The sequence below is a fragment of the Micromonospora chalcea genome (assembly GCF_028768405.1).
Classification (GTDB): domain Bacteria; phylum Actinomycetota; class Actinomycetes; order Mycobacteriales; family Micromonosporaceae; genus Micromonospora; species Micromonospora chalcea.
The window spans coordinates 652194-877516 of the sequence record NZ_CP118233.1 but is presented as its reverse complement, the minus strand read 5'-3'; the positions used below and the strand labels follow the sequence as shown (position 1 = coordinate 877516).

At 72.8% G+C, this 225323-nt stretch carries 219 protein-coding genes and 2 pseudogenes (2 of these 221 cut by a window edge); 82 read left to right on the top strand and 139 right to left on the bottom strand.

Features of this window, described 5'->3' with window-relative positions; translation table 11 throughout:
* The 3 genes in view from PVK74_RS04140 to PVK74_RS04130 are tightly spaced (each overlapping or abutting the next) and all read right to left on the bottom strand, a layout consistent with a single transcriptional unit that may run on beyond the window.
* Positions 1-429 carry the 5' end (the start) of an MGH1-like glycoside hydrolase domain-containing protein gene (locus tag PVK74_RS04140; protein WP_274478230.1) on the bottom strand. 909 nt of this gene lie to the left of the window's left edge, so the window shows 429 of its 1338 coding nt (coding positions 1-429); its start codon is at positions 427-429; the stop codon falls past the left edge of the window.
* Positions 426-1244 carry a sugar phosphate isomerase/epimerase family protein gene (locus PVK74_RS04135; RefSeq protein ID WP_274478229.1) on the bottom strand — a complete coding sequence of 273 codons (819 nt, stop codon included), beginning with the start codon at positions 1242-1244 and terminating at the stop codon, positions 426-428. The genes PVK74_RS04140 and PVK74_RS04135 overlap by 4 nt, the downstream gene beginning before the upstream one ends.
* Entirely contained in the window at positions 1244-2281 is a 1038-nt protein-coding gene (locus tag PVK74_RS04130; RefSeq protein ID WP_274478228.1) for a zinc-binding dehydrogenase, read from the bottom strand. Before PVK74_RS04130 ends, PVK74_RS04135 begins: the two co-directional genes overlap by 1 nt.
* Positions 2282-2402: 121 nt before the next feature.
* Here PVK74_RS04130 and PVK74_RS04125 point away from each other — a divergent pair, with 121 nt between their 5' ends.
* From PVK74_RS04125 to PVK74_RS04105, 5 genes are read left to right on the top strand one after another with little or no spacing between them, the layout of a single operon-like run.
* Positions 2403-3794: an ABC transporter substrate-binding protein gene (locus PVK74_RS04125; RefSeq protein ID WP_274478227.1), complete on the top strand. Its 1392-nt coding sequence runs from the start codon at positions 2403-2405 to the stop codon at positions 3792-3794.
* On the top strand, positions 3791-4750 hold the full coding sequence (locus tag PVK74_RS04120; RefSeq protein WP_274478226.1) for a carbohydrate ABC transporter permease: 960 nt from the start codon (positions 3791-3793) through the stop codon (positions 4748-4750). The genes PVK74_RS04125 and PVK74_RS04120 overlap by 4 nt, the downstream gene beginning before the upstream one ends.
* Positions 4750-5616: a carbohydrate ABC transporter permease gene (locus PVK74_RS04115; protein WP_043330209.1), complete on the top strand. Its 867-nt coding sequence runs from the start codon at positions 4750-4752 to the stop codon at positions 5614-5616. Before PVK74_RS04120 ends, PVK74_RS04115 begins: the two co-directional genes overlap by 1 nt.
* A 22-nt stretch (positions 5617-5638) precedes the next feature.
* On the top strand, positions 5639-6244 hold the full coding sequence (locus PVK74_RS04110; protein WP_069088186.1) for a phosphatase PAP2 family protein: 606 nt from the start codon (positions 5639-5641) through the stop codon (positions 6242-6244).
* Positions 6245-6276: 32 nt separating this feature from the next.
* Complete coding sequence (locus PVK74_RS04105; protein ID WP_274478225.1) at positions 6277-6882, top strand: class I SAM-dependent methyltransferase; 606 nt, start codon at positions 6277-6279, stop codon at positions 6880-6882.
* 22 nt (positions 6883-6904) lie between these two features.
* Here the strand turns inward: PVK74_RS04105 and eccB are convergent, their stop codons facing one another.
* A complete protein-coding gene (gene eccB, locus PVK74_RS04100; protein WP_113973855.1) occupies positions 6905-8287 on the bottom strand; it encodes a type VII secretion protein EccB in 1383 nt (460 codons plus the stop codon).
* 200 nt (positions 8288-8487) lie between these two features.
* Here eccB and trxA point away from each other — a divergent pair, with 200 nt between their 5' ends.
* The 13 genes from trxA (at position 8488) to PVK74_RS04035 (ending at position 19909) form a co-directional block, all read left to right on the top strand.
* Positions 8488-8841, top strand: coding sequence for a thioredoxin (gene trxA, locus PVK74_RS04095; protein ID WP_113973857.1), 354 nt, complete (start codon positions 8488-8490; stop codon positions 8839-8841).
* Between the two features lie 55 nt (positions 8842-8896).
* Complete coding sequence (locus PVK74_RS04090; protein WP_013285930.1) at positions 8897-9166, top strand: metal-sensitive transcriptional regulator; 270 nt, start codon at positions 8897-8899, stop codon at positions 9164-9166.
* 162 nt (positions 9167-9328) lie between these two features.
* Positions 9329-10726, top strand: coding sequence for an MBL fold metallo-hydrolase (locus PVK74_RS04085; protein ID WP_274478223.1), 1398 nt, complete (start codon positions 9329-9331; stop codon positions 10724-10726).
* An 85-nt stretch (positions 10727-10811) separates the two neighbouring features.
* Complete coding sequence (locus PVK74_RS04080) at positions 10812-11396, top strand: rhodanese-like domain-containing protein (RefSeq protein WP_064446201.1); 585 nt, start codon at positions 10812-10814, stop codon at positions 11394-11396.
* Positions 11393-12289, top strand: coding sequence for a sulfite exporter TauE/SafE family protein (locus PVK74_RS04075; protein WP_274478222.1), 897 nt, complete (start codon positions 11393-11395; stop codon positions 12287-12289). Before PVK74_RS04080 ends, PVK74_RS04075 begins: the two co-directional genes overlap by 4 nt.
* Positions 12228-12836 (top strand): class I SAM-dependent methyltransferase, encoded by a 609-nt coding sequence (locus PVK74_RS04070; protein WP_043324663.1) that lies wholly within the window; start codon positions 12228-12230, stop codon positions 12834-12836. Before PVK74_RS04075 ends, PVK74_RS04070 begins: the two co-directional genes overlap by 62 nt.
* 81 nt (positions 12837-12917) lie before the next feature.
* Positions 12918-13628 (top strand): polyamine aminopropyltransferase, encoded by a 711-nt coding sequence (locus PVK74_RS04065; RefSeq protein WP_043324664.1) that lies wholly within the window; start codon positions 12918-12920, stop codon positions 13626-13628.
* Between the two features lie 72 nt (positions 13629-13700).
* Positions 13701-13880, top strand: coding sequence for a hypothetical protein (locus PVK74_RS04060; RefSeq protein WP_043324665.1), 180 nt, complete (start codon positions 13701-13703; stop codon positions 13878-13880).
* Positions 13881-13980: 100 nt separating this feature from the next.
* Entirely contained in the window at positions 13981-15660 is a 1680-nt protein-coding gene (locus tag PVK74_RS04055) for a long-chain-fatty-acid--CoA ligase (protein ID WP_043324666.1), read from the top strand.
* Positions 15661-15781: 121 nt separating this feature from the next.
* A complete protein-coding gene (locus tag PVK74_RS04050; protein ID WP_274478220.1) occupies positions 15782-16873 on the top strand; it encodes a winged helix DNA-binding domain-containing protein in 1092 nt (363 codons plus the stop codon).
* Positions 16874-16888: 15 nt separating this feature from the next.
* The gene (locus PVK74_RS04045; RefSeq protein ID WP_274478218.1) at positions 16889-17404 is read left to right on the top strand and encodes a P-loop nucleotide/nucleoside kinase family protein; all 516 of its coding nucleotides are present in this window, start codon (positions 16889-16891) and stop codon (positions 17402-17404) included.
* A gap of 19 nt (positions 17405-17423) precedes the next feature.
* Positions 17424-18185, top strand: coding sequence for a class I SAM-dependent methyltransferase (locus PVK74_RS04040; RefSeq protein ID WP_274478217.1), 762 nt, complete (start codon positions 17424-17426; stop codon positions 18183-18185).
* 260 nt (positions 18186-18445) lie between these two features.
* The gene (locus PVK74_RS04035; protein ID WP_104114213.1) at positions 18446-19909 is read left to right on the top strand and encodes a PepSY-associated TM helix domain-containing protein; all 1464 of its coding nucleotides are present in this window, start codon (positions 18446-18448) and stop codon (positions 19907-19909) included.
* 141 nt (positions 19910-20050) lie between these two features.
* Here the strand turns inward: PVK74_RS04035 and PVK74_RS04030 are convergent, their stop codons facing one another.
* The 3 genes from PVK74_RS04030 to PVK74_RS04020 all read right to left on the bottom strand — a co-directional run bounded on the left by PVK74_RS04030 (position 20051) and on the right by PVK74_RS04020 (position 22364).
* Entirely contained in the window at positions 20051-20695 is a 645-nt protein-coding gene (locus PVK74_RS04030; protein ID WP_104114212.1) for an alpha/beta fold hydrolase, read from the bottom strand.
* 39 nt (positions 20696-20734) lie between these two features.
* Positions 20735-21709: a DUF1152 domain-containing protein gene (locus PVK74_RS04025; RefSeq protein WP_187692444.1), complete on the bottom strand. Its 975-nt coding sequence runs from the start codon at positions 21707-21709 to the stop codon at positions 20735-20737.
* 73 nt (positions 21710-21782) lie between these two features.
* Positions 21783-22364, bottom strand: a complete 582-nt coding sequence (locus tag PVK74_RS04020; RefSeq protein ID WP_222948649.1) for a carboxymuconolactone decarboxylase family protein — start codon at positions 22362-22364, stop codon at positions 21783-21785.
* Positions 22365-22426: 62 nt separating this feature from the next.
* Here PVK74_RS04020 and PVK74_RS04015 point away from each other — a divergent pair, with 62 nt between their 5' ends.
* Positions 22427-23083, top strand: a complete 657-nt coding sequence (locus PVK74_RS04015; protein ID WP_187692442.1) for an HAD family hydrolase — start codon at positions 22427-22429, stop codon at positions 23081-23083.
* Here PVK74_RS04015 and PVK74_RS04010 read toward each other — a convergent pair.
* Positions 23080-23745 (bottom strand): NAD(P)-dependent oxidoreductase, encoded by a 666-nt coding sequence (locus tag PVK74_RS04010; RefSeq protein WP_274478216.1) that lies wholly within the window; start codon positions 23743-23745, stop codon positions 23080-23082. The genes PVK74_RS04015 and PVK74_RS04010 overlap by 4 nt on opposite strands.
* Before the next feature lie 60 nt (positions 23746-23805).
* On the opposite strand from PVK74_RS04010, the gene PVK74_RS04005 reads away from it, so the two are divergent.
* From PVK74_RS04005 to PVK74_RS03995, 3 genes are read left to right on the top strand one after another with little or no spacing between them, the layout of a single operon-like run.
* A complete protein-coding gene (locus PVK74_RS04005) occupies positions 23806-24174 on the top strand; it encodes a winged helix-turn-helix transcriptional regulator (RefSeq protein WP_223201100.1) in 369 nt (122 codons plus the stop codon).
* Between the two features lie 53 nt (positions 24175-24227).
* Entirely contained in the window at positions 24228-24638 is a 411-nt protein-coding gene (locus tag PVK74_RS04000; RefSeq protein ID WP_210872480.1) for a diguanylate cyclase, read from the top strand.
* Positions 24639-24667: 29 nt separating this feature from the next.
* Positions 24668-25273 carry a YdeI/OmpD-associated family protein gene (locus PVK74_RS03995; RefSeq protein ID WP_274478215.1) on the top strand — a complete coding sequence of 202 codons (606 nt, stop codon included), beginning with the start codon at positions 24668-24670 and terminating at the stop codon, positions 25271-25273.
* Between the two features lie 13 nt (positions 25274-25286).
* Here PVK74_RS03995 and PVK74_RS03990 read toward each other — a convergent pair whose 3' ends face one another.
* Complete coding sequence (locus PVK74_RS03990; protein WP_255358586.1) at positions 25287-25415, bottom strand: hypothetical protein; 129 nt, start codon at positions 25413-25415, stop codon at positions 25287-25289.
* 136 nt (positions 25416-25551) lie between these two features.
* Here PVK74_RS03990 and PVK74_RS03985 point away from each other — a divergent pair, with 136 nt between their 5' ends.
* Complete coding sequence (locus PVK74_RS03985) at positions 25552-25776, top strand: hypothetical protein (protein ID WP_274478214.1); 225 nt, start codon at positions 25552-25554, stop codon at positions 25774-25776.
* 14 nt (positions 25777-25790) lie between these two features.
* Here PVK74_RS03985 and PVK74_RS03980 read toward each other — a convergent pair whose 3' ends face one another.
* The gene (locus tag PVK74_RS03980) at positions 25791-26255 is read right to left on the bottom strand and encodes a transposase (protein ID WP_043324676.1); all 465 of its coding nucleotides are present in this window, start codon (positions 26253-26255) and stop codon (positions 25791-25793) included.
* Positions 26256-26368: 113 nt separating this feature from the next.
* On the opposite strand from PVK74_RS03980, the gene PVK74_RS03975 reads away from it, so the two are divergent.
* Genes PVK74_RS03975 through PVK74_RS03965 form a run of 3 tightly spaced genes read left to right on the top strand, consistent with a single transcriptional unit; the run spans position 26369 to position 28484 of the window.
* Positions 26369-27145, top strand: a complete 777-nt coding sequence (locus PVK74_RS03975; protein WP_223201101.1) for a hypothetical protein — start codon at positions 26369-26371, stop codon at positions 27143-27145.
* Positions 27146-27164: 19 nt separating this feature from the next.
* Positions 27165-27929: an SAM-dependent methyltransferase gene (locus PVK74_RS03970; protein ID WP_247301551.1), complete on the top strand. Its 765-nt coding sequence runs from the start codon at positions 27165-27167 to the stop codon at positions 27927-27929.
* Between the two features lie 57 nt (positions 27930-27986).
* Positions 27987-28484, top strand: coding sequence for a YcxB family protein (locus PVK74_RS03965; protein ID WP_043324678.1), 498 nt, complete (start codon positions 27987-27989; stop codon positions 28482-28484).
* A gap of 84 nt (positions 28485-28568) precedes the next feature.
* Here PVK74_RS03965 and PVK74_RS03960 read toward each other — a convergent pair whose 3' ends face one another.
* Positions 28569-29975, bottom strand: coding sequence for an alpha/beta hydrolase (locus PVK74_RS03960; RefSeq protein ID WP_064446214.1), 1407 nt, complete (start codon positions 29973-29975; stop codon positions 28569-28571).
* 164 nt (positions 29976-30139) lie between these two features.
* On the opposite strand from PVK74_RS03960, the gene PVK74_RS03955 reads away from it, so the two are divergent.
* From PVK74_RS03955 to PVK74_RS03945, 3 genes are read left to right on the top strand one after another with little or no spacing between them, the layout of a single operon-like run.
* Positions 30140-30334 (top strand): helix-hairpin-helix domain-containing protein, encoded by a 195-nt coding sequence (locus PVK74_RS03955; protein WP_064446215.1) that lies wholly within the window; start codon positions 30140-30142, stop codon positions 30332-30334.
* A gap of 13 nt (positions 30335-30347) precedes the next feature.
* Positions 30348-30728 (top strand): VOC family protein, encoded by a 381-nt coding sequence (locus PVK74_RS03950; protein ID WP_064446216.1) that lies wholly within the window; start codon positions 30348-30350, stop codon positions 30726-30728.
* Positions 30725-31120, top strand: coding sequence for a hypothetical protein (locus PVK74_RS03945; protein WP_104114202.1), 396 nt, complete (start codon positions 30725-30727; stop codon positions 31118-31120). The genes PVK74_RS03950 and PVK74_RS03945 overlap by 4 nt, the downstream gene beginning before the upstream one ends.
* A gap of 4 nt (positions 31121-31124) precedes the next feature.
* On the opposite strand, the gene PVK74_RS03940 is transcribed toward PVK74_RS03945, so the two are convergent.
* From PVK74_RS03940 to PVK74_RS03930, 3 genes are all read right to left on the bottom strand, one after another.
* Positions 31125-31523: a VOC family protein gene (locus tag PVK74_RS03940; RefSeq protein ID WP_064446218.1), complete on the bottom strand. Its 399-nt coding sequence runs from the start codon at positions 31521-31523 to the stop codon at positions 31125-31127.
* A gap of 9 nt (positions 31524-31532) precedes the next feature.
* Entirely contained in the window at positions 31533-32321 is a 789-nt protein-coding gene (locus PVK74_RS03935; protein ID WP_274478211.1) for an alpha/beta hydrolase, read from the bottom strand.
* Between the two features lie 191 nt (positions 32322-32512).
* Positions 32513-33049, bottom strand: coding sequence for a TetR/AcrR family transcriptional regulator (locus PVK74_RS03930; RefSeq protein ID WP_187692440.1), 537 nt, complete (start codon positions 33047-33049; stop codon positions 32513-32515).
* A 67-nt stretch (positions 33050-33116) separates the two neighbouring features.
* On the opposite strand from PVK74_RS03930, the gene PVK74_RS03925 reads away from it, so the two are divergent.
* Positions 33117-33521 (top strand): nuclear transport factor 2 family protein, encoded by a 405-nt coding sequence (locus PVK74_RS03925; protein WP_166456475.1) that lies wholly within the window; start codon positions 33117-33119, stop codon positions 33519-33521.
* 20 nt (positions 33522-33541) lie between these two features.
* On the opposite strand, the gene PVK74_RS03920 is transcribed toward PVK74_RS03925, so the two are convergent.
* The 4 genes from PVK74_RS03920 to PVK74_RS03905 all read right to left on the bottom strand — a co-directional run bounded on the left by PVK74_RS03920 (position 33542) and on the right by PVK74_RS03905 (position 36113).
* Positions 33542-34000: a hypothetical protein gene (locus tag PVK74_RS03920; RefSeq protein WP_043324686.1), complete on the bottom strand. Its 459-nt coding sequence runs from the start codon at positions 33998-34000 to the stop codon at positions 33542-33544.
* Positions 34001-34080: 80 nt separating this feature from the next.
* Positions 34081-34449: a YciI family protein gene (locus tag PVK74_RS03915; protein ID WP_069090174.1), complete on the bottom strand. Its 369-nt coding sequence runs from the start codon at positions 34447-34449 to the stop codon at positions 34081-34083.
* A gap of 111 nt (positions 34450-34560) precedes the next feature.
* The gene (locus tag PVK74_RS03910) at positions 34561-35259 is read right to left on the bottom strand and encodes a class I SAM-dependent methyltransferase (RefSeq protein WP_274478210.1); all 699 of its coding nucleotides are present in this window, start codon (positions 35257-35259) and stop codon (positions 34561-34563) included.
* Positions 35256-36113, bottom strand: a complete 858-nt coding sequence (locus PVK74_RS03905) for a PhzF family phenazine biosynthesis protein (protein ID WP_274478209.1) — start codon at positions 36111-36113, stop codon at positions 35256-35258. The genes PVK74_RS03910 and PVK74_RS03905 overlap by 4 nt, the downstream gene beginning before the upstream one ends.
* A 72-nt stretch (positions 36114-36185) precedes the next feature.
* On the opposite strand from PVK74_RS03905, the gene PVK74_RS03900 reads away from it, so the two are divergent.
* Positions 36186-36653 (top strand): SAM-dependent methyltransferase, encoded by a 468-nt coding sequence (locus PVK74_RS03900; protein ID WP_064446222.1) that lies wholly within the window; start codon positions 36186-36188, stop codon positions 36651-36653.
* 15 nt (positions 36654-36668) lie between these two features.
* On the opposite strand, the gene PVK74_RS03895 is transcribed toward PVK74_RS03900, so the two are convergent.
* Positions 36669-37466 (bottom strand): SDR family NAD(P)-dependent oxidoreductase, encoded by a 798-nt coding sequence (locus tag PVK74_RS03895; protein WP_231915457.1) that lies wholly within the window; start codon positions 37464-37466, stop codon positions 36669-36671.
* A gap of 77 nt (positions 37467-37543) precedes the next feature.
* Between PVK74_RS03895 and PVK74_RS03890 the strand changes: the two genes are divergently transcribed.
* Positions 37544-37948: a winged helix-turn-helix transcriptional regulator gene (locus tag PVK74_RS03890; protein WP_064446223.1), complete on the top strand. Its 405-nt coding sequence runs from the start codon at positions 37544-37546 to the stop codon at positions 37946-37948.
* Positions 37949-37992: 44 nt separating this feature from the next.
* Complete coding sequence (locus PVK74_RS03885; RefSeq protein WP_064446224.1) at positions 37993-38490, top strand: DinB family protein; 498 nt, start codon at positions 37993-37995, stop codon at positions 38488-38490.
* Between the two features lie 9 nt (positions 38491-38499).
* On the opposite strand, the gene PVK74_RS03880 is transcribed toward PVK74_RS03885, so the two are convergent.
* Positions 38500-38865 carry an MmcQ/YjbR family DNA-binding protein gene (locus PVK74_RS03880; RefSeq protein WP_176722920.1) on the bottom strand — a complete coding sequence of 122 codons (366 nt, stop codon included), beginning with the start codon at positions 38863-38865 and terminating at the stop codon, positions 38500-38502.
* Positions 38866-38973: 108 nt separating this feature from the next.
* Here PVK74_RS03880 and PVK74_RS03875 point away from each other — a divergent pair, with 108 nt between their 5' ends.
* Positions 38974-39609: a hypothetical protein gene (locus tag PVK74_RS03875; protein ID WP_157538995.1), complete on the top strand. Its 636-nt coding sequence runs from the start codon at positions 38974-38976 to the stop codon at positions 39607-39609.
* Positions 39610-39612: 3 nt separating this feature from the next.
* On the opposite strand, the gene PVK74_RS03870 is transcribed toward PVK74_RS03875, so the two are convergent.
* The 4 genes from PVK74_RS03870 to PVK74_RS03855 all read right to left on the bottom strand — a co-directional run bounded on the left by PVK74_RS03870 (position 39613) and on the right by PVK74_RS03855 (position 42340).
* Positions 39613-40179, bottom strand: a complete 567-nt coding sequence (locus PVK74_RS03870) for a hypothetical protein (protein WP_274478207.1) — start codon at positions 40177-40179, stop codon at positions 39613-39615.
* A gap of 21 nt (positions 40180-40200) precedes the next feature.
* The gene (locus PVK74_RS03865; protein WP_069090169.1) at positions 40201-40785 is read right to left on the bottom strand and encodes an SDR family NAD(P)-dependent oxidoreductase; all 585 of its coding nucleotides are present in this window, start codon (positions 40783-40785) and stop codon (positions 40201-40203) included.
* 66 nt (positions 40786-40851) lie between these two features.
* Positions 40852-41433 carry a dihydrofolate reductase family protein gene (locus PVK74_RS03860; RefSeq protein ID WP_166456480.1) on the bottom strand — a complete coding sequence of 194 codons (582 nt, stop codon included), beginning with the start codon at positions 41431-41433 and terminating at the stop codon, positions 40852-40854.
* Between the two features lie 67 nt (positions 41434-41500).
* Positions 41501-42340 (bottom strand): helix-turn-helix domain-containing protein, encoded by an 840-nt coding sequence (locus PVK74_RS03855; RefSeq protein WP_274478206.1) that lies wholly within the window; start codon positions 42338-42340, stop codon positions 41501-41503.
* Between the two features lie 111 nt (positions 42341-42451).
* Here PVK74_RS03855 and PVK74_RS03850 point away from each other — a divergent pair, with 111 nt between their 5' ends.
* A complete protein-coding gene (locus PVK74_RS03850) occupies positions 42452-42793 on the top strand; it encodes a nuclear transport factor 2 family protein (RefSeq protein ID WP_274478205.1) in 342 nt (113 codons plus the stop codon).
* A gap of 79 nt (positions 42794-42872) precedes the next feature.
* On the top strand, positions 42873-43532 hold the full coding sequence (locus PVK74_RS03845; RefSeq protein WP_274478204.1) for a Type 1 glutamine amidotransferase-like domain-containing protein: 660 nt from the start codon (positions 42873-42875) through the stop codon (positions 43530-43532).
* Here PVK74_RS03845 and PVK74_RS03840 read toward each other — a convergent pair whose 3' ends face one another.
* The gene (locus tag PVK74_RS03840) at positions 43533-44456 is read right to left on the bottom strand and encodes an AEC family transporter (RefSeq protein ID WP_274478203.1); all 924 of its coding nucleotides are present in this window, start codon (positions 44454-44456) and stop codon (positions 43533-43535) included. It lies immediately after the preceding gene.
* Between the two features lie 41 nt (positions 44457-44497).
* Positions 44498-44953: a YunG family protein gene (locus PVK74_RS03835; protein ID WP_231915461.1), complete on the bottom strand. Its 456-nt coding sequence runs from the start codon at positions 44951-44953 to the stop codon at positions 44498-44500.
* Between the two features lie 58 nt (positions 44954-45011).
* Here PVK74_RS03835 and PVK74_RS03830 point away from each other — a divergent pair, with 58 nt between their 5' ends.
* A complete protein-coding gene (locus tag PVK74_RS03830) occupies positions 45012-45596 on the top strand; it encodes a GIY-YIG nuclease family protein (RefSeq protein WP_274478202.1) in 585 nt (194 codons plus the stop codon).
* A gap of 119 nt (positions 45597-45715) precedes the next feature.
* The gene (locus tag PVK74_RS03825; protein WP_274478201.1) at positions 45716-46228 is read left to right on the top strand and encodes a TFIIB-type zinc ribbon-containing protein; all 513 of its coding nucleotides are present in this window, start codon (positions 45716-45718) and stop codon (positions 46226-46228) included.
* A 58-nt stretch (positions 46229-46286) separates the two neighbouring features.
* Here PVK74_RS03825 and PVK74_RS03820 read toward each other — a convergent pair whose 3' ends face one another.
* The 6 genes and pseudogenes from PVK74_RS03820 to PVK74_RS03795 form a co-directional block, all read right to left on the bottom strand.
* A complete protein-coding gene (locus tag PVK74_RS03820; protein ID WP_209961550.1) occupies positions 46287-46931 on the bottom strand; it encodes a hypothetical protein in 645 nt (214 codons plus the stop codon).
* Between the two features lie 71 nt (positions 46932-47002).
* Complete coding sequence (gene pyrE, locus PVK74_RS03815; protein WP_209961548.1) at positions 47003-47530, bottom strand: orotate phosphoribosyltransferase; 528 nt, start codon at positions 47528-47530, stop codon at positions 47003-47005.
* Positions 47531-47549: 19 nt separating this feature from the next.
* Positions 47550-47723 carry a hypothetical protein gene (locus PVK74_RS03810; protein WP_166456489.1) on the bottom strand — a complete coding sequence of 58 codons (174 nt, stop codon included), beginning with the start codon at positions 47721-47723 and terminating at the stop codon, positions 47550-47552.
* Entirely contained in the window at positions 47720-47938 is a 219-nt protein-coding gene (locus PVK74_RS03805; protein WP_209961546.1) for a hypothetical protein, read from the bottom strand. The genes PVK74_RS03810 and PVK74_RS03805 overlap by 4 nt, the downstream gene beginning before the upstream one ends.
* Positions 47935-48294: pseudogene (locus tag PVK74_RS31125) on the bottom strand (hypothetical protein); the annotation flags it as partial. The pseudogene PVK74_RS31125 and the gene PVK74_RS03805, both read right to left, overlap by 4 nt.
* Before the next feature lie 305 nt (positions 48295-48599).
* Positions 48600-49790, bottom strand: a complete 1191-nt coding sequence (locus tag PVK74_RS03795; RefSeq protein WP_069090158.1) for a helix-turn-helix domain-containing protein — start codon at positions 49788-49790, stop codon at positions 48600-48602.
* Positions 49791-49965: 175 nt separating this feature from the next.
* Between PVK74_RS03795 and PVK74_RS03790 the strand changes: the two genes are divergently transcribed.
* Together PVK74_RS03790 and PVK74_RS03785 are read left to right on the top strand one after the other, a co-directional pair.
* The gene (locus PVK74_RS03790; protein ID WP_274478199.1) at positions 49966-50712 is read left to right on the top strand and encodes a GntR family transcriptional regulator; all 747 of its coding nucleotides are present in this window, start codon (positions 49966-49968) and stop codon (positions 50710-50712) included.
* 83 nt (positions 50713-50795) lie between these two features.
* Positions 50796-51341 carry an HD domain-containing protein gene (locus PVK74_RS03785; protein ID WP_274478198.1) on the top strand — a complete coding sequence of 182 codons (546 nt, stop codon included), beginning with the start codon at positions 50796-50798 and terminating at the stop codon, positions 51339-51341.
* 143 nt (positions 51342-51484) lie between these two features.
* Here the strand turns inward: PVK74_RS03785 and PVK74_RS31190 are convergent, their stop codons facing one another.
* On the bottom strand, positions 51485-51928 hold the full coding sequence (locus PVK74_RS31190) for a restriction endonuclease (RefSeq protein ID WP_356982584.1): 444 nt from the start codon (positions 51926-51928) through the stop codon (positions 51485-51487).
* A 92-nt stretch (positions 51929-52020) separates the two neighbouring features.
* A complete protein-coding gene (locus tag PVK74_RS03775; protein ID WP_274478196.1) occupies positions 52021-52884 on the bottom strand; it encodes a hypothetical protein in 864 nt (287 codons plus the stop codon).
* A gap of 318 nt (positions 52885-53202) precedes the next feature.
* On the opposite strand from PVK74_RS03775, the gene PVK74_RS31185 reads away from it, so the two are divergent.
* Complete coding sequence (locus PVK74_RS31185) at positions 53203-53472, top strand: DUF6953 family protein (RefSeq protein WP_396797334.1); 270 nt, start codon at positions 53203-53205, stop codon at positions 53470-53472.
* A 327-nt stretch (positions 53473-53799) separates the two neighbouring features.
* Here PVK74_RS31185 and PVK74_RS03770 read toward each other — a convergent pair whose 3' ends face one another.
* From PVK74_RS03770 to PVK74_RS03740, 7 genes are all read right to left on the bottom strand, one after another.
* Positions 53800-54750, bottom strand: a complete 951-nt coding sequence (locus tag PVK74_RS03770) for a hypothetical protein (protein WP_274478194.1) — start codon at positions 54748-54750, stop codon at positions 53800-53802.
* A gap of 624 nt (positions 54751-55374) precedes the next feature.
* A complete protein-coding gene (locus PVK74_RS03765) occupies positions 55375-57195 on the bottom strand; it encodes an acyl-CoA dehydrogenase (protein WP_274478193.1) in 1821 nt (606 codons plus the stop codon).
* Between the two features lie 16 nt (positions 57196-57211).
* Positions 57212-58675, bottom strand: a complete 1464-nt coding sequence (locus PVK74_RS03760; protein WP_274478192.1) for an ATP-binding protein — start codon at positions 58673-58675, stop codon at positions 57212-57214.
* Positions 58676-58820: 145 nt separating this feature from the next.
* Positions 58821-60023 carry an alanine--tRNA ligase-related protein gene (locus PVK74_RS03755; RefSeq protein WP_274478191.1) on the bottom strand — a complete coding sequence of 401 codons (1203 nt, stop codon included), beginning with the start codon at positions 60021-60023 and terminating at the stop codon, positions 58821-58823.
* A 432-nt stretch (positions 60024-60455) separates the two neighbouring features.
* Positions 60456-61802 (bottom strand): glycosyltransferase family 4 protein, encoded by a 1347-nt coding sequence (locus PVK74_RS03750; protein WP_274479246.1) that lies wholly within the window; start codon positions 61800-61802, stop codon positions 60456-60458.
* A gap of 194 nt (positions 61803-61996) precedes the next feature.
* The gene (locus PVK74_RS03745) at positions 61997-63136 is read right to left on the bottom strand and encodes a fatty acid desaturase family protein (RefSeq protein WP_043324718.1); all 1140 of its coding nucleotides are present in this window, start codon (positions 63134-63136) and stop codon (positions 61997-61999) included.
* Positions 63137-63150: 14 nt separating this feature from the next.
* Positions 63151-64242 (bottom strand): ferredoxin reductase, encoded by a 1092-nt coding sequence (locus tag PVK74_RS03740; protein WP_166456498.1) that lies wholly within the window; start codon positions 64240-64242, stop codon positions 63151-63153.
* Positions 64243-64325: 83 nt separating this feature from the next.
* On the opposite strand from PVK74_RS03740, the gene PVK74_RS03735 reads away from it, so the two are divergent.
* From PVK74_RS03735 to PVK74_RS03720, 4 genes are all read left to right on the top strand, one after another.
* Complete coding sequence (locus PVK74_RS03735) at positions 64326-65549, top strand: PucR family transcriptional regulator (protein ID WP_043324720.1); 1224 nt, start codon at positions 64326-64328, stop codon at positions 65547-65549.
* 106 nt (positions 65550-65655) lie between these two features.
* Positions 65656-66651 carry an Acg family FMN-binding oxidoreductase gene (locus PVK74_RS03730; protein ID WP_069090147.1) on the top strand — a complete coding sequence of 332 codons (996 nt, stop codon included), beginning with the start codon at positions 65656-65658 and terminating at the stop codon, positions 66649-66651.
* Between the two features lie 31 nt (positions 66652-66682).
* On the top strand, positions 66683-67039 hold the full coding sequence (locus tag PVK74_RS03725) for a hypothetical protein (protein WP_274478189.1): 357 nt from the start codon (positions 66683-66685) through the stop codon (positions 67037-67039).
* A gap of 363 nt (positions 67040-67402) precedes the next feature.
* Positions 67403-67573 (top strand): hypothetical protein, encoded by a 171-nt coding sequence (locus PVK74_RS03720; protein WP_013285860.1) that lies wholly within the window; start codon positions 67403-67405, stop codon positions 67571-67573.
* Between the two features lie 67 nt (positions 67574-67640).
* On the opposite strand, the gene PVK74_RS03715 is transcribed toward PVK74_RS03720, so the two are convergent.
* Positions 67641-67904: a hypothetical protein gene (locus tag PVK74_RS03715; protein ID WP_222948895.1), complete on the bottom strand. Its 264-nt coding sequence runs from the start codon at positions 67902-67904 to the stop codon at positions 67641-67643.
* A gap of 32 nt (positions 67905-67936) precedes the next feature.
* Positions 67937-69721, bottom strand: a complete 1785-nt coding sequence (locus tag PVK74_RS03710) for an N-acetylglutaminylglutamine amidotransferase (RefSeq protein WP_274479245.1) — start codon at positions 69719-69721, stop codon at positions 67937-67939.
* A gap of 235 nt (positions 69722-69956) precedes the next feature.
* Between PVK74_RS03710 and glnA the strand changes: the two genes are divergently transcribed.
* A complete protein-coding gene (glnA, locus tag PVK74_RS03705; RefSeq protein ID WP_274478188.1) occupies positions 69957-71381 on the top strand; it encodes a type I glutamate--ammonia ligase in 1425 nt (474 codons plus the stop codon).
* Positions 71382-71518: 137 nt separating this feature from the next.
* Here the strand turns inward: glnA and PVK74_RS03700 are convergent, their stop codons facing one another.
* Entirely contained in the window at positions 71519-72490 is a 972-nt protein-coding gene (locus PVK74_RS03700) for a hypothetical protein (protein WP_274478187.1), read from the bottom strand.
* Between the two features lie 261 nt (positions 72491-72751).
* On the opposite strand from PVK74_RS03700, the gene PVK74_RS03695 reads away from it, so the two are divergent.
* Positions 72752-73783: a carboxylate-amine ligase gene (locus tag PVK74_RS03695; protein WP_420800530.1), complete on the top strand. Its 1032-nt coding sequence runs from the start codon at positions 72752-72754 to the stop codon at positions 73781-73783.
* A 46-nt stretch (positions 73784-73829) separates the two neighbouring features.
* On the opposite strand, the gene PVK74_RS03690 is transcribed toward PVK74_RS03695, so the two are convergent.
* Positions 73830-74657, bottom strand: a complete 828-nt coding sequence (locus tag PVK74_RS03690; RefSeq protein WP_274478184.1) for a PIG-L family deacetylase — start codon at positions 74655-74657, stop codon at positions 73830-73832.
* Positions 74658-74730: 73 nt separating this feature from the next.
* Between PVK74_RS03690 and PVK74_RS03685 the strand changes: the two genes are divergently transcribed.
* Positions 74731-75444, top strand: a complete 714-nt coding sequence (locus PVK74_RS03685) for a hypothetical protein (RefSeq protein WP_043324727.1) — start codon at positions 74731-74733, stop codon at positions 75442-75444.
* A 52-nt stretch (positions 75445-75496) separates the two neighbouring features.
* Here the strand turns inward: PVK74_RS03685 and PVK74_RS03680 are convergent, their stop codons facing one another.
* The 5 genes from PVK74_RS03680 to PVK74_RS03660 all read right to left on the bottom strand — a co-directional run bounded on the left by PVK74_RS03680 (position 75497) and on the right by PVK74_RS03660 (position 82566).
* Positions 75497-78307, bottom strand: coding sequence for a glycosyl hydrolase family 95 catalytic domain-containing protein (locus PVK74_RS03680; RefSeq protein WP_274478183.1), 2811 nt, complete (start codon positions 78305-78307; stop codon positions 75497-75499).
* 154 nt (positions 78308-78461) lie between these two features.
* Positions 78462-79478, bottom strand: coding sequence for a nitroreductase family protein (locus tag PVK74_RS03675; RefSeq protein ID WP_166456595.1), 1017 nt, complete (start codon positions 79476-79478; stop codon positions 78462-78464).
* Positions 79479-79480: 2 nt separating this feature from the next.
* Complete coding sequence (locus PVK74_RS03670) at positions 79481-80563, bottom strand: N-acetyltransferase (RefSeq protein WP_274478182.1); 1083 nt, start codon at positions 80561-80563, stop codon at positions 79481-79483.
* On the bottom strand, positions 80560-81000 hold the full coding sequence (locus tag PVK74_RS03665; protein ID WP_064446256.1) for a hypothetical protein: 441 nt from the start codon (positions 80998-81000) through the stop codon (positions 80560-80562). Before PVK74_RS03665 ends, PVK74_RS03670 begins: the two co-directional genes overlap by 4 nt.
* A gap of 3 nt (positions 81001-81003) precedes the next feature.
* A complete protein-coding gene (locus PVK74_RS03660) occupies positions 81004-82566 on the bottom strand; it encodes a phenylacetate--CoA ligase family protein (RefSeq protein ID WP_274478181.1) in 1563 nt (520 codons plus the stop codon).
* Positions 82567-82771: 205 nt separating this feature from the next.
* Here PVK74_RS03660 and PVK74_RS03655 point away from each other — a divergent pair, with 205 nt between their 5' ends.
* The 3 genes from PVK74_RS03655 to PVK74_RS03645 all read left to right on the top strand — a co-directional run bounded on the left by PVK74_RS03655 (position 82772) and on the right by PVK74_RS03645 (position 88120).
* Positions 82772-86575: a DUF7933 domain-containing protein gene (locus tag PVK74_RS03655; RefSeq protein ID WP_274478180.1), complete on the top strand. Its 3804-nt coding sequence runs from the start codon at positions 82772-82774 to the stop codon at positions 86573-86575.
* 83 nt (positions 86576-86658) lie between these two features.
* A complete protein-coding gene (locus tag PVK74_RS03650) occupies positions 86659-87069 on the top strand; it encodes a hypothetical protein (RefSeq protein WP_013477142.1) in 411 nt (136 codons plus the stop codon).
* A 7-nt stretch (positions 87070-87076) separates the two neighbouring features.
* Positions 87077-88120, top strand: a complete 1044-nt coding sequence (locus PVK74_RS03645) for a polyprenyl synthetase family protein (protein WP_274478179.1) — start codon at positions 87077-87079, stop codon at positions 88118-88120.
* Here the strand turns inward: PVK74_RS03645 and PVK74_RS03640 are convergent.
* From PVK74_RS03640 to PVK74_RS03605, 8 genes are all read right to left on the bottom strand, one after another.
* Positions 88117-89088, bottom strand: coding sequence for an acetylxylan esterase (locus PVK74_RS03640; protein ID WP_274478178.1), 972 nt, complete (start codon positions 89086-89088; stop codon positions 88117-88119). The two genes, PVK74_RS03645 and PVK74_RS03640, sit on opposite strands and share 4 nt — an antisense overlap.
* Positions 89079-89768, bottom strand: a complete 690-nt coding sequence (locus PVK74_RS03635) for an N-acetylmannosamine-6-phosphate 2-epimerase (protein ID WP_274478175.1) — start codon at positions 89766-89768, stop codon at positions 89079-89081. The genes PVK74_RS03640 and PVK74_RS03635 overlap by 10 nt, the downstream gene beginning before the upstream one ends.
* Complete coding sequence (locus PVK74_RS03630; protein WP_274478174.1) at positions 89765-90694, bottom strand: ROK family protein; 930 nt, start codon at positions 90692-90694, stop codon at positions 89765-89767. Before PVK74_RS03630 ends, PVK74_RS03635 begins: the two co-directional genes overlap by 4 nt.
* A 2-nt stretch (positions 90695-90696) precedes the next feature.
* Positions 90697-91635, bottom strand: a complete 939-nt coding sequence (locus tag PVK74_RS03625; RefSeq protein WP_069090135.1) for a dihydrodipicolinate synthase family protein — start codon at positions 91633-91635, stop codon at positions 90697-90699.
* Positions 91632-92699, bottom strand: coding sequence for an oligopeptide/dipeptide ABC transporter ATP-binding protein (locus PVK74_RS03620; protein WP_043324745.1), 1068 nt, complete (start codon positions 92697-92699; stop codon positions 91632-91634). Before PVK74_RS03620 ends, PVK74_RS03625 begins: the two co-directional genes overlap by 4 nt.
* The gene (locus PVK74_RS03615; protein ID WP_274478172.1) at positions 92696-94654 is read right to left on the bottom strand and encodes a dipeptide/oligopeptide/nickel ABC transporter permease/ATP-binding protein; all 1959 of its coding nucleotides are present in this window, start codon (positions 94652-94654) and stop codon (positions 92696-92698) included. The genes PVK74_RS03620 and PVK74_RS03615 overlap by 4 nt, the downstream gene beginning before the upstream one ends.
* Positions 94654-95610, bottom strand: a complete 957-nt coding sequence (locus PVK74_RS03610) for an ABC transporter permease (protein ID WP_064446265.1) — start codon at positions 95608-95610, stop codon at positions 94654-94656. The genes PVK74_RS03615 and PVK74_RS03610 overlap by 1 nt, the downstream gene beginning before the upstream one ends.
* A 101-nt stretch (positions 95611-95711) precedes the next feature.
* Entirely contained in the window at positions 95712-97334 is a 1623-nt protein-coding gene (locus tag PVK74_RS03605) for an ABC transporter substrate-binding protein (RefSeq protein ID WP_043324748.1), read from the bottom strand.
* Between the two features lie 137 nt (positions 97335-97471).
* Here PVK74_RS03605 and PVK74_RS03600 point away from each other — a divergent pair, with 137 nt between their 5' ends.
* From PVK74_RS03600 to PVK74_RS03580, 5 genes are all read left to right on the top strand, one after another.
* A complete protein-coding gene (locus PVK74_RS03600) occupies positions 97472-98203 on the top strand; it encodes a FadR/GntR family transcriptional regulator (RefSeq protein WP_104114786.1) in 732 nt (243 codons plus the stop codon).
* Between the two features lie 187 nt (positions 98204-98390).
* Positions 98391-100142 carry an exo-alpha-sialidase gene (locus PVK74_RS03595; RefSeq protein ID WP_274478171.1) on the top strand — a complete coding sequence of 584 codons (1752 nt, stop codon included), beginning with the start codon at positions 98391-98393 and terminating at the stop codon, positions 100140-100142.
* 564 nt (positions 100143-100706) lie between these two features.
* Positions 100707-101531 carry a helix-turn-helix domain-containing protein gene (locus PVK74_RS03590; RefSeq protein WP_274478170.1) on the top strand — a complete coding sequence of 275 codons (825 nt, stop codon included), beginning with the start codon at positions 100707-100709 and terminating at the stop codon, positions 101529-101531.
* Between the two features lie 223 nt (positions 101532-101754).
* The gene (locus tag PVK74_RS03585) at positions 101755-101991 is read left to right on the top strand and encodes a hypothetical protein (protein WP_274478169.1); all 237 of its coding nucleotides are present in this window, start codon (positions 101755-101757) and stop codon (positions 101989-101991) included.
* A gap of 552 nt (positions 101992-102543) precedes the next feature.
* Complete coding sequence (locus PVK74_RS03580; protein ID WP_274478168.1) at positions 102544-102747, top strand: DUF397 domain-containing protein; 204 nt, start codon at positions 102544-102546, stop codon at positions 102745-102747.
* Between the two features lie 65 nt (positions 102748-102812).
* Here the strand turns inward: PVK74_RS03580 and PVK74_RS03575 are convergent, their stop codons facing one another.
* Positions 102813-103019, bottom strand: coding sequence for a hypothetical protein (locus PVK74_RS03575; protein WP_274478167.1), 207 nt, complete (start codon positions 103017-103019; stop codon positions 102813-102815).
* A 255-nt stretch (positions 103020-103274) separates the two neighbouring features.
* Here PVK74_RS03575 and PVK74_RS03570 point away from each other — a divergent pair, with 255 nt between their 5' ends.
* Positions 103275-104165, top strand: a complete 891-nt coding sequence (locus PVK74_RS03570) for a tetratricopeptide repeat protein (RefSeq protein WP_274478165.1) — start codon at positions 103275-103277, stop codon at positions 104163-104165.
* A gap of 193 nt (positions 104166-104358) precedes the next feature.
* Here PVK74_RS03570 and PVK74_RS03565 read toward each other — a convergent pair whose 3' ends face one another.
* The 7 genes from PVK74_RS03565 to PVK74_RS03535 are packed head-to-tail and all read right to left on the bottom strand — an operon-like array spanning position 104359 to position 112100.
* Positions 104359-105948: an amidohydrolase gene (locus tag PVK74_RS03565; RefSeq protein WP_274478164.1), complete on the bottom strand. Its 1590-nt coding sequence runs from the start codon at positions 105946-105948 to the stop codon at positions 104359-104361.
* 31 nt (positions 105949-105979) lie between these two features.
* A complete protein-coding gene (mnhG, locus tag PVK74_RS03560) occupies positions 105980-106378 on the bottom strand; it encodes a monovalent cation/H(+) antiporter subunit G (RefSeq protein ID WP_043324754.1) in 399 nt (132 codons plus the stop codon).
* A complete protein-coding gene (locus tag PVK74_RS03555; protein ID WP_043324755.1) occupies positions 106375-106638 on the bottom strand; it encodes a monovalent cation/H+ antiporter complex subunit F in 264 nt (87 codons plus the stop codon). Before PVK74_RS03555 ends, mnhG begins: the two co-directional genes overlap by 4 nt.
* Positions 106635-107237: a Na+/H+ antiporter subunit E gene (locus tag PVK74_RS03550; RefSeq protein WP_064446268.1), complete on the bottom strand. Its 603-nt coding sequence runs from the start codon at positions 107235-107237 to the stop codon at positions 106635-106637. Before PVK74_RS03550 ends, PVK74_RS03555 begins: the two co-directional genes overlap by 4 nt.
* Positions 107234-108805 (bottom strand): Na+/H+ antiporter subunit D, encoded by a 1572-nt coding sequence (locus PVK74_RS03545; protein WP_274478162.1) that lies wholly within the window; start codon positions 108803-108805, stop codon positions 107234-107236. The genes PVK74_RS03550 and PVK74_RS03545 overlap by 4 nt, the downstream gene beginning before the upstream one ends.
* Positions 108802-109269 carry a Na(+)/H(+) antiporter subunit C gene (locus PVK74_RS03540; protein WP_043324758.1) on the bottom strand — a complete coding sequence of 156 codons (468 nt, stop codon included), beginning with the start codon at positions 109267-109269 and terminating at the stop codon, positions 108802-108804. Before PVK74_RS03540 ends, PVK74_RS03545 begins: the two co-directional genes overlap by 4 nt.
* Positions 109266-112100 carry a Na+/H+ antiporter subunit A gene (locus tag PVK74_RS03535; RefSeq protein WP_043324759.1) on the bottom strand — a complete coding sequence of 945 codons (2835 nt, stop codon included), beginning with the start codon at positions 112098-112100 and terminating at the stop codon, positions 109266-109268. Before PVK74_RS03535 ends, PVK74_RS03540 begins: the two co-directional genes overlap by 4 nt.
* 178 nt (positions 112101-112278) lie before the next feature.
* On the opposite strand from PVK74_RS03535, the gene PVK74_RS03530 reads away from it, so the two are divergent.
* Together PVK74_RS03530 and PVK74_RS03525 are read left to right on the top strand one after the other, a co-directional pair.
* Complete coding sequence (locus PVK74_RS03530; RefSeq protein WP_274479244.1) at positions 112279-113316, top strand: SpoIIE family protein phosphatase; 1038 nt, start codon at positions 112279-112281, stop codon at positions 113314-113316.
* Positions 113317-113440: 124 nt separating this feature from the next.
* Positions 113441-114661, top strand: coding sequence for a PucR family transcriptional regulator (locus tag PVK74_RS03525; RefSeq protein WP_064446529.1), 1221 nt, complete (start codon positions 113441-113443; stop codon positions 114659-114661).
* A gap of 3 nt (positions 114662-114664) precedes the next feature.
* Here PVK74_RS03525 and PVK74_RS03520 read toward each other — a convergent pair whose 3' ends face one another.
* Positions 114665-114895, bottom strand: a complete 231-nt coding sequence (locus tag PVK74_RS03520) for a cation:proton antiporter regulatory subunit (RefSeq protein ID WP_043324761.1) — start codon at positions 114893-114895, stop codon at positions 114665-114667.
* Positions 114896-115257: 362 nt separating this feature from the next.
* On the opposite strand from PVK74_RS03520, the gene PVK74_RS03515 reads away from it, so the two are divergent.
* The 3 genes from PVK74_RS03515 to PVK74_RS03505 are packed head-to-tail and all read left to right on the top strand — an operon-like array spanning position 115258 to position 117410.
* On the top strand, positions 115258-116097 hold the full coding sequence (locus tag PVK74_RS03515; protein WP_064446272.1) for a rod shape-determining protein: 840 nt from the start codon (positions 115258-115260) through the stop codon (positions 116095-116097).
* Positions 116098-116099: 2 nt separating this feature from the next.
* Positions 116100-116414 (top strand): TraR/DksA family transcriptional regulator, encoded by a 315-nt coding sequence (locus tag PVK74_RS03510; protein WP_030501973.1) that lies wholly within the window; start codon positions 116100-116102, stop codon positions 116412-116414.
* A gap of 48 nt (positions 116415-116462) precedes the next feature.
* Positions 116463-117410 (top strand): acyltransferase domain-containing protein, encoded by a 948-nt coding sequence (locus tag PVK74_RS03505; protein ID WP_274478158.1) that lies wholly within the window; start codon positions 116463-116465, stop codon positions 117408-117410.
* Here PVK74_RS03505 and PVK74_RS03500 read toward each other — a convergent pair whose 3' ends face one another.
* From PVK74_RS03500 to PVK74_RS03475, 6 genes are all read right to left on the bottom strand, one after another.
* Positions 117411-117959 (bottom strand): P-loop NTPase family protein, encoded by a 549-nt coding sequence (locus tag PVK74_RS03500; RefSeq protein ID WP_043324764.1) that lies wholly within the window; start codon positions 117957-117959, stop codon positions 117411-117413. It abuts the gene before it with no gap.
* Between the two features lie 46 nt (positions 117960-118005).
* Positions 118006-119229, bottom strand: coding sequence for a multidrug effflux MFS transporter (locus PVK74_RS03495; RefSeq protein ID WP_043324765.1), 1224 nt, complete (start codon positions 119227-119229; stop codon positions 118006-118008).
* A 264-nt stretch (positions 119230-119493) separates the two neighbouring features.
* Entirely contained in the window at positions 119494-121638 is a 2145-nt protein-coding gene (locus tag PVK74_RS03490) for a 2-oxo acid dehydrogenase subunit E2 (RefSeq protein WP_274478157.1), read from the bottom strand.
* On the bottom strand, positions 121635-122537 hold the full coding sequence (locus tag PVK74_RS03485) for a thiamine pyrophosphate-dependent dehydrogenase E1 component subunit alpha (protein WP_069090125.1): 903 nt from the start codon (positions 122535-122537) through the stop codon (positions 121635-121637). The genes PVK74_RS03490 and PVK74_RS03485 overlap by 4 nt, the downstream gene beginning before the upstream one ends.
* Complete coding sequence (locus PVK74_RS03480) at positions 122534-122773, bottom strand: acyl carrier protein (protein WP_223201113.1); 240 nt, start codon at positions 122771-122773, stop codon at positions 122534-122536. Before PVK74_RS03480 ends, PVK74_RS03485 begins: the two co-directional genes overlap by 4 nt.
* The gene (locus PVK74_RS03475) at positions 122770-123780 is read right to left on the bottom strand and encodes a 3-oxoacyl-[acyl-carrier-protein] synthase III C-terminal domain-containing protein (RefSeq protein WP_043324769.1); all 1011 of its coding nucleotides are present in this window, start codon (positions 123778-123780) and stop codon (positions 122770-122772) included. The genes PVK74_RS03480 and PVK74_RS03475 overlap by 4 nt, the downstream gene beginning before the upstream one ends.
* A 45-nt stretch (positions 123781-123825) precedes the next feature.
* On the opposite strand from PVK74_RS03475, the gene PVK74_RS03470 reads away from it, so the two are divergent.
* Complete coding sequence (locus tag PVK74_RS03470) at positions 123826-126141, top strand: lantibiotic dehydratase (protein ID WP_274478155.1); 2316 nt, start codon at positions 123826-123828, stop codon at positions 126139-126141.
* Here the strand turns inward: PVK74_RS03470 and PVK74_RS03465 are convergent.
* The 11 genes from PVK74_RS03465 to PVK74_RS03415 form a co-directional block, all read right to left on the bottom strand.
* Positions 126109-131427: a non-ribosomal peptide synthetase/MFS transporter gene (locus PVK74_RS03465; RefSeq protein WP_274478154.1), complete on the bottom strand. Its 5319-nt coding sequence runs from the start codon at positions 131425-131427 to the stop codon at positions 126109-126111. The two genes, PVK74_RS03470 and PVK74_RS03465, sit on opposite strands and share 33 nt — an antisense overlap.
* A complete protein-coding gene (locus PVK74_RS03460) occupies positions 131424-135773 on the bottom strand; it encodes a type I polyketide synthase (protein ID WP_274478153.1) in 4350 nt (1449 codons plus the stop codon). The genes PVK74_RS03465 and PVK74_RS03460 overlap by 4 nt, the downstream gene beginning before the upstream one ends.
* A complete protein-coding gene (locus PVK74_RS03455) occupies positions 135770-138085 on the bottom strand; it encodes a lantibiotic dehydratase (RefSeq protein ID WP_274478152.1) in 2316 nt (771 codons plus the stop codon). The genes PVK74_RS03460 and PVK74_RS03455 overlap by 4 nt, the downstream gene beginning before the upstream one ends.
* Positions 138082-141594: an amino acid adenylation domain-containing protein gene (locus tag PVK74_RS03450; RefSeq protein ID WP_274478151.1), complete on the bottom strand. Its 3513-nt coding sequence runs from the start codon at positions 141592-141594 to the stop codon at positions 138082-138084. Before PVK74_RS03450 ends, PVK74_RS03455 begins: the two co-directional genes overlap by 4 nt.
* On the bottom strand, positions 141591-143243 hold the full coding sequence (locus PVK74_RS03445) for a polyketide synthase (protein WP_274478150.1): 1653 nt from the start codon (positions 143241-143243) through the stop codon (positions 141591-141593). The genes PVK74_RS03450 and PVK74_RS03445 overlap by 4 nt, the downstream gene beginning before the upstream one ends.
* Positions 143240-145603, bottom strand: coding sequence for a non-ribosomal peptide synthetase (locus PVK74_RS03440; protein ID WP_274478149.1), 2364 nt, complete (start codon positions 145601-145603; stop codon positions 143240-143242). Before PVK74_RS03440 ends, PVK74_RS03445 begins: the two co-directional genes overlap by 4 nt.
* Positions 145600-146955 (bottom strand): DUF6002 family protein, encoded by a 1356-nt coding sequence (locus PVK74_RS03435; RefSeq protein WP_274478148.1) that lies wholly within the window; start codon positions 146953-146955, stop codon positions 145600-145602. The genes PVK74_RS03440 and PVK74_RS03435 overlap by 4 nt, the downstream gene beginning before the upstream one ends.
* On the bottom strand, positions 146952-148103 hold the full coding sequence (locus PVK74_RS03430; protein ID WP_210887497.1) for a potassium transporter TrkA: 1152 nt from the start codon (positions 148101-148103) through the stop codon (positions 146952-146954). The genes PVK74_RS03435 and PVK74_RS03430 overlap by 4 nt, the downstream gene beginning before the upstream one ends.
* Positions 148084-150729: an amino acid adenylation domain-containing protein gene (locus PVK74_RS03425; protein WP_274478146.1), complete on the bottom strand. Its 2646-nt coding sequence runs from the start codon at positions 150727-150729 to the stop codon at positions 148084-148086. The genes PVK74_RS03430 and PVK74_RS03425 overlap by 20 nt, the downstream gene beginning before the upstream one ends.
* Complete coding sequence (locus PVK74_RS03420) at positions 150726-151739, bottom strand: class I SAM-dependent methyltransferase (RefSeq protein ID WP_043330251.1); 1014 nt, start codon at positions 151737-151739, stop codon at positions 150726-150728. Before PVK74_RS03420 ends, PVK74_RS03425 begins: the two co-directional genes overlap by 4 nt.
* 161 nt (positions 151740-151900) lie before the next feature.
* Entirely contained in the window at positions 151901-152665 is a 765-nt protein-coding gene (locus PVK74_RS03415; RefSeq protein ID WP_274478145.1) for a thioesterase II family protein, read from the bottom strand.
* A gap of 294 nt (positions 152666-152959) precedes the next feature.
* Here PVK74_RS03415 and abc-f point away from each other — a divergent pair, with 294 nt between their 5' ends.
* The gene (gene abc-f, locus PVK74_RS03410) at positions 152960-154597 is read left to right on the top strand and encodes a ribosomal protection-like ABC-F family protein (protein WP_187692659.1); all 1638 of its coding nucleotides are present in this window, start codon (positions 152960-152962) and stop codon (positions 154595-154597) included.
* Between the two features lie 16 nt (positions 154598-154613).
* Here abc-f and PVK74_RS03405 read toward each other — a convergent pair whose 3' ends face one another.
* Together PVK74_RS03405 and PVK74_RS03400 are read right to left on the bottom strand one after the other, a co-directional pair.
* Positions 154614-155636, bottom strand: a complete 1023-nt coding sequence (locus PVK74_RS03405) for a sensor histidine kinase (protein WP_043324777.1) — start codon at positions 155634-155636, stop codon at positions 154614-154616.
* Positions 155633-156346 carry a response regulator transcription factor gene (locus PVK74_RS03400; RefSeq protein WP_140946063.1) on the bottom strand — a complete coding sequence of 238 codons (714 nt, stop codon included), beginning with the start codon at positions 156344-156346 and terminating at the stop codon, positions 155633-155635. The genes PVK74_RS03405 and PVK74_RS03400 overlap by 4 nt, the downstream gene beginning before the upstream one ends.
* 84 nt (positions 156347-156430) lie before the next feature.
* Here PVK74_RS03400 and PVK74_RS03395 point away from each other — a divergent pair, with 84 nt between their 5' ends.
* Positions 156431-156994, top strand: coding sequence for a DM13 domain-containing protein (locus PVK74_RS03395; RefSeq protein WP_209961484.1), 564 nt, complete (start codon positions 156431-156433; stop codon positions 156992-156994).
* A gap of 8 nt (positions 156995-157002) precedes the next feature.
* Here the strand turns inward: PVK74_RS03395 and PVK74_RS03390 are convergent, their stop codons facing one another.
* The 7 genes from PVK74_RS03390 to PVK74_RS03360 are packed head-to-tail and all read right to left on the bottom strand — an operon-like array spanning position 157003 to position 162837.
* Positions 157003-157932: an amidohydrolase family protein gene (locus PVK74_RS03390; RefSeq protein WP_274478144.1), complete on the bottom strand. Its 930-nt coding sequence runs from the start codon at positions 157930-157932 to the stop codon at positions 157003-157005.
* Positions 157932-158849 (bottom strand): MBL fold metallo-hydrolase, encoded by a 918-nt coding sequence (locus PVK74_RS03385; protein ID WP_073829904.1) that lies wholly within the window; start codon positions 158847-158849, stop codon positions 157932-157934. The genes PVK74_RS03390 and PVK74_RS03385 overlap by 1 nt, the downstream gene beginning before the upstream one ends.
* A complete protein-coding gene (locus PVK74_RS03380; protein ID WP_043324780.1) occupies positions 158846-159631 on the bottom strand; it encodes an ABC transporter ATP-binding protein in 786 nt (261 codons plus the stop codon). The genes PVK74_RS03385 and PVK74_RS03380 overlap by 4 nt, the downstream gene beginning before the upstream one ends.
* On the bottom strand, positions 159628-160392 hold the full coding sequence (locus tag PVK74_RS03375) for an ABC transporter permease (RefSeq protein WP_210872991.1): 765 nt from the start codon (positions 160390-160392) through the stop codon (positions 159628-159630). The genes PVK74_RS03380 and PVK74_RS03375 overlap by 4 nt, the downstream gene beginning before the upstream one ends.
* Entirely contained in the window at positions 160389-161150 is a 762-nt protein-coding gene (locus tag PVK74_RS03370) for an ABC transporter permease (protein ID WP_187692655.1), read from the bottom strand. The genes PVK74_RS03375 and PVK74_RS03370 overlap by 4 nt, the downstream gene beginning before the upstream one ends.
* The gene (locus PVK74_RS03365) at positions 161147-162121 is read right to left on the bottom strand and encodes an ABC transporter substrate-binding protein (RefSeq protein WP_209961477.1); all 975 of its coding nucleotides are present in this window, start codon (positions 162119-162121) and stop codon (positions 161147-161149) included. Before PVK74_RS03365 ends, PVK74_RS03370 begins: the two co-directional genes overlap by 4 nt.
* Positions 162118-162837 carry a class II aldolase/adducin family protein gene (locus PVK74_RS03360; protein ID WP_051610994.1) on the bottom strand — a complete coding sequence of 240 codons (720 nt, stop codon included), beginning with the start codon at positions 162835-162837 and terminating at the stop codon, positions 162118-162120. The genes PVK74_RS03365 and PVK74_RS03360 overlap by 4 nt, the downstream gene beginning before the upstream one ends.
* A 226-nt stretch (positions 162838-163063) precedes the next feature.
* On the opposite strand from PVK74_RS03360, the gene PVK74_RS03355 reads away from it, so the two are divergent.
* From PVK74_RS03355 to PVK74_RS03345, 3 genes are all read left to right on the top strand, one after another.
* Positions 163064-163777, top strand: a complete 714-nt coding sequence (locus tag PVK74_RS03355) for a Clp protease N-terminal domain-containing protein (protein ID WP_113974341.1) — start codon at positions 163064-163066, stop codon at positions 163775-163777.
* 178 nt (positions 163778-163955) lie between these two features.
* Positions 163956-165188 carry a cellulose binding domain-containing protein gene (locus PVK74_RS03350; RefSeq protein ID WP_043324782.1) on the top strand — a complete coding sequence of 411 codons (1233 nt, stop codon included), beginning with the start codon at positions 163956-163958 and terminating at the stop codon, positions 165186-165188.
* Between the two features lie 46 nt (positions 165189-165234).
* On the top strand, positions 165235-165411 hold the full coding sequence (locus PVK74_RS03345; protein ID WP_223201123.1) for a hypothetical protein: 177 nt from the start codon (positions 165235-165237) through the stop codon (positions 165409-165411).
* 41 nt (positions 165412-165452) lie between these two features.
* Here PVK74_RS03345 and PVK74_RS03340 read toward each other — a convergent pair whose 3' ends face one another.
* The 4 genes from PVK74_RS03340 to PVK74_RS03325 all read right to left on the bottom strand — a co-directional run bounded on the left by PVK74_RS03340 (position 165453) and on the right by PVK74_RS03325 (position 168226).
* On the bottom strand, positions 165453-166190 hold the full coding sequence (locus PVK74_RS03340) for an alpha/beta fold hydrolase (RefSeq protein WP_043324784.1): 738 nt from the start codon (positions 166188-166190) through the stop codon (positions 165453-165455).
* Positions 166191-166677: 487 nt separating this feature from the next.
* Positions 166678-167094, bottom strand: a complete 417-nt coding sequence (locus PVK74_RS03335; protein WP_274478141.1) for a hypothetical protein — start codon at positions 167092-167094, stop codon at positions 166678-166680.
* Positions 167095-167168: 74 nt separating this feature from the next.
* The gene (locus PVK74_RS03330; RefSeq protein ID WP_274478140.1) at positions 167169-167633 is read right to left on the bottom strand and encodes a hypothetical protein; all 465 of its coding nucleotides are present in this window, start codon (positions 167631-167633) and stop codon (positions 167169-167171) included.
* Positions 167634-167710: 77 nt separating this feature from the next.
* The gene (locus PVK74_RS03325; protein ID WP_064446321.1) at positions 167711-168226 is read right to left on the bottom strand and encodes a hypothetical protein; all 516 of its coding nucleotides are present in this window, start codon (positions 168224-168226) and stop codon (positions 167711-167713) included.
* A gap of 856 nt (positions 168227-169082) precedes the next feature.
* Here PVK74_RS03325 and PVK74_RS03320 point away from each other — a divergent pair.
* Positions 169083-169397, top strand: a complete 315-nt coding sequence (locus tag PVK74_RS03320; RefSeq protein ID WP_064446322.1) for a hypothetical protein — start codon at positions 169083-169085, stop codon at positions 169395-169397.
* A gap of 77 nt (positions 169398-169474) precedes the next feature.
* On the opposite strand, the gene PVK74_RS03315 is transcribed toward PVK74_RS03320, so the two are convergent.
* The 17 genes and pseudogenes from PVK74_RS03315 to PVK74_RS03235 all read right to left on the bottom strand — a co-directional run bounded on the left by PVK74_RS03315 (position 169475) and on the right by PVK74_RS03235 (position 184862).
* A complete protein-coding gene (locus PVK74_RS03315; protein ID WP_274478138.1) occupies positions 169475-170227 on the bottom strand; it encodes an SDR family oxidoreductase in 753 nt (250 codons plus the stop codon).
* A gap of 136 nt (positions 170228-170363) precedes the next feature.
* Positions 170364-171416, bottom strand: a complete 1053-nt coding sequence (locus tag PVK74_RS03310) for an MBL fold metallo-hydrolase (RefSeq protein ID WP_274478136.1) — start codon at positions 171414-171416, stop codon at positions 170364-170366.
* 39 nt (positions 171417-171455) lie between these two features.
* Positions 171456-172415: an electron transfer flavoprotein subunit alpha/FixB family protein gene (locus PVK74_RS03305; RefSeq protein ID WP_274478135.1), complete on the bottom strand. Its 960-nt coding sequence runs from the start codon at positions 172413-172415 to the stop codon at positions 171456-171458.
* 12 nt (positions 172416-172427) lie between these two features.
* On the bottom strand, positions 172428-173207 hold the full coding sequence (locus PVK74_RS03300; RefSeq protein WP_274478134.1) for an electron transfer flavoprotein subunit beta/FixA family protein: 780 nt from the start codon (positions 173205-173207) through the stop codon (positions 172428-172430).
* 8 nt (positions 173208-173215) lie between these two features.
* The gene (locus tag PVK74_RS03295) at positions 173216-174076 is read right to left on the bottom strand and encodes an enoyl-CoA hydratase (RefSeq protein ID WP_274478133.1); all 861 of its coding nucleotides are present in this window, start codon (positions 174074-174076) and stop codon (positions 173216-173218) included.
* A 65-nt stretch (positions 174077-174141) separates the two neighbouring features.
* Entirely contained in the window at positions 174142-175158 is a 1017-nt protein-coding gene (locus PVK74_RS03290; RefSeq protein ID WP_274478132.1) for an acyl-CoA dehydrogenase family protein, read from the bottom strand.
* A gap of 6 nt (positions 175159-175164) precedes the next feature.
* Entirely contained in the window at positions 175165-176304 is a 1140-nt protein-coding gene (locus tag PVK74_RS03285) for an acyl-CoA dehydrogenase family protein (RefSeq protein ID WP_064446326.1), read from the bottom strand.
* Position 176305: 1 nt separating this feature from the next.
* Positions 176306-177556: an acyl-CoA dehydrogenase family protein gene (locus PVK74_RS03280; protein WP_187693310.1), complete on the bottom strand. Its 1251-nt coding sequence runs from the start codon at positions 177554-177556 to the stop codon at positions 176306-176308.
* A 29-nt stretch (positions 177557-177585) separates the two neighbouring features.
* Positions 177586-178560 carry an NADPH:quinone oxidoreductase family protein gene (locus PVK74_RS03275; RefSeq protein ID WP_274479243.1) on the bottom strand — a complete coding sequence of 325 codons (975 nt, stop codon included), beginning with the start codon at positions 178558-178560 and terminating at the stop codon, positions 177586-177588.
* A 12-nt stretch (positions 178561-178572) separates the two neighbouring features.
* The gene (locus PVK74_RS03270; protein ID WP_274478130.1) at positions 178573-179361 is read right to left on the bottom strand and encodes an enoyl-CoA hydratase family protein; all 789 of its coding nucleotides are present in this window, start codon (positions 179359-179361) and stop codon (positions 178573-178575) included.
* Positions 179358-179867 (bottom strand): MaoC/PaaZ C-terminal domain-containing protein, encoded by a 510-nt coding sequence (locus PVK74_RS03265; protein ID WP_274478129.1) that lies wholly within the window; start codon positions 179865-179867, stop codon positions 179358-179360. The genes PVK74_RS03270 and PVK74_RS03265 overlap by 4 nt, the downstream gene beginning before the upstream one ends.
* Positions 179864-180337, bottom strand: a complete 474-nt coding sequence (locus PVK74_RS03260; RefSeq protein WP_069090084.1) for an FAS1-like dehydratase domain-containing protein — start codon at positions 180335-180337, stop codon at positions 179864-179866. The genes PVK74_RS03265 and PVK74_RS03260 overlap by 4 nt, the downstream gene beginning before the upstream one ends.
* Before the next feature lie 60 nt (positions 180338-180397).
* Positions 180398-181191 (bottom strand): annotated as a pseudogene (locus tag PVK74_RS03255) (SDR family oxidoreductase).
* Positions 181188-182063, bottom strand: a complete 876-nt coding sequence (locus PVK74_RS03250; RefSeq protein ID WP_274478127.1) for an SDR family NAD(P)-dependent oxidoreductase — start codon at positions 182061-182063, stop codon at positions 181188-181190. The pseudogene PVK74_RS03255 and the gene PVK74_RS03250 overlap by 4 nt, the downstream one beginning before the upstream one ends.
* Positions 182064-182065: 2 nt before the next feature.
* A complete protein-coding gene (locus PVK74_RS03245) occupies positions 182066-183163 on the bottom strand; it encodes an NAD(P)H-dependent flavin oxidoreductase (protein WP_338020358.1) in 1098 nt (365 codons plus the stop codon).
* 14 nt (positions 183164-183177) lie between these two features.
* Positions 183178-184005: a CoA-transferase subunit beta gene (locus PVK74_RS03240; protein WP_274478125.1), complete on the bottom strand. Its 828-nt coding sequence runs from the start codon at positions 184003-184005 to the stop codon at positions 183178-183180.
* Positions 184002-184862: a CoA transferase subunit A gene (locus PVK74_RS03235; protein ID WP_069090082.1), complete on the bottom strand. Its 861-nt coding sequence runs from the start codon at positions 184860-184862 to the stop codon at positions 184002-184004. The genes PVK74_RS03240 and PVK74_RS03235 overlap by 4 nt, the downstream gene beginning before the upstream one ends.
* A 171-nt stretch (positions 184863-185033) precedes the next feature.
* Between PVK74_RS03235 and PVK74_RS03230 the strand changes: the two genes are divergently transcribed.
* The gene (locus tag PVK74_RS03230; protein WP_274478123.1) at positions 185034-185795 is read left to right on the top strand and encodes an enoyl-CoA hydratase/isomerase family protein; all 762 of its coding nucleotides are present in this window, start codon (positions 185034-185036) and stop codon (positions 185793-185795) included.
* A 4-nt stretch (positions 185796-185799) separates the two neighbouring features.
* Here PVK74_RS03230 and PVK74_RS03225 read toward each other — a convergent pair whose 3' ends face one another.
* Together PVK74_RS03225 and PVK74_RS03220 are read right to left on the bottom strand one after the other, a co-directional pair.
* Entirely contained in the window at positions 185800-186615 is an 816-nt protein-coding gene (locus PVK74_RS03225) for a sugar phosphate isomerase/epimerase family protein (protein WP_274478121.1), read from the bottom strand.
* A gap of 64 nt (positions 186616-186679) precedes the next feature.
* Entirely contained in the window at positions 186680-187612 is a 933-nt protein-coding gene (locus PVK74_RS03220; RefSeq protein ID WP_274478120.1) for an SDR family NAD(P)-dependent oxidoreductase, read from the bottom strand.
* A 191-nt stretch (positions 187613-187803) separates the two neighbouring features.
* On the opposite strand from PVK74_RS03220, the gene PVK74_RS03215 reads away from it, so the two are divergent.
* Together PVK74_RS03215 and PVK74_RS03210 are read left to right on the top strand one after the other, a co-directional pair.
* Positions 187804-188391, top strand: coding sequence for a TetR/AcrR family transcriptional regulator (locus PVK74_RS03215; protein ID WP_043324821.1), 588 nt, complete (start codon positions 187804-187806; stop codon positions 188389-188391).
* Positions 188392-188444: 53 nt separating this feature from the next.
* A complete protein-coding gene (locus PVK74_RS03210) occupies positions 188445-189521 on the top strand; it encodes a phosphotransferase family protein (protein WP_274478117.1) in 1077 nt (358 codons plus the stop codon).
* An 86-nt stretch (positions 189522-189607) separates the two neighbouring features.
* Here PVK74_RS03210 and PVK74_RS03205 read toward each other — a convergent pair whose 3' ends face one another.
* Together PVK74_RS03205 and PVK74_RS03200 are read right to left on the bottom strand one after the other, a co-directional pair.
* Positions 189608-190828, bottom strand: coding sequence for an acetyl-CoA C-acetyltransferase (locus PVK74_RS03205; RefSeq protein ID WP_064446335.1), 1221 nt, complete (start codon positions 190826-190828; stop codon positions 189608-189610).
* Between the two features lie 131 nt (positions 190829-190959).
* The gene (locus PVK74_RS03200) at positions 190960-192564 is read right to left on the bottom strand and encodes a FadD3 family acyl-CoA ligase (RefSeq protein ID WP_231915493.1); all 1605 of its coding nucleotides are present in this window, start codon (positions 192562-192564) and stop codon (positions 190960-190962) included.
* A gap of 139 nt (positions 192565-192703) precedes the next feature.
* On the opposite strand from PVK74_RS03200, the gene PVK74_RS03195 reads away from it, so the two are divergent.
* Both PVK74_RS03195 and PVK74_RS03190 read left to right on the top strand, forming a co-directional pair.
* Positions 192704-193855, top strand: a complete 1152-nt coding sequence (locus tag PVK74_RS03195) for an acetyl-CoA C-acetyltransferase (protein ID WP_064446337.1) — start codon at positions 192704-192706, stop codon at positions 193853-193855.
* Positions 193855-194661 (top strand): SDR family oxidoreductase, encoded by an 807-nt coding sequence (locus PVK74_RS03190; protein ID WP_069090078.1) that lies wholly within the window; start codon positions 193855-193857, stop codon positions 194659-194661. The genes PVK74_RS03195 and PVK74_RS03190 overlap by 1 nt, the downstream gene beginning before the upstream one ends.
* Before the next feature lie 82 nt (positions 194662-194743).
* Here the strand turns inward: PVK74_RS03190 and PVK74_RS03185 are convergent, their stop codons facing one another.
* Genes PVK74_RS03185 through PVK74_RS03175 form a run of 3 tightly spaced genes read right to left on the bottom strand, consistent with a single transcriptional unit; the run spans position 194744 to position 197874 of the window.
* Entirely contained in the window at positions 194744-195844 is a 1101-nt protein-coding gene (locus tag PVK74_RS03185; RefSeq protein WP_274478116.1) for an acyl-CoA dehydrogenase family protein, read from the bottom strand.
* A gap of 10 nt (positions 195845-195854) precedes the next feature.
* The gene (locus PVK74_RS03180; RefSeq protein ID WP_199496114.1) at positions 195855-197003 is read right to left on the bottom strand and encodes an acyl-CoA dehydrogenase family protein; all 1149 of its coding nucleotides are present in this window, start codon (positions 197001-197003) and stop codon (positions 195855-195857) included.
* A gap of 13 nt (positions 197004-197016) precedes the next feature.
* Positions 197017-197874: an SDR family oxidoreductase gene (locus PVK74_RS03175; protein ID WP_274478115.1), complete on the bottom strand. Its 858-nt coding sequence runs from the start codon at positions 197872-197874 to the stop codon at positions 197017-197019.
* Between the two features lie 139 nt (positions 197875-198013).
* Here PVK74_RS03175 and PVK74_RS03170 point away from each other — a divergent pair, with 139 nt between their 5' ends.
* The 4 genes from PVK74_RS03170 to PVK74_RS03155 are packed head-to-tail and all read left to right on the top strand — an operon-like array spanning position 198014 to position 201428.
* Positions 198014-199228, top strand: coding sequence for an MFS transporter (locus tag PVK74_RS03170; protein ID WP_064446342.1), 1215 nt, complete (start codon positions 198014-198016; stop codon positions 199226-199228).
* 35 nt (positions 199229-199263) lie between these two features.
* Entirely contained in the window at positions 199264-200082 is an 819-nt protein-coding gene (locus tag PVK74_RS03165; RefSeq protein ID WP_210884752.1) for an SDR family NAD(P)-dependent oxidoreductase, read from the top strand.
* A complete protein-coding gene (locus tag PVK74_RS03160; RefSeq protein WP_274478114.1) occupies positions 200075-200668 on the top strand; it encodes a nuclear transport factor 2 family protein in 594 nt (197 codons plus the stop codon). The genes PVK74_RS03165 and PVK74_RS03160 overlap by 8 nt, the downstream gene beginning before the upstream one ends.
* Positions 200661-201428, top strand: coding sequence for an SDR family oxidoreductase (locus PVK74_RS03155; RefSeq protein WP_274478113.1), 768 nt, complete (start codon positions 200661-200663; stop codon positions 201426-201428). Before PVK74_RS03160 ends, PVK74_RS03155 begins: the two co-directional genes overlap by 8 nt.
* A gap of 10 nt (positions 201429-201438) precedes the next feature.
* On the opposite strand, the gene PVK74_RS03150 is transcribed toward PVK74_RS03155, so the two are convergent.
* Both PVK74_RS03150 and PVK74_RS03145 read right to left on the bottom strand, forming a co-directional pair.
* Positions 201439-202248: an SDR family NAD(P)-dependent oxidoreductase gene (locus tag PVK74_RS03150; RefSeq protein ID WP_274478112.1), complete on the bottom strand. Its 810-nt coding sequence runs from the start codon at positions 202246-202248 to the stop codon at positions 201439-201441.
* Complete coding sequence (locus tag PVK74_RS03145; RefSeq protein WP_274478111.1) at positions 202245-202985, bottom strand: hypothetical protein; 741 nt, start codon at positions 202983-202985, stop codon at positions 202245-202247. Before PVK74_RS03145 ends, PVK74_RS03150 begins: the two co-directional genes overlap by 4 nt.
* Positions 202986-203196: 211 nt before the next feature.
* Here PVK74_RS03145 and PVK74_RS03140 point away from each other — a divergent pair, with 211 nt between their 5' ends.
* Positions 203197-204450, top strand: coding sequence for an FAS1-like dehydratase domain-containing protein (locus PVK74_RS03140; protein ID WP_274478109.1), 1254 nt, complete (start codon positions 203197-203199; stop codon positions 204448-204450).
* A 10-nt stretch (positions 204451-204460) separates the two neighbouring features.
* Positions 204461-205414 carry a quinone oxidoreductase family protein gene (locus PVK74_RS03135; RefSeq protein ID WP_274478108.1) on the top strand — a complete coding sequence of 318 codons (954 nt, stop codon included), beginning with the start codon at positions 204461-204463 and terminating at the stop codon, positions 205412-205414.
* Between the two features lie 5 nt (positions 205415-205419).
* On the opposite strand, the gene PVK74_RS03130 is transcribed toward PVK74_RS03135, so the two are convergent.
* The 16 genes from PVK74_RS03130 to PVK74_RS03055 form a co-directional block, all read right to left on the bottom strand.
* Positions 205420-205944, bottom strand: coding sequence for a nitroreductase/quinone reductase family protein (locus tag PVK74_RS03130; RefSeq protein WP_051611044.1), 525 nt, complete (start codon positions 205942-205944; stop codon positions 205420-205422).
* Positions 205941-207410 carry an MmgE/PrpD family protein gene (locus PVK74_RS03125; protein WP_274478107.1) on the bottom strand — a complete coding sequence of 490 codons (1470 nt, stop codon included), beginning with the start codon at positions 207408-207410 and terminating at the stop codon, positions 205941-205943. Before PVK74_RS03125 ends, PVK74_RS03130 begins: the two co-directional genes overlap by 4 nt.
* 3 nt (positions 207411-207413) lie before the next feature.
* Positions 207414-208247 (bottom strand): ABC transporter ATP-binding protein, encoded by an 834-nt coding sequence (locus tag PVK74_RS03120; RefSeq protein ID WP_051611046.1) that lies wholly within the window; start codon positions 208245-208247, stop codon positions 207414-207416.
* Positions 208247-209305: an ABC transporter ATP-binding protein gene (locus tag PVK74_RS03115; protein ID WP_064446347.1), complete on the bottom strand. Its 1059-nt coding sequence runs from the start codon at positions 209303-209305 to the stop codon at positions 208247-208249. The genes PVK74_RS03120 and PVK74_RS03115 overlap by 1 nt, the downstream gene beginning before the upstream one ends.
* 26 nt (positions 209306-209331) lie before the next feature.
* Positions 209332-210270, bottom strand: a complete 939-nt coding sequence (locus tag PVK74_RS03110; RefSeq protein WP_043324834.1) for an ABC transporter permease — start codon at positions 210268-210270, stop codon at positions 209332-209334.
* Positions 210267-211208 carry an ABC transporter permease gene (locus PVK74_RS03105; RefSeq protein WP_043324835.1) on the bottom strand — a complete coding sequence of 314 codons (942 nt, stop codon included), beginning with the start codon at positions 211206-211208 and terminating at the stop codon, positions 210267-210269. Before PVK74_RS03105 ends, PVK74_RS03110 begins: the two co-directional genes overlap by 4 nt.
* 138 nt (positions 211209-211346) lie before the next feature.
* The gene (locus tag PVK74_RS03100; protein ID WP_064446348.1) at positions 211347-212924 is read right to left on the bottom strand and encodes an ABC transporter substrate-binding protein; all 1578 of its coding nucleotides are present in this window, start codon (positions 212922-212924) and stop codon (positions 211347-211349) included.
* A 128-nt stretch (positions 212925-213052) separates the two neighbouring features.
* Positions 213053-214234, bottom strand: coding sequence for a lipid-transfer protein (locus tag PVK74_RS03095; RefSeq protein ID WP_043324837.1), 1182 nt, complete (start codon positions 214232-214234; stop codon positions 213053-213055).
* Between the two features lies 1 nt (position 214235).
* Positions 214236-214658: a MaoC/PaaZ C-terminal domain-containing protein gene (locus PVK74_RS03090; protein ID WP_223201125.1), complete on the bottom strand. Its 423-nt coding sequence runs from the start codon at positions 214656-214658 to the stop codon at positions 214236-214238.
* Positions 214655-215782 (bottom strand): acyl-CoA dehydrogenase family protein, encoded by a 1128-nt coding sequence (locus PVK74_RS03085; RefSeq protein ID WP_274478105.1) that lies wholly within the window; start codon positions 215780-215782, stop codon positions 214655-214657. Before PVK74_RS03085 ends, PVK74_RS03090 begins: the two co-directional genes overlap by 4 nt.
* Positions 215782-216807: a bifunctional MaoC family dehydratase N-terminal/OB-fold nucleic acid binding domain-containing protein gene (locus PVK74_RS03080; protein WP_069090069.1), complete on the bottom strand. Its 1026-nt coding sequence runs from the start codon at positions 216805-216807 to the stop codon at positions 215782-215784. Before PVK74_RS03080 ends, PVK74_RS03085 begins: the two co-directional genes overlap by 1 nt.
* A complete protein-coding gene (locus tag PVK74_RS03075; RefSeq protein ID WP_187693570.1) occupies positions 216804-217988 on the bottom strand; it encodes an acyl-CoA dehydrogenase family protein in 1185 nt (394 codons plus the stop codon). The genes PVK74_RS03080 and PVK74_RS03075 overlap by 4 nt, the downstream gene beginning before the upstream one ends.
* A gap of 58 nt (positions 217989-218046) precedes the next feature.
* Positions 218047-219744 (bottom strand): AMP-binding protein, encoded by a 1698-nt coding sequence (locus PVK74_RS03070; protein WP_069090067.1) that lies wholly within the window; start codon positions 219742-219744, stop codon positions 218047-218049.
* An 89-nt stretch (positions 219745-219833) separates the two neighbouring features.
* Positions 219834-220982: a CaiB/BaiF CoA transferase family protein gene (locus PVK74_RS03065; protein WP_051611054.1), complete on the bottom strand. Its 1149-nt coding sequence runs from the start codon at positions 220980-220982 to the stop codon at positions 219834-219836.
* Entirely contained in the window at positions 220979-222613 is a 1635-nt protein-coding gene (locus PVK74_RS03060) for an AMP-binding protein (RefSeq protein ID WP_043324841.1), read from the bottom strand. The genes PVK74_RS03065 and PVK74_RS03060 overlap by 4 nt, the downstream gene beginning before the upstream one ends.
* A gap of 62 nt (positions 222614-222675) precedes the next feature.
* Positions 222676-224247 (bottom strand): ABC transporter substrate-binding protein, encoded by a 1572-nt coding sequence (locus PVK74_RS03055; protein ID WP_274478104.1) that lies wholly within the window; start codon positions 224245-224247, stop codon positions 222676-222678.
* A gap of 396 nt (positions 224248-224643) precedes the next feature.
* On the opposite strand from PVK74_RS03055, the gene PVK74_RS03050 reads away from it, so the two are divergent.
* Positions 224644-225291, top strand: coding sequence for a PaaI family thioesterase (locus PVK74_RS03050; RefSeq protein ID WP_051611058.1), 648 nt, complete (start codon positions 224644-224646; stop codon positions 225289-225291).
* A protein-coding gene (locus tag PVK74_RS03045; RefSeq protein WP_210872147.1) for an SDR family NAD(P)-dependent oxidoreductase crosses the window boundary here: on the top strand, positions 225288-225323 show its start. The gene runs 840 nt beyond the window's last position; only the first 36 of its 876 coding nucleotides appear in the window; it begins with the start codon at positions 225288-225290; the stop codon falls past the right edge of the window. The genes PVK74_RS03050 and PVK74_RS03045 overlap by 4 nt, the downstream gene beginning before the upstream one ends.

Below are 225323 nucleotides of genomic sequence, written 5' to 3'. Positions count from 1 at the left end.
CGCGGCCACCGACGCCTCGGAGGAGGCGCGGCGGTGCACCAGCCAGGCGGCCGGGGCGTGCACCGGCGGCTGGACTATGCCGGAGGTGGCGCGGGCCGGGGCGCCGTCGGCGCGGGCCGAGTCCCAGAACTGGGGCCCGGGGAAGTACGGCCCGGCACGGGAGGCGGGGTTGAACACGATGTGCGGCACCCGCCCGTCGATCCACTGCGCGGCGAACAGCGTCCGCAGCTCCCGCCAGGCCCGGTCGGGGCGGACGTGGGCCAGGCCGATCGCGATGAACGCCGAGTCCCAGCTCCACTGGTGCGGGTAGAGCGTGCGGGAGGGCACCGTGTGGTCGTGTTCCCAGTTGGCGTCCAGGGTGGCCAGCGCGAGGCGGCGCAGCCGGGCGTGACGGTCGGCGTCGGCGCGTACCCCGGTGGTCAGCGTCATGCGGCGGCCCGCCGGGGACGGGCCTGGGCCAGCGCGGTGGCGGCCTGGCGCAGCGCGGCGACCGGCTCGCCGCGCAGCCGGCACTCCAGCGCGAGCCAGCCGGTGTAGCCGATCGCGTCCAGCGTGGCCAGCAGCGCCGCCCAGTCGAGGTGCCCCGCGCCGGGCTGGTGCCGGTTGGAGTCGCTGACCTGCACGTGCCCGAGGTACGGCGCGGCGGCGCGCAGCGCGGCGTGCGGGTCGTCCTCCTCGATGTTCATGTGGTACGTGTCGGCGGCCACCCGCAGCGCCGGTGAGCCGACCGCGCGGCACAGCTCGACGGCCTGGTCGAGTCGGTTGACCATGTGGTCCTCGTACCGGTTGAGCGGTTCCAGGAACACGGTGACCCCTTCGGCGCGGGCGTGCCCGGCCAGCTCGCCCAGGGCGTCGACGAGCACCCGCCGGTCGTCGTCGGCCGAGCGTGGTGGTTCGAACGGGGGCAGCCGGCGGGAGAACATGCCCCACGCGGCAGGGGTCATCGCGCCGACGCCGCCCAGCTCGGCGATCACCGAGAGCTGGGAGCGCAGGTTGTCCACCGCGTCGCGGGATCGGCCCGGGTCGAAGTCGCCGACGAAGTGGTCCATCTCGACGCAGACGGTCGGCATGACCACGCCGGCGGCGCGGGCGCGGCGCAGCTCCGGCAGCCGCCCGGCCAGCGCGAGGTCACCCCGGCCGCGCAGCTCGATGCCCTGGTAGCCGAGGGAGACGGCGAGGGCGTACTTCCCGATCAGGTCGGCGCCGGGGAGCAACTGCTCCTGGCAGGCGAGCGGAATGTCCATCAGAACCTCAGCACCACTTGGAGGACGTCACCGTCACCGCGGTCGAGCAACGCCAGGGCGTCGGCCACCGCGCCCGCGTCGACGACGTGGCTCACCAGCGGCAGCGGGTCGACGCTGCCCTCGGCCACCAGGTCCATGAACGTGTCCGCGATCCGGGTCCCGGACCACCGGCCGGCCGTGCCGGGCGCCGGGTCCGGCCCGGAGACCTGGGCGGCCACCAGCTGGATCCGGTTGTGGTGGAACTCCTCGCCGAGTTCCAGCCCGTGGGCGTACCCCTGGTAGAAGCCGGCCGCGACGACGCGGCCGGCGTGGGCGGTGGCCCGGATCGCCTCGTGCAGCGCCGGGTACGACCCGGACAGCTCCAGGCACACGTCGGCGCCCCGGCCGCCGGTGTCGGCGCGCAGCGCGGCGGCGGGCGACTCGGCGGCGGCGTCGACCGTCCGGCGGGCGCCGAGCCCGGTGGCGTGCGCGAGCCGCCCGGGCATCCGGTCGACGGCTACCACGCGGGCGCCGGAGAGCACCGCGAGGCGCGTGCCGAGCAGCCCGATCACGCCCTGCCCGAAGACGCCCACCCAGTCGCCCAGGTGCAGGTCACCGGCGAGCACCGCGGTCAGCGCGATGGCGCCGGGGCGGGCGAAGACGGCGGCGAGCGGGTCGATGCCGGGCGGCAGCGGATGCGCCGCCGCGGCGGACAGCACCGCTTCGGCGCGGTGCCCCCAGATGCCCCAGACGAGCTGGCCGGGCCGCCGCCCGGCGACGTCGGTGGCGACCTCGACGATCTCGCCGACCTCCTCGTAACCGAAACCCACCACCGGGTACGCGGACCCGGCCTGGCGGGGCACGAACATGCGGGCGCCGGCGTCCCAGTCCTTGCGCAGTCGCGGGTTGCTGCCCCGGTAGAGCGTCAGCTCGGTGCCGGCGGAGATGCCCGAGTAGTGGGTGCGGACGCGGACCTGGCCCGGACCGAGCCGGTCCGCGGGGCAGGGCTCCAGGCGTACGTGCCGGGGCCCGGCCAGAGAGACAACCCAGTTGCTCATGGCGTCGCTCCGAAGAAAGTGCCGGCCTCGATTCTAACCCAAAAAATGGGCATATGTGATTACATTGACGAATCGATGGGTATTAGCGGCAGGCCGTACTCTTTCGAGAGGAGTGCCACCGATGTCATCACCCTCCACACGGCGGCTCGCAATCAGCCTGATCCTGGCACTGGCCGGGACCGGCGTGGCCGCATGCAGCGACGACGGGCAGAAATCCGACAGTTCCCGGATCACCGTCTGGAGCCTGGAAGACGTGGCGGACCGGGTCGCCGCCACCAAGGCGATCATCGCCGACTACACCGCCAAGACCGGCGTCCAGGTCAACCTCGTCACCGTCAACGAGGACCAGTTCCCGTCCCTGATCGCCTCCAGCGCCGCCGCCGGCGACCTGCCCGACGTGGTCGGCTCGGTCTCGCTCGCCGGGGTGCGCACGCTGTCCGCCAACGAGCTGGTGGACGCCGACGCCAACGGCGCCGTCGTCGAACGGCTCGGCCGGGACACGTTCACCCCGCGCGCGCTGGAACTCACCAGCGACGGCGGCACGCAGCTCGCCGTACCGAGCGACGGGTGGGGCCAGCTGCTCGTCTACCGCAAGGACCTGTTCGACGCCGCCGGCCTGCCGGCGCCCGACACGTACGAGAGGATCGCCGCCGCCGCGGCGAAGCTGAACACCGGCGGCGTCGCCGGCATCACCGCGGCGACCGCCCCCGGTGACGTGTTCACCCAGCAGACGTTCGAGCACCTGGCGCTGGCGAACAACTGCCGGCTCACCGACGACTCCGGCAAGGTCGTTCTCGACTCCCCCGAGTGCGTCGAGGCGTTCCGCTTCTACGGCGACCTGATGCGCAACAACTCGGTCAAGGGCGCCCAGGACGTCGACACCACCCGGGCCACCTACTTCGCCGGCAAGGCGGCCATGCTGATCTGGTCGCCGTTCATCCTCGACGAGCTGGCCGGGCTGCGCGCCGACGCCCGTCCCACCTGCCCGCAGTGCCAGTCCGACCCGGCGTGGCTGGCCAAGAACAGCGGGTTCGTCACCGCGATCAAGGGCCCGAACGGCACCGAGCCCGCCCAGTACGGCGAGGTCAGCTCCTGGTCGGTGCTCGACGGCGCGGCCGACCCGGCGAAGTCGTTCGTGGAGTACATGCTCTCCGACGGCTACCCGCGCTGGTTCGGCATGTCCCCCGAGGGGCGCTTCCCGGTGCGCACCGGCACGCCGGAGGACAAGCAGAAGTTCCGCACCGCCTGGAACACCAGCCCGGCCGGCGTGGACACCAAGAAGCCACTGTCCGAGGTCTACGGCGAGGACGTGCTCGCCACCCTGCGGCGCAGCCCCGACACGTTCCAGCGCTGGGGCCTGACCGAGAACCAGGGCAAGCTCGTCGGCGCCATCCTGGGTGAACTACCAGTGCCCAAGGCGCTCGCCGACGTCGTCGGCGGCAAGTCCGACGCCCGCGCCGCCGCCGAACGCGCCCGCAAGGACGTCGAGGCGATAGCCAAGGGCGTCAATTGACCACCACCGCGCCGGAGGCCGGCCGCTCCCCCACCCCGGAGCGACCCCGCCGACCCGGCCGCCGCCCGCTGACGCTGCGCCGCCGCGAGTCCCGCGCCGGGCTCGCGCTGGTCGCCCCGACCCTGCTCGTCGTGCTCGCGGTGATCGGCATACCCATCGTCTGGACGGTGGTGCTGGCCTTCCAGCGGGTACGCCTGGCGACGCTGCGCAAGACCGGCCTGTTCGGCGAGCTGACACTGGACAACATCGACCGGGTGCTGCACACCCCCGGGTTCGCCGACACGCTCTGGACCACAGTGCTCTACAGCGTCGGCGGCACCGCCGGCTCGATAGTGGTGGGCCTGGTGGCGGCGCTGGCCGTACGCGGGCCGTTCCGGGGCCGCACGCTGGTCCGCGCGTCGATGCTGCTGCCGTACGTGGCGCCGGTGGTCGCCATGACGTTCGTCTGGCAGGTGATGCTGGACCCGCAGCTCGGCATCGTCAACGACTGGGGCAAGCGCTTCCTCGGCTGGGATCAGCCGGTGCCGTTCCTGTCGCAGGAGTCCACCGCGCTGTGGACGGTGATCGCGTTCGAGGCGTGGCGCTACTTCCCGTTCGCGTTCCTGTTCCTGCTGGCCCGGCTCCAGGCCGTCCCGGCGGAACTGGAGGAGGCTGCCCGGGTCGACGGCGCCACGCCCACGCAGCGGTTCCGGCACATCCTGCTGCCGCAGCTCATGCCGGTGATCGCGCTGATCGGCGTGCTGCGGTTCATCATGACGTTCAACAAGTTCGACGACGTCTACCTGCTCACCGGCGGCTCGGCCGGCACCGAGGTGGTGAGCGTCCGCGTCTACCAGTTCCTCACCGCCCGTACCGACATCGGCGCGGCCGCCGCCCAGGCCGTCGTGCTCGCCGTGGTGCTGCTCGTGTTCGTGGCGATCTACCTGCGCTTCTTCGGCGCGCGACGGGAGGCGTGATGGACCGGGACCGGATCGAGACGGTCAGCCTGCGCTGGCTGCGCCGGCTGGTGATCGCCGGGTTCCTGGTGGTCACGCTGCTGCCGTTCTGGTACATGCTGGTGCTGTCGGTACGCCCGATCGAACGCCTGCTGCTCGACCCCGGCTCGCTGTGGGTGCCGTTCGGCGAGCTGACCGTCGCCACGTACGCGGAGGTGCTGAAATCCGTCTCCGACGGCGGCCAGGGCTTCCTCACGTTCATCCGCAACAGCGGCCTGGTGGCGCTCGCCGCCACCGCGCTCACCCTGGTGATCGCCATTCCCGGCGCGTACGCGGTGTCCCGCCTGCGGTTCTTCGGCCGACGCCAGGTCAGCGCGCTGTTCCTGGCGGTCTACCTGTTCCCGTCGATAGTCATCGCGATCCCGCTGTTCGTGGTCTTCACCCGGGCCGGGCTGCGCGGGTCGCTGACCGGCCTGGTGCTCGTCTACATCTCGCAGACACTGCCGGTGTCGGTCTACATGCTGAAGAACTACTTCGAGACCATCCCGGTCAGCCTCGAGGAGTCGGCGGCGATCGACGGCGCCGGCCGGCTCGGCATCATCCGCCGGGTCAGCCTGCCGCTCGCCGCGCCGTCGGTGATGGCCGTCGCGCTGTACGACTTCATGATCGCCTGGAACGAGTACCTGTTCGCGCTGCTGTTCCTGGTCGACCGGCCCGACCGGTGGACCGTGTCGCTGGGGCTGTCGCTGCTCGCCGACGGCGTCGAGGTGCCCAAGACCGTGCTGATGGCCGGCTCGGTCATCCTCACGCTGCCGATCGTGGTGCTGTTCTTCGCCGGGGAGCGAATGCTCACCGAGGGACTCACCAGCGGGGCCGAGAAGGGCTGAGCGTCCGTGCCAGGATGATCGGGTGCGAGCATCACGGGAGGACCGACCGGCCGGCACCCGACTGGCCCGGCTGCTCACCGAGGCGCTCGCCCCGACCGTTCTGGTCACGGCGCTGCCGCTGATCGCCGCCGCCCGGGTCAGCCGCTCGGCGGGCCAGTTCCTGCTCTGGGGCGGCATCGCGCTCACGTTCTGCGCCGTCATCCCGATCGGCGTGCTCGTCCACGGCGTACGCCGGGGGCGGCTCACCGACCGGCACGTCGGCGACCGCACCCAGCGGGCCCGGCCGCTGTCGATCGGGCTGGCCTCGGTCGCGGCCGGGTTGCTGCTGCTGGCGGCGGTCCGCGCGCCCGCCGAACTGTTCGCCGTGATCGTGGTGGTCTTCGTGGTCGGCGCGGCGTGCGCGCTGGTGAACCACTGGTGGAAGCTGAGCATCCACGCGGCGGTCGCCGCCGCCACCGTCGCCGTGCTGGTGCCGCTGGCCGGGCCGGCGGCGAACCTCGGCTGGGCGCTCGTCGCGGCGGTCGGCTGGTCCCGGGTACGGCTGGTCGACCACACCTGGCCGCAGGTGCTGGCCGGCGTCGCGCTCGGCGGACCGCTGGCCGCCGGCACGTTCCTGGCGCTCGCCTGACCCGCCGCCACAAGATCAGCTACGGTGGCCTCATGGGCAAGCCGACCCGCTGGGTGACCGACACGAAGCCCGGCCACTCGCAGTGGTACGTGGACCGCTTCCGCCAGCTCGCCGCCGAAGGCGCCGACCTGTCCGGTGAGGCGCGGCTGCTCGACGCGCTCGTACCGCCGGCCGCGCGCGTGCTGGACGCCGGCTGCGGCACCGGCCGGGTCGCCGCCGCGCTCGCCGCACGCGGGCACGACGCCGTCGGCGTGGACGCCGACCCGACACTCGTCGAGGCGGCCCGCGCCGACCACCCCGGCCCCCGCTTCCTGGTCGCCGACCTGGCCGAGCTGGACCTGGCCGCGCAGGGTGAGGCCGAGCCGTTCGACGCCGCCGTGCTCGCCGGCAACGTGATGGTCTTCGTCGCCCCCGGCACCGAACGCGACGTGCTGGCCCGCGTCGCCGCCCACGTGCGCCCGGACGGCCTGGTGGTGATCGGTTTCGCCACCGACCGGGGTTACCCGGTCGGCGACCTGGACGCCGACGCGGTGGCCGCCGGGCTGCGCCCCGAGCACCGTTTCGCCACCTGGGACCTGCGCCCCTGGCGCGACGACGCCGACTTCGCGGTGAGCGTGCTGCGCCGCCCCGCCGACTGACCCTTCTCCTGCCGACCAGGGCTCACGCGGGTGCGGCGACGGTGCGGGCGGCCTCCGGGTCGAGCGGGCTGCCCGCCGGCAGGAGGTCCACCAGGCCCGCCGGCAGCCGCGCCGGACGCACCCCGGCGTAGCCGAGCATGCCCGGCACGTCCGCGCCGGTCAGCGCGTACCGCCGCCCCAGGTCGGTGACCACGCAGACCGTGCCGCCGCTCGCGCCCGGCGCGGACACCGCCTCCACCAGCGCGCCACGTCCCGGCTCCACCAGCACCTCGTCGGCGAGCCCGGCCCGGCCGCCGGGCGTCCGCGTGGCGGCGGCGAGGTCCGGCGCGGTGACGCCGACGCGGATCTCGCGTACGCCGGCATCGTCCCCGGCCAGCGCGCAGATCGCACCGTTCTCGGCGGCGGCCAGCCGGGGCGGTACGGCGGGCGGCGCGGTCGGCCCGCCGGGCACCAGACCGGGCAGCTTCGGCAGCGCGGCGAACCGGCCGAGCGTGATCGGTTCGGGCTCCCCCTGGCCGGTGCGGGCCAGCAGCAGCGCCGCCTGCAACTCGGTGATGCCGGCCAGCCCGCCGCGCTGCGCCACCGCGTACTGCCGCCCGCCACCGGAGTTGCGCACCAGGTACACGTCACCCACGCTCGCGCCGGTGACCCGCTCGGACGGCTCACCGAGGTCACCGACCGGTGGCGGGACCAGGTCGGCACCGGCCGGCAGCGTGTTGAGCAGCGCCGCCGCGACCGGCACCGCCCGTTCCCGCGTGGCGGCCAGCGCGGCGAGCACCCGGTCGGTGTCGCGCAGCAGGTAGCGCCGGTCGTGCCAGAGCAGGTGCAGGCCGCCGTCCGGGTGCCGTGCCAGCAGCCCCTGGTCGCCGAGCGCCCGGCCGCCGGTGGCCTGCCGCCCGATCAGCAGCACCGACCGGGCCGCGCCGCGCCCGGTCTCGCCCTCATCCGTGGAGCAGAGCGTCCACGCGTCGCGGACGAGCCGGTTCGGCGCGGGCAGCGAGTCCGGCGCGTCGGCGATGCCCAGCGGCAGACCGCGCGGCACCCCCTCGATGGCGCGGCGGCCGACCAGCACCGTCTTCGGCTGCTCCGCCCCGATGATCAGCAGCGCGGAGGCGTAGTTCAACACCGGGTGCAGCTTCTCGTCGCGGTAGACGAACCGTGCGCCCGACTCCTTCTCCACGATCACCGCGCCGGTCTCGCGCCACGAGTCACCGCCGCCGGTGAACAGGCCGTAGAGGGCGACGCCGCCGAGCGCGATCGCGGCGACCAGGACGCTGGCCAGACCGGCGCCGGCCAGCCGGCGGAACGGGGACTGCGGCGGGTCCGTCTCCCGCATGACGAGCGCGGCGACCGCCCGCTGGACGGTGAACTGGTACGAGTGCAGCTGGTCCTGCCGCGACGCCATCGTGTCCCTTCCCGCCGGGATGGTCGGCGCACAGGATAAGCGCTCCGTCGATGCCCCGGCGACCCTGCGTGTCCCTCACCGGCCCGGACCCCACCCCCTCCCCGAGCTGGAGTCGATCAAGGCGGCCAGGGCCACCCCACCCGGAATGGATACCCCCGGGGGTGTGTTACACATGCAGAACCCGAATCACGGAGGTACTGATGGCCAGCGTGGCGTTGACCACCACCGACTTCGCGGAGACCGTCAACCGGGACGGCATCGTCCTGGTCGACTTCTGGGCCGCCTGGTGCGGTCCCTGCCGGGCGTTCGCGCCGGTCTACGAGAAGGCCAGCGAGCAGCACCCGGACATCGTCTTCGGCAAGGTCGACACCGAGGCGGAGCCCACCCTCGCGGCGGCCGCCCAGATCCGGTCGATCCCGACGCTCATGGCGTTCCGGGACGGCGTGCTGGTGTTCGCCCAGCCGGGCGCTCTGCCGACGGCGGGGCTGGAGGAGTTGATCCGGGCCGTGCGTGACCTCGACATGAACGAGGTCCGGGCCCAGGCCGGCGTCTGATCGGGGTGGCGACAGTGGTACCCCCTGGGGTATGTTCGAACGCAGGAGGTGGGACGTGAATCTTCGACCCGAGATGACCGGCGAGGCGCTGACCCGACTGAAGCGTGCCCGGGGGCAGCTCAACGCCGTCATCGAGATGATGGAGAACGGCGAGGACTGCCGCGCCGCGTTGACCCAGCTCGCCGCGGTCTCCAAGGCCATCGACCGGGCCGGCTTCAAGATCATCGCTTCCGGCATGCGCTACTGCGACGCCGCCCGCCAGGCCGGCGAGGAGCCGGAGATGACCGAGGAGGAGCTGGAGAAGCTCTTCCTGTCCCTGGCCTGACGGCGCCCGACCGACCGACTGAGTCCCGCCCGCCCGACCGGCTGAGCCCCGCCCGCGCCGTGTGACCGCGGCGCGGGTGGGTAAACCACTGCCCGGAGAACCCGGGCCGCAGACTGTCCCACACATACCCCCCGGGGTATATAGGCAATGAGAGGAAACGACATGACTCTCGACGTGTCCGTCATCGCGACCTCCTCGCTCGGCGACCGCAGCTACCTGGCCTCCGACGGCCGGGTGGCGATCGTGGTCGACCCGCAGCGCGACATCGACCGCATCCTCTACCTGGCCGGCGCCAAGGGCGTACGGATCACCCACGTGGTGGAGACGCACATCCACAACGACTACGTCTCCGGCGGCCTGGAGCTGGCCCGGATCACCGGCGCGCAGTACCTGGTGGCCGCCGCCGACACCGTCGAGTTCGACCGCACGCCGGTCTCCGACGGCGACACCGTGCCGGTCTCGGACACCATGCGGCTGCGGGTGCTCGGCACCCCGGGCCACACGTTCCACCACCTGTCGTACGTGCTCGACGAGCGCGACGGCGACTGGACGCCGGCCGGCGTGTTCACCGGCGGCTCGCTGCTGTTCGGCACCACCGGCCGCACCGACCTGCTGGGCCAGCAGTACGCGCACGAGCTGGCGCACCACCAGCACGCCTCCGCGCGCAAGCTGGCCGACCTGCTGCCCGACGGCGCGCAGGTGTGGCCCACGCACGGCTTCGGCAGCTTCTGCTCGGCCAGCCAGGCCGACGCCCCCGAGTCGACGATCGGCCGGGAGAAGCAGGCCAACCCGGTGCTGCGGCTGGCCGCCGACCAGTTCGTCACCGAGACGCTGGCCGGGCTGGACGCCTACCCGGCGTACTACGCCCACATGGGCGTCGCGAACGCCGCCGGTCCCGCCCCGGTGGACCTCACTCCGGTGACCCGCGCCGACGCCGACGAGCTGCGCCGCCGCATCGCCGCCGGCGAGTGGGTGGTCGACCTGCGCCACCGCAAGGCGTACGCGGCCTCGCACCTGGCCGGCACGGTCAGCCTCGGCCTGGACGGGCCGATGTCGACATGGCTCGGCTGGCTGATCGACTGGGGCGTGCCGATCACGTTCCTGGCGCAGACCCCGGAGCAGGTCGCCGACGCCCAGCGGGAGCTGGTCCGCATCGGCATCGACCGCCCGGCCGCCCAGGCCACCGGCGAGCCCGAGCAGTGGACCGGCGACCCGTCGCAGCTGCGCGAGATGGCCGTGGCCGACTTCGACGCGCTGGCCGCCGCGCAGGCCGGGAAGACGCCGGCCGGGCTGCCCGAGCCGCAGGTCGTCCTCGACGTGCGGATGACAGGCGAGTGGAAGGCCGGGCACATCGACGGCGCGGTGCACGTGCCGCTGCCGGACGTGCCGAAGCGGCTCGCCGACATCCCCGCCGGGACCGTCTGGGTGCACTGCGGCTCCGGCTACCGGGCCACCGCCGCCGCGTCCCTGCTCGCCAACGCCGGCCGCGACGTGGTGCTGATCGACGACTCGTACGGCCGGGCCGAGGCGGCCGGCGTACGCATGGCGCCCAGCGCCTGACCTCTCCCCGAGCGCCCGGCCGGCGTGCCCCTGCGCCGGCCGGCGCTCGACCGTGCCCGAAAACACCCGCTGAAGGAGACAGAGCATGACCACGACCACCCCCACCACCATCGACGCGGCGACGCTGCGCGAACTGATCGCCGCCGGCCGTACGCCCCGGATGCTCGACGTGCGCACGCCCGGTGAGTTCGAGGCGGCGCACATCCCCGGCGCGTACAACGTGCCGCTGGACCTGCTCCGGGAGCACCGCGCGGAGCTGCGCAGCCACCTGGACGAGGACGTGGTGCTGATCTGCCGCTCCGGCGTCCGGGCCGGCCAGGCCGGTCAGGCGCTCGGCACCGTCGGCCTGCCCAACGTCAAGGTGCTCGACGGCGGCATGCTGGCCTGGCAGGCCACGAACGCGCCGGTCAACCAGGGCCGGGCTCGCTGGGACCTGGAGCGCCAGGTACGTCTCGTCGCCGGCTCGATCGTGCTCGCCGCGATCCTCGGGTCGGTGTTCGTGCCGGGCCTGAAGTGGGTCGCCGCGTTCATCGGCGCGGGCCTCACGTTCGCCGCGCTCACAAACACCTGCGCCATGGGCATGCTGCTGAGCAAGCTGCCGTACAACCGGGGCGCGAGCTGCGACCTGGACACGATCGTGGGGCAGCTGCGCGACGGGAGCCGCAGGTGACCACCCTCGCGCTGACGCTGGCCGGCGCGGTGCTGATCGGCGTGACGCTGGGTCTGCTCGGCGGCGGCGGTTCGATCCTCGCCGTGCCGCTGCTGGTCTACGTCGCCGACCTGCCCGCGAAGGAGGCCATCGCCACCTCGCTGCTCGTCGTCGGCGTGACCAGCGCGGTGGGCGTGCTGCCGCACGCCCGCGCGGACCGGGTCCGCTGGCGCACCGGGCTCATCTTCGGCGTGGCCGGCATGACCGGCGCGTACGCGGGCGGCCGGCTGGCCGAGTTCGTGCCGGCGAGCGTCCTGCTCACCGGGTTCGCGCTGATGATGCTGGCCACCGCGGTCGCGATGCTCCGGGGCCGCCGGTCCACCGAGGGCCGGTCGAAGCCGCACGAGCTGCCGATGCTGCGGGTGGTCGGGGACGGCGTGGTCGTCGGGCTGGTCACCGGCCTGGTCGGCGCGGGCGGCGGCTTCCTGGTCGTACCGGCTCTGGCCCTGCTGGGCGGGTTGCCGATGCCGGTGGCGGTCGGCACCTCGCTGGTCGTCATCGCGCTGAAGTCGTTCGCCGGCCTGGCCGGCTACCTGTCCAGCGTGCAGATCCACTGGGGGCTGGCCGGCGCGGTCACCGCCGCCGCGGTCGTCGGCAGCCTGCTCGGTGGCCGGCTCGCCGGGCGGATCCCGGCCGACGTGCTGCGTCGCGGCTTCGGCTGGTTCGTCGTGGTGATGGGCGTGTTCGTGCTCGCCCAGCAGCTGCCGCTGATCTGGGGACTCACCGTGGGAGCGCTTGCCGCGGCCGGTACGGTCACCATGGCGGTGTGGGCCCGCCGAGGAAGGGGACACAGTGGACAGCAGCACCTGGGACAGCCGGTACGCCGACACGCCCGGGCTGGTGTGGAGCGCTGAGCCCAACCGTTTCGTGGTCGAGTCGGTCGCCGGGCTGACTCCCGGGTCGGCGCTGGACATCGCGGCCGGCGAGGGACGCAACGCGGTCTGGCTGGCCGGTCAGGGCTGGCGGGTCAACGCGGTGGACTTCTCCACCGTGGCCGTCGAGCGGGGGCGGCAGATGGCCGCCGCGCGGGGCGTGACAGTCGACTGGCGGGTAGCGGACGTGACCGCGTACCGGCCGGTGCCGAACAGCTACGACCTGGTGCTGATCAGCTACCTGCACCTGCCCGCCGCCGAGTTCGCCGGCGTGCTCGCGGCGGCGAAGTCCGCGCTGCGCCCCGGCGGCACGCTCGTGGTGGTCGGGCACGACCTGGCCAACCTCACCGGTGGCACCGGCGGCCCGCAGGACCCCGCCGTCCTGCTCACGCCCGAGGCGGTGGTCGACGGGCTGGCCGGGCTGCGGGTCCAGCGCGCCGAGACCACCCGCCGGCCGGTCCCGACGAGCGACGGCGGCGCCGTGGACGCGCTGGACACGGTCGTGGTGGCCACCCGCCCCGCCGACTGAGCGCCACGCGCCGTGGTTTCGCCGGGCCGGGCCGGCACCGGCCGGTAGCATCCGGGGACGGATCGGCGGAGAGGACACCGGGTGGGCGCGCGCTTCGAGGAACTGGCCTGGCGGGAGACGCCGATCGGCGAGATCAGCCTGCGGCGGCGGCGCGACCCGGCGCTGGGCGCCGAGGTGTACGAGGTGAAGCTCGATGACGAGTACCTCATGTCCAGCGCCTTCCCGGTGGCGGAGATCGAGCTGGCCCGGCTCGGACTGGCCGCGCTGACCGGCACGGAGCTGGACGTGGTGGTCGGCGGGCTCGGCCTCGGCTACACGGCACGGACCGCGCTGGAGGATCCCCGGGTGCGTTCGCTGCTCGTGGTCGAGGCGATCGAGGACGTGATCGACTGGCACCGCCGGGACCTGCTGCCGTTCACCGCCGGGCTGGCCACCGATCCGCGTACCCGGTTCGTCCGGGCGGATTTCTTCGCCGCGGTCGCCGACGGCGGTTTCGACCCGGACGAGCCGGGCCGCCGCTTCCACGCGGTGCTGCTGGACGTGGACCACTCCCCCCGTCAGGTGCTGCACCCGAGCCATGCCGCGTTCTACACGGTCGACGGGCTGCGCCGGCTGGCCGCGCTGCTGCACCCGGACGGGGTCTTCGCGCTCTGGTCGAACGACCCGCCGGACCCGGAGTTCCAGCGCACTCTCACCGCTGTGTTCCCGACCTCGGTGGCGCACGTCGTCCGGTTCCCGAACCCGTTGCAGGGCCGGGAGGCGGCGAACACCGTGTACGTGGCCCGGCACTGATCCACCGGGCCACGCATGGCCGTAGGGCCAGCGGGAAAGCGGGCGGCCGACCGTACGACGGGAGGCTGGGACATGCGTGCGTTGCTCTGGGTGGTCGGCGTGGTCGCCGGTGTGATCATCCTGCTCGGGCTGCTGCTGGAGGCGGTCCGCTGGCTCGTCATCATCGGCGTGATCGCGCTCGCCGCGGTGATCATCGTCGGCATCGTGAAGGGCCGGCGGGTGGTGCACCAGCATTCGACACGCCGGCACTGACCTGCGCGGGTGTGACCTACCCGGCAACCTACGTTAGCGTAGGTTACCGCCCGGTCACGTTAGGCTGGGGTCGTCATCCGCGCGACGAGGAGTAACGGCGATGGACGCGACCGCCCAGCGACCCTGGACCCGTAGCTACGCGCCGGGGGTACCGGCCGAGATCGCCGAGCCGGACGGCTCGCTCGTCGACCTGCTCACCGAGGCGGCCGGGCGGTTCGGGCCCCGGGTCGCGCTCGACTTCTACGGCGCCACCACCACGTTCACCGAGCTGGCCGACCAGGTGTCCCGCGCCGCCGAGGCGCTGCGCCGCCTCGGCGTCGGCCCGGGCGACCGGGTGGCGCTGGTGCTGCCGAACTGCCCGCAGCACGTGGTCGCCTTCTACGCCGTGCTGCGGCTCGGCGCGGTCGTGGTCGAGCACAACCCGCTCTACACCGCCGACGAGCTGGACCGGCAGCTCACCGACCACGGCGCAGGCGTCGCGATCGTGTGGGACAAGGTCGCGCCGCTGGTGGCGGGACGCGGCGCCGTGCGTACCGTGGTGGCGGTCGACCTGACCGCGGCGCTGCCGCGGCTCAAGCGGTGGGCGCTGCGGGCGCCGCTGCCGAAGGTCCGCGCCGCCCGCGCCGCGATGACCGCCCCCGCGCCCGGCGCCCTGGCCTGGTCGGACCTGGTCGCCGCGGCCGGGCCGCTGCCCGCCGGGCATCCCGCGCCGGAGGCCGGCGACGTGGCGTTGCTCCAGTACACCGGCGGCACCACCGGCGAGCCCAAGGGCGCGGTGCTGACCCACCGCAACCTGCGCGCCAACGCCGCGCAGGGCCGGGCCTGGGTGCCCGGCCTGCGCGACGGCGAGGAGACCGTGTACGCGGTGCTGCCGCTGTTCCACGCCTACGGGCTGACGCTCTGCCTCACCTTCGCCGTCAGCATCGGGGCCACCCTGGTGCTGTTCCCCCGCTTCGACGCCGACCAGGTGCTCGACGCGGTCCGCCGCCGCCCGCCGACGTTCCTGCCCGCGGTGCCGCCGGTCTACGCGAAGCTCGCCACCGCCGCCCGCGAACGCGCCGTCGACCTCACCTCCATCCGGTACGCGATCTCCGGCGCGATGTCGCTGCCACCGGCCACCGTGGAGCTGTGGGAGCAGGTGACCGGCGGCCTGCTGGTCGAGGGGTACGGGATGACCGAGACGTCCCCGATCACGGTCGGCAACCCGGTCGCGCCGACCCGCCGGCCCGGCACCGTCGGCGTGCCGTTTCCCTCCACCGACGTGCGCATCGTCGACCCGGAGGACCCGAGCCGCGACCGCGCCCCGGGCGAGGCCGGTGAGCTGCTGGTCCGCGGCCCGCAGGTGTTCTCCGGCTACTGGCACCGGCCGGAGGAGACGGCGAAGGTGCTGCTGCCCGGCGGCTGGATGCGCACCGGCGACATCGTCACCATGGACGCCGACGGCTTCATCACGGTGGTCGACCGGATCAAGGAGCTGATCATCACCGGCGGCTTCAACGTCTACCCGTCCGAGGTGGAGGAGGCGTTGCGCCGCGTCCCCGGCGTACGCGAGGCCGCCGCCGTGGGCATGCCCACCGACGACGGCGAGGAGGTCGTCGCCGCGGTGGTGGTCGACCCGGCGGTGGCCGCCACCCCGGAGGCGATCCGGACGTCGTGCCGCACCCACCTGGCCGGGTACAAGGTGCCGCGCCGGGTCGTGATCGTCGACGAGCTGCCGTACTCCCAGATCGGCAAGATCCTGCGCCGCGAGGTCCGCGAACGGCTGCTCGCCGCCCGCTGACGCAGTCCCCCAGGGCCCGCGGACGGCGAGTGGAACGCCATGGGTGTCAAACGGGGCCGAAGACACCCACAGCGTTCCACCGACGGCCGGACGTGTCGGTGCCGGCGCCTACGCTGTGGCGATGGTCGACAGACGTCAGGTGCTGGCCTTCCGCGTGCGCGCCCAGCAGCTCGACCGGGCGCAGGGCTCGCTCGCCGACACCGCCGTGCTCGACATCGGCGTGCAGGACACCGGCCCCGACGGCGGCCGCTGGGCGCTGGCGACGCGCGGGGTCGACGTGACCTCGCTGACCGGTGACGACGTGGTCATGCTCTGGACCGTACGCGGCGCCCCGCACCTCTACCGCCGCGCCGACGTGGGCGCGGTGGCCACGGCGGTCGAGCCGTTCTCCGACGCCGACGCGGGCAAGCGCATCTACGACGCGGCGAAGCCGTTGAAGGCCGCGGGCATCGGCATCGTCGCCGCGCTCGACGAGGTGGCCGCGCGGATGCGGGAGATCGTCCGCACGCCGACGGTCAAGGGCGAGGTCTCCGGGCGGCTCGCCGAGGTGATGCCCGAGCCCTACCTGCGGCACTGCCGGCCGTGCGACGCGATCCACCTCTACGAGATGCCGTTCCGGCTCGCCGCCGTACGCGCCGGGCTGGAGCTGCGCCTCGACACGTCGCCGCCGGTCCTGGAACGCATCCGTGGGTTCCGTCCGGCCGCCGCGCCCGGCGACCGGTTCGAGCTCATCCGCGCCTACCTGCGGCTGCTCGGCCCGGCCACCCCGAAGCACGTCGCCGACTACCTCGACGCCCCGGTCAAGGAGGTCAAGGCCCGCTGGCCGGGCGACGCGGTCGAGGTGAGCGTCGACGGTGAGACGCGCTGGCTGCTCGCCGCCGACGAGGCGGCGCTGACGTCGGCCGAGGTGAGCACGACCCGCCTGCTCGGCCCGTTCGACCTGTTCCTCCAGGCGAAGGACCGGGCGACGCTCGTGCCGGACGCGGCCCGCGCCAAGGAGTTGTGGCCGGTGCTGGGCCGCCCTGGCGCCGTGCTGGCCGACGGGGAGCTGGCCGGCACGTGGCGGCCCCGCAAGTCCGGCCGGTCGTTCACCGTCGCGGTCCAGCCGTGGCGAAAGCTCACCGGCAGCACCCGCGACGCGGTGGTCGCCGAGGCCGAGCGCCTCGCCGCGTACCGGGGCGTGCCGCTCGCGGGTGTCGACTTCGCCGCGTGATGGCATCATGATCGCATGATCGTCTGGCTCAACGGCGCGTTCGGTGCCGGCAAGACGACCACCGCGCGGCTGCTCACGGAGTCGCTTCCGGACGCGCGGCTGTTCGACCCGGAGTTCCTCGGCTCGATGCTCACCGCGTTCGTCACCCCGCCGACCGGCGACTTCCAGGACCTGCCCCTGTGGCGTCACCTCGTCGTGCAGACGGTCACCGGCCTGGACCGGCACCACCCGGGCATCTGGATCGTGCCGATGAGCCTGCTCGTCCCGGCGTACCGCGCGGAGATCCTCGGCGGCATCCGCGCCGCGGGCGTCGACGTCCGCGAGGTCGTGCTCACGCTCCCCGAGGACCGGTTGCGGGCCCGGATCGACGCCGACCAGGTCGAGTCCGGCGCGCGCGGCTGGCGGCACGACCACGTCGCCCGGGCCCTCGCCACGTTCGCGTCGGTGACCGACGCCCACCTGATCGACGCCTCTCCCCCGCCCGAGCACGTGGCCGACGCCGTCGCCGCGCACGTCACGGGCGCAGCCTGATCGTGGGAGGATGCTCGGCATGCCGGATCGCGCGTTGAGCTTCGGAGCGGCGGCGCAGGCGTACGAGCGGTTCCGGCCCGGCTACCCCGAGGAGCTTGCCGACCTGGTGCTGGCGTACGCCGGCAGGCCCGTCCGGACCGCCCTGGAGATCGGCGCCGGGACCGGCAAGGCCACCCGGCTGTTCGCGCGGCGCGGCATCGCGGTCACCGCCACCGACCCGGATTCCGCGATGCTCGCCGAACTGCGCCGGCACGTCCCGGCCGGGGTGCGGGTCCGGCAGGCCGCGTTCGAGCAGTTGCGCACCGGCGAGCACCACGACCTGGTGTACGCGGCGGCGGCGCTGCACTGGACCGACCCGGACCGACGGTGGGAGCGGATCGCCGGGCTGCTCGCGTCCGACGGTGTGTTCGCCTCGTTCGGCGGGCCGCTGCGGCTGGCCGACCCGGCGCTGCGCGACGGGGTGGCCGCGGCCCGAGCCGAGTTCATCGCCGACGACGAGATCCCGTCGCCGGACGGGACGCCGCCGGAGGCCGGCATGCAGTGGCCCGGCACGGAGCTGCGCGCGTCCGAGTGGTTCACCGACGTACGCCAGTCGGAGATCGCGCGGCGGATCACGATGAGTGCCGACGACTTCGTCGGTCTGCTGTCGACCGTCTCGGCCTACCTCGAACTGCCGCCACATGTCCGTGAGCAGGTGTTCCGCCGCGTCCGGGATGTACTGCCCGGCGCGGTCGAGGTCACCGCGGACGTCACGGTCCACCTGGCGCGGCGGACGTCGTAGCCCTGATCAACCGGCACCGGGTGATCCCTTGACGGCACCCTGGCGCGAGTCGGCCCGCCACGGGGCCCCTTCGCCGCCGTCGGCACGCGGAGGCGTCCTGGCACCGCGCCGGACGACAACCCGAAGATCTACGCGGACGAGGGAACTTCCTGACACACCTGACCGACTACTCGATCGGGACACGGCAGCCGGGCAGCCCACGGCTCGACGGGCACGAGCCACCCCGAACCAAAAGCCGATATTTTCGATCGGAGTAGTCGATGTCCGTCACCGAACTGTCCGGCGATCCCGCGCCGGACACCTCCACCGCCGCGCCGGCCGCTCGGCCGGGCCGCCAGCCCACGCCGTTCGCCGCGCTGCTGACCCGGCTTCATTTCTACGCCGGCATCCTGGTTGCCCCGTTCCTGCTGGTCGCCGCCCTGACCGGCCTGGCGTACACCATCACCCCGCAGCTGGACCAGGCCCTCTACGGCGACCGGCTGACCGTGGCCACCGTCGGTGACCAGCCGAAGACCCTCGCCCAACAGGTCACCGCCGCGCGGGCGGCGCACCCCGACGGCACCATCGCCGCCGTGGTGCCCGGCACCGGCGACCGGACCACCCAGGTGGTGTTCTCGCTCGAGGAACTCGGCGACAAGCAGCACACCGTCTATGTCGACCCGTACACCGGCGAGGTGACCGGGCGGCTCACCACCTGGTTCGGCTCCACCCCGGCCACCACCTGGCTCGACGACCTGCACCGCAACCTGCATCTCGGCGAGGTCGGGCGGCACTACTCCGAGATCGCCGCCAGCTGGTTGTGGGTTCTCGTTCTCGGCGGGGTAGTCCTGTGGTGGCGCCGCCGCAGCGCCACCCGCGCCCGGACGACACACCTGCTCGTACCGGACCTGACCGCCCGCAAGGGAGTTCGCCGTACCCGGGGCTGGCACGCCACCACCGGTGTCTGGCTCGCGGTCGGCCTGCTGTTCCTCTCCGCCACCGGCTTGACCTGGTCCCGGTACGCCGGCGCGAACTTCAGCACCGGCCTGGACACCCTGCGCGCCGGCACTCCGGAACTCTCCACCACCGTCGACGGCGTGGCCCCGCCCGCGGGCGGCGGTGAGCATCAGCACGGTGGCGCGGCGACCGGCACGGCGGACAATCCGGCGTCCTACGACAATGTGCTGGCCTCCGCGCGCAGCGCCGGACTCTCGGGACCGGTGGAGATCAGCCCCGCCGCGGAGCCCGGCCTGGCCTGGACCGTCGCCCAGGTCGACAACGCCTGGCCGGTCGCGAAGGATCGAATCGCCGTCGAGCCCACCACCGGCGCGGTCACCGCCCGCAGCGACTTCGCCGACTGGCCGCTGCTCGCGCAGCTCAGCAGCCTCGGCATCCAAGCCCACATGGGAATCCTGTTCGGGCCGATCAACCAGATCCTGCTCGCGGCGCTCGCTCTCGGTCTGCTCTGCGTCATCGTCTGGGGCTACCGCATGTGGTGGCAGCGCCGCCCCACCCGCGCCGGCCGTCGCGCCCCGCTCGGCTCACCGCCCGCCCGAGGTGGCCTCCGCGGGCTCCCGTGGTGGGCGCTGCTGCTCGGCGTACCGGTCACCCTGGCACTCGGCTGGGCACTGCCCTGGTTCGGCGTCACCCTGCTCGGCTTCCTCGTCGTCGATCTCGTCCTCGGCCTGCTCGCGCGTCGGCGCCGCCGGCCCCTACCCGTCTCACCCGCGCCGGCCGGCAGCTGACCCCGGCGGCTATCCGGCCGTCACCGCCTCGGAGAGACCGGACAGCCGCCGTGAACCCTCAGTCGCGGATCCGCACGGCGCCTCGCCCCTCCTGATCAGCATGTCGTCGGGAGGGGCCGGACGGATCACGGCGAGGCGGGATCAGGACACCAGGTAGGCAGTCAGCCGGTCGGCGAGCGGGCCCGGGCGGCTGAGCGCTACCGCGTGGCCGCCGTCGATCTCGTCCGGCACCACGCCGAGCCGGTCGGCGGCCACCCGGCGCTGGAAGTCGGCGGGAAAGAACCGGTCGTCGCGGCCGATGAGCACCCTCGTCGGCACGGCCGGCCAGGCGGCGAGCGGCCACGGCTCGTCCCACTCCGCGCTGACCTGCTCCCGGCCGTGCGCGGGCGCCTCGGCGACGATCCCGGCCGGCACGCCGTTGTAGAACTGCTGTTCCTCGCTGAGCCCGTCCGGCTCGCGGTAGCCGGTGTTGCCCCACCAGTCCCCCGGCTTCTCGCCGGGCCGCGGAATCATCGGGGTGAGCAGGACCAGGAGGCGCACCGGCAACCGGTCGGCGACCAGCGGTGCGGTGAACGCGCCGTACGAGTGCCCGACCACTACGAGGTCGTCCCGGTTGCCGACGGCGTCGATCACCGCCTGGCGGAAGTCGGTGAACCCCGCCGACCTGTCTCCGATCGGCAGCTCCGGCACCACCGCGTCGTGACCCCGGGCGGCCAGCTCGGGAACCAGCAGGTGCCAGTCCCACGCGCTGCCCCCGCCGCCGTGGATGAGCACGAACGTCGTCATGCCCGGACCCTCCCACACCGGTACGACAAGCCGTGATTGTCAGTGCGGATACGCCCGGGGCACGCGGGCGGCCCGCAGCTCGTCGCGGAACGCCTCGATGCGGGTGATGACCTGGCGCCGCCCGATCGTGTTCTCGATCCGGTCAAGGTAGAGACAGCGGGCGGCGAGCCGGGGCAGGTCGACCGAGAAGTAGATCGCCATCAGGGGGTTGACGAACAGGTCGCCGTCGCCGGTGCGCCGACTGAACCGTACGTCTCCGAACGCGCCGCCGGTGGCGGCGGCGATCTGCCCCTGGACGATGCTCGGCCGGTGCGGGGTGGCGGCCTGGGCCTGCGCGACCGCCTCTCGGTAGAGCACCGCCTCACGGCTGGAGCCGGGAATGGACAGCGCGCCGAGGTAGCCGCCCTCCCGGTCGAGGGCGGCCAGGTTCTCCAGCACCTCGACGTGGTTGACGCCGTCGTGCGCGTCGATGCCGAAACCGAGGCTGCTCACCAACCGGATCGGCACGTCCAGCCCGGCCACGGCGGCCAGGCTGGTGATGTCCTCCACCGGGGTGCCCAGGCCGCTCTCGTCGCCGCGCAACAGGATGTCGGTGCCGCCGTCGACGAGCACGATCGCGTCGACGTCGAGCCGGTCGACCAGGTGCCGGTACGCCTCGCGCAGCGTCTGCACGCCCAGCGGCGGGAAGGCGTACACGGTCGACGGCAGGTCCCGGCCCGCCAGCCAGCGGGCCAGGTGCCCCTCCGGGAAGTACCAGTCGGGGCTGAGGGTGTCCGGCCGGATCGCCGCGACGTGCTCGTCCACCCACACCTGCCGGTCGAGCAGTTCCAGCTCCGAGAAGGAGAGGCTGGCCAGGTGCACCCGCTTGCCGGCCTGCCACAGGGCCAGGGCCAGCGGCAGGCCGGCGTAGACGTCGAAGCCGCCACCGGCGCCGGCGATCAGGACGTCGCTCGCCGGAGCCAGTGCGGCGAACAACGGCGGAACGGCCAACGTGTACGCGGCGGTGTCGGTCACCAGATGATGATCTCCGCTCGCGTGCGGGCTCGCTGCCCCGTGGCCGGCCGGTCGAGGGCCGCGATCCGCTCGTTCAGGCCGGGCGGCCGAACGTGACCGCCTCCCGGACCAGCTCCGGCGCGTTCTCCACCAGTTGCGCGTCCGGCCGCGCGCCGAGCGCGTCGTTCACTGTGGAGAAGGCGAGCCGGAACGCGATCAGCGTGGTGGCCTCGAAGATCTCCCGGTCGTTCAGGCCGGCGTCGCGCAGGCGTTGGGTGTCGGCCTCGGTGGTGGCGTTCGGGTCCGTCACGACCCGGCGGGCCCAGTCGGCCAGCGCCGTCTCCCGCTCGGACAGGGCCGCCTCGTCGCCGCGCAGCACCGCGGCGGCGGTCTCCTCGTCGCTCATCCCGGCCAGCCGCACGCCCCAGGCCAGCGAGCAGTACGAGTCGCCCCGCGCGGCTGCGGTGGCGGCGACCAGCACCGCCACCTCACGCGCGGACAGCGTGGACGCGGACAGCAGTTCGGCGCGCGTGTTCTGGAACGACATCAGCACGTCGGGTCGCCAGCACCAGACGCGGGTGAGGTTGTTGACGTAGCCGTCGGAGGAGAGGTCGTCCTCGTACGCGGCTTTCGCCGCCGGGCTCTGCGGCGGTTCGGGGAGGAAGGCGGCGCTCATGCGGGCAGTCTGCGCCACCCGGGCGCCCCCCACTGGCTGATCAACGACAGTACGATCCGCTGATGATCCGGGCGGTCTTCTTCGACGTGGGCGGGACGATCCTCGACGAGACGCGCGAGTTCGCGACGTGGGCGGACTGGCTGGGCGTACCCCGGCACACGTTCTCCGCGGTCTTCGGCGCGGTGATCGCCCGAGGGCTGGACTACCAGGAGGTGTTCCGGGCGTTCCGGCCGGACTTCGACCTCACCGCCGAACTCGCCCGCCGGGTCGCGGCCGGTGACCCGGAGTCGTTCGGCGAGGAGGATCTGTACCCGGACGCGCGGGCGTGCCTGACCGCCCTGAAGGACCAGGGTCTGCGCGTCGGCCTGGCCGGCAACCAGCCGGAGCACGCCGAGGCGACGCTGCGGACGCTGGACCTGCCGGTGGACGTGATCGGCACGTCGGCGGCCTGGGGCGTGTCGAAGCCCGCGCCGGAGTTCTTCGACCGGGTGGTCCGCGAGAGCGGCGGCGACGCGGCGGTGGTCCTGTACGTCGGTGACCGGCCGGACAACGACGCCGCGCCCGCGATGGCCGCCGGTATGTCGGCGTGCCTGATCCGGCGCGGACCGTGGGGGCACATCCTCGACATGCCGGACGTGGCCGACCGGTGCCTGTTCCGCATCGACTCGCTGCACGAGCTGCCGGACCTGGTGGCGCGGCACAATGCGGCGGGCGGCTAGGCCGGGGCGTCACCGGTCACGGAGACCCGCGTCCGATGGTGGCGCGGCGACTCGATCTCGTCGACCACCGCCACCGCCAGATCGGCGTACGACAGGGGCGCCGACGCCGGGGCGCGCTCGCCGCCGAGGCGGTACCGGCCGGTGCGGGTACCGGCCACGTCCAGCGCGGCGGGTGGGGTGAGCACCAGCCAGTCGACTGTGGTGTCCGCCGCGCGGAGCCGGTCCAGGCCGGCGGCGTGGCTGAGCGCGAACGGCCGCAGCTCGGCGGGCAGCACGGCCGGGTCGTCGTAGAGGGGCCGGCCGTGCGCGTCGATCAGGGTGGCGAACAGGCCGATCGCCACGAGCCGGGGCACGTCCGCGCGGGCCAGGCCGTGCAGCAGCGCGTCGGCTGCCCGGACGAAGAACTCCGGATCGAGGCCGGCGGCGGCGAGCGCGTCCGGCCCGGACGCCGGGCTGACCGCGTGGACGACGGCGTCGTGCCCGTACCCGATGGAGGCGACCGTCTCCGGGTCGGTGACGTCGCCGCGTACCGCGGAGGTGAGGTCGGGATGGCGGGCGGGGTCGCGGACGACGGCGGTGACGCGGTGGCCGCGGCGGTGGGCCTCGGCGGTGACGGCGCGGCCGGCCCGGCCGCCCGCGCCGAAGACGGCGATGCTGGTCATGGCGCGACGGTAGGACGCGGGGTGCCGGTTACCGCAACGGTACCGGGTTACGCTCGGGCGGTGACGCCGCTCGATCCGGACATGTTCCACCCCGCCTGTCCGTCGCGGATGATGCCGTTGCAGATCGGCGACAAGTGGACCGCGATGGTGGTGCTGTGCCTGGAGCACGGGCCGCGCCGGTTCACCGAGTTGCGGGCGCCGCTGCGCACGATCACGCCGAAGGTGCTGGCCGAGACGTTGCGGGCGATGGAACGCGACGGGCTGGTCACGCGGACCGCCTACGACGAGAACCCGCCGCGCGTGGAGTACGCGCTGACGCCGCTGGGGCGAAGCCTGCTGACGCTGGTCGCGGCCGCCCGGTCGTGGAGCGAGGCGCACCTGGACGAGTTGCTGGCGGCCCGCCGGTCGCACGATTCGCGGACGTCGTGACGGCGCCGGCCGGCACCGGGCGTGGCGGACTGCGGAGGTTCGTTGCGAACGTGATGACGAACGTGCTCGCGAACCTCATCGCGGCGGCGATCATCTACGTGCTCGCCGCGGCCGCCGGGCTGCTCCCCCGCGACCCGGCGCTGATCCTCGCGGCGTTGTTACTCGTCGGCCTCGCCGCTGCCATGATCCTGATCTTCCTGATCAGTACGGACGCCTTCGCCGACAAGGAGGACATCCTCGGCGGGTGGATGGCGATCTCCCTCGGTGCGCCGATCCTGACCGCGGCCGTGGCGTACGCGTTCCGTGAGGGCGATCCGGCGGCGGGGGTCGCGGGCGGGCTGATGGGCGCGGGGCTCACCGGCGCAGGCGTGGCTTTGCTGGTGGCCGGCCGGCGGCTGCGGCGGGCGGCCGATCCGTCGCCCGACGGCGAGCAGCAGGCGGCTGAGCCGCACGCCCGGCCTTAGCGTCGTACCCGTGGCATAGCCTTCCGGCCATGGGAACCGCCGAGCTGGACGAGCTGATCGTGCCCGACGCGGAGGCGCTGCGCACGTGGTTGTCCGCCCACCACGACACGTCGCCCGGCGTCTGGCTCGCCCTGACCCGCAAGGGTGGCACGCTCACCACACTGACCTGGCAGCAGGCGGTCGACGAGGCGTTGTGCTTCGGCTGGATCGACGGGCAGGCCCGCAAGCGTGACCACGAGAGCTCCTGGATCCGGTTCACCCCGCGCCGGGCCCGCAGCTCCTGGTCGCAGCGCAACGTCGCGCACGTGGCCCGGCTGGAGGAGCAGGGGCGGATGACACCCGCCGGCCGCGCGGCGGTGGAGGCCGCGAAGGCGGACGGCCGGTGGGCGGCGGCGTACGCGCCTCCGTCGGAGGCCGAGCTGCCGGCCGACCTGCTCGCCGCCGTCGCCGCCGAGCCCGCCGCCCAAGCCATGCTCGACGTCCTCACCAGCGCCAACAGGTTCGCGCTCATCCACCGGCTGAACGCGGTCAAGCGCGCGGAGACCCGGGAACGCAAGATCGGTGAGTTCGTCGCCATGCTGGCCCGCCACGAGACGTTCCACCCGCAGAAGGCGAAGCCGCCGGCCACTCCGTGACCCGCGTCCCGGCTCACGAGTGGTCCCGGACGAACGCGCGCAGGAGCGCGGCGCACTCGGCCGCGTGGGTCTCCAGCAGCAGGTGGCCGCCGTCGAAGAGGTGCGCGTCCATCCGGTCCAGCGCGCGATGCTGCGCGAGCACCTGTCCACGTCGAAGTAGGCGTCGTGCCGGCCCCACAGCACGAGCGCCGGGGGTTGGTGGGCGCTGTGGTACTCGGCGACCGGCGGGTCTGACCGGGCGTACGCTCGAACGAGCCGACGGTGGGAGGTCGCCCGCGATGATCCCATTGCTGATCCTGCTCGGGCTTCTCCTCGGACGCTGGTGGCGGTTGTCGCTCGTCGCCGCCGCGCTGGGCTGGCCGGTCCTGCTGGTCGCGACCGGCGTGACGGACGTCGGCGCGGGGCTGCTCGGCGCGGCCGTGCTCGCCGTCGCGAACACCGGTGCCGGCGTGCTGCTCCACCAGGGAGCCCGCATGGCGATCCGCAGGCTTCGGGCGTCCTGAGCCGGGCCGGTGCGCTACACGGCGCCGCCGGTGTTGCGGATCATCCGCCGGAGCACCTTGAGGGTGGTGACGTAGTCGGCGTCGTCGACGCCGTCGTGGATGCGGGCCCGGATCCCCGGCGCGTGCTGCTTGAGGCGGAGCCGGGCGTCCTCCCCCGCCTCGGTGATCCGTAGCCGGCCGTCCGCGTCGCGGGTCAGCCAGCCGCGTTCCCGGAGCACCTCCGCCTCGGCGTCCAGGTCGTCCTCGGCCCGTAGATACGAGCGCATCGCGTGTCGCAGTTCGGGGACGGTCAGTCCGCCGCCGCCGGGCAGGAGGTCGTTCGGGGACAGGTTGCGCAGCAGCCAGAACTGGGGCTGGGTGAAGCCGTGCGTGGCGTGCTGGGCCCGGGTGAAGGCGATGAGCGACTCGTACGCGACGCCCGTCCAGTAGGCGGCCGGCTGGCCAGCGAGTTCGGCGTCGGACAGGTGCTGTGTGGTCATGATGCTCTACCTCCGGCGGTGGTCGGGTGAGCACGACGCTAGGACCTCAACCACGCTTCAGATCAAGCCGCGAGGGACATCGCGTTCCGGTCGGCCCGGGCATGATGAGGCGCATGCGGGTAGCGATGGCGACCGACGCGGGACATCCGGGCCGTACCAATGAGGATTTCGCCGGCGCCGTCCCCTGCGGCCTGGTCCTGGTCGACGGCGCGGGCGGCATCACCGGCGCGGACGAGGTCTGCCGTCACGGCATCGCCTGGTACGCGACCCGGCTCGGCGGCGCGCTGCTCGGCGCGCTGGCGCAGGAGCGGAGCCTGCGCGACGTGCTGGCCGAGGGCATCGAGCGGGTCACCGACCAGCACCGCGACACCTGCGACGTCGCCCACCCGATCAGCCCGTTCGCCGCGGTGGCGATGCTGCGGTTCTCCGGCGGGACCGTCGAGCACCTGGTCCTCGGTGACGCGGTCGCGCTGGTCGGCCGGGCGGCCGGTGATCCCGTCGTCGCCCACGATCCGCGTGAGGTGGTGATCGCCCGAGCCTTCGAGGAGCGGCTGAAGGACGTGCCGGAGGGCGGCGACGAGTACCGGCGGCTGCTGATGGAGCTGCGGTCCCGCCGCAACAGCCCCGGCGGCTTCTGGGTCGCCAAGGACGATCCGGCGGTGGTGGCCGAGGCGGCCACCGGCGAGTGCCCGGCCCACGACGTGACCGGCGCGGCGCTGCTCAGCAACGGCGCGAGCCGTCTCGTGGACACGTTCGGCCTGACCGACTGGCCGGGGCTGCTGCGCCTGCTGGAGACCGCCGGCCCGGCCGAGGTCATCGCCCGGGTCCGGGCGGCGGAGGCACGCGGGGGCGTCGCCACCGACGACGCGACGATTGTCTGCCGCGCCTGACCGGCACGACAATCCGGCTGTGCTCGTGTTGACTGCGGCGATGGACCGTCAACGGCTCAGCAGCATCGCGCACTCGCACCACCCGATCGCGGCGCCGCTCTCCGGCGTCAACGTCAACCGGCTGCTGCGCCGGGCCGGTCGCCGGCCGGCGGCCCGGATCCTCGACCTGGGCTGCGGGGAGGCCGCCTGGGCGTTACAGGCCCTCGCGCACCACCCGGACGGGCACGCCGACGGCGTGGACCTCAACCCGTACGCGCTGGAACGCGCCACGGAGGCCGCCGCCGTGCGCGGCCTCGCCGACCGGCTCACGCTGCACGAGCGCGACGCCCGGTCGTACGTGCCGGACGGCGACTACGACCTGGTGCTCTGTGTCGGGTCGACGCACGCGTTCGGCGGGTTCGGCGAGACGCTGGAACTGGCCGGCCGGCACGTGAACGCCGACGGCGTCCTGATGGTGGGTGAGGGGTTCTGGCAGGTGCCGCCGACGCCGCAGGCGCTGGCGGCGCTGGGCGCGAAACCCGACGACCACACCGACCTCGCCGGTCTGGTCGCGGCCGCCGAGCAGGCCGGCTGGACCCCGGTGTACGCGCACGTCAGCGACGCCGCCGAGTGGGACGACTACGAGTGGTCGTGGACCGGTTCGCTGACCGAGTGGGCACTGGACAACCCGGGTCACCCGGATGCCGCCGGCGCGCTCGCCACCGCCCGGGAGCACCGGGACCAGTGGCTGCGCGGATACCGCGGCGTGCTGGGGTTCGTGACGCTGGTGCTGCGCCGGATCTGACCGGCTACCGGCGCGGGTCCGGCCCGGGACAGGCGGGCGGGGCACTATCGTTCGGGCGTGCAGATCCGTTTCGCCGTACCGGCCGACCCCGCCTATCCGGCCCGTGTGGCCGCCGCGCTGGCCGCCGCCCGGCTGCGCCGCTTCGGCTACATCGGCGCGGCCCTCGCCGCGATCGGGGTGATCGGCTGGATCGCCTCGCAGGCGTCGGAGCGGGGCGGCCGCTTCGCGTCGCTGTGGACCGCGTTGATCGTGGCCGGCGTGCTGTCGATGCTGTACGCGCCGTGGGTGCGCTGGCGGGCCCGGCGCCGGTCCGGCGGCTACGCGGTCGAGGGCGGCTACGACATCGACGACCGCAACATCATGATGCGCAGCGGTTCGGAGTCCGGCGGCATCGCCTGGGACGGCGTCGAGCGGGTCACCGAGACCCCGGATTTCTGGATCGTGTACGTGGGACGGATGCCGGCCACGGTGATCCCCCGGTGGCTGATGTCCGCCGAGGACGCCGGGACGCTGCGCGCCTTCATGGCCGGACGCGGACTGCTCGGCGACCGTTGACGAGGTTCTGATCGGCTGTACGTGTTGCGTCGCCGGCCTGTCCGGCGGTCGCGTCAACCTGCCGCACCGGCGGACCCGCAGCGGTCAGCTCGCCGAGCATCGTGTGCCCGGGGCGGGCACGGTCAGGTCGACGAGGTACCGGTCCACCACCGCAGTCGTGCAGTCGGTGCGCTGGTAGGTGCCGTGGCCCCAGCCCTCGTAGGTGACCAGGCGTCCGTGCCGGCCGAGTTGCCGGGCGACGTTCACGGCCCAGGCGTAGCCGGTCCGGGGATCGTGCCGGGCGTTGAGCAGCAGCAGCGGCGTGCGGGTGTGCACGTTCAGCTCGTGCGGCGGGTTGCGGACCGGGGACGGCCAGCCCAGGCACGTCTGCACGGCCAGCAGGCCGGCGCCGTACCGGACGTCCGGGGCGACGGCCCGGGCGTCCCGGACCACGCCGGCGTACGCGGCGTAGTCGCTTACCTGCGCCGGCCAGTCCGCGCAGAACGCCGCGACGGAGACCGGGAGATTCACCTGCGGTGGCGGCGTACCGGCGGCCATGTCCCGCACGATCACCGCGAGTTGCGGCCAACGCGGACCGGCGAGCAGGCCGAGCGCCACAGCGGTGACGTCGAAGGCGGTACGGGGGGCGTACTCGCCCCGGTCCGCGCGGGCCAGCGCCTGCGCCCAGACCGCCCGCACGTCGCGTGCGTGGAGCACGCACTCCGGCGACCTGTCGCACCAGGACACGAACTCGTCGAACGAGTCCTGCAACGCGGCGGCCTGCGTCCGCACGAAGGAGCGCACGTCGAGGCTGTGGTCGAACACGCCCTCCAGCACGACAGCCCGCACGCGGCCGGGGTACCGCTCGGCGTACTGCTGGCCCAGCAGCGTGCCGTACGAGCTGCCGTGGAAGGACAGCTGCCGCTCCCCCAGCGCCCGCCGCAACGCGTCGAGGTCACGGACGGTGCTGAGCGTGTCGGCGTGGTCGAACACCGGGCTGGTCGGACGGCACCTGCGCCACAGCGCCTGGTTGTAGGCCACCGCGGCGTCGAAGTCGGCCTGACCGGTCAGCGGGACGGCCGGCTTGCGCAGCGCCGGATCCGGGGCGCAGACCGGCGCGGCGGTGCGGGCGACCGTACGCGGGTCGAAACTGACCAGGTCGAACCGGTCCAGCAACTCGTCGCTGAACCGGTCGCCCTTGCGGATCCGTTCCACTCCCGAGTCGCCGGGGCCTCCCGGCCCGAACACCAGCGTGCCCACCCGCTGCTCCGGCAGGCGCGCGGACCGGCGTGCCACGGCGAGGTCGACCGTCGGACCGTGCGGCCGGGCCCAGTCCACCGGCACCCGCAGCCGGGCGCACCGCACGCGTTCATCCGGCGGGACGTCCGGCAGGTCGTCGGCGCACTCGCTCCACACGAGCCGCTGCGGCGGAAGCCCGGCGCGCGCCGCGCCGGGCAGTCCCGCCAGGACGGTGAGCGCGGCCAGAGCGACGGCCACGGTACGTCGGAACACGGCACCTCCCGGTGTCTTGGATGCCTGTCGATTCTTCAGCGGCGTCCCACCCGAGTCCCATACGGAAACGCCCCGATATGCCCGTCGGGTCTTTCCCCCATTCCGTCCCTGACGGGCCGAAGGACGGGCAGGCGAGCCGCACCGTGGCGGTCTAGCATCGGGCGATGACGTCGTCCCTGGACCGCCTGCCGAAGATCAGCGCGCCGGCCACGCGGGCGCTGACCGCGGCCGGCTACACCACGCTGCGCCGGCTCGCCGGTGTACCGCGCGCGGAGCTGGCCCGCCTGCACGGCATGGGACCGAAGGCGCTGGGCGTCGTCGAGGCCGCCCTCGCCGAGCACGACCTGCGGCTGAGCTGACGAGGCGATCGCGATGCCGCTCGGCAGGCTCCACCACCTGATCGTCGACTGCCCGGATCCGATGACCGAGGCACGCTTCTGGAGCGCGGTCCTCGGCGACCCGATCACGTACGCGGACGACGACTTCGCCGTGGTGTCGGCCGGTACGGCGGCGTCCGGGCTGGCGTTCCAACGCGCCCCCGAGCTGACGCCGCCGACGTGGCCGGAGCCGGAAGTGCCGCAGCAGATGCACCTCGACGTGATGGTCGACGACCAGGAGGCGGTGGGTACGGCGGTGCTCGCGCTGGGCGCGCGGCGGCTGGCGGGCGACCACGTGTACGCCGACCCGGCCGGTCACCCGTTCTGCCTGATCCGGCGCCCGACCTGGGCGCCGCCGGTCGGCGGGCTCGCGTGACCGACGACCGACGCGTACGCCGGGTCCGCCCATACCACTGGGGTGCCGTCTACCTCAGCGACGCCCTCTGCGAGACCGACTTCGACATCGACTTCCACGCCGGGGACGCGCCGGTGTTCGCCACGACGCACCACGTCGCGGTCGTGGTCGCCTCCGCCGCCGTGGCGGACGAGGGAGAGGCAGATGTCACCCTCGACATCCGGGTGACGTCGCAGCGCGTCACGGGGCACCCGCACGAGGTGACACTGGACGTCCCGTCCGGACGGCTCTACGTCGGCGACGCCGACGACAACGACGAGATCGAGTTGGCGCCGGGCCGCTGGCTGCTGCAGTTCGCCGTGGACGACGCGACGGAGGCCCGGCACGTCGAGCTGGTGGTGTCACCGCTCTGACCGGTCACGGCCTCTCCTGGTAGGAGATGAACTCCAGCAGGCTTCCGTCCGGGTCGCGGAAGTAGACACTCGTCCCGGCGCCACCGGCGCCGGCCCGCCGGACCGGTCCGGTCTCCACCTCGACGTCGTGCCGCCGCAGATGCGCCACCGCCTCCTCGATCGGCCCGGCCCAGACGAAACAGATGTCGCTGTTGCCCGGACGGACGGGAATCCGGGCCACGTTGCCGCCGAGGTCGAGACCCGGCCCGTGCACGCTCAACCGGTGGGGGCCGATCCGGAAGGCGACGCGGTCGCCGCCGACGCCGATCACCTCGGCGCCGACGACGTCGCGATAGAAGTCGGTGGCGGCCCGCCAGTCGGACACGGCGATGACGACGTGGTCCAGTCCGGTCACGGGCGCCATGCGATCACCCTACGGACCGGACGGCGTCCCCTCCCCCGGATCCGCCGAGACCGCCACCGGCGGGCCCGCCTTCAGGTGCCGGGCGAAGAACCGGTTCGCGGCGTCCCCCTCGAACCACGGCACGCCGGTGTGCCCGCCCATGTTGGCGTGCAGCGTCTTCTCCGACGAGCCGAAGGCGTCGAACAGGTCCAGTGCCATCCGCCGGTCGTTGCCCTCGTCGTCCCACTGCAACAGGACGTGCAGCGGAATGGTGACCCGCCGGGCCTCCTCGATGATGGCGCGCGGCACGAAGCTTCCGGCGAACAGGAGCGCGGCCACGATGCGCGGTTCGACCACCGCCAGCCGTACGCCGATCGAGATCACCCCGCCGGCGTACCCGACCGGGCCGCCGACCTCGGGCAGCGCGAGGAGTGCGTCCAGCGCGGCCCGGCACTCCGGTACCGCCTCCTCCACCAGCGGCAGGACGAGCCGGTCGACCACCTCGTCGGCGACCCGCTCGCCGGCTGCCAGCGCCCGGCGCAGGTCGGCGCGGGCCCGCTCGGCGGCGGCGGACGCGGGCCGGTCGCCACCGCCGGGCAGTTCGATGGTGGCGGCGGCGAAGCCCTGTTCGACGCAGCCCTGCGCCCGGGCCGCCAGGCGGGGATACATCCGGCGCAGTCCGCCGGGGTGGCCGAGCAGGATCAGCGGGGCCGGCGCCGACGTGGAGGCGGGCGTCCACAGGATGCCCGGGATCTCGCCGAGGGTGAGCTCGCGTTCGCGGACGCCGTCGGCGAGGCGCTGTTCGGAGGTGAAGCGCATGGTCGTGCCTTTCGGGAGTGCGACGGCGCTCCCGGACGACCTATCGCCCGGCCGTGACCCCCGAGGGGAGCACCCATGTCGATACTGCGGTCACGGGTACCACCTCCCTCGTTCTCCGGCACGGCCACCGGCAAGGTAACAGCGCTCGCCGGGCGGGGCCAACCGGTTTATCGCGGTGTGATCCCGGACCGTCAGCCGCGCTCGAAGCCGGCGAAGACGACCGCCAGCGTCCGGGCTTGCAGGTGCTCGTCCCATCCGCCGTGCAGCGCGCCCTGGCACATGCCGGTGAGCAGCGCCATCACCTCGGGTAGCCGTACCGAGTCGGCGACGGTTCCGTCGGCCTGGGCCTGTTGCAGCAGCCTGCCCATCGCCTCCTCCAGGTGACCTACCGCATCCGGGAGCCGGATGTCCACGCCGGATCCGGCGAGCAGTTCGACTGCCGTCTTCTTCGCGGCGGCCTGGGCCACCGTGTGTCTGAAGAAACCGAAGAGGTCGTGTCGTCCCGCCTCCTCGGTGAGCTGTGCGAGCAGTCGCTTCATGAGCGCGGCGAGCAGGTCCTCCTTGGTGGGGAAATGACGGAAGACCGTGCCGATGGCAACGCCGGCCCGGCGGGCCACCTCCTCGGTGGAGGCGCGGGCGCCGAACTCGGCGAAGACCGCCTCGGCGGCGTCCAGGATGCGTGCCCGGTTGCGTTGCGCGTCGGCGCGCAGGGGCGGACCCTCTACCAAAGTGAGTCTCCACTCATTATTCTCGGAGCCACAAGTCGAGTCATGACTCATTATCGCGGAGGCCGACGTGACACCACAGCAGATCTTCGAGAGCATGCGCGCCAGGTGGCTGGCGAACCTGCCCACCTTCGAGGCCGATTCGCTGGCCGACGACGTGGTGATCGAGACGCCCTTCGCCGCGCCCGGCCACCCGACCCGCACCGAGGGGAAGCAGTCCGTTCTCGAGTACACGCGAGCGGGCCGGGCGTCGTTCCCGGTGCGGTTCGACGACTGCCGCGGCGTGGTCGTACACGAGACCGCCGATCCCGAGGTGATCGTGGTCGAGTACGAGCTCGTCGGCACGCACACGGTGACCGGGGTGACCGCGTCCGCGCCGTTCATCGGGGTGTTGCGGACCCGGGACGGCAAGCTGGCCCACTGGCGCGAATACCAGCACACACTCGCCATCGCCGGGGCCGCCGGCCCGGCATGAGCCGGCATCAGCGCCGCGGCTCAGGTGGTCGGTGTCGGCGACGGGGCGAACGGCCACGGCTGCGGCCCGAACAGCGCCGTGCACGCGGACAGGAGCCCGCGCTGCGCCTCGGCCATACGGGCGTCGACCGGGCCGGTGTCCTCGTTCGGGTCGTTGCGGACGAACATGTCCCCGGATTCCTTCGCCGCCACCGCCAGCCGTTCGCCGGCGTCCCGGACGCCCGGGTCGGCCGCCTTGCGGGCACGCATGGCGATCGGCGAGTTCGAGGTGAAGCGGACGTCCTGCTGCTCGACCACCCGGGCCACCATGTTGCACGCACCGGCCGCGACCTTGTCCGCGGGCGCGGTCGAGCCGGCCTGAGGAGCGGCCGAGGCCGACGCGGACGACGACGGGGTGGCGGACGTCGACGGCGTGGGTTCCGAGGGCGCACACGCGGAGACGACGAACAGCAGGGAGAGCGCGGCGAGTTCACGTTTCACCGCACGAGGCTAGCGATCATGGTAGGCATGGCCTCCGTCCGGGTGCCCCGCCCACCGTCGCCGCGTCGACATCGGACCGGTCAGCGGCCCGCCGCGCGGAGCATCGCCTCCGTCTCGGGGTCGGGCATGACCTCCCGGACCTCCTGGGCGCAGCGGCACGAGACGGCGATCTTGGCGGCCCACTTCAGCGCCTCGTCGCGTGAGGCCACGTCGAGGACCACGAACCCGCCGATGACCTCCTTGGTCTCCGGGAACGGCCCGTCGGTGACCACCCCGTCCGTGCCCACGATGCTCGCCTGCTGACGTTCGAGCCCGGTGCCGTACACGAACACGCCAGCGTTCACGGCCTCCTGGATGACCGCGTGCGCGTCCTTGCCCACCTGGGGGATCTCCTCCGCGGGGATGTGGTCCATCGCGCCGTCGTTGAACGAGATCAGGTACCGCGGCATGCCATGACTCCCTTGTCCGGGCGGCCGGTCCGGCCGCCTCTCACCCGTCCTACGAACGAGCCGACCCGGATCCGACGTTATACGCCGCTCGACGTTATGCGCCGCTCGGATTCAGTGCGCTTCGAGAACGAAGAAGATGAAGCAGAGGAAGGCCGTACGGCCGTCGAGTTCCGGGGGCAGCAGCTTGCGCGGCGTGTCGGGCGAGAACGGCGGTTCGCTGATCACCGAGAGCCGGAAACCCGCGTCGGTGAACGCCGCCGTCATCGCGTGCAGCGGCCGGTGCCAGTAGGTGAGCGTGGCGCGCTGCCCGTCGAAGTCGTACTCCTCTGACCAGCTCGCGACGGCGAAGTAGTCGGCGTCCGGGAACGCCACCTCGTACCCGATCGGATGGTTCACCGACACCAGGAGCCGGCCGCCGGGACGCAGCACACGGCGCAGCTCGGCCAACGGCGCGGTCCAGTCCTCCAAGTAGTGCAGCACCAGCGACACGATCACGTCGTCGAACGCGCCGTCGGCGAGCGGCAGCGGCGCGCCCAGGTCGGCCACCAGCAGCGTCGCGTCCCCGCCGAGCCGCTCGCGGGCCAGCTCGACCATCGCCGGGCTGCCGTCGAAGCCGGTCACGACGGCCCCGCGCGCGGCGAGCGCCTCGGACAGCGGGGCGGTGCCACAGCCCGCGTCGAGGATCCGGCGGCCCCGCACGTCCCCGGCGAGTTCCAGCATCGCGGGCCGCTCGTAGTAGGCGTTGAACAGGCTGGACTCGTTCTCCGCGGCGTACCGCTCGGCAAAGCCGTCGTAGTGGTCCGGCCTCACCGGGCCGCCTCAGCGGGTGGAATGGGCACGGCGGTGCCGGTCACCGCGATCCCGGCGCCGGGATCGGCGGGGATGCCGACGGTGAGCAGGCTCGGGCGGCCCATGTCCTCGCCCTGCCGCACGGTGACTGTGGCGGGCGGCCGCACCAGGCCCATCTCGCGCAGGTAACCGCCGAACGCGGCGGCCGCCGCGCCGGTCGCCGCGTCCTCGACCACGCCGCCGGGCGGGAACGGATTGCGCGCGTGGAACACCAGCGGGGACTCGCGATGCACCAGGTCGATCGTCGTCCAGTCCCGCTCGGCCATCAGCGCGCTCAGCGCCGCCATGTCGTAGTCCAGGTCCGCCAGGCGCCGCCGGGTCGCGGCGGCCACGATCGGATGCCAGGCCCCGGCGTACGCGACACGCGGCGGCAGCGTCGCGTCGAGATCGTCCGGCGACCAGCGCAACGCGGCGAGCAGCGCCGCGAGGTCGCCCGCGGCAAGGGGTACGGTGCGCGGCGCGACGCTGGTGAGCGTGGCGGTGGTGGCGCCGTCGGCCTGCGCGCTCGTGGCGACCTCGACCAGTCCGGCGCGGGTGTCCAGGTGCAGCGCGCCGGGGCCGTGCCGCTGCGCGTACGCGACCGCGGACGCGATGGTCGCGTGGCCGCAGAACGGCACCTCCGCCTTCGGGCTGAAGTAGCGCACCGTGAACCGCCCGCCCTCGCCGGGCAGGAGGAACGCCGTCTCGGAGTAGCCGACCTGCGCCGCCACCTGCTGCATCTCCGCGTCATCCACCCCGGTGGCGTCGAGCACGACACCGGCCGGGTTGCCGCCGGCCGGGTCGGCGGTGAACGCCGCGTATCGGAGAACGTCCATGATCATGAACCTAGCGCCGGTGGCCCGGCTCGTGGGCCCCCGTGACGAGCCACGCGGAACTACTCTCCGGGCATGCCCAGCTTCGAGATCACCCCCATCGGCACGGTCCGCAACGACCGGACGGACATCCAGCACAGCGACAACTGGGGCGCCGTCCGCAGCACGATCGTCGTCGACGAGCGCTTCGGCGAGGCGTGCCTGCAGGGCCTGGAGGAGTTCTCGCACGTGGAGGTCGTGTTCGTCTTCGACCGGTTCCCGGACGGCGGCGACCACCGCGAGCCCCGTCCCTACCGGGGCCGGGCCGACCTGCCGCCGATGGGCGTGTTCGCCGGCCGTGGTCCCCGTCGGCCGAACCGGATCGGCGTGACGTGCTGCCGCATCGAGTCGGTCCACGGCCGGGAACTGACGGTGGTGGGCCTCGACGCGGTGTCCGGCACGCCGGTCATCGACCTGAAGCCGGTGCTGGTGGAGTTCGTCCCCACGAACGTCCGGCAGCCGGAGTGGGTCAGCAGCATGATGTCCGACTACTTCCGGCCGTAGCGTCGGCGCGGCGCCTCACCGCAGCAGCCTCTCCGTGAGGTCCATCAACCGCTCGGCGTCATGAGGGTCGAGGGTCGGGAAACCGGGCGGAAGTTGCTTCCCCCGGTCGACGGCGGTCACCGGCGCGGTCGGCGGCGCGTCCAGGAACCGGTGAATCGGCGCCACCGCGTCCGCGACGGACCGGGCGGCGACCGCCGCCGCCACCGCGAGCAGCCCCCTTACCACGAACGGGAGCGCGCTACGGTCACCGCTCCTGGTGAACCCGGGATGGTAGAGCACGTATCGGGCGCGGCTGCCGGACCGCTGGGCGAAGCCCACGCCGAGCAGGTCGTTGGCCCGCCCGGCCTGCAACTGGGCGGCGACGGCCGAGTAGCCCTCCCCCATCTGCGGATCGGCCCAGCGCACCTCGCCTCTCGTGACCCCGACACCGGCGACGTTCACGATCACCGGCGCGACCGCCCGGTCCAGGGCCGGACGCAGACCGAAACTGAGCAGGTAGCGACTGACGTAGTAGAGCGCGAACGTACGCTCCAGTCCCTCCACCGTCTCGACGCGACGCGGCGCCACCGCGTTGGCGAACAGCGTCAACGCGTCCACGACCTGGTGCTCGCCGAGGATGTGCTCGATGACCTGCCGCGTCTCGGCCGTGCTGGACAGGTCGACGGGAAGGAAGGCGATCAGGCCGCCGGCCATCGCCTCGCCACGTGCACGGTTGCGGCCGAGCACCAGGACGCGGTCGCCACGTTCGGCCCGCCCCAGGGCGAACGCACGCCCCATTCCGTTCGTGCCGCCACTGACCACCACGACGCCCACGTCGCCCCCTTATCGTGTGCTCATCGACCTGCCCCATCCTGGGCAGCAGGCCGGCGGAGGCGAAAGAAGGCACTTTCATGTCCACAGGTGACACCGATGTGAGTGCCTCGCTGCTCGATCATCGGCTGCCGGTGCCGGTTCCGGCCGGCGAGTACGACCGCTGTCCGGTCACCGACCTGCTGCGGCGGGTGAGCGACAAGTGGACGCTGTTGCTGATCACCCTGCTCGGCCGGCATCCGCACCGGTTCAACGAGTTGCACCGCGCCGTGGAGGGCATCAGCCCGCGCATGCTCAGCCGGACACTGCGTGCGCTGGAAAGCGACGGCCTGGTCGAGCGTGAGGTGTTTCCGACGGTGCCGCCGGGCGTCGAGTACCGGCTGACGCCACTCGGTGTCAGCCTGCTGGAGCCGCTTTCCGCGCTGGCCGACTGGGCGGTCGCTCACCACGCCGAGATCGTCGCGGTTCGTCAGCGACCCGCCTGATACACCCCGCGCTCATCCGGCCGCCGATCTGGAATGCTGCGTCCATGCCGTCCTTCCCGCCCACCTTCTCCGCCGAAGTCGTCGCGCAGCCGGTCCAGGCCCAGTTCGAGGCGTTTCTCGACGAACACCGCGACGCGCTCGACCGCTGCCTGGACGGACTGACCGAGGAACAGGCGCGCCGATCGTTGGTGGCCTCCCGCACCACGCTGCTGGGTCTGGTGAAGCACGCCACCTTCGTCGAGAAGGTCTGGTTCGACGAAGCCGTCACGGGTCGGTCTCGCGCCGAGATCGGCATCCCGGAGCGGTCGGAGGACTCGTTCCTCCTCGACGACGGCGACACGATCGCCGGGGTCCGGCAGGCCTACCGCGACGCTCGGGACGCGTCACGCCGGGCGACCTCCACGCGAGGTCTGGACGACATGCTCACCGGGCACCGACGGGGGCCGCTTCCGCTGCGGTGGGTGTATCTCCACGTCCTGCGCGAGTTCGCCCAGCACTGCGGGCACGCGGACATCCTCCGGGAGCAGATCCTCGACGGATAGCGTGCGGGGTCACGCGCCGGGTTCACCGGTGAGCGAGCCGGGGGCACGCATCCGCCACGCGTCGGTGACGAGTTCCGTCAGACGCTCGACGCCGACGCGCGCCAGCCGCAGCATGACCAGGGGCAACCCGTCGTACGCGGGGGTGGTGAAGAAGAGGTCGGGCTCGCCGAGGAGCAGGGCCTGTTTCTCCGCCTCGTCGCCCACGTACAGCACGGCGATGTCGGTGCGGATGCGCCGCGGCTTCCCGGGCGTACGTTCGGGATAGGACCAGACGAACCCCTTGCCGGCGACCCGGAAGTCGAAGCCGTCACTGTCGATCTCGACCACGTCGGGCAGCGACAACGCCACCCGACGCACGTCGTCCGCGTCAACCATGACGGTCACCCCGGGACCCCGCCTTCCGCACCGGCACAGCCTAGCCACCGCGCCGCCCCGCAGCAGTCAGGTCCGGGCTGCGGCGCCTTGCCGCCGGGTGCGATGGTCGTGGCGGACATCGAAGCGTCTCGGCTGCGGGGGTGGAGCGACGTGAGTACCGACATCTGGGGTGGGGTGGAGATCCGGCCGCACGGTACGGGTTCGCCGTGGGAGCTGACCGACATCAGCCTGCGGGAGGTCTCCACCATTTACGACGCCTTCGGCCTGCTGTTCGGTGTGCGCAACTTCGCCGGGTTCGAGCCGGTCGCGCCCGGCCGTGGCCTGCCGGACGACGTCAGCGCGAGCCTGCGCGCTCGTCACTTCACCGAACGCCATCACGACCCCACCTGGGTGTCGTGGGCGGAGGTGGCACGCATCGACTGGAGCGCGCCATCGCCCCGGGTGGACGACCGGATCCACGTGTACGACCTGACGGCCGAAGGACCGCGCTACCGGAGCAAGGCCACCCGGCACGGGCGATCCTGGCGCGAGGTAGCCGGCGAGCACGCGGATCACCGGGGCAGCAGTTACCCGGAGGGCACCGAATGGCGCTCGGGAAACGTGATGTGGCGGGTGGAGCGCCTGTCCAACAGCGATGCGCTGCAGCGTGACCCGGCGCTGCGCGCGGTGCTGGAAGGCATGCGCGAGCTGGCCGAACGGCACGGCGAGGACAACGTACGACTCGTCGTCTGGTTCGACAGCTGACGCCTACCCGTACAGGTGCACGCGGTGGTCGACGTCGCGGTCCGGCGCGCCGAAGGATGCCACCGCACCGTGTCCGACGTGCACCAGCCACTCCTCGTAGTACCAGCTCGGATCGCACCCGCAGCCGGTGAACCGGAAGTTGGCCCGGTAGCGGCCGACCTGCCCGGGGGCGAGCGTGAACAGCCGTGCCGACGCCGACGGGCGCGGAAACGCCGCCGACCCCGGCAGCCGGTCCACGACGATGCACGCCTGGTCACGCCCGAGCCAGAGCCCAGCCTCGCGGGTCAGCGCGACGTCTCCGGCGCGTACCCCGTCCCGGTGTTTGTAGCCGGCCGCCTGGTCGGCGAGCACGTCGTGGACGACCACCTCGCCCTCCGGCAGTGCCCGCGGCAGCGGCATCGCGCGGACCAGGCCACGGCGGGCGTTCGCCGCAGGCGCGCCGCGGGCGTCGGCGGTCCACCGGACGCGGACCCGCTGGATGAGGATCACCGCCCAGGTGTACCCGCGCTGCCCGGCGCGCGCCAGCGGAAAAGGAGGACTCTCCCCCGCCGCGGCCGTCCTTCCGGTCATCACCCTGGCCGTTCCCGATGGTCAGATGGTGAATCCACCGTCGACGTTCACCGTCGCGCCGGTGACGTAACGCCCGTCCGGGCCGGCGAGGAACGCCACCGCGGCGGCCACGTCGGCCGGCTGCGCGTAGTGGCCGAGGGCGGTGAACCCGTTGATCGTGTCCGCGTTCGGGCCGTCGGCCGGGTTCAGTTCGGTGTCCGTGGCACCGGGGTTCACCAGGTTCACGGTGATCGCTCGACCGCCGAGTTCGCGCCCGAGCGCCTTGGTCAGGCCGATCAGGGCGGTCTTGCTCATCGCGTAGAGCGAGAAGCCCGGGAAGACGGCCCGCTCGGCCGTGTTGCTGCCGATGTTGACGATCCGCCCGCCCGCCGACATGTGGCGCACCGCGGCCTGCGAGGCGACGAACGGTGCCCGGACGTTCACCGCGACTGTCTGCTCGAACTCGTCGAGACTCAGCTGCTCCAGTTGTCCGAGCAGGAACGCGCCCGCGTTGTTGACCAGGATGTCCAACCGGCCCAGTTCCCCGGCCGCCCGGTCCACCGCCGCGCCGATGCCACGGCCACCACCGGTGACGAGAGCTACCTTGCCGTCGAGTGCGTTGTTCACGGGAGGAAGACTGGTCGACGTCGGGCCGTCTGTCCGGCGGGGATCGGACGCCGCGTTCGCGCTCGGTCAGCGGCGCACCCGGTACCGCAGGTGAAGCACTCGCTCGCCCGGGAGCACGACGTCCGGATCCTCCAGCAGGTGCTGCGCGTCGACCGACCCGAAAAAGCGCTTGCCGGAGCCGAACACGACGGGTACGACGTCCATGCGTACCTCGTCGACCAGGCCCGCGGCGAGCGCCTGGCCGCCGACGTCACCGGCGGCGACCTCGACGATGCGGTCCCCCGCAAGTTCCTGCGCCTTGGCCACTGCCGCCTCGACGCCGTCGACGAAGTGGAACGGCGCGCCGGGGTTCCAACCCTCGGGCGGCGGCCGGTGCGTCACGACGACCACGTGGGCGATGCCGCTCGGCGGCGTCCCGTCCCAGCCGTCGGTCAGGTCGAACACGTGCCGCCCGACGACGGTCACCCCGATCTGATCCCAGTACGGCCGGACGTAGTCGTGGGACGTCTGCGACACCCGCAACGCGCCGCTGTCGTCCAGCGGGACGTCACCGCTCGTCAACCAGTCGAACAGCGGCCCGGGCTGGTCGTTGTCGTCCGCGACGAAGCCGTCCACCGACACCGAGCTGTACAGGACCACAGTGCCCACGCCGGTTCTCCCCTTCCTTGGGTGGCCCCCAAGTTAGCGGGCCGCGGGCCGCCGTTCTTGTAGGAAATCAATCGGCCGGCAGCGACCAGCCGTCGATCACGTGGCCGGGGTGTTCGCGCAGGAACCGCCGCCGGACCTCGACGTACCGGGTCGGCGTGAGCCCGGTGAACGCCCGGAACTCGTGGCCGAAGTGGGCCTGGTCGAAGTAGCCCGCGTCACTTGCCAGCTCGCCCCAGTCGACCGGCCGGGCGGGGTCGATCGCGAACACGGCGGCGGCGAAGCGGTAGGTGCGGGCCAGCCGCTTCGGTGTGACGCCGACGAGTTCCTTGAACCGCTGCGTCAGATGGGTGCTGCTCACGCCGGCTGCCGTCCTCAGGTCACCGATCGGCACCGCGCCGCTGGTCGCCGCGATGACGCCGCTCGTGTGCCGGACCAGCCCCAGCCCGGTGGTCTCGGACAGCCGTCGCCTCAGCTCCTCCTCCAGCAGCGCCAGCATCTTGTGCGGCCCGTCGGCCGTGGCCAGCCGGTCGCGCAGGTCGGCGACGGCGGGCCGGCCCCAGACCTGCTCCAGCGTCACCGGCCGGTCGCGCAGCTCGGCCGCGGGCACCGGCAGGAACGGCGCCAGGCCCCACGGCTTGACGTGTACGCCGACGGACCGGGTCGGGCGCGGGTAGCCGAACTCGAACGCGCGGGTGGGCGTGGTGATCACGCAGCCGTCGGCGTACCCGGTGGTCTCGATGTCGGTGCCGCCGCGGACGCGGAACGGCGCGCCGAGGTTGACGATGAGCAGCGCCGCCGGCATCGGCGGCAGCGTCAGCCGGGGGTACGGGGGCGTGCCCGCCAGGTAGTAGAGGTCGTCGATCAGCTCGTCCAGCGGCGGTCGCGGCACTCTGGACACGTACTCCACGCCCACAGCATCGCGGACGCCCCGCCGTCGTCACCGACGCCCCGCCGGGGCCGATTCTGCTGACCGCGAATAGGTCGTCACGATGCCTTGTCCACCGGCCATGCTGGCTCGATGGACTCGCCGCTGCTCACGAACCTCTACGCGGCCTTCAACAGGCGTGACATCCCCACGCTGCTGGCCGCCATGACGCCGGACGTCTCGTGGCCCAACGGCTGGGAAGGGGGCGTCCTCAGCGGCCGGGACCAGGTGAGTGCCTACTGGCGGCGGCAGTGGGACCAGCTCGAACCCGTCGTCACACCGACGGCGTTCCGCACGGAGCCGGACGGCCGGATCGCCGTCACCGTTCATCAGGTGGTGCACGACAAAGCCGGAACGAAGCTCGCCGACCACGTCGTCACGCACGTCTACCGCCTCGACGACGGCCTGGTCGCGGCGATCGAGATCCGCGAGTGACGCGACGTGCGGCGATGAGTTCCGATACGGTGCCCGGTCTGTACTCCCGTGCACCCAACCGCTGCCACCGGAGGTAGGCGTGAAGCTTCTTCTCACATCCGCGGGCGTTCAGAACCCGAGCATTCACGATGCGCTGGTCGGCCTGCTGGGCAGGCCGGTCGCCGAGTCCAACGCGCTCTGCATCCCCACGGCCGCCTACCCGATGGGCGGGCCGGCCTCGGCCTGGCGTTTCATCACCGGTCAGACGCCGCTGCCGATGACCGGGCTGGGCTGGAAGTCGCTGGGCGTCCTGGAGCTGACCGCGCTACCGAGCATCGGCCAGGAGCGGTGGGTCCCTTGGGTCCGCGAGGCGGACGTCATCCTGGTGCACGGCGGCGACGCGACGTACCTGTGCCACTGGATGCGGCAGTCCGGGCTGGCGGACCTGCTGCCGTCGCTGCCTGACACCGTCTGGGTGGGGTTGAGCGCGGGGAGCATGGTGCTGACCCCGCGTGTCGGCACGGACTTCGTCGAGTGGCAGTCCGCGCCTGACGACCGCACGCTGGGGCTCGTCGACTTCTCGATCTTCCCGCACCTGGGCCTCGAACCGGACAACACCATGGCGAACGCCGAGAAGTGGGCGGCCGAGGTCGCCGGTCCGGCGTACGCGATCGACGACCAGACGGCAATCACTGTGGTCGACGGCACGGTCGAGGTCGTCTCCGAGGGGCAGTGGAGGCGGTTCCCCGCCGAGCGGTAGCTACCCGAGCAGCGCCGCCGCCGCAGCCAGCGTGGCCAGCGACAGCGTCGTCGTCACCACCACCGCCCGGTTGGCGACCGCCTCGCCGACGCCGTACTCCTGGGCGAAGATGAACGTGTTCTGCGCCGTCGGCAGGCCCGCGCACACCACCACGGCGAGCAACTGCGGCGCGGACAGGTGCAGGGCCAGGCCGGCCGCGTACGCGATGACAGGTTGTGCGACAAGCTTCAGCGCGCTGATCGCGGCCAGCTCTCCGGGCCCGGTCGGTTCCGCCCGCGACGGCGCCGCGGGGTGCAGCGACGCGCCGAGCGCGACCAGGGCGGCGGGCGCCGCGGCGCCCGCAAGCAGCGTCAGCGACGCGGCGGCCGCCGCCGGCAGACGCACACCGGCAGCGGAGCACGCGACACCGAGCAGCGACGCCAGGATCACCGGATTGCGTACGGGCAGCGAGGCGACCCGGCGCACCCGGACCCGCCCGGCCGGGTCGCTGCGCCGGTCCAGGGCAACCACGATCACGGGTGCCACCACCAGCACCTGCAGCAGCACCACCACCGCCAGGAACGACACGTCGCCGAGAACCTGCGTCGCGATCGGGATGCCGAGGTTCGCCGAGTTCACGTACCCGGCGGCCATGCCCCAGATCGGCCGCTCGCCGGGCTCGCGACCGAACAGCCGGCTCGCGCCGCCCCAGCCGAACCCGACCACGGCGACGGTGCTCACCCCGAAGGCGAGCAGCGAGCGGCCCGCGAACCCGGACAGCGGCATCCGGGCCAGGGCCAGGAACAGGGCGGCCGGCATCGCGAGCTGGAACACGAACCGGCCGAGCACCGACGCCGCCGCCTCGCCCAGCAGGCCCCAGCGACAGGACGCGTAACCGACAGCGGTGAGAATCCAGATCGGTACGAACGCCGACACCAGGCTCATGCGGGCATCACCGGAGGGCGGGCGTTCGGTAAGCCACGCGGTCAGCCTCGCATCCCGTCCGGAACGAGCAAACGGGGTGCGGCACCGTAGAGGGCGACGAGGACGCGGTCCCGCAGGATCTCGTACTGCCGGCGGCACCGGACGGGTGGGCCCGGCGGGCGTTGCTGAACCTGACCGCCGACAACGACTTCCGACGGCTGGAACTGGTCGGCAGTCAGGTCCACCTCGCGGCCGTCGGCCAGCCGGTTCCAGTAGTGGTGGCCGACCTTGGTGTCTCCGGCGTGGACCTCGCCGAGGATCAGCTCTCCGCCGAGCAGGTCCTGAATGATCAGCGCGGTCACCCCGCACTGCCCACGGGCTGGGTTGCCGGCGTGCCAATCCTCCAGGTCGTGCGGGTCGCAGGTGTCCGCTCCCCAGCCGGCGCGCAGCACCGGCCGCAGCATCTCCAGGTCGATCGCGAGCGGGACTGATCTTTGGTCGTGCTCCTCATACGTCACTCGGGAAGGGTCGGCCCTCGACCGGGTCGAGAGTCAAGCACCCCGCCGCGCGCCTAGGATGGTCCCGGTGACCTTCCCCGAACGGCGATCCGCCGACGTCCCGACCGACGAAGAACGGGTCGACGCGGCCCTGCGGCTGCTCTCCGGCCCGCCGGTCGCGCTCGACGTCGCCGTCAAGCGGCTCGCCCGCGGCAGCGGCGTCTACGCCTGGTGGGCCCCGCCCTCGGTCCTCCCCGACCTCCCCGGACCACCGAACGACAGCGACCCGTCGCGGCGGATGCTCTATCTCGGCCGGGCAACCAGCCTGCGGGGCCGGATCCTGCGCAACCATCTACGACGGTCGGGCAGCTCGACGCTGCGCCGCACGCTGGCCGGGCTTCTCGTGTCCGAGGGCTACCGGACGACCTGGACCGACCGCGTCGTCCTGGTCCCCGAGGACGAGAGACGGCTGACCGCGTGGATGCACACGAACCTGCGCCTGACCTGGGCGGAGGACCCCGAGCCGGCGGTCATCGAGGCCGAACTCGTCCGGCGCCTGCACCCACCGCTCAACGTCCACGGCGTCGGCCCCGAGCACATCCAGGCCGCAGTGGTCGCCGCCAAGAACTCGTACAACGCCAGCAGTGGCCCTGACCAGCCTTAGCCAGCCCGCAACCCGACAGGCCTCGCGCCGCATCCCATCCGGGCCGAGCAGACGCCTGATCATCCGCTGACCGGAATTGCAGTAGCCGCATTCGATCCCTGGCCGGCTATCGTCGCGCCGTGGCACAGACGAGGCAGTACGCCTATGTCGGGCCGGCCGAGTTCCGTGAGCGGGTGGTCGCGGTGGACGCTGTCACCGTGCACTCGATCGCCTCGCTCGACGAGTGGCTGGCTGGGCGTGACCCTGGAGACCTCGACGAACCGGTCACGTTCGTCGTCGATCTCGACGGCATGCTCAGACTGGCGCCGCGTCGGAGCGAACACATCGCCCTTGCCGGTGGCCGGGACGTGCTTGCCGCAGGTGAGATGGCGTTTGCTCCGGCCGGTGGCGGCTGGCGCGCCGGCGAGGTCACGAACCAGTCGACCGGCTACTGTCCCGATCCGGACTGCTGGCCCGCTGTGGCGAAGGCACTCGACCGAATCGGCGTACCCCACCCTGGTCGCTTCACCGACCGGGTCATCTTTCGTCGTTGCCCCGGCTGCGGTGAGCGCAACATCGTGCGCGACGACGACTTCACCTGCGCCCTGTGCGGTGGCACCCTGCCCGCACGGTGGAACCTGACGTCCGGCTGACGGCGTCCGGCACCAAGCCGGCGAACGAGGCCCTGTCGGTGACGAGCAGGTTCCCTGGCTACCGCTTGATGCCGGCATCACCGGGCTGGAGCGCGGCGGCGACGAGACGGAGTTGTTCCGGTGACAGATCACCTCCCTGACGGCGGTAGGTGGCCGATCCAAGGCCGACGAGGACGCCGTCCACGTACGTCCACCGGCACGGCCCCCAGTACCTGAGGTTGTTAAGCAGTTCCTCACTGAGCTGACGCACACCGGACCGGGCGCCGAGAGTGGCCAGGGCTTCCGCTGTCAGGTCGACGGCCGTGCTCGGGCGGCTGCTGTCGGCACAGGCCGGTACGAGCAGGAGCAACCGCTCGGCCGGCGTGTGGTCCGGATCCGGCTGCCGCGCTGCGGCGACCACTTCCTGCCATGCGAACGCCGGTCCTCGGAAATGTCCCTCCATCGCGGCGAGGGGGATCGGCACGTCGCCGGTGCCGGGATCGAGCACATAGTCGACGCCACCGTCGTCCTCGTAGTTGCGCATGACGACGTGCAGGCGACAGCCCTCGGCGAGCGGTAGCGAGAACACCGGCCATCGGTCCAGGTCGAGGAATACGTCGACGATCGGCTCCAGATCGGCTGGATCGACACCGAAGGCGTCCGGTGCCGACGCGGCTCCGCCGACGGTGGCGAGGAAAGCGGGCCAGAACATCGCCTGCGACATCACGTCTGACCCGTCGACCAGCGGCGACCGCAGGATCGGCGGCTCGTATCCGTTCAGGTATCCGGGGATGATCACCTGGCCGTCAGCGCGGCTTCCAGGTCCCGGCGAGTCAGGGCGGAGCGGAGCTGCAGTCCCTCGGCCGCCAGGTTCTCCCGCCCGCCCTGCTCGCGGTCGATGGCGCAGACCACCGTCTCCACCTGGGCACCGACCGATCGCAGGTGTCCGCACGAGGCCAGAAGCGCGCCTCCCGTGGTCACGACGTCCTCGATCACGACGACCCGCAGACCGCTCACCGGCCCGCCCTCGGCCACCTTCGCGGTGCCGTACTCCTTCGCCTGTTTACGCACGAACACCGTCGGCAGCCCGGTCAGCTGCGACATCACCGTGGCAATCGGGATGCCGCCCATCTCCATGCCCGCCAACACGTCGCACTCCGGCAGCAGAGCCACCATCGCCTCGGCGACCTCGCGCAGCAGCTCCGGCTTCCCCTCGAACAGGTACTTGTCGAAGTACTCGTCGCTGACCTGCCCAGATCGGAGATGGAACCGGCCGGTGAGGTGGCAGGTGTCGTAGACGCGGCGCGCGAGCGGGTGAGTCACCGGCCCAGTCTCGCACCCGTCAACCGATCCGGCGGATGCGAACCCTTGGACGCTCGTTGCGCAGGTGCCCCAGCTTGTGCTGACGGACCTGCTCCTCCCACACCTCCTGGTCGTACTCCGGATCCGGCGCCGTCCACCGGTGCGACCCGTCGCTGTAGTGGAACTTCTCGTCGCCGGCCCGCAACACGCTCACCGCAGCCACCCCAGGAACCGCCGGTGCAACGTCCCCGCCGGCGCCCAGCTCAGATCCGCCGTCGCCCGCACCAACTGCGCCCCCAGGTACACCGCCAGCGACACCGGCGCGTCCTCGTACTCCGCAAGCAGCTCCCGCCGCCGCGTCGCGCACGGCCACGGCGCACCGCACCCGCCGCACGTCCAGACCGGCAGCACCGGCCCGTGGGTGCTCACCCGCGCACCCCCAGGAAGCGGGCGACGCTCGCGCGCGCCTGCCGGCTGGTCGCCCACGCGACCTGCCAGCATGGGTACGGAGTCAGCCGCGCCCACCACAGCCGGCAACCCACGCACATCCCGTCCAGACCCCGTACATGCACCGCCAGGATCGCCTGTTCCACAGTCCTCACTGGTCCTCCTGCGGCGGCCAGTGACCGCGATTGATCGGTACGCGGTGGCGGTTCCGGCACGGCAGGTCCGCACCACACCTGCACACCCACCGCCACTTCCGCCACGACCAGGCCGGGCGATGCCGGCGTACGAGCGTCGACGCGACGGCGAGGAGGTAGCCCTCGTACGGCAGGCGCCGCCCGGCGGGTGGGGTGACGTCGGGACCCCGGTGCTGCACTTGCGCCGCTGCCGACTCACCGGGCACTGTCTGCGCGTGATCCGATTCAGCCAGCCCGAGGACTCTCCGCTTCGCCGCCTCCCATTCGGCTTCCTGCGTCTCCTGGCCCGTGGGGCGCCAACGGTTCCGACCGCCCATCACCACCTCCGTCCGCTCCGGCGCGACGGATCGCCTCACAAGGGAGTGCGGCGTCGCGCCCGGCAGGATGAGGCGTTTCCTCACCCGAAAACGGACACTAGGGCCGCATGGTGATGGAGAAATTACCGCTGGTTATGCCGCCAGGCTGATGCCCAGACGCCCGGCCAGCAGACGCAGCTCGTTCGGCACGGCCCGCCGCTTGGCCCGCTGCGCCATCGCGACGACGGCGTCCTGGGCGAGCGGGTTGAGTGAGAACGGCACCGGCGCGGCCTGCTCCGCGCGCACGAACGCTGCGATCGCCTCGTTGTCCCGGCGACCGGAATCGGCCAGTGCCCGCCCGAGGTCGAGCCAGTACGACATCTGCCGGATCGACGCCGCCAGCACCTGCGGCCGTACCGTGCGGGACAGCTCGATCACCCGGCCGGGCTCGCCGGACTCGGCCGCGATGGACATCTCCCACAGCGTCACGTTCGTCGGCCCGAACCCGCAGCCGTTGAACCCCATCCCGTCAGCCGGGTCACCCAGGGTCGCCGCTTCCCGGGCGGCCTCGGTCAGATGGTCGCGCGCGGCGTCGAGACGCCCGCTGACTGTCGAGGCCAGAGCCGCCGACAGGTGCAACTGGCCGAGCATCTGCCGGACCCGTTCGTCGGAGGCAGCGGACTGAAGCTCCGCGAGGGACCGGTCAGCCGCCCGCGCGGCGAGCGGCGCCGACTCGATCGGCAGGCTCTGCGCGTACGCGAAACGGGTCGCGCCCAGCCACGCCGCCTCCTCCACGTCCTCGGCCGCCGTCACCGCAACCCGCGCCGCGTTCAACGCCAGGTGGCGGTACCCGAGGTGCCGCAGGCAGGCCGACGCCTGGTACGCCACCTGCGCCAGCGCCGGGCCGCCCGCCGCGGCCGCCTCCAGCAGCAGGCCGGGCAGCATCTGGGCCATGGCCGGGAAGTTCGAGCGATGGCGAAGCTGCTCACTGCGCGCGATGCCCGCCACCAACTCCTCGCGGGTACGCGTCGACGGCCGCCGCTCACCGTCCTCGATCTCGATCAGCGCCGACCAGATCGCCGGCACGCACTCCGCCGCGCGCTCACGTGCCGGGTCACCCGTCTCGGTGCCCTGACCGAGCAGGTCCGCGACCGTGACCTGCAACGCGGCGGCGACGGCGACCAGGGTGGAGCGCCTGTCGATCGTCTTACGGCCGGATTCGACCTGGGAAATGTAGGACTGGCTGACTCCGGCGAGCCCCGCGAGAACGGCCTGGCTCATCCCGCCACGGCGCATCCGCCAGTAGCGGACCCGGGCGCCGATCGTGTCGGCCTTGCTCGCCATGTCTCGCCTGCCTCCCAGGACGAGGGCTGGGACTTCGGCACCGGCCGGTGCGCCGGCATACCGTGCGCCAGTGTACGTGGGTCGCTGCTCTCGTATCGACGTCAAGGCGGCTCCTACCTGCCGCTCCCCCGCCCTCTGTGGTCGACTGGTTGGGCCAATCGGAGGTGCTGTCGACATGCCAACGCCGCCTGCCTACCTGACGATCGCTGCCGACCTGCGCGCCGCGATCCTGTCCGGAGAACTCCCCGCTGGAACCAAGTTGCCGTCCGAGTCCGGCCTGATGCGCCAGTACGACGTGAACCGGACCGTCGCCAAGTGGGCCATCGCCGTGCTGAAGGGCGAGGGCATCGTGGAGGGTCGCGCCGGATCCGGCGTATACGTCCGAGACACCACCCGGCTGGTCCGTCACGCCCGAGGCCGCGACGTTCGCTCCGGCGACGGCCCGACGTCCCCGTTCGCCCGCGACGCGGCCGGCGCCGGGCAGCACGGCACGTGGGAGCACCACAGCCGACACGAGCAGGCCGATGAGCGGATCGCCGCCCGGCTCGGCATCGAGCCGGGCGCACCGGTGATGCGGACGTCGTACCGCTTCCTCGCCGACGGTGAACCGATACAGCTTTCCGTGTCGCACGAGCCTCTTGCTCTCACCAAGGACACTCCGATCGAGTGGCCCGAGGACAGCGACGTGAAGGGCGTCGTCACTCGCATGGACGCCATCGGCGTACGAGTCGACGAGGTTGTGGAGCGCGTCAGCCTTCGCTCGGCGACCGCAGAGGAGGTCGAGGCGCTCAACCTGCCGGCCCGCACGTTCGTGCACACCATCGAGCGGACCTACACCGCGGGCGGTACGCCGGTGGAGACGGCCGACATCGTGCTACCAGGCGGCCGGTATGACCTCGTCTACCGTCTCCCCATCGACTGACGACTGGCGAGGGGGATGCGGTGTCGACGAGCTCAGCGGGTGAGAGGGCACTTCCGGTGGACAACGATCCTCATGCAGGAGCCATGAGCTTCATCTTCGAGGCCGGCGTGCTCAAGCGCGCCGCCCGGACCGGTTGGTGGTTCGCCGGTGTGAAGCACCCCGAGTCGATCGCCGAGCACTCGTTCCGCACGGCGCTCATCGGCATGATGCTCGCAGCCATGGAGGGCGCCGACCCGGCTCGCGTCTCGATGTTGTGCATCCTGCACGACACGCAGGAAACCCGGATCACCGACATCCCCCACATCGCCAAGCGCTACCTCACCGCTGCGCCCAACACCGCCGTCACCGCCGACCAGGTCGCCGACTGCCCACCCGCCGTAGCCGATCTGATCAACGCTGCCGTCGCCGAGTACGAGGCCGGCGAAACCCTGGAAGCGGTCGTGGCCCGGGACGCTGACAAGTTGGAGTGCCTCGTCCAAGCGGTCGAGTACCGACACCAGGGCATTGCCGACGTTCAGCGCTGGATCGACAGCTCGCGAGCCGCATTGCGGACTACGTCCGCTCACCGTCTTGCTGACGCCGCTCTCACTGGTGCACCGATGGCCTGGCTGAATCCACCGAACCCGTGATCAGAGGTCGAACGGCGGCCCTTCGCATCTAGCTTTCCGTCGCCTGTCTCACACACCCGGATCTGCCGATGTGAGTGCGTTGAGCCGCCAAGGGAAGAGTTGCGATCGTATTGGACCCACCAGAGCGAGACCGCGACAGCGAGCTAACCCAGATAGATCGTACCGTGGGCAGTCAACGCCAAATTACGCCGGTGAAGTAAGGCGACCAGGTCACTCGGGCTTTGAAGCCTCCGGAGATCCTCATCTGTGACAAGGAGAATCCGAATCCCACGCACAAGTGCGGCAGCACCGATGGCGTGAGCACGGCTTCGATGCTCCTGGTGTCCGGTTATGCCATTCGCTGCGGCCAGTATACCGAGAGAGCAACCTCTATCGACTACGACATTTACAAAGTAGCCGAGCGTGGTGCTGTCGACTGGGCGAGACCACTTCTTGCACTCTACGAGAAAGATATCGGGGAGCATCCGGAAGCCACCATCAGCCTTCTCGTTGGCGACGGTTATGTCAACTTCCTCCGTACCGTAGTAATTAAGCGTATTTCGCTGCACGTGACAGCCGGGAACGGACTCAAGTAGATAGGCCAGCATGTTCTCGTAGTACCTGCCGCGGCGGTCCGAAGGGCTATTCGCATCTCCAGCACGGCGGAGGTATGCGTCAACTCGCGCTTGAAAGAAGGGGATCACTGGCGACCTAGTCCGTGCACGAGAGAGTTGCGCTCATTGTTGAGAACCTGCGCGAGCGTCTTCTGTCGCATATTCGACGCCAGCTCTTCGATATCAAAGACCATCACCGTTGGCCAAGTTCCGCCCCTTGGCACCCGGACCCTATGATCGCGATCCCACCTGTAATAGAGTAATATGGACCATTGTGCATCTCGTGTTAAGGCGTAGAGTTGCAGTTGGTCTAGAACGGCTCTGTCGATTTGCGGTATCCGCACTATCTTTACCTCGACAAGCAGAGGTCCCGGGATGAACTTCTCTGTTCCAGGCACCCAGGCGGCGATGTCGCCGATCCCATCGGTTCCTGTGGTCTCTTGAGCCTCGGCGCCAGCAGCTCTCAATAGGCGTAGGGCGATTTGCTCAAGGCGCATGCCGCTTGCTTGAGCCATCCTCCCGCCAGTGAGCGAGAACCCCTCGCGAAGCCCAGCCAGTTCCTCTCGAATGGAGCCAAGCTCGGCGGCATCCACAAGACGGGATGTGGCCACGCCGGCGGACGGACGTCCGACCGAGCGCAGAAACAGGTTGATTTGGCTCGTCAGCGCAGCCTTATTGGTGGTAGGTACACGGGCAACCGGTAGCGAGAATAGCGCCGGATCCAGGCGACGTGGTGGCTCAGCGACCAACAATATGGGTAGGTCAGCACCAACAGCTTGGCCGATCTCCAGATACATAGCGGCCGGCGTTTCCCAGCCATGTTCAGCGGGAAAAATTGCGCACACAAAGTCCACATCTGGAAGCCAGCCGCGTCCCGCCTGGGGCGTGCTATCGAAGGCGCGAGCCGGCTCAACGACATCCACATCAAGATCCGACAGCACGGCGCGCACGGCAGACAAGTCTGTGGGATGTTCTGCGATAAGGTAACAGCGCACGTCAGAGAGGATAGCTCAACCAAGGTGGGGTGGCGCGGACGCCTTAGCGTGATTGTGTCGGCCGGGCCGCCGACAACGGGCGCCATGGCGGTAGTGCCGAGTTAGGTGCCTGCTCGGGAGGCGAACGGGGAAATAGCGCGAATTCGTGTGGCTCTGCTTCAAATGAGCGAATTGTCGCCTCGACTAGCAAGCAACATGGCAGCGCCTGCCGAAACTAGCCAGGCTGGACTTGCGATCTGCTGATGCATCGAGATTTCCTGCTAGAATGCCGCAATGGATGCAGTAACAACCGCAACCGTCGCCACCTGGATGGCTCGTCAAGTGCGAACGAACGGGGTGTTGTATCAAGACGATGCCGTTGAGGTCATACTGCGCGAGTTTGGCGACGCCTTTGTTTACGACAACGAAAATGGAAACATTGCTATCGCCCGACCGGTACTTAGGGCATTTAGAAACTTAACTAACGGCTCGGTCGTTTGGGATAGGGAACATCGGATGTGGCGACCGAGAGAACCTAGCGATGCGCCAGGACGTCAACAATAAGAACTCGCGAAGTTGCCTAAGCAGTGCACGCGGCTTCCTCCGCCTTTGGAGACTTCGACTAGCCACGCCACCGCGCCGACCCCGATGACGGGTTCGGCGCCGGGCCGTGGGTCAGACTGTCGGGTAAGCAGGGCAACCTCGATGAACGCTGATGCGCGGTTGAGACGGCCAGCGTTCGGATCTGCCGCCGTGGGTGCGACGGTCTGGCCAACGGAGGAGTCGCATCGTGTGACGCCGTGACGTGCTCGGCAGCTTCGGGTTGTCGACAGAGTTATTGAGACCCGGCCGGGCCGTACGTGGTCAGAGATCCACGACACGGAGCGGTCCTCAGTCCTGTGGCACGAAGAACGTGGGCATGGTCTCCTCGATCTTGGCGGTTAGTTCATCAATGATTGCGGTGGGCCAGCCGAAGTAGGACGTTGTGTAGGTGAGGGCGTTGTAGAACGCGGCGATTGCTGCCCTCGCCGTGTTCTCAGCGGAACCCAAGCCGACACGAAGGTAGGCCACCTTGTGGCCTGTCACTAGGTCCTCAACCCATTCGCGTCGTTGCCGGGCAGGGTAGAGGGTCGGGTGAGTCATGTTGGACAGAAAGCCGTAGATTCCGGTCCCCGCACGACCGTCGATTGTCCCGCCGTAGCTCTGGGTCAGTTCGTACATCCAGCGAACGGCAGCTTCCAGGTTGGGTAGGGTCTGTCCGTTCAAGGTCCGGTTCCCCAGGGTGGCTGTGGTGGTGCCGGGAAAGCGAGCGATGATCTCACCCTTCAGGGCTGTGTAGTGCCCGTCGGCCAGCAGGTGACTTGGGTGCGTCTTGGCGCGCATCCGACCGGCGTTCTTCTTCGCCTCTTCCGCGCTCACGAGTTCCTCAAGGTAGGCGCGGGCAAGCCTGTTCTCGGACGATTCGTTGGGGTCTTCCCCGAGTACCCACACAGCGTGTGCACAGTTCTCGATGGTTGAACGGATGAGCGGTGGCGTCGGGAAGATGACCTCACAGCTCGCATAAAGGCTGGCGAGCCCGCCGAGGTGGCCGCTCGCTGTGAGTAGGTAGGTCTGCACGACCTCCGCGATTAGCCTATGGCCGGTCTCTCCTCGCGGCTCTTTGACCGCGGGGTCTGGCGAGGGAAGCTCCGCCGCAGCATGTGCTGCAGGGGATCGCTGCGCCGGCGTCCAATGGAAACGGTCGGCCGTCTCGAAGAAGGCATCACGGCAGGCAACGAACAGGCTTGCGATCTCGCCCAGTCGGTTGATGATGTCGTCAGGAGGGTGCTGCCGCAACGTCATATCGATCAGGATACGGGGTCAGCCGCGTGGGGCCGGTGGCGTGCGACCGCTAAGGCGTGGTGCACTCATCTGCCGCGATCAGCGCGCCATGCTCGCCGAACGAGCGGCTGTGCCGGCAACTTCTGAACCTGCTGAAGAACCGGCTCCGGTTCGGGTCGGAAGCCACACCTTCCGACGGCCGATTCAGCTACCGGCCGCTCGGCTTGGTCTGAAACCAGAGGATCACGGTCGCGGCGAAGAACAGCAACACAAAGAACACGCAGGGGCACAGCAGGAGCACCGCCATCCCTTCCATGACGCACAGCCTAGGCTCGTTCCCCCCGGGTGGCTGCGCCCGCGGCTCCGAAAGACGCGACCATGCCTCGTACGGACCAAGACGGTCCGCATGGCCCCGCGAGCCGGCCTGCGGTCACTGGTCGGCGGCGAGGCCTACCGCGCTGGTTCATCGACTCCGTCTGACCAGCAGGTAGCGTCAGGCCGCGAAAGCCGCATGCCGCAACGCCGCGAAGGAGCACCGTGGTAACCGGGGGGCCGACACCGTCTCGAACACCCGGCAACGCCGACACGGTGCGCAATGGCTCTGGTGGTGATGGCATCCGTCGGCCTCACGCAACCCTGAGCAGCTCAGAACCAGCTTTCCCGCATGTCCAGCGTGGTCCGGTCCAGCCCTTCCAGCAGGTCGAACTGCGCGCCCACCTTCGGCAACTCCCACCTGTAGAAGTACCGCGCCGCCTGCCTCTTCCCCGCCAGGAACTCCCCCTCGGCCCCGTCCGGTGACCCCAGCGCCTCCACCGCGAGCACCTGCTCCAGCCACATCCACGCGATCACCACGTGCCCGACCGCCTCCAGGTAGACCGAGGCGTTCGCCAGCGCCAGCTCCGGATCGCCCGGTGCCCACAACCGCCGCGTCACCACGGCGATCCGGTCGACCGCGGCGGCGAGCTGTCCGGCCAGCTCGGAGGCGAACCCGTCGGCCTTCCACGCCCGGCTGATCGTGCCGCGGATCGTCTCCAGCAGGAGTTCCAGCGCGGCGCCGTCGCGCATGGTGACCTTGCGGCCGAGCAGGTCGAGGGCCTGGATGCCGTGGGTGCCCTCGTGGATGGCGTTGAGCCGGTTGTCGCGCCAGTGCTGCTCGACGTCGTAGTCGCGGGTGTAGCCGTACCCGCCGTGCACCTGGATGGCCAGGTCGTTGGCGGCCAGGCACCACTGCGCCGGCCAGCTCTTGGTGATCGGGGTGAGCAGGTCCAGCAGCAGCTGCGCCCGTTCGCGGTCGGCCTCGGCGGGCGCGGTCTTCTGCTCGTCGAGCAGCCGTCCGCAGTAGAGCACCAGCGCGAGCGCGCCCTCGACGTAGCTCTTCTGGGCCAGCAGCATCCGGCGTACGTCGGGGTGGGCCACGATCGGCACCTGCGGCGTGGTGGGGTCCTTGTCGGCGACCGGGCGGCCCTGCGGGCGCTGCCGGGCGTACGCGACGGACTTCAGGTACGCGGTGTAGCCGAGCGCGGTGGCGCCGGCGCCGATGCCGATGCGCGCCTCGTTCATCATGTGGAACATCACCGCGAGCCCCTGGTGCGGCTGCCCCACCAGGTAGCCGACCGCCCCGGCCCGCCCGTACGGCCGGTGCACGCCCTCGCCGAAGTTGAGCAGCGTGTTGGTGGTGCCCCGGTAGCCGAGCTTGTGGTTGAGGCCGACCAGCACCACGTCGTTGCGCGGCCCGAGGTTGCCGTCGTCGTCGAGCAGCGTCTTCGGCACGATGAACAGCGACAGGCCCTTCACGCCGGCCGGCGCGCCGGGGATGCGGGCAAGCACCAGGTGGACGATGTTCTCGGCGAGCTCGTGGTCGCCGCCGGAGATCCACATCTTGGTGCCGACGATCCGGTAGGTGCCGTCGTCCTGCGGCTCGGCCCGCGTGGTGAGGTCGGTCAGGGAACTGCCGGCCTGCGGTTCGGACAGGCACATGGTGCCGAAGAACCGGCCCTCGACCATGGGGCGTACCCAGGTGTCGATCTGCTCGGCGCTGCCGTGGGCGAGCAGCAGGTTGGCGTTGCCGAGGGTGAGCATCGGGTACGCGGACGTGCCCACGTTGGCGGCCTGGAACCAGGCGAACGCGGCGGCGGCCACCGTGTGCGGCAGTTGCAGGCCGCCGACCGACTCGTCCATGGTGGCGGCGAGCAGCCCGGTCTCGGCGAACGCCTCCAGCGCGGCCTTGACCTGCGGGATGGTCCGTACGCGCTGCCCGTCGAACGTGGGCTCGCTGGTGTCGGCGGCCCGGTTGTGCGGGGCGAAGCGCTCGGCGGCCACCTGGGCGGCGAGGTCCAGCACCGCGTCGACGGTCTCCCTGGTGTGCTCGGCGTAGCGGGGGCGCTCGGTCAGCCGGGTCACGTCCAGCCAGTCGTGCAGCAGGAACGTGAGGTCGCGGCGGGACAGCAGCAGATCGGACGAGGACAACGTGGACTCCTTCCGGTCAGCCGCGGCGCAACCCGGCGACGGCCTCCCGCACGTCATCCTGACCGATCGGAGCCGGCGGCGCACCCTCCGCCGCTTCCCGGAGCGCCTTGGCGAGTTGCACCCGGCGCAGCGCCTCGCGAAGGTCCGCGCCGGTCAGCCCGGCCGTGTCGGCGGCGAGAGCGGCCGGGTCGAGGTCGTCGGCGAACATCCGAAATCCCGGCCGCTCGTGCTTGTCGATCAGCTCGCGGATCATCTTGGTGAGGATCTCCGCGCGTCCGGTCTCGTCCGGCGCCGGAATGGCGATCTTCAGGTCGAAGCGGCCGGAGCGGATCAGCGAGGCGTCGACGCGGTGCGGAAAGTTGGTGGTGGCCACCACGATGACGTCGGGGTTCTCCTCGAACAGCGTGTTCATCTCCTGCTTGAAGATGCCCGCGACGGCGTTGACGGCCTGGCTCGCCGCGTCGCCGCCCGCCCCGGCGTAGCTGATGATCGAGTCGAACTCGTCGAACAGCATCACGGTGGGCCGCCGGTAGCGGCGCGCCTCCCGGAAGATGCGCTTGATGTTGCGTTCCGAGCCGCCGAGGTACTTGTCCAGGATCTCCGGGGTGCGGATCTCCACGAAGTCCGCGCCGATCTCGTTCGCGAGGGCCCGGGCCAGCATGGTCTTGCCGGTGCCGGGCGGCCCGTACATCAGGATGCCCTGCGGCCGGCGCGCCCCCCAGCGGGCCATCGCCGCCGGGTGCCGGAACGACACCGCCACCTCGCGGAACTGCGCGACCACGTCGGACAGGCCGCCGACCTGGTCGAGGGTCACGGTCGCGCTGCGCGGCCCGGCCGCCGTCGTCACCGGTCGCCGCCCCACGACGTACGTCCGTCCGCGCAGCACGGTCGGCTCGTCGCTGTCGCCGGACAACTCGCGTACGGCCTGGAGCAGCAGGCCGAGCATCGCCGTCAGGTGCGCCGGACCCACGTCGGCGCTTGGTACGTCGGCGTGGATGCGTACCGTGCCGTTGTCCTGGTCGACGCGGGGCCGCAGCCCGGCTTCCCGGGCCACGCGCAGCACCTCCCGGCCGGCCTCGTCGCCGGGCGGCGCGGCGAGCGTGGCGACCGGTCGCGGCCAGATCCGCCGTCCGGCCTCCGCGGCCATCCGGCCCACCGCGGCGGCCGGGCCGTCGCCGCCGCGGGCGGCCAGCCGCTCGGCGAGCAGCACGCCGACCGGCCCGGCCAGACCGAGAGCGAGCAGGCCCGCCGGCGTGCTCTCCACCCGCAGGTACGCCTCGAAGCGGTGCGCCGGCTGCCCGTGCGCGGTGTCGGCGCGCACGGTGCAGAGCACCTCCCGCACCGGGGCCGGGAAGTCGCCGTCGACCATCAGCTCCACCGGCCCGTCGACGGCGGCGGCGAGCAGCCCCGCCGCGTCGGCGATGCGCACCTCGGCGCCGAGCAGCGGCACCGTCTCCTCGTCCGGCCGTACCTCGGTCATCGGCTGCCCTCTCCTCACGGCGGCGTCCGCTTCCCTCGCGTGGCGTCCGCCTCCGAGTCTGGCACCGGCCCGGCCGGGCGGCCACCGCTGAGCCGGCTGCTGCTCCCCGGCTGGTGCCCGCCCGGCCCGCTCCCCCGGCCGCTGCTCAGCTCGTCTCGGCGAGCAGGCCGTCGACCAGGTCGCGGGGCAGCCCGTGGGTGTCGTGCAGCCAGTGGTAGTCGCGCTCGGTCAGCGGGCCACGCTCCCGTACCCGGTCCACGAGCGGCCGTCCGCGTCGCAGCAGCCCGCGGAAGCGACTTTCCTCGTCCACCAGCGTGGCGTGCAGCGAGCCGACGTCGACCGGTCGCTCGCCGGGCGGCGTGCCCGGATCGGGCAGCTGACGGAAGCGGCGCAGCGTGTCCGCGTACAGCTCGGGCGGCAGCCCGTCGAGGCTGCGCGCCGGGTCGTCGCGCCACAGCACGGTGAGCGTGCGGCGCAGCAGCCGCCGCAGCACGTACCCGCGGCCGGTGTTGCCGGGGCGTACCCCGTCACCGAGCACGACCACCGCGGACCGCAGGTGGTCGGAGACCACGCGCAGGTCCGTGCCGCGCAGGCCCCAGTTGCCTACCTCGTCCACCCACCGGCGCAGCCCGTCGCCGGTGAACACGGACCGATTGCCGCGCAGCACCATCTCCAGCCGTTCCAGGCCCATGCCGGTGTCGATGCTGGAGTGCGGCAGCGGCGTGAGCCGGCCGTCGGGGTGCCTGTGGTAGCGCATCTGCACGTGGTTCCACACCTCCACCCAGCGCTCGTCGGTGCTGGGTGTGCCGATGGGCGGGCCGTCGCCGGTCCACACGAAGATCTCCGAGTCCGGTCCGCAGGGGCCGGTCGGGCCGTTCGACCACCAGTTGTCCTCGCCCAGCGGCTCCACCGGCACGCCGAGCCCGGACCAGGTGTCCCGCGCGGTGTCGTCCGGCCCTTCACCGTTGCCGCCGCCGAAGACCGTGGCGTGCAGCCTCTCCACCGGGATGCCGAACCCGTCGGTGAGCAGGTCGAAGCCCCACCGCAGGCTGGTCACGATGTCGTAGTCGCCGAGCGACCAGGAGCCGAGCATCTGGAACACGGTCAGGTGGGTGTCGTCACCGACCTCGTCCAGGTCCGTGGTGCGCAGGCACCGCTGCACGTTCGCCAGTCGCCGTCCGCCCGGGTGCGGGCGCCCCAGCAGGTACGGCGTGAGCGGGTGCATGCCGGACGTGGTGAACAGCACCGGGTCACCGGGCGGCGGAATGAGTGAGCTCTCCGGCGCACGCTGATGGTCGTGCCGGTGGTAGTGGTCGAGGAACGTCCGGGTGATGTCGTCGGGTGTCATGGCGGATGCCTTCCGGGTACGGGTGACCGGACGGCCCGCCGCGCGCGTTGGCGTCGACACGACGACGCCGGCGGACCGTTTCCGGTCGCCGGCGTGGGTGTGGGGCAGGTCAGGCGGCGGCAACCGGCGAGCGGGAAGCTCGCGCGGCCGCGGCGGTAAGGCTGCGCCTGCTCTGCATACCTCGACGCTAGCCCGGCCGCCCCTGTCCCGCCCACCCCTTTTCCGGGGCGTCCCCGCCCTCGCGCCCGCCCGCCCGCCCATGATCAACACCACTCCCCCGAAATGGCGGGGTCGGCGCCCCTCGGATGCCGCCACTTCGCCGAGCTGGAGTTGACCATGCCGCCCCCGGGGTGCGGGTGGAACGCCATGGGTGTCAAAACGGGCCGGAGACACCCATGGTGTTCCACCCGAGCGGGCGGTGGGCGGTGGGCGTCAGCGGATGGGGGTGAGCAGGCGGCGGTAGAGGACGTCGAGGCGTTCGGCCTGCGCCTCCCACGTCCACCCCGGGAGCGGGGAGTCCTCACCCTCGTACGCGGCGCGGTAACGGGCCGGATCCGCGAGCACCGCCCGCACTGCGCGGGCCAGGTCGGCGGCATCGCGGGCACGGAACACCTCGCCCTGCCCGGTGGCGCGGACCGTCTCGGCCATGGTGCGGACGTCGCTGACCACGATCGGCAGCCGCGCGTGCGCGTACTCGAAGAACTTGGTGATCAGCGCGATCTCGTGGTTGGGCCAGTGGTGCAGCGGGATCAGCCCGATGTCGGCGGTGGCGAGGAACGCGACGAGCTGGCGGTGCGGCACGTACGGCAGCACGTGCACCCGGTCCCCCACCCCGTGCCGGGCCGCCCGGGCGACGACCTGGCGGACGTAGGCGGCGGCCGGGTCGGCGACGACAAGCGCCAGGTGTACGCCGGGCAGCAGCGGCAACGCCTCGACCACCGTGTCCACGCCGCGCTGCACGGCCATCGCCCCGCTGTAGACCAGCAGCGGCGTGTCCGGTGGCAGACCGCAGCGCTTCCGCAGATCGGGAGCGGATGTCTCCGTGGTGGCGGCGATCGGGGCGTTGAGGATCACGGTCGGGCGTTCGGGCAGGGCGTGGTCGCGTACCAGCAGGTCGGCGAGCGTGTCGGAGACGGTGACGACCGCGTCGGCGTGACCGACGTACTCGCGGACGTAACCGAGGTGGGCGGGCAGCCAGCGGGCGTTGTCCCGGCGCGGCCGCGCGCCGGGCAGCCACTCGTGCGCGTCCCAGACCAGCTTGACGTCGCGTCCGGCGGCGCGGGCGCGGTCCACGGCGCGGGCGGCGACGCCGAGCATCCGGAAGTCGTGCGCGTGGATCAGGTCGGGGCGCAGGTCGTCGACGACCGGTCCGGCGACCCGTTCGTAGTCCCAGAGGCCCGGCTCCAGCCGCCGCCAGGCCCCGTCGCGCAGCCGGGCCCGCCAGAAACGGACCTCGGCGTGCTCGACGGGCCGGCGGGCCAGCCGCGCCGCGCGCAACGGCAGTCCGCCCCGGGCCACCAGCCGAGCTCGCAGCCCGGACACACCGCGCAGCCCGGACACGCCGCGCAGCCCGGAGCCGTCGCGTGAACCAGCGTCACGGCCCGAGGCGGCAACGGCGGCGAGCGGCAGGACGCGTACCTCGGCGTCGCCGAGCCGCCAGCGGCGTTCGGCGTCGACGTGGGCGCAGCCGATCAGCGTGACGTGCCAGCCGGCGTCGGCGGCCGAGCGGGCCGTCTTCTGCACCCGCGAGTCACCCTCGACCGCGTTGTCGACGAGCATGACCACGCGCCGGCGGAGTCGCATCGTCGAACACCCCTTCACCCGTACACCCGCAACGGGCGCGAGTGTACGGGGACGCGGGGCTGTCACGACGGCCGCGAAGACCGCTCTGAGCTGGGCGGATTCCGACTGTGCAGCGGCTGGTCGGGTGCCGGCCGGTGGAAGTTCACCGGCCGTGCACCGAACGGTCGCGGTCAGGCCGTGCCGGAGGAGACCAGCGGGGCCGGGGCGACCGGCTGCCGGCTGTCGTTGCGGTTGGGCAGCGACAGGCGGATGACCTTCCACCACGCGGAGGCGACCTGCTTGGGCAGGGGGCCGGTGGTGTAGTGCAGGCCGTACCTGTCGAACAGCGCGCGTACCTGCGGCGCGATCTCCTGGTAGCGGTTGCTGGGCAGGTCGGGGAAGAGGTGGTGCTCGATCTGGTACGACAGGTTGCCGGTCATGATGTGCAGCAGCCGGCTGCCGCTGATGTTGGCCGAGCCGAGCATCTGGCGCAGGTACCACTCGCCGCGCGTCTCGCCCTCGATGGAGGTCTTCTCGAACGTCTCCACGCCGTTGGGGAAGTGCCCGCACATGATCACCGAGTGGCTCCACACGTTGCGCAGCAGGTTCGCGGTGAACGTGGCGGCGAGCGTGGTCAGGAACGAGGGGCCGGACAGCAGCGGGTGCACCACGTAGTCCTTGAGCACCTGGCGGCGGATCTTGCGGCCGACGGCGCGGGCCTTGGCGCGGAACTTCGGGTCCTTGAGCTTGCGCTGCTTGAGGTGGTCGCCGAGTTCCATGTCGTACGCGGCGATGCCGTACTCGAAGAACATGGCGTTGATCAGGTTCCAGAGCGGCTGGCCGAGGTGCATCGGGTGCCACGGCTGGTCCTCGTCGACGCGCATGATGCCGTAGCCGAGGTCGTTGTCCTTGCCTACGACGTTGGTGTAGCGGTGGTGCAGCTCGTTGTGCGACTGCTTCCACTGGTCGGCCGGGGAGACGTGGTCCCACTCCCAGGTGGTGGAGTGGATCTTCGGGTCGCGCATCCAGTCCCACTGGCCGTGCAGGACGTTGTGCCCGATCTCCATGTTCTCCAGGATCTTGGCGACCGTGAGGCCGGCCGTGCCGACGATCCAGGCCGGCGGGAACAGCGAGAACAACAGCACCGCGCGACTGCTCATCTCCAGTGTCCGCTGGGTCTTGACCACCTTGCGGATGTAGCGGGCGTCCCGCTCCCCCCGGTCGGCGAGGACCCGGTCCCGGATCGCGTCCAACTCCTTGCCGATGATCTCGATGTCCTCGGCGCTCAGGTGGGCGATCGGGTTGACGGCCTTCTTCTGGATGACGGTCACGTGGGTGGCTCCTGTCAGAGATCGATGTCGCAGGTACCGGCGGCGGCCGACACGCACGTCTGGACGAGCACGCCGTCCCCCGGTACGGCAGTGGTGACGTCGCCGTTGCGCAGGTCACGGACGGCGCCCTGGCGCAGCGGTACGACGCAGCCGAAGCAGATGCCCATCCGGCACCCGGAAGGCATCAGCACTCCGGCGTTCTCCCCCGCGTCGAGCAGGGTGGTGGCGCCGTCGGACTCGACGGTCACCCCTGCTCCGGTGAAGGTCACCGTGCCTCCCTCGCCCGGCGTGATCACCGTCGGGCGGAACCGCTCGGTGTGCAACCGTTCGACGAGGCCGTTCGAGGACCAGTACCCCTCGACCGCGTCGAGCATGCCGATCGGGCCGCAGGCCCACGCCTCGCGGTCGAGGTGGTCGGGCACCAGGGCGGCGAGTTCGGCGACGTCGAGCAGGCCGTCGGTGTCGGTGTGCCGCTCGACCAGCCGCAGCGCGCCGCGGTCGGCGAGCCCGCGCAGTTCCGTACCGAAGATGACGTCGTCGCGGGTGGGCGCGGAGTGCACGAGCACCACGTCGGCCCGGTCGGCCAGCCCGGAGCGCAGCATCCCCATGACCGGGGTGATGCCGCTGCCGGCGGTGAGGAACAGGACCCGCTCGGGCGTCGCGCTCGGGAGCACGAAGTCGCCCTGTGCCTGGTCGAGGTGGATCAGCGTGCCGGGCCGGAGCCGGCGGACGAGGTGGTTGCTGACCTTGCCGTCGGGGATGGCCTTCACGGTGACGCTGATCCGGCCGTCGGGGGCGTCCGGCGCGGAGGTGACCGAGTACGCGCGCCACTGGCGCACGCCGTCGACGTCGACGCCGAGGCGGATGTACTGCCCGGGCAGGTGGCCCTGCCAGGCGCGGCCGGGCTGGATCACCAGCGTGGCCGCGTCCCGGGTCTCCGGGCGGACGGCGACGATCCGGCCGCGCAGCGGGGCGCCGGCGCGCAGCGGCGCGATCAGGTCGAGATAGTCGTCGGGCAGCACCGGCGTGGTGACCGTTCCGGCCAGCCGCAGCAGCCTGTCCCGGAAGGTGACCTTCTGAGGGCGGCGGGAGGCAGTTGTGGTCATATGACCAGCGTGACCGCCCGATCGCATAACATCTTGACCAGCAAAGGTGAAAAGGTCGCGGGTTTTTGTTCGGAGGGAACAACATGACGTTGGAGGCCGGCACTGGGCAGCGCGCCGCGCACCTCAACCTCGAGGCCGGCATGGCCGCGACGCTGCGCGACCGGCTGCCGATGGTCGCCGAACGGACCGTCTCCGCGATCACCGCCGAGGTGCCGGACTACTCCGGCGCGCTCACCGGCGCCATGCGGGCGAAGATCGAAAACGCGGTACGCATCGCGCTCGGCACGTTCCTCCAGCTCATCGAGGGTACCCAGGCGTTCGACCCGAGCACTCCCCTGGCCCCGGCGCTGGAGGCCGCGTACGCGCTGGGCAGCGGTGAGGCCCGCTCGGGGCGCAGCATGGACGCGCTGCTGGCCGCGTACCGGGTGGGCGCCCGGGTGGCCTGGCGTGAGGTGTCCACCACGACGGTGCGCAGCGGGCTCGCCGCCGAGACGGTGGCCGAGTTCGCCGAGCTGATGTTCGCGTACATCGACGAGCTGTCCGCGGCGAGCGTGGCCGGGCACGCCGACGAGCTGGCCAGCGCCGGCCGGATGCGCCGCCGCAGCCTGGAACGGCTCACCCAGCAGTTGCTGGCCGGTGAGCCGGAGGAGTCGCTGCGGCGCAGCGCGGAGCGCGCCGACTGGCCGCCGCCGCAGACGCTGACGGTGGTGCTGCTGCCCCGCCGGCACCTGCGCGCCGTGCTGGCGCTGCTCAGCCCGCACACGCTGGAGAGCGGCGAGGACCTGCCCGGCATGAACCCGGTCGAGGAGCTGGCCGTACTGCTGGTGCCGGACATGCACGGCGGCCGGCGCCGCCAGCTCACCCGGCTGCTGCACGGGCACCGGGCGGTGCTCGGCCCGGCCCGCCCCTGGCACCGGGTCGCCGCGTCGTACCAGCGGGCCACCCGGGCGCTCGCGCTCGGCCTCGGCGAGCCGGACGCCGGACCTGTCGACACCGAGCGTCACCTGGCCACGCTGCTGCTCAGCATGGACCCGGAGGCCCTGGCCGACCTGCGCGCGCAGGCCCTCGCGCCGCTGGCCGCGCTGCCCCCGGCCACCGCGCACCGGCTGGCCGAGACGCTGCGGTCGTGGCTGCTGCACCAGGGACGCCGCGACGACGTGGCCGCCGACCTGTTCGTGCATCCGCAGACCGTCCGCTACCGGATGGGCAAGCTCCGTGAGCTGTTCGGCGACCGGCTGCTCGACCCCGCCGCCGTCCTCGACCTCACGATCGCGCTGGCCGTACCCCCGGAGCCGGACGCCGCCTGACGCCGCGCCGGGGCGCACGGCCCGGTGCGGCCGGGACCTCCGGCCCTGTCCGCCCGCGACGGCGGCGGGCAGGGTCGGAAGGGGACGAGCAACCAGGAGGGCCGCCATGAACAGCACACCGACCCGCACCGGCCAGGACCCGAGGGTACGGGTGCTGGAGGCGGCCGCCCGGCAGTCCCTGCACGCCCCGTCGGTGTTCAACACCCAGCCCTGGCGCTGGCGGATCACCGCGGACGCGCTGGAGCTGCGCGGCGACCCGGATCGGCAGCTCACGCACACCGACCCGGACGGCCGGCTGCTGATGCTGAGCTGCGGCGCCGCCCTGCACCACGCGCGCGTGTCGCTGGCGGCGTTCGGCTGGGCGGCGGTGGTCGAGCGGCTGCCCGACCCGTCCGACCCGTCGTTGCTGGCCCGGATCCGCACGACCGGCCCGATCGACCTGGACGTGCCGGCGGGCCGGCTCGTCGACGCGATCCCGCGCCGCCGCACCGACCGGCGGGCGTACGGCGACCGGCCGGTGCCGGAGGCGGTGCTGGCCCGGCTCGGGGACGCCGTCGAGGCAGAGGGCGCCCACCTGCACGTGGTCCGGCCGGACCAGATGCCGATGCTCGCCGTGTCCACCGGCCGCGCCGCCGAGGCGGAGCTGGCCGACCCCGCGTACCGGGAGGAGCTGAACCGGTGGACCAACCGGCCGGCGGGCAGCGGCGACGGCGTGCCCGCAGCCACCGCCGTGCGGCCCTCCCCACGGCGGGTGCCGCTGCGCGACTACGCGCCCGGCGGGGCGGCCGGCCTCAGCGCGGGCACGGACTTCGACCGCGGCGCGGCGTACCTGATCCTGTTCGGTGAGGACGACGAGCCGGCCGCCTGGCTGCGCGGCGGCGAGGCGCTGTCGGCGCTGTTGCTCACCGCCACCGCCGAAGGGCTGGCCAGCGCACCGCTCAGCGACGCCGTCGAGCTGGCCTGGCCGCGCCGGATGATGCGTGACCTGCTCGCCGGCATCGGCAGCCCGTACCTGATCGTGCGGGTCGGCTGGGGCCCGGAGGCCGAGCTGCCGCCGGCGCCGCGCCGCGCGCCGGGCGACGTCATCGAGGTGGTGGACTGACTCCGGCCTCTACGACTTCGATGCCCGCCGGATGTGGCTGATCGACCTGGACGAGTACCGGCGGGGACCGTTCGTGCTCGACTCCGGCCGGCTGCCCGGGTCCCGCCGCTACCTGTCGCCGCAGGAGCTGACCCGGGGCGCGACCGTCGACGACCGCCTCACGGCCCACGCGCTCGGTCGCACGCTTCGCCACCCGCCCGACGGCCTGTCCGGCTGGCGCGGCGCCACCGCGGAACGCGCGGTCGTCGCCCGGGCCACCCGCGCCGATCCGGCCGCGCGGCACGCCACCGTGGCCGCCCTGATCGGCCCCTTCGGCGACCCGAGCCCAGGCCAGGTGGTGACTGTCCGTCACCTCAATTCCGACGCAGCGCATCGTCACAGTGCGTGAGGAGCAGCTCCTGGGGCGAATGCACCGCCTTTCCGCGCACACTGCGCCTGAACAGCCAAAATGCTCAACTGGCCGTTGACGATGCTGTTGCCTCTCCGCCGACTTTGCTCTGCAGCCTCATACGCGGCGGTAGCCGTGAGTCACCGTCGCGTCGATGGCTGCAGAGCAAAGTGGCCCGAGGTGAACCATGCGGGCTCAGCTTCGGCGCTACCGTACGTGACGGCGAGGGGGTCGGCATGTCGGGACGACCAGGGCCGGGTGCGGGGCGGCCGTCGGGCGGAAACCCGCTCCCGGGGCCCGTCCGGCGCATAGCGTGGGGCGAGGTGGCCTGCCCGGGGCCCCGGTGAGCGGAGGGAGAACGCGGTGACTGAGCCGGAGGAGGAGCAGGAGAAGACCCGCAAGACCGATCGGGTGCTGTTCTCGCCCGACGGCGACCCGCACCACACGCTGGCCGAGGCGCCCCAGCCGGACGAGCACCTCCCGCCCACCGTCACCCGCGACGGCCACACGGACGTGCTCGACGACGAGCAGTGAGCGCACGAATCCGCCCGGCCGACCGGGCGGGTTCCAGCCGCCCCGGAGGGCGGCCACGGAAGCAGCCTCAGACCGGCGGGATGCCGGAGCGGCCGATGTCCGACATGTCGTCGCCGATCTCGGTCCGGGTGCCGGCCACCGGCCCGGCGGTCGCCCCCGTCCGGTCCTCGATGCAGGCTTCACCCAGCCCGTGCATCAGCTCACCCACCGCGGCCAGCGCCGCACCCTTGTCCGGGCAGGGCTGCCCGGTGGCGAGCACCCGCCCGTCGCCGCCGACCACGGTGAACCCCACGGTGCCGTCGGCTTCGCTCTCGATGACGAACTTCACCATGCTCCTCTCGCCGCCCCGGGCCGGGCGGCCCTTCAGCTCACGCCGTGCGACTGCAGCCACAACTCCAGCAGGCCCAGTTGCCACAGCTTGTTGCTGCCGGCGGCGGCCTGCGCCCGGTCCGGCTCGGCCAGCAGCTCGTCGACGTACTCCCGGCGGAACAACCCGCGCCGGCGTGCCTCGGGCGCGCTGAGCGCCTCGACCACCAACTCTCGCACGGGCCCGTCGACGTTGCGCAGCGCCGGCACCGGGAAGTAGCCCTTGGGCCGGTCGATGACCTCGGCCGGCAGCACTTCCCGGGCCACCTCCTTGAGCACGCCCTTGCCGCCCTGGGCCAGCTTGTGCTCGGGCGGGCAGGCCGCGGCGAGCGCCACCAGGTCCTGGTCGAGGAAGGGCGTGCGCACCTCCAGTCCCCAGGCCATGCTCATGCTGTCGACCCGTTTGACCGGGTCGTCGGGCAGCATCAGGTGCGTGTCCAGGCGCAGCACCGCGTCCACGGCGGTCTGCGCGCCGGGCGCGGCCAGGTCCGCGGCGACCAGCTCGCCGCTGGCGTCGCGCTCACAGGTGTACGCGGGGTCGACCACCCGGTTCAGCTCGGCGTGGTCGCGGTCGAAGAACGCGGCGGTGAACTCGGCCGCGGCGTTCTCCCGCGCCGCGTCGGCGAGCCGGTGGTGGTAGCCGTAGCCGGCGAACACCTCGTCGGCGCCCTGGCCCGACTGCGCCACCTTCACGTGCCGGGCGACCTGCTCGGAGAGCAGGTGGAACGCCACCACGTCGTGGCTGCCCATCGGTTCGGTCATGGCCGCCACGGTGGCGCGTACGGCCGGGCCGAGGTCGCCGTCGGAGAGCTGGATTCGGTGGTGGTCGGTGCCGAACGCGCGGGCGACCAGGTCGGAGTAGTGGAACTCGTCGCCGGCCTCGTCGCCGCGGCTGTCGAACCCGATGCTGAACGTCTGGAGGTGGTGCTGACCGGCGCCGTCGAGCAGCGCGACGATCATGCTGGAGTCGAGGCCGCCGGAGAGCAGCACCCCGACCGGCACGTCGGCGACCAGCCGGCGGCGTACGGCCGTGCGCAGCGCGTCCCCGACGGCGGCCCGCCAGTCGGCGGCGTCCATGCCGTCGTGGGCCGTGTCGCGCCGGTACTCGGGCCGCCAGTAGACGCGCTCGCGGCTGTGCCCGTCGGCGTCGATCACCCGCACGGTGGCCGGGGGCAGCTTGCGGATCCCGCGCAGGATGGTGCGGGGGGCCGGCACGATCGAGTGCCAGGACAGGTAGTGGTGCAGCGCGACCCGGTCGATGCCGGTGTCGACGTCGCCCCCGGCCAGCAGCGCCGGCAGCGTGGAGGCGAACCGGAGCCGGCCCGGGGACTCGGCGAGGTACAGCGGTTTGATGCCGAGCCGGTCGCGGGCCAGCACGAGGCGACGGCGACGCCGGTCCACGAGCGCCACGGCGAACATGCCGACCAGGTGGTCGACGAACCGCTCCCCCCACTGCGCGTACGCCACCAGGATCACCTCGGTGTCGCTGGTGCTGTGGAACGTGTGCCCGGCGGCGCGCAGTTCGTCGCGCAGCTGCGGGTAGTTGTAGACGCAGCCGTTGAACACGAGCGCCAGGCCGAGGTCGTCGCGGACCATCGGCTGCGCGCCGGCCTCGGACAGGTCGATGACTGTCAGCCGGCGGTGCCCCAGCGCGATCCAGCCGTCGTCCCACGCGCCCTCACCGTCCGGACCACGGGAACGCATCGCCGCTGTCATCCGATTCACCGCGTCGGTGTCGGGGGTGACCCCGTCGAACCTGGCCTCACCGCTGATCCCGCACATCTCAGCGCCCACCGGTCAGTCGCGGAGCACCCACCATGCCAACCTCCCGCCGCGTCGTCTCCCCCGGGCGGTCCGCCGGGTACGGCGACTACCCGGCCTGTGGCGAAGGAAACCCGGATGGGCGGTTGGCGAGCCGGGCACGGCGCGCCGTCGTACGGTGGCGGTACGGGCCATGTCCCCGGGCGGTCCGGCCACGGGACGTGGCCAGGATCAACGACGCCTGCCAGGAGGACGTGTGTTCGCCAATTCCGAGGAACTCCTGCGATACCTCACCGACGAGGACGTGAAGTTCGTCGACGTACGTTTCTGTGACCTGCCCGGCGTGATGCAGCACTTCAACCTGCCGGTCGAGTCGTTCGACGACAGCGTGTTCAGCGACGGGCTCGCCTTCGACGGCTCGTCGATCCGCGGCTTCCAGTCGATCCACGAATCGGACATGCTGCTGCTGCCGGACGTGGCGACCGCGTTCGTGGACCCGTTCCGCGCGCAGAAGACCGTCGCGTTGAACTTCTTCGTCCACGACCCGTTCACCAGGGAGGCGTACTCCCGGGATCCGCGCAACGTGGCGAAGAAGGCCGAGGCGTATCTGGCGGCGAGCGGCATCGCCGACACCGCGTACTTCGGCGCGGAGGCGGAGTTCTACATCTTCGACTCCATCCGCCACGAGACCTCGGCGCACCAGTCGTTCTACTACATCGACTCGATCGAGGGCGCCTGGAACACCGGGCGGATCGAGGAGGGCGGCAACCGCGGCTACAAGACCGCGTACAAGGGCGGCTACTTCCCGGTGCCTCCGGTGGACCACTACGCCGACCTGCGCGACAGCATGGTCCGCCGGATGGTGGACGCCGGTTTCACAGTGGAGCGTTCGCACCACGAGGTGGGCACCGGCGGGCAGTCGGAGATCAACTACAGGTTCTCGACGCTGCTGCACTCGGCCGACGACCTTCAGCTCTTCAAGTACCTGATCAAGAACGAGGCGTGGGCGCACGGCAAGACCGCGACGTTCATGCCCAAGCCGGTGTTCGGTGACAACGGCTCCGGCATGCACACCCACCAGAGCCTGTGGCGCGGCGGCGAGCCGCTGTTCTACGACGAGACCGGCTACGCCGGCCTGTCCGACACCGCCCGCTGGTACATCGGCGGCCTCCTGCACCACGCCCCCTCGCTGCTCGCCTTCACCAACCCGACGGTGAACTCCTACCGTCGTCTGGTGCCCGGCTTCGAGGCGCCGGTCAACCTGGTCTACTCCCAGCGCAACCGCTCCGCGTGCACCCGCATCCCGGTCACCGGCAGCAACCCGAAGGCCAAGCGCGTCGAGTTCCGGGTGCCGGACCCGTCCAGCAACCCGTACCTGGCGTTCTCGGCGATGATGATGGCCGGCCTGGACGGCATCAAGAACAAGATCGAGCCGCCCGCCCCGATCGACAAGGACCTGTACGACCTGCCCCCGGAGGAGTGGGGCGACGTCAAGCAGGTGCCCGGTTCCCTCAGCGAGGCGCTGGCGGCGCTGGAGACCGACCACGACTACCTGCTCGACGGCAACGTCTTCACCGCCGACCTGATCTCCACCTGGGTCGACTGGAAGAACGCCAACGAGGTCGACCCGGTACGCCTGCGCCCGACCCCGCACGAGTTCGCGCTCTACTTCGACTGTTGAGACCGATCACGGCGCTGACCCGGATCAACAGAAGCACTGCTGATCATGGGTAAAGGTTGGTACGACCCGGACGGCGGTCATGCTCGGCTCACAGCCGGCATGACCGCCGCTCCGATGCGCTGACGGTCGCTGTCCGGTCAGTCGAAGTCGTTGCCGGTGAGGACCCAAGCGATGCCCTGCGCCGGGTCTTCCATCGCCAGGTGCAGGTACCAGATCTCGTCGTCGGGCTCCTGCCAGACGACGCAGTGCAGGCGTTCGACAAGCGCGGTTACGCTGTCCGGACCTGCGGCAGGGGTCCCGTCAGCCATGGCGGCGAGTGCCTTCCACAGAGCTGTCCGTCCGAGCGCCTGTCCGGTCCGACGCGCGTAAGGCCCTTCACCGGTGGCCAGGTGCACCAGGCTGGGGTAGACATCGGCGAAGCGAACCTGTGATCCCTCGCGGCCCCGCAGGCCCTGCCACCGCTGGCCCCTGGGCATCCTGGCCCGGTCGGTGGCCACCACCGAGGCCGCCTCCCATGCGGTTCCGTGGAACGCGTACGCCTGCGTGGCCGGTGACAAGCGGTCGAGGAGTGCCACCGCGGCGTGCGGTGCCGGCCGTACGGTGGTCACAGGTAGCGGCTTCGGGTCGGCCAACTGGCTCGGACAGGCCCAGATGGTGCATCCCGAGCTGCCGGTCCGGTCGTACTCGGGGATGTCCAAGGTGCTGTGCCAGTTGGCGGCTTCCCACGGCAGAAGGCACAGCGGGGCATCGAGCGGCTGTGGATCGAGGTCGGCGGCCGCCCGGAGATCCTCGCCATGCAGCACGCGAGTGTGGGCTGTCAGATGCCGCGTGCGTGGGTCGGCCAGATGGGGGGTCAGATCTCGCCACGTGTGGTTTTGGGCTACCACCTCCCACAGGGGCCCCGGGGAGCCCTTGTCATCGTCGGGAAACAGTTCGGCTGCGGCGGCGGCGATCCCGGCCGGCGCTTCCAGTGCCACGACGTGCGCCGTCTCCCGCCGCTGGTCGACCGGCCCCGCCTTGACTGTGGCAGCGAACCTCAGCAGGTCGTGCCAGCGTCCAGCGTCGGCAAGCAGGTCGAGGTCGCCGTAGGAGACACCGGGTGAGGTCACCTCGTCATTCTGCCGCTCTGCGTGCCGCCACCCGCGGGGGCGGTGGTCGGCGGAAACGGCCTCGGGGCGGCCCCCGGCCTCGTACCGTCGAGACATGATCCCGCCTCACGACGAGCTGCCGACCGTTCCGTGCCGGTGGAGCCGTCGGTGAGGCCGCGGCCCACCACCACCGCCACCACCCCGACACCAGAGATCCCCACCGTCCTGACCCTCGGGGTGGAAGAGGAGTTCCTGCTGCTGGACCCGGTCACCGGCGAGAGCATGCCGGTCGCCGACCGGGTCCGCGACGCGCTCTCCGGGACCGCACGCGAGCAGAGCCGGCAGGAGTTCCGGCACAGCATGGTGGAGATGGTGACCCCGGTCAGCCCCGACCTCGGTCAGCTCCGCGAGCACCTGGTCACGCTACGCCGGGCGGCCGCCCGCGCGGCCGAGGCGGCCGGGGCGCGACTGGTCGCCGTCGGCGCCACGCCGGTCTGCGAGGCCCACCGCACGGTGCCCGACGAGCAGCGCTACCACGACATGTCCCGCCGGTTCGGCCCGGTGGCCCACGACCCCGCGGTCTGCGGCTGCCACGTGCACGTCGGCGTACCCGAGCGGGAGCTGGCCGTGCAGGTGTGCAACCACCTGCGCCCGTGGCTGCCGGTGGTGCAGGCGCTCACCACCAACTCGCCGCTGCACGACGGGCGGGACACCGGGCACGCCAGCTGGCGCTCGATGCAGTTGGAACGGTGGCCGAGCATCGGGCCGACGCCGCACTTCCACTCGGCCGCCGACTACGACGCCACGGTCCGGGACCTGATCACCGCCGGCATCATGCTCGACGCCGCGATGGTCTACTGGTACGCCCGCCCGTCCGCGTCGTACCCCACAGTGGAGATCCGCGTCGGCGACGTCTGCCCCACAGTCGACGACACCGTCCTGATCGCCGGGCTGGTCCGGGCGCTGGTCGCCACCGCGATCGACGACATCCGCGACGGTGTGCCGGCCCAGCGCATCCGCGACTGCCTCGTCGCCGCCGCGCACTGGCGGGCCGCGCACGACGGCGTGGACGGTGACCTGGTCGACCTGCGCACCGGGCGGCCCCGGCCCGCCTGGGACCTCGTCGACGACATGCTCGGCATCGTCACGCCCGCGCTGACCCGCCACGGCGATCTGGACCTGGTCCGGCGCGAGATCGACCGGGTGCGCCGCGAGGGCACCGGCGCCACCCGGCAACGTCAGGTCATGGCCGACACCGGCGGTGACGTCCGTGTCGTGCTCGCGCACCTGGCCGCGCAGACCGTCGCGGCCTGAGATGAGCGGCCCGGCCGACGACACGCCGGACCGGGCCGGCGGCCGGTCAGCGCAGCCCGGCGAACAGGTCGTCCTCGGGGGTGGCGGCGCCGGTGGTGTCCCGCACGCGCACGAACGTCTCCATGCCCATCAGCTCGGTGAACCGCTCCTGCCCGAGGCGCAGGAAGAAGATGTTCTCCGCCTGGCTGGCGTGCGCGGCGAGCGACGCGAACTTCTGCCCGCCGTAGCCGCTGGTGTCGACCCAGGTGGTGATCTCGTCGTCCGGCAGGCCCAGCGCCGGCATCTCGTCGGTCGCCTCCGGCTCGGGGAACTCCACCCCGATCTCGCGCATGACGGTGCCGAACTGCTGGAACGCGCTGCGCGGCACGGTGGTCCAGTAGACCTTGGCCGGGATGCCGGTCTGTTCGACGGCGGCCATGGTGATGCGGTGGGCCTGGATGTGGTCCGGGTGGCCGTAGAAGCCGTTTTCGTCGTAGGTGACGACGACGTCGGGACGGTAGCGCCGGATCAGCTCGGCCAGCCGGCCGGCCGCCTCGGCCACCGGCGTGTTCCAGAACGCGCCGGGCGCGTCGTTCGTGGCCCAGCCCATCATCCCGGAGTCGCCGTAGTCGAGCGTCTCCAGGTGGGTCACCTTGAGCGCCTCGCAGCTCGCGGCCAGCTCGGCGCGGCGCATCTCGACCACGGCCTTCGGGTCGTGCCCGGGGTCGCCCGGCTTGATTCCGCCGGGGCCGTCGCCGCACCCCCCGTCGGTGCAGGTCACGAGCACAGTGGTCACGCCCTCGGCCGCGTAGCGCGCCAGGATGCCGCCGGTGCTCGTCGCCTCGTCGTCGGGGTGCGCGTGCACCGCCATCAGGGTCAGGGATCGATCGGTCACCCCGTCACCATACGAGCATCGGCCGACGAACTAGCATTGCCCGGTCCGCAGACGGCGACGGAAGCGAGGCACGATGGGTTGGCTCCAGCGGTTGCTCGGTGGCGGACGGGTCGAACTGGACCCGACACGTCAGCAGGAGCTGCTGCGGGACGTGCGGCAGTCCTACGGGGCGCACGCCCGCCTCCGGTTCCCGGAGCAGGCCGACGCGATCACCCGGCTGCTGTCCGATGACGACGGTCTCGTGGTGGCCGCCGGGATCGTCTGCGAGGCCGCCGACCAGGCGCACGCCGACCTGCTGGGCCAGGCGCACGAGGTGTTCCGGCGTACCGGCCGGCGGCTGCTGGTGCACCGCCGCAACTACCGGCCCCTGTGGAAGGAGGCCGGGCCCGCGCTGCGCTGGCCGCTCGGCGCGCTGCCCAGCGGGCTGCACCCGTACGCGCAGGTGGCCGGCGCCGTGGCGGCGGTCGGCGGGCGGGCCGACCGGCTGGACAAGGTGACCGATCCGCAGCCGTTCGTGACGCGCCTGTTCGAGGTGCTCGACCTGACCACGGCCGGCTGGGAGTTCGGCCGGGTGCGTGTGGACACCGACAGCGCGTCGCTGGTGGAGCGGCTGATGGGCACCGGCGCGCGGGTGCTCGCGACGATGGACGACCCGCCCCGGCTGCCGCCGGCGGTGCGGGAGATGATGCGCCGCAACCACCGCATCGCCGTGTACGACCCGGCCGGTCCCCGGGTGGTCGGCGAGTTCAATCTGGGCGCGCGGCTGCGCGAGACGCTGCTGGCCTGACCGTCGGCACGCCCCGCCCCGGCCGGGTTGCCGCGGCGGGGCGCGTCAGCGGTCAGGTGGTGGTGCAGGTGAGGTTCGTCGGCGGGTTGTTGGTGCCGCCGGCCGTGCCGATGAAGCCGAACGTGGTGGAGCCGCCCGCCGGCAGGGATCCGTTGTAGTCGACGTTGCGCACCGTGACGTTCGCGCCGCTCTGGGTGTGCGTGCCACTCCAGATCTGGTTGATCACCTGACCGTTCGGGAACGTCCAGGACACCGTCCAGCCGCGGATCGCGGTGGCGCCGGCGGTCACCGTGACCTCGGCCTGGAAGCCGCCGGACCAGGAGCCGGTGATCGCGTACGTGGCACGCGCGCCGGACGGCGCCGGGGAACTGGTGGTCGGGGTCGGGGTCGGTGACGGCGTGGACGTCGGCGTCGTTGTCACTGTCGGCGAGGGGGTCACGCCCGGCCGGACCGCGCGGTAGGTGTGGCCGGCGCGGACGGTGAGCGCCACGACGTCGGACTCCGGCCGGGTGGTGGCCGGTGTGCTGCCGTCGGTGACGTCGGTGAGGGTGAAGGCGCCGGTGAACAGCCGGGACCGCAGTCGCAGCGTGCCGTCGCGGTCGGCGCGGACGCTGATCTCGTCGGCCTGGCTGTTGCTCCAGGTCAGCGCCACCGTGTAGCCACCCCGGCCGCGCAGTCCCGCGACCTGCCCGGCGGGCCAGGCGCTGGGGAGCGCGGGCAGCAGGTGCAGCTCCCCGGTGTGGCTGTGCAGCAGCATCTCGGCGATGCCCGAGGTGGCGCCGAAGTTCCCGTCGATCTGGAACGGCGGGTGCAGGTCGAACATGTTCGGCGCGAGCCGGTCGGTGCGGACCAGGTCGCGCAGGAGCTTGTGGGCGCGGGCGCCGTCCTCCAGCCGGGCCCAAAAATTGATCTTCCAGGCGAGAGACCAGCCGGTCCCGTCGTCGCCGCGCAGCTCCAGCGTCTTGCGGGCGGCCTCGTACAGCGCCGGAGTGCCCCGCCTGGTGATCTGGTTGCCGGGATGCAGCCCGTACAGGTGGGAGACGTGCCGGTGGGTGCGCTCGGTCTCGACCCAGTCGGCGAGCCACTCCTGCACGTTGCCCCGCGAACCGACGCGGCTCGGTGGCAGCCGGTCCTTGGCCGTCCGCACCTGGGACCGGAACGTGGTGTCGACGCCGAGCACCTCGCTGGCCCGGGCCGCGGCGTCGAACAGGTCGCGCAGGATCTGGTTGTCCATCGTGGGTCCGGCGCAGACGCTGGCGTTGGCGTGGTGCGCCAGCTCCGGCGAGTTCGACGGGTTCGTCACCAGGTAGCCGAGCGTCGGGTGGGCGACCAGGGTGTCGAGGAAGAACTGGGCGGCGCCCTTGAGCGCCGGGTAGTTGGCCTGGAGGAAGCCGAGGTCGCCGGTGAACAGGTAGTGGTCCCAGATGAGCGTGCTCAGCCAGGCCCCGCCGGTCTGCCACATGCCCCAGAACGCGCCGTCCACCACCGACGCGCCCCGCCAGGCGTCCGTGTTGTGGTGGGTGACCCAGCCACCGGCGCCGTACTGTGCCTGGGCGACCCGCGCGCCGGTGACGGTGAGGTCCTTGACCATGTCGAAGACCGGCAGGAAGCACTCGGACAGGTTCGTGGTGTCGGCCGGCCAGTAGTTCATCGGCAGGTTGGCGTTGACCGTGTACTTCGAGTCCCAGGACGGCGTGAGCGAGTCGTTCCAGATGCCCTGCAGGTTCGCCGGCTGGGTGCCCGGCCGCGACGAGGAGATCAGCAGGTACCGCCCGAACTGGAACAGCAGCGCGGCGAACTGCGGGTCGTTCGTGTTCGCGTGCTGCGCGATCCGTACGTCGGTGGGCTGGTCGGCGGCGGCGGTGCGGCCCAGGTCGATCGTGACCCGGTCGAACAGCGCCTGGTAGTCGGCGCGGTGGCGGGTGCGGAGCTGGTCGACGTCGACGCTCTTGGCGGCGTTCAGCCGGTTGCGGGCGATGCCCTGGTAGTCGCCGTTGACGGTGCGGTAGTTGACGTAGCTGGTGCCGATCGAGATCAGGACCGTCACGCTGGTCGCGCCGGACACCCGCAGCGTGCCGCCGGAGCTGCTCACCGTGCCGCCGGTGACGGCGGCGTTGGCCAGCGCGAGGAACCGCACCGAGCCGTTGACCCCCTCCATCGAGCCGGAGATGCCGTCGAGCGCGACTGTCGCGCCGTCCGGGCTGGACACGGTGGTCCGCTGCGGGCTGTCGAACGCGGCGGAGAACGTGATCGCGTTCGCCCGGTCGGCGGTCAGCCGGAGCACTATCACCTGGTCGGGCGCGCTGGCGAACACCTCCCGCTGGTACCGGACACCGTTCAGCACGTATGTGGTGGTGACGGTGGCGGTGGTGAGGTCCAGCGTCCGGTTGTACTGCGTCGCCCCGCTCGCCGACCCGAAGGAGAGCCGCAGGTCGCCGACGGTCTGGTAGGCGAGCTGACCGCCGGGGCTGCCCATCATGGTCTGGTTGATCAGATCCTGGGCCGAGGTCCACTGGTCGGCGAAGACGCGACGCCGGATCTCGGCCAGGTTGGCCGCGCCCCGGGTGTTCGCCGAGTCGTACGGGCCGCCGGCCCAGACGGTGTCCTCGTTGAGCTGGAGCCGTTCGGTGTCCACGTTGCCGAACACCATCGCGCCGAGCCGCCCGTTGCCGATCGGCAGGGCGCGCAGCCAGTCGGTGCCGGCCGGTTCGTCGTACCAGAGCGCCAGGTCGTTCGCGGCCAGCGCCTGCGCGGGCGCCGCCGAGCCGGCGCGGGCGGCGGCGCTCCAGGCGGCCGGCACCAGCGCGGCGCCGGTGCCGGCCGCTGCGGCCTTGATGACGTTGCGTCGTGTCACTTCAGACATGCTTTTCTCCCAACCGCGCGGATCAGAGGCGGGTCCGGGTGCGCGGCTGCTCTGTTATCGCTAACAGATTGCGCCTCGCACACCCGGACGCCGCGTTCCTGCCACTCCGCGCCCAGGGCTCCCGACCGGGCGACACGTCGGCCAACATGGACTCTCATGGATGAAGTGACATCGCGTCAAGGGGTGTTACCGCTAACAGACGCGATCCGTGGCGCACTCGCCGGGCCGAGCGGGGCGCGGGCGCGGCCGGCCGGCCCACCCGGGCCACGTGCACGATCCGCTCCGGCGCCACGTCCAGCAGCGTGCCGAGCGCGCCACGGGTGGCTGCGACGTCGACGAGCTGACTGAGCGGGTGCGCGGCCAGCCCGGCCGTGTGCAGCGTCAGCCACATCCGCATCAGCACGCGTCCGAACTCGACCTGCCCGGCCGCGTCCAGACCGGGCGGCGCGATCAGCGCCAGCACCCCGCCGCCCTGCGCCAGTGGATCACCGCCCGCGGCGGCGAGCAGCCGGGGGAGCCCCAGCGGGCGCAACGCCGGGTACGCCGCGAGCGCCGCCCGCAGTCCGGTGGCCGCCGCCCGGCCCAGCCCGAGGCAGCTGTCACTGAGCCCGTCGCTCCGGTAGCGCGGGCACGCCCGGTCCAGGCGCAGCCAGCGGCGCAGCTCGGCGACCACCGACGGGTCGGCGTACACGTGCCGGTCGGCCGTGCGCAGCAGCGCGCGCAGCCGCCCGGCCGCCGGCACCACGCGGGCCGCGCCACCGGCCCGGCGGGCGACCGCGTCCACGGCCGCGACCACGTCGGCGTCCGGGCCGCCGGTGAACCGGCCCCGGTGGGTACGCCGGTCCCACACGTCGGCGGCGCGAAACGGCGTCCGGTACGGCTGCCGGGCCGGACGCAGCCGCCCCACCCGCCGGTCCGACTCGTCGTGGTCGGCGGCCCAGTCCAGCCGCAGCCCCGCGTCGGCGGCGACGATCAGGCAGGTCTCCACGAACGCGCCGAGCGACAGCCGCAGGTCCCGCCCGGTCGGGTCGCCGGCGGGCAGCGTGTCGGCCGGGTCCCAGCCGACGGTGATCGCCCAGCGCTCGTAGCGCAGCCGCCACGGCTGGGTGTTGTGCGCGCTCGGGGCCCGCCAGCACAGCGGCTCCAGCGCGCGGAACGCGGCGAGGTCCATGCTCACCGCTCCCTGGCGTAGAACGTGTAGCCGTGCAGCGGGCGTCCGCCGAGGCGCCGGTACTGGGCGGCCGACGCCGGGTTGTCCCGCCCGACGTACGTGCTGCGCAGCGCCGTGTATCCGCCCTCGTGCAGGTTGCGGTGCAGATGCTCGGACAGCAGCCGCTGGTAGCCGCGCCCCTGGAACCGCGGCACCACGCCCTTGACGATCAGCACCGCCTCCCGCCGGTACCGGCGGCGGGTGGCCAGCAGCCGCAGCTGGTTGACCGGGTTCAGGTCGCCGCGCACAGCGACCAGGAAGTCGCTGATGTCGGGCACGCAGAGCACGAACGCCACCGGGTGCCCGTCGCGGGTCAGGTAGAGCAGCAGCGAGTCATCCAGCAGGTACGCCAGCCCGTCGGTCTGCCGCCGCAGCTGCGCCGCCGAGATCGGCGTGTAGTAGCCGAGCTGGGCGAAGGAGTCGTTGAGCATCCCGCGCAGCAGGTCGAGCTGTTCGTCGAGCCGCCGGCTGTTCCCGCGGTGCAGGTCCAGCCGGGAGCCGTCGGGCTGGACGCCCAGCGCGGGCGGCGGCCCGGTCGGCGGCGGCACCGGGCAGATCCAGGTGTCGGAGACGAACCGCCCGGTGAACCCGTTCTCCTCGTACGCGTCCGGGTAGTGCGGCGGGTTCCACGCGCTGTCCACGAAACCCCGGTCGGCGTACCCGGAGGTGATCACGCCGCCGGCCTGGTTGGGCAGCAGCGCCACCGGCCCGAACAGCAGGTCCCGCCCGGGTGTGGCGTGCGTGGCGATCGCGTCGAACAGCGGCCGGGCGGCGTGCGGCGTGAACTCGGTGAGCCCGAACAACTGGCACCGGCGGCCGAGCTTGGCGTCGAGGTCGGCGTCGGTGTGCAGCGTGGTCCGCCCGGCCACCGCGCCGGAGGCGTCGCGCAGCACGTACATCGGCACGCCGTCGCGCCACCAGCGGCGGATCTGCTGCCGGGGCGTCGGCACGTAGCGGGACTCGTCCGCGTACAGCCGGTCGGTGAGCGCGAGGAAGTCGCGCAGGCCGCGCCGGCCGGTCACGCGCTCGAACCGGTGGCCGGTCACCGGCGCACCGCCGGTCCGGTGGTCTCCGCGCCCAGCGGCGTGAACCGCTCGATGTGGCCCATCGCGCCGTCCTCGGCCCGCCACGCGCCGTTTGAGTAGCCGTCCGGGGAGGCGGTGTAGAGGCGGATGAACCCGGCCGTGGCGTTGCGGTTGCCGTCGGTCAGCCACATCATCAGCTTGCGGTGGTGCCGGGTCCGGGCGAAGCGCAGCAGCGCGTCGCGGTCGGTGAAGAACGCGATGGTGCCGAGCGTCAGCGGGAACTGCCAGTAGACGGTGTGCCAGCAGTAGCCGGACATCCGGCGCATGTCGCGCACCATCCGGATCCAGTCGGGGGCCAGGCGCAGCAGCACCAGCGGGTTCGCGTACCGGGTGCCGCCGATGAACATGGCGCCGGCGCGGGCCTGGGCCGGGGCGCGGGAGAAGTCACGGGTACGCATCGCTCACCTCACCAGGTAGACGTTCTTGATCTTCTGCATGGCGGCGAACGGGCCGCAGTCCGGTTCGTGCAGTTCCACCCGCAGGTCACCGGCGGTCGGGTCCTCCACCAGGGACTGCGCGAAGTCCCGCGACACCGAGGTCAGGTGCGCGCGTACCCCGTCGCGGCAGGCGTCGGCGAGCGCTGCGCGGGCCGCGGCGTCCAGCGGGCGGCGCAGCTCCACGTGGATCACCGGCCGGGTCTCCAGCGCCGCGTCCTCGTGCAGCGTCAGGCAGAACCTGTTGATCTCGGCGGCGTACGGGTTGCCGGTGTAGAGGCCGTACTCGACGTCCTGCGGGTAGAGGTTCGCGCCCAGGTAGGACACGGTGGAGTCGCTGCGGCCGAACAACAGCAGCAGCGGCAGCGTCATCCGCTCCTCGGCCACCGCGGTGCGGAACTCGGCGCGGCGCACCGGGTCGGCGTGCGCCAGTTCGACGATCCGCCGGTACGGCACCAGCAGCGCCTCGTCGCCGACGTTGTAGCGCAGCCGGGGCTGGAGCACGTGCGGGCCGGTGACAGTGCAGAGCAGCTCCCGCCGGTCGTTGGTCTCCAGGTAGGTGGCGAACGGGTTGTACTGGAACACCATCGGCAGCCGCTGCTCGCCGCGGCCCAGCAGTTCCGCGCGCAGTCCCGCGTCGGTGCGCAGCCGCCGCCGCAACCAGACCGTGAACCGGGTCTCCGCGCCGATGCCGATGGTCAGGTCCGACGCCCCGTACGCCGACCGCACCCGCACGAACCGCTGCTCCAGGTAGTCGCGCAACGCCTCGGTCATCCCCTCACCGCCGCAACTGGCGAAGATCCGGTACCGCGACCACGGAAAGTCCTCGGCGTCGAGCCGGTCCCGCAGGTGCTTGAGGAACGGCGGGTACGCGGTCACCAGGTAGTCGTGGCCGGGGCCGAACTCGCGCAGCGTGTCGACGATCTTCCCCAGGTCGGGGCCGGTGTTCTTCACCGTCGCGATCCGGGCCATCGCCGCGCCGGTCGTGGTGCCGGTCGCCCAGGCGCCCATCGAGTACGCGTTGATGACGAACGGTCGGCGCATCGGGAACGCCAGCCCGGTGTACCCGGCGATGTCGCGGTGCACCGCCCGCAGCTCCCGCTCGCCGCGCGGCCAGTTGAACGGCCGCCCGGACGAGCCGGCCGACTCGTCGACCACCACGCCCCGCTCCGGCATCCGCCCGTCCCGGCACCGGGCCGAGGCGTCGTACGCCATGACGTACCCACGTTTGTCGGTCTCCGGGAAGTCCCGCAGCCGGCGGCGCAGCCCGCCCGGGCGGGCCCGCAGGAACGCCTGGTACGCGGGCACCCGCCGGGCGGCGCGGACGCAGGTGGACCGCGCGTTCGCGGCGGCGAGCCGGTCGAGGACCGGGTGGTGGCGCCGGGCCAGCCACCTCCAGCCGGCGGGGTGGTGGGCGATGAGCCGGGCCAGCGCGGCGACCGCGCGGCCGGCGGGGGCCAGCGCGGCCTCGGCGGGCAGCGGCGTGTCGACGGTACGCAAGGCGGCGTGTCGGTGCAGCGTCTCGGCCATGACAAGGATCCTGTCGACGCCGCGACGCGGACACATGAGCGACGGGACGGTACTGCGCTGAGTACCCGTACCCAGCCGGCCGACCGCCGTGACCGGACGCAGGAATCATGAAAAGACGGACTTAAGAGGCAATGACCTGGCACCTTTACCGCTGTGAGCGTCGAGGCCTTCCGGCTCCGACCAGCCACAACGGGGGAAGAGGAAGATGGTTCACAAGGGATGGCGGCGACCTGCGTCGGCGCTGGCGGTGCTCGCCGTGCTGGCGTCGTCGTCGATGTTCGCGGTGGTGGTCTCGCCCCCGCCCGCCTCGGCCACCGTCCCCGGCCAGCCGGGAGTGCCCCAACCCGGCACTCCCATCTTCACCGAGGACTTCTCCAACGAGAGCGCGGCCGACGCGCCGATCCGCATCGGCTCCTACACCGGATCACCCGGTTCGGTGTACGTGCCGGGGCCGGGAGGCAGCGGCGCGGACAGCGAGACGTACACGGCTGACCCGGCGTGGAGCCCCGGCGCCGGAGCCTGCAACGGCTGGATCATGCGGCAGACGTCACCGCTCCCGCCCAACGGCGGCGACCCGCCCGTGACCGACAACGACCAGTGCGCCCGCAGCCGCGCCTGGAGCACGATCGGCCAGATGGTCCACGACATGGGGGTCTTCCAGGGCCAGAGTGACGAGGAGGCGACGACGAACCAGGCCTTCACCGAGTTCTCCAACGGGATCGGCGGAGTGCAGGCCGCCGGCTACCAGTTCGACACCGACAGCAACACCATCCCGGCGGTCGGCGGCCACTTCTACGCCGTCTCGGCGATCTTCGCGGAGACGAACTGCCAGGTCCCGGGTGCGGCGCGGGCCAGCGAGCGGTTCGAGCTGATGCTCAACGAGGTGCCGACGGTCCTCGCCGAGGGTCTCAACCCCTGCACGGATCCCAGCGCGGTGGTGATCAACGGCACCTACATCGCGAAGCTCCAGTCCACGGCGATCCAACTCCCGGTCGACGACACCCCGACGCTGGGCCTGCGTCTCTACAACGCCACCGCCACGGGCGTCGGCAACGACGTGGCGTTCGACCTCCCCCAGATCGTCGACGTGACCCCGCAACTGGACAAGGCGTTCAGCCCGGCCACCATCGGGCAGGGGCAGACGTCCACCCTGACGTTCACCGTCACCAACACCGACGACCTGCAGGCCAAGAACGGGATGAGCTTCACCGACGAGCTTCCCGCAGGCGTGACCGCGACCGGGGTGAACAACACCACCTGCTCGGACGCCACGGTGACCGCGGCAGCCGGCGCGACCTCCGTGGTCTTCGACGGCGACATCGGCCTGGGCGTCGCGTCCTGCACCGTCTCCGTCGAGGTGACCGCGGACGTGGTCGGCTCGTACACGAACACCGGATGCGCCGGGCCGGACGGCACGCCGATCCCCGGCTGTGAGAGCAACTTCCCGACGATCCTCGGGATCAACCCGCCCGGCTCCGCCACGCTCCAGGTCATCCCCACCGTCGACCTGGCCGTGACGAAGACGGCGAGCCCGAACCCGTACGTGCCGGGCACACCGCTGACGTACACCGTCACGGTCACCAACGGCGGGCCGTCCGACGCCGTCGGCGCCACTGTGACCGATCCCCTGCCGGCGCCCGGATTCACCTGGACCTGCGCGGCGTCCACCGGCAGCACGTGCACCGCCTCCGGCACCGGGGACATCAGCGACACCGTGACCGTGCTCGGGGGCGGGACGCTCACGTACACGGTCAGCGGGACCGTGCCGTCGAGCACCACCGGCGACCTCACGAACACCGCGACGGTCACCCCACCCGACGGGGTCTCCGACCCCGGCTGCACGCCCACCTGCACCGCGACGGTGGTGACCCCGGCGGCACCCTCCGTCGACCTGGCCGTCACCAAGACGGCAACCCCTGACCCGTACGTGCCGGGGGCGTCGCTGACGTACACGGTCACCGTCACCAACGGCGGGCCGTCCGACGCCGTCGGCGCCACAGTCACGGACACGCCCCGGCTGCCCGGCTTCACCTGGACCTGCGCGGCGTCCACCGGCAGCACGTGCACCGCGTCGGGCAGCGGGGACATCGCCGACACCGTCACCGTGCTCGCCGGCGGCACGCTCACCTACACGATCAGCGGGACCGTGCCCGCAGGCACCACCGGAGACCTCACCAACACCGCCACCGTCACCCCGCCCGAGGGTGTCTCCGATCCCGGCTGCACGCCGAACTGCACGGCGACGGTCGTGACCCCGGGCCGGCCGACCGTCGACCTGGCGGTGACCAAGACGGCCACGCCGAACCCGTACGTGCCGGGTACTTCCCTGACGTACACCGTCACCGTCACCAACGGCGGGCCCTCCGACGCCGTCGGCGCCACGGTGACCGACGCGCTGCCCGAGCCGTTGGCCGGGTTCGAGTGGACGTGCACAGCCGGCACCGGCAGCACCTGCACCGCCTCCGGGCTCGGAGACATCAACGACCGGATCACCGTCCGGGTCGGTGAGTCGGTCGTCTACACCATCACCGGAACGGTCCCGGCGGGGACCACGGGAGACCTCACGAACACCGCCACCGTCACGCCGCCGGACGGCGCCACCGACCCCGACTGCACCCCGACCTGCTCGGCCACCGTCGTGACTCCCGGCCAGCCCACCGTTGACCTGGCGGTGACCAAGACGGCGACGCCGAACCCGTACGTGCCGGGTGCTCCCCTGACCTACACGGTCACCGTCACCAACGGCGGCCCGTCCGACGCCGTCGGCGCCACAGTCACCGACCCGCTGCCGCTGCCCGGCCTGACCTGGACCTGTGAGGCGTCCACCGGCAGCACGTGCGCCGCGTCGGGCAGCGGGGACATCGCCGACACCGTCACCGTGCTCGCGGGCGGCACGCTCTCCTACACGATCACCGGAACCGTGCCCGCCGGCACCACAGGAGACCTGAGAAACACCACCACCGTCACGCCACCGGAAGGCACCACCGACCCCGACTGCACCCCGACCTGCTCGGCCACCGTCGTCACCCCCGGCCAGGTCACAGTCGGCCTCGTGGTGACGAAGACGGCGACGCCCAGCCCGTATGTGCCGGGAAGTCCGTTCACGTACACGGTCACCGTCACCAACGGCGGGCCGTCCGACGCCGTCGGCGCCACAGTCACGGACACGCCCCGGCTGCCCGGCTTCACCTGGACCTGCGCGGCGTCCACCGGCAGCACGTGCACCGCGTCGGGCAGCGGGGACATCGCCGACACCGTCACCGTGCTCGCCGGCGGCACGCTCACCTACACGATCAGCGGGACCGTACCCGCAGGCACCACCGGAGACCTCACCAACACCACCACCGTCACCCCGCCCGAGGGCACGACCGATCCCGGCTGCACACCGAACTGCACAGCGACCGTGGTGACCCCGGCGGCTCCGACCGTCGACCTGGCGGTCACCAAGACGGCCACGCCGAACCCGTACGTGCCGGGTACTCCCCTGACCTACACGGTCACCGTCACCAACGGCGGGCCGTCCGACGCCGTCGGCGCCACAGTCACCGACCCGCTGCCGCTGCCCGGCTTCACCTGGACGTGTAAGGCGTCCACCGGCAGCACCTGCACCGCCTCGGGCAACGGGGACATCAACGACACCGTCACCGTCCTCGCGGGCGGCACGCTCACCTACACGATCACCGGAACCGTGCCCGCAGACACCACCGGAGACCTCACGAACACCACCACCGTCACACCACCCGAAGGCGCCACCGACCCGGACTGTACGCCGAACTGCTCGGCGACCGTGGTCGTCGCCGGGCCGGTGCAGCCCACCCCGACACCGCCGACACCGGAACCGCCCACACCGAAGCCGCCCAAGCCGGGGCCGCACAAGCCGATCCCGCCGTTGCCGGTGACCGGCAGTGGCACGGCGGTCATCACCTCGATCGGGCTCGCCGCCGTGGCCCTCGGCGTACTCCTGGTCGCCGGTCTGGTCCTGACCCGGCGCTCGCGCCGACACCCCTGACCCCCACCTGCGGTCATTACCGTCAGTCACCATCGCGACACATGCCTAGCCCGTCGGCCGGAGCCGGGTGGAGACTCCGCCGCATGGAGAACGTGGAGCGTGAGCGCACGAACGAGCGCTTCGAGAAGGTGGCCGAGGAGACCTCGGAGACCGTGACCCACGCGGCCACGGTCCTGGAGGAGGAACTCGCGGCGGGGCTGGCCGGCGCCCGGCGGCTCGAGGAGAAGCTGACCGAGAGCCGGCGCGTGGACCCGGAGGCGTTCGACGAACTCGTCGCGCGGGTCCGCACCGACGGGCACGCCCTGATCGACACCGTGGTCGGGCAGCTGAAGATGGCCGACGACCAGCGCGGTGAGGTGATCCGGCGGTACACGTCGGACGCGCACGACGCGCTGGACACCGTACTCAATCTGGCGCGGCTGGCGCCCGAGGTGGCAAACGGGCTCGCGGACCGGCTGGCGTCGCCGGCCCCGAAGCGGCCGACGGACCGGTAGCCGCGCGATGGCGACGGCCGCCGGGGTGGCCGGCGGGCACGTGGAACGGATGCTGGAGCGCTATCGCGGGCTGGCCCTCGGCGCGCTGCTCGACGACGTGCCCGACGGCGGCCCGCGCTACCTCTACGACCTGGTCGCGGAGTATCCGCGCCGGTGGGGCAAGGGGCTGCGCGCCGCGCTGTGCCTGGCCACGTGCCGGGCGTTCGGCGGCGGCGACGCGGTGGGCCTCAACGCCGCGGTGACAGTGGAGCTGTTCCACAACGCCTTCCTCATCCATGACGACATCCAGGATTCCAGCGAGCAGCGGCGCGGCGGGCGGACGCTGCACGCCGAGTACGGCGTGGGCGTGGCGCTGAACGTCGGCAACATGACGAACCTGCTGGCGTTGCGGCGGCTGGCCGCGAACCGGGCGGCGCTCGGCTCCGGGATCGCCTGGCGGCTGTTCACCGAGACCGAGCTGATGATGCGCCACTCGCTGGAGGGGCAGGCGATCGAGATCGGCTGGATCCGCGACAACGTGTGCGACCTGGACGCCGACGACTACTACCGGATGTGCCTGAAGAAGACGTCCTGGTACACGTGCATCTACCCGTGCCGCACCGGGATCCTCGTGGCGACCGGCCGGGAGAACGCTGTCGACGTGCTGGATCGGTACGGCTGGTATCTGGGTGCGGCGTTCCAGATCCAGGACGACGCGCTCAACCTGACCGGCGACTACGCCCGGTACGGCAAGGAGATCGCCGGTGACCTGTGGGAGGGCAAGCGCACGCTGATCCTGATCGACTTCATGCGGCGGTGCACACCGGAGGAACGTGAACGGCTCGTGCGGTTGCTGAGCCGTACCCGCGCGCAGCGCACCGACGCCGAGGTGCGCTGGCTGCACGGGCGGCTGCTCGCGTACGACTGTGTGGAGTCGGCGCGGCGCAGCGCCCGGGATCTCGCGCTCGCGGCCCGGCGTGAGGGTGAGCGGGCGCTGGGCGCCGCCGCCGACACCGAGGACGGCCGTTTCCTGCTGGAGCTGACCGACTACGTGGTGGAACGGGCCCGTTAGCCGCCCAGGATCCCGCGCAGCCAGGTGAGCTGTTCGCCCTGGTGTGCCGCCTCGCCGCCCTCGTGGTCGTTGAACTCGTACACCCGCACGTCCTTGTCGCCGCCGTAGCGGTGGTAGGCGGCGAAGCAGGTCGACGGCGGGCAGACCTGATCACGCAGGGCGATGGAGAACAGCGCCGGCGCGGTGGCGCGCGGCGCGAGCACTGCGGCGTCCAGGTAGGACAGCGTGCGGAACACCTGGTCGGCGCGGTCGCGGTGCAGCGCGAGGTACTCGACGACCTCGGCGTACGGGCTGTCCGGGCCGGCGACGCGCACGCCCCGGCGGATGTCGCACAGGAACGGCACGTCCGGCATGACGGCGGCGACGTCCGGGCACAACGCGCCGACGGCCAGGGCGAGGCCGCCGCCCTGGCTGAAGCCGGTCACCGCCACCCGGCGCGGGTCGACGGCCGGGTGCCGCCGGGCGGCCTCGGCGAAACGTACCGCGTCGGTGATGAGCCGCCGGTAGTAGTGCTCGGCCGGGTCGGCGACGCCCCGGGTGAGGAAGCCGGGCACGGTGCCGGCCGGGTAGGGGTGCGGGTCGGGCGTGCCGCCGGTGGCGGCGCTCCAGCCCTGGCCGCGGCTGTCCATGATCAGGTGCGCGAAGCCGGCCGCCGCCCAGAACAGCTTCTCGTGCGGCAGGCCGCGGCCCCGGCCGTAGCCGAGGTACTCGACCACGCAGGGCAGCGGCCCGTCGGCACCGGCGGGCAGGTGCAGCCATCCGCGTACCGGCTCACCGGCGAAACCGGGGATCGTGGCCGCGTACGTCCGGATCTGGGTCAGCCCGGTGTCGACCGGCTCGTAGACCGCCGCCGCCGGGTCGCCGCCGCCGTCGAGCGTGCGCGCCCAGAATCCGTCCAGGTCCGCCGGCACGTCCAGCTCCGGCCGGTACGCGAGGCAGCCGGCCAGGTCGAGGTCGGTCAGCGGCACGACGCGGCCTCCCGTACGGCGGACGCGAACCAGCCGGTGATGGTGCTCGGGTGGGTGATGGCGGTGCCGACCACCACCGTCCACGCGCCCGCCCGCAGCGCCTGCGCGGTCTGCTCCGGGGTGTGGATGCGTCCCTCGGCGACCACCGGGACGTCGACCGCGGCGGCGAGCCGGGCGACCAGGTCCAGGTCCGGCCCGTCGCCCTTGGTGGTGTACGCGGTGTACCCGGAGAGCGTGGTGCCGACCAGGTCGGCGCCGGCAGCGGCGGCGGCGATGCCCTCGTCGAACGTGGAGCAGTCGGCCATCACCAGCGCGCCGGTGCGCTCGTGCACGGCCGCGATCGTCTCGGCGAGCGTGCGGCCGTCGGGGCGGGGCCGGGACGTGCCGTCGAGCGCGACGACGTGCGCCCCGGCGTCGGCGACGGCCAGCGCGTGTTCGAGCGTCGGGGTGATGAAGACGTCGTCGTCGCCGTCCTTCCAGAGCCCGATCAGCGGCAGGTCCACCGCCGCGCGGATGGCCGCGATGTCCGCCAGTCCCTGCGCGCGGATGCCGGCGGCGCCGCCGCGGGCGGTGGCGAGCGCGACCCGGCGCATGGTGTCCGGGTCGCGCATGGGCTCACCCGGGTACGCCTGGCAGGAGACCACCAGGCGGTGGCGGAGCTGGTCGACGAGTGCGTTCATGAGACCTTCCAGGCGAGCGAGGCGGCGCCGAGCAGCGGCGCGTCGGGGCCGAGGGTGGAGGCGAGGACCGGCACTCCGGCCAGGCCGGGCAGCGTCTCGGCGGGCACCGCGTCACGCAGCGCCCGCCACCACGGCTCGCCGAGGCCGGTGACGCCGCCGCCGATCACCACGGCGGCGGGGTCGAGCACGTTGACCAGGCCGCCGACGGCGGACCCGACGGCCGTGCCGCCGAGCCGGACGACGTCGCGGGCCGTCTCGTCGCCGCCTGCCGCGAGCGCGGCGACGGCCCGCAGGTCGGCCACCGGACGGCCGGTACGCCGGACGTACTCGGCGGTGAGCGCGGGCCCGGCGGCGATCGCCTCCAGGTGCCCGCGCCCGCCGCAGGTGCAGGGCAGCGTTCCGGCGTACGCCGACGGCTGGTGCCCGGCGTGCCCGGCCGCGCTGTGCGCACCGGCGAGCACTGTGTCGCCGAGGACGAACGACGCGCCGACACCGGTGCCCACGGCGACGTAGAGCACCGTGTCGTACCCGGCCGCGACGCCGTGACGCGCCTCGCCCAGCGCGTGGGCGTGCACGTCGTTGACCACGGTGACCGGCACGCCCAGGCGCCGGCCCAGGTCGCCGCGCAGGTCCGTGCCGGCCCACCCGGTCAGCACGTCGGTGGCGGACAGCACCAGGCCGGAGCCGCTGTCGATGACGCCGGCGCTGCCGACGCCGAGCGCCCGTACGACACCCGGCGCGTCCGCCCGCAGCTTCTCGACCAGGCCGGCGGCGGTGTCGAGCACCGCTGCGGCGCCGGAGCGACCGGGTGTCGGCGCGGTGTGCCGGCCGACGACCTCGCCGGCGGCGGTGACCAGCGCGGCTGTGGTCTTGGTGCCGCCGATGTCGAGCGCGGCGACCAGACCGGTCGTGCTCACCTCGGGCATGGTCAGAGCAGCCCGGCCAGTTCCAGCTGGGTACGCACGCGGCCCGTCTCGGCGTCGTCCAGCGGCCGCAGCGGCAGCGACACCGCGTTGCCGGCGATGACGCCGAGCAGGGACAGCGCGGTCTTGAACGCGCCGACGCCCCGAGTGGCGCCCGCCGAGGTGGCCGGGTCGGCCGCGTCGACGATGCGGAACAGCCGGGTCAGGCGGTCCTGCTCCCGCCGGGCCGCGGCCCAGTCGCCGGCCACGCAGGCGCGGTGCAGCCGCACGTACCCGGCCGGGTCCACGTTGCCCAGTCCGGGCACCGAGCCGGAGCCACCGGCGAGCATCATCGCGTCGACCACGACCTCGTGGCCGGTGAGCAGGCTGAAGTCGCGCTCCGGCGCGTGCTCGGCGATGGCGAGCGCCAGCTGGCGGAACGCGACGTCGTCGCCGCTGGAGTCCTTGACGCCGGCCAGCACGCCCTCGGCGGCGAGGCGGGTCAGCAGGTCGACGGAGAGCTTGCTGTGCACGCAGACCGGGATGTCGTACGCCAGCAGCGGAAGCTCGACCGCCGCGGCGACGGCGCGGAAGTGCCGCTCGATCTCGTGCGGGCCGACGATGGCGTAGAACGGGGCGGTCACGACGAGGCCGTCCGCGCCCAGCCGGGTGGACGCCTCGGCCCGCTCCACGACCCGGCGGGTGGTGGGTTCGATGCAGCCGGCGAGGACCGGCACGGCGCCGCCGGCGGTCTTGACGATGGTCTCCAGCGCGAGGTCCCGCTGCCGGTCGGTGAGGAAGACCGTCTCGCCGGAGCTGCCGAGGGCGAAGATGCCGTCGACGCCGGCGTCGAGCAGCCACTCGACCAGCCGTTCCAGGGAGTGGACGTCGACCTCGCCCTCTTCGGTCAGGGGGGTGACGGCCGGCGGCACGACTCCGGCGAACCGCGGGGCTGGGGTGGTCACAGGTTCTCCTCGACAGACTCAGTTGTGGTGCGGCCGGTCGCCGAGGTGGCGAGCGCGACCAGTTCGGTGTTGGCGGTGCCGGCGGGCACCGGGTGGTGGCAGCGGAACTCGTGGCCCGCGCCCTCGGCGGGGCGCGGCGCGGGCATGTCCACGGCGCAGCCGTCGGTGGCGGCCCAGCAGCGGGTCCGGAACGGGCAGCCGCTCGGCGGCCGGGTCGCCGACGGGACCGGGCCGACCAGCGGAATGGGCTCGATCGGTGAGAGCAGGCCCGGCGTGGCCGAGAACAAGGCCCGGGTGTACGGGTGCCGGCCGCCCTCGGGCAGCAGGTCGGCGGGGGTCTGCTCGACGATGCGGCCCAGGTACATGGTGACGACCCGGTCGCTGACCCGCTTGACGGTCTGGATGTCGTGCGACACCAGCACCATGGCCAGGCCGAGCCGGTCCTTGAGGTCCAGCAGCAGGTTGAGGATCTGCGCGCGGACCGACACGTCGAGCGCGCTGGTCGGTTCGTCGGCGATGACCAGCCCCGGTTCCAGGGCCAGCGCGCGGGCGATGGACACCCGCTGGCGCTGGCCGCCGGAGAGCTGGCTGGGCAGCACGTCGGCGACCGAGCGGGGCAGGCCGACCAGGGCCATCAGCTCGGTCACCCGCTGCTCGCGCTGCTGCCGGGTGCCCCGGCGGTGCACGTCGAGCGGGTCGCGCAGGATGTCGCGTACCGGCATCCGGCGGTTCAGTGAGGTGGCCGGGTCCTGGAAGATCATGCCGACGCCGGCGCCGATGTGCTCGCGCCGTTCGGTGGCGGTCATCGACCACACGTCCTTGCCGGCGAAGGACACCGTGCCGGCGGTCGGCCGTTGCAGGCCGACGAGCACCTTGGCGAGGGTGGACTTGCCGCAGCCGGACTCGCCGACGATGCCGACCGTCTCGCCGGCCCGGATGACCAGGTCGGCGCCGGTGAGCGCGTAGACCTTCTCCCGGCTGAACATGCCGCCGCCGCGCGCGGCGTGCACCACGTGCACGTCGCTCAGCTCGGCGATCGGCCGGTGCTCGGCGGTGGCGCTCATCGGGCCGGCTCCTTCTCGCTGACGGTGACGGCGGGGTGGTGGCAGGCGTACCCGTGGCCGTCCGTGCCCGCCATGGTGGGCGCGGTGTCCCGGCAGATCTCGGTCGCCATCGGGCAGCGGTCGGAGAACCGGCAACCCTTCGGGAAGTCGGCCGGTGAGGGCACCACGCCGCGGATCTGGGTGAGCCGTTCCGCGCCGGTCTCCAGGGACAGGACCGAGCCGAGGAGGCCGCGGGCGTAGTGGTGGGCGGGCGCCTCCATCACGTCGGCGGTCACGCCGGTCTCCACGATCTGCCCGCCGTACATCACCACGACCCGGTCGCAGACGTCGCTGACCAGGGCGAGGTCGTGGCTGACCAGGATGAGGGCGAAGCCGAGCCGCTCGCGCAGCTCCAGCAGCAGCGCCATCACCTGGGCCTGCACGGTGACGTCTAGCGCGGTGGTCGGCTCGTCCGCGATGATCAGCTTCGGGTCGCGGGACAGCGCCATGGCGATCACGACGCGCTGCCGCTGCCCGCCGGACAGCTCGTGCGGGTACGCGGCGAGCGTGCGCCGCGGGTCCAGCCCGACCAGCCGCATCAGTTCCTCGGCCGAGCGGGTGCCGCCGCGGCGGATCATCTGGGCGAGCTGGGCGCCGACGCGCAGCGCCGGGTTCAGCGCCGACAGCGCGTCCTGGTAGACCATGGCGATCTCGCGGCCCATCAGGGCGCGGCGGCCCTTGGCGTTGAGTTTCAGCAGGTCCGTGTCCTGGAAGCGGATCTCGCCGCGTACCCGGGCGCCCTGCGGCAGCAGACCCATGACGGCGAGGACGCTCAGCGACTTGCCGGAGCCGGACTCCCCCACCAGGCCGACGACCTCGCCGGGGCGTACGTCGAAGGTGAGCCCGTCGACGATGTCGACGCCGCGGTGGCGGCCCTCGAAGCCGATGGACAGGTCGCTGACCTGAAGGACCGGCTTGCCCTGCGGCAGCGGGCGGGCGCGCTCACGCAGCCGCTGCGCCGCCTCGGCCAGGCCGGGCAGCTCGACCACCTCGCCGGTGCCGGGCTGCGCCTGCTCCAGCGCGTCACCCCTGGTGGTGGACGTGGCGCGGCGCGCGGCCGGGGCGGCCCAGGCGTCGGACATGCCCTCGGAGAGCACGTTGAGCGCCAGCACGGTGAGCAGGATCAGCAGGCCGGGGAAGAATGTGGCCCACCAGCCGCCGATCTGCACCATCTCCTTGCCGAAGGCGATGACCGAGCCCCACGAGGAGGCCGCCTCCTGCGGGGCGAGGCCGCCGCCGATGAAGGACAGGGACGCCTCGAAGACGATCGCGTCGGCCACCATGACGGTGACGAAGACGAGGATCGGGGCGGCGCAGTTGCGCAGGACGTGCCGCCAGAAGATGTGCGGGCGGCGGGCGCCGATGATGCGCTCGGCGGCCACGTAGTCCTCGCCGTACTGGGACAGCACGTTGGCGCGGACGATGCGCGCGACCGAGGGGGTGAACACGAACCCGATCGCGATGACGAGGACCAGCAGGCTGTTCTTGCCGAACGAGATGATCAGCAGCGCGGAGAGCACGATCGTGGGGAAGGCCATGACCACGTCGAGGCAGCGCATGATGATCTCGTCGACGACGGTGCGGCTGCTGCCGGCGAGCGCGCCGAGGATCGCGCCGAGCACCAGCGCGATGCCGGCCGCGCCGAAACCGACGATCAGGGAGCGCCGGGTGCCGGCGACCAGCCGGGAGAAGACGTCGCGGCCGAGTTTGTCCAGGCCGAACCAGAAGTCGCCGTTCGGGCCGGTCAGCGCCGGTCCGAGGCCGGTCTGGGTGGGGTCGTGGCGCAGCAGCAGCGGGGCGAGCACGCCGACCACGACGATGAGCGCGACGAAGCCGAGCGCGAACCGGGCCGCGAGACCGAGCCGGGCGAAGGCCATGCCGGGGCGGGACAGCCGCGTGGTGAGGGACCGGCGCATCAGTGGCCTCCGCGCAGTCGGGGGTTGGCGAAGAGGTAGAGGATGTCGACGACCAGGTTCACCAGGACGAAGCACAGCGCGATGGTGAGCACGGTGCCCTGGGCGAGCGCGGTGTCGTTCTGCTGGACGGCGCTCATGATCTGGGTGCCCATGCCGGGCAGCGAGAAGATGGCCTCGATGACGACGGTGCCGCCGATGAGGTAGCCGATCCGCAGGCCGAGCGCGGTGAGCGGGTTGACCAGCGCGTTGCGCAGCACGTTGCGGCCGATCACCACGCGCGGTGGCAGTCCGGCGCCGACGGCGGTGCGGACGTAGTCCTTGTCGAGTTCCTCGACCATCGACGTGCGGACGATGCGGGCCAGCGAGCAGCCGACCGGTACGGCCAGCGCCAGCGCGGGCAGCGCGAGGGACTGCAGCCAGAGGCCGACCGAGTCGGCGGGGTTGACGTATCCACCGGTCGGGAAGATCGGGCGGCGGACCGAGAACTCCTGGATGAACAGCAGGGCCAGCCAGAACGACGGCGTGGCGATGCCGGCCATGGAGACGATCCGGATGACCTGGTCGGGCCAGCGGTCCCGGTACAGGGCGGCCGGGATGCCGAGGGCCAGCGCGATGACCAGCGCGCCGACGACGCCGAGCGCGGTGAGCTGGATGGTCAGCGGCAGCGCCATGGCGATCTTCTCGGCGACCGGGACCGACGGCGGGAACGTCATGCCGAGGTCGCCGCGGACGAGGTCGCCGAGGAAGTGCAGGTAGCGCAGCGGCAGCGGGTCGTTCAGCCCGTTCGCGGCGCGGAACGCCTCGACCTGCGCCGGCGTGGCCTGGTCGCCGAGGACGGATAGCGCCGGGTCGATCGGGGAGAACTGCATGATCACGAAGACGAAGAGCGTGATGCCCAGCACCAGGGGGATCAGCGTCAGGAATCGTCGTGCGACCAGGTTCAGGACGGTCAGCATGGATTCTCTTTCTCGTGGCGGGGCGCCGGGGCGTCCCGTCCGGCCGCACGGGTCACGTGCGGCCGGACGGGACGGAGGCGGGGGCGGAGCCCCGAGTGGGCTCAGCCGGTCCGGCCGGTGCCCAGGAAGTACAGGCCGGTGGTCGAGGCGCCCGAGAAGCCGTCGAGCTTGGCCGGGTCGTACGCGGTGACGACCTTGGTGTGCAGGATCGGGTAGAGCGGGGCGTCGTCCGCCACCATGTCCAGGGCCTGCTTCCACAGCGCCTTGCGGGCCGCCTCGTCGGAGGTCTGCGCGGCCTTGTCCAGCAGGTCGCCCATGGCCTTGCGGTTGGCGTCGCTCCAGCGGTAACGCTGGCCCGGCCAGGTCTCGCCGAAGTAGTACCAGCGCATCAGCAGGTCGGTGTCGACGCCGAAGACGCTCGGGTCACCGGTGGCCATGAGCACCCGGAACGTGTCCTTGGGGACGATGTCGCCGTAGATGGCCGAGGACGGCACGGTGTTGAGCGTGGCGTTGACGCCGATCTTCTTCCACTGCTCGATGACCAGCGGGGCGACGTCCTTGACCACCGAGTTGTCGGTGGTGTCGAGCCGGAACGACAGGTTGGTGACGCCGGCCTCCTGGAGCAGGGCCTTGGCCTTGTCCGGGTTGTAGTCGTAGACGGTGGCGGCCTTCTGGTACGCCTTGTTGCCCTCGTCGAGGTAGCTGGTCGCCGGGCTGCCGTAGCCGTTGAGCGCGGTCTTGATGACCGCGTCCTTGTCGATGGCGTAGTGCAGGGCCTGGCGGACGCGCTTGTCGCTGAACGGCGCGGCGGCGTTGTTGAACATGAGGAAGACCTGGTTGAAGGCCTGCTTCACGTCGATCGTGTACTTGTCCTTGAGCGAGTCGACGTTCAGGTACGGCACGGCCTCGATGGCCTGCACGCGGCCGCCCTGCAGGTCCGACACCCGGGCCGACGCCTCGGTGGTGGTGTTCCACGTCATCGTCTCGACCTTGGCCGGGCGCGGGCCATTGTAGGTCTCGTTCTTGCTCAGCTTGATGCCGGATTCCTTGGACGCGCTGTCCACCTTGAACGGGCCGGACCCGATCGGCGCGGTGTCGAACGCCTTGGCCGCCGCCGCGTCACCGGTCTTGGCCTTGGGCACGACCTTGATGACCGAGATCCGCTCGCTGAACAGGGCGAACGGGTACTTCAGCTTGAACTCGACGGTGGCCGCGTCCTTGGCGGTGACGCTGTCGAGGAACGAGACGAAGCCCTGCATCAGCGGCGGCGCCTTCGGGTCCGCCGGCTTCAGCACGCGGGTGAACGACCAGGCGACGTCCTCGGCGGTGACGGGGGTGCCGTCGGAGAACTTCGCGCCGTCGCGCAGCGTCACGGTGTACGTGAGGCCGTCGGCGCCGGGCGTCGGGTCGCTCTTGGCCAGCGCGTTGTAGGGTTCCCGCGTGATCGGGTCGAGGTCCACGAGACCCTCGAAGACGTGCTGGTTGACGGCGGTCGCCACGGCGGAGGAGGCGTTGCCCGGGTCGAAACCGCTGGAGAGCGTGAACGCCAGGGTGGCCTCGATCGACGTGCCCGCCTTCCCGCCGCTGACCGCGTTGGTCGAGGCGGGACCGCCGCTGCAGGCCACCAGCCCGAGGGCGAGGGTCGCTCCGAGGGAGGCGACGGCCAGGGGGCGGACGCGGCGGCGCGGCACGCGCCAGCTCCGCGACTTACCGGTGGTGCTCACGTAGATGCCTCCATAGGCTCTTCATGCGCTCGCGTCGCCGCTCGCGCCGGGGATGTGAAGTGTAAGGTGTATGACGTCTGACGTCTGATGCCGGTAGGGTGAGGGTGTCAGATTCGGGAACGAAGGGCAAGGGGCAGATGACGACCATTGACGCCAGTCCGCTACGCGGCGCCGAGCGGCCGAGCCCTCGCCGGCAGGAGGTCGCCACCAGGATCAAGGAGTACATCCTGCGCAACCGCCTCAAGCCGGGCAATCTCCTGCCCACCGAGACGGAGCTGTGCGAGGCGGTCGGCGCCAGCCGCTCCAGCGTCCGCGAGGCCGTCAAGATCCTCTCCGCGCTCGACATCGTCGAGGTGCGCCACGGCCACGGCACGTTCGTCGGCCGGATGTCCCTCAACGCCCTGGTGGAGAGCCTGACGTTCCGAGGGCTGCTCAGCGGCGAGGACGACCACCACGTACTGGCCCAGGTCGTCGACATCCGGCAGACGCTGGAGCAGGGGCTGGCGGCCACCGTCATCGACGCCCTGGACGAGGAGCACCGGTCGGAGCTGTCCGCGCTCGCCGACGAGATGCGCAGCCGGGCGGCACAGGGCGAGGACTTCCTCGACGTCGACCGGGCCTTCCACCTGAAGCTGATGGAGCCGCTCGGCAACGACCTGCTGGTCCAGCTGACCGAGGCGTTCTGGCAGGTGCAGGCCATCGTCGCGCCGACCCTGCGCACCGAGCCGGAGGACCGGGTCATCACCGCCCAGCGGCACCAGGCCATCGTGGCCGCCCTCACCGCCGGGGACGCGGCGGCGCTGCGCTCGGCCATCGCCGAGCACTACGCGCCCATCCGGGCGAGCATCGCCCGCGCCGCCCAGGCCTGACCCGGCGACCGGACACCGGCAGGCCGGCCGCGGACCGGCCGGCCTGCGCGCGCCCTTTGTGCACGGTCCACATCGTCCGATTCCTTGACGGGTCCCATCGATCGGCTTAGCGTACGTACCCAACATCGGACGTCCGACGTCTGACGCTGTCGCTCCGATCCCCACCCCCGTCCGGAAGGAATCCCCCGTGCCCCCTGTCCGTGCGATACCACGCCGGGTGACCGCCGTCCTGGCCGTCCTCCTCGGCCTGCTGACGGTGCTCCCCGCCACCCCGGCCCAGGCCGCCCCCGCCGGCGTGAGCGCCACCGTCGGCGCCGACTGCACCACCGGCCGGCTGCTCCTGCTTCTGGACAACCGCAGCACCACGGCACAGACGTACACAGTCACCTGGCCCGGCCGGTCCGGCTCGCCCTGGACCCGCACCGTCGCGGCCGGCAGCGGCGCCGAGCTGTACTGGACGCTGTCCCCCGGCACGCCGTACACGCTGCGCACCACGACCCCCACCGGCCTGGACGACACCACCGCCGGCATCTTCCACTGCGGCACCGGCATGTCCGCGCTCACCAGCTTCGACTGCACCGACGGCCGCCTCCAGCTCGCGCTGGAGAACCGCACCACGACCGCCCGGGACTTCACCGTCACGTGGCCCGGACGCACCGGCTCGCCGTGGACCCGCACCATCACCGCCGGCGGCAACTACCTGCACTACTGGACCGTCGGCGCCGGCGCCCCGTACACGCTGCGGGTCACCGCCCCCGGCTTCGACACCACGCTGCGCGGCACCACCTCCTGCGACCTGGCCACCGGCAACCCGCAGATGACCAGCACCACGCTGCTCACCACGCAGACCGTGATCCGCGACCTCAACCGCACGGGCGGCCGGTACGACGGCACCGTCGCCTCGGTCCGCATCCCCGGCCTGGCCGTCACCAACAACGGCACCGTCATCGCCGTGGCCGACGCCCGGGTGAACGGCTCGTACGACCTCGGCGGCGGCACCAACAACATCCAGATCGTGATGATCCGCAGCACCGACGGCGGCCGCACCTTCGAGCAGCCCCGGGTCATCCACGCCCCGCCCACCACCAGCGAGGGCGTCGGCGACCCCAGCCTGCTCGTGGACCGCGCCACCGGCGTCGTCTACTGCTTCTTCACCTACTCCCCCAGGCCCGGCATCAGCTTCTGGTCCGGCGGCTCCGGCCTGAACACCGCCGACGACCCGAACAGCATGCACCTGCGCTACATCACCAGCCGGGACAACGGCGCCACCTGGAGCGCGCCCGTCGAGCTGAACCCGGCCGTCAAGGACCCCACCTGGCGGCAGGTGTTCTTCTCCTCCGGCCACGGCATCCAGACCAGCACCGGCCGCCTGATCCAGCCGATCGCCTACCGGGACTCGGCCGGCACCAGCCACGCCGCGAACATCTACAGCGACGACCACGGCGCGACCTGGCGCCGTGGCGGATCCGCCGGCGGGAACATCAACGAGAGCAAGGCGATCGAGCGCGGCACCGGCGCGATCGTGCAGAACATGCGGCACAACTCGACCCGCAGCCGCTTCTACGCCACCTCCACCGACGGCGCCGCGACGTTCGGCGCGGCCACGGCCAGCACGCTGCTGACCGACCCGCTGTGCAACGCCGACGAGATGTCCTACCTGCGGCCGTCCGAGGTCGGCGCGAACCGGGCGCCGGTGCGTACCCGCACGGCCTTGTTCAGCAACAACGCGCACCCGAGCGCGCGCAACGACCTCACCGTACGGCTGTCCACCGACGACGGCGCGAGCTGGCCGGCGCGGGCACTGGTCAAGCCCGGCGGCGCCGGCTACTCGACGATGGCGGTGCTGGCCGACGGCACGGTCGGCAACCTGTACGAGGTGGGCGACACCGGCGGCATCTACTTCGCCCGGTTCAGCCTCGGCTGGGTGAAGGGCGCCTGACCACGAACCTTTCACCCTGCCTCGACTGCGAAGCCCTGACCAGCAACCAGCTGGGCAGGGCTTCGCTTTGGCGTGCGCCCGAATTTTCCTATCCTTCAGAACCCGAATGCGTAGCGGAAGCGACCAAAAGGTTCTTATCGTTTTCTTTGTCTTGAGCAGCACAAATCAGAGTAGAAGTTCACCATTCAGTCCAGGCCAGAGGGCAGCGGCGACGCGAACCAGCAGGAGCTCCATTATGGCCTCAGAACCGACAGTGTTCGCTAGTCGGACATAGCGGATGCCGCGCTTGCGGGGAGTGATGGGACATCACAGCCAGTCGCCGGAAAGGGTCAGGCGCGTACCCAGTTCCGGGCATCGCAAACCTCATGTGGCTGCCCTCACGCGTATCTAAAGGAATATGCACCTGCATATTCGCGCTAGCGTCGGGTAGCTGATCTTTCAATCAAGACGGGCAGCAATCACTCCTCGCATCGGAAGGATGACATGGAGCCTCTAGTGGAAGTCCCGGCGTACCAGCGCAAGCGGCTAGGCCGGCGCCTCAGTGGGCTACGCCGCGAGAACAGCATGACCCAGCAACAGGTCGCCGCTGCGCTGCGCTGGTCGCAATCGAAGGTCACGCGTGTCGAGAACGGCGAAGTGAGCGTCTCTCGCACCGACCTACTCGCCTTCCTACGACTCTTCGGCCTCTCGGACCAGCGCACTGTCGATGAGTTGTCCTCGATGGCCGAGATTGCCCGGCGGTCCAGCCACCCGGAGATGAGCGAGGTCCACTCCAAGGCGTTCCGCGAGTACGTCGAGCATGAGCAGCTGGCGCAGACGCTACGCTCGTTCGAGCCGTTCTACGTTCCCGGCCTACTTCAGACGCCGGAGTACCGGCGTGCAGTGCTGAGGAGCTACCTTCGCTTCCCTGCGCTCACCAGGGCGGAGCAAGCCGCAGCCGAAAGGCGGATCGACCAGCAGGTTCAGGTGATGAAGACACGCCAGCAGATCCTGGCCGAGGGCGGCCTGCTGACGAAAGCCCACTTCATCGTCGACGAGGCGGTCATCCGGCGGACGGTCGGCGCCGAGGCCGGCGACACCACTGTCATGCGGGAACAGCTGGAACTGCTCAGGGCCGCCCTGACCAACCCCAAGGTCGACCTGAGGATGACCCCCTTCAGCAGTGGCGCTCATCCGGGCCTGGGCAGTTCCTCCTACGTTCTCCTGGAGTTCCCCGACACCGACGACAAACCGCTCTTCTACGAGGAGAACGCCTTCGGCGAACTGACCACCCGGGTGGACAAGGCTCGCATCGTGGCTGCCAGTTCTTCCTTCGAGGGTATGCAGTCGGTGGCCTGCGCAGGCACCGACTTGGAGGCAGCGCTCGACCAGGCGATCGCCGCCCTCTAGTACCGCCACCCACCCATAGGAAGCCGTTTACTCAGACCGGAGGAGGCCAGGCGCATGAACTACGCGGAAAGCAGTCGCTCGATTTGCGCCTCTCGGCTTGCCGTCCGGTTTGAAGCCAGCGCGGTTGGCCCTCCGGCAGGGTCCCATGGCTGACCGCGACCTGCCCTTCCGCGCCTCTTCCACGAAGCCTCCGGCGGGCCCTCATCCACCCCACCCGAGCCTCGTGCGCGAGGTCCTCAACGACTCCCACATGCTGGTCAGGACGATGATCCTGACCCTGTTCTTCGGCTGCACCATCGGATCCCTGATCGCCCTCGCCACCGGGGCGCTGTGGGGGTTCCTCTTGCTTTTTCCCGCATCGATCACACTGCTGGTGTGGGCCGCCAAGCGAGCCCACAGGGAGACGCGACAGGTCACCGACGGCGCCCGCGCTGCCCGCCAGCGACAGACGCCAGAATAGGGTCGGCCAGAGCACCGGCCGCAGTTCCAAGGACCAGCATGACGACGACCATCGTCGCCGCCCGAGCCACGCCGTCCTTGGGAAACAGCCCGGAGCCCAGTGCCTGGCCGGCTACGACTGCGATCGTCCCCACACCGGATGCGTAAAGAGCCACGTGAACGGCCCTGGCGGAGTGACCCGGGTCAGCCGCAGTACGCGCCGATTCAGACTGGGCTAGAGGTCGACGTATCGTCTCCGGATGCGCGGACGCTTGCTTACCGCCAGAACTGCGCCCCACCGCACCTCCCCTCCTCATCCACTGCCTCGGCCACCGTACCGGTCGTATCCGGTGATCGACATCGGTCGTACGCACCATGCTTCGCCTTTTCGATCCGCGACCATGCTGCAGACCGCCGTCCCCGACTCACAGGCTAGCCCGGACATCGAAGGTTATCTAGACTCGGGACCGCTGCCTCGGCTCGGCTGCTCCGCAGGATCTGAAACCGCGGCGGCGGCGATCTTCATCCGCGAGAGTCGCGGCGAGGGTATCCGGCTGCCGACAGAGGAGGACCGTTGGGCGCTACGGCTACGCCCGCAGCTTGGCGCAAGAGTTCCCGGAGCTGCCAAGGGAATTGCGTTGAGGTATCACTGGCGAGCCCACTGGTAGCCGTACGGGACAGTAAGGACCCGAACGGGCCGGAGTTGCTGATCAGCCGGGAGGCCTGGCGCCGGTTTCTGCGCAGGGTGCCGGAGCGACACAGCGAGGCCGCCAACTGACCGATGAACGGCGGGTGCCCTGGCCACGAGAGGCCAGGGCACCCGCCGTCACATCCGCAACGGGATCAGCTGTGCCGGTTCGGCGGGGTGCCGCGACGCCGACGGACGGCAAGGCGAGTCCACCGGTAGGTGCGCAGGGCGAGGGCCATTGCCGCCGCCGTGAAGCCGGCCAGCGCGGTGAGGAACTTGAGTACCACGGTGATCGAGGGCAGGCAGCTCAGAATTTGCTCCGGCTCAATCAGCGCGAGGTAGTACGCGACGATGGCGATCACTGGTCGGCACCCTTCTCTTGGACCGTTACCCCAGATGAAGCGGGGTTGACTAAATTTTTGGGTCCGTCCCGAATTTCGAGCAACGAATGAGGCTGAACCTCATCAAAGAATGGCCATACGACGACAGGCAGGGGACAAAGAAGGGCCGTCGCGAGTCGCATATGGGACAACGCGAGGCCGTCCCGGGACGTCCATCGGCCGTCTACTCTTGAGCGGGCGCCGGCATGGGACGGTGCGGGACACCATAGGGGATCCATGAACACCGAGTCGCGAGTCTCCGAACGCGCAGCCAAGGTGACCAATAGGACGGAATTGCGTCGCCTGCTGCGCTACGTTTTGACGTTGTCCAGGAAGTCGATCCGTACGATCGCCGAGGAGAACCAGAGCGTCAAAGATCGACAAGGACTTTCCAGATCAAACATCAGCCGTCAACTCACCCGGGACGGCCCAATATCCCCGGAGTTCGTGGAACGTTTCGCGGCCGCATGCGGCCTCAAGGAATCCGACCAACAGGCGGTGATGGCAGCGTGGCAGCGAACAATCGAAGAACCAGAACCGCCCCCGATTGAAGACATCCCCGCCCAGCGGCCGCCAGCCGAACAACCGTCGCCAGGACAGACGGATTCCACCCATTTCACCACGCTTGAGGTGATGGACGAGGTCGCGAACAGTCTCAGCGGGAACAAGGCAGCGCTGAAAGCCGCGCGTCGCCTCTACGAGCGGATCCGCGTCGTCCGGTCCGAGGCGCTTGGTGCGACTGACCCACTCACGCTCGAGGCCGCCCATAATCTCGGCACTGTCCTGGCCCAACTAGACCGATACCACGAGGCCGACGAGATTCTCTCCACCACTTACGAAGCCCGTCGACACGTACTAGGCCCCAACGCAGACAGCACATTGAAGACATTGGAAAACCTCGCCACGGTGAAGTTCGAGACAGAGGATCCTGAAATCGCGATCGAGCTTTTTGACAAGGTCCTCGCGGCGCGACGCCCAGCGACGAGTCCCGGCCACGCCGGGTACTGCGACGCTGCGGAGAAATTCATGGAGCTCCTGGCCACTGCCGGGGAAGACGCACGGCGAGAAAAAATCGCGAGGGAAATCGAACAGATCTGCGCGGCTCCACGCCCTTCCGCTGGTCCTTGACGTTAGGGAGAGAAAGCAACGCTGACCACGTGGTCTGGCGCAAGTCGTTCCGTATCCGCCCTCGGCTACGCCGCCGGAGTGGCCCGGTGCCGTATCGCCCCGCCGACCGGTCCACGTGGATCCGTGTAGGCGGCTAGTTCGTCGGAATGACCGCCGTGTCCCGCCCGGACAGCGGCGTCCGGGCGGGACACGGTCAGCGCTGCCAGCGCACCACGCCGCCGACCACGGTCAGCGCCACTGTCAGGTCCCGCAGTCGCGCCGGCTCCACCCGGTACGGGTCGGTGGGCAGCGCGATGAAGTCGGCGAGCATGCCGGGGCGCAGCCGCCCCTTCAGGTGCTCCTCGTAGGAGGCGTACGCGCCGGCCTCGGTGAAGCAGCGCAGCGCCGTGTCCAGGTCGAGCCGCTCGTGCGGGTCGACGCCGCCGGGCGGGGTCCCGTCGGGCTGCTGCCGGGTCACCGCGGCGTGCACGCCGAAGAACGGGTCGGGGTCCTCCACCGGGGCGTCCGACCCGAACGCCACGACGGCCCCGGCGTCGAGCAGGCTGCGCCAGGCGTACGAGGCGAGGTCCCGGCCGGCGAGCATCCGGCTGGTCAGCGGAATGTCGCTGGTGCAGTGGGTGGGCTGCATCGAGGCGATCACCCCGGAGCGGGCGAGCAGCGGCACGTCCTCGGGCAGCAGGTGCTGCGTGTGCTCGATCCGGTGCCGCAGCCGCGCCGCGCCAGGCCCGGCCGAATCGCGCCAGCGCGCGTACGCCCGCAGCACCATCCGGTTCGCCGCGTCGCCGATGGCGTGCGCCGCCACCGCGATGCCGGCCCCGGCGGCGGTGGCCAGCAGCCGCTCGAACTCCTCGGCCGGGGTGACGGCGATGCCGTGGTTGCCGGGCTCGCCGTCGTACGGCTCGCTCATCAGGCAGGTGTGCGAGCCGAGCGCGCCGTCGGTGAAGATCTTCACCGGGCCGGTGCTCAGCCACCGGTCCCCGTCGCCGGTGGCCCAGCCGCTGTCGATCGCCTCGTCCAGCGCCGTGGCCGGGATCGTCTTGTGCACCCGCAGCGGCAGCTCGCCCCGGGCGTACAGCGTCTCGTAGGCGGCGCGGGCGTCCTGCCCGTCCAGGTCGTGGATGCCGGTCAGGCCGGCGGCGAGCAGCCGGGGCAGGTGGGCGCGCAACTGCGCGACCAGGTCACCGGCGTGCGGGGAGCGCACCACCGCGTACGCCGCGTCGGCCGCCGCCTCGCGCAGGATGCCGGTCGGCTCACCGTGCTCGTCGCGTGCGATCTGCCCGCCGGGCGGGTCGGGGGTGGCGGCGTCGATGCCGAGGCGGGCCAGCGCGGCGCTGTTCACCCAGATGGTGTGGCCGTCGACGCTGGGCAGCGCGGCCGGGCGGTCCGGGCAGACCCGGTCCAGGTCGGTACGGGTCGGCTGCACCGGCCGGGTCCACCTGTTGCTGTCCCACCCGCCACCGAACAGCCAGGCGTCCGGCGGCAGCGTGGCGGCGTGCCGCGCGATCCGGGTCAGCGCCTCGTCCAGGCTCGCCGTGCCGCGCAGGTCCACCTGGTCCAGCCCGCGTACGTAGGACGCGGCGTGGATGTGACTGTCGATCAGCCCGGGCAGCACGGCCATCCCGCCGAGGTCGATCCGGCGCGCGCCGCCGCCGGCCCGGTCCCGGCACTCGGCGAGGTCGCCGACGGCGACGATCCGCTCGCCGCGGACCAGCATCGCCTCGGCGTGCGGGCGGGCCGGGTCGAGCGTGTGGATGCGGGCGTTCTCGTAGACCGTGCCGCTCATGGGCTCCCTGCCTCGACGCTGGGGCGGAGTCTCAGGACGTGCGGGCCGGCGACGTGTCCTGCGGCTCGCCGGCCCGGTCCGCCCGGATCCGGTCGATGTCGCCGGCCAACTCGTCGGTGATCAGCAGGTCCCGCCGGATGTCGTCGTGCGGGTACGCGGTCCGCCCGACCATGTGCGCGGCGACCGGGGCGGTGGCGAGCTGGAACAGGCCCACCAGGACCAGCGTGGTGATGTCCACCCCGGTACGCAGCCGTAACGCGCAGCCGAGCAGCACCAGCAGCAGCCCGAGCACCTGCGGCTTGGCCGCCGCGTGCATCCGCGACAGCACGTCCGGGAAGCGGATCAGCGCGATGCCGGCGGCCAGGCAGAGCAGGGCGCCCGCGATCAGGCAGACGCCGGCGACGGTGTCCAGGATCGTGTCGAGCGTCATTTCGGGTTTCTCCGAGCCGCGAAGCGGGCGACGCTCACCGAGCCGACGAACCCGACCAGGGCGAGGACCACGAGTACCGGCAGCGCGGTGGCGTCCCGGCTGTACGCGGCCTCGGTGGCGATGGCCGCGACCGCGACGGCGAGCAGCACGTCGGTGGCGACGGCCCGGTCGAGGATCGACGGCCCACGGATGATGCGGACGAGGGTGAGCCCACCGGCCGCGACGAGCAGCGCGGTGACGATCACGGCGACGACGGTCACGTCGGTGCTCCTTCCAGCTCGACCGACCCGGACGGGCCGGTGGGTGCGGATCGACGGATCAGGTCCAGTTCCTCGGCCGAGCCGACGGCGGCGACGATGCGCCCCTCCAGTTCCAGCACGCTCTGCCGGAAGCGCTCCACCTCGTCGAGGCTGCGGATGCCGATGACGTGCACGTAGAGGGTGCCGGTACGCCGGTCGGCCTCCAGGATCAGGCTGCCCGGCACCAGCGACAGGGCTTCGGCGTTGAGGGTGAGGTTGAGGTCGGTGTTCACCCGCAGCGGCACCGCGATGATCGCCGAGTGCGGGTGTCTGGACCGGACGGCCAGCCAGGCGATCTGGACCGACGCGACAACCAGGTCGCGCAGGAAGCGGGCCAGGAATCTCAGCAGCGGCACCGGCCGGATCCGGCCGGCGAAGGTCACCGGGGGCAGCGGGAAGACCACGAGCAACACGGCGGCGACCACCAGTCCGCTTATCACGTTCGCCCAGCTGAAGGTGCCCCACAGCAGCACCCAGACGGTGACCAGGCCGGTCACGGCGATCGCGCGGTTGCGCCAGCGGTCGCGGGGGGTCAGCGGCGCTTTCGGCTGACTGGTCACGGCGGTCCCTCCGGGAACACGGCCTCCACGTACGGGGCACGGCGCAGCAGGTCGTCGGCGGCGTCGGTGCTGATCTCGAACAGCGGCCCGGCCACCACTGTCAGCGCCAGCCCGAGCACCACCAGGGCGGCGGTCGGCACCGTCATCAGCCGGGGCAGCACGGCCCCGGCCGGCGAGGCGCCCTCGTGCGGCTGCTCGGCGCCGCCGGTGCGGGCCGCGCGGTCGGCGTCGCCGGGTTCCGGCATGTCCGGATGCGGTGCCCGCCAGAACGCCAGGTTCCACACCCGGGCGATGGCGTAGAGGGTGAGCAGGCTGGTCAGCAGCCCGCCCGCGACGAGCGCCCAGGCCAGGAACCCGCCGTCGTCCACCCCGGCCTGCACGAGGCCGAGCTTGCCCAGGAACCCGGAGAACGGTGGGATGCCGGCCAGGTTGAGCGCCGGTACGAAGAACAGCAGCGCCAGCAGCGGTGACAGCCGGGCCAGCCCGCCGAGCCGGTCCAGCGCGGTGCTGCCGCCGCGTCGTTCGACCAGGCCGGCGGCGAGGAACAGCGTGGTCTGGATGGTGATGTGGTGCACCACGTAGAAGATCGCCGCGGACAGGCCGAGCGGGGTGGTCAGGCCGACCCCGAACAGCATGTAGCCGATGTGGCTGACCAGCGTGAACGACAGCAGTCGTTTGATGTCCGACTGGGCCACCGCGCCGAGGATGCCGACCACCATGGTCAACGCCGCTATCACCATGAGCAGGTCGGCGGTGCGTCCGCCGGGGAACAGCAGCGTCTCGGTGCGGATGATCGCGTACACGCCGACCTTGGTGAGCAGGCCGGCGAAGACGGCGGTCACCGGCGCGGGCGCGGTCGGGTAGCTGTCCGGCAACCACGCCGACAGCGGGAACACCGCCGCCTTGATCCCGAACGCGAGCAGCAGCATGCCCTGCAGGACCAGGCGCATGTCGTCGGGCAGCGCGTCCAGGCGGTCGGCGAGCTGGGCCAGGTTCAGCGTGCCGGTGGCGGAGTAGACCAGGCCGATCGCCACCAGGAAGATCAGCGACGAGAGCAGGCTGACCACGACGTACGTGGTGCCGGCCCGGATCCGCGTCTCGGTGCTGCCGAGCGTCAGCAGCACGTAGCTGGCGACCAGCAGGATCTCGAAGCCGACGTAGAGGTTGAACAGGTCGCCGGAGAGGAAGGCGTTGCACACGCCGGCGGTCAGCACCAGGTAGGTCGGGTGGTAGACCGACAGCGGCGTCTCCTCGTTGCCGTCGGCCATGCCCTGCCCGATGGAGTAGACGAGCACGCAGAGGGTGACCGAGGCGGAGACCACGAGCATCAACGCGGCGAGCTGGTCGGCGACGAGCACGATGCCCATCGGCGCGACCCAGCCGCCCACCTCGACCACGAGCGGGCCGTCCAGCGACGACTGGAGCAGGAGCAGTGCCGCCACGGCGACGGTGGCGGCGAGCACGACGATGCTGACCCAGCGCTGGGCGCGGGCCCGCCGGGCGAGCAGCAGCGTGAGGGCCGCGCCGAGCAGCGGCATCACCACCGGCAGCGGGACGAGCCAGGTCATCGGCCGCCCTCCGCCTCGGCCAGGACCCGAGCCTCGGGGCTGCCGTCCGCGGGGCCGCCGTCCGCGGTGTCGGCGTCGGCGGTGCCGGGGCCCTCGTCCCGGTCGGCCAGTTCCATGATGCGGCGGTCCTCGACGTCGTCCTGCACCTCGTCGTGGCCGTTGAGGTGCCAGCTGCGGTAGGCCAGGGCGAGCAGGAACGCGGTCATGCCGAGCGTGATCACGATCGCGGTCAGCACCATGGCCTGCGGCAGCGGGTCGGCCATGTCCTCCTGGGCGGAGGTGCCGACGATCGGCGGGCCGCCGGCCCGGCCGCCGGTGAGCAGCAGCAGGTTCGCGCCGTTGCCGAGCAGGATGACCCCCATCAGGACGCGGGTGAGGCTGCGTTCCAGCAGCAGTGTGACCCCGGTGGCGAACAGGACGCCGATCACCAGGATGTAGACCAGGTTGGGAATGTTCGGGCTCATACCAGCTCCTCTTCCCGTACGCCGGCCGGCTCGGTCTCCTGCTCGTCGTCCTCCTCCTGGCGGTCCATCTCGGCGCCCAGGCTGCGCAGGATGTCCAGCACCAGGCCGACCACGATGAGGTAGACGCCCACGTCGAAGAAGACGGAGGTGACGAAGTGGACGTGGCCCAGCAGCGGCAGGTGGAAGTCGAGCGTCGCGCTCTGCAGGAACTCGCCGCCCAGCAGCATCGCGGCGACGCCGGTGCCGACCGCGACGAACAGTCCCGCGCCGAGCACGAAGCCGGCGTCCACCGGTGCGGCGCCGTTGAGTTCGGTACGCCCGCCCGCCAGATACCGCACCGCGAGCCCGAGACCGGCGACCAGCCCGGCGGCGAACCCGCCACCCGGCGCGTTGTGGCCGGAGAAGAGCAGGTAGATGGAGAACAGCAGGATGGCGTGGAAGAGCAGCCGGGTGACGACCTGGAGGATCACCGACTGCTGCCGGGACGTCGCGCCGCTGGTGAGCCAGCGTGGGCGCGACGACTGCTGCCGGCCGACGCCGGGGATGCCGCTGCGCAGGTCCAGGGCGCGGGTGCCGCGGAAGATCAGGCTGGCCACACCGGTGGCGGCCACCACCAGCACCGCGATCTCGCCCATCGTGTCCCAGGCCCGGATGTCGACGAGCGTCACGTTGACGACGTTCTTGCCGCCGCCGTAGGAGACCGCCTCGTCCGGGAAGCCGACCGAGATCGGCGTGGCGACCCGGCTGCCCGCCGCGACGTACGCCATGCCGGCGGTGACCACGCCGACGGCCACGCCGAGCGCCACGCGGAACTGCCGGGTGGCGCGGATCGGGCGGGCCGAGAACCGGCGCGGCAGGCGGCGCAGCACCAGCACGAACATCACGATCGTGACGGTCTCCACCAGGAACTGGGTGAGCGCCAGGTCCGGCGCGCCGTGCAGGATGAACAGCAGCGCCGTGCCGTAGCCGGTCACCCCGACCAGGATCATGGCGGTCAGCCGGCGGCGGGCGCGCGCGGCGACCAGCGCGGCGACCACGACCACCGCTCCCGCGACGGCCTGCAGCGGGGTGTCCCAGAGCTGGAACCGCTGCGCCCAGGGCAGGCCGGCCAGCACCGCCCCGCCCGGCAGGATCACCAGCACCAGCAGGATGACGCCGAGGTAGAACGGCAGGGATCCGCGCTGGGTGGCGCCGGTGAGCTCCACCGCCGCGCGGTCGACCGCGCTCGCCAGCCGCTCGTAGCCGGTGGCGCCGTCGAAGGGCAGCCGCAGCAGGCGCGGGCGGCGGCGCTGCAGCAGCAGGAACAGCCCGACGCCGCCGGTGACGGCCAGCGCCGACAGGCCGAGCGCCGGCGTCAGGCCGTGCCACAGCGCGAGGTGGTAGCCGGGGTCGGCGGTGGGGAACTGGTCGGCGTACGGGGCGAGCACCCGGTCCACCGCCGGAGCGGCGATCCCGACCACGAGGCCGGCGAGGGCGAGCACCGCCGCCGGGCCGAGGAAGGCCGGCTCGATCCGTTCGACAGGGGTGTCGGGCACGTCGGGCTTGGCGGCGAACGCGCCCCAGAGGAAACGCAACGTGTACGCGACGGTGAGCGCCGAACCGGCCACCACCCCGGCGAGTACCAGCAGTTCGACCGGCCCGCCGTGCAGGAACGCCTCCAGCGCTGCCTCTTTGGCCACGAATCCGAACAGCGGCGGCAGCCCGGCCATGGAGGCGGCGGCGAGCCCGGCGACCGCCGCGAGCACCGGCGCACGGCGGCCCAGCCCACTCAGCTCGCGCAGGTCCCGGGTGCCGGTGACGTGGTCGACGACGCCGACGACGAGGAAGAGGGTGGCTTTGAACAGGGCGTGCGCCAGCAGCATCGCGGCGCCGGCCAGCGCGGTGTCGCGGGTGCCCGCGCCGAGGATCACCATGAGCAGGCCGAGCTGGCTGACCGTGCCGTACGCCAGCAGCAGCTTGAGGTCGACCTGCCGCAGCGCCGTCCAGCCGCCGAGGAACAGCGTGATCAGGCCGCCGCCGAGCAGGATGGCGCGCCACACGGTGGCCTGGCCGACCGCCGGGCCCATCAGCGCGGCCAGGAACACGCCCGCCTTGACCATGGCGGCGGCGTGCAGGTAGGCGCTGACCGGCGTGGGCGCGGCCATCGCGCGCGGCAGCCAGAAGCTGAACGGGAAGATCGCCGACTTGCTCGTCACGCCGAGCAGGACGAGCACCAGCGCGGCGGTGAGGTATCCGCCCTCCGGCAGGTTCCCGGCGATCTCGGACCACCGGTACGAGCCGGCGTGCTGGCCGAGCATGACGAACCCGGCGAGCATCGCCAGGCCGCCCAGCGTGGTCACGAGCAGCGCCTGCATCGCGGCGCGCCGGCTGGCCCGCTTGGTGGGGTCGCTGCCGATCAGCAGGTACGAGAAGACCGTGGTCAGTTCCCAGAACACGTACAGCAGCAGCAGGTCGTCGGAGACCACCAGGCCGAGCATCGCGCCGGCGAACGCGACGAACACCGCGGCGAACCGGCCGAGGCTCGGGTCGTCGGAGTGGAAGTAGCGCGCGCTGTAGACGAGCACGAGGGCGCCGACGCCGCCGACGAGCAGCACCAGCAGCCAGGACAGCGTGCCCATCCGCAGCGCCAGGTCGAGGCCGAGCTGCGGCACCCAGGTGACCGTCTCGACGACCGGCCGGCCCGCGCGGACCTCCTCGGTGCGGGTCAGTGCCCAGACTCCCGCCGCGGCGGGAACGGCGGCGAGGACGTAGAGAGCGCGTCGACCGAGTAGGCGTACCAGCACGGGGGCGATCACGGCTGCGAGCGCATGGACCGCCACCAGAACCAGCACACACACTCCTCAAGATCGACGCTCGGTACGTCAACCCTAACTGGCCAGGCGGCACGACGGTATGTCGAGAGAATCACGCGCTCGTGTCGTGTCGTCCGGGTCCCGCACAGGGTAAGGAGTGAGGTTGGGTCTCGGCCGGTACGGCGGGGGCCCCGATAGGGTGGTGGGCGTGCTGCCGATGCGAGCCGCCCTGGCGGGCACCACCGGGAACGCGGTGCTGATGGGTGTCGCCGAGGTCGGCACCCCGATCGGCTGGGTGCTGCTGCCCGGCCTGCTCGGCGTCTCGGCCCGGCCCCGGGTGGCGGCACTGGTGTCGGCGTGGGCGGGCGTGCTGGTGGTGGCGTCGGTCCTCGTACCGGTGATCCCCGGCCACCGCAGCGACCCGCAGGCGCTGCTCGCCTCCACGCTCAGCCTGACCGCGGTGCCCCTGCTGGCGTGGGCCCGCCGACGGACCCGGACCGCGTCGGTGACGCGCGCCGCCGGGCCCACGGACGTCGCGGTCTTCACCGTGCCGGCCGGCCCGGGAAGCGCCGCGCTGGCGGTCTGCGGCTCGCCCGGCGAGATCGGCGCCGCCGTCCCGCTGCGCGGCGGCGGGCTTCTCGCCCTGGTCGGCACCGTCACCGGCGCCGCGCTGGACACACCCGCCGGGCGGCGGGCGATCGAGCAGACGTTCCGCCGGCACGCCCGGCCGGCAGCGTCGCCGCAGCGCCTCGCCGGGGTGCTCGACCAGGCGGTACGCGACCTCGCCCCGGCGGGTCACCTGCGCGCCACGATCGTGCGTGTGGACCGGTCCGGCGCGGTGGAGGCGGCGCGCTGCGGCTCGCCCGACCTGATCACCGTCGCCGCAGACCGGGCCGCCCTCGCCGGAGTGCCGGCCGGTCCGGCGCTCGGGTCCACTCGACCGGCCGGGTCCCCTGCCCGAGCCGGCTCTGCTGCCCGGGCTGGGTCCACTGCCCGGGCCGGGTCCACTGCCCGGGCCGGGTCCGCGTCACCGGGCGGGGGCGCGACGCCGTCGCCGGTCACCGGCCGGCGGGTCGCCGTGGTCGCCGCCGCGTTCGCCGACGCGCACGGCGAGCGCTGGGTGCGCGTACTCGATCAGGTGGCGGCCGACGACGACCCGGCGGGGGCGGCGCGGCGCCTGACCCGCGGTCCCCGGGGTGGGCGGCGGACCGGTCCGGCGCTCGTGGTCGACCCGGGCCCGCCGTCGCGGGCATGACGCCGGGCGCGCCCGCTCCCGGACGGACCGCGCGGGCCGGTCGCGCCCGACGGCGCCGGACCCCCGGCCTACGCTGGGCGCAGTGGGCCGGCATCGGGTGCCGGCCCGGCACGGGGAGACCGCGATGACCGACAACGTCCGCCGGCCGGCGCCGGCCGCGGGCGGCGAGGACGAGCAGTGGCTGGCCGAGGTGGCCCGCGCGGCGAGCGCCGACGCCGGTGGCGTACCTGTGGAACTGCTCGGCGACTACCTGCGGCTGCTGACCGACGCGGCGGTGACCGGCCGCCGTCCGCGCCGCGCCGAACTCGACGCGGTGGGCGCCCTCGGCCGGCGCGCGGCCGAGCAGGGGGTGTCCGCCGGACGCGCGGTACGCCTCTACCTGTCCGCGGCGCGGCGGGTGTGGCGGCAGTTTCCGCACCTGGACCGCTCCGACGACAGCGAGGCGGTGCGCGCCGCCGCCGACGCCGTGCTGCAGGTGGTCGACACCGCCGTCGCCACGCTCGCCGAGGGCTACGCCGTGGCCCGGCGGGAACTGGTCCGGCGGGAGGAGTCGCTGCGCCGGGAACTCGTCGACGACCTGCTGCGCGGCGACTCCGACCTCGGCGGGCTGGTGGAACGGGCCGAGCCGTTCGGGCTCGACCTCGCCCGCGTACACCAGGTGGCGCTCGCCGCGCCCGGTCGCCGCCTGCCGGACACGGAGGCGGCGATCAGCGCGCTGGAACGGGCCGTGTTCGACCGGCTGGGCGACCGGGACGTGCTGGTGGCCACGAAGGAGGGGCTGCTCGTGGTGATCGCCCCGGCCGACCCGGTGGCCACCGACCGGGGCCGCGGGCCGGCCGGCAACCTGGGCACGCTGATGCACGGCGAGCTGGACCGCCTGGTGCGGGGCCGGCCGTGGCAGGTGGCGGTGGGCCGCCCGCACCCCGGCGTGTACGGCATCGCCCGCTCCTACGAGGAGGCGCGGGAGGCGCTGACCACGGCGCGGCGGCTGCACTCCGAGACGTCCGTGATCGACGCGCACGACCTGCTCATCTACCGCGTGCTGCTGCGCGACCAGCCGGCCATGGTGGACCTCGTCCGGGCGGTGCTGACGCCACTGGCCCAGGCGCGCGGCGGCGCCGAGCCGCTGCTGGACACGCTGAACGAGTACTTCGCCTGCGGCGAGGTGAGCACCGAGGCGGCCCGGCGGCTGCACGTCTCCGTCCGCACCGTCACCTACCGGCTGGCCCGGGTCCGGGCGCTGAGCGGGTACGACCCCGCCGACGCACGGGACCGGTTCACGTTGCACGCCGCCGTCCTCGGCGCGCGGGCGCTGGACTGGCCGCGCAAGCCGCTGCCGGCGTGACGCTCAGGCGGGAACGGCCACCAGTTCCGGGAAGCCGAGCAGGTTCGCCAGGGCCGACGCCTCGTCGCGGGTGAGGCTGAGAGCCACCATCCGGTCCGGGTCGTCCGGGTCGTCGTGGACGATGTCGCGCCGGCCGCCGGTCTGGTAGTCGATCACTCCGATGCGGCGGCCCTCGTCGGTGGTCAGCGTGTGCCGGACCCCGATGCCGGGGAGGATCGTGCGTTCGATGATCACGGGAACCTCCTCACGTCAACCATAGCTCCGGGGGGTACCCGGACCGGTTGTCCAGTGACCGGCAATCATTCGGCCCTTTGTTGGCCGGTCGTGCGCAATGCCGAGCGCCGCATTCCGGGCGAAGCTGGAGGTCCGAGGCGGTACCCGAGTAGCGAGGAGGTGGTGAGCATGACCCGCACGTCGATGGCTTCACCACCGGTGTTCGCCGGTTTCGTCGCGTCCCGGTCCGCGAGCGGCGACCCGCGGCGCGCCTGAGCCCCGGCCGCCGGCGCCGTCGAGCGAATCCGGCCCCGGCCCCCGGCCACGCCCCTCCCCCGCACCGTCCACCGCCCGGTTGGGCACCTGATCCGAAAGAGGTCGGTATGCCGCATCCCGTCACCGTCGTCCGTTCTCCGGCGCGTACCGGTCTGCTGATCGGCCGCTCCCACACCACCCGCCCGCCGGTGGGCGCCGACGCGGCGCCGATCGCCGTGGACCTCGGCAGCAGCCTGCTGCGGATCTGGCTGGGTCCGGGCCGGACGCTGAGCGTCCCGCTCGGTCACGGCCTGCGCAGCCCGGTCGTGCGGCGCGGACGGATCGTGGACGGTCCGGCCTGCGTCACCGAGCTGCGACGCATCCTGCGTGACCACCGCGCGGCGGTACCGGTCGGCGCGCTCGTGGTCGCCTGCCGGCCGGTGCTGGCCGCGCCGGCCGAGCAGGAGGCGACGCGCCGCGTGCTCGCCGCCGTCCTCGCGCCGTCCCGGCTGCTGTTCCTCGACAGCGTCCGGGCGGGCGCCATCGGCGCCGGCGCCGCCGCCGGCACCCTGCTGCTCGCCGACATCGGCGCGCAGCTCACCGAGGTGGCGCTGCTGGAGGACGGCCGGGTCGTCGCCGCCCGCCGCGCCGAGGTCGGCACCCGCGACCTGAACCACGCGACGACCGCCGGCATGCTCGCCGACGCCGCCGCCCGGCTGGTCCGTGAGCTGCGGCAGGACCCGGCGCTGCGGCCCCTGGTCCGCACCGCCCTGGCCCGCGGCGCGATCGTCATCGGCGACGGCGCGACCCGGCCGGACGTGACCGCGCGCCTGGTCGCGAGGCTCGGCGCCGCCGTCCACCGCGCCGCCTCACCCCGGACCGCCGCCCTGACCGGCGCCGGCATGGCCGCTGTCTCGGCCCTGCGCCACCCGCACGACACCCAGCGCCGCCCGGAAAGGAGCGCCTGATCATGACGCACGCCCTGAACGACCGCACGGACACCCTGCGGGAACTGCTGGACCGGCAGTTCAACGAGTACACCGACCAGCTCACCGAGCTGACGCTGCACACGCGGCAGCCCGACCACGGCGGTCACGACCCGGACACCCTGCGCCGGCTGATCGAGGCCGCGCGCCAGGGCGTCGCGGACACCGCCCAGGCGCTCAAGCGCATGTCCGACGGCACGTACGGCGTCTGCGAGCGCTGTGGCCAGGACATCCCGACCGCCCGCCTGGAGATCCGCCCCGCGGCCCGCTTCTGCGTGCCGTGTCAGCAACGGCGCTGACGCCGCACGGGGCTGTCGGCGCGGACGCCGGCCGGTAGCGTCGTCCCCATGGACGTGGACGACGTCGCCGGCCGGCTCGGCGTGCCCGCCGAGGAGATCGACCGGGTGCGCCGGCTCGCCGGCGACCGGCCTTCCGCGCCGCTGCCCGCCCGGGCGGACGCGCCCGCGCTGCTGCGGCGGCTCGCGGTGCGCCCCGACGACGCCGCCGAGATCATGGCGGGCTGGCCGGACCCGGAGTCCCCACTGTGGACCCCGGAGCTGCGCTGGCTGCTCGACCGCTCGATCGCCCTGGTCCGGGCCGACCTCGGCGGCTTCGCCTGGCTGCCGCCGGGCCCGGCGCTGCCCCGCGACCGGGGGCCGGCCTGGCGGCACCTCTACGCCTACGCGTACCTGGCCCTGGTCGACGTCGTCCGGGCGTACCACGCCGACCACGGCGTGCCCGACGAGGTTTCCTGGGCGACGCTCGCCGACCTGGGCAACAACCTCGCCGTCGACCGGCGGATGCACGGTGAGGGCTGGCCGGTCATGCAGGCATGGCTGACGCTGCACGCGCGCGGCGGCCTCTACGAGCTGGGCCGCCTGCAGCACCAGCGCGGCGACACCGGCGCCCTCGACCTGCACATCCCCGACTCGGGGCCGCTGACCCCGGCGGCGGTCGACGCGTCGCTGGACCGGGCCCGGGCGTTCTTCCCGCGCCACTTCCCCGACGAGAGCTACACCGCCTTCTCCTGTGGCTCCTGGCTGCTCGACCCACAGCTGAGCGAATACCTACCGGAGGACTCCAACATCGTCCGGTTCCAGCGGCGGTTCACGCTGGAGCCCTACCAGCAGATGGACGGGCTGGACGGCGACGTCGAGGTGCTGCGCTTCGTCTTCCGCAGCCTGAACACGCCGCTGGACCGGCTGCCCCGCCGCACCGTCCTCCAGCGCGCGGTCATCGACCACCTGCGGGCCGGCCGCCACTGGCAGTGGCGTCGCGGCCGTTTTCCGATGTAGTCACGTCCCGCGCCGGTCCGGCACCCGGCTGCCGCGCGCCAGCCAGTCGTCGAGGGCGGCCGGGTCGGTGAACAGCAGCACCGGCGGTCCGGCCGGGTCGGCCGCCCAGGCCCGCAGGCGCCGGCGCGCCCGGCCGAACCCGGTGACGTGCCACACCAGCACCGAGTCGAGGGACAGCACGCTTCCCCACGACTCCCGGTTGCCGTTGCAGATCTCCTCGCCGCTGGCCAGCCGCTGCCGCGTACGCCGCAGCAGCCGCCGGAACGAGACCCCGCGCGGGTAGTCCAGGCCGATCACCAGGTCGGCGCGGCCGAGCACCACGTCCCGCCAGCCGTGGTAGGCGCCGTCGAGGATCCAGCGGTCACGTCGGCAGATCTCCGCGATCCGCCGTCGCTGCTCGGCGACCGGCACCTCCACCCAGCCCGGCTCCCAGAGCAGATCGTCCACCGGATACCAGGGCAGGCGGTAGCGCTGCGCCAGCAGCGCGGCCAGCGTCGACTTGCCGGACCCGTGGATCCCCTCGACCAGGATGCGGGCCGGGGCGGTCATGGCAGCAGCGTAGGCGCTGCCCGCATCCCGCGCGCCGGGCGGTCCGTCAGTGCGCGACCGCGACCGCCGGATCCGCCTCCAGGCCGGCGAGCTGCGACGGCCGCACCACGACCAGCAGCACCGCCAGCGCCGCCACCATCCCGCCGGCCACCACCAGCGCCATCGCCACCGCGCCGGTGCCGAGCACGCCCACCAGCGGCGCCGCCACCGCGCCCACGCCGAACTGCACCGCGCCCAGCAGGGCGGACGCGGTGCCGGCCGCCTCGCCGTGGCGGGACAGGGCCAGCGCCGGGGCGTTCGGCATGGCCAGACCCGCCGCCGCCAGCACCAACCACAGCGACACCAGCAGCGCGGGCAGCCCGCCGAAGCCGGTCGCGGCGAACACCAGCAGCGCCAGCCCGGCCACCGTGCCCCCCGCCAGCGAGGCCACCAGGATCCACTGGGAGGAGTAGCGGCGCAGCAGCCGCACGTTGTACTGGGTCGCGCCGATCAGGCCCACCGCGCCCGCCCCGAACGCCAGCCCGAACTCCTGCTCGTTGAGGCCGTACCCGTCCTGGAGGACGAACGACGAGCCGGCCACGTACGCGAACAGCGCCGCCATGGCCAGGCCGGCCACCAGGACCAGGCCGACGAAGACGCGGTCCCGCAGCAGCCCGCCGTAGTTCATCACTGTCGCCACCACTCCGCCGCGCTGGCGGCGCGCGGGCGGCAGCGTCTCCGGCAGCGCGAGCGTGGCCAGCACGACGAGCAGCACCCCGAAGACGGCCAGGACCACGAACACGCCACGCCAGTCCGTCCACCGCAGCACACCGCCGCCGAGCGTCGGGGCGAGGACCGGCGCCGCGCCCATCACCAGCAGCAGCCGGGACAGCATGGTGGCGAACGCCGACCCGCTGAACAGGTCGCGCACCACCGCCATCGCGACCACTGCGGTCGCGGCGACGCCGAGGCCCTGCACGACCCGCAGGACGCCCAGGACGGCGACGTTCGGGGCGACGACGCACAGCGCCGAGGCCACGATGTGCAGCAGCAGACCGGCGATCAGCGGGCGGCGCCGCCCGACCGCGTCCGACAGCGGCCCGATCAGCAACTGGCCGACGGCGAGCCCGGCGAGCGTCCCGGTGAGCGTCAACTGCACCGCCGCCGACGTGGTCGCGAAGTCCGCCACGATCGCGGGCAGCGCGGGCAGGTACATGTCGATGGTCAGCGGACCCACGGCGATCAGCGAGCCGAGGACGAGCACGAGCCTCAGGCGCTGGCTGCGGCTCATCAGGTCACCCGGGGTGGGCGTCGGGGTGGCATCGGTCGTCTGGGGCGTCCCGGCCCGGTCGTGCGACCGGGCGCGGGAGGGTGCGGCACTCACACAGTGAGTCAAATGCGCCCCCGGTGATCACATTCCCGTCTCGGCGAGAGGTAACGCAGGTCACGCGCCTGCCCACCGGTGCGGCACGCCGCCGGGGCCGACGTCGCTGCCGGCGCCGGACGGGGACGAGGCGGCTGCGGCGACCGCACGGCGGCCGATCCGGGGTGCCGGTCAGCGTTGTAGCACCTCGCCGAGCGCGGCCAGGTACGCCCCGGCCTGCGCCCCGTTCACGAGCCGGTGGTCGTACGCCAGCCCCAGGTCCGCCACCGCCCGCTCGCGTACCCCGCCGTCGCCGTCGAGCACGACCTCGCGGTGCACGTCCGGCACCGAGAGGGCGCAGGTGACGCCGGGCGGGATGATCGGCCGGGACACCGTGACGCCGGGTGTGTCGTTGAGCGCGACCAGGAAGTTCATGCCGGCCATGTCCTCCTCGCGGAGCCGGCCGCGCAGCGCCTTCATCCGCAGCGCGACCACGGCGTCAGCGAGGTCGCCGAGGTCCAGTCCGGCCGCGTCGCGGATCACCGGCAGGAACAGTCCGGTGCCGACGTCCACGGTGAGCCCGATCGACGGCGCTTCCGCGTCGACCACCAGCCCGTCGCCGGTGAGCCGGGCGTAGAGGGCGCCGAACCGCTCGTGCAGCGCGGCCACGGCGGCGATGACGATCTCGGTCAGGCCGACCGTGGCGCCGGTCTGGTCGGCGGCGCGGCGGGCGTGTGCGAGCGCTGCCGTCACGTCGACGCGCACGGCGGTGAAGGCCACCGGGATCTCCCGGTGCGAGGTGGACACCACGTCGGCGATGCGGCGCTGCGCCGGTGGCAGCGGCCGTCCCGGCGTCGCCGTCCGCGTCCCCACGGCCTCCACCTGCTCCGGGTACGCCGCAGCGGGCGAGCCCAGCGGCTCTGGCGGGGCGGGCACGGCCGACTCGGGCAGGATCCGGCCGATGGGAGCGCCCGGGGCGCAGTCGGCGCCGGCTGCCACGTCCTGACGCAGCACGCCGGCCCGCGTCGCCGCGAGTTCCTCGATCGCCTTGGACGTCTCGACCGCCGCGACCGGCTCGCCGGCCTCCACCGTGGCGCCGTCCGCGACCAGCCATTCCAGCAGCACGTAGCTGTCGTCGTTGGGGTTGAGCCGCGGTACGTCCACCGGGACGCCCGCCTGCGCCGCCGTCGTCGGAGCGGAGGGCGGCGGATCGACGGGTGACGGATCGGTGCGCGGAACCGGAACCGCGCCGGGCACGCCCGGAGACACGCCGGCCGGAGTCGCCGGGGCGTCAGCCGGTCCGCCCCGGTCGCCGGTCGCCACCGGCGCGGCGGGCAGGCGCATGATCCGGTCCAGGATCGCGTCGGTGCCGAGCAGCACCGCCTGTTCCAGGTGCGGCGCGGACGGGATGACCCGGTCGGCGGAGCTGACCAGCTCGACCGGGCCGCGCAGCAGCGGCCACGCCTCGGCGTGCAGGCGGGCCGCGACCTCGCTCCCCCACGTGCCGCCCGCGGTGCTCTCCTCGGCGACGATCACGCCGTGCGCGCCGGCGAGCAGGTCGCGCAGGCCGTCCACGTCCACCGGGTAGAGCCGCGCCGGGACCAGCACCTCGACCGTACGTCCCCGCTCGGCGGCCCGCGTGGCGGCGGCGATCGCCCGGTTGGCGACCCCGCCCGGCGCGATGACGAGCGTCGGCGCGCCGGTGGCGTCCGGGTCGTGGACGCGGGCCCAGTTGCCGTCCGCGCCGCGCAACTCGAAGGCGAGGCGGTCGTCGACGCGGCCGTCCACGTACCGCCGCTGGGTGTAGAGGATCTTGTCCTCGAACAGCATCGCCGGTTCGTCGCGGCGCAGCGCGGCGGCCAGCACGTCGGCCGCGTCGTGCAGCGGGGACAGCTCGTACAGCGCGAGGTGCGGGATGCCGATGAAGTGTTTCTGCGGGCTCTGGCTGTGCGTCGCGCCGTAGCCGCGCCCGCCGCCGACCGGGCAGCGGATCACCACCCGCATCGGAGTGCGCTCGCCGTACATGGCGACGGACTTGGTGATCAGGTTGAGGATCGGGTCGAAGGCGAGACCGGCGAAGTCCCCGAACATGATCTCGACGATCACTGTGTCGCCGCACAGCGCCAGGCCACCCGCGACGCCGGTGATGGCGTTCTCGCTCAGCGGCGTCGACAGCACCCGGTCGGGGTAGGCGGTGGAGAGGCCCTGGGTCACCTTGAACGCCCCGCCGTACGGGTCGGCGACGTCCTCCCCCAGCAGCCAGGCCCGCTCGTCGGCGGCGAACAGCGCGTGCAGGGCACGGTTGAGGTTGCGGCTGACCCGTTCCGCGCGCGTCACGCCGCCGCTCCGCGCGCGAGCGGCCGGGCCAGCACCTCGGCCGAGACCTCCGCGACCCGCTGCCGGGCCCGCGCGTCGGCGGCCGCGAACCGCTCCGGGTACGCCTCGGCGTACCGCTGGAGCCAGTCGAGGCGGCGCAGCCGGTCGAGTTCGTCGGCGGGCCGGGTGTCGTCGCCCTTGCTGTGCGGGCCGAGCCGGACCGTGTGCTGCACGAGCACGTGCGGCGTCCGGGTGGCGCGGACCCGCTCGACGTGCGGCGCGGCGGCGGCGCGTACCTCGGTGAGGTCGAACGAGCCGGACTCGCTGACGGTGATGCCGAACCCGGCGACCCGGCCGGCGATGGTGCCGGCGAGCTGCGCGGTGGTCGGGGTGGACTGGGCGATCCGGTTGTGCTCGACCACGACGAGCAGCGGCACCCGCCACAGCGCGGCCATGTTCAGCGCCTCGTAGACAGCACCCTCGCCCCAGGTCCCGTCGCCGATGTACGCCACCACGATCGTGTCCTGCCCGGTGCGGTTGAGGTGCAGTCCCACGCCGACAGCGGCGGGCAGGCTCTCCCCCTGCACGCCGGTGGACAGGAACCGGTCCCGGCGCAGGTGTTGGCTGCCGCCGTACCCGTGGCACACCCCGCCGTCGCGGCCGAGCAGTTCCGCCAGCAGGCCCTCCGGGTCGCCGCAGTGCGCCAGGTAGTGCCCGTGTCCGCGGTGGTTGCTGAACACGAAGTCCCCGGTCAGCAGTGGGGCCAGCGCTACCGGGACGTACTCCTGGCCGAGGCAGGTGTGCGTGGTGCCGGCGAGGTGACCGTCGGCGTACAGGCGCAGCAGGTGCTCCTCGAAGCGGCGGATGAGCAGCCCCGCGTCGAGGTCGGCGTCGTCGAGCGGGGCCGGCGCGGCGCTCACTCCGGCACGCCCCGCTGGGCGAGCAGCGCGCGCAGGTCGCCCACCGACCGCACGGTCCGGATCTCCCGGGGCGTCAGCGAGATCCGGTACGCGTCCTCGACGGCCACGACGATCTGGAGGTGACGCAGGCTCACCCACGCGGCGGTGGTCGCGGGGCCGGTCTGCGCGTCGACCTGGTCGACGGGCAGTTCCAGCACGTCGGCGACGAGCCGCACCAGCCGGCTGGACATGCTCATACCTCGATGATCGTACAGGCCCAGTGGGTGCCCCGGCCCAACGAGATCAACGCGACCCGGTCGCCCTCGTGCAGCTCACCGGCGTCGAGCAGGCGGCTCAGCCCGAACAGTTGGTCAGCCGCGCCGAGATGCCCGTACTCGGCCGCCAGTGCCCGGTTGGTCCGCTCCGGCGGCACCTTGTGGGCCTCGGCGAGCGACGTCATGGCGCGTTCGTTGTCGGCGACCAGGATCAGCCGCGCCAGGTCGGCGACGGTGACGCCGGCCCGCTCGCAGGCGCGTTCGGTGACCCGCACCATCCGCTCGTCGAGGTGGCGGGCGTACTGCGCGAACTGCTCGGGGTCGTAGTCGAAGAACTCCATCACGTGCCACACGTCGCGGGCGGCCGGCGGCTCGGCGCCGGGTGCGAACGGCGCCGCGGCGCCACCGCCGTCGAGCCGGTAGAACCCGGCGTAGCGGCCGTCGGTGGCGGCCTCGGTGACCTGCCAGCGCAGCCGGGGGTGCCCGCGCCGGGCCACTGTGGCCACGGCGCCGTCGGAGAACACCATCGGCTGGGTCTCCATCCGGTTCCAGTACGCCTCGCAGGTCCGGTTGGCCGCGATCACGAGCGCGGTGTCGTACTCCGGGTGGGTGGCGAACTTGCCGGCGACGGTGTCGAGGCTGAGCACGCCGGTGGTGCACGCCTGGGTGAGCAGCACCGCTTCGGCGCCGGCCGCGCCGAGCCGGTACGCCAGGTCGGCGGCGGCGTCCCAGTAGAGGTGTTCGGTGAGGTCGGTGACGGCGAGCACCAGCAGGTCCACCCGCGCGGCGGGCAGCGTGGCGGCGTCCAAGGCGCGGCGGGCGGCCCGCTCGGCGAGGTCGGTCAGGCCGACGTCCGGCGCGGCGCGGTGCACCCGCCGGTAGCCGTAGCCGAGGACGCGGTTGACGTCGTCGGTGTACTGCGCCACCACGTCGGCGACGGGCGCCGGGTCGCCGAGCGCCTCACCGAAGGACACCAGCCCGAAGCTCATGCTCGACCGTCCCGCCGCAGATCCGCCGCTGCTTACCATTCCCCCATGCCCCGAGAGCATCTCACGTCCCTGCCCGGAACCCGTTGGCACGTATGGCGTTCCGCGTTGCTCCGGTCGGCCGGTTTTCCGGCCGGCGGGATGAGCCGGTTCGCCGCTCCGGCGCTCGCGGAGGCGGCCGACCGGCACCTGCGCGGGGACGGCGACGCCGCGGAGTTCGCTGCGGCGTTCGACGCCGCCGCGGCCGACCTCGGGCAGACGGTCTACGGCATCGCCTGCGACGACGCCTTCCGTACGGCGCTGACCTGGCAGAACCCTGCGGTCCTGCTCGCCGTCGACGCGATCCGGCGCGACGGCCCGCACGCCCCGCGCAACCTGCGCCGGCGGCACCGGGAGGAGGTCGTCGCGAAGTACTGGCAGCGGTACTGCCTGAAGAACGACACGGTGGGCTTCTTCGGCCCGATCTGCTGGACCGAGCTGGGCGGCAGCGGTCCGATCGCGACGGTGCGTCCCGGCGCGGCGTTGACGCGTACCCGGAAGGTGTTCCTGGAGCGGTGGGGCCTGGACGCGCTCGCGGAGGCCTTCGCCCGCGGGCCAGGCGTGCGGGACTGGCTGCCGGTGCGGCTGGGCCCGCACCTGAGCCTGCGCGACCGGGTGCTGCGGCGCCCGCACCATCCACCGCAGACGCTCCCGGCGGCGACCGCCGCGCTGCTCACGCTGGCGCGGCGCGGACCGCGCGTGGCCGACCTGGTCGCCGCGCTGCTCGCGGACCCGGCGAGCGGCTTCCGCCGGGCCGCTGACGTGCACGCGCAGCTCGACGACCTGGCCGGGCGCGGCGTGCTGCGGATCGGCTTCGACCTGCCGGTCGACCTCACCGCCGAGGACGCGTTGCGCGAGCAGCTCGCCGCGATCGGCGACGACACGGTCCGCGAGCGGGTGCTCGGCGACCTGGCCACGGTGAGCGACCTGCGCGACGCGGTGGCCGCCGCCGACGGCCCGGACGCGCTGGCCGCGGCGATGTCCGCGCTGGACCGGCGGTTCGTGGAACTGACCGGCCGGGAGGCGCGGCAGCAGCCCGGCGAGGTGTACGCCGGCCGCACGCTGTGCCACCTGGAGACGGTCCGCGACCTGGACGTCCGCTTCGGTGACGCGCTGCTGGCACGGCTCGCGCCGCTGGAACCGCTGCTGCTGTCGGCGCGGTGGCTGACCGCGGCGATCGGGCAGGCGTACGCCGACGCGCTGGCCGCCCTGTACCGCGACCTGGCGGCGGAGTCGGCCACCGCGGACGTGCCGGTGGCCGACCTGTGGTTCCTGGCGCAGGCGGTGGTGTTCGGGGCGGACCCGCCCGCCGCCGCCGTCACCGCCGAGTTCCTGGCCCGGTGGTCGACGGTGCTCGGCCTGGCCGACGCCGACACCGACGCCCGGGAGCTGCGGTTCGACGCCGCCGCGCTGACCGAGCGGGTCGCCGCCGCGTTCCCCGCCGACGCGCCCGGCTGGGCCGCCGCCCGCATCCACAGCCCGGACGTGCACGTGTGCGCGCCGGACGAGGCGGCGCTGCTGCGCGGCGACTTCACAGTCGTGCTCGGCGAGCTGCACGTGGCGCTGGCCGCGTTCGACACGCACTTCTTCGCGTACGGGCACCCGGACCCGCAGCGGCTGCGCGACGGGATGCGCGCCGACCTGCCCGGCGGCCGGGTCCGGCTGCTGCCGCCGGTGGACTGGCCCCGGCACACCGCCCGGATCGCGGAGTGGCTGCACGGGCCCGCCGACGCCCAGCTCGGGTTCGTCGACGCGCCCGGCGCCGACCCGGACCGCCTCGTGCCGATCACGACCCTGACCGTGCGGCCGGACGACGACGGCACTCTTTCCGCGCACGCCGACGACGGGCGGCGGTGGCCGCTGCTGGAGGTGTTCGCGCCGCTGTTCGACTACCAGGTGTTCGACACGTGGAAGCTGGCCGGCAACGCCGGGCGCACGCCGCGCGTCACCGTCGACGACCTGGTGCTGGTCCGCGAGACGTGGCGCACCACTGTGGGCGAGACCGGCCTGCACACGGTCAAGGGCGAGCGGGAACGCTACCTCGCGGTACGGCGCTGGCGGCTCGCGCTCGGCCTGCCCGAGCGGATCTTCGTGCGGGTCGACACCGAACTCAAACCCAGCTATGTGGACCTGACCAGCGGCGTCTACACCCGGCTGCTGTGCACGCTGCTGCGCGGCGCGCACGCCAAGGGCGGCGACGGCGTCGGGCTCACCGTCACCGAGCTGCTGCCCGGCCCGGACGACGCCTGGCTGACCGACGGGGCCGGCCGGGCGTACGCCTCGGAACTGCGGCTACAGATCGTCGACCCGGCGCAGGTGCGGTAGCCACTCGGTGGCGTCCGCCGGCGCGTCGGGGGTCTCGGTGTCGAACCGGCGCAGCCGGCGTACGCCGTAGGCGCCGAGCGCCACCACGGCCAGGGCCAGCCCGGACACCACGAACGCAAACCCGAGTCCCCGGCCGGGGCCGGTGCCGATCAGCGCGCCGACGCTGCCGGCCAGCGCGCCGCCGGGGGCGAACATCGGTTCCAGCAGCGACCCGCTCAGCGGCACCAGCACGGCGAAGCCCAGCGGCAGCGTCGCCCAGGTCAGCGTCTGGATGATCGCCAGCACCCGGCCGTGGAACCGCTGCGGCACCTTCACCTGGATGATCGACAGGTAGATGCCGTTGTGCAGGCCCAGGCCCAGCCCCACGCCGAAACTGCCGAGCGCCACCAGCAGCAGGCTCGGCCGGACGCCGCTGAGCACCAGGCTGACCGCCACGCCGAACGCGATGGCGATCAGCGCGGGCATCCGGCGCCGGGTCGGGCCGCCCCACACCGCGATGGCGAGTCCGCCGAGGACGGCGCCGAGCGCCTCGGCGAACGCCACGGTGCCGACCTGGCCCATCGTGCCGAACGCGAGCACCATCGGCGGCACCAGCAGCAGGCTCGCCAGGCACAGGTTGTAGAGCGAGAAGAAGCCCAGCATGGCCCGGAAGCCCGGCTCGGCCCACGTCATCCGCGCGCCACCGATCAGCTCCGCCAGGAACGGCTCCTTGCGCCGCCGGCCGAGCAGGTCGGGGAACCGCACGGCGGCCAGCACACCGATCGCCACCACGTAACTCACGATGTCGATGACCAGGACGCCGGCCAGGCCGATCGCGGCCAGCAGACCCGCAGCCAGCAGCGGCACCGCGAGCGAGCTGAGCCCGACCGCGAGCTGCGCGATGCCGTTGGCGTGCCCCAGATAGCGCTTCGGCACCACCTGTGGGATCGCGGCCAGGTAGGTGATGCGTTGGAACACCGACGCCGCGCCGAGCACGCACACGAGCGTGTAGACGGCCGCCAGCCCCAGCCGGTCGGTCCAGAGCAGCAGCGCCAGCAGCGCCTCCGCTGTCACCGCCGTCGCGCACGCGGCCAGCAGCACCCGGCGCCTGTCGAACCGGTCCGCGACCGCGCCGGCGACCGGCAGCGTCAGCAGCGCCGGCAGGTACGCGATCACCCCGGACAGGCCGAACCACAGCATCGAGCCGGTCTCCAGGTAGACCCAGACCGGCACCGCCCACTGGGTCAGCGCCGACCCGGTCGACGAGATGAGCTGGCTGGCGGTGATCGCCAGGAACCGGCGTACGCCCGGTTGCACGCCGGTCTCGGCGGTGACCGGATCGGTGCTGGTGGCCGCCAGTGCCCAGCCGTCACCGGCGAGCTGTCGTGGCGCGGCGGACGGCTCGGCGGACGGCTCGGCGAGCCGGGGATGGGTGCGGGTGAGCACCTCGGCGAGCGCCTCGGCCCGCTGCTTGACGAAGTAGTGCCCGGCCTCGTCCAGCACCACGAGCGCTGTGGACTCGCCGAGGAAGCTCCACTCGCGGTACCGCTCCTCGTAGTACTCGGTGAGCACGTCGTGGGTGCCGACGACGGAGATCACCGGTGCGGGCACCCGGACCGGTTCGCCGTCCAGCCACTCGGTGAACCGCTCCTGCGCCTCGGCGGCCTCCCGCCGTACGTGGTGGACGAACCGGTCGACCTGCGCCGGGTCCAGGTCGGCCAGTTCCGCGCCGATCGAGCGCAGGAACGTCTCGTACCGCCGGTCCGCGCCCCGGGAGTCGGCCCAGTCGACGAGCCGGCCGAGCATGTTGTCCGGGCGGGCGGTCGGGAACACGCCCCCGGCGTAGATCGCCTCGATGGGACGTCCGCGCTCGTGCAGCCGCCGGGCGATGCCGGTCAACAGCGCGCCGCCGACGCAGTGGCCGTACAGGACCAGCGGGCCGTCCACCCGCTCCTGGATCTCGGCCACGCACCGCTCGACCAGCTCGTCGAAGGGCAGCTCGGTGTCGCGGACGCCGACGTCGTGGCCGGGGATCGCCACGGAGAACAGCGTGTGCCCGGCCGGCAGCGCGTCCGCGAGCGGCTGGTAGATGCTGGCGAGCCCGCCGCCGTAGGGCACGCACACGTACGAGCGCACCCGCTGGTCCGCCGGGACCGGCCGGGTCAGCTCGTACAGCAGCGGGCGCTGCCGCTCCCCGTCCGCCGGGGCGTCGATCAGCGCGGCCAGCCCCTGCACCGTCGGGTGCGCGAACACGTCCATCACGCCGACGTCGACCTGCCCGTACGCCTCGCGCAGCAGCGCCAGCATCCGGATCGCCAGCAGCGAGTGACCGCCCAGCTCGAAGAAGTCGTCGTCCAGGCCGACCTCCGGCACGCCGAGCACGTCGCGCCAGGTGGCGGCAACCGTCTGCTCGACCGGGGTCACCGGGGGACGGCGCTGCGCGGGGGCGACGCCGGACGAGGGTGCGGGCAGCGCGGCGGTGTCGAGTTTGCCGTTGGCGGACAGCGGCAGCGCGTCGAGCGTCACGAACGCCGACGGCACCATGTACTCGGGCAGCCGCCGTTTCAGCGCCGCCCGCAGCTCCGCCGGGCCCGGGGCCTCGCCCGTCAGGTACGCCACGAGACGCTGCTCGGCGGGCGTGGCGCCGCGCACGACGACGGCGGCGGAGCCGACGCCGGGCTGTTCGCGCAGCACCGCGGCGATCTCCCCCAGCTCGATCCGCAGGCCCCGCAGTTTCACCTGGTCGTCGATGCGGCCGAGGAACTCCAGCGTCCCGTCGGTACGCCAGCGGGCCAGGTCGCCGGTGGCGTACAGCCGGCCGCCGGGCTCGCCGAACGGGTCGGGGACGAACGAGGCGGCGGTGAGTCCGGGGCGGTTCAGGTAGCCGCGAGCCACCTGAACGCCGCCGAGGTGCAGCTGCCCGGCCACGCCGACCGGCACCGGGCGCATCGCCTCGTCGAGCACGTACGTGCGGACGTTGCGGATCGGCCCGCCGATCGGCACCCGGGTCACGCCGGTCAGCGCGTCGGGGGTGGCCGCCCAGGCGGTGACATCGATCGCCGCCTCGGTGGGCCCGTACAGGTTGTGCAGCGCCGCCGACGGGATCGCGGCCACGGCGCGGCGGGCCAGGTCGGCGGGCAGTTCCTCGCCGCTGCACACGATCCGCCGCAGCGACCCGCAGCGGGCCGGGCCGGCCGGGGCGGCCGTGGACAGGAACGCGTCGAGCATCGACGGCACGAAGTGGACCGTGGTGACCCGCTCCCGCTCGATCAGCTCCCGCAGGTACGCCGGGTCGCGGTGCCCGCCCGGCGCGGCGAGCACCAGCCGCGCGCCCACGAGCAGCGGCCAGAACACCTCCCACACCGACACGTCGAACCCGATCGGTGTCTTGTGCAGCACCGCGTCGTCCGGTCCGAGCGCGAAGGCGTCCTGCATCCAGTCCAGCCGGTTGACGATCGCGGCGTGCTCGTTGACCACGCCCTTCGGCCGCCCGGTGGAGCCCGACGTGTAGGTCACGTACGCCGCGTTCCCCGGCCCGGCGGCAGTGCCGGCGGCGGTGGGCGGCCGGTCCGGCGCGGTCAGCGGCAGCACGGTGCCCGGGACGGTCAGCCCGTCCGGCAGCTCGTCGGCCAGCAGCACCCCGGCGCCGGCGTCGGCGAGCATGAAGGCCAGCCGCTGCGGCGGGTGGTCCGGGTCCAGCGGCAGGTACGCCGCGCCGGCCCGGTGGATGCCGAGCAGCCCGGCGATCAGGCGGCGGGAGCGGGGCTCGTGGATCGCGACCACCGACTCCGGTCCCACGCCGTGCGCGACCAGCCGCGACGCCACCTGCTCGGCGGCGTCGGACAACTGCGCGTACGTCATCCGGGTGTCGCCGTCGACCAGCGCGACCGCGTCCGGCGTGCGCCGGGCCTGGGCGTCGAACAGCTCCGCCAGCGTGGTCCGGCGCACCGGGGCGGCGGTGGCGTTCCAGCCGGTCACGACCTGGGCGCGTTCGTCCGTCGGCATGACCGGCAGCGCGCTGACCCGGGTCCGGGGCGCCGCCACGGCGGCGGCGAACAGCAGCAGGTAGCGGTCCGCGAACGCCTCCATCGCGGCACGCTCGAACAGCGCGGTGCGGTACTCCAGCCGCAGCTCGTCCCCGGCGATCTCCAGCGACAGGTCGTCCATGGCGCCGCCGAACGCCTCGCCCCGGCCGGTCGGCAGGTGGTGGAACGTGAGCTGGTAGAGCGGCGGCACACCGGGGTCGCGCCGTACCGCCAGCTCCTCGACGAGCTTCTGGAACGGCATGTCCTGGTGGTCCCAGGCGTCGAGCACGACCCTGCGGACCCGGCGCACGAGCGTCAGGAACGGTGGATCGCCAGACACGTCGACGCGCAGCACCAGCATGTTCATGAACATGCCGAGCAGCGGTTCCAGCTCGGCCCGGTCCCGGCCGGCCACCGGCATGCCGACCACCACGTCGTCGCTCCCGGACAGCCGGTGCAGCAGCGCCACGTAGGCGGCCAGCTGCACCATGAACGGGGTCGCGGCGGCCTGCTGGGACAGCTCCGGCAGCGCCGCCGTCACGTCGCCGGGCAGCGTGCGGCGGACGTCGGCGCCGTCGAACGTGAGCGTCGCCGGGCGCGGCCGGTCGGTGGTCAGCGCGTGCACTGCCGGCAGGCCGGTCAGTGTCTCCCGCCAGTAGTCGCGCAGCTCGTCCCAGCGGGGGCCGTCGAGGCGGTCGCGTTCCCAGGCCGCGTAGTCGGCGTACTGGATCGGCAGCTCGGGCAGGTCCGGCGCGCGGCCGGCGACGGCGGCGGCGCACAGCTCGGTCAGCTCGGCGCGCAGGTGGAGCAGGGACGTGCCGTCGAGGACGACGTGGTGCCCGGCGAACAGCAGCCACCAGGTGTCCGGGTCGAGCCGCAGCAGCCGGCCCCGCCACAGCGGGGCGGCGTCCATCGGCAGGTCGAGACCTGCGTACTCGGCGACGATCCGGGCGCGGGCGGCGTCCCGCTCCGGCTCGGGCAGCGCGGACAGGTCGGTGACCGGCAGCTCCACCGGGACCGTGGAGTGGATGTCCTGGTAGAGCCGCCCGTCGTGCAGGCGCAGCGTGGTGCGCATGGCCTCGTGCCGGTCGGTGACCGTCCGCAGCGCGGCGAGCGCCTGCTCCGGCCCGGCGCCCGCCGGCAGGGTGACCGCGTCGGTCATGGTGAACAGCGGCTGCCCGGGGCTGAGCTGGGCGGTGAACCAGACCCGCTCCTGGGCGTACGAGGCGGGAACGGTGTAGACGTCGTCCACAGGCGTGACGTCGTGGCGCGACTCGGTCATCCCGGCCGTCCCGGTCGGTGCAGACGCGGGATGGGCGCCTCGGCAGATGCGGAGGCGGACGGGGCGGCGCGCAGCGACTCGATCCGGGCGGCCATCGCCGCGACGGTGGGCGCGTCGAACAGCACCCGCATGGACAGCCGGGCGCCCACCGCCTGCCGGATCCGCAGCACCAGCTGCGCGGCCACGAGCGAGGTGCCGCCGAGCCGGAAGAAGTCGTCGTGCGGGCCGACCTCGGCCACGCCCAGCACGTCACGCCAGATCCGGGCGACGGTGTCCTGCAGGTCGCCGTCGGCGGCGGTCACCGTCGAGGCGGTGGCCGCCGTGGTCGCGGCGAGCCGCCGCTCGTGCCCGGCGACCGCCCCCACCGTGTAGGCGCCGATCGCCACCGAGCCGGTCCGCCCCTCGGCGAGGACCCGCAGCGCCGCCCGCACCGCCGCTTCCGGGGCCAGCCCGTCGTGGTCGGGTACGCCCTCCTCCCGCCACGCGCCCCAGGCCACCGACAGCACCGGCGACCGCCAGCCGTGCGGGCTGCGCGCGTACGCGTCGAGGAACGCGTTGGCGGCCGTGTCGTCGGCGCGGCCCAGGCCACCGGCGAGCGCGGTCACCGAGGAGCTGAGCAGCACGAAGTCGAGCGGCATGTCGCCGAAGACCGCACGCAGCGCCAGCGCGCCGGTGACCTTCGGCAGCAGTTCGGCTGTCGCCTCGGCCGGCCGCGACCCGGTGGACAGTCCGGTGTCGGGCAGCCGTGCGGCGTGCACGATGCCGTCGAGTCCGCCGAGGTCGTCCTCGATGTCGGCGCGTACCGCCCGCAGCGCGTCCACGTCTGTCACGTCGGCGCGCACGTGGCGGACCTGCGCCCCGGCCCGTTCCAGCGCCTCGACCAGGTCCGGCCGGGCGGTCCGGCCGACCAGCACCAGCCGCGCGCCCCGGCGGGCCAGTTCGGCGGCGAACGCCCCGCCGATCCGGCCCGGTCCGCCGGTGATCAGGTAGCGCCCGCCGTCGCGCAGTGCCGGCCCGGTACGCCGGCGCGCCGGCGCGGCCGTGAACCCGCGTGTCCAGCGGCGCCCGCCCAGCCGCAGCGCGACCGCGTCGGCCCGCTCGGCGCCGAGCAGTTCGTCCGCCAGCGCGTCCGCGCCCGGGTCGGCCGGGTCGGCGTCGACCCAGTGGCAACGCAGTCCCTGACGTTCCAGCGGCACCGAGCGCACCGCCCCGGCGACTGTGGCATGTTCCGGGCGCAGCAGGTCGGATCCGGTCACGTCGGCCGTCCCGGCGGTCACCACGTCCAGCGCCACGTCGGCGGCAGGCAACGCCTCCAGCAGCGTCAGCAGCGCGAGGTACCCGTGTTCCTGGGCCGCCGCCACGGCGTCGGCGTCCGGGCCGGCCGGGTCGCCGTCGAGCGCCCACGCGTGCACGATCCGGGCGGCCCGGCCGTCGTCGGCGCACTCGTCGAGCAGGCGCTGGTGGTCGGCGACGCTGGCCGGGCGCAGCCGGTAGCCGTCCGGGCGGACCGCGAAGGCCGGTCCGGGACGTACCACCGTGACGTCCACGCCGCGCTCGCGCAGCCGGTCCGCGAGCGCCGTGCCGCGCTCCCCTGCGGCGAACAACAGCAGCGGGCCGGGCGCCTCGACGGGAGCGGCGTCGGGCAGTTGACCCCAGACCGGCACCTCGACCACGCCGTCGTCGTACCGCTCGTCGGTGGCCGGTCCGGCGGGCGCGGCCGCCGGCTCCGGGTCGATCCAGTGCCGGGCGCGCTGGTACGGGTAGCCGGGCAGCGGCACCCGGCGCGGCGTGCCGGAGGCGGGCAGTCGCACCGGCACCCCGGCCGTCCACAGCCGGCCCGCCGCCTCGTACGCGGTCTGCCTGCCGGTCAGCCGCTCCCCCGGCGCGGGCAGCGTGCGCAGCGGCGCCCGGGCTCCCGCCGGCAGGCTCAGCCGGGCCAGACCGGCGAGCTGCCGGCCGGGGCCGCACTCCAGCAGCAGCCAGTCGTCGGCGGCGCCGGTCGCGGCGAGCGCGGCCACTGTGGCGCCGAACCGCACCGGCCGGCAGAGCTGGTCGGCCCAGTACGCCGGGTCGGTGATCTGCTCGTCGGTGAACGGCGCGGCGGTCGCGGCCGAGAACACCGGCAGGTCCGGCGCCCGGCGCGGCACCGCCGCCACGAGCGCCGCGAACTCGTCGCGCACCGCCGTCAGCAGCGGCACGTGCATCGCGTACGGCGACCGCAGCGGCGTGCAGCCGATGCCGCGTTCGCGCAGGAGGACCTCGGCGGCGGCGACCGGTTCCGGCGCGCCGCCCACCACGCAGGTGTGCGGGCCGTTGGTGATCGCCACCGCGACACCGTCGGGCAGCAGCGGCGCGATCTCGTCGGCGCCGCGCTGCACGGCGAGCATCCGGCCCTCCGGCGCGGCCTGCACGAGGCGGCCCCGGGCGGCGGCGAGCCGCAGCGCGTCCGGCAGGTCGAACACCCCGGCCACAGTGGCGGCGACCAGTTCGCCGACGGAGTGGCCGATCATCGCGGCGGGCGTGACGCCCCAGTGCCGCCACAGCGCCGCGAGCGCGTACTCGACGGCGAACAGCGCGGGCTGCGCCACCGCCGGTCCGGCCAGCCGCTCGTCCGCGCCCGGTCCGGCGTCGAAGATCATTTCGCCCGCGTCCCAGCCGAGGATCGCGGCGCACTCGTCCACGGCGGCGGCGAACACCGGCTCGGTAGCGGCCAGGTGCGCGCCCATGCCGGGGTGCTGCGCGCCCTGCCCGGGCAGGAGCAGGCCCACCCGGGGCGGCGTCGCGGCGTCCCCGGCGGCCCGGCGTTTCGGGTCGGTGAGCGCCGCCGCCGCCCGGGCCCGGTCGACAGCGACGACGGCGGCCCGGTGCCGGTACGCCGGCCGGCCCTCCCGCAACGTGTACGCCACGTCGCGCAGCCCCACATCGGGCGCGCCGGTGAGCCGCTCGGCCAGCCGGGCACACGCGGCGGCCAGCGCGTCGGGGGTCGCGGCGGACACCTGGAGCAGCTCGCCGCCGCCGTGATCCGGCTCCGGGGGTACGCGCGGCGGCGCCTCCTGGAGCACCAGGTGCGCGTTGGTGCCGCCGAGGCCGAGCGAGCTGACGCCGGCCCGCAGCGGCCGCTGGTCCTCGGGCTCCCACTTGGTCAGCGTGGACACCACGTAGAACGGGCTCGCCTCGATGTCGATGTCCGGGTGCCGCCGGTCGTGGTTGACGGTGGGCGGGATGAGCCGGTGCCGCATCGACAGCACGGTCTTGATCAGGCCGATCACGCCGCCGGCCGCGCTGAGGTGACCGATGTTGGCCTTCGTGGAGCCGACGCCGCACCAGCCGCGCTCGGCGGTGCGCCGCCCGTACGCCGTGCTCAGCGCCGCCAGCTCGATCGAGTCGCCGAGGACGGTGCCGGTGCCGTGCGCCTCGACGTACCCGACCGAACGCGGGGCGACGCCGGCCACCGCGAGCGCCTGCGTGACCACCTCCACCTGACCGGTGACGCTCGGCGCGGTGAAGCTCGCCTTGGCCGAGCCGTCGTTGTTCACCGCGTTGCCGATGACCAGCGCCCGGATGTCGTCGCCGTCGGCGAGCGCGTCGGAGAGCCGCTTGAGCACGACCACGCCGACGCCGCTGCCGTAGACGGTGCCGTCGGCGTCCGCGTCGAACGGGCGGCAGTGCCCGTCGGCGGAGGTGTAGCCCTCGTCGGCGACGTACCCGACGCCGTGCGGCAGTTCCACGCACACGCCGCCGGCCAGCGCCGTGTCGCACTCGCCGCTGCGCAGCGCCTCGGCAGCCAGGTGCACCGCGACGAGCGACGACGAGCAGGCGGTCTGCACCGTCATCGCCGGGCCGCGCAGGCCGAGCCGGAACGCGACGGTGCTGGCCAGGTAGTCCGGCTTGTTGCCGAGCGACACGCGCAGCTCACCGGCGTCCGCGAGCGCCCGCGGGTTCCGCCGGACGTTGAGCCACTGGTACAGGTCGGCGTTGCCGCCCGCGTACACGCCGATCTCGCCGTCGTAGCGGGCCGGGTCGCAGCCCGCGTCGGTGAGCGCGGCGTGCGCGTGCTCCAGGAACAGCCGCTGCTGCGGGTCGGTCAGCTCCGCGTCGCGGGGGCTCAGCCCGAACAGCTCCGCGTCGAACCGGTCCACGCCGTCGAGCACGGCGGCCACCGGCACGTACGCCGGGTCGTCGAGCTGCTCCGCCGGGACGCCCCGGGCCAGCAGCTCCGCTCGGGTGAACCGGGTGAGCGACTCGGCGCCGACGACCAGGTTGCGCCAGAACTCCTCCGCCGACGCCGCCCCCGGCACGCGCAGGCTGAGCCCGACGATCGCGATCGGCTCCACTGTCTCGTTCACGCCATGACCTCCGGCTCGGCCGAATCGCTGATGTGCAGGCGCAGTTCGCTGACGTAGCGGCGGCCCGCGCGGTCGGGCAGCCACGCCTGCCCGAGCGCGGGCAGCAGCTCCGACACGGTCACCGTCACGTCGTCGCCGCCGGACCGCCGGGCGGCGCGCAGCAGCAGGCAGAGCCGGTTGGCGTAGAGCGGGCTGGTCAGGTCCACGTAGGTGGGCTTGAGTTCGGTGGCCACCCGGACGAAGACCCGCTCCGGCAGGCCCAGCGCGGTCCGCCACCGGCGTACCGCGAGGTAGCGCCGCGCCTGGTCGACGGCGTCGGCCAGGCCGGTCGCCCCGACCGTGGTGCGCCAGGTCTCCCGCGCCAGCACCAGCCGGTCGACTGTCACCCGGGGGCTGTGCGGGCGGTCGGTCATCAGCTTGAACGCGTCGCCGGCGTGCACCGCGATCAGGTCGGAGAACACCTCGACCAGCGGCCAGCGCGTGCCGTCCGGGCCGGTCGCCACCAGCACGCCGTCCACCTCGGACACGATCGCCGCGTTCGCCGGCACGAGCCGGTCGCGCGGCGCGCCGGGCGCGTCGGCGAACGCGAGCCGGTGGTCGTCCGGCCCGTGCAGGGACGCGGACAACCGCCCGCCGACGCGGGGGAAGTCGACCGGGTAGAGCGGGCGCAGCCGTCCCGGGCCCAGGTCGGCCGCGTACGCGCGCCGCAGCCGGTCCACGTCGGGGTGGCAGTGGGTGAACAGCTCGGCGTTGAACGTGGCGTACGCGGCGTGCAACTCGCCGAGCACCGCCCCGAACTCGCCGGCGGCCAGCGCCTCGGGTGACTCGGCGAACAGTTGCAGGTCGGGGCTGTGCACCCGGCCCGCGCTCCAGCCGGGACGGCCGGCCGGGAACGCGTCGGCCACCAGGGGCGCCAGCTCGGCCGCGCCGAACTCCACCCGGGACGTCCCGGCGGGCAGTCCGGCCAGTCCGAGCACCCGCTCCCAGCGGGCGGCGAACTCTGCCGCGACCCGGTCCACCGGCCGGTCACCGGGCCCGAACAGCGGCCCCTGCGCGACGAACCACAGGTCACCGAGCCGGACCGGCCCGTCGCCGCCGAGGTCGTCGTACAGGTCGCGCAGCGCGTCGCCGTACGCCGTGGCCAGTTCGGCGGTGAGCCAGCGCGCCGCCCGCAGCGGCAGGTCCAGCGCCGGGGCCAGGGAGTCGAGCAGGCCGCCGCCGACGGTGAGGTCCACGTCGCGTGCGGTCTCCTCGTGGCACAGCGCCCGCCCGGCGTAGTTCTGCCCGGCCCGGCGGCGCGGCGGCAACCCGGTGAGCGCGATGAACTCGGCGTCCAGCGCGGACAGCGCGGCGGGAAGCGCGGCCGGGTCACCGGCGGCGTCGGCGACCCGGGTGCGGGCGGCGGCCAGCCGGTCCAGCCCGGCCAGCGCCCGCGCGCGGCACTCCCGGTCACCGATCGCGGCGATCCGCTCCCGCAGGTGCTCCTGCGCGGCGAAGCCCTGCGGCAGGTCGAAGTCCCAGCGCAGCAGCCCTCGCTCGACGAGCTGCGCGAGCAGCAGGAACCCCTCTGCGGCGCGGCGCACGCCGGTCTGCCCGTCGCGCACCAGGTCGTCGACGACGTCCCGGGCCGGGCGGGTGCCGTCGCACCGGCACAGCGCGATCGACTCGCTCAGCGACACCGGTTCCGGGCGCTGGGCCGGCCGGTGCACGACCCGGTCCGCCAGGTGGACGTGCGGCGCCCGGACCGGGGCCAGCCACTGCCGGACCTGCGGGTCGGCGGCCAGCCGGTCCGCGTACGCGGCGAGCGCCCAGTGTTCGAGGTGGACGGCGCGGCGGCGGAGCAGTCCGGGGCCGGGCACGGCGGTGACGCCGGGCGCACCAGGTGCCACGGTGCCCCAGCACACCGGCCCGAAGAAGCCGATGGTCTCGCACTTGGCGACGTAGCGCTGCCAGTACCCGGCGACGACGTTCTCCCGGCCCCGGCGGCGCACGTTGCGGGGTGCGTCCGGGCCGTCGCGGAGCAGCCCGTCCAGCGCCACCAGCGCCTCCGGGTTCTGCCAGGCGACGGCCTCGCGGAACAGCGGGTCGGCGGCGATCCCGCACAGCGCCGCCGACGTAGCCCGGACGGCGGTGCCGTACGCGGCGCTGAAAGCCGTCTCGTCCAGCTCGCCGGACAGATGCCGGTCGGCGGCGTCGGCGCAGTCCGGCGCGGCGAACCGGTCCAGTCCGTCGGCGGGGAACCCGGCGCTGCGCAGCAGCACGTCCCGCCACACCGACCAGCCGGTGTCGCCGAGGGGGACCAGGTACGTCACCGCGGCTCCTCCTCCACCACCGGGCGGCGCTGGACCCGCTGGCGGCGTAGCGCGCCCCGGCGCGCCGCGCGTGCCACCGCCTCGTCCTCGGCGTCCTCGCCGGACGAGGGCGCACCGAGGCTGTCCAGGTGCGCGGCGAGCGCGCGGACGGTCGGGTGGTGGAACAGGTCCACGACCCGCAAATTTGTGCCGAGCAGCCGGTTGAGCTGCCGTTGCACGACCGCGACCGCGAGCGAGCCGCCGCCGACGTCGAAGAAGCTGTCCGTCGCGGCCACCTCCGGTACGCCGAGCACGTCGCACCAGACCGAGGCGATCCGCCGCTCGGTGGCGGTGGCCGGGCGGGCGGCGGGCACCCCGGCGCGGCCTCCGGCCCGGTTCATCCGGGCGGCCCGGGGCACGTCGTCGGCCGTTCCGGCCGGGACGGCGGTCCAGGCGGGCAGCTCGGCCACCGGCCGCTCCGGGTCGGCGACGCCGGCCCGCAGCAACCGCTCGACGTCGGCGAGCACGTCGGTGATCAGGGCCTCGCCGTAGACGTCCGGGTTGAAGACGATCTCCACGCGCAGCCGCCCGTCCCGGGTGATGCCGTAGAGCGTCAGGTCGAACGGTGAGCCGGGTGCGGGCACCGGCACCGGCTCGGCGGACAGCCCGGCCAGGTCCAGCCGGGGTTCGTCGAACGTGTACATGTTGAACAGCACCTGCACCAGCGGGCTGCGGTCGAGCAGGCCGCCCAGCCCGAGGCCGCCGACGATGCGTTCGACAGGCGCCTCCGGGTGGGCGAGCGCGGCGAGCAGTTCCTCCCAGGCGGCGCGGACGTGCGCGGCGAAGCCGGCCCCGGGCGTCCGGCGCAGCCGCAGCGGCGCGATCTCGATGAAGAAGCCGACCATCGCCTCGAAGTCGGCGGCCCGCCGGTCCACCGTGGGGGTGCCGACCACCAGGTCGGGCAGGCCGGTACGCCGGGCCAGCACCAGCGCGAACGCGGCGAGCACGGCGGCCGCCGGCGTCGCGCCGAGCCCGGCGGCGAGGTCGGTGAGCGCGGCAGTGGCGGCCCGGTCCAGCCGGGTACGCACCGTCGCGCTGGTGTACGTCTGTTCGGCCGGCCGGTCCCGTCCACCGGGGAGTCTCAGCACGACCGGCGCCCCGGTCAGATGGTCCAGCCACCAGTCGAGGTCGGCGGCGGCGCGACGCCGGGCACGGTCGGCGCGCCAGGCCACGTAGTCGCCGTACGTGGCGGGCAGCGGCGGCAGCGGCGGCCCGTCCCCGAGCGCGGCCCGGTACGCGGCGGCCAGGTCGGCGTAGAACAGCGACTGCGACCAGCCGTCGAACACGGCGTGGTGGGCGTAGACGGCCAGCACGTGCTCGCCGTCGCCGGTGCGGATCAGCTCGGCCCGCCACAGCGTGTCGGTGCCCAGCGCGAACGGTGTGGCGGCGCTCGCCGCGAGGTGGCCGGCGAGGTCGGTGCCCGGGGCGAGGTCGCGTACCGGCAGCGGCACCGGTGTGGACGGGTCGGCGACCGCGTACGGCACGCCGTCGCGCTCCGGGATGCGCCAGCGCAGGACCTGCTGGCGGTCCGCGACGGCGGTGAGCGCCGTGGCGAGCGCCGCCACGTCGAGCGGGCCGGTGATCCGTTCGGCGAACGCGACGTTGTACGCCGACGCGGCGGCCGGGAAGTAGCGGTCGAGGAACCACAGCCGCTGCTGTGCCGGGGACAGCGCCGGTGGCCGTCCCCGGACGGCGGCGTCGGCCGGGCCGGTTCCGGCGGCGGCGTCGGCGCGGGCGGCGATGCCGCGTGGCGTCCGCCCGACCAGCACGTCCTCGATGGCGAGGTCGCGGCCCAGCCGCTCGCGCAGGTCGGCGACCAGCCGCATCGCGGTGATGGAGTGCCCGCCCTGGTGGAAGAAGTCGTCGTCGCGGCCGACCGCGGGCACGTCCAGCAGCGCCGCCCACGCCTGCGCGACGAGGCGTTCGGTGTCGGTGGCGGGCGGCTCGCCGGACGGCACGGGAGCCGGTCCGGCCAGGTCGAGCGCGGCCAGCCGCTCGGTGTCGATCTTGCCGTTGATGGTGATCGGCAGCGCGGGCATGGTGTGCATCCGGGCCGGTACGGCGGCGGGCGGCAGCAGCCGGGCGCAGTAGTCACGCAGCTCGGCGGTGTCCAGGCCGGTCGCCACGTACGCGACGAGTTCCTGACCGCCGGCGCCGGCGCGGACCTGGACGCTGGCCAGGTCGACGTCCGGGTGGCGGCGCAGCACCGCCTCGACCTCGCCCAGCTCGATCCGCTGCCCGCGGATCTTCACCTGCCGGTCGGCCCGGCCGAGGAACTCCAGGCTCCCGTCCGGCAGCCACCGGGCCAGGTCACCGGTGCGGTAGAGCCGCTCCCCGGGCTTTCCGGAGAACGGGTCCGGGAGGAACCGTTCCGCCGTGCGGGCGGCGTCGAAGAGGTATCCGCGGCCGAGCCCGGGCCCACCGGCGAGCACCTCGCCGATCTCCCCCGGGCCGACCTCGCGCAGCTCGTCGTCGACCAGGTGGATGCGGTGGTTGGCGGCGGGCCGGCCGATCGGGATGGGCCGGGTCCAGTCGCCGCTGCCCTCGAACCAGGTCACCAGCACCGTCGCCTCGGTCGGGCCGTACACGCTGACGAAGCGGCGCCCGCCGGCGGTCCAGCGGCCGACCTGTTCCGGGCCGGTGGCCTCGCCGCCGGTGACGACCAGCCGCACGCCGGGCAGCCGGACCGGGTCCAGCAGCGGCAGGATCGGCGGCGGCAGCACCACCACGTCGACCGCCTGCTCGGCACAGATCCGGTAGAGCCGGGTCGGGTCGGCCCGCTCGGCGTCACCGGCGAGCACGACGGTGCCCCCGGCGGCGAGCGGGGCGAGCATGTCGACCACCGACGCGTCGAACCCGATCGAGGCGAACGCCAGGCACCGGGTCGCCGTGTCGAACCCGGAGAACTCCGCGATCGAGGTGACCTTCTCGGTCAGCGCCCGGTGCTCGATCACCGCGCCCTTCGGCTGCCCGGTCGACCCGGACGTGAACATCGCGTACGCGGTGGTGCCGAGCGTCGCCGGTGTCGGCTGCCAGGGCGCGGTGCCGGTGGGGACGTCCAGCACGGTGCGTCCGGTGAACGCCTCGGCGGCGGGCGTACCAACGACGACGCGCAGCCGGGCCTCGGCGGCCAGCTCGCGCAACCGTCCGGGCGGCAGCGCCGGGTCGAGCGGGACGTACCCGGCGCCGGCCGCCTGCACGCCGAGCAGCGCGACCACCAGGTCCGGGCGACGGTCCACGCAGACGCCGACGAGGTCGTCCGCGCCGATGCCGTGGACGCGCAGCGACGCGGCCAGCGCGGCGGCCCGGCCGACCAGGTCGGCGTAGCTGAGCGCCAGGTCGCCCTGCACCACGGCCGGGGCGCCGGGACGCCGCCGGGCGTGCGCCGCGACCAGGTCGGGCAGGCACACCTGCGGGTAGGGCAGCTCGGGACCGACCTGCTGGTCGCGCTGATCGTCGCGGACGGTCATCGTCGTGCCTCGATCCAGTGCCGGGTCCGCCGGAACGGGTAGCCGGGCAGCGGCACCCGCCGGCCCGGCGGGACGGCCGGCTCGTCACCGGCGCGCCAGGCGCGGACTGCGGCGTCGTCGTCGGAGGCCGGGTCGCCCGCCGCGAGCGCGGTCAGCCGGCGCACCGCCTCCCCCGCGTCGGCGCAGGCGACCGCGTCCCGGTACGCCAGCCGCCGCCGTCCCACCGCGAGCGTGTGCGCCACGTCGGCCACCGCCAGGTCGCCGTCGGCCAGCCGGAGGGCCAGCCGCCGGGCCAGTTCCCGCAGCGCCGCCGGGCTGCCCGCGGACAGTCCCAGCACCACCGGGCCGGGTGCCCCGGCGTCCGGCGCGTCCGTCGCGGGCGCCGGCTCGACCAGCACGTGCGCATTGGTGCCGCCGAGACCGAACGAGCTGACGCCCGCGCGGCGCTCGTAGGCCCAGGGCCGAGTCTGCGCGTCCACCTCGGCGCCCGCGGCGGCCAGGTCGACGTCGTCGTGCGCGGCGGTGAAGTGCGCGGTACCCGGCACCTGCCCGGCGCGGACCGCGTACACGGCCTTGATCAGGGAAATCACGCCCGCCGCGGCGTCCAGATTGCCGAGGTTGCCCTTCACCGAGCCGAGCAGCAGCGGAGCGCGGGCGCCCCGGCGTACCCGGGCCAGCGCGTCCACCTCGATCGCGTCGCCCACCGGGGTGCCGGTGCCGTGCCCCTCCAGGTAGCCCACGTCGGCCGCGTCCCAGCCGACCGACGCCAACGCCTCCGCCAGCACCGCCGCCTGCCCGGACACACCCGGCACGGTGAAGCCGGGCCGGGCGGCGCCGTCGTTGTTCACCGCCCACCCGGCGAGCACCGCGTACACGTGGTCACCGTCGGCGCGGGCGTCGGCGAGCCGCTTCAGCACCACCGCCCCGGCGCCGTTGCCGAACACCTGCCCGGTGGCGGCGGCGTCGTACGGGCGGCACACCCCGTCGGTGGCCAGCAGCCCGCCCGGCCGCAGCCGGTAACCGGCCTGCCGCGTCGAGACCACCGCCGCGCCGCCCGCTATCGCCACGTCGCAGCGGTAGTCCAGCAGGCTCTGCCCGGCCTGGCACACCGCGACGAGCGAGGTCGAGCAGGCGGTCTGGACCGCCACGGCCGGGCCGGACAGCCCCAGCGCGAACGCGGTGCGCGTCGGCAGGTAGTCGCAGCCGGAGCCGGTCAGCGCGTCGTCCCAGTCCTCGGCGAGCGTGCCGGCCGCCGGGGCCAGCGCGGGGTTGCCGAGCAGGTGGTGGTGCAGGTAGCGGCTGGGCGCGCATCCGGCGAACACGCCGATCTGGGCCGGGTCGCGGTCCGGGTCGATCGCGGCGTCCTCCAGGGCGTGCCAGGCGACCTCCAGGAACAGCCGGTGCTGCGGGTCGAGCAGCGCCGCCGCCGCGGCGGGATAGCCGAACAGGTCCGCGTCGAAGCCCTCCAGGTCGTCGAGCCGGCCGAACGCCGACACCCAGTCCGGTCCGCCCGGCGCGCCCTCCCCGGCCGGGACCCGGCGCACCGAGTCCACCCCGGACAGCAGGTTGCGCCACAGCGCCGGTGCGTCGTCCGCGCCGGGCACCCGGCAGGCCAGGCCCACCACCGCGATCCGGTCGTCCTCGCTCACGCCCGTCCCTCCCCGCCGCCGGCGGCCCGCGCGGCGGCACGGCGGGCCATCCGGCGTCCGACCGCGGTCAGCCGGCCGTCCTCCGGTACGCCCGCGGCGTCCCCGGCCGTCTCCAGGTACGCGGCCAGCGCCGCCACCGTCGGGAACTCCACCAGCCGGGCCAGCGGCACCCGGCGGCCGAGGTGTTCCTCCAGGTACCCCTGCACCAGGGCGAGCTGGAGCGAGTGCCCGCCCGCCTCGAAGAAGTTCACCAGGCGGCCCACAGTGGTCAGTCCGAGCACCGTGCGCCAGCCCGCCGCGATGGTCTGCTCGACCGGCCCGGCCGGCGGTCCCCCGGCATCCGGGCGGTCGGCGGCCGGCTGCCCCGCGTGCGGCCCTCCGGCGGCCGGGCAGCCGGCGTCCGGGTCGGGCAGGGCGGCCTGGTCGAGCTTGCCGGTCGGGCCGATCGGCAGCTCCGGCACCGCCACCACCGCCCGGGGCACCATGAAGTCCGGCAGCACACCGGCCAGCCGTTCCCGCAGCGCTCCCGGCTCGACGACCGTACCGGCGGCGCCGACCACGTACGCGACGATCTCCTGCTCGCCCGCGCCGGACGCACCGCGTCGCGCCACCACCGCCGCGTGGGCCACGCCCGGCAGCGCCGCCAGGCACGCCTCGATCTCGCCCAGCTCCACCCGGTAGCCGCGGATCTTCACCATCCGGTCGCCACGGCCCAGGTAGACGAGCGTGCCGTCGGGCAGCCGCCGCGCGATGTCACCGGTCCGGTACGCGCGCACCCCGTCGTGCTCGGTGAACCGGGCCGCGGTCAGCTCCGGCAGGTCCAGGTAGCCGAGCGCGACGTGCGGGGTCCGCACGACCACCTCGCCGGTGAGGCAGGCGGGGCGTCCGGCCGGGTCGGTCAGCACCACCTCGACGCCCGGCAGCGGGTGCCCGATCGGCACGACTGCGCGCCCCGGGTCGGCGTCCGGCGGCAGGTGGTGCTGCGCGGCGAAGCTGATCTCGGTGGTGCCGTACCCGTTGACGAACACCACGCCCGGCGCGAACGACCGCCGGGCCAGCGTCACGTCGTGCCGGGTGACCTCCTCGCCGCCGAGGACGACAGCACGGACCGACGGCAGCCGCCCGTGCTCGCCGAGGCTCGCCATCACGTACCGGAAGACGGTCGGGGTGGAGTGGTAGACGGTGACGCCCCGGCCGGCGAGCGCACCGGTGAGGTGGCCGAGGCCGTGCGTGCGGACGTCGACCGGGACGGCGGCGGCGCCGGACAGCAGCGCGCCGAACGTGTCGGTGACCGCCATGTCGTAGCCGAACGAGGTGAGCACGCTCGTGCGGTCGTCCGGCCGGACGGCGAAGTTGCGCACGTGGTTGCGGACGCCGAACAGCACGTTGCGGTGGCTCTGCACCACGCCCTTCGGCTTCCCGGTGGACCCGGAGGTGTAGAGCACGTACGCCGGGTCGTCCGGGCGCGCGGGCCCGGCCGGCACCGGCACGCCGGCCTCGCCCCGGCGCAACGACACGACCGGCAGCTCCAGCCCGGCGGCGGCAGCGAGCGTGGCGGCGCGCTCTGCGTGGCCGGGGTCCGCGACGATCGCCCGGACGCCTGCGTCGCGCAGCATCGCGGCCAGCCGGGCCGCCGGGTACGCCGGGTCCAGCGGCACGTACGGCGCCCCCGACGCCAGCGCCGCCAGGATGCCGGTGATCGTGGCGACGCCGTGGCGGCACAGCACCGCCACCGGCGCCGTGACGTCACCCGGCCCGGCCAGCGCTTCGGCGGTCGCGGCGACTGCCGCGCCGAGTTCCCGGTAGGTCACCGTCGCGTCGTCGGCGAGCACCGCCGGCCTGTCCGGGTACGCCCGCACCGCCGCGGCGAACGCGGCCGGGATGGTGTCGCCGCGGACCCGATCGGCCTCGGTGCCGTCGCCACCGTGCAGCCGCCACAGGTCCGGCGCCGGACGCCGCTCGTAGCGGGCCGACGGCAGCAACCCCGCCGACGAGGCGTCCGGGTCCAGCGTGGACAGGACGTCTGCCAGGTCCGCGCGGAGGTCGTCGGCGTACGCGGCGGGCAGCCCGGAGACGGTGACGCCGGCCAGGTCGGGGCTCACCTCGACGGTGGCGTCGACCGGGTGGTCCGGCGGCGCCGGGCACAGCGACCGGCACAACTCCCGGATCGGCGCGTCGGCGGTCAGGTCGAGCGTCACCGGGTCGTCGCCGTGCCGCAGCGTCACCGCGGGGGCTCCGGTGTACCGGCGTACCACCAGGGCGGTGGCGGTGAGGACGACGGCGGCCGGGTCGACGCCCGCGGCGCGCGCCCCGGCGGCGAGCCGCGGCGGCAGGCCGAGCGGCTGCGGAGACGGGCTCACCGCTGGTCCAGGACGGCGGCGACCACGTCGGCGAGCGTGGACACCTCGGCGTCGGCCTCGGCGATCCGGAAGTCGTCGCAGTAGCTGCCGGTGCCGTGCACCACGATCTCGTACCCGGCCGGCACCAGGCCCCGGTCGACGGCGTTGCAGACGCCGGTCAGCGCCATCAGGATCGACCACTCCCGCAGCCGGGCCGGGTCCTCGGGCAGCGTCAGACCGGCGGCGGCGAGCCACTGCCGGGCGACCGGATAGCGCCGCACGCACTCGCGCCGCGACACCACGATGCCGTCGCCGCCGTGCCGTCCGATGAGCGCGTTCATGGCCGGGGAGGTCACCGGGCGATGGGTGTAGAACGTCGGGTCGAGCACCTCGGCCGGGTCGTCGGTGACGGCCGGGAAGCGCAGGTCGGCGTCCTGCGTCCAGACGCCCCGGCTCTCGTCGAGCGTGTACGCCGGGCAGTGGTCCCGCTCGAACGAGCCGTGGCGCAGGCTGAGCACCATGTCCGGCGTGCCGAGGTGCTGCACGAGCAGGAAACCGGGCCGGTCGGCCGGGTCGGCGTCGCCGGCCGCTTCCAGCACGTCGCGGCCCAGGTTGTAGCCGAGCAGGCCGAACGCGCTGGACACGGCGTGCGCGTGCCAGCGGGAACCGGCGGCGGGCGACACGTCGGCTTCGAAGGCGGCCCGGGCGGCGTCGGCGACCAGGTAGTTGCGCAGGTCGAGCGTGTACCAGAGGGTGACTCCGCGCTTGTCGTACGCGGTGGCCGCGTACTCGTCGACGAACGCGCGGCCGAGCGCCTTCACGCCCTCCGGGTCCGCGCCGGTGTACCGCAGCAGCGGGTTCAGCGCACGGGTCGCGGGATCGTCGGCGAGCGCGTCGTGGCGGAACTTGTGCCGGGTCGCCGCCGGCGCCAGCACCACGATGGACAGCTGCTCCGGGGTCACCAGCCCGGCCGCGTACGCGCGGGCCACCGAGTCGCGCAGCGCGACGCCCTTGTTGCCGGAGGTCGGGGTGACGATGCACAGCCGCTCGCCGGTACGCCGGATGTGTTCCACCGCGCGGGCGACGATCACCATCGAGGCGAACGTCTTCGTGGTCCGGGTGCCCGGGTTGGCGGTCAGGTCGAGCATCGTCAGGTCGTGCCCGCCGTAGTGGCCCAGCGGGGACCAGCTGACCGTGGCGGCGGCGTAGAACTCGCGTACCTCGGGGGTCAGCTCGGGCAGGTCGAAGCCGGGCGCGAAGCCGGGCGTGCCGGGCGCGTCGCCGGGGACCGCGCCGCATCGGCGCACCACCGACGCGATGACGTCGTAGTAGTCGGTGATCATGTTGCGGGTGGCCGGGGTGGTCACGGTCATCGGGCTTCCTCCAACACACTCCGGGCCGGCGCCGGCGGCACCGTTCGCAGATGGTCACGCAGGGCGGTGAACCGGCAGGCGATCTCGGGCAGCTCGCTCGCGTGCCAGCCGCCGGCCAGGTCCGGCCGGTACGCCGCCAACGCCGCCCGGGCGCGCTCCGGGTAGCGGACGTGGCCGCCGCCGACCTCGACGCCGTCGCGGCGCCCGGCGGCGGTGTTCCAGGCGACCGCCTGCGCCATCGGCAGCTCGGCCGGCAGCCGCAGCTCGGTCCGGCCGCCGGTGAGCCGGACCGGATAGCCGCCCGGCAGTCCCAGTGGCCCGGGCAGGCTCGCCGTCACCTCGTCGCCGGTGGCGAGCGCCGCCACCAGGGCGGCCCCGGCGTGCCCGGCGAGCGCGTTCAGCTCCGGCCGGGGCAGCGCGCGGTAGCCGGCGAGCAGCCCGGTGACGTCCGGGACGGGCCGGCCGTCCAGCCAGGCGCGTACCTCGGCGGTGTCCTCGTCGTCCGGGCCGGGCGCAGCGAGGTGGGCGTGGTGGCCGAGCACCGCCAGGCGGCGCTGGCCGGGACGGCCGAGCGCGGCGTCCAGGCACGCGGCGAGCGTCGCCACGTTGCCGATGCCGCAGCGCACCGGCAGGTCCCGTGCGGCGAGCAGCGGGTTGACCGCGTCCGGGAACGCGCCGTTGACGAGCGTCGCGCCGGGCGCGCCGCCGGCCAGCGCGGCGGCCAGCCGGGACACCAGCTCGGCCTGCAATGCCAGCGTCACGCCGAAGCCGGCCGCGGCGATCAGGTCCGTCCAGGCCGACGGCGCCGCCGCCCGCTCGTACGGCGACTGCGCGGACGCGGCGCAGACCAGCACGTCGGGCCGGAGCCGGGCCATCGAGGCGGCGTCGGCGGCGTACCCCTCCCCCGGGTCGGCGCCGGGTTCGGCGGTGAACGGCCGGGCGGTGACGGCGACGGGGGTTCCGGCGACTGTGGCGCGCACCCGCGCGGCGCGGGCGAGCGCGAGCGCCGCGTCCGGGTCGCGGGCCAGGACCGTCACGCGCAGCGGCGCCGGGGTGGGCGTCGCGGCCAGGGCGTGGCACAGCGAGCGGGCCAGCCGGCCGGCGCCCACCACGACGACGTGCCGCGTGTCAGCGGACCGGGCTGACATCGCGTCCCGCCTCCGTGACCCGGTCGACCCAGTCGGCGAACGACCCGGCGCGCAGGCAGCTCGCCGGGGACACCTCCAGCCCGGCCATCTCCCGTACCCGCAGCGCAATCCGCAGCGCGGTCAGCGAGTGCCCGCCGAGCGCGACGAACGTGTCGTCGTCGTGCACCGCGTCGACGCCGAGCGTGGCCCGCCACGCCTCGCGCAGCCGGTCGGTGAGGGCGCCGCCGCCGGGTTCCGCAGCAGGCCCGGTAGGCCGGGGCGGTGGTGGTGGCAGCTCCAGCCGCGCGACCTTGCCGTTGGGCAGGCGGGGCAGCCGGTCGACCAGGACGATCTGGTCCGGGCGCATCGCGGGCGGCAGCGCCGAGGCCAGGTAGCCCTGGAGCAGCCCGGTGGTCAGCAGGTGGTCGGCGGGCTCGTCCCGGGGCGTCGCCGCGGGCGGCGGGTCCTGCGGCCGTACGGCGTAGACGTAGCTGACGTCGGCGTCCGCGCCGACGTTCCAGTCGCCGATGTCGTTGACCTCGAACCCGGCCGCGCACAGCATCTCGCGCACCAGCGGGGTGGTCACGCTGCTGCGCTCGACCTCCAGGCAGACCTGGCGGATGCGGGGCCAGTGCTCGGGGCGCAGCCCGCGCAGCACGCTCAGCTCGGCGCCCTCGGTGTTGATCTTCAGCAGGTCGACGCGGTCCAGCCCGAAGCGGTCCAGCAGGTCCGACAGCGTCACCGTCGGCACCACGTGCGCCACCGGGGCGAGGCGGCGGCGGGCGTCCGCGAGTAGCGCCGCCTGTTCGGTCTCGTCGGCGTCGCCGCCACCGTTGCGGTAGTGCGACCGGACCAGGTCGGAGGCGACGCCGGCCCGGTCGGCGCCGAGGCCGGACAGGTAGCTCAGCTCGGGGAACGAGGTCAGCTCGGCGGTGCCCGCCGCGTCGGTCACGGCGGCCTCGACGACCGACGCCGACCCGGCGTAGAGGCCGAGGTTGGCGCGCAGGTACGGCAGGGTATCCGGGTTCGGTTCGACCGCCACCAGTCGCACGTCGCGCGCCTGCCGGGACGCCCAGAGCGAGAACAGCCCGATGTTGGCGCCGACGTCGACGACCACGGCGCCGTCGCCGACGCGGACGTCGAAGCGGGCGTACTCGGCCTGGTCGAAGATCTGCCGGTAGAGGAAGACCGCCTCGTCCGGCGACGCCGCGGTGACCGCCATGCCGTTCGGCAGCGGGAAGCGCGGCAGCCCGCCGACCGCCGGGGCCTGCCGGGGCTGCGGCACCACGTACCCGACCAGGCGGGGGCCGTCGTCGGTGTCCGGGACCGTCACCACCACCGCGTCGTGCACGGCCGGATGCTCGCGCAGCACGGCGGCCACCTCGCCCGGCTCCACCCGGACCCCCCGGATCTTGACCTGGTCGTCGGCCCGGCCGCGGAACTCCAGGAAGCCCTGCGGCGCGACCCGGACCAGGTCGCCGGTGCGGTAGAGCCGCGCGCCCGGCCGCGCCGGGTCGGCGCGGAAACGTTCCGCCGTCCGCTCGTCGTCGCGCAGGTAGCCCAGCCCGACCGCGACCCCGCCGATCCACAGCTCGCCGGTCCCGCCCTCGGGCACCGGGCGCAGATCGTCGTCGAGCACGTGGGCGGTGACGCCGTCGATGATCCGGCCGATCGGGGCGATGCTGCCCGCGTACGGCTCGGCGCAGTCCCAGTAGGACACGTTGATCGACGTCTCGCTCGGGCCGTACCCGTTGAACAGCCCGCACGGCAGCACCTCGCGCAACCGCCGGACCAGCCGCATGTCCAGCGCCTCGCCGCCGCACAGCACCCGCCGCAGCGTGAGGCAGCCGGCGAACTCCGGCTCGTCGAGCACGTGCCGCAACATGGTCGGTACGAAGTGCGCGGTGGTGACCGCCTCCCGCTGGATCAGCCGGACCAGCCCGAGGCTGTCGAACTGCAGGCCCGGCCCGGCGACGACCACGGTGCCGCCCGCGATCAGCGGGGAGAGGATCTCGTGCACCGACGCGTCGAATCCGATCGACGCCTTGTGCAGCACCCGGTCGTCGGCGCCGAAGCCGAACCACTCGTGACCCCAGGCCAGCCGGTTGACCAGCCCGGCGTGGTGCAGCACCACGCCCTTCGGCCGGCCGGTGGAGCCGGAGGTGAACAGCACCAGCGCGGCGTGCTCGCCCGGCGGCAGCCAGCCGGTGCGATCGGTCAGGTCGGCCGTCGACCCGGCCCGCGCGGTACGCACGTCCCGCCACCCGGTCGACGCGGGCGCGGCGACGGCGGGCGGACGGTCGGCGTACAGGACGAGCCGGGGCGCGGCCGCCGCGAGCATCTGCTCGGCCCGGCCGGAGGGCAGCTCGGGGTCGACCGGCACCGCCACCGCGCCCACCGCGAGCGTCGCCAGCAGCGACGTCACATAGTCGGCGGACCGGTGCAGGTAGAGACCCACCAGGTCACCCGGCCGCACGCGGGCGCGGCGCAGCAGCTCGGCCGTCGCGCCGACCCGCTCCCACAGCGCGGTGTAGCTCAGCTCGCCGTCCGGGCCGACGATCGCGGGCCGGTCGCCGCCGGCGCCGGCGGGCCGGTGCACCAGGTCGGTCAGGTAGCGCGGGCCGGTCAGGTGGCTCGGGCCGGTCACGGCGCTACCTGCGTCCTCGTCGCGACCGCGACGATCGCCATCCGGGGCACCTCGGCCACGAACTGCCCGTCGGCCCGGTAGACCAGCGGACGGGCCGGCAGGTCGTCGCGGCCGATCCCGGCCAGGTAACGGGTGTGGTCGAAGTGGCGGGTCAGCAGCTGCCACACCTCGTCGTCGGTGAGCGTCGCGAAGTAGTCGCGCACGCCGTACATGTCGCCGACGTAGTCGCGCATGCCCGCGGACGCGGACTCGGCGCTGTCGGCGCGCACGATCAGCGGGTCGTACAGGTCGAGGACGCGTACCGGCAGCCCGGCCGCGGTGAACAGGCCGGTCAGCTCGGCGCGGCTGAAGTGCCGGTAGTCGTGGCCGCCGGCGGCGTGCGGGTGCACCACTTCGCCGAAGAACCCGGCCATCGGGCTGGACTCGTCGAAGTCGTGCAGCACGATCCGGCCGCCGGGTCGGACCACCCGGGCCGCCTCCGCGACCGCCTGCGGCCGCCGGGCCGCCGGGATGTGGTGCGTGCCGTACGCCAGCAGCACCGCGTCCACGCCGGCGTCGCGCAGGAACAGGAAGTGCGCGGCCTGGCGGACGGCGGGCAGGCCGTGGGCGAGCGCCTTGTCGACCATGTGGCCGGACAGGTCGCCGGTGATGAATGCGAGTTTGGACTCGAAGCAGGCCGACTGGCTGCCCGCGGCGCGGGCCACCGTGCCGTCGCCGCCGAGTACGTCGAGGATCAGCGTGACCGGAGCGGCTGCGTCCGGCGTGGCGAGGTCCAGCAGCCGCCGCATACCGGTCCAGCGGACGAGCGTGTCCCGCTGAGCCCGGCGATAGGAATCGCCCCGGCCGGTGGAGTCGGTGTCGAACTCGCTGACCGTGCCGGCCAGTTCCGCGAGGGCCGCGTCCGCGCCGGGACGGCCGAAGTCGAGCAGCTCGCGCAGTTGCGGGTGGAGGGTCGCCACGGTGTGCAGGTAATCGCGTAGGACCAGGGACGGAAGGTACGGCCGGCTCATGAACACCTCGGCGCACGCGACAGTATGCCGCCTCGTCAGCGACGTCCCTTCGGCGAACGGATGGCGAACTTTAACACCGCTTCTCGGCCACTCACCAGGTCGAATACCGGACATTGTGGAAGGTCCGGCGCGGGTACGAGTCCTTACCTGCTCTTTGTCGCTTATTCCGCCACAGGGGTGTGACTGACGACGATGTGTCGCATTAGGTCGATGATTTCCGGCAGATGGTCGGTAAGGAAGAAATGCCCGCCGGGAAACACGTGCCATCGCGGCTCGGTGACACATTCCCGGGCCCACCCCGCGGCCCGTTCCGGGTCCACGTGCTCGTCCCCGTCGCCGAGCAGCACGTGCACCGGCACCTCCAGCGGCGGCCCCTGGCGATAGGCGTACCGCTCGGACAGCGCGAAGTCGGCCCGCACCCCGGGCAGGATCAGCTCCATCAGGTCGCGGTCGGCCAGCAGCGCGGCCGGCGTGGCCCCGAAGTCGCGCAGCGCGTCGATGAGACCGGTGTCGTCCAGGTCGTGGACGCGCCGCCGTACCAGCCGGGTCCGCGGCGCCTCCGCGCCGCCGACCAGCAACGCCAGCGGTGCGGGCGCGCCCCGGCGGCGCAGCTCCCGGGTCACCTCGAACGCCACCAGCGCCCCCAGGCTGTGGCCGAACAGCAGGAACGGCCCGGACGCCCGCTCGGCGACGGCCGTCGCCAGCGCGTCCACCAGTTCCGCGAGGTCGTCCACCGGTGGCTCGTGCAGCCGGGCGCCCCGGCCCGGCATCAGCGCGACCTGCACCGACAGCTCCGGCGCGGCCAGTTCCCGCCACTGCGCGAAGGAGGCGGCGACGCCGCCGGCGTACGGGAAGACGAACACCTGGGCGTCGCCGGTCGAGGATCCGGCCGGCCCGAACCAGCGGCTCGCAGTCACCTGGGACATGGCCAGGAGCATAGGGCGCACGGCGCGGCGGACCGCCGCGCGGACGCCGGTCCGGCACGCCCGCGCCGGGCACCGGCCGGTGCTACGGTGGACCAGGCGCACCGGCGAGGCCGTCCGAGCGCGAAGATCGCACAGGGAGACCAGACATGGCGGGTGACGACGACATCTCCGGGTGAGACCGGACATGTGACCGACCACAGGCAGGCGCCGTGGTCGTGTCGTCGTACCCCGAGACCGTGTCCCCCGCCGGGCGGCTGAGGTCCGCCCGCCCTCATCTTCGAGGTCGTCTTCCTGATGTCCGATTCCTTCGTCGTCTGCTCGAACCTGACCTTCTCCTGGCCCGACGACACTCCGGTCTTCCAGAACCTCTCCTTCACCCTCGGCGCGGGCCGGACCGGCCTGGTCGCGCCGAACGGCGCCGGCAAGAGCACGCTGCTCAAGCTGATCGCCGGTGAGCTGCGGCCCGCCGCCGGGTCGGTCACGGTGCACGGTGTGCCGGGCTACCTCCCGCAGAGCCTGCCGCTGTCCGGCGACCTGACCGTGGCGCAGGTGCTGGAGATCGCCCCGCTGATCGCGGCGCTGCACGCCATCGAGTCCGGCGACGCCGACGAGCGGCACTTCACCACCATCGGCAACGACTGGGACATCGAGGAGCGCACCCGCGCCCAGCTGGATCGGCTCGGCCTCGGCGACCTCGCGCTCGACCGGCGGCTGGACACCCTCAGCGGCGGGCAGGTCGTCTCGCTCGGCCTGGCGGCGCAACTGCTGAAGCAGCCCGACGTGCTGCTGCTCGACGAGCCCACTAACAACCTCGACCTCGACGCCCGGCACCGGCTCTACGACGTGCTGGAGCAGTGGACCGGCTGCCTGCTGCTGGTCAGTCACGACCGGGCGCTGCTGGACCGGATGGACCGCATCGCCGAGCTGGACCGCGGCGAGGTGCGGTTCCACGGCGGGAACTTCACCGCGTACGAGGAGGCGGCGCGCGCCGCGCGGGAGGTGGCGGAGAAGAACATCCGCAACGCCGAGCAGGACCTCAAGCGGGAGAAGCGGGAGTTGCAGGAGGCCCGCGAGCGGGCGGCCCGCCGGGCCGGCAACGCCGCCCGCAACCTCAAGAACGCGGGGCTGCCGAGGATCGTCGCCGGCGGCATGAAGCGGGACGCGCAGGTGGCCGCCGGCAAGGCGAACGAGATGCACTCCGGGCGGGTGGACGACGCCCGGGCCCGGCTCGACGAGGCCGAGCGGGCGCTGCGCAACGAGCAGAGGATCTCGGTGGAGCTGCCCGCCACCGAGGTGCCGGCCGGCCGCACGCTGCTCACCGCCGAAGGAGCGCAGATCCGGTACGGCGACCGGCAGCTGTTCGCCACCGGTGGCGTCGACCTGACGATCCGGGGACCGGAGCGGATCGCTCTGCTCGGCGGCAACGGCGCGGGCAAGTCCACGCTGCTGCGCCTGATCAACGGCGACCTGGAACCCGAGCAGGGCCGGATCAGCCGGGCCGACGGCCGCATCGCGTACCTGTCGCAGCGCCTCGACCTGCTGGACTCCGACCGTACGGTGGCGGAGAACCTGGCCGCGTTCGCGCCGCAGGCCCCGGATGCGCAGCGGATGAACCTGCTGGCCCGCTTCCTGTTCCGCGGCCCGCGGGCGCACCTGCCGGCCGGGGTGCTCTCCGGCGGCGAGCGGCTGCGGGCGACGCTGGCCTGCGTCCTGGGCGCCGAGCCGGCCCCGCATCTCCTGCTGCTCGACGAGCCGACGAACAACCTCGACCTGCTCAGCGTCGCGCAGTTGGAGAGCGCGCTGAACGCGTACCGGGGGGCGCTGCTCGTGGTCAGCCACGACGAGCGGTTCCTCGCCGCGATCGGGGTGGAGCGCTGGCTGCGGCTCGCCGACGGGCGCCTGACGCAGACCGGTCCCCCGGACGCCGCCTGACCGGGCGCGGCGGCTGTCAGGCGGGCGGGAGGCGGACGACGAACCGGCAGCCGCCGGTGACGTTGTGCGCGTGCACCCGCCCGCCGTGCGCCTCGACCAGGCCGCGCACGATCGCCAGGCCCAGCCCGCCACCGGCCGGCGCCGGCTGGTCCGCGCCGGCCGGTGTGCGGGCCCGGGTCCCCCGGAACGCCACGTCGAACACCCGGGGCAGGTCCGCCTCGGGGATGCCGCCGCAGGTGTCGGAGACGGCGAACCACACGTCGCCCTCGTCGTGGCCGGTGTCGACGCGCACCGTGCCGTCCGGCGGCGTGTACCGCACCGAGTTGACGAGCAGGTTCGTGACGACGCGGGCGAGTTCGGCCTCGCCGGCCCGGACCGTGGGCCAGCCGGTCTCCGGGGCGAGCACACGCACCCCCCGGTCGGCGGCCAGCGGCGCGGTGGCGGCGATCGCGTCGGAGACGACGTCGCCGAGCGGCACCGGGGACAGCGCGGGCCGCAGCGCGCCCGCGTTGATCCGGGACAGCTCGAACAGGTCGTCGACCAGCCGCGTCATCCGGTCGGTCTCGACCCGGACCCGGTGGTGGTACTCGGCCACCGTCGCCGGATCGTCCACCACCCGGTCCTCCAGCGCCTCCGCCATCGCCCGCAGGCCGGCCAGCGGTGTCCGCAGGTCGTGGGAGACCCAGGCGACCAGTTCGCGGCGGCCGGCCTCCAACTGCCGTTCCCGCTGCCGGGCCTGGTCGGCCCAGACCGCCGCCCGCGCCAGCCGGCGGGCGAACGCCACACCGACGGCCAGGCTGACCGCCGCGGACGCCGCGACCGTCACGAGAACCACCTGCAGGTCGTGCGCGGACAGGAACATGGCCTGCGCGACAGCGGTGACGCCCGCCGTCACCGAGGCGATCGTGACCGCGAGCAGCACCGCGATGTGCGCGAGGATCGACCGGCGGCGCACCAGCCGCAGCGCGCCCACGCCGAGCGCGCCGACGACCGCGCCGGCCAGCAGGGCGTAGGACCCGATGACCAGCAGCTCGCTCACCGGGACCCCAGCGGCTCGTAGCGGTAGCCGACGCCCCACACGGTGACGATGCGGCACGGCTGCGCCGGACGGTCCTCGATCTTCTCCCGCAGCCGCCGGACGTGGACGGTGACAGTCGACTGGTCGCCGAAGCGCCAGCCCCACACCCGGTCCAGCAGTTCGGCCCGGGACCATGCGCGACCCGGGTTCGCCAGCAGGAACGCGAGCAGGTCGAACTCCCGCACGGTCAGCGCCAGCGGCTCCCCGCCGCGCTCGGCGACCCGCCGGCCGGCGTCGACGGTCAGGTCACCGTCGCGCAGCACCCCGGCCGGTCCCCGGTCGTCGCGGGCCGTGCGCCGCAGCACCGACCGGATGCGCAGCACCAGTTCCCGGGGGGAGAACGGCTTCGTCACGTAGTCGTCCGCGCCGACCTCCAGCCCGGCGACCCGGTCGGCCTCGTCGCCGAGCGCGGTGAGCATGACGACGGGCAGCCCCGGCAGCCTCCGCCGCAGCCGCCGGCACACCTCGATGCCGTCGAGGCCCGGCATCATCAGGTCGAGGACCACCAGGTCGGGTGGCTGCTCCCCGGCCGCGACGAGCGCGTCCGCCCCGTCGAAGGACAGCCGGACCCGGTAGCCGTCCTGTTCGAGATAGCGGCGGACGACGTCGCTGACCGTCCGGTCGTCGTCGACGACGAGCACGTAGCGCTCCATGGGCCCGACGCTACCCATCGGCGTCCCGGCGCGGCGGCCCGCGGTCGGGCCGTAAGCGGACGGAAAGATCCTCCGGCCGGGAACGGCCCTACGGTTCACGGCATGGGCAGAAGACGTGTGGTGTTGTCGGTGCTCGCCGTCGTGGTGGTCGCCGGTCTCGGGGTGAGCCTGTACCTGTTCCAGCCGTGGCGGCTGGTGACCGACCGCGAGGTGCGCGAGGCGCTGCCGTCGGTGACGGAGCCGCCGACGGCCGGCACGAGCGGCCCGCCGGCCACCGGCGGGCCGCCCGCCGACGTGGTCCTGGCCGCCGGTGACTTCGTCACCCACGAGCACGACACGTCCGGCCGGGCGCAGCTGGTCCGGCTCGCCGACGGCCGCCGTCAGTTGCTGCTGCGGGGCCTGAACACGTCCGACGGCCCCGACCTGCGGGTCTGGCTCACCGACCGGAAGGTGCAGCAGGGCCGCGCGGGCTGGCAGGTGTTCGACGACGGCCGCTGGGTGGAACTGGGCCGCCTCAAGGGCAACATCGGCGACCAGGCGTACGACATCCCGGCGTCGGTGGACCTGGACGGGCTGCGCAGCGTGTCGATCTGGTGCAAGCGGTTCGCGGTGTCGTTCGGCGCGGCCCCGCTGGCCGTGGCGGGGACGGGATCGGCGCCGGCCTGATCGGCGCGTCAGCCGCGGCCCAGCAGGCGCAGCGTGTTGCCGCCGGCCACCAGGGCGCGCTCGTCCGGGTCGAGGCCCGCGCCGCGCAGCGCCGCCTCGACCCGCTCCCGGTTGGTCTCCCGTTCGGCGACCGGCCAGTCCCCGCCGACGACCACGTGGTCGACCCCGAGCAGGTCGGTGGCGAAGCGGATCGCCGACGGCGCGAAGCCCATGGTGTCGGCGTACACGTGGGCGCGACGGTCGGGCGCGCTGAGCAACGCGCCCTCGTCGGTGGCGGCGGCGAGCGCCAGGCCGGCCACCCCGAGCATCGGGAAGACCACGTGCAGGCCGGGCAGCGCGGCCAGGGCGCCGCCGGTGAGCAGGGACAGCAGCGCGGCGGCGTTGATCGTGCCGCGGGCCAGCGACGTGCCGAGCCGGCCCAGGCCGGCGAACTCGGCGGTCAGCGTGGACCTGCTGATCGGATGCGCGAAGACCGGCACACCCAGCTCGGCCGCGGCGGACAGGGTGGGACGGGCGGCCGGGTCGCCGAGCAGCCGCCCGTCCGCGGCGGCGCAGTCGACGACGACGCCCGGCAGGCCCAGCTCGCGGACGGCCCGGACCACCTCCCCGGCGGCCGCGTCGCCGCCGAAGGCGTCGATCGTGGCGAGCCCGGCGAGGCGGCCCGGGTTCGCGGCGACCACGGCCGCCAGGTGGTCGTTGAGCCGCCGCAAATCGTCCGGCCGCGTCCGTTCGCCGTGCGGGGTGACCATCGCCGGCGGGGCGCTCAGGACGCGCAGGTCCACGCCGTGCCGGCCGGACTCGGCGAGCAGGCCGTCGAGGTCGGCGACCCGCCGGGCCGTGTCGGCCCAGCGGGCGGCGAGCACGCCGGTGGCGTTGTGCGGCAGCACCGCGGGATAGTCCGGACAGGCGTGGTGGGTGTGGAAGTCGGCGATGAGCATCAGACGTCGAGGAACGTGTAGGTGAAGCCGCGCTCGGCCCGGCGCACGTACCCGGCCGCGGGGAACGGGAAGTGCGCCGGCACGAGCAGGTCACCGGAGTCGGCGGCCCGTTCCAGCAGCCGGCGGCGCTGGTCGGCGGAGTCACCCGGCACCACGCAGTAGCGGATGCTCCACTCCGGCCGTTCCAGCTGGACGCCGTGGTGCAGCATGTCGCCGGCGAACAGCGCCCGCTGCCCGGCCGACTCGACGACCAGGTAGACGTTGCCGGGCGTGTGACCGAACGCGGGCACCAGGTGCACCTGCGGGGACAGGACGTGGTCGGCCTCGATCAGGTCGAGCACCCCGGCGTCGCGCAGCGGCAGGATGCTGTCGGCGATGTAGTCGCCGGTACGCTGCATGGCCCGCGCGCCGTCCGGGCCGGTCCACCAGTCGAACTCCTCCCGGACCACCAGGTACCGGGCGTTCGGGAAGGTCGGCTCCCAGCCGCCGCGGCCGTCCGCGCTGGTGGCGAAACCGACGTGGTCGACGTGCAGGTGGGTGAAGACGACGGTGTCGATGTCGCCGAGCGACACCCCGGCGCGGGCGAACTGTTCCAGGAACGGCCGGTCCGCCCGGTCGAACACGCCGCCGTTGCGCGGTTTGCCGTTGCCCCCGCCGGCGTCGACCAGGATCAGCCGGTCCGGCGTACGCAGCAGGTGGGCCTCCTGGTTGAGCAGGATCCGGCCGTCGTGGGTGAACGGCTCCCGGGTGTAGAACGCGCCGTCGGTCCACGACTCGGTCGCCAGCTGCGGGAAGAACTCGGCCGGGTCCACGAAGTAGTCGACCTCGCGGATCGGGAAGACCTCGACCTCACCGACTCGGAAGGACCACAGCGGGCCCTCGCCGCCGCCGGTGTCGGTCCATCGGGCGTTGCTCATACCATCTCGCTCTCGGGGGTACGGCGGACCTGCGTCCACACTCGGGTGCGCAGCTCGCCGAAGCGGGCGGAGGAACGGGTGCCGATCTGTTCCCGGTCGGCGGGCAGGTCGACCGGGATGTCGGCCTGGACGCCGGAGACGCCGGCGCCGAGCACCACGACGCGCTGACTGAGGTAGACCGCCTCGTCGATGTCGTGGGTGACGAAGACGATGGTCATGCCGTAGCGCTTCCACAGCGTGGCCACCAGGTCCTCCAGGTCGGCGCGGGTCTGCGCGTCGACGGCGGAGAACGGCTCGTCCATCAGCAGCAGCCGGGGCCGGTAGGCGACCGCGCGGGCGATCGCGACGCGCTGCTGCATGCCGCCGGAGAGCTGCCAGGGGTACGCGTCGCCGGCCGCGCCGAGTCCGACCGCGTCGAGCGCGTCGGCGACGAGTTCCCGCCGCCGCGCCCGGCTCAGGTCCAGGTGCCGCAGCGGCAGCTCGACGTTCTGCCGGACCGTCTTCCAGGCGTACAGGCTGCGGCCGTACTCCTGGAAGACGACGCCGAGGCCGGGCGGCGGTTCGGTGACCGGACGGCCGCCGAACCGGACCTGCCCCACGGTGGCCGGCAGCAGCCCGGCGACGATCTTGAGCAGGGTGGTCTTGCCGCAGCCGGACGGGCCGACGAGCGCGACGAACTCGCCCTCGGACACGGTCAGGTCGATCGCGGTCAGCACCTCGACGGTGCGTTCCCGGGCCCGGTAGGTCTTGCCGATCCCGGCGATCTCGAGCAGGGAGGTCATGGTCGCTCCGTGAGTTGTCCGGTGTGGCCGCGATGCCAGCGCAACGCGCGCCGCTCGACGAGCTCGAAGAGTTTGGCGAGCCCGAACCCGAGCAGGCCGATCAGCAGCACCCCGCTCCACATCTGCGGGATGGCGAAGCTGCGCTGGAACTGCACCACTGTGAAGCCGAGCCCGTCGGTGCTCATCAGCATCTCGCTGACCACCATCAGGATGATCGACAGGCCGAGGGCCTGCCGGGCGCCGGCGAAGATCTGCGGGCTCGCGCCGCGCAGCGCCAGCAGGTGCCGGGTGCGGCGCGGCAGCCGGTACGCCGCGGCGGTCTCCAGCCCGACCTCGTCGGCGGCGCGGACGCCGTCGGCGGTGTTGAGCAGGATCGGCCAGACCGCGCCCACAGTGATGACGACCAGCTTGGTCGTGTCGCCGATGCCGACCGCCACCAGCAGCACCGGGATCAGCACCGGGGCGGGCAGCACCCGGAAGTACGCCAGCAGCGGGCCGGTCAGCGCGCGGGGCACCGCCCACCGCCCGATCACGAAGCCGAGGACGACGCCCGCGGCGAGCGCGATCGTGTAGCCGGCGGCGAGGCGCCACAGACTGGGCACCACGTCGCGGACGAACGTGTCGGAGAACCACACGTCCCGGAACGCCTCGACGATCGTGCGCAGCGGCGGCAGGAACACGTTGGTGCTGCCGTCGCTGGCCACCCACCAGGCGGCCACGAGCGCCGCGGGCAGGCCGAGCGCGTAGCCGAGGGCCTTCATGCCAGGGCCTCCCGGCGGGTCGCCACGTGCCAGTGCAGCAGCCGCCGCTCGGCCAGCCGGGCGAGCTGGTCGAGGCCGATGCCGAGCCCGCCGGTGAGCAGCACCAGCGCGTACATGCCGGTGGACTCGCCGGACTCCTGGCTGCTCCAGATCATCTCGCCGAGTCCGGCGGCGCCCATGACCAGCCCGCCGGTCAGTGCGAGGGCCAGCGCGACCGAGACGATCAGGCGCAGCGCCGTGCCCAGGTACGGCAGCACCGTGGGCCAGGTGACGTGCACGATCCGGGCCAGCCGGCCGAGCCGGAAGGCGCGGGCGGTCTCGACCGCCACCCGGTCCACGTCACGCAGGCCGTAGAGCACCTGGAACACGACGATCCAGAAGCAGGACACGGCGACCAGCAGCACCGTGATCTGCCGGACGTCGAGCACGAGCACCAGCACCGGGATCAGCACGATCGACGGGACCGGCCGCAGGAAGTCGAGAGTGGAGGAGGTGGCCCGGCGCACCTGGGGCACCGAGCCGAGCGCGAACCCGGCCAGGATGCCGGCGGCCAGCGCGATGACCAGGCCGACCGCCACCGCCGCCAGCGTACGGCCGGTCGCCGCCCAGAACCGTTCCTCGGTGAGCAGGCGCAGCGCCTCCGGAACCACGGCGCTCAGCGGCGGCACGTAAGCCGGGTCGAGGAACAGGCGGGCGAGGATCTCGTAGGCCGTTGCAGCGCCCGCCAGGCCCAGGGCGCCGAGCCACCCCCTTCTCACCTGAGGATCAGTTCGTCGAGGTCGGGTGTGGTGGTGATGAGCCCGTCGCGCTGGGCGTAGCCGGCGAGCTTCTCGGCGGCCTGCCGGCTGACCTCGTCACGCAGGCCGGTCAGGGTGATCTTCGCGGCCACCTCCGGCTTGATCTCGGTGAACGTGGGGATCTTCGCGCGCACCTCGTCCTCGTGGTCGCGGGCGTACGCGTACGCCTCCCGCACCGCGTCCCGGAACGCGGTGACGGTCTTCGCGTTCTTCGAGGTGTAGGAGCCGGCTGCGTACCAGGCGGAGACCGTGAGGTCGGGCGCCAGGTCGGTGAAGCCCCAGCCGACCGGCACCGCGCCCTGTGCCTTGGCCGCCGACAGGAACGGCTCGACCACCCAGGCGCCGTCCACCCGGCCGGTGCTGACCGCGGCGGGCGCCTGCGGGAACGGGATCTCGACGAGCTTGACCTTCGTCGGGTCGCCGCCGTCGGCGCGGACCGCCTCGCGGGCCGCCGCGGCGGCGATGTTGGTGAGGACGTTGACCGAGACGGTCTTGCCTTCGAGCTGCTTGGCGCTGGTGATGCCGGAGTCGCCCTTGACCACCAGGGCGCCGTAGTCGGCGCCCTCCTTGCCGGTGGACGCGGACGCCGGCACCACTGCCTTGACGTCGAGGCCCTTGGACCGGGCCACGATCAGCGTGGTGAGGTCGCCGGTGGCGAAGTCGACCTTGCCGGCCAGCACGGCCGGCACGGAGGTCAGGTCGGAGGTCTCGGTGTCGACCTCGACCTTGAGGCCGTGCTTGGCGAAGATGCCGCGCTCCTGGGCCAGGTAGATGGGCGCGAGGTGGCCCAGCGGCGACGAGGCGAGCCGGACGGTGGTGAGGCCGTCGGCGCTCGCCGCGGCGGGCTCGTCGTTCCCGCCGCAGGCGGCGAGCGACGTGGTGAGCAGGACGGCAGCGAGGGCGCCGGCGATCCGGCGGCTACGGGTGGTCATGCGGTCGGCTCCTCAAAGCGCAGGCGCAGGTCGAGGTCGTGGACGTGGTCGGGGAACGGCGCCGGGCCGCCGAGCGGCTCGGCGCCGATGCTGGAGACGGCCGCCTCCTCGATCGCCACGACGAGGCTCGCGGCGTGCCGGGCGGAGTCGCCGGCGACGAGCAGGCCGTGGTTGCCGAGCAGGATCGCGTACGTGCGGGGGTGCGCCGCGAACGTCTCGGCGATCGACCGCACCGCCTCCTCGGTGCCGCGTGGCGCCCACGGCGCGACCGGGATGTCGACGGGCTGGCCGTGCACCAGCAGGGCCTCGTACCGGGCCGGCAGCGACACACCGGCGAGGGCGTAGCTGGTGGCGTACGGCGAATGGGTGTGGATGACGGCGTTGACGTCCGGCCGGGCCTGGTAGACGCCGATGTGCATCTTCAGGATCGCGGCCACCGACGGGCTGGGCGTTCCCTCGTGGACGGTCCCGTCGAGGCCGACCACGACGACGTCGTCGTTGACGGTGCGCAGCGCGGGCGCCGCGACCCGCAGGTCGTCGGCGGGCCACGGGCGCAGCAGTTCCCCGGCGTTGACGAGGAGGCGGTCGTCGTGGCCGGGGATCCGGACGCTGATGTTGCCGTGTCCGCTGGCCGACATGGCCGAGGCGGCGAAGAGCTTGTTGATGCCGGCGGTCAGGTCGACGCGGGCTTTCTGGACAGGGTCGTGCTGAGTCATGGCGTGTCGGGCCTTAAGGAGTCGGCCGTGCCCAGGAGGGCACGACGAGGCGACGTGTGCGAAGCGAGCCGGTGGGGCTCAGCGGCGACAGAGCGCGCTGGAGGTACGGCCCTGGTCGAGGGCTCGTCGGGTGGTCAGCAGCGCGGGCATAACCCTACTATAACCCTAGGGAATGTAGGCGATCAAGGGGTGCCCGGCCCGGCCCCCGCGTGACAGGATCGGTCAGGTGCCCAAGGTCAACGTTTATCTACCCGACGCCCTCGCCGACCGCGTCCGAGACGCCCGGCTGCCGGTCTCCCGGATCTGCCAGACCGCGCTGACCCAGGCGCTGGACGGCGCCGTGGGCGCGACTCACGAGACACCCACCACCCGGGCGCTGCCCGCCGGGCTCACCCTGACCCCGCCCGCCAACCACCACGTGGCGGCGATCCTGCACCAGGCGTACGCCCTCGCGTCCGCCTCCGGCGCGGGCACGGTGGAGCCGGTCCACCTGCTGCGGGCCTTCCTCGACGAGGGCGAGAGCCTGGTGCTGAACACCGTCGAACTGCTCGGCTTCCCCGCCGCCACGATCCGCGCGGCCCTGGGCGAGACCCCCGCCGTCACGGCGACGCCCAGCGAGCCGGCCACCTCACCGGCCACCCTGGCGGTGCTGGCGGCCGCCGCCGAGCAGGCCACCGCGCACGCCTCGGCCGTCACCACCGGCAGCCACCTGCTGCTCGGGCTGCTGCGCGACGACGGCGAGGCGGGCGCCGCGCTGCGCCGCACCGGGGTGAGCGCCGTCGTCACGCCCGCCGCGCTCTCCGCCCTCTACTACGGCGTCGCGTTCGGGCGGATGCTGCCCGGACGCGACGCCGACACGACGGTCCTGCGCGTGATGATGCACGACGTCCTCGACCGCCTCGACCGGCTGCAGAAGCGGCTCGACGCGACGGACGCCTGACGCGCGGCGAAGAGGACGGTCGCCAACTGATCGCGCCGGGGCCTCGCCTCAGGTCCCCGACCAGCGCGAAGTCGCGTCCACACAGCGGACGTTACATTGACACTTTTCGTTACGCCGGTGATAGTAACCGCACACCGACACCACCAAGGGCGCCTACGCGTCAGTCGCTGGAGGACCCATGAGAAGGAGATCGAGAATCTACGCGGGACTGGCCGCCGCCGTCGTTTCGGCCGCCTCTGTGACCATGACGTTCGGCGCGGCGCCCGCGGGCGCCGCGATCGGCGGCTCCGGCCCCTACCCCGCCGACTACGAAACCTCGTCCACCCTGGCCAACCACACCATCTTCCGGCCCCAGACCCTCCCGTCCGAGCGCCTTCCCATCCTGGTCTGGGGCAACGGCGCGTGCTCGGCCAACGGCCTGTCCCAGGGCAACTTCCTCCGTGAGATCGCCTCCCACGGCTTCCTCGCCATCGCCAACGGCGCGCCGAACGGCTCCGGCTCCACCAACGCCCAGATGCTCACCCAGTCCATCGACTGGGCGGTGGCGGAGAACTCCCGGTCGGGCAGCAAGTACTTCAACCGGCTGGACACCACGAAGATCGCCGTGGCCGGCTTCTCCTGCGGCGGCGTGGAGGCGTACGCCGTCTCCAACGACCCGCGCGTCACCACGACCGGCATCTTCAGCAGCGGGCTGCTCAACGACGCCGACGACTACCAGTTGCGCCGGCTGACCAAGCCCATCGCGTACTTCATCGGCGGGCCCAGCGACATCGCCTACCCCAACGCCATGGACGACTGGGGCAAGCTGCCGTCCGGGCTGCCCGCGTTCATGGGCAACCTGAACGTCGGTCACGGCGGCACCTACGACCAGCCCAACGGCGGCGAGTTCGGCCGGGTGGCGGTGCTCTACCTGAAGTGGCGCCTGAAGGGCGACGTGGGCGCCGGGGCCAACTTCGTCGGCCCGGACTGCGGCCTGTGCCGCACCCAGTGGACGGTCCAGCAGAAGAACCTGACGCTCGACCCGCCGCCCACCACCACGCCACCCCCCACCACCCCACCCCCCACCACGCCGCCGCCCACGACTCCCCCGCCCACGACGCCGCCGCCCGGCGGAGGACCGTCCTGTTCGGCCTCATACGTGGTGCAGGACCAGTGGAACGGCGGGTTCGTCGCCACCGTCACCGTCACCGCCGGCAACACGGCGCTGACCGGCTGGCGCGTGACGCTCGCCCTGCCGGGCGGCGCGTCGATCAGCTCGTTGTGGAACGGTGTGCCCAGCGGTACCAGCGGCACCGTCACCGTGGCGAACCAGAGCTACAACGGGCAGGTCGGCGCGGGCCAGACCACCACCTTCGGATTCCAGGGCGCCGGCAACGGCAGCGGCGCCACCGTCACGTGCGCCGGGAGCTGAGACACGACTGACACGGCGGCGACGGCCGCGTCCGGCCCGGCGGGAGGTGAGTGACGTCTCGCCGGGCGCCGGACGGCCGCCGCACCGCCGTCACGGCCGGTGCGAGCCCGCCGCCGGAGTCCTTCGACGACGCGCCCTACGGCAGTTCGTGGAACACACCGGCTGCAACGTCACCCGGCGCACCTGGACCGACATGCTGGCCCAGGAACTCGTGCTGCTCTGATCAGCGCCTGCCACCGACACCGGGTTGCTGACCGGGTGACGTCACATCGACGTGGCGCGGGCGGCGGTGTCGATGAGGTCCGCGACGGCGCCGGGCTGGGAGACCGTCACCGCGTGCGACGCGGCGACCTCGACGGTCGTGGACCCGGCCCGCTCGGCCAGGAAGCGCTGCAGGTCCGGCGGGATCGCCAGGTCCTGGCCGGTGACCAGCGTCCAGGACGGAATGCTCCGCCAAGCGGCCCGGGTCACGCTGTCGGTCAGCGTGTTCGCCGCGGTCGGCCGCTGCGTGGCCGCCATCACCGCGGCGGTGTCCCGGGGAACGTCGGGGGCGAAGAAGTCCGGGTAGGTCTCCTGCTTGACGTACTGGTCCATGTCCGCGCTGCCGTCCTGGGCGGGAATCGGCACCGCCTGGATGTTGTCGGCGAGCATGCTGCCGGGGAACCGTGCGTTCAGGTCGGCCACCGACTCGCCGACGTCCGGGCTGAAGCTGGCGACGTACACCAGGGCCCGGACGTTGGCCGCGCCGTCCGCGGCCTCGGTGATGACCGCGCCGCCGTACGAGTGGGCGGCGAGCACGACCGGCCCGGGCAGGCTGTCCACGAGCGCGCGCAGGTAGGCGGCGTCCCCCCGCACGCTGCGCAGCGGATTCGCGACCGCGATGACCGGGTAGCCGCGGCGCCGGAGATCGGCGATCACCCCGTTCCAGCTGGACCCGTCCACGAATGCCCCGTGAACGAGGACGACGGTGGGCATTCCGGTCGGGTCAGGCGCAGCGTTCATCTGACATTCCTTTCGGGTGATCTGCCACGGAGAGCCAGACAGCACAGGGCGACCGGCCGGCGCCGCCGGTTCGACGTTTGCAAAACAAATATCCGGCACTGACGGAACGCCTGTCAGCGGGATTCGGAAAACGCTGCCGCGAAGACTGCGCGCCCTCCCGCCGCTATGCGAGGACTCGACTTCGCGCAACCGGTTCCCACAATTCTTCGCCTTAGAAGAAGCTGAGAGTGCGGTGCGGCGGACGGCAGTCGCCGGGACCGAACATGCTCTACTACGCCGAGGGCATCCATTCCGACGCCACAATCCAGTTCCCCGGTTTTCGGGGCTGCGCTTTTCTCAATGCGGCGACGGAATATCCGGACGAGAATCATCCGGGCCCATCAGGATGCCATCGCCCACCGCCAATGTTCCTCGTGGCACCAACTGGCCGGGCGGTGACGGGGTGCGTCGGCGGCTGAGCGCGGCGGGAAGCTGCCCGGTCGGCCGGCTACCGGGCGAGCCGGTTCCGCTCGTAGTGGCCTCTGAAGTCGAAGAAGCGCAGCCCGTCCACAGTCGCGTCGGCCGCGATCTGCTCCGCCGTCCAAACATGGTCGGAGCAGTCGTCCATCGCGACGCCGCCCCGACCGAGCAGCGTCAACGTCAGGCGACGGACCTCCACCGTCCCGTCGACCCGGCCCGAGACGTCGACCTGCACCGCCCACCTGGGCCGGTCACCGCGGGCGCGGCTCAGGGCCCGCACCGCCGCCGGCTCCCAGTCCGCGTACAGGTGCTCGTCCTCGCCGGTCAGATCCGGGTACAGGCATCCGTCCACCAGCCACGGATGTCTCTGATCCGGCGACAGCCGGTCGAGCAGGGCGACGACGGCGGCCTGCGCCATGGCCGGGAAGACGAAGACGGTACGCACGCCACGAGCGTCGCACGCCGCAGTCGATCCGACAGCGCCCCGCCACTGCGACCTGCCGGCGTGCGGGCAGGCGTTCAGCCGTTGCTGGGACTGGAGATCCCGCGCCTCGCGAAGGACTCGGCGACCTCGTCGAAGGCCGCGACGGCCAGCTCCGGCCGCGCGGCGGCCTCGGCCAACGGCAGCTCCACCTGAGGGTCGTAGCCGGACAGACCGGTGACCGCCTCGACGACCGCGCCGAGCCGGTGCACCGCCGCGACGACGGCCCGGGCGTCACCGCCCCGGTACCAGTACGGCACGGTGACACTGACCTCGTCCGCGTAGTAGCTGACCTGGACGCCGGTCGGCTCGTGCGTCAGCTCGTAGTTGTCGGCCCCCTCGAACACGGAGACCTCACCGAGCACCTGCCGCGCCGCCGCCACGATCCGGTTCCACGCCTCGGCGCGCGAACGCTCGTCGCTGTCGGCCTCCGCCGCCGCCTCCAGGGCGTCCTCCCAGGACTGGTCGTCGCCTCGGGGTACGAAGATCAGGTCATAGCTCATGACGAAGGACCGTACATCCAGGCGCTTTGATGCGCCGGTCGACTCCGCCTACTGGTGATCAGGATGACCTGGACGAGTCAGCACATCGTCCAGTCCTCGACGGTCAAGACCAACTCCTCAGCGCGAGTGGTCGAGATGCGATGTCGTTTGGCGATATCCGCCAGCACCGCTCCCTCGCTGACCTCGACATTGTCCTGTGTTGCTTGGTTGAACTCCCCGCTGAGCCCGTATGCCTGCGCGGACGGGACTCGACACTTGTCCGGCTGGCTCAGCTTGTCGCGGACGATGGCCTGGTGGAGCTGGTAGCCCTGCCAAGAGGCGGCGTCCCCTTTGGCGGCGTCCGCCCAACGCCCCTCAGGCGCCCATTCGAACGCCGCGTAACTGGGCGACACCTCACGTCGGTCGTATGTGATCACGATCGACAGCGCCTGCCATCCCTGCCCTCTGTGGTTCTCCACGATACGTGTCGCGACGTCGATGACCTGCTGAACGCTGACGGGGTAGACGTGCAGTTCCACCCGCAGGGCTAGACGGCGAGCGCCGGAGCCGGAACTGACGTCTCGGCGCTCGAAGATGTCGTAGGCAGGCAGCACTTGCCTTGTACTCGCTGGGCGACTCGCCCCTACCGGTGGCGTGGAAGGCGGCGTGGCCGACGGGGTAGGCAGAGCGGTGGTGCGAACCGGCTCGGGCGTGCGCGTACTCGGTGCTGGCGTTCGCTCGATGGTAGGGGAGGCTGGGGCAGGTTGCGAAGGTGACGCCCCGCCGAGGAGAAGGCCGACAGCGGAGAGAGCACCTCCGCCGATGCAGCAAAGGAAGAGACCACCGACAACTGCCACCGACAGGACGATCCCTACCCTCATGCCCTTCCCGGGAGCCCTGGCCGCATACTGCGCCGGGGGTCGCCCTGAAGGCGTCGCCGCGTCGGTTCCAAGCGGATTAACGAACGGATCCGGCGGATCGGGCGTCTGCTGCACGGCAGCTCCAATGGGAGGGCGTACAAACGATTGTCGACACCGCCGCGGTCCCTTACGTTCCACCGAACAGTGGAACTACGAACTGGCTGAACGTTCACGGCTGCGAAGTGACACCCGAGCGTAGGGTCCCGCAGCTACCGGAACGCCTTGCGCTCAGAATAGCCGCCAGCACCTGGAACGAACGACGTCCAGGAAGCGGTCGCCAGCGGCAACGAATCGAAAACGCCACGTCCAAAGGGATGCGTCTCACGTGATGCTTGGCGAGCCTCCGGCTCGCTCTGCCGATGCGAGTGCCTCCTCGGTCTGTCGCACGACAGCGGCATCGGGTATCGGCATCTGGGCCGGACTACGGCGCAGAAGCGGAGCGGCGATGTCCTCGGCAGGTCACGGGCGACGCCGATCTGCCCGTACGGCCGCCCACGGCGACCCGTTCGAAGGGTCGATCACGATATATGCGGGTGCCACGCTGGCGGGCATGCCGAGCGAGCAACGGGAACAGTGGGTCCGGATGGCACGTGCCGCACTGATCATCGCCGCGATGCGACGGTCGCTGCTGACCTACGGCGAACTGGGCCAGGCGATCGGCATGGCCGGCGTGGATCTCCGCAACCAGATGCGCCACGTTCTGGCCCGGGTGGCCGAGGAGTGCACCGCCGCCGGAGAGCCTTCCCTACCTGCGCTGGTCGTCAATGCCACCACTGGTCAGCCAGGCTCCGGCTGGATCGACGGCGCGGTCCGCTGGCACGCGGAGGTGCAGAAGCTGTTCCGGCACTGGAACTCACCGCGCTGAGCCGGTCCCACTTCTGTTGGCGCACCGGCCCTCCGCGCCCACGTGAACGCACCCTCAGTCCCACGTAGCGCGCCGGTTCACTGACCGTTACTCGTCCGTGTTCGCCACTCGTCCAGGCGCGTACCGGCGATGCGGGCGCCGTCGGCGGGAACCAGCGAGCGTTCGGCCACCGCGGCACCGAAATAGCGGGCGCCGGGATCACCCACCACCGAACGAGTATCCCGCTGAGCGTCGAGGACGGATCGTCCCAGTTCGTCGAGGCGGAACTGCTCCGGGCCGCCGACCTCGACCACGGCGTACGTCGGCGCGCCGACCACGACCTCGGCTACCGCGGCGGCGACGTCGTCCGCTGCCATCGGCTGGATGAGCACCGGCGCGAGGTGCACGGTGTCGCCGTCCGTGGCGGCGTCGACGATGCCCTGGAGGAACTCGAAGAACTGGGTGGCGTGCACCAGCGAGTACGGGAGCCCGGACGCGGTGATGAGCTGCTCCTGGGCGACCTTCGCCCGCATGTATCCGCTGTCCGGAAGCCGTTCGGAACCTACTACGGACAGCGCCACGTAGTGACCCACCCCGGCGTCCGCGGCGGCGAGAAGGTTGCGCGTGGACGTCTCGAAGAACTCCAACGCGGCGCTGCCCTCCAGCGACGGCGAGTTCGACACGTCGACGACGGCGCCGGCGCCGGTCAGCGCCTCCGCCACTCCTTCGCCGGTCAGCGTGTTCACGCCGGTCTTCGGCGACGCCGCCACCGCTTCGTGGCCCTGGGCATCGAGGATCTTCACGAGCTTGGAGCCGATGAGCCCACTGCCACCGATGACGACGACCTTCATGATCGAGCCCCTCCCTGGTCGGCACTGGCTGATTGGCGCTGCCACCAGTAGGAAGGAAACCCTGCGCGGACGCAGGAAATTCGCCGAGAACAGCTCGACGGAGATCGTCCGGCTTCGACCGGAAGAGCCCGTCTGGTCACGCCGGGGCGTAGCGGCGCACTCCGTCGACGTCGGCAGCCTTCAGCCGCCCCTGCGCCACCAGCAGGTCGAGGTGGGCGGCCGTCTCGGTGACGGCGAGCATCTGGTTGAACAGGTCCAGGTCGGCGAAGGCACGCTCCCGCCTGGTCCAGGTCAGTTGACCCGCCGCCTCGTAAGCCGTCGTCGCGTCACGCACGACCCCGCACGCCTGGTCGAGTCGCTTCGCGTGATGGTGCAGGAGTTCGTCGACGCGCGCGTGGACACTCGGGCCGACCGGGCCGTGCGCCGGAAGCATCCGCTGGTCGGGCAGAGACCGGACCAACCGCAACGAATCCAGGTAGTCCCCGAGTGGCAGCGCCGCGGCCGCCGCCTCGAAGCCGATGGACGGTGTGATGTGCGGAAGGACGTGGTCGCCGGTGAACATCAGCTCCGCGTCGGGATCGAGGAAGACGACGTGCCCACGGGTGTGTCCCGGGGTCGCCACTACCCGCAGGGTCCTGGTCGGTAGGACGACGTCGGTTCCCCCGGTCAGCCAGTCGTCCGGCGCCGCCCAGTCCGTCGGATCATGCCGCGCCGACTCGGCCCGCGCGCGCAGCGCTTCGACGATCTCGCCCGCACCGCATCGCATCAGCGCCTGCCAGTGTTCGGACATCGGCCGGTGGCCCGGAGTCGACAGCTCGCGGATAGAGGGTTCCTCGCCCTCGCCGAGGCTCACCGTGGTGCCGAACTCGCGCCGTACGGCCACCGCCATCGCGTAGTGGTCGCGGTGCACGTGCGTCACGAGGAACCGGCGTACGTCCGCAAGGCCCGCGCCCAGGGCAGCCAGGGCCGCGTCCAATGCCTGTCGGGCCGCCGTGATGGCCCAGCCCGAGTCGACCAGCACGAGGCCGTCGTCACCGGCCAGGGCGTACACGTTCACCGATCGCAGACCGTCCTGCGGTAGCGGCAGCGGAATGCGGTACACACCTGCGGCCACCTCGAACACGCCCGGACGCGTCCAGTCCGACGTCACGTCATCGGGCTCGACCCGCATCGCTGCTGCCCCCACCATTCGCCGTCCTCCATCCAGAGCATGACCGACACGACTGTGTCACTTGCGCTTGCGGATCTCCTCGGCGGCCTGGGGGACGACCTTGAACAGGTCGCCGACCACGCCGTAGTCGGCGAGTTCGAAGATCGGCGCTTCGGCGTCCTTGTTCACCGCGACGATGGTCTTCGAGGTCTGCATGCCGGCCCGGTGCTGGATCGCCCCGGAGATACCCAGCGCGACATACAACTGCGGAGACACCGTCTTGCCGGTCTGGCCCACCTGGAACTGGTGCGGGTAGTAGCCGGAGTCCACCGCCGCGCGGGACGCGCCGACCGCGCCGCCGAGCAGGTCGGCCATCTCCTCGACCAGCTTGAAGTTGTCCGCGTTACCGACACCCCGCCCACCGGACACCACCACCGACGCCTCGGTCAGCTCGGGGCGGGAGCCCTTCTGCTCGGCGACCCGCTCCACGACCTTGGCGAGCTTGTCGGCGTCGGTGACCGACACGGTGAGCTGCTCCACCGCCGGGCTGGCCGCGGCCGGGACCGGGTTCAGCGAGTTCGGCCGAACGGTGACCAGCGGCAGACCCTTGGTGACCTTCGCCTTGACGATGGTGGACCCGGCGAACGCCACCTGCGTGGCGGTGCCGTCCGCGGCCAGGCCGACCACGTCGGTCAGGATGCCGTTGTCCAGCTTCACCGCCAGCCGCGCGGCGATCTCCTTGCCCTCCTGCGACGACGCCAGCAGCACCGCCGCCGGCTGCACCCGCGCGACGAGGTCGGCGACCACAGTCGCCTTGGGGGCCACCAGGTAGCCGTCGATCTCCTCACCCTCGGCCGCGTAGATCTTCTCCGCCCCGTACTCGCCCAGCTTGGCGCTCAACGCCTCGGCGGCGCCGGCGCCACCGAGCACGACGGCGCTCGGGGTGCCCAGCTCGCGGGCGAGGGTGAGCATCTCGAGGGTGACCTTCTTGACGCCGAACTCCCGGGTGGCTTCGACGACGACGAGAACCTCAGACATGTCAGTGACCTCTCACACGAACTTCTCGGAGGCGAGGAACTCGACCAGCTTCACGCCGCCGTCGCCCTCGTCGGTGATCTTCTCGCCGCCGGAACGCGGCGGGCGCTTGGAGTGCTCCACCACCGCGCTGGTGGCGCCGTCGAAGCCCACCTCGGCCGGGGCCACGCCCAGGTCGCCCAGGGAGAGCGTCTGCACCGGCTTCTTCTTGGCCGCCATGATGCCCTTGAAGGACGGGTACCGCGGCTCGTTGATGGTGTCCCAGACGGAGACCACGGCCGGGGTCGAGGCGGTGACCACCTCGTAGCCCTCCTCGGTCTGCCGCTCGACGGTCAGGCTGGACCCGTCGACGGTGAGCTTGCGCGCGCCGGTCAGCGCGGCCACGCCCAGCCGCTCGGCGATCATGTGCGGCATCACCTGCACCCGGCCGTCGGTCGACTCCGCACCGCACAGAACCAGATCGGCGCCCAACTGCCCGAGCGCGGCGGCGAGGACCTTCGAGGTGGCCACCGCGCAGGAACCGTGCAGGGCGTCGTCCACCACGTGGACGGCCTTGTCCGGGCCCATGGACAGCGCCTTACGGATCGACTCGGTCGCCCGGTCCGGACCCATCGTCAGGATGGTGACCTCACCACCGTGCGCTTCCTTGATCTTCAACGCCTCTTCGATGGCGTACTCGTCCATCTCATTGATCACGTTGTTCGCCGAACCGCGGTCGACGGTGTTGTCGTCAGCACGCAGGCTGCGGTCCGCGCCCGAATCAGGCACCTGCTTGACGAGTACGACGATATTCATCGCTTCGATCACCCTTCCTGTCTCGCGGCGTCACGCATGCTCCGGGCGTCCTGGCCACCGAGGGAGTCACTGCCCACCTCGGCATTGTGCGCGTGCGCAACGTGGTGCAGCCCGAACACCGAATCCATTCCGTCCCGCAGGCCCATGAGGTCCTCGGCCTGGTTGACCGCCTTCTTGGTCAGCGCGAGACCCAGACGCGGCATCTGCGCGATCCGCGCGGCGAGCCCCATGACCTCGGCCTCGAGCTCGTCTCTGGCGACTACCCGGTTGACCATGCCCAGCTCGGCGGCGCGCGCCGCCGGCATCCGGTCGCCGGTGAAGAGGAACTCCTTGGCGAAGCGCGGACCCATCACCCACGGATGGGCGAAGTACTCGACGCCGGGGATCCCCATGCGGACGACCGGATCGGCGAAGAACGCGTCGTCCGAGGCGACGATCAGGTCGCACGACCAGGCGAGCATGAGGCCCCCGGCGATGCACGCTCCCTGCACCATTGCGATCATCGGCTTGGGCAGCTCACGCCAGCGACGGCACATCCCGAGGTACACCTCGGACTCCCGGGCGAACCGGCTGTCGGCCCCGGCCTTGCCCACATGGTCCCACCACAGTCCGGCCCGCCTGTCGAACGACGAGCCGATGTCCCGGCCCGGCGTACCGATGTCGTGGCCGGCCGAGAAGTGCTTCCCCGCGCCCGCCAGGACGATGATCTTCACCTCGTCGTCCGCGGCCGCGCGGTAGAACGCGTCGTCGAGCGCGTAGGTCATCGCCGAGTTCTGCGCGTTGCGGTACTCCGGCCGGTTCATCGTCACGACGGCCACCGGCCCCCGCGTCTCGTACCGGACGACCTCCGCCGCCGCCTGCGGGTCCACGCCGCTGGTCTCGCTCATCTGGATCTCCTTCTCACGGGTCGGTGTACGTCGTGCGGGGCCGGCGGTCAGGACGCGGGGCGCACGCCGGTCAGGCCGACACCGAGGTCGTCCAGCAGAGCCGCCCGGTGCCAGGCGGCGCTGCCCCACGACGACTCCAGAGCCCACGACCGCTTGAGGAACAGGTGCAGGTCGTACTCGGTGGTGTAACCGATCGCGCCGTGGCACTGCAGGGCGGCCCGGCCCACGACGTGCGTCGCCTCGGACGCCAGCGCCTTGGCCGTCGCCAGGGCGCGCAGCCGGCCCGGAAGGCCCGCGGCCAGTTCGAACCCGGCCGTCGCCACCACCGGTACGGCGAACTCCAGGTGCAGCAGCGCCGTGGCGAGGTGGTGCTTGACCGCCTGGAAGCTGCCGATCGGCACCCCGAACTGCTCCCGGGTGCGGACGTGCTCGACAGTGAGGTCGAGCATCCGCCGGGACAGCCCGATGAGTTCGGCCGAGGTCGCCAGCACCCCGCGCTCCCAGGCCAGCCGCACCACCTGCGGGTCGTCCACCGCCGCCACGAGCCGCGCGTCCGCGTACCCGGTCAGGTCCAGCGCGACGTCCACCGACGGCGACGTCGAGACCGCCGCGTCGGACACGTCGAGAATCTCGATGCGCCCCGTCCCACCGAAGCCGCCACGCAGCACCAGGTCGACACCGGAACCGAACGCGACATGCCCGGTCTCCGCAGGGTCGACGCCGACCGTGAGGCCCCCGTCGACGAGCTTCGCCAGCAGGTCCGGAGCGCCCGCGGCGAGCACCGCCGGGGCGACCGCGAGGGTCGCCGTGAGCGGCAGCGGCGCGGCGGCGTACCCGATCTGCGCGAAGACCGACACGAGGTGGTTCTCGTCCAGGCCCAGCCCGCCGTCGTCCTCGGCCACGAGCAGCCCCGCAACGCCGAGACCGGCCAGGCTCTCGGCCAGTGCGGCCACCTGCGCCGATCCGGCTCCGGCGCGTACCGTCTGCGGCGGGCACCGGTCGGTGAGCACCTGACGGACGACCGCCTCCAGCTCCCGCTGCTCGTCACTCGGAGCGAAACGCACGCCTGATCACCTCCTCGGCAGACCGAGCAGGCGCTCGGCGATGATGTTGCGCTGGATCTCGTTGGTGCCCGCGTAGATCGGACCCGACAGCGAGAACTGGTAGCCGCGGGTCCACGGCCCGTCGACGAGCGCGTCCGGGCCGAGCAGTTCCAGCGCCGTCTCGTGCAACGCGATGTCCAGCTCGGACCAGAAGACCTTGTTGAGGCTCGAACGTGCGCCGGCCGGACGACCCTCGACGATGTCGGTGACCTGAGCCAGCGTGAACTGCTGGTAGGCGTGCGCCTGCATCCACGAGCGCGCCACCCGGTCGCGGAGCAGGTCGGTCGCCGCCTCGCCCCGCTCGCCCGCGAGCGCCACGAGCGCGGCTGCCGCCTTGAGGAAACGCCCCGGTGAGCGCAGCGTCAGTCCCCGCTCCGAGCCGGTCGTCGACATCGCGACCGACCAGCCCTGGTCGACGCCGCCGAGGACCGCCGAGTCCGGTACGAACGCGTTCTCGAAGAACACGTCGGCGAAGCCCTCGTCACCGTCGAGCCGGTCGAACCCGCGCACCGTCACGCCCGGGGTGTCCAGCGGCACGAGGAAGTACGTCAGTCCGCGGTGCCGCTGCGCCTGCGGGTCGGTACGGAACAGCCCGAACAGGTGGGTGCAGAACGCGCCCCGGGTCGACCAGGTCTTCTGCCCGCTCAGGCGCCACCCGCCGGCCTGCTCGTCCCGCACCGCCCGGGACGTGATCCCGGCCAGGTCGCTGCCCGCGCCCGGCTCGGACCAGCCCTGGGCCCACAGGTCCTGCGCCGCCGCCATCCGCGGCAGCAGCTCGTCCTGCTGCTGCTTCGTGCCGAACTCGAAGATCGTCGGGGCCAGCAGGAAGATGCCGTTCTGCGTCACCCGCTGCGGCGCGCCGGCCCGGTAGTACTCCTCCTCGAAGATGAGCCACTGCCAGATCGAGGCCTCGCGGCCGCCGTACTCCTGCGGCCACGACACGACCGACCACCGGTCCGCGTGCAGTGCCCGCTCCCACTCCAGGTGGGCGGCGAAGCCCGCCGCGGTGTCGCCGGAGGGCAGCGGCTGCCGCGGTACGTTCGCGGTGAGCCAGTCGCGGGCCTCCGCACGGAACTGCTCGTCCTGTGCCGACCAGGTCAGATCCATCTCAGTCCCGTCCCGTCCCGGCGGAAACCGTCGCCGGCGTGTCGCGGTAGCGGCGTAGTTGCGTACGCGCCACCGTGCGCAGGTGCACCTCGTCCGGGCCGTCGGCGATGCCGAGGATGCGGGCGCTCGCCCACATCCGGGCGATCGGGAAGTCGTCGGTGACCCCACCGCCGCCGTGTGCCTGGATCGAACGGTCCAGCACGTTGCGGGCGACCCGGGGCGCGACGACCTTGATCGCGGCGATCTCGGTCGCGGCGCCCTGGATCCCGACCTGGTCGATGAGCCACGCCGCCTTGAGCACGAGCAGGCGCGCCTGCTCGATCTCCATGCGGGATTCGGCGATCCAGTTCCGCACCACGCCCTGGTCGGAGATCGGGCCGCCGAACGCCTCGCGGGCCGTCGTCCGGCGCACCATCAGCTCGAGGCCCCGCTCGGCCATGCCGACGCAGCGCATCGCGTGGTGGATGCGGCCCGGGCCGAGGCGGGCCTGGGCGATGGCGAAACCCTCGCCCTCGGCGCCGAGCAGGTTCGTCACCGGCACCCGCACGTCGTCGAACCGGATCTCGCAGTGGCCGTGCTGGTCGTGGTAGCCGAAGATCGGCAGCGAGCGCAGAATCGTCACCCCGGGGGTGTCGACCGGTACGAGGATCATGGACTGCTGCCGGTAGACGGCCGCCTCCGGGTCCGTCTTGCCCATCAGCACGAGGATGGCGCAGCGCGGGTCCGCGGCGCCGGTCGTCCACCACTTGCGTCCGTTGATGACGTACTCGTCGCCGTCACGCACGATCGAGGTGGCGATGTTGCGCGCGTCGGAGGAGGCCACGTCCGGCTCGGTCATCGAGAAGCCGGAGCGCATCGTGCCGTCGAGCAACGGGGCGAGCCACCGCTGCTTCTGCTCGGGCGTGCCGAACATGTGCAGCAGCTCCATGTTGCCGGTGTCCGGCGCGGCACAGTTCATCGCCTCGGGGGCCAGGTAGGGCGAGCGTCCGGTCTCCTCGGCCAGGTAGGCGTACTCGACGTTGGTGAGGCCGGACAGGTCGGGCAGGAAGAGGTTCCACAGCCCCAGCGTGCGCGCCGTCGCCTTCAGCTCCTCGACGACCGGCGGCAGGACGTGGGACACCCCGCCGTTCTCGCGGGCCGCGGCGGCGAGCTGGGCGGCGTACACCTTCTCGGCGGGGTAGACGTGCTCGGTCATGAACGTGCGCAACGTCGCGAGCAGTTCGCTCGCGCGCGGGCCGGGGCCAAGGTCCATCCGGGTCAGGTCGGTCGCGTCAGCCACCGTCACTCCTTGCCTGTGCTCGTGCGGAGGGCGATCTTGCCGCGCGCGCCACGGTTCAGCACCGTGCCGAGCGCGCGGGCGGCCTCCTCCAGCGGGAAGACCTCGCTGACGTGCGGCCTCAGCCGGCCGGCGGCGATCCACTCCAGCACCGTCGTCATGTTGGCGGCGTTCGCCGCCGGGTCGCGCCTTGCCCAGGCGCCCCAGAGGACCCCCAGCACCGCGCCCTCGGTGAGCAGCAGCCGGTTCAGCTTGACCTGCGGGATCGTGCCCGCCGCGTAGCCGACGGTGAGGAACCTCCCGGCCCACGCGAGGGCGCGCAGCGCCGCGGTGGCGGCGTCGCCACCGACGGGGTCGTAGACGACGTCGGCGCCGGCGTCGCCGGTCAGCGCGCGCACCGTCGCGGTCAGGTCGTCGTAGCCGATGGCGTGGTCGGCGCCGTGCGTCAGGCACAGCTCACGCTTGTCCTCGCTCGACGCGGCCGCGATCACTGTCGCGCCGAGGGCCTTGCCGATCTGCACGGCGGTGAGGCCGACGCCGCCGGAGGCGCCGAGCACGAGCAGCGTCTCGCCGGCGGCGAGGCGGGCCCGGTCGACGAGGCCGTGGTAGGACGTGCCGTAGACCACGGGGATCGTGCTCGCCTCGACGAGGTCGATGCCATCGGGCAACGGGTGGACCATGCGCGCGTCGACGAGCACCTGGGTGGCGTAGCCGCCGATGCCGCAGAAGCCGACGACGCGGGTGCCGACGGGCGGGCCGGTCACCCCGTCGCCGAGCGCCGCGACCGTGCCGGCGACCTCGCAGCCGGGCACGAACGGCAGTTCCGGCTTGGTCTGGTAGGTGCCGGCGACGATGAGGCCGTCGGGAAAGTTCACCCCGGCGCCGGCGACGTCGACGAGCACCTGCCCCGGTCCGGGCTGCGGCTGCGGCCCGTCGGTGACCGTGAGCACCTCGGGACCGCCGAGCTCGCGCACCACCATCGACCGCACGGCTCAGCCCTCGCTGCCCGGGCGCGCCGCCTTGTCGGTGCCGGCGAACTCGTCGCGGATCCGGTCGGCGACCCCGGTGAGGTTGAGCTCGAAGGTGAAGCCCTGCTCGAAGCGGTAGCTGCGGTTGACGTCCCACAGGTCGATGCCGTTGAGCGAGGCCTTGGCGGCCCGGATCACCGTGGGGTCCTTCTCGGCGATGCTGGTCGCGACGGCGAGCGCCGTCGCGCGCAACCGCTCCCGGGGTACGACGCTGTGCACCGAGCCGTACGCGTGCAGCTCCTGGGCGGTGGCGGTGGCCGAGGTGTAGACCATGGCGCGCATCCGGTGCTGGGGCACCATCCGGGACAGGTGGGTGGCCGCGCCGAGGGCGCCGCGGTCGACCTCGGGCAGGCCGAAGGTGGCGTCGTCGGAGGCGACGATGACGTCGGAGTTGCCGACCAGGCCGATGCCGCCACCGAGGCAGAAGCCGTGGACGGCGGTGACGACCGGGACGGGGCACTCGTAGACGGCCTTGAACGCGGCGTAGCAGCCGCGGTTGGCGCCGAGCAGCGCGGTGAAGCCGTTGGTGTGCTGCATCTCCTTGATGTCGACGCCGGCGTTGAAGCCGCGGCCCTCGGCGCGCAGCAGCACGACCCGCACCGACTCGTCGGCGCCGGCGGCGTCGAGGGCGGCGGCGAGCGCGAACCAGCCGGCCACCGGCAGCGCGTTGACCGGCGGGTTGTCCACGACGATCTCGGCGATCCCGTCGGGGTGCACGGTCGTCGTCACCGACGGGTGGCTCGTGGGGTTCATCCCTGCTCCTCGGTGGTCTCGGGCCGCTCGCCGGCCTCGACGGCGGCGTCGAGGGGCAGCACGAAGGTCGCCCACGCGGTGACGGCCTTGTCGCCGGTCTGCCGCCGGCAGGTCAGCTCGACGTCGACGCGGCCCTCACGGCCGTCCTCGCTTTCGAGCACGTAGGTGCGCAGCGGAACGCCGTCGAGGGTGAGGACGTCGCCGGGCCACACCTGGGCCAGGAACCGGATGCGGAAGTCCCGCACGTTGGGGCCGCCGAGCCAGTCGGTGGCGTAGGTGCCGAGCAGGCTGGCCTGCCACATGCCCACCGAGAAAGGGCTCGGGAACCCGGCCGCCTTGGCGAAGACCTCGTCGTGGTGGATCGGGTTCATGTCGCCCGAGGCGCCCTGGTAGCGGACGAAGTCGGTGCGGGTCACCGGGCCGTACGTGCGCGCCGGAGGCGTCGCCGGGACGGGCAGGGCGACCTCTGTCGTACGGGGACCGGCGGTGGCCGTCGTGTCGCTCATGCGGACGCTCCGTCCTGTGCCGCGTCCCCGGTGGCCGGCGGGCGGGCCGTCTCGACACCGGTGAGCTTGGCGCGGGCGACGAGACGCCCGGTCTCGTCGTGGAAGTCGGTGTACATCACGGCGAACGTCATCTCCCCGCCGCGACGCCCCACCTTGGTGTAGATCTCGCCGATGCGCGACTGGCAGGTGAGCCGGGTGCCGGCGCGGGGCGGCTCGCCGAAGAAGGTGTACTGCTGCTCGGCGTGCAGGCCGCGCTGCTGGTCGAGCTCGACCGCGGACCACGGGTTGGAGTCCTCGCCCTGCCAGAAGAACGTCGTGGTGAGGAACGTCGGCTGTACGACCGGGTTCTCCTCCCGCAGGTAGTCCGCGTCAGCCGCTCCGGTGGCCAGCGCGAACTCGCGGATCTTGCCGCGTTCGACGTCGAGCCGGAAGGGGGCGCCGGTGACGCCCTGCGCGTCGGGGTTGGCCACGACGTGCTCCTTTCGTTGGTCCGCTGCGAGCCGGCACGGTCGCCGGCGCGCAGCGGGTGGTCACGGGTGCTGGCTCGAGACGGACACGACCTCGCCGGTCATGTACGACGAGTAGTCACTGGCAAGGAAGACGATCACGTTGGCGATCTCCCACGGCGTCGCGGCCCGGCCGAACGCCTCCTGGGCCGAGAGCTGGGCGAGCAGCTCGTCGCTGGTCACCTTGGCCAGATGGGCGTGCATCGCGATGCTCGGGGACACCGCGTTGACCCGGATGCCGTGCTCGGCGACGTCGAGGGCCGCGCAGCGGGTCAGCGCCATGACTCCGGCCTTGGCCGCGGCGTAGTGCGCCTGCCCCTTCTGGGCGCGCCAGCCGATGACGGAGGCGTTGTTGACGATGACCCCCTTGCCGGCCGGGATCATGTGCCGCAGCACCGACCGGGTCGCCTTGAACGTCGAGGTCAGGGTCACCGACAGCACCGAGTCCCACTGTTCGTCGGTCATGTCCTGCACCGCCGCGGTGCCGCCGAGGCCGGCGTTGTTGACGAGCACGTCGATGCCGCCGAACTCGGCGGCGACGGTGTCCATGAGGTGATCGAGCTGGGCCTGGTCGGTGACGTCGCAGGGCACAGCGAGCGGCCGGGTCCCGGTGAGGCGCTCGATCTCGTCGGCCGACGCGGCGAGGCGGCGCTCGTGGCGGTCGCTGACGGCGACACGCGCGCCTTCCTCCGCGGCGCGGCGCGCCGTGGCGAAGCCGATGCCGGTGCCGGCCGCGGCGGTGACGAGCACCGAACGCCCGGAGAGCAGCCCGTGGGCCGGGCCGGCCCAGTCGGCGACGTCGGTGTGACCGGTGTCAGACACGGGCGGCCATCTCCTTCGCGATCTCCTCGACGGTCCAGCGGGCACCCTTGTCGATCGTCCAGTCGTAACTCCACGGCGCGCAGCGGCGGATCTCGCCGCCCTTGGCGTAGTACACCTCGCCGGTCACCGGCACGTCGGCGGTGAGCAGCCAGGCGACGAGCGGGGAGACGTTGCCCGGGTGGTAGACGTCGAACACGGCGGGGTCGGCCGGGGCGGCGACCATCTCGCCGATGCCGGGCAGGTCCTGGGTCATCCGGGTACGCGCGACCGGGACGATCGCGTTGACGCGTACGCCGTAGCGGCTGATCTCCTGGGCGAGAATGACGGTGAGGGCGGCGATGCCGGCCTTGCCCGCGCCGTAGTTCGTCTGCCCGACGGCGCCGATGATGCCCGAGGTCGACGAGACGTTGACGATCGAGGCGACCGGCTGGTTGCCGGCCTTGGACTCGGTGCGCCAGTGGTCGGCGAACACCCGGCACGGCGCGAACGTCGCGCGGAGCTGGCCACGGATGACCGCGTCCCAGTCGTCCTCGCTCATGTTGACGAACATCCGGTCCCGCAGGATGCCGGCGTTGTTGACGAGGCCGTCGACGCGTCCGTAGGTGTCGCGGGCGAGCGCGAGCAGCTCGCGGGCGCCCTCGGTGGTGGCGACGTCCGCGGTGCTGGCCACGGCCCGCCCGCCGGCGTTCGTGATCTCGGCGGTGACGGCCTCGACGACAGAGGGGTCGCTGCCGGTGCCGTCGGCGGCGGCGCCGGTGTCGGCGACGACGACCGAGGCGCCTTCGGCGGCGGCGAGCAGGGCGTGCTCACGGCCGAGGCCGCGGCCGGCACCGGTGACGACGACGACGCGTCCCTGCAGTGCTCCCATGACTACTCCTCCTTGTGCCCGGCCGGGGTCGACGCGACCGGCGCGGGCACGCCGAGCCGGTCGAGGGTCCGGGTGGCCTCGTCGATGATGCGGTCGATGAGCTCGGCGACGCTCGGGACGTCGTCGATCAGTCCGACGACCTGGCCGGTGGCCATGACGCCGAGGTCGGTCCTGCCCTCCAGCAGGGCCGACCGGTAGAGCATCGGAGCGTTTGCCGCCATGACGACCTGGCTCCACGTCAGGTCGTGGGCCTTGCGCATGGCCAGGCCCTCGCGGACCATGTCGCCCCACGGCGTGCCGGACAACTTCTGGAAGGCGAAGGCGTTGCGTACGGCCCGAAGCAGCCGGCCGGCGGCGGAGGTGCGCTCCAGCTCCTCGATCGTGCCGGCGCGCAGCACGCGCTGCGGCACGCCGTCGACCTGCAGGGTCAGGACGGTGTCGTTGACCGTCTTGGACAGGTAGACGTCCTTCACCGACGGCTGGACCGGCGAGTCGCTGGTGAGCAGGAAGCGGGTGCCCATGGCGACGCCCTCGGCGCCGTAGGCGAGCGCGGCGACGAGGCCGCGGCCGTCGAAGAAGCCGCCGGCCCCGATGACCGGGATGTCGACGGCGTCGACGACCTGGGGCAGCAGCAGGCTGGTGGGCACCCCGCCGGTGTGGCCGCCGCCCTCACCACCCTGCACGATGACGGCGTCGGCGCCCCACGCGGCGACCTTCTCGGCGTGGCGGCGCGCGCCGATCGACGGTACGACGACGAGGCCGGCGTCCTTGCACCTGGCGATGAGTTCCTGCTTGGGGGCCAGCGCGAAGGACGCGACCTTGACGCCGGCCGAGATGAGCAGGTCGATGCGCTTGACGACGTCCGGCTGGTCGGCACGGATGTTGACGCCGAACGGCGCGTCCGTGCCGGCCTGGATCTGCTCGACGGCCTCCACGAGCTCGTCGTAGGAGAGCAGGCCGGCCGCGAGGATGCCCAGTCCACCGGCGTTGGCCGTCGCGGTGGTCAGGCGCACGTCGGAGACGTAGCCCATGCCGGTCTGGACGATCGGGTACCGCACCCCGAACAGGTCGGTCGCCCGGGTACGCAGCGTCGGGTGCATCCCGCGGCCCTGACTCATGCCGGGATCTCGCGGTCGCGCAGCGAGCGGGGGTCGATGACCTCGCGGATGAGGCGCAGCTCCTCGGCGCTCGGCTCGCGGGTGGCCGGGACCTCGCCCTCGACGTGCACGGCACAGCCGGTGGCGGCGTGGAACTCGTCGAGCGTGACGCCGGGGTGCAGGCTGAGCAGCCGCATCGTGCCGTCGGGGCCACCGAAGTCGAGGACCGCGAGGTTGGTGACGACGCGCCGCAGCTCGTGGTGCGCGATCGCGGCCGGGCCGGCGGCCCGGGCGCTGTCGGTGCCGACGCCGGAGATCATGTCGACGGTCCGGACGAAGCTGCGCGTGGAGTGGTTGGGCACCCAGTAGCTGGTCGGGTGGTAGATGCTGTTGCCGGGGGCGCCGCGTACGCCGAGCAGCTGGACCTTGGGCCGGGTGTAGTCGCCGATGGCCGAGATGTTGGTGTTGCCGTGCCCGTCGATCTGGACCGGGATCATCATGACGTGCCGCTTGCCGTGCCAGACGAGGTCGAAGATGGTGCGGAACGGGCTCCAGCCCTCGATGACGACGCCCTCGGTGGCGTGCGGGTCCGCGCCGACCTCCCAGGAGCCGGAGACGAAGTGGGCCTCACCGTCGGTGAGCAGCAGGTCGGGGGCGACGGTGAGCCGGGCGAGGCGGACGCCGATGGCCGGGATCGTGCCGAAGGCGCTGGCGATGGACTCGCCGTCGCCGGCGAACGTGTCCGCCACGGCGACCGCGCAGTACTCGGCGCGGGTCACCGGCGCGTCGGCGGTGGTGGCGCTGCCCGTGGGCTGGTCCACGGACTCGGTGGCGGCGCTGCTCATGCGACCTCCTCGGCTCGGGCGGCGACGGCCGCCTGGTAGTCATCTTCGGTACCGGACAGGTACCGCTGCTCGAACTTGGCCCAGGCCTGCGGGTCGCCGGCGGCCTTGACGTACTCGCGCTGAAAGGCCTCGTCGCGCTCGTAGTCGGGGGCGCAGGAGGTGAAGTGCGCGCCGTTCGGGGTCTCGACGACACCGGCGACGAGCTGGCGATTGATCTTGATGGTCGCCGAGTGCCCGGCGGCGCTCAGCTCAGCCGTGGGCACGATCCGCTCGCAGGACATGAAGGCCTGGTCGGCGGCGAGGCAGTAGAGGTCGTCGAAGTACGGGTCGGGCCCGAGGAACTGGCCGTTGCCCTGGGCGTCGGCGCGGTTCATGTGCACGAGGGCCGCGTCGAGGCGCAGCGGCGGCATCGCCACGAGCTGCTCGGTGCCGTACGGGTCCTGGACGAGCTTGAGGTCGGGGTTGTGCTTCAGGACGTCCGACCCGAGCCCGGCGCGGGTCGGCAGGAAGGGCAGGCGGATGCCGGCGGCGTACAGCCCCCACTGGAGCATGCCCTCGTCGTACTCGGCGACCTCGACGGCGCCGTTCTGCCGCGCGGCGCGGAAGTGCGGGTCGAGGGCGATGCTGTCGAGGGAGACGAAACCGAAGACGACCTTCCTGACCTTGCCGGCGGCGCAGAGCAGCCCGACGTCCGGCCCGCCGTAGCTGACCACGGTCAGGTCCTTGAGGTCGGAACGCAGGATCTCGCGCACGAGGGCCATGGGCTTGCGCCGTGAGCCCCAGCCCCCGATGCCGATGGTCATCCCGGATTCGAGCCGCGACACGACGTCGCGGGCGGTCAGAGTCTTGTCGGCCATGTGTCCCTCATCGTTGCGTCTGTCGAGCACTGCCCGAGCGGTGGTGAGCAGCGCGAAGGGCGAGTCGCGTGCCGGGCATCCACGGCCGGGTCGCCATGTAGCAAGCGCTTGGTTGGTACACTAACAGCCCCAGGGGAAGGGTCAAGACCCTGCGGCCAAGGAGGGCGGAAGATGGACACCGTGGTGCGCGAGCGCGTCGACGCGGTGGGAGTCGTCAGGATCAATCGGCCGCAGGTGCGCAATGCCCTCGATCCCGACACCCTCCTGGCGATGACCGACGCCCTGCTCCGGTACGACGCGGACCCGGGCGTACGCGCGATCGTGCTGACCGGCACCGGCGAGTTGTCCTTCAGCGCGGGGATGGACCTGCGCGCCGCGGCCGAGGGACGCCTGGTCGACGTGGCCCGCAGCCCGCTGACGCTGCTGCGCGGCGGCTACCGCAAGCCGGTCATCGCCGCGGTCAACGGGCCCGCCGTCGGCGGCGGCTTCGAACTCGCCCTCGCCTGCGACCTCGTCGTCGCGGCCGAGCACGCCTACTTCGCGCTGCCCGAGGTGGGGCGCGGCATCGCCGCCACCGAGGGCGGCACCGACCTGCCGCGTCGCCTGCCGGTCGCCGTGGCGCTGGAACTCGGACTGACCGCCGAACCGCTTGCCGCGGCCCGGGCCCACGAGCTGGGGCTGGTCAACGCCGTGGTCCCGGCCGACGAGGTCCTGCCGCGCGCGTTGCAGCTGGGCGCCCGGATCGCGACCCACTCCCCCGCCGCGGTGCGGGCGACCAAGCGGCTCATGCACCTGAGCCTGGACCCCCGCGTGGGCGATCTCGCCGCGGTCAACAGGCTCGCGACCCTCGATCTGCTCGCCGGCCCGGACGCGGCCGAGGGCGCGGCCGCGTTCGTCGCCAAACGCGCGCCGCGATGGGCGGACGCGCCCTGAGCGCTCAGGGACGCGCCGCCGCGATCTGCGCACGCGTCCACGCGACCGAACGGGTCAGCGCCGGCTCGGCGCCCTCGGCCTCGACGGCCGGGCCGAGCAACTCGACGTCGACGACGCCGGTGTAGCCGGCCCGCAGCACGCTCGCCAGCAGACCGGCCATCGGCAGGTCGCCGTCCCCGGGCACCCACCGGTTCGGGAAGGTCGAGGTGCCGACCCGGAAGTCGGACACCTGCAGAATCTCGACCTGACCGACCCGGTCGCGGATCAGCTCCGTCAGGCCCCGCTCCTGCCAGCAGCAGTAGAGGTCGAGGCAGATGCCGATGCCGCAGAGGTCGGCCAGGGCGACGGCGTCGCGCGCGGTGTGGGTGAAGCTGAGGTCGCACTTGACCGGCAGCGTGTTCTCCACAGCGAGGCGTACCCCGTGTTCGCGGGCGGTGGCCACGACCGGAGCGATCCGCTCGGCGAACCGGCCGGCCGCCTCCTCCCACGTCAGGTGAGCCGACGGGCCCGAGGTGAGGTAGACGAGGTCGGCCCCGAGCCGGCCGGCGTCCACGACGCCCTGCCGCAACGCCGCGACCTGCTGCGCCCAGCCCGGCTCGTCGTCCGGGTGGGCGGTGAAGCTGTGCACGAGGTAGCCGAGCCGTACGTCGTGCCGGGCGAGCAGGTCACCGAGAGCGGCCACGCCGAAGGAGGCGACCTTGCTGCGCTGCAGGCCGACGAGGTCGGCACCGGTACGCCGGTACATCGCGACCTCCTCGGGCAGGGCCCAGGACATCGCGGCCATGCCGCTGACGCAGACCGGGTTGGTCGTGGCGGACATCGGGCTCCTGTCGGCTCGGCGGTCGTCCGGAGGGTCGGACGTCGGGTCGGCCTCGGACGTCGGGTCAGTCGAGGTATTGGATGCGCGCCCGGCGTACCCCGAGGGGCGCCAGGTGCGGTCGCAGCCGCGCCGTGACGGCCTCGGCGATGCGCTCCGGGGTCCACGCCGTGTCCCGCAGCACGGGCTCGGCGAGCGCCGGGTGGGTCGTCAGCATGAGTTCGGGACCGTAGGAGCGCAGCACCTGGCCGGTCAGTTCGGCGCTGAGGTCGGAGAGCAGGTAGAGCAGCAGCGGCACGTTGGCCTCGGGCGCGATGCCCGCGTTCTGCCCGCTCGGTACGCCGCGGAACTGTTCGAGCACCTCGGCCATCCGGGTCTGGGCGTTCGGGGAGATCGCGTTGACGCGGATCCCGACGTCGGCGAGTTCGGCCGCCCAGGCGTAGGTGAGCGTGGCGATCGCGGCCTTCGTCGCCCCGTACACGGCCGTCTCGGCACGGCCCATCTGCTCGCCCGAGGTGACGTTGACCAGGACCCCGTGCCCCTGGGCTCGCATCGCCGCGATGGCGGCGTCGCCCCAGGCGACGGCGCCGAGCACGTTGACCTCGAGCATCCGGCGCACAGTGGCCTCGGACTCGGCGCCGGCGCGGGCCATGGCGAAGACGCCGGCGTTGTTGACGAGGCCGTCGAGCCTGCCGTGCTCGGCGAGGCAGTCACGCACGACGTCGTGCGCGCTCGCCCAGTCCGCGACGTCGGCGACCCGGATCGAGCCCCGGCCGTCCGCCGCGGCGATCTGCCCGCTGAGCCGTTCGAGTCCGTCCGCGTCGACGTCGACCGCGACCACGTGGCCTCCGGCCGCGGCGATGCCGCGCGCGTACGCCGCCCCCAGCCCGCCGGCGGCGCCGGTGACGAGGACGACACGGCCGGCGAGCAGGCCGGCTGCCCGGTCGGGCCGGGCGGCGGACGGATGCCCGGACGGGACGGCGGGAATCGGGTCGGGCATCGGGCAGCCCCTCTCGGCTGATCGGGATCCGCAGCGGGCTCCGGGCACCGAACGAGCGCTTGGTTGGCCGCTACCCTAGGCATTGCGAGCACCCCGGTCAAGGGAGGCTGGCTTTATCATGCTGAAGGCATCGAAGTGATATAAAGCAAGCGCTTGACCAACACATTGCTCGAGGAACCGGGAGCACCCATATGTCGACGACCCAGGACCGACGCTCGGTCATCCTCGACAACGCCGCCCACCTTTTCGCAGCCAAAGGAATCGATGCCACGACCGTCCGCGAGATCGCCGATTCGGTCGGGATCCTCTCCGGCAGCCTGTACCACCACTTCAAGTCCAAGGACGAGATGGTCAACGCGATCATCTCGGACTACCTCACCGACCTGACCTACCGCTACGGCGAAGTCCTGGCGTCCGAGGAGAAGCCGGCGACCCAGTTGCGCAAGCTCGTCACCAGTTCGCTGGCCAACATCGAGGCCCACCCGCACGCGACCGAGATCTACCAGAACTCGAGCGGCTACCTGCCCAAGATCGAGGGCTACGAGCATATCCGCGAGGCGGCCGCCACGATCCAGCGGGCCTGGATCCAGGTGCTCGAGGCCGGTATCGCCACTGGCGACTTCCGCAACGACATCCCGGTACGCGTGCTGCACGGCATGCTGCGCGACGCGCTGTGGCTCTCGGTCCGCTGGTTCAAGCCGACCCCGTCGTACTCCATGGCGAACTTCGCCGACGACTTCGTCTCGGTGTTCCTCGACGGCATTCTCGCCCGCGACTGAGCGCGGACAAACCAAGCGCTTGCTAGGGTGGTGCCCGGAAGAGGAGGCGCCCCATGACGGCAGCAGGTCACGCCCGGACAGGTCCGGCCCCGATCGAGCCCACCCGGCACGCCGGGCTGCCCGCGGGCGTCGACGCCTGGCTCAGCCGCGCGGTGCCCGAGTTGCAGGGGGCCCTCCGGCACGAGATCATCGCCGGAGGGCGCTCCAACCTGACCTACCGGACCACCGACGCGGCCGGCCACGTCGTCGTGCTGCGCCGTCCACCACTCGGAAACCACCCGGCCACCGCGCACGACGTCCTGCGCGAGGCGCGGATCCTGCGCGGTCTGCACGGCCACCTCCCGGTGCCCCGGGTGCTCGCCGTCGAGGAGACGGGCGAGGTGGCCGGCGCCCCTCTCGTCGTACTCGAGCACCTCGACGGCGTGATCCTGCGCAGCCCCGCCGATGTCGAGCGGCTCACCACCGAGGCCGACCGCGCGCTCATCGGCCCCACGCTCGTCGACGCTCTCGTGGCCCTGCACCGACTCGCCCCGGAGGTCATCGGACTGGGCGGCCTGGCCCGCCGCCGTGACTACCTCACCCGGCAACTCGGACGCTGGCACGAGAACTGGCAGCGGAGCAGGATCCGCGACCTGCCCGACCTGCAGACCGCGCACGAGCACCTGGTGGCCGCGGCGCCCGGGCAGTCCCGCTCGGGGATCGTGCACGGCGACTTCCGCCTGGACAACTGCATGCTCGACTCGCGATGGCGGGTCCAGGGCGTACTCGACTGGGAACTCACCACCGTCGGCGACCCGCTGGCCGACGTCGGCCAGTTGCTCGTCTACTGGGCGCAGGCCGGCGACACGGCCCGCGCGCTGCACGACCCGGCCACGGTCCGGCCCGGCTTCTCGACCCGGGACGAACTGCTCTCCCGGTACTGCCTCGCCACCGGCACCGACCCGGGGCGGATCGACTACTTCGTCGCCTACAACTGGTGGAAGACCGCGTGCATCCTCGAGGGCGTGTACACCAGGGTCACGCAGGGCGCGATGAGCGGCCGCGACCGCACCGCGGCCTCGTTCGCCGAGCAGGCGGCCGCCGTCGCCGGCCGGGCGGCGGCCCTCGCCGCGGCGCTGCCCCGGCACTGATCCGCGCCCGGCCGTACCCACTCGGCGTGGTGGCATGAGCCGGCTGTCGACGTCCCCGGTTCGACCGGGGACGTCGACACACCCGCCTAGGAGAGCCGCTCGATGACCATCGCCATGCCCTGGCCACCGGCCGTGCACATGGTCTCGAGGCCGAACTGGCCGTCCCGCGCCCGCAGCCCGTTGATGAGCGTCGTCGTCATCCGCGCTCCGGTCTGACCGAACGGGTGGCCCAGGGCGATCGCGCCGCCGTGCACGTTGACCTGCTCGGGGTTGGCCTTGAGGTCCGAGATGGAGGGGACGACCTGAGCGGCGAACGCCTCGTTGAGCTCGACGAGATCGATGTCGGCCATCGAGAGCCCGGCCAGCGCGAGGGCCCGCCTCGACGCCTCGACCGGGCCGAGACCCATGATCTCCGGCGAGATCGCCGAGACACCGGTGGACAGGATCCGGGCCAGCGGCGTGACGCCGAGTTCGGCGGCCTTGCGGCTGGACATGATGATGAGGGCGGCCGCGCCGTCGTTGAGCGGGCAGCAGTTGCCCGCGGTCACCGTACCGTCGGGCCGGAAGGCCGGTTTGAGGCCGGACAGCGACTCGGCCGTCACTCCGGCGCGAGGGCTGTCGTCGGTGGCCACGACGGTGCCGTCGGCGAGGGTCACCGGCGTGATGTCGGTGGCGAAGAAGCCCGACTCGATCGCGGCCTGGGCCCGCTGCTGGCTCGTGGCGGCCCACTCGTCCTGCTCGGCGCGGCTCACACCGCGGTGGCTCGCGACGTTCTCCGCGGTCTCGCCCATCGCGATGTAGACGTCGGGCAGTTCATTCGCGTCGCGTGGGTCGGTCCACGGGCCGGCGCCACCCCGTCCGCGGGTGGCGGTGCGCTCCCCCGCCGCGGCGAAGATCGGGTTCTTCGTGTCCGGCATGCCGTCGGACTTGCCGGCGGCGAAGCGCGAGACGGCCTCGACCCCGGCGGAGACGAGCACGTCGGCCTCACCGGAGCGGATGGCGTGCAGCGCCATCCGGGTCGTCTGCAGGCTCGACGCGCAGTACCGCTGCACCGTCGTCCCGGGAACCCGGTCGAGCCCGAGTTCGACAGCGACGACGCGCGCGAGGCCCCAGCCCTGCTCGCCGGCCGGCTGCGCGCAGCCGAGCATGAGGTCGTCGATCTGGGTCGGGTCGAGCGCCGGCACCTGGGCCAGGGCCGCCTGGACCATCTGGGTGGCCAGGTCGTCGGCCCGCATCGAGGCCAACGACCCCTTGAAGGCCCGGCCGATCGGCGAGCGCGCCGCGGCGACGATGACTGCGTCCTGCATTGGTGTCCTCCGGTTCTCGGGCTGGCGCCCGTGACGGCGGTGCCGTCGGTGTCAGGTCTGGTCGGGGCGTCGGGCCTGCCGGCGAGCAGGGCACCGGGGCCGGTGCGCCCGCACGAAGCGCAACGCCGGGCTCACCCGGTGAGCTTGAACTTCTGGATCTTTCCGCTCGCGGTTCGTGGCAGCGCCGCAACGACGGTGAAGCTGCGCGGGCGCTTGAAGTTGGCCAGCCGCTCCCGGCACCACGCCTCGAGCTCGTCGGCGAGCGCCGACTCGTCACCGGTCCAGGCGGGAACGGTCTGCACGAAGGCGCTGCCGACCTCGCCCATCCGCGCGTCGGGGACCCCGACGACCGCGACGTCGAAGACGGCGGGATGTTCGGACAGCACCCGCTCGACCTCGGCGGGGTAGACGTTGAAGCCACCGACCATGTAGACGTCCTTGATCCGGTCGGTGATGCGCAGGTAGCCGTCCTCGTCGACCCAGCCGACGTCACCGGTGTGCAGCCAGCCGTCCTCGTCGATGGCCTGCGCCGTGGCGTCCGGGTCCTCGAAGTAGCCCGCCATCACGTTGTAGCCGCGCACGAGGATCTCGCCCGACTCGCCGGCCGGCAGCGGCTGTCCGTCGAGACCGGCGATCCGCAACTCGGTGCCCGGGATCGCCCGCCCGCAGCTGGTCGAGATCCGTTCGAGGCCGGCGTCGGGCGGGCACACGGTAGCGGTGCCGCACGTCTCGGTCAGGCCGTAGGCGGTGATGACGTCGCGGAAGCCGAGTTCCTCGCGCATCCGGCGCAGCAGCGGCACCGGCACGATCGTGGCGCCGGTGACGGCCAGGCGTACCGAGCTGAGGTCGTACCTGCCGAGGTCGGGGTGTTCGAGCAGGGACGTGTAGACGGTGGGCGCGCCGGGGAAGACCGTGACCCGTTCCTGCTCGATGAGACGCAGCACGGTCTCGACGGCGAACACGGCGACCGGGATGATCGTGGCGCGTGTGAGGAGGCAGGCCAGGATGCCGGCCCGCCAGCCGAAGCTGTGGAAGAACGGGTTGACCATGAGATAGCGGTCGCCTCGCCGCAGCCCGACGAGTCGGGCCCACTCCCGGTCGACGCGAAGGTTCGAGGCGTGCGAGACCATCGCGCCCTTGGGGTAGCCGGTGGTGCCGGAGGTGAACAGGATGTCGGACACGTCCTCCGGGGCGAGGGCGGCGATCCGTTCGTCGACGACTCCGGGGTCGACCTGGTCGGCCAGCGCGGTGAAGCCCGCCAGGGACCACACGCCGTGATCGGTCTGCTCGCGGCCGGTGGCAGACAGGTCGACGACGGTACGCACCGAGGGCAGCAGTGGCACGGGGCGGCCGACGGCCGGTGACGACCCGTCACCGCGCAGCGCGGCCAGGTAGTGGGAGTCCAGGAAGGCGTCGTCCAGGACGACCATCGTGGCCCGGACCTTGGCGATGACGGACCGTGCCTCCGCACCACGGAAGCGGGTGTTGACGGGGCACAGCACGCCGCCCGCGGCCAGCACGCCGAGGGCGCTGACGACCCAGTCGGCGCTGTTCGGGGCCCAGACGACGACGCGGTCCCCCGGCTCGAGACCGTGCGCGACAGCGGCCCGCGCGAACCGGTTGACGGCCGCGTCGAGCTCGGCGAAGGTCATCCGCACGTCCCCGTCGACGAGGGCCTCCAGCTCGGCGGCGTCCTGCGCGGCCTGCCGCAGCAGGGCGGGGATCGTGGTCAACACGTCACTCACGCACATCTCCTCACGCGGAGCCGGTCACTTGTCGGAAACGAAGCACAGACTACCAACCAAGCGCTTGCTAGACTAGCGGCAGCGACGCCGGCGGCACCGACCGGTGAGGCATCTGAAGGAAGGGAACCCGGTGGCAGAGGCATACATCGTGGACGCCGTCCGCACCCCCGTCACGCGACGCGGTGGCGCGCTCGCCAAGATCCACTCCGCCGATCTGGGAGCCGCCGCGCTCACCAGCCTCATGAGTTCCTCGGGGATCGATCCCGGCGCCGTCGAGGACGTCGTGTTCGGCTGTGTCGACACCATCGGCCCACAGGCCGGTGACATCGCCCGCACCGCCTGGCTCGCCGCCGGCCTCCCGCAGCACGTACCCGGCGTCACAGTGGACCGGCAGTGCGGCTCGAGCCAGCAGGCGGTGCACTTCGCGGCCCAGGCCGTCATGGCCGGAGTCAACGACGTCGTGGTCGCCGGGGGCGTGCAGAACATGAGTGCCATCCCCATCTCGGCCGCGATGCTCACCGGTCAGCAGTACGGCTTCGACGACCCCTTCTCCGGGTCGATCGGCTGGCGCGAGCGCTACGGCGACGAGCAGATCTCGCAGTTCCGCTCGGCCGAGATGATCGCCGAGAAGTGGGGCGTCAGCCGGGAGGACATGGAGCGCTTCGCCCTGCGTAGCCACGAGCGGGCCCTGCGGGCCATCGCCGAGGGCCGCTTCGGCCGCGAGATCCGCGCCGTCGGCGACGTCGACACCGACACCTGTCCGCGCGCCGACACGAGCCTGGAGAAGATGGCCGCCCTCGACCCGCTGACCCCCGGCGGCCGGGTCACCGCCGCCGTGGCGAGCCAGATCTGCGACGGCGCGGCGGCCCTGCTCGTCATGAGCGAGCAGGCCGTGGCCGAGCACGGCGTGACCCCGCGCGCCCGGATCCACCACCTGTCGGTACGCGCCGACGACCCGGTGCTGATGCTCACCGCCCCGATCCCCGCCACCGCCCACGCGCTCGAACGCACCGGAATGTCGATCGACGACATCGACCTGTTCGAGATCAACGAGGCGTTCGCCTCGGTCGTGCTCGCCTGGCTCCAGGAGACGGGGGCCGACCCGGAGCGGGTCAACGTCAACGGCGGCGCGATCGCCCTGGGCCACCCGCTCGGCGCCACCGGCGCCCGGCTGATGACCACCCTCCTGCACGAGCTCGAACGCACCGGCGGCCGCTACGGCCTGCAGGTGATGTGCGAGGGCGGCGGCCAGGCCAACGTCACGATCATCGAGAGGCTCTGATGACCCACTCCCCCGAGACGCCCGGCGGCGTCGACCTGACCGGCCAGGTCGCCGTCGTCACCGGAGGCACCCGTGGCATCGGCGCCGAGATCACCCGCGCCTTCCTCAGGGCCGGGGCGCGGGTGATCGTGTGCGGCCGCAGCGAGCCCGAGGAACTGCCCGGGATCGACGGACGCACGCCCGTCTTCGTCCAGTCGGACGTACGCGACCCGGAGCAGGCCAAGGCCCTCGTCGCCGCGGCGGTGGACCGGTTCGGCCGGCTCGACATCCTGGTCAACAACGCCGGTGGCGCACCGAGCGCCGACACCGCGACGGTGTCCCCCCGCTTCGTCTCGGCGGTCGTCACGCTCAACCTGCTCGCCCCGTTCTACGTCGCCCAGCAGGCCAACGAGGTCATGCAGCGTCAGGGCAGCGGGACGATCATCAACATCGGCTCGGTCGCCGGAGCCAACCCGGCCCCGGACACCGCCGCGTACGCCGCGGCCAAGGCGGGCCTGACGATGCTGACCCGGTGCCTCGGACTCGACTTCGCGCCCGCCGTACGGGTCAACCAGGTGACTGTGGGTCTCGTGCAGACCGAGCTGTCGCATCTCTACTACGGCGACGAGGCGGGGCAGGACCGCGTGGCGCGGACCATCCCCATGCGGCGGATGGCCACCCCGGCCGACATCGCCGCGGCCTGCCTGTTGCTCGTCTCGCCGCTGTCCGCCTACGTCACCGGCACGGAGATCGTCGTCGACGGTGGTGGGGAGATCCCGTCGCGGCACCTGGCCGCCCAGCCGCCCGGCGCCGGTCCGCTCGGCTGAGCGCGCGGGGCATGTACGGCGGAGCCGCACCGGTTCGGTGCGGCCCCTCCGCTCCTGCCTGCCGTGGAGTGCGGCGCCTCGCTCAGAGGCCGGCGAGCGCCGCCACCTCGGCGCGGACCGCCGCCGCAGAGCCGGCCAGCAGCTGGGCCGACTTGCCGCGCTTGAAGAACAGGTGTGCGTGGTGCTCGAAGGTGAACCCGATGCCGCCGTGCAACTGGATCGCCTCGGCCGCGACGGTCATCAGCGTGTCGGCGCACACGAGCTTGGCCAGCGCCGCGTCGTGCGAGCGGGTGGCGGCCCCGGTGCGCAACGTCGTGACGAGGTGGTCGGCGGTGGCCCGCGCCCCGGCGACCGCGACGGCGAGGTCGGCGCAGCGGTGCTTGAGGGCCTGGAACGACCCGATCGGGCGGCCGAACTGCTCCCGCACCTTGAGGTAGTCGACGGTGAGGTCGAGGCAGGCGCGGGCGGCGGCCGCCGACTCCAGCGCGAGCATCGCGCGTACGTGGTCCAGCAGCACCCGGGCACCGTCGCCGCCGGGGGCGTCGACCCGGGTGGCGGCGGCCTCGCGCAGGCGCACGGTGCTCAGCCGACGGGTCTGGTCGAGCGTCATGTGCGTCCGCACGTCCACCCCGTCGGCGGCCCGGTCCACCGCGTAGACGCCGAGCTCACCGCCCTCGTTGCGGGCGGTGACGAGAACGACCCGGGCGGCTTCGGCCCCGGCGACGAGGGTCTTCGTCCCGGTCAGCGCCCACTCGTCCCCGGCGCCGGTGGCCCGGGTGGCGGTCTGCCCGAGATCCCAGCCCGCGCCGTCCTCGGCGAGCGCGACGGCCAGGGTCAGCTGCTCGTCCACGACGCGTGCCAGCAGGGGCTCGGCGCTCGGGCCGAGGGCGCGGGCGGCGAGGATCGCGGTGAGGCTCGTCGCGAGCGCGCCCGGCACGAGCCGGGCCCCGAGCTCCTCGATGACGGCGGTCGCGGCGGGCACGTCCAGGCCGAGGCCGCCGAGGTGCTCCGGTACGACGAGGCCGAGCAGGCCCAGCTCGGCCGTGAGCAACTCATGCAGCAGCGGGTCGTAGCCCTGCTCCCCGACCATGACCTCGTGGGTTCGGCGCAGGTCGGCCTGCCCGTCGAGCACCTCGGCCACGGAGGCACGGATCTCGGCGAGGTCCTCGGGCGTTCCGGTCATCGTCCTCACCTCATCGGGGCAGGCCGAGCAGGCGCTCGGCGATGATGTTGCGCTGGATCTCGTTGGAGCCGCCGTAGATCGTGTTGGCGCGGCTGAAGAGGAAGTGGGTCTGGGCGTCGTCCAGCTCGTACCCGGGCCCGGTGAGCAGCGCCCCGGCCCCCTCGACGTCGACCGCGAGCTCACCCAGCGAGCGGTTCCACGTGGCCCACTGGAGCTTGGAGATCGACGCCTCCAGACCGGACAGCCCCTCACCGGCGGACGCGAGCAGCCGCACCGCCGAGTGCCGCATCACCTCGAGCCCGATGTATGCGTCCACGAGGCGGTCACGCAGCGCCGGCTCCTGCCAGGCGCCGTTGGAGCGGGCCCGGGCGATGACGGCGTCGAGGCGCCGGCGGAAGCCGATCTGCTGGCCGAGGGTGGACACGCCCCGCTCGAAGCCCAGCGTGCCCATGGCGACCTTCCAGCCCTCGCCCTCGGCGCCGACACGGTGCTCGACGGCGGCGACGGCCTCGTCGAAGAAGACCTCGTTGAACTCGCTCGTGCCGGTCAGCTGGGTGATCGGGCGCACCGTCACGCCGGGCTGATTCATCGGCACCAGCAGGTACGACAGGCCCGCGTGGCGGGTCGAGCCGGGATCGGTGCGGCACAGCACGAAGCACCAGTCGGCCAGGTGCGCCAGCGAGGTCCACACCTTTTGCCCGGTGATGACGTAGTGGTCGCCCCGGCGTTCGGCGCGGGTGCGCACCCCGGCGAGGTCCGAGCCCGCGCCGGGCTCGGAGTAGCCCTGGCACCAGATGTCCTCACCGCTGGTGATGCGGGGCAGGAAGCGGGCCTTCTGCTCCGGCGTGCCGAACGCGAGCAGGGTCGGGCCGAGCAGCTGCTCGGACATGTGCCCGAGCCGGCCGGGCGCGCCGGCGCGGGCGTACTCCTCGTGGAAGATGACCTGCTGGGCGAGGGTCGCGGGGCGACCGCCGTACTCGGTGGGCCAGGAGAGGCCGATCCAGCCGGCCCGGCCCAGGTGGCGCTCCCACTCGCGGCGCAGCTCGTGCGCCTCGTGCTCGCGTCCCTCGCCGCCGGTGCCGACCGCCTCGGCGAACGGCCCGGTCAGGGCCTCCTGGAGCCAGCCGCGGATCTCGGCCCGGAACTGCTCGTCGCTCACCGGCGCACCCATGTCAGGCACCGTAGACGGGGGTCGGCGGCTCGGAGCGGGCGATGAGGTCGGCGACCACGTCGGTGAGCTCCTCCGGTTCCCATCGGCCGCCCTTGTCGGCGGCTGGCCCGTGGCGCCAGCCGTCGGCGAGCGAGACCTCGCCGCCGGCGACCTCGAAGACGGCGCCGCTGACGGCCCGCGCGGCGTCGGAGCCGAGCCAGACCACGAGCGGGGAGACGTTTGCCGGGTCCATCGCGTCGAAGCCCGTCTCGGGGGCGGCCATCGTCTCGGCGAAGACAGCCTCGGTCATCGGGGTACGGGCCGAGGGGGCGATGGCGTTGACGACGATGCCGTACCGGGCCCACTCGGCGGCCGCGATCTGGGTCAGCGCGGCGATCCCGGCCTTGGCGGCGCCGTAGTTGCCCTGTCCGACGCTGCCCATGAGCCCCGCGCCGGAGGACGTGTTGACCACGCGCGCGGCGACCGGGCGGCCGGCCTTGGCCTCGTCCCACCAGTAGGCGGCTGCGTGGCGCATCGGGACGAAGTGTCCCTTGAGGTCGACCCGCAGGACCAGGTCCCACTCCTGCTCGCTCATGTTGACAAGCATCCGGTCGCGGTTGATGCCGGCGTTGTTGACGAGGGTGTGCAGCCCGCCGAAGGTCTCGACCGTCTCGCGCACGAGGCGCTCACCGTAGGCCCAGTCGCTGACGTCGCCGGTGCTGACGACCGCGCGACCGCCCAGCGCGCGGATCTCGTCGACGACGGCCTGGGCCGCCGCCCGGCTGCTGTCGATGTCGTTGACGACGACGTTCGCGCCCTGCCGGGCGAATTCGAGGGCGTGGACCCGGCCCAGCCCCTGTCCGGCACCGGTCACGATCACCGTTCGTCCTGCGCAGAAGCCGCTCACGGCACGCCCTTTCACTCGAGGTACGGGAAGAAAACCACACCCGGCACTAGCTATGCAAGCAAGCGCTTGGTAGGGTCCCGGAAACGACAGAAGGATGGCGAAAGACGTGAAAATGTTCTCGGCCCTGCAATTCCGAGACTTCCGCTTCGTACTCCTGACCCTGGTGTTGTCCCAGGCCGGCTACTGGGGCTGCAACATCGCCTTCCAGTCGGTGCTGATCGAGAGCGACGCCACCCCGGCGACGATGGGTGCGCTCTTCTTCTGTCTGCTCGTGCCGTTCACGCTCTTCTCCATCCCGGCCGGGGTGCTGGCCGACGCGGTCGACCGGCGGCGGCTGCAGATCGGCGTGCTCCTGGCGACCACCGTCCTGGCCGGGGTCTGCGCGGCGACGATCGCGGCCAGCATCGTCGCCCTGCCCGTGATGCTCGGGCTCGCCTTCCTCGCCGGCACCGGAATCAGCTTTCTGTCCCCCGTGACCCAGGCGCTCGTGGCAAACACCGTCCCGGCCGAGGCGCTCGGCCATGCCGTCCCGATCCAGGCGGCCGGGCTCAACCTCGCCCGCTCGATCGGCCCCGCGGTCGCCGGGCTGATCCTCGTGGCCTGGGGACCGCTGGGCACGTTCGTGATGTACGCGACGCTCACTCTCGCCGCGGCCGCCGCCGCGGTAGCGGTCCGCACCCGGCGCATCCCGCCGGCCGTCCGGGTGGCCCGGGAGAGCCTGACCACCCAGGTACGCGCGGGGATCCGGCACGCCCGCGAGCGTCCTCCGGCCGCGCTCTGCCTCGTCATCGTCGCGGTGAACGCGTTCTTCGGGTGCGCCTTCACCACCCAGCTCCCCGTCCGGGCGGCCGCGACCACTGACAACCCGGACCCGGTCTTCCCCGTGCTCGTGGCGCTGACCGGGCTGGGCTCGCTCCTCGGCATCCTCGTCGTGGCCCGCCTCTCCGAGCGCATCGCCACCGTGTGGCACGCCGCTGTCACCCTCGTTCTGCTCGGCCTGAGCAACGCCCTGCTCGGCGCCGCCACGACGGTGCCCGTGCTCGCGGCGGCCGCGCTGCTGTGCGGCACGTTCAGCATCGGCGCCATGGTGACCCTGCAGACGGTGGTCCAGAAGGTCGTCGACGACGCGCAGCGCGGCCGGGTGATGAGCCTCTACTTCCTCGGCTGGGGTGGCATGCCGTTCGGCGCCCTCCTGCTCGGCGGGCTGAGCACGTGGCTCGGCTCCACGACCGCGTTCCTGCTGTACGCCGCCGCATGCCTGGCCACGGCCGCCACCGTGCTCCTGTGGTTGCGCCGCGGACGCGCCGACCCCCTCCCTGCGACCTGACCTCCCCCGGCCCTCCCACCTCCTCAGGAGTTGTCGTGACCGACCAGTCCTCCCCGACCGCGCCCACGGCGGCACTGCCCGTGCCCGCCGACTTCGTCCACCGCGCCGGCGTCGCGCTCGTCACCGGCGGCACCGGCGGCCTCGGCCGGGTCATCGCCCGCGAGCTGGCGCGCCGAGGGTCGGCAGTGGCGATCACCTACCGCAGCGACGCCGACGCCGCCCGGCAGGTGCTCGACGAACTGCCGCCCGTCGCGTCCGGCACGCACTCGGCGCACCACCTCGATCTCACCGACGCCGAGGCCACCGCCGCGCTCGTGGCGCAGCTCACCGGACGCGGACCGCTGCACACGGTCGTGCACGCGGCCGGGCCGCACGTGCCCATGCGGCACCTGTCCACAGTGCGTCCCGAGCAGTTCGCCACGCAGGTCGCAAACGACACGACCGCCTTCTTCACGCTGGTCTCGGCCTGCCTCCCGGCCCTGCGGCAGAGCCGTGGCAACGTCGTGGCGATCACGACCGCGGCGACGACGCGCTATCCCGCCCGGGACGGCCTGTCCGCCGCGCCGAAGGCGGCGGTCGAGGCGCTCGTACGGGCCTTCGCCAACGAGGAGGGCCGCTTCGGCATCCGGTTCAACTGCGTCGGCCCAGGCATGCTCACCGACGGCATGGCCGAGCGGCTGATCTCCTCCGGTGACCTCGACGAGCGCGCCCTGGCCGTCGCCCGGTCCTCGACTCCACTGCGGCGGTTCGGCAGTGCCCTCGACATCGCCGAGGCCGCCTGCTTCCTGGCCAGCGACCGGGCCGGCTTCATCTCCGGGCAGAAGCTCGACGTCGACGGAGGCTTCGGTGTCTGAACCGTCGCGGTCCCTCCCGGTCGAGCTGGACGCGCTGCTCGCCGAGCGGGCCGTCGAACGGGCCCTGCTGCGCTATGCACGCGGGATCGACCGGATGGACCGGGCCCTGGCCGCGAGCGCCTTCCACCCGGACGCCCGGATCACCCTCGGCGGGACCACCGCCGACCGGGACACGATGCTGGACACGGTCTTCGCGCTCGTGGCGCGGCGCACCATGACGATGCACTACCTGACGAACATCCTGGTCGAGCTCGACCCGGCCGACCCGGACCGCGCCCGGGCCGAGACGTACGGCATCGCGTTGCAGCGCAGCACGTCCGAACCGCCACGCGGCAACATCATCAGCGGGTTTCGCTACGTCGACCTGGTCACCCGGCGCGCGGGCGAGTGGCGCGTGCGGGAACGCCGCACCGTCTCCGAGTGGCAGCGGGTCGACGACCTCGCCGGCCAGTGGCCGATCCCCGAGGCGGCACTGCGGGGAGCCCGCGACGCCTCCGACCCGATCAGCAGCCCGTGGCCGCCCGGCGGCCCGGCTGCGGAGGCCGGGCCGGACCCGGCCGGCGAGCCCGGGCGCCCCTGTGGGTAACCCGCGGCCGGGGGTCGGCGCCGACGCGCCGCGGCTCGGCTTCCGCACGGGCGACGTCGTCGTCGTGACCGGGGCCGGCAGCGGGATCGGCGCGGCGACCGCGGCAGCAGCCGCCGCCCAGGGACTCGTGGTGTCCGCCTGGGACCTCGACGCCGCCGCACTCGCGGCGGTGAGCGCCGCGGTCCGCGCGACGGGCGGGGTGGTCGACCCGCACGTGGTCGACGTCGCCGACGAGGCGGCCGTGCGCGCGGCCCTGTCCGGGACCCGCTCGGCGTACGGGCCGGTGCGCCACCTCGTCAACAACGCCGGCCCGTCCTCGGCGACCGAACTCGACTTCGACCACGCCGTACGGCTGTGTGTCGGCAGCGTACGGTCGGTGACCCGGGCCTGGCTCGAACAGGCCCCGCCCGGGGCGACCCTCGTGAACACCGCCTCGGTCGCCGGCACCGTCGTGGGCACCGCCTCCGACTGGTACAGCGCGGCGAAGGCAGCGATCGTCGGCTACACCCGGCACCTGGCCGCGCACCGGGCCGACGTCGTACGGGCCAACGCGGTCGCACCCGGCATGGTGGACACCCCGAGGTTGCGGGGCTTCGCCGAGTCCCCGACGGGGCAGTCCGTGCTGGCCCGGGTGCCGAGCCACCGGATGGCCACACCGGACGAGATCGCCTGGCCGATCCTCTTCCTGCTCTCGCCGCTGGCCTCGTACGTCAACGGGGCGGTGCTCGTCGTTGACGGCGGGTGGACCGTCACGCAGTGAACGCGGCCGGTCAGCTCGGGTCGGGGCCCGGGCCGCCGAGCATCGCCCGCATCCCGCCGTGGTTGCCGGCGACGAGGGCGGCCCGGTCCGGTCCGGAGCGCCGCGCGGCGATCTCGGCCTGCTGGCGCACCACGTGCACCGGGCCTGCGCCCAGGGCCGCCAGCCCCTCGGCGGCGACGTCGGCCGGGTCGGCCGCGCCGGTCAGGTCGAGGCCGGCGCGCGCCATGGCGGGGGTGGCAGTGAGCCCGAGCACCAGGTGCAGCACGTCGACACCGACCTGCCGCAGCTCGAGCCAGAGGCCCTCGGTGAAGATCCGGGTGAAGGCCTTGGCGGCGGCGTAGACGCCGATGTCGGCGTGGCCGAGGTAGCCGGCCGAGGAGCCGACGACGAGGATGCCGCCGCGGCCGCGTGCGGCGAGCCGGGCGCCGAGCTCCCGGCAGAGTTCGAGCGGGCGGGTGACGTTGAGATCGATGACGGCCCGGACCCGGGCGAGGTCCGCCTCGACGAAGCGGCTGCGGTAGGTGTTCGCGCCCGCGTTGAGGACGAGCAGGCCGAGGTCGAGGTCGGCGACGGCCTCGACGATCCGGGCGGTCGCGTCCGCGTCGAGCAGGTCCAGGGCGAGCACGCGGCACGGGACCCCGTGCGCCCGGACCCGGTCGGCGGTCTCCCCGAGCGGCGCGGGCTTGCGGGCGACGAGCACGATGCCCAGGCCGGCCCGGGCCAGCTGCTCGGCGAACGCGGCGCCGACCCCCTCGGAACCGCCGACGACCAGGGCCCAGGGCCCGTAGCGCTCGAACAGTCCGGCGGTGGCCTCGCTCATGCCACGCGGTCCGTCGGCGTGGCGGGCTCGTCGAACCAGTCCCACTCCCAGGGTGTGATGGTGGCCAGGGGCCCGGTGAACAGCGGGGTGGCCGTGCCGGCGAGCGCCGTGGGCGGGGCCGCCGGCGGGTCCGCGGCCAGGGCCCGCGCGAACTCGACCGGGTCGGCTTCGAGGTAGGTGAGCCGGATCCGCACGACGGGTCCGTCGGGGCGGCTGCGGCTCGGGGCGCTGCGGAAGGTCCACACGCCCGCGACGCCGTCGCGCGCGAGCAGGTCGGGCACCTGCGTCTCGTGCTCGAACCGGGACAGGTCGGCCACGTCCGGGCGCTGGGACGTCTCGACCCGGCTCACCTCGACGTACACCCCGCGGTGGGGCCGGAACGGCAGCGCGGCGAGGGTGACGAGGGCCCGGGGTGCGACGTGGCCCTGGACGGGCCGGAACATCCGGGTCATCGGCCGTTCGGTCCAGGCCAGCTCCGGACGCCGGCCCTGGTGGATCGCCCGGTCGCCGAGGTCCGTCCACTCGGCGACCGCGTCCGCGGCCGGCTCGGCGAACCAGTACATCGCCATGTACTGGCTGCCGGCGAGGGCGGGGTCGGGGTAGCTGCCGAGCCGCTCGCACGCGGGCGTACGCACCCAGCGGTCGCCGTGCACGACCCCGGGCAGGGCGAGGTTCTCGGGGCGGTGGTCGAGCTGATGCCAGGCGTTGTAGTCGCGATGGCGGGCGGGGTCGGTCACCTTCGGAAACGAGAAGAAGGCTCGGGTGGCTGTCGCTGGGGTGCTGGGGAGCATCTCGGCCCTCTTCGCGGGTCGGGGCGCTGGTGACGCACGATCGGTCCGGTGTCGCCGCCGGGGCGCGGCCGGTGTTTCGAGCCTTGACCCTAGGGCAGCGCCGGTCATATGGTCAAGCAAGCGCTTGGTTGACACCGTTGTCCGCAAGAGGAGCCCCATGACCGGCAGTGACGCGGATTTCCGCGCCCGACTCGACGCTCTGATCGGCCTCACCGACCCGCCCCGCCGGGCCAAGGACGCGATCACCGAAGCAGCCATCCGCGTCTGGTGCGACGCCGTCGGCGACGAGAACCCCGCGTACCAGGACCCCCGGTGGGCCGCCCGCTCCGTCTGGGGCGGCATCGTGGCCCCGGCGACCTCGCTGAACATGTGGACCCTGCCGGGCAACAGGCGCGCTCACCGCCACGCCGAGAGCCTCGACCGGGTCAACGAGGTCCTCGCCACGCGCGGGTTCACCTCGGTGGCCGCGGTGCAGACGGAGCACACCTACGTACGCCCGCTGCGCCCCGGCGACCACCTGGAGCAGTTCCCCTCCATCGGCGCGGTCTCCCCCGAGAAGTCCACCCGGCTCGGCCGGGGCCACTTCGTCGACCTCGTCAGCGACTACCGCACCGTCGAGGGCGAGCCGGTCGGGCGCGTCGTCCTGCGGATGCTCCGCTGGAACCCGGCGACCCGGACCGAGGGCCCGGCGACATCAGGGGACCGCCTCGCCCGCCCGGTACGCCCGGCCGCCGCCCCGGTCGACCTGCCGCCGGCCGGCACCACCGGCACCCTGACCGCGCACCTGCAACCCGGCTACGCCGCCGCCCCCCTCGACGAGCGCCCCTACCTCGTCGGCAGCGCCGACCTCGCCGACGGGACCCGCTTCACCGGGGACGTCGCGTACCTGCGCCCCGACCTCGTGCACGACGGCATGCCGGTCGTCGTGGCGCACCGGCGCACCCGCGACGGTGCGATCCTGCCGGTGCTCACCGCCCCCCGGCCGCAACGCCACACGAGCACCCGTACCGGGGCCGAGGTGAGCATCGGGCAACGCCTCGCGCCCTGGCCGATCCCCGTCACCCAGCTGTCCATCGCGGCGCTGGCGACCGCGACCTTCGACTTCAACGACGTGCACCTCGACCGCGACGCGGCCCTGGAACGGGGCGCCCGCGACGTCTACATGAACATCCTCGGCTCCAGCGCGCTGGTCAACTGCTACCTCACCGACTGGGCCGGACCGGAGGCTCGCGTCGTCGACTTCCGCACCCGCCTGGCCGCGCAGAACCACCCCGGCGACACCTGCACGCTCGACGGCGTCGTCACCGGCCTGCAGCCGGCCGACAGGGGAACGCACGTCACCGTCGACGTCCGCGGCACCAACAGCCTCGGCGACCACGTCATCGCCTCCGCCACCATCGCCCTGCCCTGAGAGGAATCGCGTGCTCGCCAGCTACGTCGTCGACTCCGGCTCCCCCGACAGCCTGCGCCTCGGCCGACTCGACGCCCCGGCGCCCGGCCCCGGTCACGTGCTCGTGCGGGTCCAGGCGGCAAGCCTGGACCGGGTCGACACCTACATCCGTCGCGGCACCCACGGGATGGCGGTCACCGGCCCGACCATCCTCGGCCGGGACGTCGCCGGCACCGTCGTGCGGACCGGTCCGGGCGTCACCGGCTTCACCGCCGGCGACGCGGTCGTCGGGCTGACCACCGGCGCCCACGCCGAGTACGCCGTCGTCCCGGCCACGCACTGCTTCCCGCGACCGGCCGCGCTCGACGCCGTCCACGCCGCGGCGGTGCCCACCGCCGGACGCACCGCCTACGACGCGGTCGTCAACCTCGCCGGCGTACGCCCCGGCGACCGGGTCCTCGTCGTCGCCGCCGCGGGCGCGGTCGGCACCTTCGCCGTCCAGTACGCCCACCACCTGGGCGCGCGCGTCTTCGGCACCAGCGCCCCGGCGAAGGCCGACGCGGTACGCGCTCTCGGCGCGCTCGACGTCGTGGACCACTACCGCCCCGACGTCGTCGAGTCCCTGCGTGCCGCGCTGCCCGGCGGCGAGGTGGACGTCATCGTCGAGTCGGTCGGCGGCACCCTCTGGTCCGACGTGCTCAAGGTCCTCGCCCCCGGCGGCCGGCTGGTCACCTGCGGCGTCACCGCCGACAGCCACGCCCACCTGCACCTGGGTCGCCTCATGGTCAAGGGCTGGACGCTGCGCGGCATCGGCCGGCCCGGGCCCGAGGCGGTGGCCGGCCAGCTACGCGAGGCGCTCACCCTCTCGGCCGTGACCGCCGCCCCCGCGATCGCCGCGACGTACCCGCTCGAGCAGGCCACTGTCGCGCACGACCGGCTGGAGGCGTCCGAGTTCGTCGGGCGGATCGTCCTCACCACCGGCTGAGCCGCTCAGGCGAGCGGCTCACCCGAGACGGCGGTCAGGACGACGAGCGGGATCTGCCGCCCGAAGCCGGCGGCCCGTTCGGCGTAGCGTCCCACGTTCGGCTTGCGCGCCACGACGTGCGCGAACAGCTCCGGGTCGCGCTCGCCGTCGGTCACCCGCGCCCGCACCGGGACCGTCCTGCGCCGCAGGACGATCCAGCACAGTTCGTGGTGACGCGCGTTGACCACCCAGGCGGGGTCCTTGGGGCCGCCGCCCTTGGAGCCGACGACCACCAGATCCTTCCCGTACGGCACGTAGGGCAGCGCAGCGTCGCGCAGCTCCCCGGAGCGACGGCCCACAGTCGTCAGCAGCAGCGTCGGGTGGTACGGGAACCTGCCCGCCAGCGCGTACTGCAACGACACGAGCGAGAACCCGGTCCGTCGCACGAGGAACCGGTCGAACGCCATCCCGCGCGGCCCGCGGATGACGATCAGCCACGACCGGCCGTACGAGGCGAACGACCTCGTCTCCGCGCCGATCCGTCGGCTCACCGCGCACGCGCCAGCAGCGGCGACAGCGTCTCGGCGACGTCGGCGACGTCGTCGATGCCCCGGACCACCTCGACGAGCCGCTCCTGCGTGTCCGCGTCGAGGATCCCGTCGCAGAACGAGGCCAGCTTGCCGGTCACGAAGTCCCAGTCCGCCCGCGTCGTGTCGTCCCACGGGTCGCCCTGGGCGAAGTCCGACTCGACCACGTACTCCCGGCCGCCGGCCCGGATCGTCAGCGCGCCCCGCGTCCGGCGGATCTGGCCGCCCGGGTGTTCCCTGAGGTCGGCCTCCCACTCCGCGTCGAGCACCGGGTCGGGCGCCGTCGTGATCCGGCGCGCCAGGTCCCACACCGCCGGGTCGGCCAGCCGCTCGGGGTCGTACCACTGCGGTCCCGGCGCGTGCCCGAGCAGCGCCAGCGCCGCGGCGTACGGCATGTTGAAGGCGCCGTCCAGCGGCGCGACGGCGGTGTCCGGGATCTGCGGGGCCGGCTCCCGGAACTGCAACGTCCGGTAGGCCGCCGGGCTCAGCCGGATCTCCATGGACTCGATCTGCGACACCGGCACCCCGTGGGTGCCCGGGAACGCGCGGATCGCGTCGAGCGCCGCGTGGGTGAAACGGCACGTCGGGTACGGCTTGAGCGACGTCTCGGTGATCCACCACTTCGACCCCAGGCCGGCGACCATCTCGTGCCGCTCGCCGCCGAGGAAGCCCATCGCCTCGATGAAGCCCGGGGTGCGGTCCAGCACGTCCAGGTCGCCGGTGTAGCCCTCCTCGGCCAGCGCCGCGCCGAGCATCCCGGCGTGCGCGATCGCGCCGTACGGGCCGTACTTGAACGCGTTGAACGAGCGCCGCTCGGCCATGTAGGAGTTCTTCGCCGGCGGGGCCAGCCAGGCGACCAGGCCGAGCGCGTGGGCCAGCCGCTCCGGCTCCCAGCCGCCGACGACAGCGCACGCCGCGGCCGCGCCCATCGAGGCGTACCCGTGCGACGACAGCGGCGACCAGCGGAACTGGCCGTCCTCGAAGGCCATGAGCGAGGTCGACAGGTTCAGCCGCGCGTTGATCTCGAACGCGATGATGCTCGCGCGCAGCAGGCTCGCGCCGTCGGCGTGCAGCCGCTCGGCCTCTGCCAGACCGGCCGCGACGCCGAACACCGCGAAGTGCGCCGAGTTGAAGAACGTGTCGTCGGCGTCCAGCGCGTTCATCATGTCCGCGTTGGCGTGCGCGGCGTTGATCGCCGCGACCCGCTGCTCCAGCCCGAACACGGTCGCCTCGGCCGGGCCGCCGAACCGGGCGGCGACCCGCTGGACCATGCGGCTGCGCCGCAACCGCACCGCCGCCAGCCCGCAGACGAGCGAGTCGAGCAGGACGAGCTTGCCGTAGTCGCGTACCGACTCGGGGATCTCCTCGTCGCGCGTCGTCGCGAACCGCGCCAGCAGCTGCGTCCGGGTCAGTTCAGTCGTTCCGGTCACCGTTCAGCCCACCCTTCCGGGCGCGACGAGCCGGTTGCCCTGCGCGTCGCGCGGCAGCGGCACGGGGATCGCCGCGAGCAGCTTCTTCGTGTACTCCTGCCGCGGGTTGGCGAAGATCTGGTCCGTGGTGTCCGTCTCCACCACCTCACCTGCGGCCATCACCATGACCCGGTCGGCGATGACCTCGACGAGGGCCAGGTCGTGACAGACGAACAGGTACGCCAGACCCAGCTCCTCCTGCAGGTCCCGGAGCAGGTTGAGCACCTGCGCCCGCACCGACACGTCGAGCGCCGCGACCGGTTCGTCGCACACGATGAGGCTCGGCTTCATCGTCAGCGCCCGGGCGATCGCGACCCGCTGCAACTGCCCGCCGGACAGCTCGGCCGGGTACCGCTCCAGGTAACGCGAGCCGATGCCGACCTTGTCGAGCAGCTCGACGGCCTCCTTCTCGCGGGTGGCCCGGTCCTTGTCGGTGTGCACGAGGAGAGGTTCGGCGACCGCGTCCCTGATCGTCATCCGCGGGTCGAGCGAGCTGTACGGATCCTGGAAGATCATCTGCATCCGCTGGCGCAGCGCGCGCAGTTGCTTCGGCTTCGTGGCCAGTACGTCGATCCCGTCGAAGGTCACCGAGCCGGAGTCCGGCTCGATGAGGCGCAGCACCATGCGCCCGACCGTCGACTTGCCCGCGCCGGACTCGCCGACGACGGCGAGGCACTCGCCGCGCTCCAGGGTGAAGCTCACCCCCTTGACCGCGTTCAACCATTTCGTACGCCGGCCGAGCCAGTCCCGGCCGGCGCTGAACGACTTCGTGAGGTTCTCGACTTCGAGCAGGCTCATCAGACCGTCACTCCATCCAGAGAGAGCTCCGCGGCCCGCACGCACCGCGCATGGTGCTCGGCGGCGCCGTCGAGACGGACCAGGCCGGGGTGGGCCACGTCGCACCGGCCCGGCACGGCGAACTCGCACCGGCTGCTGAACCGGCACCCGTGCGGCCAGGCGCCCGGCGCCGGGATGCCACCGGGGATCGCGCGCAACCGCCGGTCGGTGCTCAGGCCCGGCTTCGGGATCGAGCCGATCAGGCCGGACGTGTAGGGGTGCCGCGGGTGGAAGAACAACTGCTCCGAGGGCGCGTTCTCGGCCACCTCGCCGGCGTACATGACCACGACGTCCCGGCACAGCTCGGCCACCACCGCGAGGTCGTGGCTGACGAACAGCAGCGCCACCCCGGTCTGCTCCTGCAGGTCGCGCAGCAGTTCGAGGATCCGTTCCTGCACCGTCACGTCGAGCGCCGTCGTCGGCTCGTCGGCGATGAGCAGGCGCGGGTTGCACGCCATGACCATCGCGATCATGACGCGCTGGCACATGCCGCCGGAGAACGCGTGCGGGTAGTCGTCGATCCGCTGCGCCGCCCGCGGGATCTGCACCATGTCGAGCATCTCGACGGCACGGGCCCGGGCTTGCTTGCGGTTCATGCCCAGGTGCTTGCGCACCGACTCGGCGATCTGGTCCCCGACCGTGTACGCCGGGTTGAGGCTGCGGATCGGCTGCTGGAAGATCATGCCCATGCCCGGGCCGCGCAGGTCCCGCCACTGCTTCTGGGTGCCCGCGGTGAGATCCACGCCGTCGAAGACGATCCGGCCCGAGGCGATCCGTCCTCCGGTCGCCCCGGTCAGGCCCATCACCGCGATGGAGGTCACCGTCTTGCCCGACCCGGACTCGCCGACCAGGGCCATCGAACCGCCCGGCTTGAGCGAGAACGAGACGTCCTGGACGGTCGTCTGCCAGCCGCCCGAGGGCGAGGGGAACTCGACGCTCAGGTTCTCCACGCGCAGCAGGTCCGCCGTTCCGCCGGTGGCGTCGGTCCTGGTGCCGGCGGGCGCCGTTTCACGTGCCATGTCAGCTCCTGGTGGTTGCCGGACGGTCAGTTGCCCGAGCGGGTGCGCACGAGGGCGCGACGGACGCCGTCACCGACGTAGGTGAAGGCGAGGACGGCGAGGAAGATCATCACGCCGGGCGGCCACACGAGGTACGGCGCGAGGCGCATGTTCGACGAGGCCGTCGAGAGCATCGAGCCCCAGCTGGCCGCGGGGGCCTGGACGCCCAGCCCGAGGAAGCTCAGGCTCGCCTCGGCCGCCACGGCGGTACCAAGCGACACCGAGATGACGAGGATGATCGGCGGCAGCACGTTGGGCAGCACGTGCCGCACCGCGATCCGCAGGGTGCTGCAGCCCAGGGCGATCGAGGCCTCGATGTAGGTCTCGTGCCGCACGTCCATCGTGCCGGCGCGGGCCACCCGGAAGAAGCGCGGGGCCATGACCAGGCCGATGGCGAGCATCGCGTTGGTGATGCCGGCGCCGAGGACCGCGACGATGGTGATGGCCAGCACGAGCGACGGGGCGCTCATCAGCGCGTCCATGATGCGGGTCAGGATCGCGTCGACCCAGCCGCCGCGGTAGCCCGCGATCATGCCGAGCGGCAGACCGAGGACGAGCGCGACGGCCGCGGCCTGCAGCGCCGCCCACAGCGAGACCCGCGCGCCGAAGATGAGCCGGCTCAGCACGTCCCGGCCGTAGTCGTCGGTCCCCAGCCAGTGCTCGGCGTTCGGCGGCCGGAGCCGCAGCAACAGGTTCTGCACGTCGGGGTCGTACGGTGCCAGGGCCGGGGCGAAGATCGCGATGAAGGTCAGCACGAGCAGGAAGACGCCGGCCGCGATCGTCGCGGGGCGGCGCACGATGCTCTTGAGGATGCCGGGGGCGGCGACCGGCTCCGGTTCGCCCGTGCCGATGGCCGCCGCCGGCACCTCGGCGAGGCCCGAGTCGTTCCCCGGCGCCGGAGCCGAGGGGGTCTGGTTGGCGCTCATGACCGCACCTTCGGGTTGAAGTAGCCGTAGGAGATGTCGACGATGAGGTTGACGAGCACGACGACAGTCGTGCTGAACAGGACGAAGCCGAGCAGCACCGGGATGTCACGGCCCTGCACCGCCTCGATCGCGGTACGACCGAGGCCCGGCATGTTGTAGATCATCTCGATGGTCACCGACCCGGCGAGGACCTCCGCGACGCGGAAGCCGAGGACGGTGACGACGGGGATGCATGCGTTCTTCAGGGAGTGCTTGAACACCACGCTGGATCGCGACAGTCCCTTGGCCTCGGCGTTGAGGACGTAGTCGGACTTCATGACCTGCCCGAGCGCCGAGCGGAGTTGCAGGGTCACCTCGGCCGCGGGTAGCAGGCCGAGGGCGATGCCCGGCAGGACGAGGTGCGACAGCCACGGCCAGAAGCCGTCGGCCAGCGGTTGATAGCCGAACGCCGGAAACATCTGCAGGCCCACCGCGAAGACCGAGGCGAGCACGAGGCCGAACCAGAAGCCCGGGATGGCGATCGCGATCGAGGCGAGCCCGTTGACGAACCGGTCGACGATGCCACCGGAGCGCAGCGTGGCCACGAGGGCGAGGGTGGCCCCGAGCACGACGGCGAAGATCATCGCGACGAGCACCAGCGACATCGTCGTGGCCATTCGCCGCGTCAGCAGCTCGATGACTGTCTGATCGGACAGGAAGGACGTGCCGAGGTCGCCGCGCAGGACGTCGCCGACCCACATGGCGTAGCGCACCAGGACCGGAGCGTTGAGGTTGAGTTCCTCGCGGATCGCCTCGACACGTTCCGGGGTCGGCTCGTCGCCGGCCAGGACGACGGCCGGGTCGCCCGGAGCGAGTTCGATCAGGGCGAAGACGAGCAGCGGGACGACGAACAGCAGGGGTATTGCCGCGAGCAAGCGCCTGCTGGCGTAGCGGATCATGTCCTACCTCGACTCTGAGCGTGTGCCTGGGACTGCGCCTCGCACGGCCTGGTGCCGGCAAGGCCGGTGGTGTCGCCGCCGGCCCCCGCCGCAGCGGGTGGTCCGGCGGCGACGCCACCGGTGGTCAGGAGCGACCGGTTACTTCTTGACGGCGATGTGGCGCAGGTCCCAGATGCCGATGTTCGACATCGGGATGTTGTCGGTGCCGACGATGTTCGCCTTCGAGACGTTCGCGTTGGTCTGGTTGCACAGCGGCACGAACCAGGCCTGCTCGAGCGTCGTCTTCCAGATGTCCTGGTACAGCGGGGCCCGCTTGTCCATCGGCAGCGTGGGGTTGGCGGCCTCGGCCGCCTTGCCCGCGATGAGCGAGGGGTCCGCGGCGAGCTTGTACGTGTTCAGCATGTAGGTGTTCACCGTCGCCGCCGGGTCGGCCTTCGGGCTCCACGACGTGCCGACCATCAGCTCGAAGTCGCCGGCGATGAAGCGCGGCTCGTTCTCGGTGTTGGGCACGGGGTTGAGCGTCGCGTCGACGCCGGCGGCCCGCAGGGACGCCTGCACGACGTTTGCCGGCTGCTCGGCGTTCGTGCCCGCGGCGAAGGTGACCGACACCTTGGCGCCGCCGGCCTGCTGCACGAGGGCCTTGGCCTTGTCCACGCTGAACTCGTACGGGTAGGTGTAGCTCGGGATGCGGCTCGGGTCCGTCTCCGGCACGACCTGGCGGGTCGGCGTGCAGTAGCCGCTGAAGAGCGCGCTGATCGCCTCCGGGTCGACCGCGTGGGCGATCGCCTGGCGGACCTCCGGCTTGACGAGGTCGCCCTTGTTGGCGCGCAGGTAGATGCCGACGACGTTCTTGAACTTCACCTGGTGCTGCTGGAGACCGCTGCCCGGGGTGACGATCTTCTCCACCGTGGCGATCTCGCCGGCCGAGCTGAGCGGGGCCAGGTCGACCTGGCCGCTCTGCAGGCCGTTGAGGCGGGCAGCGGCGTCGGGCACCCGCTGCAGCTCGATGCCGCCGAGACGGCCGACGTTCGGGTCCCAGTAGTTGTCGGCCCGCTTGAGGACGAGCTTCTCCTGGGGGACGAGCTGGGTGGCGATGTACGGGCCGGACCCGGCGGTGCCGGGATTGTTCTTGATGTCGGCGCCGTCCTTGATCGCCTTCGGGCTGACCATCATGCCGGCCGTGCCGGTGAAGGACGCGGGCAGCTGGACGCCCTTGCCCTTGACCAGCTTGAGGCGCGCGGTCGTCGCGTCGACGACCTCGACCGACTCGATGTCGGCGAGGTCGCTCTTGAGGGTCGAGCCCTCGAGCGTCTTGCCGCGCTCGATGTTGACCTTGACGGCCTCGGCGTCGAACGGCGTGCCGTCGTGGAACTTCACGTCGTCCCGGAGCTTGAGTTCCAGGACGCTGCCGTCCTCGACGAAGTTCCACTCCTTGGCCAGGCCCGGGACGATCTTGTCGTCCTTGTCCAGCATGGTCAGCCGGTCCCAGACGAGGAACAGGTAGCCCCACGCGCCGTAGCTCGTCTGCAGGGCCGGGTCGAGGTCGCGCAACGGACCCGCCGACGCGAACTTGAGCACTGCCGACGTGTCGATCTCGCCCTGCGCGGCGCTGCTGCCGCTGCCGGAGTTGTCCGGCGAGCTGCAGCCGGCCAGGGCGAGAGCCCCGATGCTGATCAACGCGACCACACGTTTGCGGGCCGTTATGGTGACGCCCATTCTCATCCTTCCTAAACACGAGCCGAGTCGTTCCGGCTGATCAGAGGTGGTGTTGTCCCTTCCGGCCGCTGCCGGGCGGGATCCGTGGGTCGCTGACGGCCTTCGGAGCTGTGGTGGTGGCCGGCGTCTCAGCCCTCCGCGGAGAGGATCAGTGCACTGGTGGGAACGCCGACGCCCGCCGTCACCAGGACGTTGCGGACGCCGTCGGGCTGGTTGGTCGAGGTGCCCCGGACGAGGCGGACGCCCTCCGCGACACCGTTCGTGCCGTGCAGGTAGGCCTCGCCGATCTGGCCGCCGTGGGTGTTCGTCGGCAGCGAGCCGGTGACCTCCAGGTTGCCGTCGGCGATGAAGTCCTTGGCCTCACCGCGACCGCAGAAGCCGTACTCCTCGAGCTGGTTGAGCACGTACGGCGTGAAGTGGTCGTAGAGGATCGCCGCGTCCATGTCGGCGGGACCGAGCCCCGACTGGGCCCACAACTGCCGGGCGCAGAGCTCGACCTCGGGGATCCGGGTCAGGTCCTCGCGGTAGTAGCTGACCATCTGGTACTGGTCCGGTCCCAGGCCCTGGGCCGCGCCCCGGATGTAGACCGGGGTGACGGGCAGGTCCTTGGCGCGTTCGGCGCTGACGACGACCATCGCCTGACCGCCGTCGGTCTCCTGGCAGCAGTCGAACAGGTGCAGCGGCTCGGCGATCCAGCGCGAGGCCTGGTGCTCCTCGAGCGTGAGCGGCTTGCCGTAGAACCACGCCCTGGGGTTGTTCGCGGCGTGCTTGCGGGCGAGCACCGCCACCCGGCCGTAGTCCTCGCTGGTCGCGCCGTACGTGTGCATGTAGCGGCGGGCGAACATCGCGGTGTGCTGGGCCGGGGTGAGCAGGCCGTACGGGTTGACCCAGGAGCGGTACTCGTTGTCCGAGGTGGCCTGGGTCTTCGCCGGCGGAGGTCCCTGCCCGAAGCGGACGCCGGAGCGCTCGTTGAAGGCGCGGTACGCCACGACGACGTCGGCGATCCCGCTCGCGACGGCCATGGCGGCCTGCTGGACCGGGGCGCAGGCACCGCCGCCGCCGTAGGGGATCCGGGAGAAGAACTTCAGCTCCGGGATGCCCAGGCTGCGGGCGACCATGTTCTCCGGGTTGGTCTCCATGGTGAAGGTCGTCATGCCGTCGACGTCGGCTGGGCTCAGGCCCGCGTCGGCCAGGGCGGCCGAGACGGCCTCGACGGCCAGCTGCAGCTCGCTGCGGCCGGAGTTCTTCGAGAACTCCGTCGCGCCGATGCCGACGACAGCGGTGCGACCCGACAGGAAGGTGGACGTCACGTCACTGCTCCGATCCGCGGGGCAGGCGCACTGTCACCTCGGAGACGACGTGCCCGCCCTTGCTGTTCATGCCACGCACCGCGACGCGCACGGTGTCCTCCTCGACGCCGACGACCTCACCGGTCAGCCGCATCACGTCACCCGGGAAGTTCGGCACCCCGAGGCGGGTGCTCAGGCGCACCATGCGCGCGGCGGGGCCGGCCCAGTCGGTGACGTAGCGGCCGACGAGCCCGTTGGTGTGGTTGATGCTCATGTACGTGTCGGGGGTGCCGCGACGCTGGGCCTGGGCCGGGTCGTGGTGCACGTCCTCGTAGTCGCGGGTCGCGAGCGCGCCGGCGACGATGACGGTCCGGGTCAGCGGGATCTCCAGCTCCGGCAGCGTGTCGCCGGGGCTCACCTGCTCGATGGTGATCTGCGTGCTCACAGCTGCTCCCCCTCGCCCACGAGGTCCGCGAGCTGCTGCAGGTGCCAGGCTCCGGAGCCGGCGGTGTTGGCAAGCTGCGTGGTCCAGAGCATGTAACGGTGGATCGGATAGGTGACGTCGGCACCCATGCCGCCGTGCACGTGCTGCACGGTGCGCGCGACGCGGTCGCCCGCCTCGGCGGCCCAGTACTTCGCGACGTGCACCGCCGCCCGGGACGGCCGCCCGGTCGTCTCGCGCCAGAGCGCGTTGAGGTAGGTGACCTCCATCGCCTCGGTGTCGATGTGGCAGTCGGCGAGCTGGTGGGCGACGGCCTGGAAGGTCGCGATCGGCACACCGAACTGCTCACGGCCCGAGGTGTAGTCGGCGGCCTGGCGTACGGCGGCCTGGCTGACGCCGCTCTGCAGCGCCGCCACCGCGGTCCAGACCTGGCGCAGCAGCCAGTCGAGCCGGTCCTCCTCGGGGCCCTCGGCGAGCAGCGCCGCGGCGGCGTCCTCGAACTGAACGTCGGAGGCGAGTCCACGGTCGGTGCGCTCGAACGTGTCCCGGCGTACCCCGGGTCCGGCGGTCGGCACGAGGTACAGCCCGACCGCGCCCGCCTCGTCGGTGGCCGGGACGACGATCGCGTCGGCGAGGTGCGCCGAGCGGACGCCGACGGCGGTGCCGCTCAGGGTGACCCCGTCACCGCCGGGCTCGGCGCCGGACCGCGCGCGGACGCGGGCGCCGTACGGCCGGGCGTCGGTCAGGTCGTCGACGGCCACGGTGAGGACCGAGTCTCCGGCGGCCACGCGGGGCAGCCACTCGGCCTGCTGCTTGGCGTTGCCGTAGCGCAGCAGCGGCAGGACGCCGCCGACGAGGGTCTCCCACAGCGGGACGGTGCCGAGCGTGCGGCCCTGTTCGACGAAGACCCCGGCGATCTCCCACAGGCCCAGGCCGGCGCCGCCGTGCTCCTCGGGCACGGGCAGCCCGAGGATGCCGGACTCGGCCAGGTCGCGGTACAGGACGCGGTCGAAGCGGTCCGGCCCGGCCTCGATGTCGAAGAGCCGCTGCGGGTCGCCGTTGCGCGAGAACACGTCGCGCGCCAGGTCGTTGACCGTGACCTGTTCCTCGGCGAGCTGGAAGTCCATCAGTTCCCTTCCTCTTCTGTGGGCTCCGATGCGGAGGTCGCGGCCCGGAAACGCGGCAGCGTGAGGTTCTCGTCGTAGTCGAGCCAGTCGACCTGCACGGGCATGCCGATCTCGACCTCGCCGGCGTCCCCGACGAAGTCGGCGACCAGACGGGTGCCCTCTTCGAGGTCGACGAGCACGACGGTGAGCGGGTAGTCGTACCCGGGCGCCTTCGGGTGGTGGCTGACGACGTAGCTGTGCACGGTGCCCCGGCCGCTCGCCTCCACCTCGTGCCACGCGTACGAGTGGCAGGACGGGCAGATCGGGCCGGGCGGGTGGCGCAGCGTGCCGCAGTCGGTGCAGGCCTGGATGACGAGGCGACGCTGCGCGGCGGCGGCGAACCAGAACGCGTTGTCGCGCAGGATGAACGGCTTGTGCCGCAGCGCCGGGTCGGCGGCGGCCGGCGCCGCGGGCTTGGCGCCGGACGGGTCGAAGCGCAGGATGCGGAAGCGCTGGCGGGCCACGACCTCGTCGTTCTGGTCGGTGTAGGTGCGCAGCGTCGTGATGAAGTGGCCGGTGCCCAGGCCGGTGGTCTTGCGCGGGGAGACGTCCTCGATGACAGTGGTCATCTTGATCTCGTCGCCCAGGCGCAGCTCGCGCACGTACTCGTGCTCGTCGTTCGTCGCGACGACCCCGACGAAGCCGGCGTCGGCGAGCAGCGCGAGCAGCCGGGCCATCGGGGTGTCCGGCGCGGCGCCCGCGGCGGCGGCCGTGTGGGCCTTGTAGCCGACCATGAGCCAGGTGGACAGCATCGGCGGCGGGGCGACGACGCCCTCGCGGCCGGTGTCCCGGGCGGCCCGGTCGTCGACGTAGACGGGGTTCTCGTCGCCCATCGCCTCGACGAAGTGCCGGATCATCGCCTGGTTGACGGCGTCCTGGGCGTAGCGGGTGGGCGTGGCCTCGAGGCCGACGAACTCGCGCAGACGGGCGAGGAAGGCGTCCTGGTCGGTGGCTTCGGAGGCGGGGGCCTGCGTCGTGGTGCTCATGCGGAACGCCCCTTCCTCGGCATGCCGAGACCGGCGACCGCGATCATGTCGCGCAGCACCTCGTTGGTGCCGCCGCCGAAGGTGTTGATGTAGGAGCCGCGGGTGTACGCCTCCAGCTGTCCGCCGAGGACGGCGTCCGGCGCGCCGGCGCGCCGGGTCGCGCGGGGACCGACGACGGAGACGAGGTTGCGGCAGACCCGGTCGTGGGTCTCCGTGCCGTAGACCTTGGCGACCGACGCGGCGGCGGGCGCCGGGTTCTGGCCCTCCCCCACGACGGCGATCTTCCAGTTGAGCAGGCGCATCGCGGTCAGCTCGGCGTAGTCGCGGGCCAGTTCCGTGCGCACCCACGGCTTGTCCAGGACGCGGTTGCCGTCGGTGTCGGGCTCGGCGGCCCACGCGGCGACGTCGGTCCACAGTTGCTCGGTGCGCCCGCCCATCGCGGCCAGGCCCACCCGCTCGTGACCGAGCTGACCGGTGATGAGGCGCCAGCCGCCGTTGACCTCGCCGACGAGGGCTTCGGGGCCGACGCGTACGTCCTCGTAGTAGGAGGCGTTGGTGTGGGTGATGCCGCTGGTGGCGATCGGCGTGCAGCTGAAGCCCGGGTCCGACGTCGGCACGATGAGGATGGTGATGCCCTTGTGCTTCGGGGCGGCGGGGTCGGTGCGCACGGCCATCCAGACGAAGTCGGCCTGGCTGACACCGCTGGTGAACACCTTCTGGCCGTTGATGACCCAGCCACCGTCGGGCGTCGCCTCGGCCCGGGCGCTCAGCGAGGCGAGGTCGGTGCCGGAGCCCGGCTCGCTGTAGCCGATGGCGAAGATGACGTCGCCGGTCAGCATGCCCGGCAGGTAGGCGCGCTTCTGCTCCTCGGTGCCGTAGCGCATCAGCATCGGGCCGATGTTGTTGATGGTGACGAAGGGGAACGGTGCCTGGGCGCGGTTGATCTCGTCGAAGAGGATGTACTGGTCGATCGCCGGGCGGCCCTGGCCGCCGTACTCCGTGGGCCAGCCGAGTCCGAGCAGGCCGTCCTTGCCGATCTGACGGATGATCTCGCGGTAGGCCGGGCGGTCCTCGTTGGTGCCGCCGAGCGCCTCGCGGACCTCGGGCGTGAGCAGGCGCGCGAAGTAGGCTCGCAGCTCCCTGCTCAGCTCTCGCTGCTCGGGCGTGTACTCCAGGTACATGGATGTTCCTCATTCTCGGGGCGTGGGCGCCAGTCGGTGTGCCGGGCGGGCCGGCAGGTCAGGGGGCCGGCAGGAGCGCGGCACGTCCGTTGTCGGCGAACTGCTTCTCGAGGTCCCGGACGTCCGCCTCGGTCAGCGGGCGGTACGCGGTGGACGCGCCGTCGCGGACCCAGACGGGGTCGGTCGTGACCCAGGCGGTACGGCGCAGGATCTGCTTGGCGACCTTGCCGTTGCCGGTGCTGGGGATCTGGTCGACGATCCGCACGAAGCGGGGCCGCCACTTGGTGCCGAGGTCGGCCTGCTCGTCGAGGAAGGCGGTGAACGCCTCGGGGTCGAAGGTGGCGCCGCTGCGCAGCTGGATCACGCACATGACCTGGTCGCCGGTACGCGGGTCGGGCACGGCGAAGACGGGGGCGACCGCCACCCGGTCCCAGCGCTCGATGATCCGCTCGGCGGGGCCGGCCGCGAAGTTCTCGCTGTCGACGCGGATCCAGTCCGAGGAGCGGCCGGCGAAGTAGAAGTAGCCGTCGGCGTCGCGGTAGGCCAGGTCCCCGGACCAGAAGTCCTCGCCGCGGACCCGCTCGGCGGCGGCCTCGGGGTTCTTGTAGTAGCCCTCGAACTTCGCCGCCATGCCGACGCCGACGAGCTGGCCGATGGCCTCGTCGGCGTTGAGCAGCCGCCCGGTCCCGTCGAGCCGGGCCGGCGGGCACTCCAGCCCGGTCTCCTCGTTCATGACCTTGATCTCGGCGCCGGCGACGGCCACACCGAGCGCCTCGGCGGGCGTCTCGGGGGTGCGGTTGATCCGCATGACGCCCTCGCTGGAGCCGTAGCCCTCGGAGATGACGACACCGAAGCGCTCGGCGAAGCGGGCGATGTCGGCGGCCGAGGCCTCGGTTCCGACGGCGCGCCGCAGCGTGCTCGTCGCGTCGCGGGGGTCGACCGGCCGGGCCAGGATGTAGGCCAGTGCCCGGCCGACGTAGTTGAAGTAGGTGACGCCGTGCTCGTGCACGTCGCGTACGAAGCCGGACGCGGAGAACCTGCGGACCATGCAGATCGTCGCGCCGCAGACCATGGCCGGGCCGAGATTGAGCATGACGGCGTTGCCGTGGAACAGCGGCATCGCCAGGTAGCTGACCGAGTCGCGGGTCAGCTCGGTGCGGGCCAGCAGCGCCTCGGAGACCGCGGCGAGGCGCCCGTGGGAGCAGATGACCGCCTTGGGGGCGCCGGTCGAGCCGGAGGAGAACATGAGCAGCAGGTTGGCGCGCGGGTCGACCTCGTCGGTGGGTACCGGCGCGCCGGCGTGCCGGGCCAGCCAGGCGGCGTACTCCGGGGAGTCGATGTTGCGCACCTGCCCGGCGGGGATGCCCAGGTCGAGCCCGTCGACGAGGCCGGCGAGGCGGTCCTCGGTGAGGAGCAGGTCGGTGTCGGTGTGCCGCACGTCGTGGGCCAGCTCGGCGCCACGCCGGGTCGGGTTGATCCCGACCACTGTGGCGCCGGCCAGCGCGGCGGCACAGATCCAGTACACGTAGTCGGGGGTGTTCTCCAGGAGCAGCCCGATGTGCAGTGGCCTGCCGTCGGGCCGGGGCACGTCGTCCAGTGCCGCGGCCCGGTCGGCGGCCTCCTGCACGATCCGGCCCCAGGTGATGGTGCGGCCTTCGAAGAGCAGGCCGGGGTGGTCGTCGCCCGTGCGTGCCCGCACGATGTCGGCGAAGACGGCGGGTCCCGAGTTTCGGGCCACCGGGGCCTGAGTCGTCATTGACGTTTGCTCCGTCTCGTCCGTCGTCTAATGCGAATCACCAAACAAGCAAGCGCTTGGTCGAAGCGTAGAGTGAGGCTTGCCGCAGGTCAAGGCCTTGACAACGCTTCCCATGGGCTGCTCGCGGCGAGCGCCGAGCGCACCCGGTCGGTGTCCTCACCACGCCGGCGCGGGGCCCGTGGGACCCCCGCGGGTGTACGCGAGAAACGGGGCGTCGGGGCCGGCTGGGCGACCCCCTCGACCTCGACGACGGCGCCCCGGGCCCGCATCTGCGGGTGCTCGGCCGACTCGGCGATGTCCAGCACCGGATGCACGCACGCGTCGACGCCCTCGAAGACGCCGGTCCACTCCCGCCGGGTGCGGCCGGCGAAGACCGACGCGATCCGCTCGGCCCAGCCGGCCCACCCCGACTCGTCGAACTGCGCCGGCCCGTCCTCCGGATCGAGGCCGAGGGTACGCAGGAACGTGCGGTAGAACTTCGCCTCGATGGCCGCCACGGACATGAACCTGTCGTCGGCGGTGCGGTACACCCGGTAGAAGTGCGCCCCGCCGTCGAGGTAGTTCGTGCCACGGGTGAGGTTCCAGGCGCCCCGCGCGAGCATCGAGTGGATGACGACGGTGAGCAGCGCGCTGCCCTCGAGCATCGAGGCGTCCACGACCTGCCCACGCCCGGAGGAGACACGCTCCTGCAGTGCGGCCAGCACGCCGAAGGCCAGCATCATGCCGCCGCCGGCGAAGTCGGCCAGATACATCGGCGGCACGACGGGGCCGGTGTCGGGCAGGCCGATCGTGTCGAGCACCCCGGAGACGGCGATGTAGTTGAGGTCGTGCCCGGCGGCCGCGGCGAGAGGGCCGTCCTGGCCCCAGCCGGTCATCCGCGCCACGACCAGGCGCGGGTACCGCTCGGTGAGTTCGGCCGGGGCCAGGCCGAGACGTTCGAGCACCCCGGGCCGGAACGGGTCGAGCAGCACGTCCGCGTCGGCGAGCAGCCGGTGCACGAGCGCCCGGTCGGCCTCGGACTTCAGGTCGAGCGTGACTGTCGTACGACCCCTGTCGATCGCGTTGACCTGCGCGCGCTCCCGCCGGTCGGGCTCGCCGGGTGGGTCCACCCGGACCACCTGGGCACCCATGTCGGCGAGCATCATCGTCGCGAACGGCACCGGCCCCTGCCCACCGAGTTCGAGGAGCCGCAGGCCGGCCAGCGGCCCTTCGAACCGCTGGCCGGGGACGCCGCTCACGCCTGTTCCCGGGTGCCGGCCGGCACCGGGAGGCCGGTCACGGCACGGGGGTCGGTGCTCCACGTCCGCGCGGTCACGCCCTCCTCGCGCAGGACGCGCTTGAGGACCCGCCCGACGGCGTTCTTGGGCAGTTCGGTGCGGACCTCGATGTGTGAGGGCACGGCGTACCGCGGGATGCGCGGGTGCAGCCACTCGAAGAGCTCAGCGGGGTCGATCTGGGCGCCGGGCGCGGGCACGACAGTCACCTTGAGGTCGTCCTCGGCCAGCGGGGAGGGGACGGCGTGGACGGCGACCTCGCCGACGGCCGGGTGGGTCGCGACGACGCCCTCGATCTCGAAGCTGGAGATGTTCTCGCCGCCGCGGCGCAGGTAGTCCTTGCCCCGGTCGACGAAGTAGAGGTAGCCGTCCTCGTCGAGGCGGCCGTAGTCACCGCAGTGGAACCACAGTCCCCGGAAGACCTCCAGCGTCTTCTCCGGCTCACGCCAGTAGCCGTTGAACATGATCGCCGGACGGTTGGGACGGGCGACGATCTCGCCGACCTCGCCGACGGGCAGCGGGTTGTCGTGCTCGTCGACGATGCGTACCTCGAAGGAGTCGTTGATCTTGCCGGCGCTCCCGGCCCGGTAGCCCCCGGGTGGGGTGAGGGTGATCAGGCAGGCCTCGGTCAGGCCGTAGGCGCCCGAGCCGACCCGTTCGACGCCGAAGCGCTCCGTCCAGCGAGCGGCGAGCTCGGCGGTGACCGGCGAGCCGGACACGACGCGCAGCCGGCCGAAGGCCTCGCGGGTGGCCTCGGAGTCGGGGGCGCCGGCGATCATCGGCAGCATCGAGCCCATGAGCGCGGCCATCGTCGCGCGGCTGCGCAGGATCTCGTTCCAGAAGCCCCGGACCGAGAAGCGCGACGCGAGGTCGATGGCCGAGCCGAGCTGGAGCGAACCCATCACGTGCCCGACGGCGGCCATGTGGAACAGCGGCATCGCCGTCCAGAGGACGTCGTCGGCGCGGCGTTCGAGGTTCTCGTGCATCTGGCGGGCCATGTTCGCCACGTAGCCGTGGCTGACCATGCACGCCTTGGACGGCCCGGTCGTGCCGGCCGTGTAGATGAGGTGGCTGGTGGCGTACGCGTCGAGGTCCGGGGTGGTCGTCACCGCCGAGCCCTCAGCGACGGCGGCGTCGAAGTCCACGACCTCGGTGGCCCAGGCGGGCGCCGGGCCCGAGGCGGGCCGGATGGGGGCGCCGACGAGGACCGGCACCCGTAGCTCCGTGCCGATGAGGGCGTCGTCCAGGACGGGCACGAACTCGTCCTCGACGATCATCGCGACCGGGTCGGCGTCGAGCACCTGGTGGGCCAGTACGGCGCCGCGGTTGCTCGTGTTGAGCGGGACGACGAAACCGCCGCGAAGCGTCGTCGCCCACCAGGAGAGCAGGGCCAGGCGGCCGTTGCGGGCGAGGACGACGACCCGGTCGCCGGGCGCGACGCGGTCGGCGAGGAACCCGGCGAGGCGACGCGACGCGGCGTCGAGCTCGGCCACTGTGAACGGGGCGCCGGCGAGGGTGAGGGTCAGGTCCGGCTGCTCGTCGAGCAGGCGGGACAGGGCGGGCAGGAGCGGGGTGGCTGCGGTGGGACGGTTCACTGGCTCTGGCTACCTTTCTTCGGGTCGGCCGCGCGCGGTGGCGGACGGCGGGGACCTGACGCTCAGCCCTTCGTCATCGCGACGGTCCGCAGGTCGAACAGGCCGAGGTTGGTCCACGGCAGCTGCTCGGCCCCGACGACCTTCGGGGAGGCGATGGTGGCGCTGGTGAGGTTGCAGATCGGGATGAACCACGCCTCGCTGAACAGCCGCTCCCACAGCTGGTGGTACTGCTTGGCGCGCTCCTCGACGCTGGAGCGGGGGTCGGCGGCCTTGGCCGCGATCGGGCCGATGACCTCCGGGTCGGTGGCGAGCTTGTAGTTGCCGAGGAGGTAGTTGTCCACAGTGCCCGCCGGGTCGAGACGCGGGTTGAACGTGTTGGACACCTCGAGCTCGAAGTCGCCGGCGATGAAGCGGGCCTCGGTCTCGGAGTTCGGCGTCGGGTTGAGCTTCGCGTCGATGCCGGCCTGGGCCATGGCGGCCTGGATGGCGGTGGCGGGCTGCTCGGTGTTGGTGCCGGCGGAGAAGCTGATCGACACCTTCGCCCCGCCGACCTCGGAGATCAGCGCCTTGGCCTTGGCCAGGTCGAACTCGTACGGGTAGGTCGCCGCCGGGTCCTCCCACGGGCTGTCCGGGTAGATGCTGCGGGTGGGCGTGCAGGTGTCGGCGAAGAGCGCGCGGATGGCGGCCGGGTCGACCGAGCGCGCGATTGCCTCACGGACCCGCTTGTCCTTGAGGTCGCCCATGTTGGCGCGCAGCAGGATGCCGAGGACGTTGCGGAACGGGCGGGTGGTCACCTTGAGCTGGCCGTCCTCGCCGAGCTGGCGGGCCTGGGTGATCTCGTTGGCCGAGGAGACGAAGCTGAGGTCGGTCTGACCGCTGATGACGCCGTTGAGCCGGGTGGCGCCCTCGGGGACCCGGGTGATCTCCATGCCGGCGAGGCGCCCGGCGTTGGGGTCCCAGTAGGTGCCCTCGGCGCGCTTGACGACGTACTTCTCGTTCGGGATGAACTCGGTGACGACGTACGGGCCCGAGCCGGCCTTGCCGGGGGCGCGCTTGAGGTCGACGCCGTCGGCGATCGCCTTGGGCGAGACCATCATCCCGGCGGCGGTGGCCAGGGCCGAGGGGAGCACGGCGCCGGTGCCCGGCTTGAGGTTGAGGCGCACGGTGTGCGCGTCGACGACCGTGACGCCGGTGATGCTGGCGAGGTCCTGCTTGATGGTGCTCGTGGGCAGCGTCTGGCCGCGCTCGATGTTGACCTTGACGGCGTTGGCGTCGAACGGCGTCCCGTCGTGGAACTTGACGTCGTCGCGCAGGGCGAGTTCGAGGTGGGAGCCGTCCTGGGCGTAGGTCCACTTCTTGGCCAGGCCGGGGACGACCTGGTCGGTGGAGTCGACCATGGTGAGCCGGTCGTAGATCAGCGTGAGGTAGGGGTAGCCGCCGGGGGCCGGCTGCGCCGGGTCGAGGTTCTGGAACGGCGACGAGGCGCTCACCCGCAGGACGGCGTCGGGGTCGATCTCACCCGTGGTGGCACCGGGGTCGCCGGTTCCGGTGGCGGAGCAGGCTCCGACGACGAGGGTGGCGGCGAGCAGGCTCGCGGCGACGGCGAGGCGTCGGCGGCGCGGGAGGCGAGACACAATGGTCCTTTCCTGACCTTCGGCCCGAGAGCGGGAGCGGCTCCGCGGGTCACCCGGCGGGTTCCCGGGGGCGGCCGGGCCGTTCGGCGGCGGCCGTGCGGGCGCGATGGTCATGGAGGTGATGGATGGCGGCGCTGGTGTGGAGCGCCTGTCCGGAGCTGATCGGCATCCGCGCCCGAGACTGGCGGTGTTGCGGCCGTTCGCGATCCAAACAAGCGCTCGATTGGGAACCGTAGGTGGCAGCGTGCGGGCACGTCAATAGGCGATCGGCAGCATGATCGACAAGGGGGCGGCGCGTAGCGGGCAACCGTTGCCAGCACGCGATCAGGTCGCTAAGGTGCGCATCAAGCAAGCGCTTGGTTGCTTGATGTCCGGCCGGCCAAAGGAGTCCGCACGGTGGAAGCCCCCCTCGCCACGGCACAGCCCCGCGACACCGGCATCGACGCGGTCGCCTCGGCCACCCGCCGGCTCATCGACGCGATCACGCGCGCGGGCGGCGCCGTCGACCCCGACGCCGACGCGATAGTGGCCGACCTCGACGCGCTCACCGCCCGGATCGACGCCCACGCCCCGGACCTCGCCGAGCGGATCGCGACGATGTGGCGCCAGCCCGGCCCGGGCCGCTTCGACCCCGCTGGCGGCACCGAGAACCCGCTGTCGCCGCCGGTGTCTCTCTGGGTCGAGCCGGACGGTTCCTTACGCGGGGAGGTCACCCTGAGGCTTGCCTTCCAAGGGCCACCCGGGCACGTGCACGGCGGCACCTCGGCCATGCTGATGGACCACGCCCTCGGCATCGCCAACGCCCGCGCCGGATACGCCGCGGTGACCGTCGGGCTCGACATCTCGTTCCGCGCGGCCATCCCGATCGGCTCGACGATCACGATCCTGGCCCGGCACGACGGGCGCGACGGACGCAAGGTGCGCAGCTCCGGCGAACTACGCGTCGGGGACCTGACGTGCGTCACGGCCACCGGCACCTTCGTCCTCATGGACGACCCGTCCACGCGGGAGAAGTTCCGCCGAGCGTCGCGGGAGCAGGCATGAGCACCGATCCCCATCCGAGCAGCGCCGCACCC

Coding starts and splice junctions, on each gene's coding strand:
- PVK74_RS04135 (WP_274478229.1), bottom strand. CDS start 1,244: ATGGACATTCCGCTCGCCTGCCAGGAGCAGTTGCTCCCCGGCGCCGAC.
- PVK74_RS04130 (WP_274478228.1), bottom strand. CDS start 2,281: ATGAGCAACTGGGTTGTCTCTCTGGCCGGGCCCCGGCACGTACGCCTG.
- PVK74_RS04125 (WP_274478227.1), top strand. CDS start 2,403: ATGTCATCACCCTCCACACGGCGGCTCGCAATCAGCCTGATCCTGGCA.
- PVK74_RS04115 (WP_043330209.1), top strand. CDS start 4,750: ATGGACCGGGACCGGATCGAGACGGTCAGCCTGCGCTGGCTGCGCCGG.
- PVK74_RS04105 (WP_274478225.1), top strand. CDS start 6,277: ATGGGCAAGCCGACCCGCTGGGTGACCGACACGAAGCCCGGCCACTCG.
- eccB (WP_113973855.1), bottom strand. CDS start 8,287: ATGGCGTCGCGGCAGGACCAGCTGCACTCGTACCAGTTCACCGTCCAG.
- trxA (WP_113973857.1), top strand. CDS start 8,488: ATGGCCAGCGTGGCGTTGACCACCACCGACTTCGCGGAGACCGTCAAC.
- PVK74_RS04085 (WP_274478223.1), top strand. CDS start 9,329: ATGACTCTCGACGTGTCCGTCATCGCGACCTCCTCGCTCGGCGACCGC.
- PVK74_RS04080 (WP_064446201.1), top strand. CDS start 10,812: ATGACCACGACCACCCCCACCACCATCGACGCGGCGACGCTGCGCGAA.
- PVK74_RS04060 (WP_043324665.1), top strand. CDS start 13,701: ATGCGTGCGTTGCTCTGGGTGGTCGGCGTGGTCGCCGGTGTGATCATC.
- PVK74_RS04055 (WP_043324666.1), top strand. CDS start 13,981: ATGGACGCGACCGCCCAGCGACCCTGGACCCGTAGCTACGCGCCGGGG.
- PVK74_RS04050 (WP_274478220.1), top strand. CDS start 15,782: ATGGTCGACAGACGTCAGGTGCTGGCCTTCCGCGTGCGCGCCCAGCAG.
- PVK74_RS04045 (WP_274478218.1), top strand. CDS start 16,889: ATGATCGTCTGGCTCAACGGCGCGTTCGGTGCCGGCAAGACGACCACC.
- PVK74_RS04040 (WP_274478217.1), top strand. CDS start 17,424: ATGCCGGATCGCGCGTTGAGCTTCGGAGCGGCGGCGCAGGCGTACGAG.
- PVK74_RS04035 (WP_104114213.1), top strand. CDS start 18,446: ATGTCCGTCACCGAACTGTCCGGCGATCCCGCGCCGGACACCTCCACC.
- PVK74_RS04030 (WP_104114212.1), bottom strand. CDS start 20,695: ATGACGACGTTCGTGCTCATCCACGGCGGCGGGGGCAGCGCGTGGGAC.
- PVK74_RS04020 (WP_222948649.1), bottom strand. CDS start 22,364: ATGAGCGCCGCCTTCCTCCCCGAACCGCCGCAGAGCCCGGCGGCGAAA.
- PVK74_RS04015 (WP_187692442.1), top strand. CDS start 22,427: ATGATCCGGGCGGTCTTCTTCGACGTGGGCGGGACGATCCTCGACGAG.
- PVK74_RS04010 (WP_274478216.1), bottom strand. CDS start 23,745: ATGACCAGCATCGCCGTCTTCGGCGCGGGCGGCCGGGCCGGCCGCGCC.
- PVK74_RS04000 (WP_210872480.1), top strand. CDS start 24,228: ATGACGAACGTGCTCGCGAACCTCATCGCGGCGGCGATCATCTACGTG.
- PVK74_RS03995 (WP_274478215.1), top strand. CDS start 24,668: ATGGGAACCGCCGAGCTGGACGAGCTGATCGTGCCCGACGCGGAGGCG.
- PVK74_RS03985 (WP_274478214.1), top strand. CDS start 25,552: ATGATCCCATTGCTGATCCTGCTCGGGCTTCTCCTCGGACGCTGGTGG.
- PVK74_RS03980 (WP_043324676.1), bottom strand. CDS start 26,255: ATGACCACACAGCACCTGTCCGACGCCGAACTCGCTGGCCAGCCGGCC.
- PVK74_RS03975 (WP_223201101.1), top strand. CDS start 26,369: ATGCGGGTAGCGATGGCGACCGACGCGGGACATCCGGGCCGTACCAAT.
- PVK74_RS03955 (WP_064446215.1), top strand. CDS start 30,140: ATGACGTCGTCCCTGGACCGCCTGCCGAAGATCAGCGCGCCGGCCACG.
- PVK74_RS03950 (WP_064446216.1), top strand. CDS start 30,348: ATGCCGCTCGGCAGGCTCCACCACCTGATCGTCGACTGCCCGGATCCG.
- PVK74_RS03940 (WP_064446218.1), bottom strand. CDS start 31,523: ATGGCGCCCGTGACCGGACTGGACCACGTCGTCATCGCCGTGTCCGAC.
- PVK74_RS03935 (WP_274478211.1), bottom strand. CDS start 32,321: ATGCGCTTCACCTCCGAACAGCGCCTCGCCGACGGCGTCCGCGAACGC.
- PVK74_RS03915 (WP_069090174.1), bottom strand. CDS start 34,449: ATGCCGCGGTACCTGATCTCGTTCAACGACGGCGCGATGGACCACATC.
- PVK74_RS03905 (WP_274478209.1), bottom strand. CDS start 36,113: ATGGACGTTCTCCGATACGCGGCGTTCACCGCCGACCCGGCCGGCGGC.
- PVK74_RS03900 (WP_064446222.1), top strand. CDS start 36,186: ATGCCCAGCTTCGAGATCACCCCCATCGGCACGGTCCGCAACGACCGG.
- PVK74_RS03890 (WP_064446223.1), top strand. CDS start 37,544: ATGTCCACAGGTGACACCGATGTGAGTGCCTCGCTGCTCGATCATCGG.
- PVK74_RS03885 (WP_064446224.1), top strand. CDS start 37,993: ATGCCGTCCTTCCCGCCCACCTTCTCCGCCGAAGTCGTCGCGCAGCCG.
- PVK74_RS03880 (WP_176722920.1), bottom strand. CDS start 38,865: ATGGTTGACGCGGACGACGTGCGTCGGGTGGCGTTGTCGCTGCCCGAC.
- PVK74_RS03870 (WP_274478207.1), bottom strand. CDS start 40,179: ATGACCGGAAGGACGGCCGCGGCGGGGGAGAGTCCTCCTTTTCCGCTG.
- PVK74_RS03850 (WP_274478205.1), top strand. CDS start 42,452: ATGGACTCGCCGCTGCTCACGAACCTCTACGCGGCCTTCAACAGGCGT.
- PVK74_RS03840 (WP_274478203.1), bottom strand. CDS start 44,456: ATGAGCCTGGTGTCGGCGTTCGTACCGATCTGGATTCTCACCGCTGTC.
- PVK74_RS03830 (WP_274478202.1), top strand. CDS start 45,012: ATGGTCCCGGTGACCTTCCCCGAACGGCGATCCGCCGACGTCCCGACC.
- PVK74_RS03820 (WP_209961550.1), bottom strand. CDS start 46,931: ATGTCGCAGGCGATGTTCTGGCCCGCTTTCCTCGCCACCGTCGGCGGA.
- PVK74_RS03795 (WP_069090158.1), bottom strand. CDS start 49,790: ATGGCGAGCAAGGCCGACACGATCGGCGCCCGGGTCCGCTACTGGCGG.
- PVK74_RS03790 (WP_274478199.1), top strand. CDS start 49,966: ATGCCAACGCCGCCTGCCTACCTGACGATCGCTGCCGACCTGCGCGCC.
- PVK74_RS03785 (WP_274478198.1), top strand. CDS start 50,796: ATGAGCTTCATCTTCGAGGCCGGCGTGCTCAAGCGCGCCGCCCGGACC.
- PVK74_RS31190 (WP_356982584.1), bottom strand. CDS start 51,928: ATGCTGGCCTATCTACTTGAGTCCGTTCCCGGCTGTCACGTGCAGCGA.
- PVK74_RS31185 (WP_396797334.1), top strand. CDS start 53,203: ATGGATGCAGTAACAACCGCAACCGTCGCCACCTGGATGGCTCGTCAA.
- PVK74_RS03770 (WP_274478194.1), bottom strand. CDS start 54,750: ATGACGTTGCGGCAGCACCCTCCTGACGACATCATCAACCGACTGGGC.
- PVK74_RS03760 (WP_274478192.1), bottom strand. CDS start 58,675: ATGACCGAGGTACGGCCGGACGAGGAGACGGTGCCGCTGCTCGGCGCC.
- PVK74_RS03755 (WP_274478191.1), bottom strand. CDS start 60,023: ATGACACCCGACGACATCACCCGGACGTTCCTCGACCACTACCACCGG.
- PVK74_RS03750 (WP_274479246.1), bottom strand. CDS start 61,802: ATGCTCGTCGACAACGCGGTCGAGGGTGACTCGCGGGTGCAGAAGACG.
- PVK74_RS03740 (WP_166456498.1), bottom strand. CDS start 64,242: ATGACCACAACTGCCTCCCGCCGCCCTCAGAAGGTCACCTTCCGGGAC.
- PVK74_RS03735 (WP_043324720.1), top strand. CDS start 64,326: ATGACGTTGGAGGCCGGCACTGGGCAGCGCGCCGCGCACCTCAACCTC.
- PVK74_RS03730 (WP_069090147.1), top strand. CDS start 65,656: ATGAACAGCACACCGACCCGCACCGGCCAGGACCCGAGGGTACGGGTG.
- PVK74_RS03725 (WP_274478189.1), top strand. CDS start 66,683: ATGTGGCTGATCGACCTGGACGAGTACCGGCGGGGACCGTTCGTGCTC.
- PVK74_RS03715 (WP_222948895.1), bottom strand. CDS start 67,904: ATGGTGAAGTTCGTCATCGAGAGCGAAGCCGACGGCACCGTGGGGTTC.
- PVK74_RS03710 (WP_274479245.1), bottom strand. CDS start 69,721: ATGTGCGGGATCAGCGGTGAGGCCAGGTTCGACGGGGTCACCCCCGAC.
- PVK74_RS03695 (WP_420800530.1), top strand. CDS start 72,752: ATGCCGGTCGCCGACCGGGTCCGCGACGCGCTCTCCGGGACCGCACGC.
- PVK74_RS03685 (WP_043324727.1), top strand. CDS start 74,731: ATGGGTTGGCTCCAGCGGTTGCTCGGTGGCGGACGGGTCGAACTGGAC.
- PVK74_RS03680 (WP_274478183.1), bottom strand. CDS start 78,307: ATGTCTGAAGTGACACGACGCAACGTCATCAAGGCCGCAGCGGCCGGC.
- PVK74_RS03675 (WP_166456595.1), bottom strand. CDS start 79,478: ATGGACCTCGCCGCGTTCCGCGCGCTGGAGCCGCTGTGCTGGCGGGCC.
- PVK74_RS03665 (WP_064446256.1), bottom strand. CDS start 81,000: ATGCGTACCCGTGACTTCTCCCGCGCCCCGGCCCAGGCCCGCGCCGGC.
- PVK74_RS03660 (WP_274478181.1), bottom strand. CDS start 82,566: ATGGCCGAGACGCTGCACCGACACGCCGCCTTGCGTACCGTCGACACG.
- PVK74_RS03655 (WP_274478180.1), top strand. CDS start 82,772: ATGGTTCACAAGGGATGGCGGCGACCTGCGTCGGCGCTGGCGGTGCTC.
- PVK74_RS03650 (WP_013477142.1), top strand. CDS start 86,659: ATGGAGAACGTGGAGCGTGAGCGCACGAACGAGCGCTTCGAGAAGGTG.
- PVK74_RS03645 (WP_274478179.1), top strand. CDS start 87,077: ATGGCGACGGCCGCCGGGGTGGCCGGCGGGCACGTGGAACGGATGCTG.
- PVK74_RS03635 (WP_274478175.1), bottom strand. CDS start 89,768: ATGAACGCACTCGTCGACCAGCTCCGCCACCGCCTGGTGGTCTCCTGC.
- PVK74_RS03630 (WP_274478174.1), bottom strand. CDS start 90,694: ATGCCCGAGGTGAGCACGACCGGTCTGGTCGCCGCGCTCGACATCGGC.
- PVK74_RS03620 (WP_043324745.1), bottom strand. CDS start 92,699: ATGAGCGCCACCGCCGAGCACCGGCCGATCGCCGAGCTGAGCGACGTG.
- PVK74_RS03615 (WP_274478172.1), bottom strand. CDS start 94,654: ATGCGCCGGTCCCTCACCACGCGGCTGTCCCGCCCCGGCATGGCCTTC.
- PVK74_RS03610 (WP_064446265.1), bottom strand. CDS start 95,610: ATGCTGACCGTCCTGAACCTGGTCGCACGACGATTCCTGACGCTGATC.
- PVK74_RS03600 (WP_104114786.1), top strand. CDS start 97,472: ATGACGACCATTGACGCCAGTCCGCTACGCGGCGCCGAGCGGCCGAGC.
- PVK74_RS03590 (WP_274478170.1), top strand. CDS start 100,707: ATGACCCAGCAACAGGTCGCCGCTGCGCTGCGCTGGTCGCAATCGAAG.
- PVK74_RS03570 (WP_274478165.1), top strand. CDS start 103,275: ATGAACACCGAGTCGCGAGTCTCCGAACGCGCAGCCAAGGTGACCAAT.
- PVK74_RS03565 (WP_274478164.1), bottom strand. CDS start 105,948: ATGAGCGGCACGGTCTACGAGAACGCCCGCATCCACACGCTCGACCCG.
- mnhG (WP_043324754.1), bottom strand. CDS start 106,378: ATGACGCTCGACACGATCCTGGACACCGTCGCCGGCGTCTGCCTGATC.
- PVK74_RS03545 (WP_274478162.1), bottom strand. CDS start 108,805: ATGACCTGGCTCGTCCCGCTGCCGGTGGTGATGCCGCTGCTCGGCGCG.
- PVK74_RS03540 (WP_043324758.1), bottom strand. CDS start 109,269: ATGAGCCCGAACATTCCCAACCTGGTCTACATCCTGGTGATCGGCGTC.
- PVK74_RS03530 (WP_274479244.1), top strand. CDS start 112,279: ATGCGAGCCGCCCTGGCGGGCACCACCGGGAACGCGGTGCTGATGGGT.
- PVK74_RS03525 (WP_064446529.1), top strand. CDS start 113,441: ATGACCGACAACGTCCGCCGGCCGGCGCCGGCCGCGGGCGGCGAGGAC.
- PVK74_RS03515 (WP_064446272.1), top strand. CDS start 115,258: ATGCCGCATCCCGTCACCGTCGTCCGTTCTCCGGCGCGTACCGGTCTG.
- PVK74_RS03510 (WP_030501973.1), top strand. CDS start 116,100: ATGACGCACGCCCTGAACGACCGCACGGACACCCTGCGGGAACTGCTG.
- PVK74_RS03505 (WP_274478158.1), top strand. CDS start 116,463: ATGGACGTGGACGACGTCGCCGGCCGGCTCGGCGTGCCCGCCGAGGAG.
- PVK74_RS03500 (WP_043324764.1), bottom strand. CDS start 117,959: ATGACCGCCCCGGCCCGCATCCTGGTCGAGGGGATCCACGGGTCCGGC.
- PVK74_RS03495 (WP_043324765.1), bottom strand. CDS start 119,229: ATGAGCCGCAGCCAGCGCCTGAGGCTCGTGCTCGTCCTCGGCTCGCTG.
- PVK74_RS03480 (WP_223201113.1), bottom strand. CDS start 122,773: ATGAGCATGTCCAGCCGGCTGGTGCGGCTCGTCGCCGACGTGCTGGAA.
- PVK74_RS03475 (WP_043324769.1), bottom strand. CDS start 123,780: ATGAGCTTCGGGCTGGTGTCCTTCGGTGAGGCGCTCGGCGACCCGGCG.
- PVK74_RS03470 (WP_274478155.1), top strand. CDS start 123,826: ATGCCCCGAGAGCATCTCACGTCCCTGCCCGGAACCCGTTGGCACGTA.
- PVK74_RS03465 (WP_274478154.1), bottom strand. CDS start 131,427: ATGACCGAGTCGCGCCACGACGTCACGCCTGTGGACGACGTCTACACC.
- PVK74_RS03450 (WP_274478151.1), bottom strand. CDS start 141,594: ATGACCGTCCGCGACGATCAGCGCGACCAGCAGGTCGGTCCCGAGCTG.
- PVK74_RS03435 (WP_274478148.1), bottom strand. CDS start 146,955: ATGACCGTGACCACCCCGGCCACCCGCAACATGATCACCGACTACTAC.
- PVK74_RS03430 (WP_210887497.1), bottom strand. CDS start 148,103: ATGTCAGCCCGGTCCGCTGACACGCGGCACGTCGTCGTGGTGGGCGCC.
- PVK74_RS03420 (WP_043330251.1), bottom strand. CDS start 151,739: ATGAGCCGGCCGTACCTTCCGTCCCTGGTCCTACGCGATTACCTGCAC.
- PVK74_RS03415 (WP_274478145.1), bottom strand. CDS start 152,665: ATGTCCCAGGTGACTGCGAGCCGCTGGTTCGGGCCGGCCGGATCCTCG.
- abc-f (WP_187692659.1), top strand. CDS start 152,960: ATGTCCGATTCCTTCGTCGTCTGCTCGAACCTGACCTTCTCCTGGCCC.
- PVK74_RS03400 (WP_140946063.1), bottom strand. CDS start 156,346: ATGGGTAGCGTCGGGCCCATGGAGCGCTACGTGCTCGTCGTCGACGAC.
- PVK74_RS03395 (WP_209961484.1), top strand. CDS start 156,431: ATGGGCAGAAGACGTGTGGTGTTGTCGGTGCTCGCCGTCGTGGTGGTC.
- PVK74_RS03390 (WP_274478144.1), bottom strand. CDS start 157,932: ATGCTCATCGCCGACTTCCACACCCACCACGCCTGTCCGGACTATCCC.
- PVK74_RS03385 (WP_073829904.1), bottom strand. CDS start 158,849: ATGAGCAACGCCCGATGGACCGACACCGGCGGCGGCGAGGGCCCGCTG.
- PVK74_RS03380 (WP_043324780.1), bottom strand. CDS start 159,631: ATGACCTCCCTGCTCGAGATCGCCGGGATCGGCAAGACCTACCGGGCC.
- PVK74_RS03375 (WP_210872991.1), bottom strand. CDS start 160,392: ATGAAGGCCCTCGGCTACGCGCTCGGCCTGCCCGCGGCGCTCGTGGCC.
- PVK74_RS03365 (WP_209961477.1), bottom strand. CDS start 162,121: ATGACCACCCGTAGCCGCCGGATCGCCGGCGCCCTCGCTGCCGTCCTG.
- PVK74_RS03360 (WP_051610994.1), bottom strand. CDS start 162,837: ATGACTCAGCACGACCCTGTCCAGAAAGCCCGCGTCGACCTGACCGCC.
- PVK74_RS03350 (WP_043324782.1), top strand. CDS start 163,956: ATGAGAAGGAGATCGAGAATCTACGCGGGACTGGCCGCCGCCGTCGTT.
- PVK74_RS03340 (WP_043324784.1), bottom strand. CDS start 166,190: ATGAACGCTGCGCCTGACCCGACCGGAATGCCCACCGTCGTCCTCGTT.
- PVK74_RS03330 (WP_274478140.1), bottom strand. CDS start 167,633: ATGAGCTATGACCTGATCTTCGTACCCCGAGGCGACGACCAGTCCTGG.
- PVK74_RS03320 (WP_064446322.1), top strand. CDS start 169,083: ATGCCGAGCGAGCAACGGGAACAGTGGGTCCGGATGGCACGTGCCGCA.
- PVK74_RS03315 (WP_274478138.1), bottom strand. CDS start 170,227: ATGAAGGTCGTCGTCATCGGTGGCAGTGGGCTCATCGGCTCCAAGCTC.
- PVK74_RS03310 (WP_274478136.1), bottom strand. CDS start 171,416: ATGGTGGGGGCAGCAGCGATGCGGGTCGAGCCCGATGACGTGACGTCG.
- PVK74_RS03305 (WP_274478135.1), bottom strand. CDS start 172,415: ATGTCTGAGGTTCTCGTCGTCGTCGAAGCCACCCGGGAGTTCGGCGTC.
- PVK74_RS03300 (WP_274478134.1), bottom strand. CDS start 173,207: ATGAATATCGTCGTACTCGTCAAGCAGGTGCCTGATTCGGGCGCGGAC.
- PVK74_RS03285 (WP_064446326.1), bottom strand. CDS start 176,304: ATGGATCTGACCTGGTCGGCACAGGACGAGCAGTTCCGTGCGGAGGCC.
- PVK74_RS03280 (WP_187693310.1), bottom strand. CDS start 177,556: ATGGACCTTGGCCCCGGCCCGCGCGCGAGCGAACTGCTCGCGACGTTG.
- PVK74_RS03275 (WP_274479243.1), bottom strand. CDS start 178,560: ATGGTGGTGCGCGAGCTCGGCGGTCCCGAGGTGCTCACGGTCACCGAC.
- PVK74_RS03270 (WP_274478130.1), bottom strand. CDS start 179,361: ATGAACCCCACGAGCCACCCGTCGGTGACGACGACCGTGCACCCCGAC.
- PVK74_RS03265 (WP_274478129.1), bottom strand. CDS start 179,867: ATGAGCGACACGACGGCCACCGCCGGTCCCCGTACGACAGAGGTCGCC.
- PVK74_RS03250 (WP_274478127.1), bottom strand. CDS start 182,063: ATGGGAGCACTGCAGGGACGCGTCGTCGTCGTCACCGGTGCCGGCCGC.
- PVK74_RS03245 (WP_338020358.1), bottom strand. CDS start 183,163: ATGCACCCGACGCTGCGTACCCGGGCGACCGACCTGTTCGGGGTGCGG.
- PVK74_RS03240 (WP_274478125.1), bottom strand. CDS start 184,005: ATGAGCAGCGCCGCCACCGAGTCCGTGGACCAGCCCACGGGCAGCGCC.
- PVK74_RS03235 (WP_069090082.1), bottom strand. CDS start 184,862: ATGGCCGACAAGACTCTGACCGCCCGCGACGTCGTGTCGCGGCTCGAA.
- PVK74_RS03230 (WP_274478123.1), top strand. CDS start 185,034: ATGGACACCGTGGTGCGCGAGCGCGTCGACGCGGTGGGAGTCGTCAGG.
- PVK74_RS03225 (WP_274478121.1), bottom strand. CDS start 186,615: ATGTCCGCCACGACCAACCCGGTCTGCGTCAGCGGCATGGCCGCGATG.
- PVK74_RS03220 (WP_274478120.1), bottom strand. CDS start 187,612: ATGCCCGACCCGATTCCCGCCGTCCCGTCCGGGCATCCGTCCGCCGCC.
- PVK74_RS03215 (WP_043324821.1), top strand. CDS start 187,804: ATGTCGACGACCCAGGACCGACGCTCGGTCATCCTCGACAACGCCGCC.
- PVK74_RS03210 (WP_274478117.1), top strand. CDS start 188,445: ATGACGGCAGCAGGTCACGCCCGGACAGGTCCGGCCCCGATCGAGCCC.
- PVK74_RS03205 (WP_064446335.1), bottom strand. CDS start 190,828: ATGCAGGACGCAGTCATCGTCGCCGCGGCGCGCTCGCCGATCGGCCGG.
- PVK74_RS03190 (WP_069090078.1), top strand. CDS start 193,855: ATGACCCACTCCCCCGAGACGCCCGGCGGCGTCGACCTGACCGGCCAG.
- PVK74_RS03185 (WP_274478116.1), bottom strand. CDS start 195,844: ATGACCGGAACGCCCGAGGACCTCGCCGAGATCCGTGCCTCCGTGGCC.
- PVK74_RS03170 (WP_064446342.1), top strand. CDS start 198,014: ATGTTCTCGGCCCTGCAATTCCGAGACTTCCGCTTCGTACTCCTGACC.
- PVK74_RS03150 (WP_274478112.1), bottom strand. CDS start 202,248: ATGAGCGAGGCCACCGCCGGACTGTTCGAGCGCTACGGGCCCTGGGCC.
- PVK74_RS03140 (WP_274478109.1), top strand. CDS start 203,197: ATGACCGGCAGTGACGCGGATTTCCGCGCCCGACTCGACGCTCTGATC.
- PVK74_RS03120 (WP_051611046.1), bottom strand. CDS start 208,247: ATGAGCCTGCTCGAAGTCGAGAACCTCACGAAGTCGTTCAGCGCCGGC.
- PVK74_RS03115 (WP_064446347.1), bottom strand. CDS start 209,305: ATGGCACGTGAAACGGCGCCCGCCGGCACCAGGACCGACGCCACCGGC.
- PVK74_RS03110 (WP_043324834.1), bottom strand. CDS start 210,270: ATGAGCGCCAACCAGACCCCCTCGGCTCCGGCGCCGGGGAACGACTCG.
- PVK74_RS03105 (WP_043324835.1), bottom strand. CDS start 211,208: ATGATCCGCTACGCCAGCAGGCGCTTGCTCGCGGCAATACCCCTGCTG.
- PVK74_RS03100 (WP_064446348.1), bottom strand. CDS start 212,924: ATGGGCGTCACCATAACGGCCCGCAAACGTGTGGTCGCGTTGATCAGC.
- PVK74_RS03085 (WP_274478105.1), bottom strand. CDS start 215,782: ATGGACTTCCAGCTCGCCGAGGAACAGGTCACGGTCAACGACCTGGCG.
- PVK74_RS03080 (WP_069090069.1), bottom strand. CDS start 216,807: ATGAGCACCACGACGCAGGCCCCCGCCTCCGAAGCCACCGACCAGGAC.
- PVK74_RS03075 (WP_187693570.1), bottom strand. CDS start 217,988: ATGTACCTGGAGTACACGCCCGAGCAGCGAGAGCTGAGCAGGGAGCTG.
- PVK74_RS03070 (WP_069090067.1), bottom strand. CDS start 219,744: ATGACGACTCAGGCCCCGGTGGCCCGAAACTCGGGACCCGCCGTCTTC.